General features: G+C 48.0%; 204 protein-coding genes (1 of these 204 cut by a window edge). 69 read left to right on the forward strand and 135 right to left on the reverse strand.

Annotation, left to right across the window (positions count from 1 at the left end; translation table 11 throughout):
* Positions 1 to 129 precede the first annotated feature (129 nt).
* Positions 130 to 1,008, reverse strand: a complete 879-nt coding sequence (locus AC4IE7_RS20310) for a LysR family transcriptional regulator (protein WP_490778701.1) — start codon at positions 1,006 to 1,008, stop codon at positions 130 to 132.
* Between the two features lie 97 nt (positions 1,009 to 1,105).
* On the opposite strand from AC4IE7_RS20310, the gene AC4IE7_RS20315 reads away from it, so the two are divergent.
* The 4 genes from AC4IE7_RS20315 (at position 1,106) to AC4IE7_RS20330 (ending at position 7,978) form a co-directional block, all read left to right on the forward strand.
* Positions 1,106 to 2,272 (forward strand): YbfB/YjiJ family MFS transporter, encoded by a 1,167-nt coding sequence (locus tag AC4IE7_RS20315; protein ID WP_490778702.1) that lies wholly within the window; start codon positions 1,106 to 1,108, stop codon positions 2,270 to 2,272.
* Positions 2,273 to 2,859: 587 nt separating this feature from the next.
* A complete protein-coding gene (locus AC4IE7_RS20320; RefSeq protein ID WP_490778703.1) occupies positions 2,860 to 4,821 on the forward strand; it encodes a TonB-dependent receptor plug domain-containing protein in 1,962 nt (653 codons plus the stop codon).
* A 287-nt stretch (positions 4,822 to 5,108) separates the two neighbouring features.
* Positions 5,109 to 5,663, forward strand: a complete 555-nt coding sequence (locus tag AC4IE7_RS20325; RefSeq protein WP_490778704.1) for a YfiR family protein — start codon at positions 5,109 to 5,111, stop codon at positions 5,661 to 5,663.
* A complete protein-coding gene (locus AC4IE7_RS20330; protein WP_490778705.1) occupies positions 5,663 to 7,978 on the forward strand; it encodes an ATP-binding protein in 2,316 nt (771 codons plus the stop codon). Before AC4IE7_RS20325 ends, AC4IE7_RS20330 begins: the two co-directional genes overlap by 1 nt.
* Before the next feature lie 765 nt (positions 7,979 to 8,743).
* On the opposite strand, the gene AC4IE7_RS20335 is transcribed toward AC4IE7_RS20330, so the two are convergent.
* From AC4IE7_RS20335 to AC4IE7_RS20345, 3 genes are all read right to left on the reverse strand, one after another.
* Positions 8,744 to 9,784, reverse strand: a complete 1,041-nt coding sequence (locus AC4IE7_RS20335; protein WP_490778706.1) for an AraC family transcriptional regulator — start codon at positions 9,782 to 9,784, stop codon at positions 8,744 to 8,746.
* Between the two features lie 4 nt (positions 9,785 to 9,788).
* On the reverse strand, positions 9,789 to 10,694 hold the full coding sequence (locus tag AC4IE7_RS20340) for a diguanylate cyclase domain-containing protein (protein WP_490778707.1): 906 nt from the start codon (positions 10,692 to 10,694) through the stop codon (positions 9,789 to 9,791).
* A gap of 135 nt (positions 10,695 to 10,829) precedes the next feature.
* The gene (locus AC4IE7_RS20345) at positions 10,830 to 10,982 is read right to left on the reverse strand and encodes a hypothetical protein (protein ID WP_490778708.1); all 153 of its coding nucleotides are present in this window, start codon (positions 10,980 to 10,982) and stop codon (positions 10,830 to 10,832) included.
* 469 nt (positions 10,983 to 11,451) lie between these two features.
* On the opposite strand from AC4IE7_RS20345, the gene AC4IE7_RS20350 reads away from it, so the two are divergent.
* The 5 genes from AC4IE7_RS20350 to AC4IE7_RS20370 are packed head-to-tail and all read left to right on the forward strand — an operon-like array spanning position 11,452 to position 17,684.
* Complete coding sequence (locus AC4IE7_RS20350) at positions 11,452 to 13,962, forward strand: TonB-dependent receptor (protein ID WP_490778709.1); 2,511 nt, start codon at positions 11,452 to 11,454, stop codon at positions 13,960 to 13,962.
* Positions 13,963 to 15,819 (forward strand): phytase, encoded by a 1,857-nt coding sequence (locus tag AC4IE7_RS20355; protein WP_490778710.1) that lies wholly within the window; start codon positions 13,963 to 13,965, stop codon positions 15,817 to 15,819.
* Positions 15,794 to 16,588 (forward strand): energy transducer TonB, encoded by a 795-nt coding sequence (locus tag AC4IE7_RS20360; protein ID WP_490778711.1) that lies wholly within the window; start codon positions 15,794 to 15,796, stop codon positions 16,586 to 16,588. Before AC4IE7_RS20355 ends, AC4IE7_RS20360 begins: the two co-directional genes overlap by 26 nt.
* 3 nt (positions 16,589 to 16,591) lie before the next feature.
* On the forward strand, positions 16,592 to 17,263 hold the full coding sequence (locus AC4IE7_RS20365; RefSeq protein ID WP_490778712.1) for a MotA/TolQ/ExbB proton channel family protein: 672 nt from the start codon (positions 16,592 to 16,594) through the stop codon (positions 17,261 to 17,263).
* A 1-nt stretch (position 17,264) separates the two neighbouring features.
* A complete protein-coding gene (locus AC4IE7_RS20370; RefSeq protein ID WP_490778713.1) occupies positions 17,265 to 17,684 on the forward strand; it encodes an ExbD/TolR family protein in 420 nt (139 codons plus the stop codon).
* Between the two features lie 336 nt (positions 17,685 to 18,020).
* Here AC4IE7_RS20370 and AC4IE7_RS20375 read toward each other — a convergent pair whose 3' ends face one another.
* The 3 genes from AC4IE7_RS20375 to AC4IE7_RS20385 form a co-directional block, all read right to left on the reverse strand.
* Positions 18,021 to 18,404, reverse strand: coding sequence for a CoA-binding protein (locus tag AC4IE7_RS20375; protein WP_490778714.1), 384 nt, complete (start codon positions 18,402 to 18,404; stop codon positions 18,021 to 18,023).
* A 178-nt stretch (positions 18,405 to 18,582) separates the two neighbouring features.
* Entirely contained in the window at positions 18,583 to 20,151 is a 1,569-nt protein-coding gene (locus AC4IE7_RS20380) for an alkaline phosphatase D family protein (protein WP_490778715.1), read from the reverse strand.
* A 304-nt stretch (positions 20,152 to 20,455) separates the two neighbouring features.
* Entirely contained in the window at positions 20,456 to 22,078 is a 1,623-nt protein-coding gene (locus tag AC4IE7_RS20385; RefSeq protein ID WP_490778716.1) for a choice-of-anchor I family protein, read from the reverse strand.
* Positions 22,079 to 22,498: 420 nt separating this feature from the next.
* Between AC4IE7_RS20385 and AC4IE7_RS20390 the strand changes: the two genes are divergently transcribed.
* The gene (locus tag AC4IE7_RS20390; RefSeq protein WP_490778717.1) at positions 22,499 to 23,947 is read left to right on the forward strand and encodes an endonuclease; all 1,449 of its coding nucleotides are present in this window, start codon (positions 22,499 to 22,501) and stop codon (positions 23,945 to 23,947) included.
* 385 nt (positions 23,948 to 24,332) lie between these two features.
* Here the strand turns inward: AC4IE7_RS20390 and AC4IE7_RS20395 are convergent, their stop codons facing one another.
* The 5 genes from AC4IE7_RS20395 to AC4IE7_RS20415 all read right to left on the reverse strand — a co-directional run bounded on the left by AC4IE7_RS20395 (position 24,333) and on the right by AC4IE7_RS20415 (position 28,816).
* On the reverse strand, positions 24,333 to 24,809 hold the full coding sequence (locus tag AC4IE7_RS20395; protein ID WP_490778718.1) for a hypothetical protein: 477 nt from the start codon (positions 24,807 to 24,809) through the stop codon (positions 24,333 to 24,335).
* Positions 24,810 to 24,821: 12 nt separating this feature from the next.
* A complete protein-coding gene (locus AC4IE7_RS20400; RefSeq protein ID WP_490778719.1) occupies positions 24,822 to 25,046 on the reverse strand; it encodes a hypothetical protein in 225 nt (74 codons plus the stop codon).
* Between the two features lie 18 nt (positions 25,047 to 25,064).
* Entirely contained in the window at positions 25,065 to 26,225 is a 1,161-nt protein-coding gene (locus AC4IE7_RS20405) for a Na/Pi symporter (RefSeq protein ID WP_490778720.1), read from the reverse strand.
* A gap of 344 nt (positions 26,226 to 26,569) precedes the next feature.
* Positions 26,570 to 28,402 carry a cyclic nucleotide-binding domain-containing protein gene (locus AC4IE7_RS20410; RefSeq protein ID WP_490778721.1) on the reverse strand — a complete coding sequence of 611 codons (1,833 nt, stop codon included), beginning with the start codon at positions 28,400 to 28,402 and terminating at the stop codon, positions 26,570 to 26,572.
* Positions 28,403 to 28,531: 129 nt separating this feature from the next.
* The gene (locus AC4IE7_RS20415; RefSeq protein ID WP_490778722.1) at positions 28,532 to 28,816 is read right to left on the reverse strand and encodes a hypothetical protein; all 285 of its coding nucleotides are present in this window, start codon (positions 28,814 to 28,816) and stop codon (positions 28,532 to 28,534) included.
* Between the two features lie 189 nt (positions 28,817 to 29,005).
* Between AC4IE7_RS20415 and AC4IE7_RS20420 the strand changes: the two genes are divergently transcribed.
* Positions 29,006 to 30,826: a GGDEF domain-containing protein gene (locus AC4IE7_RS20420; RefSeq protein ID WP_490778723.1), complete on the forward strand. Its 1,821-nt coding sequence runs from the start codon at positions 29,006 to 29,008 to the stop codon at positions 30,824 to 30,826.
* A gap of 273 nt (positions 30,827 to 31,099) precedes the next feature.
* On the opposite strand, the gene AC4IE7_RS20425 is transcribed toward AC4IE7_RS20420, so the two are convergent.
* Together AC4IE7_RS20425 and AC4IE7_RS20430 are read right to left on the reverse strand one after the other, a co-directional pair.
* Entirely contained in the window at positions 31,100 to 31,903 is an 804-nt protein-coding gene (locus AC4IE7_RS20425) for an FRG domain-containing protein (RefSeq protein ID WP_490778724.1), read from the reverse strand.
* Positions 31,904 to 32,356: 453 nt separating this feature from the next.
* On the reverse strand, positions 32,357 to 33,166 hold the full coding sequence (locus AC4IE7_RS20430; RefSeq protein WP_490778725.1) for an MBL fold metallo-hydrolase: 810 nt from the start codon (positions 33,164 to 33,166) through the stop codon (positions 32,357 to 32,359).
* A gap of 277 nt (positions 33,167 to 33,443) precedes the next feature.
* Between AC4IE7_RS20430 and AC4IE7_RS20435 the strand changes: the two genes are divergently transcribed.
* Positions 33,444 to 34,895, forward strand: a complete 1,452-nt coding sequence (locus AC4IE7_RS20435) for a GGDEF domain-containing protein (protein WP_490778726.1) — start codon at positions 33,444 to 33,446, stop codon at positions 34,893 to 34,895.
* 225 nt (positions 34,896 to 35,120) lie between these two features.
* Here the strand turns inward: AC4IE7_RS20435 and AC4IE7_RS20440 are convergent, their stop codons facing one another.
* The 5 genes from AC4IE7_RS20440 to AC4IE7_RS20460 form a co-directional block, all read right to left on the reverse strand.
* Complete coding sequence (locus AC4IE7_RS20440) at positions 35,121 to 35,804, reverse strand: helix-turn-helix transcriptional regulator (protein ID WP_490778727.1); 684 nt, start codon at positions 35,802 to 35,804, stop codon at positions 35,121 to 35,123.
* 200 nt (positions 35,805 to 36,004) lie between these two features.
* Positions 36,005 to 36,166 carry a VOC family protein gene (locus tag AC4IE7_RS20445; protein ID WP_490778728.1) on the reverse strand — a complete coding sequence of 54 codons (162 nt, stop codon included), beginning with the start codon at positions 36,164 to 36,166 and terminating at the stop codon, positions 36,005 to 36,007.
* A gap of 1 nt (position 36,167) precedes the next feature.
* On the reverse strand, positions 36,168 to 37,106 hold the full coding sequence (locus AC4IE7_RS20450) for a GGDEF domain-containing response regulator (protein ID WP_490778729.1): 939 nt from the start codon (positions 37,104 to 37,106) through the stop codon (positions 36,168 to 36,170).
* An 8-nt stretch (positions 37,107 to 37,114) separates the two neighbouring features.
* On the reverse strand, positions 37,115 to 42,013 hold the full coding sequence (locus AC4IE7_RS20455) for a transporter substrate-binding domain-containing protein (protein WP_490778730.1): 4,899 nt from the start codon (positions 42,011 to 42,013) through the stop codon (positions 37,115 to 37,117).
* A gap of 524 nt (positions 42,014 to 42,537) precedes the next feature.
* Positions 42,538 to 42,948 (reverse strand): hypothetical protein, encoded by a 411-nt coding sequence (locus tag AC4IE7_RS20460; protein ID WP_490778731.1) that lies wholly within the window; start codon positions 42,946 to 42,948, stop codon positions 42,538 to 42,540.
* Positions 42,949 to 43,232: 284 nt separating this feature from the next.
* Between AC4IE7_RS20460 and AC4IE7_RS20465 the strand changes: the two genes are divergently transcribed.
* Positions 43,233 to 43,859 carry a TIGR04211 family SH3 domain-containing protein gene (locus AC4IE7_RS20465; protein WP_490778732.1) on the forward strand — a complete coding sequence of 209 codons (627 nt, stop codon included), beginning with the start codon at positions 43,233 to 43,235 and terminating at the stop codon, positions 43,857 to 43,859.
* 36 nt (positions 43,860 to 43,895) lie between these two features.
* Here AC4IE7_RS20465 and AC4IE7_RS20470 read toward each other — a convergent pair whose 3' ends face one another.
* The gene (locus AC4IE7_RS20470; protein WP_490778733.1) at positions 43,896 to 44,837 is read right to left on the reverse strand and encodes a sigma-54 interaction domain-containing protein; all 942 of its coding nucleotides are present in this window, start codon (positions 44,835 to 44,837) and stop codon (positions 43,896 to 43,898) included.
* A gap of 197 nt (positions 44,838 to 45,034) precedes the next feature.
* The gene (locus AC4IE7_RS20475) at positions 45,035 to 45,946 is read right to left on the reverse strand and encodes a LysR family transcriptional regulator (protein ID WP_490778734.1); all 912 of its coding nucleotides are present in this window, start codon (positions 45,944 to 45,946) and stop codon (positions 45,035 to 45,037) included.
* A gap of 149 nt (positions 45,947 to 46,095) precedes the next feature.
* On the opposite strand from AC4IE7_RS20475, the gene AC4IE7_RS20480 reads away from it, so the two are divergent.
* Positions 46,096 to 46,434, forward strand: coding sequence for a pentapeptide repeat-containing protein (locus tag AC4IE7_RS20480; RefSeq protein WP_490778735.1), 339 nt, complete (start codon positions 46,096 to 46,098; stop codon positions 46,432 to 46,434).
* 4 nt (positions 46,435 to 46,438) lie between these two features.
* Here the strand turns inward: AC4IE7_RS20480 and tatC are convergent, their stop codons facing one another.
* The 13 genes from tatC to typA form a co-directional block, all read right to left on the reverse strand.
* Entirely contained in the window at positions 46,439 to 47,563 is a 1,125-nt protein-coding gene (tatC, locus tag AC4IE7_RS20485) for a twin-arginine translocase subunit TatC (RefSeq protein ID WP_490778736.1), read from the reverse strand.
* A complete protein-coding gene (tatB, locus tag AC4IE7_RS20490) occupies positions 47,564 to 47,917 on the reverse strand; it encodes a Sec-independent protein translocase protein TatB (protein WP_490778737.1) in 354 nt (117 codons plus the stop codon). It lies immediately after the preceding gene.
* 37 nt (positions 47,918 to 47,954) lie between these two features.
* On the reverse strand, positions 47,955 to 48,197 hold the full coding sequence (gene tatA, locus AC4IE7_RS20495; RefSeq protein ID WP_490778738.1) for a Sec-independent protein translocase subunit TatA: 243 nt from the start codon (positions 48,195 to 48,197) through the stop codon (positions 47,955 to 47,957).
* 131 nt (positions 48,198 to 48,328) lie between these two features.
* Positions 48,329 to 48,646, reverse strand: a complete 318-nt coding sequence (locus AC4IE7_RS20500) for a phosphoribosyl-ATP diphosphatase (RefSeq protein ID WP_490778739.1) — start codon at positions 48,644 to 48,646, stop codon at positions 48,329 to 48,331.
* Positions 48,647 to 48,654: 8 nt separating this feature from the next.
* A complete protein-coding gene (gene hisI / locus AC4IE7_RS20505; protein WP_490778740.1) occupies positions 48,655 to 49,035 on the reverse strand; it encodes a phosphoribosyl-AMP cyclohydrolase in 381 nt (126 codons plus the stop codon).
* Complete coding sequence (gene hisF / locus AC4IE7_RS20510; RefSeq protein ID WP_490778741.1) at positions 49,032 to 49,802, reverse strand: imidazole glycerol phosphate synthase subunit HisF; 771 nt, start codon at positions 49,800 to 49,802, stop codon at positions 49,032 to 49,034. The genes hisI and hisF overlap by 4 nt, the downstream gene beginning before the upstream one ends.
* Positions 49,803 to 49,826: 24 nt before the next feature.
* A complete protein-coding gene (gene hisA, locus AC4IE7_RS20515; protein WP_490778742.1) occupies positions 49,827 to 50,564 on the reverse strand; it encodes a 1-(5-phosphoribosyl)-5-[(5-phosphoribosylamino)methylideneamino]imidazole-4-carboxamide isomerase in 738 nt (245 codons plus the stop codon).
* A 30-nt stretch (positions 50,565 to 50,594) separates the two neighbouring features.
* Positions 50,595 to 51,236 (reverse strand): imidazole glycerol phosphate synthase subunit HisH, encoded by a 642-nt coding sequence (gene hisH, locus AC4IE7_RS20520; protein ID WP_490778743.1) that lies wholly within the window; start codon positions 51,234 to 51,236, stop codon positions 50,595 to 50,597.
* Positions 51,237 to 51,256: 20 nt separating this feature from the next.
* Positions 51,257 to 51,847 carry an imidazoleglycerol-phosphate dehydratase HisB gene (gene hisB / locus AC4IE7_RS20525; RefSeq protein WP_490778744.1) on the reverse strand — a complete coding sequence of 197 codons (591 nt, stop codon included), beginning with the start codon at positions 51,845 to 51,847 and terminating at the stop codon, positions 51,257 to 51,259.
* Between the two features lie 139 nt (positions 51,848 to 51,986).
* Positions 51,987 to 52,946, reverse strand: coding sequence for an MBL fold metallo-hydrolase (locus tag AC4IE7_RS20530; RefSeq protein ID WP_490778745.1), 960 nt, complete (start codon positions 52,944 to 52,946; stop codon positions 51,987 to 51,989).
* Positions 52,947 to 53,086: 140 nt separating this feature from the next.
* Positions 53,087 to 53,524 carry a D-aminoacyl-tRNA deacylase gene (dtd, locus tag AC4IE7_RS20535; RefSeq protein WP_490778746.1) on the reverse strand — a complete coding sequence of 146 codons (438 nt, stop codon included), beginning with the start codon at positions 53,522 to 53,524 and terminating at the stop codon, positions 53,087 to 53,089.
* Position 53,525: 1 nt separating this feature from the next.
* Positions 53,526 to 54,479 (reverse strand): prolyl aminopeptidase, encoded by a 954-nt coding sequence (gene pip, locus AC4IE7_RS20540; RefSeq protein ID WP_490778747.1) that lies wholly within the window; start codon positions 54,477 to 54,479, stop codon positions 53,526 to 53,528.
* A 1,138-nt stretch (positions 54,480 to 55,617) separates the two neighbouring features.
* A complete protein-coding gene (gene typA, locus AC4IE7_RS20545) occupies positions 55,618 to 57,429 on the reverse strand; it encodes a translational GTPase TypA (protein WP_490778748.1) in 1,812 nt (603 codons plus the stop codon).
* 706 nt (positions 57,430 to 58,135) lie between these two features.
* On the opposite strand from typA, the gene AC4IE7_RS20550 reads away from it, so the two are divergent.
* The 8 genes from AC4IE7_RS20550 (at position 58,136) to AC4IE7_RS20585 (ending at position 66,355) form a co-directional block, all read left to right on the forward strand.
* Positions 58,136 to 59,092, forward strand: a complete 957-nt coding sequence (locus AC4IE7_RS20550) for an AAA family ATPase (RefSeq protein ID WP_490778749.1) — start codon at positions 58,136 to 58,138, stop codon at positions 59,090 to 59,092.
* A 20-nt stretch (positions 59,093 to 59,112) separates the two neighbouring features.
* Positions 59,113 to 60,024 (forward strand): DUF58 domain-containing protein, encoded by a 912-nt coding sequence (locus AC4IE7_RS20555; RefSeq protein WP_490778750.1) that lies wholly within the window; start codon positions 59,113 to 59,115, stop codon positions 60,022 to 60,024.
* Positions 60,024 to 60,503, forward strand: coding sequence for a DUF4381 domain-containing protein (locus AC4IE7_RS20560; protein WP_490778751.1), 480 nt, complete (start codon positions 60,024 to 60,026; stop codon positions 60,501 to 60,503). The genes AC4IE7_RS20555 and AC4IE7_RS20560 overlap by 1 nt, the downstream gene beginning before the upstream one ends.
* Entirely contained in the window at positions 60,496 to 61,536 is a 1,041-nt protein-coding gene (locus AC4IE7_RS20565) for a vWA domain-containing protein (protein WP_490778752.1), read from the forward strand. The genes AC4IE7_RS20560 and AC4IE7_RS20565 overlap by 8 nt, the downstream gene beginning before the upstream one ends.
* Positions 61,529 to 62,557: a vWA domain-containing protein gene (locus AC4IE7_RS20570; protein ID WP_490778753.1), complete on the forward strand. Its 1,029-nt coding sequence runs from the start codon at positions 61,529 to 61,531 to the stop codon at positions 62,555 to 62,557. Before AC4IE7_RS20565 ends, AC4IE7_RS20570 begins: the two co-directional genes overlap by 8 nt.
* Entirely contained in the window at positions 62,554 to 63,945 is a 1,392-nt protein-coding gene (locus AC4IE7_RS20575) for a tetratricopeptide repeat protein (RefSeq protein ID WP_490778754.1), read from the forward strand. Before AC4IE7_RS20570 ends, AC4IE7_RS20575 begins: the two co-directional genes overlap by 4 nt.
* A 113-nt stretch (positions 63,946 to 64,058) precedes the next feature.
* Positions 64,059 to 65,819: a hypothetical protein gene (locus AC4IE7_RS20580; protein WP_490778755.1), complete on the forward strand. Its 1,761-nt coding sequence runs from the start codon at positions 64,059 to 64,061 to the stop codon at positions 65,817 to 65,819.
* Positions 65,820 to 65,851: 32 nt separating this feature from the next.
* Complete coding sequence (locus tag AC4IE7_RS20585; protein WP_490778756.1) at positions 65,852 to 66,355, forward strand: hypothetical protein; 504 nt, start codon at positions 65,852 to 65,854, stop codon at positions 66,353 to 66,355.
* A 77-nt stretch (positions 66,356 to 66,432) separates the two neighbouring features.
* Here AC4IE7_RS20585 and AC4IE7_RS20590 read toward each other — a convergent pair whose 3' ends face one another.
* From AC4IE7_RS20590 to AC4IE7_RS20615, 6 genes are read right to left on the reverse strand one after another with little or no spacing between them, the layout of a single operon-like run.
* Positions 66,433 to 66,672, reverse strand: coding sequence for a formate dehydrogenase subunit delta (locus AC4IE7_RS20590; RefSeq protein WP_490778757.1), 240 nt, complete (start codon positions 66,670 to 66,672; stop codon positions 66,433 to 66,435).
* Positions 66,669 to 67,505, reverse strand: a complete 837-nt coding sequence (gene fdhD / locus AC4IE7_RS20595; RefSeq protein WP_490778758.1) for a formate dehydrogenase accessory sulfurtransferase FdhD — start codon at positions 67,503 to 67,505, stop codon at positions 66,669 to 66,671. Before fdhD ends, AC4IE7_RS20590 begins: the two co-directional genes overlap by 4 nt.
* Positions 67,502 to 70,339, reverse strand: coding sequence for a formate dehydrogenase subunit alpha (gene fdhF / locus AC4IE7_RS20600; RefSeq protein ID WP_490778759.1), 2,838 nt, complete (start codon positions 70,337 to 70,339; stop codon positions 67,502 to 67,504). The genes fdhD and fdhF overlap by 4 nt, the downstream gene beginning before the upstream one ends.
* Positions 70,336 to 71,829 (reverse strand): formate dehydrogenase beta subunit, encoded by a 1,494-nt coding sequence (locus AC4IE7_RS20605; RefSeq protein ID WP_490778760.1) that lies wholly within the window; start codon positions 71,827 to 71,829, stop codon positions 70,336 to 70,338. The genes fdhF and AC4IE7_RS20605 overlap by 4 nt, the downstream gene beginning before the upstream one ends.
* Positions 71,826 to 72,275 (reverse strand): NAD(P)H-dependent oxidoreductase subunit E, encoded by a 450-nt coding sequence (locus AC4IE7_RS20610; protein WP_490778761.1) that lies wholly within the window; start codon positions 72,273 to 72,275, stop codon positions 71,826 to 71,828. Before AC4IE7_RS20610 ends, AC4IE7_RS20605 begins: the two co-directional genes overlap by 4 nt.
* A 55-nt stretch (positions 72,276 to 72,330) precedes the next feature.
* A complete protein-coding gene (locus AC4IE7_RS20615; RefSeq protein WP_490778762.1) occupies positions 72,331 to 73,233 on the reverse strand; it encodes a LysR family transcriptional regulator in 903 nt (300 codons plus the stop codon).
* A 146-nt stretch (positions 73,234 to 73,379) separates the two neighbouring features.
* Between AC4IE7_RS20615 and AC4IE7_RS20620 the strand changes: the two genes are divergently transcribed.
* Positions 73,380 to 75,506 (forward strand): YgiQ family radical SAM protein, encoded by a 2,127-nt coding sequence (locus AC4IE7_RS20620; RefSeq protein ID WP_490778911.1) that lies wholly within the window; start codon positions 73,380 to 73,382, stop codon positions 75,504 to 75,506.
* A 183-nt stretch (positions 75,507 to 75,689) separates the two neighbouring features.
* Entirely contained in the window at positions 75,690 to 76,133 is a 444-nt protein-coding gene (locus AC4IE7_RS20625) for an Hsp20/alpha crystallin family protein (RefSeq protein WP_490778763.1), read from the forward strand.
* A 58-nt stretch (positions 76,134 to 76,191) separates the two neighbouring features.
* Here the strand turns inward: AC4IE7_RS20625 and AC4IE7_RS20630 are convergent, their stop codons facing one another.
* Together AC4IE7_RS20630 and rsmI are read right to left on the reverse strand one after the other, a co-directional pair.
* Positions 76,192 to 76,761, reverse strand: a complete 570-nt coding sequence (locus AC4IE7_RS20630) for an outer membrane protein (RefSeq protein ID WP_490778764.1) — start codon at positions 76,759 to 76,761, stop codon at positions 76,192 to 76,194.
* 114 nt (positions 76,762 to 76,875) lie between these two features.
* Complete coding sequence (rsmI, locus tag AC4IE7_RS20635; RefSeq protein ID WP_490778765.1) at positions 76,876 to 77,718, reverse strand: 16S rRNA (cytidine(1402)-2'-O)-methyltransferase; 843 nt, start codon at positions 77,716 to 77,718, stop codon at positions 76,876 to 76,878.
* 200 nt (positions 77,719 to 77,918) lie between these two features.
* Between rsmI and AC4IE7_RS20640 the strand changes: the two genes are divergently transcribed.
* The 5 genes from AC4IE7_RS20640 (at position 77,919) to AC4IE7_RS20660 (ending at position 83,044) form a co-directional block, all read left to right on the forward strand.
* Positions 77,919 to 79,910, forward strand: a complete 1,992-nt coding sequence (locus AC4IE7_RS20640) for a penicillin-binding protein activator (protein WP_490778766.1) — start codon at positions 77,919 to 77,921, stop codon at positions 79,908 to 79,910.
* Complete coding sequence (locus AC4IE7_RS20645; RefSeq protein WP_490778767.1) at positions 79,907 to 80,269, forward strand: YraN family protein; 363 nt, start codon at positions 79,907 to 79,909, stop codon at positions 80,267 to 80,269. Before AC4IE7_RS20640 ends, AC4IE7_RS20645 begins: the two co-directional genes overlap by 4 nt.
* Positions 80,270 to 80,366: 97 nt before the next feature.
* A complete protein-coding gene (locus tag AC4IE7_RS20650; RefSeq protein WP_490778768.1) occupies positions 80,367 to 80,954 on the forward strand; it encodes a phosphoheptose isomerase in 588 nt (195 codons plus the stop codon).
* Positions 80,955 to 81,063: 109 nt separating this feature from the next.
* Positions 81,064 to 81,645: a BON domain-containing protein gene (locus AC4IE7_RS20655; RefSeq protein WP_490778769.1), complete on the forward strand. Its 582-nt coding sequence runs from the start codon at positions 81,064 to 81,066 to the stop codon at positions 81,643 to 81,645.
* The gene (locus tag AC4IE7_RS20660; protein ID WP_490778770.1) at positions 81,626 to 83,044 is read left to right on the forward strand and encodes an FAD-binding oxidoreductase; all 1,419 of its coding nucleotides are present in this window, start codon (positions 81,626 to 81,628) and stop codon (positions 83,042 to 83,044) included. Before AC4IE7_RS20655 ends, AC4IE7_RS20660 begins: the two co-directional genes overlap by 20 nt.
* Before the next feature lie 707 nt (positions 83,045 to 83,751).
* Here the strand turns inward: AC4IE7_RS20660 and AC4IE7_RS20665 are convergent.
* Positions 83,752 to 84,510, reverse strand: coding sequence for a Crp/Fnr family transcriptional regulator (locus AC4IE7_RS20665; RefSeq protein ID WP_490778771.1), 759 nt, complete (start codon positions 84,508 to 84,510; stop codon positions 83,752 to 83,754).
* Positions 84,511 to 84,818: 308 nt separating this feature from the next.
* Between AC4IE7_RS20665 and AC4IE7_RS20670 the strand changes: the two genes are divergently transcribed.
* From AC4IE7_RS20670 to AC4IE7_RS20680, 3 genes are all read left to right on the forward strand, one after another.
* Positions 84,819 to 86,909, forward strand: coding sequence for a CHASE2 domain-containing protein (locus tag AC4IE7_RS20670; RefSeq protein ID WP_490778772.1), 2,091 nt, complete (start codon positions 84,819 to 84,821; stop codon positions 86,907 to 86,909).
* 170 nt (positions 86,910 to 87,079) lie between these two features.
* Positions 87,080 to 90,424 carry a tetratricopeptide repeat protein gene (locus tag AC4IE7_RS20675; protein ID WP_490778773.1) on the forward strand — a complete coding sequence of 1,115 codons (3,345 nt, stop codon included), beginning with the start codon at positions 87,080 to 87,082 and terminating at the stop codon, positions 90,422 to 90,424.
* A 93-nt stretch (positions 90,425 to 90,517) separates the two neighbouring features.
* A complete protein-coding gene (locus AC4IE7_RS20680; RefSeq protein ID WP_490778774.1) occupies positions 90,518 to 90,901 on the forward strand; it encodes a hypothetical protein in 384 nt (127 codons plus the stop codon).
* Positions 90,902 to 91,129: 228 nt separating this feature from the next.
* Here AC4IE7_RS20680 and AC4IE7_RS20685 read toward each other — a convergent pair whose 3' ends face one another.
* From AC4IE7_RS20685 to AC4IE7_RS20700, 4 genes are all read right to left on the reverse strand, one after another.
* On the reverse strand, positions 91,130 to 91,570 hold the full coding sequence (locus AC4IE7_RS20685) for a rhodanese-like domain-containing protein (protein WP_490778775.1): 441 nt from the start codon (positions 91,568 to 91,570) through the stop codon (positions 91,130 to 91,132).
* A 225-nt stretch (positions 91,571 to 91,795) separates the two neighbouring features.
* Positions 91,796 to 92,380, reverse strand: a complete 585-nt coding sequence (locus AC4IE7_RS20690) for a hypothetical protein (RefSeq protein ID WP_490778776.1) — start codon at positions 92,378 to 92,380, stop codon at positions 91,796 to 91,798.
* A gap of 86 nt (positions 92,381 to 92,466) precedes the next feature.
* Positions 92,467 to 93,219, reverse strand: a complete 753-nt coding sequence (locus AC4IE7_RS20695) for an exopolysaccharide biosynthesis polyprenyl glycosylphosphotransferase (RefSeq protein ID WP_490778777.1) — start codon at positions 93,217 to 93,219, stop codon at positions 92,467 to 92,469.
* Positions 93,220 to 93,533: 314 nt separating this feature from the next.
* Positions 93,534 to 94,172: a hypothetical protein gene (locus AC4IE7_RS20700; protein WP_490778778.1), complete on the reverse strand. Its 639-nt coding sequence runs from the start codon at positions 94,170 to 94,172 to the stop codon at positions 93,534 to 93,536.
* Between the two features lie 359 nt (positions 94,173 to 94,531).
* Between AC4IE7_RS20700 and nhaD (AC4IE7_RS20705) the strand changes: the two genes are divergently transcribed.
* The 4 genes from nhaD (AC4IE7_RS20705) (at position 94,532) to AC4IE7_RS20720 (ending at position 99,976) form a co-directional block, all read left to right on the forward strand.
* Positions 94,532 to 96,013, forward strand: a complete 1,482-nt coding sequence (gene nhaD, locus AC4IE7_RS20705) for a sodium:proton antiporter NhaD (protein WP_490778779.1) — start codon at positions 94,532 to 94,534, stop codon at positions 96,011 to 96,013.
* Between the two features lie 148 nt (positions 96,014 to 96,161).
* Positions 96,162 to 97,607, forward strand: coding sequence for a sodium:proton antiporter NhaD (nhaD, locus tag AC4IE7_RS20710; RefSeq protein WP_490778780.1), 1,446 nt, complete (start codon positions 96,162 to 96,164; stop codon positions 97,605 to 97,607).
* Positions 97,608 to 97,863: 256 nt separating this feature from the next.
* On the forward strand, positions 97,864 to 98,736 hold the full coding sequence (locus AC4IE7_RS20715; protein ID WP_490778781.1) for a phosphoribulokinase: 873 nt from the start codon (positions 97,864 to 97,866) through the stop codon (positions 98,734 to 98,736).
* Positions 98,737 to 99,016: 280 nt separating this feature from the next.
* Positions 99,017 to 99,976 carry an SLAC1 anion channel family protein gene (locus tag AC4IE7_RS20720; protein WP_490778782.1) on the forward strand — a complete coding sequence of 320 codons (960 nt, stop codon included), beginning with the start codon at positions 99,017 to 99,019 and terminating at the stop codon, positions 99,974 to 99,976.
* Between the two features lie 379 nt (positions 99,977 to 100,355).
* Here the strand turns inward: AC4IE7_RS20720 and AC4IE7_RS20725 are convergent, their stop codons facing one another.
* From AC4IE7_RS20725 to AC4IE7_RS20740, 4 genes are all read right to left on the reverse strand, one after another.
* Positions 100,356 to 101,768 (reverse strand): rhomboid family intramembrane serine protease, encoded by a 1,413-nt coding sequence (locus AC4IE7_RS20725; protein WP_490778783.1) that lies wholly within the window; start codon positions 101,766 to 101,768, stop codon positions 100,356 to 100,358.
* Between the two features lie 145 nt (positions 101,769 to 101,913).
* Positions 101,914 to 102,693, reverse strand: a complete 780-nt coding sequence (gloB, locus tag AC4IE7_RS20730; RefSeq protein ID WP_490778784.1) for a hydroxyacylglutathione hydrolase — start codon at positions 102,691 to 102,693, stop codon at positions 101,914 to 101,916.
* A 6-nt stretch (positions 102,694 to 102,699) separates the two neighbouring features.
* Entirely contained in the window at positions 102,700 to 104,610 is a 1,911-nt protein-coding gene (gene dxs / locus AC4IE7_RS20735; protein WP_490778785.1) for a 1-deoxy-D-xylulose-5-phosphate synthase, read from the reverse strand.
* Between the two features lie 67 nt (positions 104,611 to 104,677).
* A complete protein-coding gene (locus tag AC4IE7_RS20740) occupies positions 104,678 to 105,586 on the reverse strand; it encodes a LysR family transcriptional regulator (protein WP_490778786.1) in 909 nt (302 codons plus the stop codon).
* 248 nt (positions 105,587 to 105,834) lie between these two features.
* Here AC4IE7_RS20740 and AC4IE7_RS20745 point away from each other — a divergent pair, with 248 nt between their 5' ends.
* The 4 genes from AC4IE7_RS20745 (at position 105,835) to AC4IE7_RS20760 (ending at position 111,323) form a co-directional block, all read left to right on the forward strand.
* Positions 105,835 to 107,253, forward strand: coding sequence for a form I ribulose bisphosphate carboxylase large subunit (locus AC4IE7_RS20745; RefSeq protein ID WP_490778787.1), 1,419 nt, complete (start codon positions 105,835 to 105,837; stop codon positions 107,251 to 107,253).
* Between the two features lie 124 nt (positions 107,254 to 107,377).
* Complete coding sequence (locus AC4IE7_RS20750) at positions 107,378 to 107,734, forward strand: ribulose bisphosphate carboxylase small subunit (protein ID WP_490778912.1); 357 nt, start codon at positions 107,378 to 107,380, stop codon at positions 107,732 to 107,734.
* 186 nt (positions 107,735 to 107,920) lie between these two features.
* A complete protein-coding gene (locus tag AC4IE7_RS20755) occupies positions 107,921 to 108,727 on the forward strand; it encodes a CbbQ/NirQ/NorQ/GpvN family protein (protein ID WP_490778788.1) in 807 nt (268 codons plus the stop codon).
* 214 nt (positions 108,728 to 108,941) lie between these two features.
* The gene (locus AC4IE7_RS20760) at positions 108,942 to 111,323 is read left to right on the forward strand and encodes a nitric oxide reductase activation protein NorD (RefSeq protein WP_490778789.1); all 2,382 of its coding nucleotides are present in this window, start codon (positions 108,942 to 108,944) and stop codon (positions 111,321 to 111,323) included.
* 78 nt (positions 111,324 to 111,401) lie between these two features.
* Here the strand turns inward: AC4IE7_RS20760 and AC4IE7_RS20765 are convergent, their stop codons facing one another.
* Positions 111,402 to 111,872 carry a hypothetical protein gene (locus AC4IE7_RS20765; RefSeq protein ID WP_490778790.1) on the reverse strand — a complete coding sequence of 157 codons (471 nt, stop codon included), beginning with the start codon at positions 111,870 to 111,872 and terminating at the stop codon, positions 111,402 to 111,404.
* Positions 111,865 to 112,167 carry a hypothetical protein gene (locus tag AC4IE7_RS20770; RefSeq protein WP_490778791.1) on the reverse strand — a complete coding sequence of 101 codons (303 nt, stop codon included), beginning with the start codon at positions 112,165 to 112,167 and terminating at the stop codon, positions 111,865 to 111,867. The genes AC4IE7_RS20765 and AC4IE7_RS20770 overlap by 8 nt, the downstream gene beginning before the upstream one ends.
* 420 nt (positions 112,168 to 112,587) lie before the next feature.
* Here AC4IE7_RS20770 and AC4IE7_RS20775 point away from each other — a divergent pair, with 420 nt between their 5' ends.
* A complete protein-coding gene (locus tag AC4IE7_RS20775) occupies positions 112,588 to 113,658 on the forward strand; it encodes a GGDEF domain-containing protein (RefSeq protein WP_490778792.1) in 1,071 nt (356 codons plus the stop codon).
* Positions 113,659 to 114,067: 409 nt separating this feature from the next.
* Here the strand turns inward: AC4IE7_RS20775 and AC4IE7_RS20780 are convergent, their stop codons facing one another.
* Both AC4IE7_RS20780 and phnD read right to left on the reverse strand, forming a co-directional pair.
* A complete protein-coding gene (locus AC4IE7_RS20780) occupies positions 114,068 to 116,557 on the reverse strand; it encodes an EAL domain-containing protein (RefSeq protein WP_490778793.1) in 2,490 nt (829 codons plus the stop codon).
* 89 nt (positions 116,558 to 116,646) lie between these two features.
* Complete coding sequence (phnD, locus tag AC4IE7_RS20785) at positions 116,647 to 117,549, reverse strand: phosphate/phosphite/phosphonate ABC transporter substrate-binding protein (RefSeq protein WP_490778794.1); 903 nt, start codon at positions 117,547 to 117,549, stop codon at positions 116,647 to 116,649.
* A 422-nt stretch (positions 117,550 to 117,971) separates the two neighbouring features.
* Here phnD and AC4IE7_RS20790 point away from each other — a divergent pair, with 422 nt between their 5' ends.
* Positions 117,972 to 119,357, forward strand: coding sequence for a ribulose-bisphosphate carboxylase (locus AC4IE7_RS20790; RefSeq protein ID WP_490778795.1), 1,386 nt, complete (start codon positions 117,972 to 117,974; stop codon positions 119,355 to 119,357).
* Between the two features lie 90 nt (positions 119,358 to 119,447).
* Here the strand turns inward: AC4IE7_RS20790 and AC4IE7_RS20795 are convergent, their stop codons facing one another.
* The 13 genes from AC4IE7_RS20795 to alaC all read right to left on the reverse strand — a co-directional run bounded on the left by AC4IE7_RS20795 (position 119,448) and on the right by alaC (position 134,462).
* On the reverse strand, positions 119,448 to 120,569 hold the full coding sequence (locus AC4IE7_RS20795; protein WP_490778796.1) for a glycosyltransferase family 4 protein: 1,122 nt from the start codon (positions 120,567 to 120,569) through the stop codon (positions 119,448 to 119,450).
* A 435-nt stretch (positions 120,570 to 121,004) separates the two neighbouring features.
* A complete protein-coding gene (locus AC4IE7_RS20800; protein ID WP_490778797.1) occupies positions 121,005 to 121,814 on the reverse strand; it encodes a hypothetical protein in 810 nt (269 codons plus the stop codon).
* Positions 121,815 to 122,248: 434 nt separating this feature from the next.
* Positions 122,249 to 123,214: an alpha/beta hydrolase family protein gene (locus AC4IE7_RS20805; protein ID WP_490778798.1), complete on the reverse strand. Its 966-nt coding sequence runs from the start codon at positions 123,212 to 123,214 to the stop codon at positions 122,249 to 122,251.
* 2 nt (positions 123,215 to 123,216) lie between these two features.
* Positions 123,217 to 124,032, reverse strand: coding sequence for a serine aminopeptidase domain-containing protein (locus AC4IE7_RS20810; protein WP_490778799.1), 816 nt, complete (start codon positions 124,030 to 124,032; stop codon positions 123,217 to 123,219).
* A 30-nt stretch (positions 124,033 to 124,062) separates the two neighbouring features.
* Positions 124,063 to 125,484 carry an MBOAT family O-acyltransferase gene (locus AC4IE7_RS20815; protein WP_490778800.1) on the reverse strand — a complete coding sequence of 474 codons (1,422 nt, stop codon included), beginning with the start codon at positions 125,482 to 125,484 and terminating at the stop codon, positions 124,063 to 124,065.
* Positions 125,485 to 125,498: 14 nt separating this feature from the next.
* Positions 125,499 to 126,407 carry a hypothetical protein gene (locus tag AC4IE7_RS20820; RefSeq protein ID WP_490778801.1) on the reverse strand — a complete coding sequence of 303 codons (909 nt, stop codon included), beginning with the start codon at positions 126,405 to 126,407 and terminating at the stop codon, positions 125,499 to 125,501.
* The gene (locus AC4IE7_RS20825) at positions 126,404 to 127,015 is read right to left on the reverse strand and encodes an arsenate reductase/protein-tyrosine-phosphatase family protein (protein ID WP_490778802.1); all 612 of its coding nucleotides are present in this window, start codon (positions 127,013 to 127,015) and stop codon (positions 126,404 to 126,406) included. Before AC4IE7_RS20825 ends, AC4IE7_RS20820 begins: the two co-directional genes overlap by 4 nt.
* A 16-nt stretch (positions 127,016 to 127,031) precedes the next feature.
* The gene (locus AC4IE7_RS20830; RefSeq protein WP_490778803.1) at positions 127,032 to 127,922 is read right to left on the reverse strand and encodes an XrtA system polysaccharide deacetylase; all 891 of its coding nucleotides are present in this window, start codon (positions 127,920 to 127,922) and stop codon (positions 127,032 to 127,034) included.
* A 53-nt stretch (positions 127,923 to 127,975) separates the two neighbouring features.
* Positions 127,976 to 129,511 carry an exosortase C-terminal domain/associated protein EpsI gene (locus AC4IE7_RS20835; protein ID WP_490778804.1) on the reverse strand — a complete coding sequence of 512 codons (1,536 nt, stop codon included), beginning with the start codon at positions 129,509 to 129,511 and terminating at the stop codon, positions 127,976 to 127,978.
* A gap of 62 nt (positions 129,512 to 129,573) precedes the next feature.
* Entirely contained in the window at positions 129,574 to 130,593 is a 1,020-nt protein-coding gene (locus AC4IE7_RS20840; protein ID WP_490778805.1) for a hypothetical protein, read from the reverse strand.
* A gap of 43 nt (positions 130,594 to 130,636) precedes the next feature.
* Entirely contained in the window at positions 130,637 to 131,779 is a 1,143-nt protein-coding gene (gene thrC, locus AC4IE7_RS20845; protein ID WP_490778806.1) for a threonine synthase, read from the reverse strand.
* Positions 131,780 to 131,925: 146 nt separating this feature from the next.
* Positions 131,926 to 133,239, reverse strand: coding sequence for a homoserine dehydrogenase (locus tag AC4IE7_RS20850; RefSeq protein WP_490778807.1), 1,314 nt, complete (start codon positions 133,237 to 133,239; stop codon positions 131,926 to 131,928).
* 32 nt (positions 133,240 to 133,271) lie between these two features.
* Positions 133,272 to 134,462 carry an alanine transaminase gene (alaC, locus tag AC4IE7_RS20855; RefSeq protein WP_490778913.1) on the reverse strand — a complete coding sequence of 397 codons (1,191 nt, stop codon included), beginning with the start codon at positions 134,460 to 134,462 and terminating at the stop codon, positions 133,272 to 133,274.
* A 351-nt stretch (positions 134,463 to 134,813) separates the two neighbouring features.
* Between alaC and AC4IE7_RS20860 the strand changes: the two genes are divergently transcribed.
* Entirely contained in the window at positions 134,814 to 135,191 is a 378-nt protein-coding gene (locus AC4IE7_RS20860) for an Mth938-like domain-containing protein (protein ID WP_490778808.1), read from the forward strand.
* 101 nt (positions 135,192 to 135,292) lie between these two features.
* On the opposite strand, the gene AC4IE7_RS20865 is transcribed toward AC4IE7_RS20860, so the two are convergent.
* Together AC4IE7_RS20865 and AC4IE7_RS20870 are read right to left on the reverse strand one after the other, a co-directional pair.
* Positions 135,293 to 135,847, reverse strand: a complete 555-nt coding sequence (locus AC4IE7_RS20865; RefSeq protein ID WP_490778809.1) for a hypothetical protein — start codon at positions 135,845 to 135,847, stop codon at positions 135,293 to 135,295.
* A gap of 128 nt (positions 135,848 to 135,975) precedes the next feature.
* Positions 135,976 to 136,119, reverse strand: coding sequence for a hypothetical protein (locus AC4IE7_RS20870; RefSeq protein WP_490778810.1), 144 nt, complete (start codon positions 136,117 to 136,119; stop codon positions 135,976 to 135,978).
* Between the two features lie 333 nt (positions 136,120 to 136,452).
* Here AC4IE7_RS20870 and AC4IE7_RS20875 point away from each other — a divergent pair, with 333 nt between their 5' ends.
* Positions 136,453 to 137,148 (forward strand): hypothetical protein, encoded by a 696-nt coding sequence (locus AC4IE7_RS20875; RefSeq protein ID WP_490778811.1) that lies wholly within the window; start codon positions 136,453 to 136,455, stop codon positions 137,146 to 137,148.
* 21 nt (positions 137,149 to 137,169) lie between these two features.
* Here the strand turns inward: AC4IE7_RS20875 and ccoS are convergent, their stop codons facing one another.
* From ccoS to surE, 14 genes are all read right to left on the reverse strand, one after another.
* On the reverse strand, positions 137,170 to 137,376 hold the full coding sequence (ccoS, locus tag AC4IE7_RS20880; RefSeq protein ID WP_490778812.1) for a cbb3-type cytochrome oxidase assembly protein CcoS: 207 nt from the start codon (positions 137,374 to 137,376) through the stop codon (positions 137,170 to 137,172).
* Positions 137,377 to 137,400: 24 nt separating this feature from the next.
* Positions 137,401 to 139,899 (reverse strand): heavy metal translocating P-type ATPase, encoded by a 2,499-nt coding sequence (locus AC4IE7_RS20885; protein WP_490778813.1) that lies wholly within the window; start codon positions 139,897 to 139,899, stop codon positions 137,401 to 137,403.
* A 127-nt stretch (positions 139,900 to 140,026) separates the two neighbouring features.
* Positions 140,027 to 140,530, reverse strand: a complete 504-nt coding sequence (locus tag AC4IE7_RS20890) for a FixH family protein (protein WP_490778814.1) — start codon at positions 140,528 to 140,530, stop codon at positions 140,027 to 140,029.
* An 85-nt stretch (positions 140,531 to 140,615) separates the two neighbouring features.
* Complete coding sequence (gene ccoG, locus AC4IE7_RS20895; RefSeq protein ID WP_490778815.1) at positions 140,616 to 142,052, reverse strand: cytochrome c oxidase accessory protein CcoG; 1,437 nt, start codon at positions 142,050 to 142,052, stop codon at positions 140,616 to 140,618.
* 591 nt (positions 142,053 to 142,643) lie between these two features.
* Positions 142,644 to 143,495, reverse strand: coding sequence for a cytochrome-c oxidase, cbb3-type subunit III (gene ccoP / locus AC4IE7_RS20900; RefSeq protein ID WP_490778816.1), 852 nt, complete (start codon positions 143,493 to 143,495; stop codon positions 142,644 to 142,646).
* Entirely contained in the window at positions 143,482 to 143,655 is a 174-nt protein-coding gene (locus AC4IE7_RS20905; RefSeq protein ID WP_490778817.1) for a cbb3-type cytochrome c oxidase subunit 3, read from the reverse strand. The genes ccoP and AC4IE7_RS20905 overlap by 14 nt, the downstream gene beginning before the upstream one ends.
* A 38-nt stretch (positions 143,656 to 143,693) precedes the next feature.
* A complete protein-coding gene (ccoO, locus tag AC4IE7_RS20910; RefSeq protein WP_490778818.1) occupies positions 143,694 to 144,407 on the reverse strand; it encodes a cytochrome-c oxidase, cbb3-type subunit II in 714 nt (237 codons plus the stop codon).
* A 19-nt stretch (positions 144,408 to 144,426) separates the two neighbouring features.
* Positions 144,427 to 145,860, reverse strand: coding sequence for a cytochrome-c oxidase, cbb3-type subunit I (gene ccoN / locus AC4IE7_RS20915; RefSeq protein WP_490778819.1), 1,434 nt, complete (start codon positions 145,858 to 145,860; stop codon positions 144,427 to 144,429).
* A gap of 457 nt (positions 145,861 to 146,317) precedes the next feature.
* Positions 146,318 to 147,061, reverse strand: a complete 744-nt coding sequence (locus AC4IE7_RS20920; protein ID WP_490778820.1) for a helix-turn-helix domain-containing protein — start codon at positions 147,059 to 147,061, stop codon at positions 146,318 to 146,320.
* Positions 147,062 to 147,066: 5 nt separating this feature from the next.
* Entirely contained in the window at positions 147,067 to 148,071 is a 1,005-nt protein-coding gene (gene rpoS / locus AC4IE7_RS20925; RefSeq protein ID WP_490778821.1) for an RNA polymerase sigma factor RpoS, read from the reverse strand.
* Between the two features lie 95 nt (positions 148,072 to 148,166).
* Positions 148,167 to 149,072 carry a peptidoglycan DD-metalloendopeptidase family protein gene (locus AC4IE7_RS20930; protein WP_490778822.1) on the reverse strand — a complete coding sequence of 302 codons (906 nt, stop codon included), beginning with the start codon at positions 149,070 to 149,072 and terminating at the stop codon, positions 148,167 to 148,169.
* Between the two features lie 69 nt (positions 149,073 to 149,141).
* Positions 149,142 to 149,717 carry a YqaA family protein gene (locus AC4IE7_RS20935; protein WP_490778823.1) on the reverse strand — a complete coding sequence of 192 codons (576 nt, stop codon included), beginning with the start codon at positions 149,715 to 149,717 and terminating at the stop codon, positions 149,142 to 149,144.
* Positions 149,717 to 150,355, reverse strand: a complete 639-nt coding sequence (locus AC4IE7_RS20940) for a protein-L-isoaspartate(D-aspartate) O-methyltransferase (protein WP_490778914.1) — start codon at positions 150,353 to 150,355, stop codon at positions 149,717 to 149,719. Before AC4IE7_RS20940 ends, AC4IE7_RS20935 begins: the two co-directional genes overlap by 1 nt.
* 23 nt (positions 150,356 to 150,378) lie before the next feature.
* Complete coding sequence (gene surE, locus AC4IE7_RS20945) at positions 150,379 to 151,122, reverse strand: 5'/3'-nucleotidase SurE (protein ID WP_490778824.1); 744 nt, start codon at positions 151,120 to 151,122, stop codon at positions 150,379 to 150,381.
* 184 nt (positions 151,123 to 151,306) lie between these two features.
* Here surE and AC4IE7_RS20950 point away from each other — a divergent pair, with 184 nt between their 5' ends.
* From AC4IE7_RS20950 to AC4IE7_RS20965, 4 genes are all read left to right on the forward strand, one after another.
* A complete protein-coding gene (locus AC4IE7_RS20950) occupies positions 151,307 to 151,858 on the forward strand; it encodes a Smr/MutS family protein (RefSeq protein WP_490778825.1) in 552 nt (183 codons plus the stop codon).
* Between the two features lie 331 nt (positions 151,859 to 152,189).
* Complete coding sequence (locus AC4IE7_RS20955) at positions 152,190 to 152,744, forward strand: hypothetical protein (RefSeq protein WP_490778826.1); 555 nt, start codon at positions 152,190 to 152,192, stop codon at positions 152,742 to 152,744.
* Positions 152,745 to 152,753: 9 nt separating this feature from the next.
* Positions 152,754 to 153,797, forward strand: coding sequence for an AAA family ATPase (locus AC4IE7_RS20960; protein WP_490778827.1), 1,044 nt, complete (start codon positions 152,754 to 152,756; stop codon positions 153,795 to 153,797).
* Between the two features lie 62 nt (positions 153,798 to 153,859).
* On the forward strand, positions 153,860 to 155,092 hold the full coding sequence (locus tag AC4IE7_RS20965; RefSeq protein WP_490778828.1) for a vWA domain-containing protein: 1,233 nt from the start codon (positions 153,860 to 153,862) through the stop codon (positions 155,090 to 155,092).
* 245 nt (positions 155,093 to 155,337) lie between these two features.
* Here the strand turns inward: AC4IE7_RS20965 and AC4IE7_RS20970 are convergent, their stop codons facing one another.
* Positions 155,338 to 155,907 (reverse strand): Tll0287-like domain-containing protein, encoded by a 570-nt coding sequence (locus tag AC4IE7_RS20970; RefSeq protein ID WP_490778829.1) that lies wholly within the window; start codon positions 155,905 to 155,907, stop codon positions 155,338 to 155,340.
* 458 nt (positions 155,908 to 156,365) lie between these two features.
* Here AC4IE7_RS20970 and AC4IE7_RS20975 point away from each other — a divergent pair, with 458 nt between their 5' ends.
* The 3 genes from AC4IE7_RS20975 (at position 156,366) to soxZ (ending at position 159,447) form a co-directional block, all read left to right on the forward strand.
* Positions 156,366 to 157,793, forward strand: a complete 1,428-nt coding sequence (locus AC4IE7_RS20975) for a M48 family metalloprotease (RefSeq protein ID WP_490778830.1) — start codon at positions 156,366 to 156,368, stop codon at positions 157,791 to 157,793.
* An 816-nt stretch (positions 157,794 to 158,609) separates the two neighbouring features.
* Positions 158,610 to 159,086, forward strand: coding sequence for a thiosulfate oxidation carrier protein SoxY (soxY, locus tag AC4IE7_RS20980; protein ID WP_490778831.1), 477 nt, complete (start codon positions 158,610 to 158,612; stop codon positions 159,084 to 159,086).
* Positions 159,087 to 159,132: 46 nt separating this feature from the next.
* Positions 159,133 to 159,447: a thiosulfate oxidation carrier complex protein SoxZ gene (soxZ, locus tag AC4IE7_RS20985; protein WP_490778832.1), complete on the forward strand. Its 315-nt coding sequence runs from the start codon at positions 159,133 to 159,135 to the stop codon at positions 159,445 to 159,447.
* Between the two features lie 475 nt (positions 159,448 to 159,922).
* Here the strand turns inward: soxZ and AC4IE7_RS20990 are convergent, their stop codons facing one another.
* The 3 genes from AC4IE7_RS20990 to AC4IE7_RS21000 form a co-directional block, all read right to left on the reverse strand.
* Positions 159,923 to 161,029, reverse strand: a complete 1,107-nt coding sequence (locus tag AC4IE7_RS20990; protein WP_490778833.1) for a hypothetical protein — start codon at positions 161,027 to 161,029, stop codon at positions 159,923 to 159,925.
* Entirely contained in the window at positions 161,026 to 162,897 is a 1,872-nt protein-coding gene (locus tag AC4IE7_RS20995) for a vWA domain-containing protein (RefSeq protein ID WP_490778834.1), read from the reverse strand. The genes AC4IE7_RS20990 and AC4IE7_RS20995 overlap by 4 nt, the downstream gene beginning before the upstream one ends.
* Before the next feature lie 203 nt (positions 162,898 to 163,100).
* Positions 163,101 to 163,985: a lysophospholipid acyltransferase family protein gene (locus AC4IE7_RS21000; protein ID WP_490778835.1), complete on the reverse strand. Its 885-nt coding sequence runs from the start codon at positions 163,983 to 163,985 to the stop codon at positions 163,101 to 163,103.
* A gap of 160 nt (positions 163,986 to 164,145) precedes the next feature.
* Here AC4IE7_RS21000 and AC4IE7_RS21005 point away from each other — a divergent pair, with 160 nt between their 5' ends.
* From AC4IE7_RS21005 to AC4IE7_RS21015, 3 genes are all read left to right on the forward strand, one after another.
* Positions 164,146 to 164,574 (forward strand): rhodanese-like domain-containing protein, encoded by a 429-nt coding sequence (locus AC4IE7_RS21005; RefSeq protein WP_490778836.1) that lies wholly within the window; start codon positions 164,146 to 164,148, stop codon positions 164,572 to 164,574.
* Between the two features lie 424 nt (positions 164,575 to 164,998).
* Entirely contained in the window at positions 164,999 to 165,403 is a 405-nt protein-coding gene (locus tag AC4IE7_RS21010) for a hypothetical protein (RefSeq protein ID WP_490778837.1), read from the forward strand.
* Between the two features lie 35 nt (positions 165,404 to 165,438).
* Positions 165,439 to 166,425 carry an outer membrane lipoprotein-sorting protein gene (locus AC4IE7_RS21015; RefSeq protein ID WP_490778838.1) on the forward strand — a complete coding sequence of 329 codons (987 nt, stop codon included), beginning with the start codon at positions 165,439 to 165,441 and terminating at the stop codon, positions 166,423 to 166,425.
* A gap of 342 nt (positions 166,426 to 166,767) precedes the next feature.
* On the opposite strand, the gene AC4IE7_RS21020 is transcribed toward AC4IE7_RS21015, so the two are convergent.
* The 5 genes from AC4IE7_RS21020 to pepN all read right to left on the reverse strand — a co-directional run bounded on the left by AC4IE7_RS21020 (position 166,768) and on the right by pepN (position 173,989).
* Positions 166,768 to 167,544 carry an ABC transporter permease gene (locus tag AC4IE7_RS21020; protein ID WP_490778839.1) on the reverse strand — a complete coding sequence of 259 codons (777 nt, stop codon included), beginning with the start codon at positions 167,542 to 167,544 and terminating at the stop codon, positions 166,768 to 166,770.
* Entirely contained in the window at positions 167,541 to 168,473 is a 933-nt protein-coding gene (locus tag AC4IE7_RS21025) for an ABC transporter ATP-binding protein (protein ID WP_490778840.1), read from the reverse strand. The genes AC4IE7_RS21020 and AC4IE7_RS21025 overlap by 4 nt, the downstream gene beginning before the upstream one ends.
* Positions 168,474 to 168,760: 287 nt before the next feature.
* Entirely contained in the window at positions 168,761 to 169,504 is a 744-nt protein-coding gene (locus AC4IE7_RS21030) for a ParA family protein (protein WP_490778841.1), read from the reverse strand.
* Positions 169,504 to 171,057 carry a CHAD domain-containing protein gene (locus AC4IE7_RS21035; RefSeq protein ID WP_490778842.1) on the reverse strand — a complete coding sequence of 518 codons (1,554 nt, stop codon included), beginning with the start codon at positions 171,055 to 171,057 and terminating at the stop codon, positions 169,504 to 169,506. Before AC4IE7_RS21035 ends, AC4IE7_RS21030 begins: the two co-directional genes overlap by 1 nt.
* 283 nt (positions 171,058 to 171,340) lie before the next feature.
* Positions 171,341 to 173,989 carry an aminopeptidase N gene (gene pepN / locus AC4IE7_RS21040; RefSeq protein WP_490778843.1) on the reverse strand — a complete coding sequence of 883 codons (2,649 nt, stop codon included), beginning with the start codon at positions 173,987 to 173,989 and terminating at the stop codon, positions 171,341 to 171,343.
* Between the two features lie 404 nt (positions 173,990 to 174,393).
* Between pepN and grxC the strand changes: the two genes are divergently transcribed.
* From grxC to AC4IE7_RS21055, 3 genes are read left to right on the forward strand one after another with little or no spacing between them, the layout of a single operon-like run.
* On the forward strand, positions 174,394 to 174,657 hold the full coding sequence (gene grxC / locus AC4IE7_RS21045; protein WP_490778844.1) for a glutaredoxin 3: 264 nt from the start codon (positions 174,394 to 174,396) through the stop codon (positions 174,655 to 174,657).
* Entirely contained in the window at positions 174,654 to 175,055 is a 402-nt protein-coding gene (locus tag AC4IE7_RS21050; protein ID WP_490778845.1) for an RNA-binding S4 domain-containing protein, read from the forward strand. The genes grxC and AC4IE7_RS21050 overlap by 4 nt, the downstream gene beginning before the upstream one ends.
* Before the next feature lie 2 nt (positions 175,056 to 175,057).
* Positions 175,058 to 175,507: a hypothetical protein gene (locus AC4IE7_RS21055; RefSeq protein WP_490778846.1), complete on the forward strand. Its 450-nt coding sequence runs from the start codon at positions 175,058 to 175,060 to the stop codon at positions 175,505 to 175,507.
* A 41-nt stretch (positions 175,508 to 175,548) separates the two neighbouring features.
* Here the strand turns inward: AC4IE7_RS21055 and AC4IE7_RS21060 are convergent, their stop codons facing one another.
* The 16 genes from AC4IE7_RS21060 to dsrA all read right to left on the reverse strand — a co-directional run bounded on the left by AC4IE7_RS21060 (position 175,549) and on the right by dsrA (position 190,745).
* A complete protein-coding gene (locus tag AC4IE7_RS21060) occupies positions 175,549 to 176,496 on the reverse strand; it encodes a calcium-binding protein (RefSeq protein ID WP_490778847.1) in 948 nt (315 codons plus the stop codon).
* 382 nt (positions 176,497 to 176,878) lie between these two features.
* Entirely contained in the window at positions 176,879 to 177,982 is a 1,104-nt protein-coding gene (locus AC4IE7_RS21065) for a sulfur reduction protein DsrS (RefSeq protein ID WP_490778848.1), read from the reverse strand.
* Between the two features lie 43 nt (positions 177,983 to 178,025).
* A complete protein-coding gene (locus AC4IE7_RS21070) occupies positions 178,026 to 178,346 on the reverse strand; it encodes a HesB/IscA family protein (RefSeq protein ID WP_490778849.1) in 321 nt (106 codons plus the stop codon).
* Positions 178,339 to 179,754, reverse strand: coding sequence for a cobyrinic acid a,c-diamide synthase CobB (locus tag AC4IE7_RS21075; protein WP_490778850.1), 1,416 nt, complete (start codon positions 179,752 to 179,754; stop codon positions 178,339 to 178,341). Before AC4IE7_RS21075 ends, AC4IE7_RS21070 begins: the two co-directional genes overlap by 8 nt.
* Before the next feature lie 166 nt (positions 179,755 to 179,920).
* On the reverse strand, positions 179,921 to 181,108 hold the full coding sequence (gene nrfD / locus AC4IE7_RS21080) for an NrfD/PsrC family molybdoenzyme membrane anchor subunit (protein WP_490778851.1): 1,188 nt from the start codon (positions 181,106 to 181,108) through the stop codon (positions 179,921 to 179,923).
* Between the two features lie 22 nt (positions 181,109 to 181,130).
* Positions 181,131 to 181,883 carry a sulfate reduction electron transfer complex DsrMKJOP subunit DsrO gene (gene dsrO / locus AC4IE7_RS21085; RefSeq protein WP_490778852.1) on the reverse strand — a complete coding sequence of 251 codons (753 nt, stop codon included), beginning with the start codon at positions 181,881 to 181,883 and terminating at the stop codon, positions 181,131 to 181,133.
* Between the two features lie 2 nt (positions 181,884 to 181,885).
* A complete protein-coding gene (locus AC4IE7_RS21090; protein WP_490778853.1) occupies positions 181,886 to 182,362 on the reverse strand; it encodes a sulfur reduction protein DsrJ in 477 nt (158 codons plus the stop codon).
* Positions 182,363 to 182,370: 8 nt separating this feature from the next.
* A complete protein-coding gene (locus AC4IE7_RS21095; protein WP_490778854.1) occupies positions 182,371 to 184,317 on the reverse strand; it encodes an NAD(P)-binding protein in 1,947 nt (648 codons plus the stop codon).
* A gap of 85 nt (positions 184,318 to 184,402) precedes the next feature.
* Positions 184,403 to 185,944, reverse strand: coding sequence for a sulfate reduction electron transfer complex DsrMKJOP subunit DsrK (gene dsrK / locus AC4IE7_RS21100; RefSeq protein WP_490778855.1), 1,542 nt, complete (start codon positions 185,942 to 185,944; stop codon positions 184,403 to 184,405).
* A 28-nt stretch (positions 185,945 to 185,972) separates the two neighbouring features.
* Positions 185,973 to 186,695 (reverse strand): respiratory nitrate reductase subunit gamma, encoded by a 723-nt coding sequence (locus AC4IE7_RS21105; protein ID WP_490778856.1) that lies wholly within the window; start codon positions 186,693 to 186,695, stop codon positions 185,973 to 185,975.
* 77 nt (positions 186,696 to 186,772) lie between these two features.
* A complete protein-coding gene (locus AC4IE7_RS21110; RefSeq protein WP_490778857.1) occupies positions 186,773 to 187,105 on the reverse strand; it encodes a TusE/DsrC/DsvC family sulfur relay protein in 333 nt (110 codons plus the stop codon).
* 43 nt (positions 187,106 to 187,148) lie between these two features.
* Entirely contained in the window at positions 187,149 to 187,454 is a 306-nt protein-coding gene (tusB, locus tag AC4IE7_RS21115) for a sulfurtransferase complex subunit TusB (protein WP_490778858.1), read from the reverse strand.
* A gap of 15 nt (positions 187,455 to 187,469) precedes the next feature.
* Positions 187,470 to 187,880 (reverse strand): sulfurtransferase complex subunit TusC, encoded by a 411-nt coding sequence (tusC, locus tag AC4IE7_RS21120; protein ID WP_490778859.1) that lies wholly within the window; start codon positions 187,878 to 187,880, stop codon positions 187,470 to 187,472.
* 15 nt (positions 187,881 to 187,895) lie between these two features.
* Positions 187,896 to 188,288, reverse strand: a complete 393-nt coding sequence (gene tusD / locus AC4IE7_RS21125; protein WP_490778860.1) for a sulfurtransferase complex subunit TusD — start codon at positions 188,286 to 188,288, stop codon at positions 187,896 to 187,898.
* 40 nt (positions 188,289 to 188,328) lie between these two features.
* Entirely contained in the window at positions 188,329 to 189,399 is a 1,071-nt protein-coding gene (dsrB, locus tag AC4IE7_RS21130; protein ID WP_490778861.1) for a dissimilatory-type sulfite reductase subunit beta, read from the reverse strand.
* Between the two features lie 101 nt (positions 189,400 to 189,500).
* Positions 189,501 to 190,745, reverse strand: coding sequence for a dissimilatory-type sulfite reductase subunit alpha (gene dsrA / locus AC4IE7_RS21135; RefSeq protein WP_490778862.1), 1,245 nt, complete (start codon positions 190,743 to 190,745; stop codon positions 189,501 to 189,503).
* 455 nt (positions 190,746 to 191,200) lie between these two features.
* On the opposite strand from dsrA, the gene AC4IE7_RS21140 reads away from it, so the two are divergent.
* The 4 genes from AC4IE7_RS21140 (at position 191,201) to AC4IE7_RS21155 (ending at position 193,284) form a co-directional block, all read left to right on the forward strand.
* Positions 191,201 to 191,377: a sulfur relay protein DsrC gene (locus AC4IE7_RS21140; RefSeq protein WP_490778863.1), complete on the forward strand. Its 177-nt coding sequence runs from the start codon at positions 191,201 to 191,203 to the stop codon at positions 191,375 to 191,377.
* A gap of 31 nt (positions 191,378 to 191,408) precedes the next feature.
* A complete protein-coding gene (locus AC4IE7_RS21145; RefSeq protein WP_490778864.1) occupies positions 191,409 to 192,119 on the forward strand; it encodes a hypothetical protein in 711 nt (236 codons plus the stop codon).
* Positions 192,120 to 192,132: 13 nt separating this feature from the next.
* Complete coding sequence (cas6, locus tag AC4IE7_RS21150; RefSeq protein ID WP_490778865.1) at positions 192,133 to 192,792, forward strand: type I-MYXAN CRISPR-associated protein Cas6/Cmx6; 660 nt, start codon at positions 192,133 to 192,135, stop codon at positions 192,790 to 192,792.
* Between the two features lie 147 nt (positions 192,793 to 192,939).
* Positions 192,940 to 193,284 carry a TusE/DsrC/DsvC family sulfur relay protein gene (locus AC4IE7_RS21155; protein WP_490778866.1) on the forward strand — a complete coding sequence of 115 codons (345 nt, stop codon included), beginning with the start codon at positions 192,940 to 192,942 and terminating at the stop codon, positions 193,282 to 193,284.
* 70 nt (positions 193,285 to 193,354) lie between these two features.
* On the opposite strand, the gene AC4IE7_RS21160 is transcribed toward AC4IE7_RS21155, so the two are convergent.
* Both AC4IE7_RS21160 and AC4IE7_RS21165 read right to left on the reverse strand, forming a co-directional pair.
* Complete coding sequence (locus AC4IE7_RS21160; protein WP_490778867.1) at positions 193,355 to 194,029, reverse strand: Fe2+-dependent dioxygenase; 675 nt, start codon at positions 194,027 to 194,029, stop codon at positions 193,355 to 193,357.
* Between the two features lie 9 nt (positions 194,030 to 194,038).
* Entirely contained in the window at positions 194,039 to 194,440 is a 402-nt protein-coding gene (locus AC4IE7_RS21165; RefSeq protein WP_490778868.1) for a hypothetical protein, read from the reverse strand.
* Positions 194,441 to 194,515: 75 nt separating this feature from the next.
* Between AC4IE7_RS21165 and AC4IE7_RS21170 the strand changes: the two genes are divergently transcribed.
* Positions 194,516 to 194,833: a hypothetical protein gene (locus tag AC4IE7_RS21170; RefSeq protein WP_490778869.1), complete on the forward strand. Its 318-nt coding sequence runs from the start codon at positions 194,516 to 194,518 to the stop codon at positions 194,831 to 194,833.
* A gap of 61 nt (positions 194,834 to 194,894) precedes the next feature.
* On the opposite strand, the gene AC4IE7_RS21175 is transcribed toward AC4IE7_RS21170, so the two are convergent.
* The 6 genes from AC4IE7_RS21175 to ispF form a co-directional block, all read right to left on the reverse strand.
* Positions 194,895 to 195,284, reverse strand: coding sequence for a hypothetical protein (locus AC4IE7_RS21175; RefSeq protein ID WP_490778870.1), 390 nt, complete (start codon positions 195,282 to 195,284; stop codon positions 194,895 to 194,897).
* An 80-nt stretch (positions 195,285 to 195,364) separates the two neighbouring features.
* Complete coding sequence (locus tag AC4IE7_RS21180; protein ID WP_490778871.1) at positions 195,365 to 198,265, reverse strand: LysM peptidoglycan-binding domain-containing protein; 2,901 nt, start codon at positions 198,263 to 198,265, stop codon at positions 195,365 to 195,367.
* A gap of 1,030 nt (positions 198,266 to 199,295) precedes the next feature.
* On the reverse strand, positions 199,296 to 199,859 hold the full coding sequence (locus AC4IE7_RS21185) for an ankyrin repeat domain-containing protein (protein ID WP_490778872.1): 564 nt from the start codon (positions 199,857 to 199,859) through the stop codon (positions 199,296 to 199,298).
* A gap of 151 nt (positions 199,860 to 200,010) precedes the next feature.
* Positions 200,011 to 201,054 carry an Sfum_1244 family protein gene (locus AC4IE7_RS21190; RefSeq protein WP_490778873.1) on the reverse strand — a complete coding sequence of 348 codons (1,044 nt, stop codon included), beginning with the start codon at positions 201,052 to 201,054 and terminating at the stop codon, positions 200,011 to 200,013.
* 105 nt (positions 201,055 to 201,159) lie between these two features.
* Complete coding sequence (gene truD / locus AC4IE7_RS21195; protein WP_490778874.1) at positions 201,160 to 202,218, reverse strand: tRNA pseudouridine(13) synthase TruD; 1,059 nt, start codon at positions 202,216 to 202,218, stop codon at positions 201,160 to 201,162.
* Entirely contained in the window at positions 202,211 to 202,693 is a 483-nt protein-coding gene (ispF, locus tag AC4IE7_RS21200; RefSeq protein ID WP_490778875.1) for a 2-C-methyl-D-erythritol 2,4-cyclodiphosphate synthase, read from the reverse strand. Before ispF ends, truD begins: the two co-directional genes overlap by 8 nt.
* Positions 202,694 to 202,984: 291 nt before the next feature.
* On the opposite strand from ispF, the gene AC4IE7_RS21205 reads away from it, so the two are divergent.
* Positions 202,985 to 204,238 (forward strand): HDOD domain-containing protein, encoded by a 1,254-nt coding sequence (locus tag AC4IE7_RS21205; protein WP_490778876.1) that lies wholly within the window; start codon positions 202,985 to 202,987, stop codon positions 204,236 to 204,238.
* Positions 204,239 to 204,296: 58 nt separating this feature from the next.
* Here AC4IE7_RS21205 and ispD read toward each other — a convergent pair whose 3' ends face one another.
* From ispD to pyrG, 5 genes are all read right to left on the reverse strand, one after another.
* Entirely contained in the window at positions 204,297 to 205,001 is a 705-nt protein-coding gene (gene ispD / locus AC4IE7_RS21210) for a 2-C-methyl-D-erythritol 4-phosphate cytidylyltransferase (protein ID WP_490778877.1), read from the reverse strand.
* Positions 204,991 to 205,287: a cell division protein FtsB gene (gene ftsB / locus AC4IE7_RS21215; protein ID WP_490778878.1), complete on the reverse strand. Its 297-nt coding sequence runs from the start codon at positions 205,285 to 205,287 to the stop codon at positions 204,991 to 204,993. The genes ispD and ftsB overlap by 11 nt, the downstream gene beginning before the upstream one ends.
* A gap of 214 nt (positions 205,288 to 205,501) precedes the next feature.
* Entirely contained in the window at positions 205,502 to 206,785 is a 1,284-nt protein-coding gene (eno, locus tag AC4IE7_RS21220; RefSeq protein ID WP_490778879.1) for a phosphopyruvate hydratase, read from the reverse strand.
* Between the two features lie 82 nt (positions 206,786 to 206,867).
* Positions 206,868 to 207,701 (reverse strand): 3-deoxy-8-phosphooctulonate synthase, encoded by an 834-nt coding sequence (kdsA, locus tag AC4IE7_RS21225; RefSeq protein ID WP_490778880.1) that lies wholly within the window; start codon positions 207,699 to 207,701, stop codon positions 206,868 to 206,870.
* Positions 207,698 to 209,329 (reverse strand): CTP synthase, encoded by a 1,632-nt coding sequence (gene pyrG, locus AC4IE7_RS21230; RefSeq protein WP_490778881.1) that lies wholly within the window; start codon positions 209,327 to 209,329, stop codon positions 207,698 to 207,700. Before pyrG ends, kdsA begins: the two co-directional genes overlap by 4 nt.
* 529 nt (positions 209,330 to 209,858) lie before the next feature.
* Between pyrG and AC4IE7_RS21235 the strand changes: the two genes are divergently transcribed.
* Both AC4IE7_RS21235 and fnr read left to right on the forward strand, forming a co-directional pair.
* A complete protein-coding gene (locus tag AC4IE7_RS21235) occupies positions 209,859 to 210,218 on the forward strand; it encodes a sulfur globule family protein (RefSeq protein ID WP_490778882.1) in 360 nt (119 codons plus the stop codon).
* A 381-nt stretch (positions 210,219 to 210,599) separates the two neighbouring features.
* Entirely contained in the window at positions 210,600 to 211,358 is a 759-nt protein-coding gene (fnr, locus tag AC4IE7_RS21240) for a fumarate/nitrate reduction transcriptional regulator Fnr (RefSeq protein ID WP_490778883.1), read from the forward strand.
* A gap of 39 nt (positions 211,359 to 211,397) precedes the next feature.
* On the opposite strand, the gene dnaQ is transcribed toward fnr, so the two are convergent.
* The 3 genes from dnaQ to AC4IE7_RS21255 are packed head-to-tail and all read right to left on the reverse strand — an operon-like array spanning position 211,398 to position 213,360.
* Positions 211,398 to 212,099 (reverse strand): DNA polymerase III subunit epsilon, encoded by a 702-nt coding sequence (gene dnaQ, locus AC4IE7_RS21245; RefSeq protein ID WP_490778915.1) that lies wholly within the window; start codon positions 212,097 to 212,099, stop codon positions 211,398 to 211,400.
* Entirely contained in the window at positions 212,099 to 212,539 is a 441-nt protein-coding gene (rnhA, locus tag AC4IE7_RS21250; RefSeq protein ID WP_490778884.1) for a ribonuclease HI, read from the reverse strand. The genes dnaQ and rnhA overlap by 1 nt, the downstream gene beginning before the upstream one ends.
* A 59-nt stretch (positions 212,540 to 212,598) precedes the next feature.
* Complete coding sequence (locus tag AC4IE7_RS21255; RefSeq protein ID WP_490778885.1) at positions 212,599 to 213,360, reverse strand: class I SAM-dependent methyltransferase; 762 nt, start codon at positions 213,358 to 213,360, stop codon at positions 212,599 to 212,601.
* Between the two features lie 425 nt (positions 213,361 to 213,785).
* On the opposite strand from AC4IE7_RS21255, the gene AC4IE7_RS21260 reads away from it, so the two are divergent.
* Both AC4IE7_RS21260 and AC4IE7_RS21265 read left to right on the forward strand, forming a co-directional pair.
* The gene (locus AC4IE7_RS21260; RefSeq protein ID WP_490778886.1) at positions 213,786 to 215,465 is read left to right on the forward strand and encodes a lytic transglycosylase; all 1,680 of its coding nucleotides are present in this window, start codon (positions 213,786 to 213,788) and stop codon (positions 215,463 to 215,465) included.
* Positions 215,466 to 215,577: 112 nt separating this feature from the next.
* Positions 215,578 to 215,766 (forward strand): ribonuclease H, encoded by a 189-nt coding sequence (locus AC4IE7_RS21265; protein WP_490778887.1) that lies wholly within the window; start codon positions 215,578 to 215,580, stop codon positions 215,764 to 215,766.
* 56 nt (positions 215,767 to 215,822) lie between these two features.
* On the opposite strand, the gene katG is transcribed toward AC4IE7_RS21265, so the two are convergent.
* The 4 genes from katG to AC4IE7_RS21285 form a co-directional block, all read right to left on the reverse strand.
* On the reverse strand, positions 215,823 to 217,988 hold the full coding sequence (katG, locus tag AC4IE7_RS21270) for a catalase/peroxidase HPI (protein WP_490778888.1): 2,166 nt from the start codon (positions 217,986 to 217,988) through the stop codon (positions 215,823 to 215,825).
* Between the two features lie 224 nt (positions 217,989 to 218,212).
* Positions 218,213 to 219,259 (reverse strand): ABC transporter ATP-binding protein, encoded by a 1,047-nt coding sequence (locus AC4IE7_RS21275; RefSeq protein WP_490778889.1) that lies wholly within the window; start codon positions 219,257 to 219,259, stop codon positions 218,213 to 218,215.
* Positions 219,243 to 220,919 carry an ABC transporter permease gene (locus AC4IE7_RS21280; protein WP_490778890.1) on the reverse strand — a complete coding sequence of 559 codons (1,677 nt, stop codon included), beginning with the start codon at positions 220,917 to 220,919 and terminating at the stop codon, positions 219,243 to 219,245. The genes AC4IE7_RS21275 and AC4IE7_RS21280 overlap by 17 nt, the downstream gene beginning before the upstream one ends.
* A 138-nt stretch (positions 220,920 to 221,057) precedes the next feature.
* A complete protein-coding gene (locus AC4IE7_RS21285) occupies positions 221,058 to 222,035 on the reverse strand; it encodes a Fe(3+) ABC transporter substrate-binding protein (protein ID WP_490778916.1) in 978 nt (325 codons plus the stop codon).
* Between the two features lie 516 nt (positions 222,036 to 222,551).
* On the opposite strand from AC4IE7_RS21285, the gene cobO reads away from it, so the two are divergent.
* Positions 222,552 to 223,088, forward strand: coding sequence for a cob(I)yrinic acid a,c-diamide adenosyltransferase (gene cobO / locus AC4IE7_RS21290; protein WP_490778891.1), 537 nt, complete (start codon positions 222,552 to 222,554; stop codon positions 223,086 to 223,088).
* Between the two features lie 351 nt (positions 223,089 to 223,439).
* Here the strand turns inward: cobO and AC4IE7_RS21295 are convergent, their stop codons facing one another.
* Positions 223,440 to 224,228: a TIGR00266 family protein gene (locus tag AC4IE7_RS21295; RefSeq protein WP_490778892.1), complete on the reverse strand. Its 789-nt coding sequence runs from the start codon at positions 224,226 to 224,228 to the stop codon at positions 223,440 to 223,442.
* A gap of 321 nt (positions 224,229 to 224,549) precedes the next feature.
* Here AC4IE7_RS21295 and dsbB point away from each other — a divergent pair, with 321 nt between their 5' ends.
* Positions 224,550 to 225,074, forward strand: coding sequence for a disulfide bond formation protein DsbB (gene dsbB / locus AC4IE7_RS21300; RefSeq protein WP_490778893.1), 525 nt, complete (start codon positions 224,550 to 224,552; stop codon positions 225,072 to 225,074).
* A gap of 165 nt (positions 225,075 to 225,239) precedes the next feature.
* Here dsbB and AC4IE7_RS21305 read toward each other — a convergent pair whose 3' ends face one another.
* The 5 genes in view from AC4IE7_RS21305 to AC4IE7_RS21325 are tightly spaced (at most 34 nt apart) and all read right to left on the reverse strand, a layout consistent with a single transcriptional unit that may run on beyond the window.
* Positions 225,240 to 226,004, reverse strand: a complete 765-nt coding sequence (locus AC4IE7_RS21305; protein ID WP_490778894.1) for an ATP-binding protein — start codon at positions 226,002 to 226,004, stop codon at positions 225,240 to 225,242.
* Positions 226,005 to 226,038: 34 nt separating this feature from the next.
* Positions 226,039 to 227,454, reverse strand: a complete 1,416-nt coding sequence (locus AC4IE7_RS21310; protein ID WP_490778895.1) for a GGDEF domain-containing protein — start codon at positions 227,452 to 227,454, stop codon at positions 226,039 to 226,041.
* Between the two features lie 34 nt (positions 227,455 to 227,488).
* Positions 227,489 to 229,117 carry an ABC transporter ATP-binding protein gene (locus AC4IE7_RS21315; RefSeq protein ID WP_490778896.1) on the reverse strand — a complete coding sequence of 543 codons (1,629 nt, stop codon included), beginning with the start codon at positions 229,115 to 229,117 and terminating at the stop codon, positions 227,489 to 227,491.
* Positions 229,117 to 230,283, reverse strand: a complete 1,167-nt coding sequence (locus tag AC4IE7_RS21320; RefSeq protein WP_490778897.1) for an ABC transporter permease — start codon at positions 230,281 to 230,283, stop codon at positions 229,117 to 229,119. The genes AC4IE7_RS21315 and AC4IE7_RS21320 overlap by 1 nt, the downstream gene beginning before the upstream one ends.
* Positions 230,276 to 230,686, reverse strand: partial view of an ABC transporter permease gene (locus AC4IE7_RS21325; protein ID WP_490778898.1) — the 3' portion only. Its footprint extends 975 nt past the window's final position; the window shows 411 of its 1,386 coding nt (coding positions 976-1,386); the start codon falls outside the window, past its right edge; it ends in the stop codon at positions 230,276 to 230,278. Before AC4IE7_RS21325 ends, AC4IE7_RS21320 begins: the two co-directional genes overlap by 8 nt.

Raw genomic sequence — 230,686 nt, forward strand, 5'->3', positions numbered from 1 at the left:
TGGGGCAGGGCCCCACCCTACCGTTCAATTCAGGGCGTAGGGTGGGGCCCTGCCCCACCAAAATAGCTTGGTTACCTCAGAAAATTCTCGTTCTACGTAACAAATCCCCTTAAGTAAGTGCCATTCGCCCTAGGCCCCTTTCAACCTTGTTACAGCATCTATTTTTTCTGTTGACTCAATCACCGCCTGGGCCAGAGTTTCAAGTGCCTTCAACGGCACTCCCTGCTTATGTCTAACCATAACCGTTGCAACCATAGCCAGATGCGGAGGTATGCGTTCAACTACAAGATCTTCAACATATCGACTTTGAGAAACCACCCAGGCCGGCATCAGCGTATACCCCAGCCCTACAGCGACACAACCCAGTATCCCATCGAGCGTCCCGAGCTCCATGATTTCACTGACTTGCTGACCATTCTCCCGCCTCCAGGACAAGGCGCGCTCACGATAGGCGCAGCCTTCACGAAACAGTATCAGTTGTGATTGAGAATGGCCATGTTTTGCACGCACCAAAACCAGCTCTTCTCTGCCGATATCACACACAAGTAGATCACTGTGATTCACTATACCGGCAACAAATGCACAATCCAGTTTATGGTTGAGTACCTGCTCAACTAATGCTGATGAGGTATTTGTCTCGACACGTAACTCAACGCCTTTGTGATCCTGTTGCAGCCGCATTAATGCCGGGGCCAGACGTAACGAGGCAAAAGTCTCCATTGCGCCAATACGTAATTCGCCAGATTGCTCGCCAACTTGCCTCACTGCGGCAGAGGCCTGATTTTCCATTTGTAAAATCTGCAGTGCGTAGTCATACAGCACGCGACCGGCTGGTGCCAATGTCAAACCTCGCCCTTTACGATAAAAAAGCTCCGAATCCAACTCTTCTTCCAATCTCTTGATCCGGGTAGTGACATTGGATTGGACTGTATTCAACTTACGGGAAGCCGATAAAATCCCACCCTCCTCGACAACCGCTCTGAATGTATGCAGTGATATCAACTCCACACCCTTCTCCATTACCGAACGTTTTCTTCTATAATATTCGCTTTATTTGATACCAGGAAGTATGTAAGTTCTCTTGTATAAATTCAAGAGAGAGTTAATGAACGAACAATCTGAACGCTTAAAAGTTCTTGGAGCAGGCATTCTCAGCCTGATATTGACCTTGGGTATTGCGCGGTTCTCCTACACCCCTCTACTGCCGATCATGCAACAACAAGCTGCCCTTGGTGTATCAGAAGCCGGGTGGCTGGCCTCTATTAACTATATTGGCTACCTTTGCGGTGCAATTATCGCATCACTGACCAGTGATCTGATTCTCAAAGATCGTCTATATCGCCTGGGACTGGTTGTTGCGCTTGTCACCACTTTTGGCATGGGCTTAACGGAAAATTTCTGGATCTGGTCCCTGCTGCGTTTTTTTGCCGGACTGAGTAGCGCCGCAGGCCTTCTATTGGGTTCAGGATTGATCCTCAATTGGTTGATTCGGCATGACCACCGCAGTGAATTGGGTATTCACTTCACCGGTATCGGCGCAGGGATCGCTCTATGTGCTGCAGTAGTTGAATTGATGAGATCCCACCTGGATTGGAGTCAGCAGTGGATGCTACTCACCCTATTGGGGCTGTTTTTACTCGTTCCTGCATGGCGCTGGTTACCTCCCCCAGAAACAGCAACGTTGACTAGAAGTGGGCAAGTAATGAGTGACAACCCACCGAGTAGACTATTTCTGCATCTGTTTATGGCAGCCTATTTTTGTGCCGGTGTGGGTTATGTTGTAAGCGCCACTTTTATCGTTGCTATCGTGGATCAAATACCTGGTCTTGAGGGAAACGGCGCCTGGACCTTTTTACTTCTTGGTTTGGCCGCCACCCCTGCCTGTGTTGTCTGGGATCTTATAGCGCGCAAAACCGGCTATCTGAATGCGTTAATTATCGCATTTGTAATTCAGATTGTCGGGATTCTACTGCCAGTAGTAGAAGCAGAGCTTACATATGCCCTAGTTGGGGCGCTATTGTTTGGCGGCACTTTTATTGGAATTGTCAGTCTTGTTCTGACTATGGCAGGGCGATATTACCCTACCCGTCCTGCAAAAATGATGGGCAAGATGACTGTCTCCTATGGTATTGCCCAGATTATTGCACCTGCTATCACTGGAGCAATAGCAGCCTATAGTGGTGACTATCAAAGCGGGCTCTATTTTGCGGCAATAATGATGGTGATAGGCGCAATCATTCTATGGCGGCTGAAAGGAGTGGAATTCTCCTGATACGCTGCAATTGACTCGCCTGATCTACTTAAGGGCATAAGCAGTTAATAGTGGCGCCCTTAATACACAGTATTGAAAAAACCACCCACCAGTAGTTCAGGATATTATTTCCTACCCCCATCACTACACCCAGATGCCCCTTAGAAGCGTATGAGGGATAAAATATCTATGCCTGTATCAAATAATCTATCAATCCCTGATAACTTTCTGCTACTTTTAAATTACAATAGCAATTGTGTACGATAGATTTATCGTGGACGCTTACGATCCAAGGGATCAGAAACCCATGACCAGCTATGGCGTAAAGGACTATGAATCATAAAGACAATACCTCTTCAGATAACGATATTCGACTGGCACGCACTTCCCGCTCAGCCCTTGTCTTAATCCCAAATACTTGATCGTCACGATCACTTAACCCAGTTTGTCTCACAGACTTGATCTCACCAGGTTTTATTGAGCACTAAGCTAATATGCCAAGCAGATACTATATTATTTTTACGGTGTTACCTCTTCTCAGTTTCGACACATATGCTGAGAATGAGGGAAAACTCGATCATTTCCTATCACTCAGCCTAGAAGAGTTGATGGATCTGGAAATCACCATTTCCACCGATACTAAACAGACCGTAGCCAAAGCACCCGCAGCTGTAACAGTTATCACTGAAGAAGATATTAGAGCTACAGGGTCAACCAATCTCTCTGAAATCCTTGAGAGTGTTCCAGGAATTCACGTCAGAGCCAGCCACTTTGGTTTTCGTCCATTGATTCAGTTTAGAGGCGCAACTGCTAATCAAACACTGTTAATGATTAATGGTGTTTCGATGCGCGATCTGATGTGGGGATTTGGATTCTTTTGGAAAGGCGTACCTACCAGTAGCATTAAACGTATTGAGATCATCCGTGGTCCAGGATCTGCACTTTTTGGCGCGGATGCCTCAGCAGGCGTTGTCAACGTTATCACCAAAACAGCTGGAAAGATCAATGAGACCAAGGTAGGTATCCGCAGTGGTAGTTTTGACACCAATACTGGCTGGATGCAATACGGCAGTAACTGGGATGGTTTTGATATTGGTTTGAGTATGGATTTCCACAAAACTGATGGACATGGGCCTAAAATCGAGACTGATGCTCAAACAATAGCTGACAGTAGAGATGGGACAGACGCCTCACTTGCTCCGGGCAGGGCACAATATGGGTGGCGGAGTGAAGAGATACGACTATATGCAGTCAACTCTGAATGGCGCTTGAATTTGGACTACGCCCATCATAGTGACATAGAGACAGGATTGACTGGACGTGGAGTTCTTGACCCTGTGACAGAAGCAAATGATAAACGGTTAAATGCCGACCTATTCTATAATAATGACCACTTTTTACCGAACTGGAATATTGAAGCAGAGTTACGATACCAAGATTACAAATACTCTTCAGGTGATGGCTTTCAAGAGCTCCCCCCTGGTGCTCAATCTAATGCAAATACCACCGGCATTCTTAACCAAATGCGTTCAGCAGAACGACGAATATCATTTGAGACAAGCGGTCTATACAATGGCTTGAAAGAGCATTCGATTCGTATAGGAACTGGATACATTTGGCAGGACTTATACGATGTTGAGCAGAGTATAAATAGTGGCATAGGAGCTGATGGCAATCCAATTCCGGTTGGGAGTGGGCTGGTTGAAGTGAGCAATACGCGATATGCGTTTGCTCCAGAGAAAAAGAGAAAAATCCAATATCTGTTTTTACAGGATATCTGGCAACTAGCCAATGATTGGGAACTGACCACAGGAGCCCGATACGATTACTATTCTGACTTTGGTGGAACATTTAATCCACGCTTGGCACTGGTTTGGGAGACCACATCCAATCTGACTTCCAAGCTATTTTATGGTCGTGGATTTCGACCGCCATCGTACCAGGAATTATACACAATAACTTCCAATGCCCTCCCTAATTCCGAGCTCAAGCCAGAGCGTTCAGAAACAATAGAGTTAGCCTTTTCATATATATTTAGTCCCGATGCAAATATTGGCGTTAATTTCTTCCAATATCAGCAATCTGATTTCATCGATGATGTAACCGCTCCAGGTGAAACAACAGGCCGATTCACCAACATTGGTAAACACACAATACATGGCATTGAGCTTGAGATGAAATGGCAAATGGCTGATAACTTGAGAGTATCCGGCAATTACACCATTCGAGATGAAGATGAAAGTAAGTTTCGCGCAGTTGATGAACCAAAACAGGATGCCTACATCCGTGCTGACTGGAGCTTTATTAACAGCTGGAATTGGAATATTCAGTTGAACTGGATTGGTGAAAGAACAAGAAAAGATTATGACACAAGATCTACACTAGATGACTATCTTATCACCGACACAACACTCAGATTTTCAGCCAATGAAAACTGGGAGATTGCCGCGTCGATCCGCAATTTATTTGATACCGATGCTTATGAATACACACGAAGCAGTATACCTGGCGATCTACTACTACCTGAGCGCAATTTCTACGCTGAAATAAACTACAACCTTGGTCAATAGATAATCTGGAGAGTTTTATATATGCCTAACAGAAAAATAATAATGAGACACTTGAAACTGATCGCAGGACATTAACCCATAACTTTAGTCAAAAGCATTTTTTTACTCTCTAAATTACTTTAAATATACAGATATTATCTTCGCTAATGATATTTACGATAGACAAAACGTATTTTTTGATTCACCTCTTTTTAGACAGTTATTCGTTTTGGCACTCGCTGAATATTATATTTTACATTGGCATTGAACACATACAATTAACATAGTTATGACTTGGATTGATTAACGTGACAACAAGGCTGTTTGTCTACATTTTATTCTTAACATTTGCTGCCGTAACAGTTTGTACAGCTGAAGCGCAGGACGATGCACAGAATATCAGCCTGTTAAAAGCAGTGTTTATTTATAATTTTGCAAAGTTTACACGCTGGCCTGAAGGTCAACCAGGTGGGTCACAGAATCAAATTATTTTGTGTGCGATCGGCAGAGATAACCTTTCTGATAACCTTAATGCTCTGGATGGAAAAGCATTACGTGGTCGCACAATAAAGATAGAATATTTTAGCGAAAAACGAAACAGTCTGAAAAGTTGCAATGTACTCTATCTCGCTCACTCAACACCACAAGAGACTCAACACATATTAGAATTAATTAGATTAAATTCAATTCTAACTATCAGTGAGATGCCTAACTTCATAAACCATGGTGGTATGATTAAACTACAAACCCAAAATGACAAAATCAGGTTCACCATTAATCTCATGGCAACTCGCACAGCTGGCTTAGAGATAAGTGCTCGCCTTCTTAACCTGGCGACAGTTATCAATGAGGAAGCTCCATAATGAATATTTTGCTCAATGCTTCTATAAAGCAGAAGATTGAAGCCATTATCCTGACTACAGCAGCCTCTGTACTCCTGCTCAGTCTTTTTCTATTCATGGCCTTTGAATTCAATTCAGCTCAGGGAGAGGCCATTACAAAACTACAGACTCTAGCCAAGTTATTAGGCGCTAACAGTAGCGCTGCGATTGCATTTCGTGATCAAGAAACGGCTGAAGATATTCTTTCAACACTTGCCACCCAACACAGTGTAGTAAATGCAAAAATACTCAACCTTAATCGTAAAGTTTTCGCTGAGTATCATAGCTCTCAATCTGAGACTGAAACTGATATCAGCGACAATCAATCTCTGTTTGGGTGGGTTGCGGTCGAAGAGCCTATCATCCTAGATGAAGAGTTAATTGGCTACTTTGTAATCGTTGGTGACATGAGCAATGTACGTTCCACCTTAGTTCAACAATCGCTTTTAATTCTGGGAGTATTCATACTCTCGATGTTATTCGCACTACTGCTATCCAACTATTTTCAAAAATTTGTTTCTGTTCCTGTTAGACAGCTACTTACAACAATGGGTGCCGTCACCTCTGAACGTGACTTCAGCAAACGTGCTAAAAGAATCAGTAATGATGAACTTGGCACTTTGGTAGATGAATTTAATGTAATGCTTGATAAAATCGAGTCATATGATCATGAATTGACTACCTATCAACAAGACTTGGAGCATCTGGTAGCAGAACGCACCCAGGAACTGGAGTGGGCGAAAGAGGGTGCTGAAGCAGCCAGTCAGGCTAAGAGTGACTTCCTGGCCACCATGAGCCATGAGATTCGCACACCTATGAGTGGTGTTATCGGATTCGCACATCTTCTCGAAAAAACGGAGCTGAATGAAAGACAGCTAGAGTATCTTCGAATCATTACCAGTTCAGCAAATAGCTTGCTCGATATTATTGACGATATTCTAGACTTCTCAAAAATGGAAGCTGGAAAAGTCAAGCTGGAAAACAGTAACTTTTCATTGGCGTCAATGCTTAACAGTGTACATGTTCTGTTTACACCTAAGGCCGCGGAAAAGGGTCTTAATCTTTCCACAAATATTGCAGATGATATCCCACATGTTTTATATGGTGACCCATCCCGTTTAAGACAGATTCTGATAAATCTTGTTGGTAATGCAATCAAGTTTACGGACCATGGCCAGGTTTCAGTAAACATCCAAAAACAGACACAAAAAAATGATAGAGTCGGGTTACAGATCACCATTCAAGACAGTGGTATAGGAATTTCCCAACAACAACAGGATCAACTTTTTCAACCATTTCAACAATGCGATGGTTCAATCACCCGCCACTACGGCGGCACAGGTTTAGGCCTGGTTATCGCTAAACGACTGGTCAATCTTATGGGTGGCAGCATCTCGCTGGAGAGTACATTAGGTGAAGGGTCAACCTTTACCATATCAATCTATCTAACAAAACCCCAAAAAGAAAAAAAGCATAGTTTATCCCTCGTACCCTCCGTCTCAAATGACCAGCCAACACCAGCGCTATCCCATGGTGCTCTTTTGCAGGATATGAATATCCTGGTAGTCGATGACAGTAACGTTAATCTAATGTTAGCTAAGACCCTACTCATCAACGAAGGCGCTAATGTAGTTGCCGAAAAGAGTGCAGTTGATGCGATGAAAACGATTGCTGATAAACGTTTTGATCTGATTTTACTAGACCTGGAAATGCCGGTCATGAGTGGAATCGAGGCAGCAAAAGAGCTGCGTAAAGAAAATTCAGCCACTGAGAAGACACCAATTATTGCTGTAACAGCGCATGTATTACCTGAGAAACGCCTGGAAGTTGCTGACGCTGGTATGAATGACATGCTTGCTAAACCCTATCTACCAGAACAACTCTACGCAATTATTGCCAAATGGTGCGATAACGTTAATTACCAGACTAAGCCAGCCCCCTCTCAACCAAGAATCTCTGCCGAAACCCCTGTCTATGACCGGGATGTCGCGCTTGCAAGTGTAGCAGGCAATCAGAAGGCGGCTCGTTTGATACTGAAAGAGTTCCTCGCTATGCTGCCTGTTATTGAAACTTCAATTCGCAAAGCATCCGCAGAAAATGACACCACAACACTATATCAAGCTATTCATAAACTCGCGGGATCTGCAAGCAGTAGCGGCGCGACCTCCATTCACAGTAAAGCGATGTATCTTAAATCGATCATGAAGCGTCAACACCAACCAGAAGATCTAATTGATAACGGCGTTTCTGCACTTCTTTCTCAAATTAAGAGATTCAATACACACTTCAGGGCTTAATATACCCGGCGACCAGATTGTTCACTTTCAGAGTTTCAAGCATATTCTTGATCAAAAGGTGACATGCATCGATTGGCTATTCCCACATTGAGAACTGGATAGCAGTGCTCTAGTGTGGTGCGTCATACTAGGGCCTGCTAGCATTAAACGATTCGTTCCTGCTGAAACTATTTTATGCCAACCATTCTTTAAAATGATATTTCCAAATTAATATTTCATCTAATTTTCTTTCTATATTCTGAACCTCATCAGTGTTGTTTTATATCACTGCTAATGTCCCATTAACTTTCAATCTTCTCAGAACAACTAAAAAGCCCCTCTCCCTTTACGGGAGAGGGGTTGGGGAGAGGGTGTACGCGAAGCGTTTCATATGATTGAAAGATAAAACCGCATTGATCGTTCATATTTATCTTGCTGATTGTTGAAGAAAAATAGGGTGTTCATTCTCCCCCTCTCCCCCGGCCCCTCTCCCGCAAGGGGTGAGGGGAGTTTCTCTCCCCACCTATTTATAATACTGATGATTTGTAAGTTTTTTCTAGCTGTGATCCTCTGCTACTGATGCTTTTTCATATCCCAATTCTCAATCACCAATAGAAACCAATATCAATTAATCAGATACAACCAAGATGGTTAAAGTAAGCTGGACAACAGTGGTTTTATATATATTTTAAACAACACAAGATCATTATTATTGACAATAGCCAAAAACTTGAGAATAGAGATGCGGAGTCCACATATTGGTCGGAAATTAACTATGACACTTCTTTATTTGATGATACTGGGTTGAAGCAGATGGATCCGAAGCACTGAGGGTGTGAGTCCGGTCCAGCGTTTGAAGGAACGTCGAAAATTGTTGGCATCGTGAAAACCCAGGTATGCTGCAATTTGTTCGTTGTTGTAGCCCTGCGTAGACATCATCTGTAGGGTGATGTGGGTACGCACCTGATCCAACTCTGCCTGAAAATGGCTACCATGTTGGGCCAGATGTCGTTTGAATGTCGCTGGACTGATGCCGAAGTCGGCTGCGCTCTTTTCCAGGGTGGGAGCCAGACGAACGCGCTCATGCAGATAGTCATACAAGGCCGAGAGCAGGCTTTGACGACTGAAGGATGGCGAGCTCTCTTTTTCGACTTCACTCAGGGCAACCTTGATGGCCATGTCACTACCGCGTGGCCAGGGAGAGTCCAGCCAGTCGTTGTCGATAAGCATGGCATCGAAATAGTCGTTGAATTTGGTTTCCGTCCCCAGGTGTACCGCATATTGCTCGATATAGGCCGGACGGGTGCGGTTGAAATGGTATCGCCAAGGCAGGCGTACTCCGCTAAGCCAGCGGCTCATGCCGGTGACCGCGGTCATCATCATTTCGACGACAAAGCCACGCAGTTTGTGGTTGATGCAGCTGTCGGTCCAATAGAGCGAGGTCTGCTCACCCAGGGTCATCAAATGGGGGGCCAACAACGGGCTTAACCAGGCCTGGTAACGGATCAGGATATCGAGTGCTTGGCGCAGGTTGCGAGCATGCAGCATAGCATGACTGATGTTTCCCATATGGCCTGGCAGGAGCTGCTGGCCGAGCATAAAGCTGGTGGCACGATCCGGCAGGATTTCACTGAGATTCTGCAACATCTGTAGGTAGTCGCCTGGCGTTAGCAGACTATTCTCGGTGACCAGCTCTTGTGGACGTAAGCCTGTACCACGCAATAGTGCTATGCAGTCTATCTCTTGGTCCCGAGCATATTCGAGCAGCAGCGCCGCCTGGTAATTCGCAGGAATGAAGCGGGTATTGGTTTGGTAGTAGTCAGTCACGCCACTAGGTGCTCACTGCTGCGTTAAGAACAGTGGGAGGTGTTGGCTCCAGCGCGGTATTTAACTCATGCAGCAATTTGTCAGGCTCTGAGTCGGCCACGGCACAAGCAATGCGGACCGAGACCAGGATGCGCTCACTCTGATCTCGCGTATGGTGCGCCAACAGGTTGACCACACGCTCCAGATGCTGAGCCACCTGGCTGACAGCTTGTTGGTTGGTAGCTGGCATGAGGATGGCGAATCGGTCGCCGGCGTAGCGGCACAGCAGATCGTCCGGGCGCATGTTAAGCAGAAGCAGATGGCTGATCGCCTGTAAAAGTCGATCGCCTTCGGGTTGACCATATTGGCGGTTGATCCGATGAAACTGATTGACGTCGAGTAGGATCAGGGCACAGAGTTGCTGGGGATTCTGTTCCTGCTCCAAGCGAATCTGGCGGCGCAGATAGTCGGCATTGGCCAGTTGGGTGATGCGATCGAATGAGCGGTGATCTCGAAACAGGCGCTCTCGCTTTTGCATGTGTTCGTTGAGGGAGAACTGCTCCTGACGCCAAAGATAGAGACCAGCGGTCAACGCCAGAACACCGCACAGAGTCGGCAACGATTCCAACCAGTTGTCCCAGTAGACTTCATGGGGGATGGCGAAGAATTCATCCAGACAATCCACCCAGGAACCGAACGCAATCGCAATCAAGCCCCCTGCCAGCATAGTGGTCACCCTTCCACTCGGCCGGCTTGTGAGTATGATCAGGGACCATACCGCTGACATCAACGCGATACCGCCTTCACTGGCGATGTCCACCCATTTCCAAACCGCAAAAGGCTTGCCTGTACCAAGGCTGGCATAGAGCCAGATACAAAGACCGGCGACCAGCATCATGGTCAACAGAGCGAAGCGGTAGTTAGATGACATGTAGATTCCATATCAGAGTCGGTGATCTGGCATGTTAGATCCTGTTTATGACAAATCCGCGACATTTGGAGCCCTTTTCCGTTAGGGGGGTTCGATCAGCTCACTGTTTAGTTGTCGGATATCGCTGCTGCCCCATTAACTTTCAATCTCCTCTAAAAGCCCCTCTCCCTTTACGGGAGAGGGGTTGGGGAGAGGGTGTACGCAAAGCGCTTCACTTGGTTGAAAGATAAAACCGCATTGATCCTTTATCTTTATTGTGCTGATTTTTGTTGAAAACAGGGTGTTCATTCTCCCCCTCTCCCCCGGCCCCTCTCCCGCAAGGGGAGAGGGGAGTTTCTCTCCCCATCTAGTTAAGATACTGATGACTTGTAAGTTTTTTCTAGCCGTGATCCTCTGCTTTACGATGCTTTTTCATGTCTCAATCATCAATAGAAATCAACAGCAATGAATCAGTTACAACCGTAATGGTTAAAGTTAGTGGGGCAGCAGTGGTCGGATATCTCAAATTTTATCCTGCTGCCAGCTGCACTTATCTCGCTACGGTTTCGGGTTGTTTATAAATCGATGCGAGGTAAGGCATATAGGCTCACATTCATGTCCGCGCAACGCTAAGTCACTGATTTTTAGTGTTCGATGAGTTTGGTATGTCAAAAAATTGAAATTATTGATGCGTATCCTGCGCTCCGTAGTCAACCAGACGGCAAGGCGTAGCCATTCGAGATGGTGAGCCGATCCGGCGTCAAATCGGAGAAGTAGGATGCACGCAAATATAGTGACAAACTCGCAGCGAACAGCTGTTTTCTGCCGTAAGGCTCTTGCCATTGCCGTGGCCACCGCAGTTAGCGGGCAGCTCTGGGCAGATGAAGATACCCAGGTACTCGAGACAATACAGGTTACCGGCCAGGCCGCCAGCATGGATAGCGCACTCGATGTACAGCAAATGGCCGACAATATTGTCAGCGCTGTGCATGCCGACGACATCGGACAGTTGCCGGATACTAATGCTGCCGAGGCGTTGCAGCGTCTTCCCGGCGTCTCCATTGAACGTGATCAGGGAGAAGGTCGCTATGTGCGGATTCGTGGTATGGCGCCGGATATGAATTCGGTCACTATCAATGGCAGTCTGGTGCCGTCACCGGAGAGCGACTCACGTGCTGTTGCCCTCGATGTATTGCCATCGGGCTTGATCAGCTCGCTGGAGATATCCAAAACTTTGACTCCGGATCAGGATGCCAACTCAATCGGTGGCACCATCGATGTGAAGACCATATCTGCCTTCGACCACAAAGGCCTGTTCTATTCACTAGAGGGTGGTGGGAGTAACAATACCAACATTGATAAGACCAGTCCCTATGGTTCTGCTGCCTGGAGTGATCTGTTTGCTGACGACAAACTCGGCATCGCTGCAGGCATCAGCTCTGATACCCGGGAGTTCGGGTCAGACAATACCGAGACCGGTGGTGCCTGGGATCAGTCCGGTGCTACACCTGCCCTGGAGGAGTTCGAGCGACGCGACTACCAGATTACCCGCGAACGCCTGGGGGGAGTGTTCAATATTGAATATCGTCCTCAGGCCGGTGCTTCCTACTATCTGAATTCGATGTTCAGTAGCTATTCAGACGAAGAGACACGGCAGCGCCACAACATAGAATTCGACGATCCGCAGACTGAGGGAAGCTTGGGTGACACCGAGTCGTCGCGCGAACTCAAATCCCGCAAGGAGACCCACGACATCCACTCCTTCCAGTTGGGTATGGATCGCACTATCGGCGAGTGGGACCTGGGCCTGGGGGTTGGCATCAGTAAAGCGGACCAGGACACGCCGAACTACATCTCTTCCGCCAAGTTCAAGTCCAGCGAGACCTATCAGGCCGGGTTCACCGATACCAGAAAGCCGGAGCTGATCGGTGATGCTGCCATCAATTCCGCTGCCGACTATGAGTTGGACTCTATCAAGATGGCGGATCAATACACTGAGGACTCCGAACACAATCTGCATTTCGATCTGGAGCGCTATTTTGTACTCGGCGGACTGGATAACGAACTCAAGTTTGGCGCCAAAATCAGCCGACGTGAGAAGAGCAACGAATACACCGCTTGGAAGATCGATGGCGATGATTTCGGTAACCCGTCGCTGACCAACTACACCTCTGACAGCGTTGACTATCCGCATGGTGATTTCGGCCCAGGCATCAGCGCTGGAGCGATAGATGATTTTATTGACACTATCGACCGCTCGGCCTACCTGGATGAAGAGGACTCGCGCATCGATGACTTCACCATGAACGAAGATATCGATGCCGCCTACGTGCAGAACACCTTCAGTCAGGGGATGTGGCGACTGCTCGCCGGTGTCCGTTACGAAGGCACGGACTTCAACGCCAAAGGTACCGGCGTGAATGACGGTGCTCTGGTTGACGTTGAGGCGGATCATCGCTATCACAACTGGTTGCCGGATCTTCAGCTACGCGTCGATCTCGACAACGACACCACAGTGCGCACGGCTTGGACTCACTCTGTGGTTCGCCCGACTTTCAAGCAGCTGGCACCCGGCTATGTCCTTGATGATGACGAGGCGGAATTTGGTAACCCGGATTTGGAACCTATGACGTCCACTAACCTGGACCTGGGCCTCGAGCGTCGTATGGGTTACGCAGGAGTGATGTCGGCCTATCTGTTCTATAAAGAGATTGATGACTTTATCTACAACACCGACCTCGCCGGTAGCGGCATCTGGAGCGACTTCAGTGAAGCCAAAACCTACACCAATGGCAATAACGCAAAAGTGCGCGGTCTGGAGCTGGCCTATGCCCAGACCTTCCGGCAGCTGCCCTCGCCTTGGGATGGTCTGCTGTTTTCCGCAAACGCCACCTTCACCGATTCGAAGGCTCGCATCAAAGGTTACAGTGATGGGGAGCAGGTCTCCCGGGAGATCGACTTACCCAGCCAGTCCGATCTCACCCTGAACACTACCTTGGGCTACGAAAAAGGTCCGTTCAGCCTCCGTCTGGCGATCAACCACAAGTCCGAGTATCTGCTTGAGGTCGGCGATATCAGCAACAGTGATGGCGATCTATATGTGGACGATCAGACCCAATACGATCTCTCGGCAAACTATAGGATTGGCCGTCATGTACAGCTAGTGTTTGAGGCGCTCAACCTGAGTGACGAGGCATACTACGTCTACACCAACGATGAGGATCTGAACGCCCAATACGAAAGCTATGGTCGAACCTATCGGTTGGGCATCAAAGTGGCGTCTTTCTAAATGTTCTACTTATTCGAGATGGTCTACCAGATGTTACGTTACCGACTTTTAGTGTTAGGAATGACACTGTTTGCCTTGATCTCCCCCCCAGTTGCAGCAGGGCTTCCCACAAGTGTGGAAGATGCACGGGAACTGGCTGCGCTATCAGGTGGATACTGGATGGCGCTCAACAAGCAGCGTCTGAATCTGGTAGATGGCAGAGGAGATGAGACCGCCAGTCTCAAGTTGCGCGGCGCCCATCTGGATAGCCGACCTACGGAACAGGGTGCCTTGGTGGTGGTGTTCGACGAAAATACACAGCAGGCGGTATTGCTTGATGTGGATCTATCAAAGGGCATCATTACCAACAGCAGCCATTTGCCCGGCCAGCCCTTTTCAGTAAAAAGCCAGTGTCTCTATAGGGACAACCAGCAACTTATCCAGCTGTTTCTGATCGGCCGAGATGGCTTGGCCGAACAGTGGTTGTTAAGCGGTCCCGAGCCGCGTCTGTTGCGACACCTGGCGTTACCGCCAGGGAGCGAACATTGTCGTGTGGATGACATCACGCATACCTTATATGTCAGTGAAGAAACATTCGGCGTCTGGGCCTACCCGGCGGATGCTGAAGGGGTGCCAGAACGCCACTTGGTTGTTGCGCGTTGGCCTTACGGTCTATTGGCGGGTGGTGCTGGAGCCTTGGCCGTAGTACCAAGTGGCCTCGCAATACTCGATGCCAAGGGAGAAAACCTGAGTTTGATGTTGCGCCAGCAGGGTCACTGGAGCCTGGCCCGTTCCCTGCGGATAAAGGATGCGGATGGCGTGCTGGCAACCAGCGGGCGGTTGTCAGTACGTACCCAGGGTCGTTGGCGGACAGAGCCATTGCAATGGCCTGTCAAAGATCACCCAACAGCAACCCTACCTATCATAGAGGCCCAGGGGCAGACAGTGTCGATGGCGCAGCGAGGTGATTCTGCTGACGATCCCGCTTTGTGGGTCAACCCGATTGATCCCACTCTCTCCCGGGTGTTTGGCACAGACAAGAAACAGGGATTGCTGAGTTACGATTTGCAGGGTAATCAACTGCAATTTCTCGATGTAGGACGGATCAACAATGTTGACCTACGCCAACAGGTTCATCTGGACGGGCGTAGTGTTGACCTGGCACTGGCGACCCAACGGGATGAAAACACCCTGGTGGTCTTCGAAATAGATGCAGAAGGCAATCTACGCGATGCGGGGCACATTCCGACTACCCAGAAGGAGCTCTACGGCATCTGTCTCTACCAACCGCCTCAAGGTGGGTTGGAGGCATTCGTTAACGATAAAAGCGGCATCTATGTGCAATATGCGATAGCGGCAAATGGTGAAGGATATAGCGGCACTGAGCTACGTAGGTTCAACATGAATGGCCTTGCTGAAGGCTGTGTGGTCGACGATCTTCGGCAACGCCTGTTTATCGCGGAAGAGGATCACGGTATTTGGACACTGGGGGCGGAAGCTTCTCTCAACGATCAGCCTCATCCTGTGCTGCCGGTGGGTCAGCACCTGACCGCCGATGTCGAGGGGTTGGCTATCTATCGTGGGCAGCAGGCAAGTTATCTGATTGCATCGAGCCAGGGAGACAGCAGTTTCGCAGTGCTGGATCTTGAGCCGCCGTTTGCCTATCGCGGCTCATTTCGTATCGGTATCAACGCTGATTTGGGTATCGATGGGGTTTCGGACACCGATGGTTTGGAAGCCGCAGCACTCAATTTTGGCCGGACTTACAGTGATGGCATGCTGATCGTGCAGGATGGCTACAAGCGATTACCTGATGCAGCGCAAAACTTCAAATATGTCTCATGGCAGGAGATTGCCGAGGCACTCCATCTACCCTGATGGTGATGATAAGGGTCAGGTAGGCTTTGTCATGCAACAGCTTCAGGATTATGAGCTGGCCACATGGGTCCGGTATGCGATAGCGTTGGCCTTCGTAATCGCGCTGCATGGGGCGGCACTGATGTTTCTGGCCGGTATGCGACATTCAGAGCCACAGAAGCCCCGTATTATGGTCGGCATGTTGCTTAAGGCCCCTGAGCAGAAGCGGACCCCAGCACCTCAGCCAGCACCGGAAACGCCCGTACCTGAGTCACCAAAACCACAGCCACCGGAACCAGCGCCACAAATACAGGAACTATCAGCCCCACCAGCCAGAACCAAGGCTGAAGCGACAAAGAAGCCGGCTCCCAAGGTGAAGCCAACTAGAAAGCCACACCCAAAGCCAGTGGAAAAACAGGAAGTTCCCAGGACACCTGTTGCCGAGCCTGTATCGCACACCCCCACGGTATTGCAAACGGCGGCTGTCACCGCTAGCGAGAGTAGACTCTCCGCGCCGCAGTTTTATGCAGACTATCTGCACAACCCAGATCCTAAATATCCACTGATGTCCCGCAAGCGGCGTGAAGAGGGTGAGGTGCAACTGCGGGTCAGGGTTGATGCCCAAGGCCACCCCGAGACTGTGCAGATTCAGGTAAGTAGCGGTCACCCACGACTCGATCAGGCAGCCAGCAGTGCAGTTAAACAATGGCGATTCGTGCCGGCCCGGCAAGGCGGCCTGAACGTAGCGGCCTGGGTAGTGGTGCCGATCCAATTTAATCTGGAGAAATAGATAATGAGTGACCTTAATCCCATCGAGTATTTTTTTGCCCATACCGATAGTGTGGGGGCAACCCTTTTTTGCATACTGCTGCTGATGTCACTGGTGTCATGGTTCTGGATCGTCGGTAAGTCGCTGTTGCTATGGCAACTGAAACACCGCAGTAACCGCTATCGCCTCAATATGTGGAAGAGTGATCCTACCGGCTCAGGACCAGCGGAAGAGTCAAACAACCCCTTTTCACGTCTTGCACAGGCTTCGTTTTCGGTCCATGCCGATGTGCGTGAGATACAGGCCACAGACCGCGAGGAGTTGCTGCTACGCTGCATGAACCGGGTGGTTGGCGAGGAAGGCACACGACTTGAAAATGGCCAGACCCTGCTGGCGTCAATCGCAGCCGTCTCCCCTTTCGTTGGTCTGTTCGGTACGGTCTGGGGTGTACACCATGCGCTATCCGCCATCAGTATCGAAGGGGCGGCCTCCCTTGCACAGATAGCCGGCCCGGTTGGCGAGGCCCTGATCATGACGGCGCTGGGATTGGCAGTAGCCATTCCTGCTGTACTTGCTTTTAATGTTTTCTCCCGCAGCAATCAGATGTTGATGGCGCAACTGGATGGTTTCGCCCATGAGTTGCATCACTACCTGGTCACCGGGCAGACCCTGCCAAACAGCGTGCGGGGGATTTGAGATGGCTTTTCTAAACCAGGGGAGTTCAGGGTGCAGTGGACCGCGAGCCGAAATCAACATGATTCCGTTGATCGACGTCATGCTGGTTCTTCTGGTGATCTTCATGGTCACCGCCCCCTTGCTCACCCATGCAGTCAAACTGGATCTTCCGAAGGCCAGTTCTCAGCCTCGAGAGAAAGCCAGCAAGGTGGAAATCGCCATTGACGCAGCAGGTGGACTCTATTGGGATGGCGATATCCTTGTCACTGACGATCTCGAAAACCGCTTTGCCGCACTTGCAAACCACAGCCCGGAGACGGAAATTCATCTCTACGCTGACAAGTCATCACGCTATGAAGTAATCGCTGATGTCATGACAACAGCCTCTCGCGCAGGTTTGAGTCATATCGGTTTCATAACCGAGCCAGAGGTGACGCATTGAGACCAAATGTTTGCACGCACCGAACCAGGAAGAGGATGACCGTTTTGCCCAAGTAGCGAAAGTGTCTGGGTTTAGCCTCTATGCCGGTGTTGCGGCTCTTGACAAGGGAACAACCATTGCCTGCGAGCCGCGCGCCGAAGGAAGTGCCCTTGGGGTGCGCCTTGATCAAGGGCAGGCTTGAAACCCTGAAGACAATATACTTAGTCGCCGGGTTAATAAGACTGGCGGTCTCCGGGAAACACCTGTCAACGACGCCCTCAGCAAATATCCGAAACAACGTGAAAGGAAACACAAGTGCCGCGGACGCACTGGGACGGAGACAGTTCCAGTTAACCCTTAGAAGGTACCAATTCGCAACATCACCAGGGTACAGGCCTCCAGCCAGTGGATGCCGGCCTGCTCCAGTCGGTGTCTTAGTTCCGCTGATTCGCTCCCCGGGTTGAAGATCACTCGATCCGGTTTCAGGTATATCAGGTCATCGATCATGGGCCGCATGCGTTCCGGGCCCACATAGAGAGTCAGGGTGTCCACCGGTTGTGGAACCTGACTCAGATCTTTGGCAACCTTGAGTCCTTCGATCTCTTCGAAACGGGGATGTACTGGAGTGACCCGATAGCCCTGCTCCAGCAGTCGGCGCACCGCCTGGTTCGAGTAGCGCATGGGCTTAGTGCTAGCGCCAAGAACCACTACATGGCGGTCTGCGTGATTGGTTGGTTTCATGATGGGGTTTGTGTGGCTTACTCTGGTTACTACTCTATCACTTTTACTCACTTACGTTCTGGTTAGTAAACTTAAATAGATCAGTTGACCGTTCCAAACTCATATTGATTTCACTCAACAAAAAACCCGATGGCGTCTACCACCGGGCTTTGTGAAACCGCAGCTATCGATCGGTCAATTAATCATCATCTTTCTCATGATGTTCCAGCTTCCCGGCTCTGAGCTCCTGCTTGAAGAGGGTGTCGCCATAGATGTCTTTCAGTCGTACAGTCATTGCCCTGGTCTTGCGGTTGATGTCGACCTGTCCAAAGAACTGTAGCCCTGCGTAGGGTGACAGATTGGCCTGACCCTCGGGCGGGGCCTTGGTGAAGACCACTTCAGGACCGAAGGTGCCGTCGGTGGAGTTGGGGCCGAAGGTACCCGCGTTGAGCGGTCCTGCAACGAACTCCCAGAAGGGGGTAAAGTCATCGGTGGCCGCTTTTCTCGGATTGTAGTAGTGGGCCGCAGCATAGTGCACATCAGCGGTCAGCCAGACGGTGTTGCGGATCTTCTCCTCTTTGATAAAGTGCAGCAGTCGGGCGATCTCCAGCTCGCGACCCAGGGCGGGGCCGTCGTTACCGTTGGCTACCGCTTCCCAGCGCTGTGGCGGGTTGTTGACATAGTCGTCGCTCACGTTGAGGCCGATGGGCATGTCGGAGGAGATGACCTTCCACACCGCCTTCGACTCTTCCAGGGCGTCCATCAACCAGTTCAGCTGATCCTCGCCGAGGATAGCGGTCTCTTCACTCTCTTCCAGCTGCAGGTTGTCGGTGTTGGGACCGCGATAGCTGCGCATGTCGATAACGAAGACGTCCAGCAGCTTGCCGTAGGAGATCTTGCGGTAGATGCGATCTGACTCTTCTGCGCAGTGGGGGCGTAGGGGCGCGTACTCGTGAAAGGCACGGGTGGCGTGGGCCACCAGCTGAGGCACCTCTTTGACCGTGTACCGATCGTCACTTTCCAGGTCTTTAGCATCGGACCAGTTGTTGACCACTTCGTGATCGTCCCACTGCCAGATCTGGGGTACTTCAGCGTTGAAGCGACGCAGGTTCTCATCCAGCAGGTTGTATTTGTAGCGGCCGCGGAACTCCTCCAGGGTCTCTGCCACTTTGCTCACCTCGGGGGTGACCAGGTTGGTCCAGATCTCACCGTTCTCGGCTACCACGATATCTTTGATGGGGCCGTCGGAGTAGACACTGTCGCCATTGTGGATGAAAAAGTCAGGCTCAACCTTGCGCATCTGCTCATAGATCTTCATGCCGCCGAAATCTTCGTTGATACCCCAACCCTGACCGGCGGTGTCACCGCCCCAGACGAAGCGCACGCTGTCCTTTTTGTCTGGGATTCTGAACTGGCCGTAGACCGGCTCACTCGGGTCGCGTTCGTTACTCAAATCCTCGAACCAGACCTTGACGTAGACCTCTTCGCCGGCCGCCAGCTCAGTCAGATCCTGGCGGGCGGTGTAGTCGCTTTCGGGGGTGGCGTAGGGACCACGCACCAACACGGAATCGGCAAAGCTCTCGTTATAGGCGAACTCCACCATCATGCGCGACGGACGATCGGCGCGGCTCCAGATGATAGCGCTGCCGTCAGCGGTCACATCACCGATCTGAATCCCCTGCTCGATAACTGGTGCGGCCATCAGATTCAATGCGGCGCTCAGTGCTGTCAATGCCACCACGCCTGTCAACTTTGTTCTTAAGGACATGCTTAACTCCTCCAAAAAGATTGGTCGTTCAAAAGAAGAGTTGAAGATTAGAAAGGGACTCTGTGACTTGGGAATGAAGACCCAAAGAACTTTTTGTGTTGGTTATAAGTAGTGAGTATGTCGTTCTGAAGAAACAACGATTAATCAGTCCGCCCCCTTCGGGGTTCAGCTGGAAGAGGAGTGCTGTTAAGGCAAACTGGATTAGTATGACGCACCACACTAAAAAAAAGGGGCTGCAAGCAGCCCCTTCGAATGAAGTGTAGTTCCTTTATCCCTGACCCATTTTTTATTCTCTTAACGCCAGTTAATCATCTTCTTCCAGATCTTTGTCCTCTTCCTCATTTACCTCGATGGCGTAGAGGGTAGTGGTACCACTTACTTCGTTACCGACTACGAGAAGTGGCTTTTCGATGGGGCTGTCATCCTCGTCGATGAAGGTGATTCCCTCAGGGCCTAGGTCGCCAGCGAGTGGGTTGCTGACACCACTCTCCAGCTCTGCATCGACACTGAAGTCACGGTTGTTCAGATAGTCGACGAATGTCACCTGATGGGGATTGGTGATGTCGTAGACCATAATCCCACCGAGACGCTCCAGACCGATAAATGCGAACTGGTGATCCTCGACTTTGCCGATAGCGACACCCTCAGGTTCGGGGCCTTTATCATCGGAACGACTGTCAAAAGAGTCGTTGTCGTCGTTGTTGCTATTGAAATTGTCGGGCAGCAACTCTGCTGTAATGCGCTCGAAGTCATCAGCAGAGTCATAGATCAGTTTGCCGTTGGCGTTGCGGATCGAAAAGGAGCGAGCGCCGTAGCTGTAGATCTCGTCGAAATCCCCATCACCATCAATGTCGCCGTTGACTGTGGTTGTTTTGAGGCGGCCGAGTGCAGCGCTATCCTGCAGTGCATCGGCATTTGGGAAAACAATTGGGTCAAGATCAAGATCCTTGACCCGCGCCTCTTCGCTAAAGCCATCATAGTCACGACTGTCACCCTCATTGGCAGTCACGATATAGGTCCGACCATGGAATCTGTAGCTGGCGATTGCATCGGGTTGGTACATACCTTTGATTGGCCAGTTGGCGATGTTGATTACGTCATCCTTGTTGCTGACATCCAGTGCATTCGCCGGCAGACTGTGGTCTTTGGTACCCAATGGTTGCAGTGCTACCACTTTGGCTTGGGGGATATTGATCACGGCCAGGGCATTAGCCTCCTGCAGGCTGACCCAGGCTTTGCGGGAATTTTTTGAAACCGCGATGTATTCCGGCTCCAGATCCTGTGCCACCGTGGCGCCGGGCCCGAAAATTCGTATACCGCGTTTCTTGAGTTTTTCTGCTCTCTTATTGAATCGCTTAAAGTCAGCGGTTCTGACCTTGGCATGAGCGATGCCGTGTCTCAGGTCGATGATACTGACGGAACCCTCGGGGTCGACACTATAGTCATCATTAGGCTCTCCTTCGTTGGCCACCAGGAGATATTTACCATTCGGAGTAAAGGTTAACATGTCGGGGAGCGCGCCCACCTGGATAGTGCCGATCAGTCCTAGATCAATGGTGTTATAAAATGCCACAAGACCGGGTGACTGCTTGTCTTCAGCCTCGATGGCAACAGCGACGACTCCCTTGTGTACCGCGACACTGTTAGCGCTTGCGCCGAGTTCGGTCGCATCAATCATGCCTATCTGCAAGGGATTGGTTGGGTCGTTGATATCCAACACGTCGACACTGGCTGCGCTCGCATTGACGGCAAATAGACGCTGACTGCCCGGATCATGCGCGACTATCTCGGAGGCGCTATCGTCAAACACACCAGTTTGGTGCTGACCGATGACGTTTAAGCTGAGATCGAGTTTATGCACATCTTCTGCGATTGCCATGCCCGAAAGCGAGAAGCTGAGGGCGGCGGCTAAGACAGATATCTTCATGGAATTCTCCTGAGATGTTGTTATTGTTAAAACGCATCGAGGATATCTTGTGAATGTGACAATAATATTTAGTTTTTATGCAAATGACCTAATCAATAGCTGGGAAAGATAGGGGTTTTCTGGTGAACAATCGTGTTGTAGTACATGTAGATAGTGAAAAGGCCAAACCCTGCTCAGAGCGAATGGAGAAGATAAGTGTAAGGACAGGTTTTTTCATGACTCCGGGCTCGGAGTCGAATCGAGAACGGATTGAACTGTTAGCGAAATCCGTTACTGTTTTTTCGAGGTGATACACACTATGGGAGCTCTCGACTCCGCCCCCTGATGTTGCATTGTCTTGTCATCGTTATAACATTTTATATTCATTCTCCGATAACCTTCATCGCTCATGCTTTTACTTCCTAACATCGGAAGTAAATCATGAACAACAGGATCGCTCTCTTTTTTCTGGCAATCGTATTGACTCAAGACGTATTCTCTGTGGAATTACAGAATGGTGTTCCGCAACATAATCTAAGCGCAACAACTGGCGATAGTTTAGATTTCGAGATCACGATTCCCTCAAACAGTAGCAATCTGAACATCGAGATAGCCGATGGCTATGGCGATGCCGACCTTTATGTAAAAGCCGGAAGTGTGCCAACCGAGTCTGATAATGATTGCGGCCCCTATCTGTATGGTAATAGTGAGCAATGCCTCTTTGCTTCTCCACAGGCAAGCACCTATTTCGTAAAGCTACAAGCCTATCAGGCATTTTCCGGTTTAACGCTAAGTGCCGCCTATGAGACCGATGACGGCTCCACCTCAAACCTGCTTCAAAATAACGTACCTATCGACAGTTTATCCGCCTCCACTGGCAGTGAAACCCTCTATCAAATTGATATACCTGCGGATGCAATCGAGTTAAGCATCAACATCAGTGGCGGTAGTGGAGATGTGGATCTGTATGTTTCATCTCTACAGCCACCGACGACTTCAATCTATGAATGCCGCCCCTACCTGTCCGGTAACAGTGAGTCCTGTACATTCACTGCACCAACAACCGGCAGCTATTACATCATGTTACGGGCCTACTCCAGTTACAGCGATGTGCGTTTGTCCGCCACATACTCGCTGAGCGGTAACAATGGTAATACTGACTATCTCTGGAGTGGCCTTAATACCTACTATGCCGATGCCATTGGCCAAACCGGCACTATACTCTTCAATGCGCTTGCAGAAGCGGCAGCTCGTAACCACAACCCCATGACCTACTCCCAGGCCTGGGAAGCGCTCAAATATAGTGATGAGGATCCAGCAAACACCAATAACGTCATTCTGATCTACACTGGCCGCTCCCAAGCAAAATCTTTTAACGCATCTGGCAATAATGATCCAGATGCCTGGAACCGTGAACATACCTGGCCAAAGAGTCATGGTTTCCCCAGCTCAAGCCACTGGGCCTATACAGACATTCACCAATTGCGTCCTGCTGATGCATCGGTTAACTCCACACGCGGCAATAAAGACTATGACAACGGCGGCAATATGATCAGCGAAGCACCAGGTAACTATACCGACAGTGACAGCTTCGAACCCCGCGATGAAATCAAAGGCGATATTGCACGTATGATGTTCTATATGGATATTCGCTACAACGGTAATGACTCTACGGGTACGGGTGATTTAACCCTGGTTGACTACAGCGGAACCAGTGGCGCTGCTCTTGGCGACCTATGTACTCTTTATCAATGGCATAGCCAAGACCCAGTCAGCAGTGAAGAGATCACACGCCACCAAAGGATTGTTGAGCGACAGGGTAATCGTAACCCTTTTGTCGATAATGCTGCCTGGGTGGATAGTTTATGGGGATCCCAATGTGGTTTTTAAACCAAAACAGGTTGCTTCATCTACAACCAGAACGATAAAGATGGAGGATCAAAGCGGTCTTAATCCTGACATTCGATTTCTATACCATTATCTGCCGTGCTCTTCTTCCCTAAAACAAAATGAAGTTGAAAGCCTGATGATGGCAGGATCCGATACACCGAAAGAATTTTGTGATAACCCCGATAGTTCGGAGAATGAGCGATCAAGGTATCTGTCACCACCCATGACTCCGGGGTCGGAGTCGAATCGAGAGCGGATTGAACTGTTAGAGAAATGCGCTAGTGCTATTTCGGGGTGACACACACTATGAGAGCTCTCGACTCCGACCCCTGATGTTACGGAGCGAGGGGAGTTACTCTCCCCTCTTCTCGTACAACCCAATTATTTACTGATCTGCAACCGTAATGGTGCGGCCATCCGCTGAGACTTCCAGATCGATTTTCTGGCCGTTCAGCATCCCTTCAAACTCATAACCAACTACTTTCATGCTGGCTGAATGAGTGGCTTCAATTTTAGTGGGTTTGAATCCTGCCATTTTTTGATCGATCGATTTCAAAATAGCTCCAGGCACCATCTCAATCGGGAATATCACTTCAACTTCTTCGATTTTTCCATCAGGAAAAACATCGAACTCCGCCAGATGTCCATCGGACAATTTCCCCTGGACCTCATAAACCACAGAACCATCGATTTCAGTTTCCGTGTTGGCAGTCAATAAAGTGGCTTGACTAAAACGCGCCTTAATCACTTTTATCACCGTTTCTGGAACTTCAGAGAGCTCTATTTTCTTCTCTGTGCCAGCAACGACAGACTGGCTTCCGATAAGAAGAATAAGGCAACCAGCAAATATAGATAGTTTCACTATGAATTCTCCTTAACTGAAGGTTTTTCTGAAGTCTTCGCGAAGCACATCAAGAAACTCCTTAAGTGAACTGAAAGTCGAATCAAGATCAGAGTAGTGAAAATCCAACTGATCTATCGCATCATGCTGCTCTGTTTCGACCTCTTTCTGCAGTTCAGCCTTCAACCCGGCAAGCTTGGTTTCCAGCTCACCGATTTTAGCCTCTAAGGCCTGCTTGTGTGTTTGTATATCAGACATCTTTAACTCCTATGAGACTTAAAATAAAAGTTCACTGGTACCGATCAGAATCAACGGAATTATGACAAATACGAGTAGCATGTAGCCGGCCACGTAGAGTTTGTTTCTCTGTGCTAACGTTGAAAGTATCTCTGCGGCTCTGATTGGGATATCGCGTAACGGCGGAATAGTGTAAATCACCAGCACACCAATCAGATTATAGAGAAAGTGAATCAAAGCAATCTGTAAAGCAAAGATTGCATTGACACCGGTTATCGCTGTAGCGGCCAACAGGGCTGTAATAGTTGTCCCTATATTGGCCCCTAAGGTGAATGGATAGACCTGACGCAAATTAAAGACGCCACTGCCTGCCAGCGGCACAATTAAACTTGTCGTAGTGGATGAGGACTGGACCAATACTGTGATCAGCGTACCCGAAGTAATTCCAGAGATTGGTCCACGACCTACAGCGTTGTGTAGAATGTCTTTCGCTTTACCGACCATGATCACTTTCAGTATCTTGCCAATGGCAGTAATCACAAAGAATATGAAGGTGATACCCAAAACAATCAGCGCAACACCAACAATCAAATCAGATAAGCCGATTCCGTGGAAGGTCTCCTTGAGCAGGTTCAGCGGTGGTTTAACCAAAGGTTTTATAAAGTTAAAGCCTTTAACTGACATCGACTCACCGCCCACCAATAGAGTTGCCAGATAAGCGCCCATCTTTTCCAACACTCCGAACATCACTTCTAGTGGTAGGAATATGATGACACTCAACACATTGAAGAAGTCATGAATGGTCGCCGCTGCGAATGCGCGTTTAAAATCATCGCCCTGCCTCACCATACCTAATGAGACAATGGTATTGGTTACCGTTGTGCCGATATTTGCACCCATCACCATGGGGATAGCGATCTCTACCGGCATGCCACCTGCAACCAATCCGACTATAATCGATGTGACTGTACTTGACGATTGGATCAAGGCGGTTGCCAATACACCAATAACCAATGCAGTTATCGGGTTACTGGCAAATTCAAACAGCTCTTTAGCCTGGGGACCGGCGGCCAGTTTAAAGCCGCTTCCAATCATCCCAACCGCAACTAAAAGTAGATAAACAAGAAAAGCAATACCTAACCATTGCTTCCAATTTGATGAACCTGCCGCAGCAGGGTTTTGTACAACAGCTTCATTCACTGCGCTCTCCTTATTCTATTCTTGATAAATCATGGAAAAAGCAGACAGAATGGTACTTTTTTAAAGTGACAAAGCTGTTACGCTGATACTTTATTATTGTTTTCTGGTGATCATTACAATCCCTACGAGTAGGCTATCGATTCCCTCATGCGCCTACTAATGTAGTGTCCTATTTAGGACACTACATTAGTAGGCGCATGCCGAGACAATGAATAAAAGTAAGTTACTGAATTATTCGTTTCACTCGCACTTTCGTCCGGTATTCAACGGAATGACAAGTAGGACGCAGTGCCGTAAGCCCCAGCAGGGCGCATTGCATTAGTGTTAACAGGCCCTAGCACAATTTACACCGTCTCCAGGGTCTTGAAAAAGATCGCCACCAGAAAACCAGCCAAGGTCGACATGCCGACGACTGAGCCCCCTTTGAAGTAGGCTTCAGGCATCATGGTCTCAGCGATCATGGTCAGCATGGCGCCGGCAGCGACCCCTTCCACCAAGGCAAAGATGGCGGGTGTGGCATTGACAAAAAAGATGTTGCCCAGGGCTGCACCGATACCGGTGAAAAGCATCAGTGAGGTCCACATAACCAGGATACGGCGAAAGCCGAACCCTTGTTCTCGCATACCGCTGGAGCTGGAGAGCGCCTCTGGATAGTTGGAGAGAAACAGACCTGCGATCAATGACAGACTGATGTTTGAATTGATCAGACTGGCACCGATCACCAGCGACTCGGGAATGCCGTCCAGAGTAATGCCCAGCCAGATGGCCAGGGGCGCTGCGTGGTTGCTACGCATCTCCAGCGCCACATCGGCGGCCAACGGTAACGCCGCACCGCTGTCCAGGCTGCGCAGGGCGCTACGTGACCAGCGTGCTGCCTGTTCGCTGTTCAGGTGACGACTCTCCAGGTAGCGTACCGCCTCCCCCTGTTGCAGAAAGGCCCGGTAGCGCTGTGCAAAAACCGGTTCCGACTTCAATAAATCCAGGAAATCGCTACGTCGCAGCTCCCAGACCCAGGTCTCACGGGTCGCCATCGCTGTTGCCGAATGCCCCCCACCGGTGAGCATGGAATAGAAGCCGAAGGTATCGTTCTCACTCAGAGAAACCGTCTTGCGCAGTGTCGTGATGGGATCGATCAGGTTCACCGCCCCCGAGGCGATGATAAAGGCCCGATCCGACCGCGTGTTCTGATGAAAGAAGGTCTCACCCTGATCGTAGCGCTTGTGGATTAGTGAGTGAGCCAGCATCTGCAGCTCCTCGAAAGGGAGATCCCTGAACAGGGGTGGCAGTCGTTTGAGTTGAGGAAAACGCTCCATCACCTGCTGACTCATTCGCTCCACCTCGACCGCCGCTGGCAGCACACCACGCTGAATCAGCTCATGGGCCGCCTGGTCACTCCAGTCCTCAGCTGCCTGCCCGCTGAGCCCATGATGCTTTTGCAGGTATCCAGTCAGCTCCCCACTGCGTAACAACAGATGCACCTCCTGCTGAAACTGGGGTGAATTGAGCAGCAGGGTATCGATGGCGTGTTTGGGGATAGCCCAGACCGTGGCATCGGCAGCCGCAATAGCATTAAAGGCATTGGGTGCCGAGGTGAGACAGGCGTGCCAGCCGAAAACGCTGTAGCGATCCAGGGTCTCCACCCGCTCCTCAGCGGCAGGATCGAACAGCTCCACCCGTCCCTGATCAATAATGTAGAAGGTGTCCGGCGGATCACCCTTGCGGTAGATGGCCTCCCTCTGGCGATAGTGGATGATACGCACCGAGGGGGCGATGGCCTTGAAATCGGCGGTTGGCAGGTTGTGAAACAGCCGCACCTGATGGATGCGGGAGATGATCTGGCGGATCTGCTGATGCTGCTTGCGCCGCAGATGATAGATGGTCGTCGAGGCCTTGCGCAGAAAACCACCATAGTCGTTGACCAGCTGATTCAGGGAGGTGAAGAGCAGTCCCCCGACCACGGCACCGAAGGCCAGGGCGTAAAAGTGCCCCTCTTCCACTGAGGCGGCCACCAGGTCGATGGTCAGGGCCGCCAGCAGGGCTCCGCCGCCAAAGGCCATGAGCATGGCAGTGACCCGGTCGCTGGGCCGCCAGAAGGCAGCTGTAATCGCGCCCATAGGCAGAGAGGAAGCACTTATCAGCCCCATGACGAAAGCTGTCAGCAGAATTGACTCGAACAAATGCCCCCCTTTTCCAGATCTGCTCTCAAGAACCCCGAGAGTAACAACGACTCTGTTGCCAGCGTGGCAGAGCCGAGTCTGAAACTAGCAGACAAATATGTAAGATTTATGACTGCCGCTAGTATTCCATCAGGAGGGAGTCCGCTCAACCGGGTCAGGCTGGTTGGCACCCAGGGTTGCAGCATCCGGCAGATGCACCGTGCTGGAGGGAAAGGCCATCTCTGCTCCTTGTGCGGTAATGATATCCAATATCTTCAAAGACACATTGTGCTTGATTTCATGGTAGCGCACACATTGGTTAACCTTTTGCGCCCTTCTATCCTGCAGCTGGGTAGTCAGAAAATACCAACCGAGCCCCATTAAGGTTTGCGCTAGACACCAGGTCCAGTCCAGAAGAATTAATCGATCATTCATGGAATACAGGAGAACCTGTTTGAACTATCAATAATTATAGACATAAACACAACCGCACATTTTTATCGGTTTAGTGCAGATTGTTAAGCCTCCAGTAATTCGATTCCCACAACTAAATGTTTTCACACAAGCGTCATACTCTTTCTTTATATTTGAGATGATAAATTTTGCCCAGCACCTCGAGCGACAATGACAGTCAACTCTGAAAAAGCCATTCTCAAGGCGATCAAAGACAATAAACTCATCAGTTTATTCCAGCCTATCGTTGCAGCCAACACGCTTGAGATTATCGGTTACGAAGCACTCATCAGAGGACCATCTGATAAAGCATGGCACTCCCCACAGATGCTTTTTTCCCTGGCTGAGCAATACGGTATCGGCAACAGGATAGAAATTCACTGCATCAATACACACCTCAAGCGGCGTAAGAAACTTGGCTTGCAGGGCATGCTGTTTTTGAACCTCTCCTCTTTCTGTATATCGAGTGGTGAGTTCATCATTACAGAATTCGCCAACCGCTTGAAGAAAGCAGGAATAGGCCCCGATCAAGTGGTCATTGAGATCACAGAAAGGCACCCCGTTGAGGACTTCATCCCAATGATCTCAATCCTGGAAGAGATGCGGGCACACGGCCTGAGAATTGCCATTGATGATCTCGGCGCGGGTTATTCGAGTCTTCGCCAATGGTCAGAAATACGGCCGGATTATGTGAAAATTGATGGTCACTTCATTCAGAACATCCATGAAGACTCTGTAAAACGTCAGTTTGTTCGCTCGTTCTGTGAAATCGCCAATGATATCGGCTGCTCCATTATAGCCGAAGGTATAGAAACTGAAGAGGAACTGGAGACCATTCAATCTCTGCAGGTTGACTATCTACAAGGTTACCTGATAGCCAGACCTCAACGCACACCGATCAAACATACTCCAGCCCGTCTCAGGCAGTTGAATGATGGCACAACGTTTCTGAGCAATGACCTTCAGGTTCGCGCACTATGCAAACCCACATTGACAATTTCACCACGACTCTCCGTTAGATCGCTGGCTGATAAATTTCATCAGGATAAATCTCTCCATGTTGCAGTCGTTATTGAGAAAAGCGAGCCTCTTGGCATCATTACCAGAAACAGCCTGCAACAACTCTTTTCCAGCCATTATGGACGTGATCTGTATGGGCGAAAGCCAGTCGTACTGATCATGAATGATGAGGCTATAACAGTTACCGAAGAGACTGAAATTGAACGCCTTAGCAATCAGATCACAGACAACAACGAAACCCTGCCTGACGAATATTTTGTGATTGTCGATAAAAACAAAAAATATGCAGGTGTAGGCTCACTTCTTGATCTTTTACGAGCTGTTACAGACTACAGGATAACGGCTGCAAGACATGCCAATCCACTCACCATGTTGCCTGGTAACCTCCGAATAAACCAACATATAGATACACTACTTTCAGCAAATAGCTCGTTCATATTAGCCTATTGTGATGTAGATAACTTCAAGCCATTCAATGATACTTATGGCTACGCCCGTGGTGATGACGTGATCCGCGAGATCGGCCAGCTACTGTCCAAGAACTCACAATTGGAGCAGGATTTTGTTGGTCATATTGGGGGAGACGATTTCATTGTGATTTTTCGCAGTATCGATTGGGAAGCGCGATGCCATAAAATTCTTGATCATTTTCAAAACCACGCACTACGATTCTATGACGAAAAGCACAGAGAGTGCGGTGGCATTCCAGCCATCGACAGAGCAGGTAATCAACAATTTTACGATATCATCTCCATCTCGATAGGAGTCATCCAAGTCAATTACAATTATTTTACTTCACATAAAGAAGTAGCCTCGATCTCCAGTGAAGCCAAAAAGCAAGCAAAAAAAATAAAAGGCAATTCACTGTTTATTGACAGAAGATCCTATCAGGACGCATTTACCACCAGCAGATATGATTCCGACGTTCCCAACAATGTAGTTTCAATCACCCCCCCGAACAGCCGACAATAAGCGACTTGCATACGACAAAACCGGATACAGTCAAAACTTTTTGAGATTCGCGGTTGTAGATAACAGCAATATTCATGCGACTTTCCTGCACATAAAAGGAACAGTTGGAAAGTCTATACAGACGCTGGAAGCGCCATTTGGAGTAGTTAAATTATTATCTGATGAATGGTGACAATTCATCTACAAAAACATGAATTATACCGCATGAAGTTGGAGACAAGAATGCCTGCTTGTGGCTGATAGCGGCTCAAACACCTTCAGAGCACCATCGACTCAAGCAGGTTTTTGCTTTGGGCTGTAGTGCCGATAGAGCCATCGTGTCAAGCCGTCGAGACCGGGAAAGAGCACCCGCTCAGTGATATTGCTCTGATCCAGTTTGTCTCTGATCTCCCACTTGATGTGGGCCGGAATGATGATCTTGCGGCATAGTTCTGGATGTCGGGTGATCCAGCTGTCGAGTCCGAGGGAGGGGTTAGACATGACTGAGAATAGGGCGAACTGATTGACGATGCGGTCGTCCATAGAGGGCGGCTCGAAGAAGAGCAGGAAAGGATCTTCCCTCATGCGGTCAAACTTTTTCAGAGAGGGAACAGACTCGGCGAGTAGCTCGGTGGTGAAGGTGTTGGCGCCTTCGCTCTCGAGGCTCTCCCGAATCTTGGTGGGCAACAGAGTGTGGCAGCGTTCGTAGTTGATACACCAGATGACCCCGTCAAGATCAATTTTTTCTGTGTTCGCAGTGGCAAAGTGCATGGCAACAAAAGGGGAGTGGGTCCAGTCGAGCAATCGGGTGGGCAGACCGTGATGCTGCGCCATGGAGAGCCAGTGCCAAAAGGAGTCCTTTTCGACCACGTCCCGATGGGCGTACTTGACAAAGTTGCGCAGCAGGTGGTGCTCCAATTGCGCGAAAGGTCCCCCTAGCCGTATCAGGGTGGTGTCGAGGGCATAGCTTGCATCCGAGAGGCCGCGAAAAGCGCCGGGAGAGCGGAAGCGTCCGAGCTGTTCGTTCCAAGAAGCACAGAAAAGGATCTCCTGCAGGTCGCCCCAATTCTTCGCTGTCTCTATCTTTATTCCCGTCATGGTGGCACGCTCCGCGCTGCATAAAAGTGGGTACGCTTCGTATCTAGCCAATCTGTTTTCCGACCTGACTCAGGTAGATCAGCAGTGCGGATACTACCACTCTGTGGTGGTCATCCGCATGACGAGGTCGACTATCTCTCATCACTGTTTAAGGCTGTGTGTCGTCTGTTGAGAAAGGCTGGCTGAAAATGGTGGCAGAGCGAGATGAGACGATCTGCCTTTCCTAACCGCTATCGCGGGCTACTGTGAACGACACTTTTTAGGCTCTGCCCTTCAATTCGATGACCTATCATGGGTTTCTCCTGGTGGCCGTCAGAGAGCTTGAGACTATGCTGTTGTGGGTTCATGGGGGGGAGGTTGTCGTTCGATCTGCAGCCAGGACCTAAGGGGGTATCCCTAGTGTGGTGCGTCATACTAGCTTTATACAGCCAAGTGTCTGTTTCAGGATAACACTCAATTCACATCTAATCGCTGAGGGTTGTCGAAGGTGGGGAGGGAGGCATTGCCCGAAGACGGGTGATCAGCCTCAGCCGCCAGTGAGTAAATTGCTCCGTAGCGGGCCGCCTGAAAGCCTTCGTCCTCGATCATACGGCGATCCTCCACTGAACCGTAATGGTAAAAGACCATGCGCCGCCACTGTTCCGGCCGATACTCACGCCGGATGTCGCTGAGGGCTGTGTGTGAGGGATTGGTATCGGTGGCGCAGTCGTGAAAGATCGTCTCACCCCGGCTGGCGTATCGGATCAACACTTCCGGAATGGGGCGAGTGTCGCCGGTGTAGAGAAAGCGCCCTTTGAGTGCGAGGCCAAAAGCAGTGTCGTGCTCGTGGTGGCGCACCGGAAAGACATCGAACAGCATATTACCGTGCCAGAAGCGCTCGGAAACCGGAATCAGCTGAAAGGCATCCCAGAAGTTACTGCCACCCTCCGCCAACATGTTGGGATAGTCGGCGATCCGGCTCTGGATCACCGGCAGCAGTTTGACCGGTACAAAGAGTTTAGGCGGCAGCACCAGGGGCAGTGTCATCAAGCGGTAGAACCAGCCCTCCAGCCCGCCGATATGATCGAAATGGGGATGTGTTATGAACAGGGCTGGAGGCTCCAGGCCCGCGTAGCTTTCCCGGAAGCGGCTCAGGGTGTCCGGTCCGCAATCGATCAATAAAAGGGGAGTGCCCTGCTGCTCCAGCACGGCGGCCGAGGCCCCAAGCTCAATTGCCTGGGCATTGCCGACACCCAGAAAGCGCAGTGACAGGGAGGTAGACATAGTTGCCAGAGGCTGGTTGTCGAGTGGGCACATATCGAACCTGACTATACGCCCCAATTCTTACCGTGCCTTTACAGACCCAGGAAGTGCTGTTCCCCTACCGGCAACACCTGGTTAGGGTCGACAAAAAATGGGGCGGCGATAAAGCGTAACGCGTATTCGTTTGTCTCCTGCCATTCACCACAGACTATAGGAAACTAGTAATTTGTGGCGTTTTGGGCATTAATGGTATGGTGAATCTTCCTCAAAAAAAGTCTCAAAGCAAAGACTTATTATTTTGAAAACTCATCTGAGATCAATTCGGAATATCTATATTGTTGCTGGTACAAGTTTATTCTTACTGGTTGGGAGCTTCTATTTTTTCGGATTTCAGCCACTATCTGATCGCCTGCGTAGTGAACACACATTCGAAATCGAACATTTTCTCGATTCAAGCCTATGGATTATCCAGGGGGTAATCAACAAGCATTTTGATCTGTCGCGGCAGAGTGCAAGCCGCACAGCGATACGGAAGAAACAGATCAGTTTCCTGAATGGCGAAACAACCCTTGATCAACTGGTTGCCTTTAGTGCTCCCAAGCTGGACGATGCCTTATTTGCAAATGAAGATATTATTGGCATATCCCGATTCGATTCGTCCGGTAAACTCCTATTTCATGTTGGCCGAAAATTGCCCAATGAGCTCATCGAAAAATGCAACCTGGAGAGTCTCGAATCTGTAAATATTTTAAATCCTATTGTGATCGATGGAGTGCAGCGATTGATCTACTGTTCACCCATAGTGGATAGTGATTATGGGCGTGTTGGCTCGGATATCCTTATTATGAGCGATCAATCCATTCAGAATATTATCCAGTTTGCATCTCCCTATAAAAGTGCTTTGATGATTCTCGGCATGACAAGTGGAGGAAAAATCATCTACTGGCCAAGCATAAACGCTGATTCTCGAGCTCATGAGGTATTTAATAATTTCATAAAAAATGGTGAAGTAGAAAAAGGCTACATCATTCGCACTAAGAAGGTTAGTAATAGTGGATGGTATCTCTATGCAGTAATCAATGAAGAAGGTTTCTTTGCGGATATAAACCGACAGTTGTTATTATTGATTAGTGTTATTATAGGCATTGCAATACTATTGCTCGCCTTGACCGTACTCGCCCTCAGACCCATAATCCGCACCCTGTTGAAAGAACAAAAACTGTTAGAACAGTCCCATCGCGATGGTCTCACAAATTTATATAATCATGTTTACATGGAAGAACTTTTGGATCACGAACTATCTCGTGCCCTACGCTATAAGCGCCCACTGAGTATTCTCATGTTTGATGTCGATCACTTTAAACTGGTCAATGATACAAACGGTCATCTAGCCGGCGATGACGTACTACGCGAAATTGCCAATCTGTCACTAAATATTTCACGTAAAGAAGATATCTGCGCACGCTACGGTGGTGAAGAATTTCTGATAATACTGCCGGAAATCGGGAAGGATGCTGCGCTTATCTTCGCAGAGCGTTTACGTACAAAAATTGCTGTTATGCAGGTTGGGGCAAAGGCTGGGAATATCAGTGTCACTATTAGTATCGGTCTCCTCAGTTATAACACAGAAGCAGATGACTCCAGTATGCAAGACATTAGTGTACGTGACATTATACAGTTAGTAGACAAGGCACTTTATACCAGCAAGTCCGAGGGTAGAAACAAGGTAACTGCTGTTACACTTCCCTGAGAATACCTGGGAGAAAAAGGCGGTACTACTTAGTCAAGTATAGGTTGTCGTTGAGTACGAGCTGAATCAGCTCAGTGTCCGCTAGCCTTAGCCTGCCAAGCGCCTAACCGGACACTCATACACAATTTGCCAAAATTAATCGATCGATGGCAATTCAGGAATGGATATCTAGTTTATTTAGTTGGCGGTTTATTATTTTTCTGAAATTTACATTATCGACAAACCCTAGTCTCTCTCGCATCTATTTAGCAGATAATATTCCAGTGTCTGTTGTTCATCTGGTGTAAACGACCTATCCAGTGGCCGATATAGTTGGATACGGTCGATGCGAAATTGTCGGTAATCTTCTCGAAGCTCACACCAGCTAACCAGAGTCCAGACATTTCCCCAGAAAAACAGCCCAAGCGGCCAGACGGTTCGGTTTGAAAATTGCCCATCTGCACGTTTGTAGTTCAGTTCGATTTTCTTCTGTTGTTTGATCGCCTTGCGGATACCCGGCAGGATCTCCGCGACCTCGGAAAAGATATGAAAAGCCGGCACGAGAAGTTCTGTTGACTCGAAAGCCTTTTTCAAAGACTCAGGCAGGATTGCTTCAATGCGCTGCAAGGCCAGTGTGGCCTCCTTTGCCAATTGTCGGTCTGACCAGGCTTGTACCATGCGCGCCCCCAAAACCATCGCCTCAAGCTCGCTCTCAGTAAAGGTGACCGGTGGGAGATCATAATGAGGGTCGATACGATAGCCGACGCCTGATTCTGCATATATCGGAGTACCGGATGCAGAGAGGTCATCGATGTCCCGATAAATCGTCCTCACTGATACCTCAAGCCTCTCTGCAATTTTGGCAGCGGTTAGGCATCGGTGGGTACGTAGCAATTGAACGATTTGAAACAGGCGATCGGCACGGCGCATATTATTAACCTGGCGACGAAGTATGTCGAGTTCAGCCGTGGCCTACAGCAAGGCATCAAAACGCCACTGTAGCACGCCTACAGCAAGCTTTGATAACCCAGTCTGTAGGCCATTACACGCCAGCTTCTCTCTAAAAATCATAATGGTAGCGGCTTTAAACCGGTCTTTGCTCGGTATTGTGACTCTTACCAATGAAACTACTATTGCCTGCGAGCCATGCCTTGATCTAAGACAGGCTTGACCAGACAGCCTGAGACATTCTTGTCATCATAGGGGAAAACCGCCATTTCTATGCCATCCATCATTTCCTGTTTAAGTTCCACTCCCAGCATGTTCTGGTAAAAATCGATAGCGCGGGGCATGTCAGCGGCGCTTCGAATCGTCTGTGTCGGGTAGATGACCACCTGCCACGCAATTACGCCCCCTGCCCTTGGCCTCGTATAGCATCCTATCTGAGGCCTGCAAAAGATTGTGCGGTTCCTCATGCAGCTGTGGTACACAGGTTGCCACACCTACGCTGATGGTAATGAACTCATTGGTAGAGGAGTATCCATGCTCCAGACCCAATGCGTTCACCGCTTGACGAAAACGCTCTGCGATTTGCATACCATGCGCCTCATCAGTAGCTGGGAGTATGGCTGCGAACTCTTCACCGCCATAACGCGCCACCATATCCGCTGTGCGATGAATTACAGTGCCCAACGCTTGGGCCACACGACGCAGGCACTCATCACCAGCCCCATGACCATAATTGTCGTTGTATTGCTTAAAGTGGTCTACATCCATCATTACAAGTGTCACCGGACTACTTGTACGGGTGGCGCGTCGCCACTCCTCCTCCAGGCACCGATTGAAATGGCGCCGATTCGGCATACCTGTCAAATCATCGATATTAGACAAACTGGCCAACGTATCGGCTTGGGATTTCAATGTCAGGTGAGTACGAACACGGGCGCGAACAATTTCAGGTGAAAATGGCTTGGTAATATAGTCGACAGCACCAGCCGCCAATCCTTTTGCCTCATCCACCACTTCGTCACGCGAGGTGACAAAAATAATAGGAATACCTTCCGTCATCGGATTGGCTTTGAGCTTTCGACAGACATCCCAACCATCCATCTCCGGCATCACCACATCGAGCAGTATAAGATCTGGAGGATTGTGTAAATCTACCCGTTCTATCGCTTCCCGACCGCTTGTAGCGACAATCAGCTCATGTTCCATACGCAGTGCATCGACCAGCAAGTGAAGATTCTGAGGTTCATCATCCACAATCAGCACAGTGGCGCGTTTGTCAGTCATGGATCGGCTCATGACCCTTCACTACCAAAGGCTTCATCAATCTGCCCCAATAGCTGTAACCCCTCATCGAAACGGTAGCGGTCGAGCATCTCTTCAAGTCTGGCAACCCGTTCCGGTTGTTGATCGCTCGTATAGAGCCGAACTGAGGGCAACAGATCCATGGCTCGCACATTGCCTTGTTTTAGCAATCCAGCCATTTCCGCCACCAATTCGTTCCATGGTATTGGGTTTTCAATCAGTTGACTGTTACCGTGTTCCTGGTTTTGCGGCAGCTTACCGATGCCTTTCGTTACTTCATCAAGGCAGTGTTGGAGCTCGGTCAGATCATTTTCGCTTATGCCATCCAGCATATGCTTTTCCACTTTCTGACAACTAAGATAGAGCTGATTAGCACCAATATTTCCCGCCGCACCCTTGAGTGAATGCAGCAACCGCTGAGCCTCGCTTTCGTCACCCTGATTTAGCAGACGCTTCAGCATCTTTACATCGTCCGCGTGGTAACTGTTGAAATCACGCAGTAGCTTGATATAAAGGGAAACATTCCAACCTGATCGAGGTAGGCCGTCGAGCACTTCAACTCCGCTAATAGGTTGAAGCATGGCTTGCGTGGGATCATCGATCTTGCCACCTTTTTCCTCAGGTGTGGATAGTGCCAGGTATTTACTCACCACTGTATAAAAGCGTTCAGGATCGATCGGTTTAGCGATAAAGTCGTTCATACCTGACGCCAAAGCGCTCGCACGGGCATCCTCCAACACATCAGCGGTCAGAGCGATCACAGGCATATCGATCAGTCGCGGGTCACGGCGCACGATCTCTGTTACCTCATAGCCATTCATGTCAGGCATCTGGATATCCATCAACACCAAATCGAATCTTGTTTTTGCCAGGATTTCCAACGCCGCCTTGCCGCTATCGGCAACCATGACCTCCACACCTCGAGAGGTCAACAGCTCCTCACCCACTTGCTGATTGATGGGATTGTCTTCCACCAACAACACCCTGCGGCCTTGCAGTCCGGGATGCGTCGTCTCGATCAATTCATCACCGCCACAGGAGGTAACAATACCTAACACCCGTGCAGCCGCTCTGCTCAGAAGTAAGGGCGTTACCGGCTCCCAGTAGCAGCTTACACGTTGATCCTGACATCCAGCAGAATTCCGCTCAGCCAACAGCAACACTTTGGCCTGCAAGGGCAGTTTTTCCTTTAACTGCTGCCAATGCTTCTCGCCCATCCCACGGGGGTCATACACAATAAGATCGTAGGGCTGAATGGCGTCGGTTGAATCCGATAACGCCCTGCAGGCATCATCAACAGCAACCACACTGCCGCCAGCCCGCTCCAACAACTCACTCAATGCACGAAGGGAGTCAGGTTCTTTACTGGAGACAAGCACCCTGCTTCCATTAAGAACACACTTTTCCTCCACTGGCTTGAAGCCATCATCGGGTTGATCCAGCCAGGCATTAAACATAAAGGTGCTACCCTGCCCGATGGCACTGCGAACCGTTAGTTCTCCCTCCATCATATCCACCAACTGACTGGCGATATTGAGACCAAGTCCCGTGCCACCGTAACGGCGGGTTGTCGAACTGTCACCTTGGGTAAAGGCATCAAAGATAGTCCGTGTCTGCTCCTCGCTCATACCCATGCCCGTGTCGCGCACCTCAAAACCGAGACAGATTCTGCTCGTGCGCCGATCTTGCACCGAAACATCAATCTCCACACTGCCGGTTTCGGTAAACTTCGCAGCGTTTGCCGCGAGATTGAGCAAAACCTGGCCAAGGCGTTGCGGATCACCGATGAAGAAGTGCGGTACTTCCCGGCGGACATGTATAGCAAAATCGAGACCCTTGCTAATCGCCTGATGTCCAGCGACAACGGACGTACTCTCCAACACCTGGTCCAGGTCGAACTCGACCCGTTCCAGTTCAAGTCGTCCAGCCTCCACCTTGGATAGGTCAAGCACATCATTGATGACACCCAACAGGGAACGTGCGGCCATCTGTATGGAGTTGAGGTAGTTGCGCTGTTGCAGTGATACCTCTTGCTGTAGCGCCAAGTGTGATAGCCCCAAAACCGCATTCATGGGTGTCCGCATCTCATGACTCATCGTGGCGAGGAAATCACTCTTGGCGCGACTGGCTTGTTCAGCCGCTTCTCGTGCTGTTTTGGCATCCACCTCGGCCTTTTTTCGGTCGGTGATATCGAGAATGGCGCCCTCAAGATAGCCTTGTTCCTCGTAGAGTGTTCCGCTCAATAAGAAACTTCTTACCGTTCCGTCACGGCAACGACCGAGAAACTCGAAGTTATCGACACTACCATGCTCATGCAGCATCTGTAACAAAGTCTCGCGTTTACCAGGCTCTACATAGACATCCCACACAGAGAACCGATCCATGAACTCTTCCAGCGAGTCATAGCCAAACTGTTCATACAAAGTCGGGTTGGCAGCCAGTACTTTGCTTCCGTCAATGGTGGTTCGATAGAGCCCGACCAGTGCCGTGGCGTAGAGATTCTTGAACTTCTGTTCGCTTGCCCGGAGTTCACCTGTCCTCGACTCGACCATTCTTCGCAGCTGACGGTTCCAGAACAGTGTCACCCCAAGCCCCAATAGAATTAAAACAACAGCAACAGTGATGAGCTGTTCTCTGCTCGGTCTCCAGATTTCGGGTTTGAGACCTATCCATTTGCGATAGATATTATGCCGTTCATCGTCATTGATCGAAGCGATACCTTTCTGTAAAAGTTGATTGAGTATCGGCCAGTCTCTCCTTGAGGCGATGCCAAGTTCATAACGAAACCCGGACTCACCCGCAACCTTGAGATTCTGAATGGCATACTTTTCAATAAAGTACGAGGCCGAAGCTATGTTGGCGATAAAGGCGTCCACCTTGCCATAGGAAACAGCGTAGAGTCCGTTACGGATATCCGCAACTGGCACCAATTCCAGGTTGGCAAACCCTCTCTCAAGGTAATCATGGGTCGCGTAATCCTTAACCACTGCGACACGTTTACCAACAAGATCCTCTACACTGTCTATGCTAGCGGTTTTGTCATTGACGATAATCACAGCCGGCAATTCCAGATAAGGTTCGGTAAAGAGAAGATATTTGTCTCTATCCGGGGTGCTTGCAACCGCCGGCAAAAGGGAGATATCCCTTTCACGAATGCTCTCCAATGCTTGGCTCCAGCTCTCCTGTCGAACTATCTCGATATGGATACCTAGTCGCTGTTCAACCAAGGCGATGTAATCGGCCACCATTCCGGTAAACTCACCATCATTGTCCAGATACTCCATCGGGGGCCAGGCTGGGTCTGCGCCCGCCAGGATAACCGGATGTTCTGCCAGCCATTGCCGCTCCTCATCCGTCAAATGATCAATATCAGTGGTTCCTTTCTTTGGCAGGTTAACGGTAATCCACTTGCGCAATACCCGCGCTCTCTCTTCCTCTGTGATTGAGTCAAGGGCCTTGTCGAGCAGACGCGCCAACATTGGCCAATCCTTGCGTGCCGCAAAAGCGAGTTTATAGGTAAAGCCCGTCAGGTTGTTGATGTGTAGATTAGTAATTTTCCACTTTTCTATCGCATAAGTCGTAGTGGCCAGATTCATTACTGCCGCATCAGCCTCACCCGTGGAGACCATTTGCATTTGGCTCTGTACATCGGGCGCCATCAGTAGTTTTACCTGCGGATATTTCTCACGTAAAAATCCGTTAATCGCAAAGCCTTCAATCGTGACGAGGCGTTTTCCGTTCAGCTCCTCTAGTGAAGAAAAGGTCTGCTCCGAACGACTGATAACCACATCAGGAAACTCCAGATATGGCGCGGTAAAGTGCATATACTGCAACCGCTCCGGAGTCTCTGCCGCCACTGCTGTCATATCGGCTTTGTGTTGTTTGACCAGTCGCAAAGACTCTACCCTGGTTTCTGGCTTCATGTACTCAAAATGAACACCCAGTTTCTGGGCAATCAGTCCAAGCATATCGTTCGCTAAACCTGTGGAATCACCTGCGGTGTTTCTGAACTGAAAAGGTGCATAGTCCGGGTCGGAGGCTATGCGAATCAGCGGATGCGCATCGACCCACTGTTGCTCCTTATCCGACAGCGTAAGCTTAGGGGTCGATTTTGGTTTCAGGTCATTCGTGTATGAGAACATAATCCACTGGCTGAAAATCTGTGCATAAGTACCATCGGACTTGATCTCATCGAGAATCTGTTGCCACCGCTCGATCACACTGTCTGGTGTGTTGCGACTGAAGGCAAGCGACATGTAATCTTTCTGCAGCTCGAAGACCTTCTCAATTCTGCTACCGACTCTGGCATGCGCGATCATGTGTTGGGCAGTCAATTCATTGGCGATCCATAAATCAATTTCGCCATTTAGAAGCCTCGGGATATTGAGACTGTTTTCGATAACAGCATCAAGGTTATCAAAACCATTCTCCTTCAATATCAACTCACCGAAATCATCCTTGTAGACACCGATGCTCTTCACCTTTTTTGCATCTTCAAGGCGAGCGATGGAGATCGCTTGGTCCTTACGGGCAAAAAAGGCCAGATTGTTAGGCACGAGGGGACCAACCCATTTGAAGAGATTCTCTCGGAGAGGAGAGCGTGTGGTGGAGTAGAGGATGATGTTATCTTCTGTCTGGGCGAGTCGGTAACCATCTACCCAGGGCATAATTTCAATATTATCAGGATGATCTAAGCGCTTGAGAATTTCACGAACAATTTCTGTGGAAATTCCTATAATTCCACCGTTTTCATCTTTATGGTTGTAGGGTGGAAATTCCTCGGTAACGATCCGAAAGGTGTGCACCGGCTGTTTGCCAAAGCAGACGGAAGCAGAAAACAGAAGCAGCAGAACGGCAAGAACAGAGTAGTAAAAGCTAAGTCTCGTCATCAAGGGTTTGGCTCTGTGCACGCTGTATCTGCTGTAGTTGAGCCAGAATCCCATTGGGTTACAGCTGACTGGCTAGTGTAGAAATATCGCTTACCTATATTGCGGCAGCTCCTGCCCCCTATCCAGTTTCACCAGCTGTTCCAGTAATGAGGTTCCTATCAAACAAAGAGTAAGCATAAGTAAAATAACCGCATCACCCTTGTATATCAAGGCTGTAATTGGAACTTGGGTCTGCCTGAAATATCCGTCTACCTGGCCTCAATCGATTCAATCCCCCTGGATTTCCTGCTGACAAAATCGTCAGGAACGATTTTGAACAGCTTTAGCTGCCCCCGAAGGGGTGGAGGAGAGGAAGTCCGTAATAATCCGCCCTCCTCCACGGCCTTTCCGGCCTTCCGGTATAGTTCAGGCAACAGGCTGCCAGACAATTCAATCGGCCACTAACAAAAATGAGCAAAGTGGAGTCACTCTACATGCGCGAGTGACAACAACGCTGAGCGGAAAAACAGCCTCACCCCTTCAGGTTATCTCCAATCTGAGCCATGGTTGATTTTATGCGAATAGTTATCATGGTATTTAACATAGCGAACCAAATCGTTATGCTTAAATTCCCTTATTAAATTACTGAGTCTATCCAACTTTCGATTCAGTCGTTTAAACTCTTTACGAGACAGCAATCCATCCTCTTTGAATTCACGGGATAATCTTCTAATATTACGATGTTTTCTCTTAAGTTTTTTCGTCTCTTTATAAGTTAAACTCTCTCGATCTATACCCTGCTCGATACGATAGTACTGCCGCTCCAGCCGTCGCTCTATTGATGCTTCCCGGTCTTGATCACAATAGCGATGCTTGGCTGAATTCCCGGCAAAAGCCGGTACTGCAATCATCAATAAAAGCGATGTGGCAACCAGGTTTTTATAGATTGAATTCATCAGGCTACTCCTTTGAGGTTCTTTTTGCTTATCACACTCTCAGAGTAAGCCCCGAATACTGAACAGAGACTGAACAGCAAGTAAGCAGAAATAATTCGCGAAATAGATCTCACCAGTGAAAATGAGGCTAGTATGCTAAGCACCTATTAGTTATCCTCATCAGGTAAGCTCATGATCTTAAAAAAATCAGTTGAGCGTGTGATAAATTCGGTAACACTAAGCCGGATCACTGGCTTACTGAATTCTAAATTATTTGAGGCGGATCTTCCGCGAGATAGAGTTGAATGAAGTACTATACTGCTTGGCTTTTGGCTACATGCTTGAGCTGTACCAGCTTTTTTGCCTATTCTGAAACACGCTATGTAACGGATGAGCTGCATCTCTCTCTATATGAGCTGATTAACTCCAAAGGCAAGCTGTTACAACGCCTAAAAAGCGGAACAGAGTTGGAGCTATTGAGTGAAGAGGGGCTTTTTGCAAAGGTTCGAACATTAGATGGCAAGGTAGGTTGGACAAAAGCAGGTTTTTTAATCCAAACCAAGCCAGCTCGGGCTCTGCTCGAAGAACTAAGTATTGAAAACAGCCAACTTAAAGCGAATCTTAAAACACAGAAAGTTCAGCTGACAGAAACTGAGCAGGCCCTCAATAAACTGAGAGACCAAGAGCAGCAAGCTAATGCAGAACTACAGGGGCAATTGGAAAATACTGAAGGTATCGTCTCTGCTTTGGATCGAATTCAGCAAGAAAACGAGAGTCTCAAAGCAGCTCAACAAGGCCATTTCAGCAAGGCAATTCCCATAAAGCTTGGATTAATTGCAGCTGGCGTCACCTTCATCTTAGGTATAGTGAGTGGAATAGCCTTGTTCGACTATCGTAGTCGCAGACGCCACGGCGGTATTCGAATTTACTGATCAGTAAAACCTGACCTCAATGCCAGTCACTATTTATTAAAACTCAATAGCGTATTTTTTCATTCTGTAGAGGAGCGTATCTCTAGTAAGTCCTAGCAGCCGAGCCGCTTTGCTTCGATTACCGAGGGTCTTGGAGAGGGCTTGTTCAATCAAATCAGCTTCCAGCTGATCCATGCTGAGTCCCTGATCCGGCAAGACAAACAATCCATCTTGAGAATTTTTTTGTTTTGGTGCTGTACGAAACTCATTAGGAAGATTCTCTATCTCAACCTGTCTGCCTGAAAACAGAATCAGCATTCGTTCAGCAAAATTTTTCAATTCCCGGACATTTCCCGGCCAAGGGTAGCTGTTGAGTAACTTCAAGACCTGTTTGCTATAGATCGGTGCACGTAGATTGTAGCTCTTTGAGAGTTCAACTGTGAGCCCGTTGAGTAAGAGATCGACATCTCCCGCACGTTCACGCAGAGGAGGAAGCTCCAGAGGAACCACATTGAGTCTGTAGTAGAGGTCGCTACGAAATGTCTCTTCGTTCAATGATTTGGATAGATCACGATTGGTCGCTGCGATAACTCGAACATTGACCCGCTGGTTTGTTGCCCGCCCCACCATCTGACATTCACCAGTTTCGAGGAAACGTAACAGCTTTGCCTGTACTGCCAGGGGCAATTCGCCAATCTCATCGAGGAACAGAGTTCCGCCATGAGCCGCTTGTACTTTACCGATACTGTCAGAGGTTGCTCCGGTGTAAGCGCCTTTGCGATGACCAAACAGTTCACTTTCTGCAAGCTGTGTGGGCAATGCCGCACAATTCACGGTAATAAAAGGCTTGTCGTATCGGCGACTGTTTTCATGTAGCGCCTGAGCAAGTAACTCCTTACCTGTTCCACTCTCTCCTGTCACAAGAACAGTCGCATCCGTAGCGGACACAATGCGCATCGCACGAAGCAATGTTTGAAATTCCGGGGCCTTTCCTAACATTTCCATCTCCTCAACAAAACAGCCACATTGTAAAACACTTTGGAGTATGAGGAAAATAACCTTGATCATTAGATTGCTGACCAATAAAAGCTCCCATCATCCCGAAAAGTACCTCGATTTGACCCTAAATTCTTATAAACCGCAGAAATGAATTCTACAATCTGTTGATCTTATTAAAAAAGCACTGATCTCAGATTTCAGTTATAGAGCTCTTTGACAATTTCCAGGAACCGCTTCGCCTGGGGGGAGAGGAATTTACCCCGTCGTAATACGATGCCATAACTCCTATCCGGGAAATATTCACCCAGTGGAATAGTCGCCACCTGCTCCTCTCCGGTCAGGCAGACGTCAGTCACTATGGATATCCCCAGACCAATCTCAACGTATTTCTTGATCACTTCCCAGCCGCCGGCCTCAAGGGTCACGTTATAGTTGGCATTGTGTTGCTTGAACACAAGATCCACCATTCGCCATGTACTGAGATGGTGAGGCGGCAAGATCAAACCATAGGGGCTGATATCGTGCAGTCTAATGCTCTCCTTCTTTGCCAAAGGATGATCATTGGGGGTGATTAACACGGGGGCATAGTTAACGACAGGCTGATAGGTCACATCATCAGGAATCTCCATCAGAGAACCGATAGCCAGATCAGTCTCATCTGCACGGAGCATTGCCATGCCATCCCTGCCAGTAACATTATGCAGCTTCACCCGAATACCTGGATAGCGCTCCGCAAAGCGTCTAATCGGCTCAGGAAGAATGTAGAGGATCGTAGACTCGCCAGCAGCGATATTGAGCTCACCACTCTCCAGTTTTCCGCAGGAGGCTAAAAAGGTCTCCTGAAGTTTATCCATCCCTTCAACAAGTGGTTGTGAAAGCTTGTAGAGGGTCTCCCCTTCAGGGGTAAGTTTGATTTTTGGCCCCCGACGTTCAAATAGTACAGTTTCCAGCTCCCGTTCAAGTGCTTGAATCTGCAATGAGACAGTCGGTTGGCTCAAATAGAGCCGCTCAGCAGCTTCACTGATTGAACCTGTCTGTGAAGCATGGCAAAAGGCCCTCAGTTGCTTGAGACGATTTTGCTTATAATGAATCTGTGGGGTACCGGCCATATGAGTTGCTCTCAAGTATTAATATTATCAATACTAGATGGAGAATACTTCAATAGCAACAATAAATACATAAATTGTTATGGCTGCTCTCCCCACTTATAAACTACTGTTACGCCTTAAATAGATATCTACTATCGAGCGAGGTCACAATGTCACAGCCCGTGAATAAACAGGATCCCATGTATCAACTGTTGAAACATGGACAGGTGAATGAATTCAATCAGCGTCGGTCTGCTGGAGAGGCCTGCAATCTTGAGAATGCCGATTTAAGAAGTGTGGATTTAAGAGAACTGGATGCAAAAGACCTTAGCCTGGCAGGTGCCTATCTACGACATGCAGACCTTCGTGGGCTTGACCTGAGGCTTACCAATCTAGAAGGGGCCAGCATCAGCGGTGCAAAAATATCAGGTACCTATTTTCCTTCATCGCTATCTGCTGAAGAGATCACGCTCTCCCTGGTTCATGGCACCCGGCTACGGACAAGTTGAACGATCAGCTCTCGGAATCGAGCTGGGCCAGAATATTTCGCGCCACCATGCGCTGATCCGAATTCCCATCCTGGAGGATCTCATATAGCAGATCTCTGGCTTGATCCACTTTGCCAGATGCCCGGAAGACCTGAACCTGATGCAGTTTTTGCTCCAGGGGGTCGTCTGCCGGTGTATCGAGCAGTTCAGAATCATCTTCATCCTCAGCTTCAATCGCATCCAACTCCGCTTCCATCTCATCATCAGACATCGGCACAAAACGGTCGGGATCCAGATAGTCATGGGCAGGATCGATATCACTACCTACAGGTGACTCTGTTGTTTGAAGGGGGCCTTCTTGGTTTAAATCACCTTCACTCTCCTCGGCAAGCGGTTCGGCATCCTCCTCCTTTTGCCGTACAAAGCCCTTCGAAAAGATTACGCCAAACTCAAATAATACCCACATCGGTAGCGCTAACAGGGTTTGTGATATCACATCTGGCGGTGTTAGAAACATACCTGCAATGAAGGCCCCAACAATCACATAGGGACGTTTCTGGCGAAGCTTTTCTGGGGTGGTAATCCCGAGCCATACCAAAATTATGGTGGCGATGGGCACCTCAAAAGCGACGCCAAAGGCAAAGAACAGGGTCATTACAAAATCGAGGTAGCTGCCCATATCGGTTGCAACCTCGACACCCTCTGGAGCCGTTCCCGCAAGAAATGTAAACACCAGGGGAAAGACCACAAAATAGGCGAAAGCCATGCCGCAATAAAACAGCAGGGTGCTGGAAACCAGCAGGGGCACCACCATGCGTTTTTCATGGCGGTAGAGGCCAGGTGCAACAAATGCCCAAAACTGAGAAAGAATGAATGGGATCGCAATGAAAATAGCGAGCTGCAAACTCAGCTTAAAGGGTATTAGGAATGGATCGATGGGCTTGGTTGAGATCATCGTACTGCCTTCAGGCAGCGCGGCTCGCATTGGCCCGGCAATGGCGCTGTAGAGATCATTGGCAAACGGAAACAAGACAGCAAACACCACTAAAACCGCTAGCACCATACGCAATACACGGTCACGCAGTTCAATCAGGTGTGCGACCAGGGGTTGCTCTTGGCTCTTGGTATCTGGTGAGTTTACGGCCGACATCTATTCTGTTTGATTCGGTTTCTTATTATCGGAGGGTTGATCGGAATCTACAGCACTCTTTACCTCTTGCATCTGGCTTGCTGTTTCCTGTTTGATCTGGTTTAGATCATCCTTTGTCTCTTCCAGGATCTCATGCACCGGATTGGCCATTTGCGCCTGTTTCTGCAGAATATCCTTAAGCTCTTCCGCCTTGATCTCTTGATCGATGTCGGCCTTTACAGTCGAGATGAATCGCCGTCCACGCCCCAGCCAGAGGCCCGCAGTTCTGGCCACTTTTGGTAGACGTTCAGGACCGATAACGACCAGCGCAACCAGTGCGATAATCGTCAGTTCCCAGAAACCGACATCAAACATGCTGTTCTCTAATCAATCTGATGGATGTTACCAGGATTCAGCTCTTTTCCTTCTCTTTCGAGGTGACCTCGCCATCCACAACAGTACCGCTTTCAGACTGTTCGATCTGCTCTTTTGCTTTAGAGGCCTGTTTCTCGCCATCTTTCATTGCACCTTTGAATCCTTTGATGGCGCCACCCAGGTCAGAGCCGATGTTTTTCAGTCGTTTGGTTCCGAACAATAACAATACAATTGCCAGGATAATCAACAACTGCCAAATACTGATACCACCAAAACCCATAATAATCTCCACCTCCGGACTCGCCGGTTTAATTTGTAAACTGCGCGACCATTAAACCCGATCAGGCAGTGTGCGCATAGCATTCTTTACTGGGACAACCCGGGGATGATACCTGGGTTCTATCCCCAGCACTACTTGTCTCGTTGCGCCTTCTCTTCAAGACCAGAGAGGCCAAAACGCCGTTGTAACTCTTTCAGTACCAGATCAGGCCCCAAACCCTGGTGCGCCAGCATTACCATGCTATGGAACCATAAATCTGCAGTCTCATAGACAATCTTCTCGGGAATGCCGTCTTTTGCCGCCATCACCGTCTCAGTTGCCTCTTCTCCTATCTTTTTCAGGATCGCATCAAGCCCTTTGTCATAGAGCTTGGCTACATAGGAGCTGTCAGGCTCAGCCTGTTTACGCTCTTCAAGTACTTGAGCCAGTTGCTGCAGTATCTCACTCATATCCTGGCTCACTTGTATATCTGTTTGGGATCTTTAAGTACTGGCAGTGTCTCCTCCCAGCGCTCACCCTGTAGTTTTCGAAAAAAACAGTTGTGCCTTCCAGTATGACATGCAATACCACCCTTTTGCTCAACCTCGAGTAGAACCACGTCGCCGTCACAATCGAGTCGAATGGCGGAAATGACCTGTTGATGTCCCGACTCTTCACCTTTGTGCCAAAGTTTTTTTCTCGATCTGGACCAGTAGACCGCATGCCCGGTTTCGTGACTCAGTCTGAGTGCCTCTCTGTTCATCCAGGCCATCATCAGCAACTTGCCGGTGTCACGCTCTTGGGCGATTGCCGGCACCAGACCATCACTATCCCACTTAACTGCGTCGAGCCAACTCACAGACGAACCTCGACACCCTGCTGCTGCATAAACTGCTTGGCTTCACCGATAGAGTACTCAGCAAAGTGAAAAATACTTGCTGCCAATACGGCATCAGCGCCACCACGCTTGACCCCATCGACCAGGTGCTGCAGTTCACCGACACCACCGGATGCGATCACTGGAACAGGTACCGCCGTAACAATCGCCCGGGTCAGTTCATTGTCAAAGCCAATTTTGGTGCCGTCCCGGTCCATACTGGTAAGCAGGATCTCACCTGCGCCATAGTCACACATCCGTTTGGCCCACTCTATGGCATCCAATCCTGTGGGTTTGCGTCCCCCATGGGTAAAGATCTCCCACTTCAATGGCTCACCTTCACCACTGACCTTTTTTGCATCTATCGCCACCACGATACATTGTGAACCAAAACGTTCTGTCGCCTGTTTGACAAACTCAGGATTGAAAACCGCTGCAGTGTTGATGGCAACTTTGTCAGCACCGGCATTGAGCATACGACGTATATCCTCTGCGGTACGAATACCCCCACCGACTGTCAAAGGTATGAAAACTTCACTGGCCACCTGCTCAACCACATGCACGATGGTTTCACGGTTATCTGAACTGGCGGTGATATCGAGAAAGGTGATTTCGTCAGCACCCTCCTCGTTATAGCGCCTTGCCACCTCTACCGGATCCCCAGCATCGCGAATATCGACAAACTTAACCCCTTTAACCACACGACCTGCGTCGACATCGAGGCAAGGAATGATGCGTTTTGCAAGCATACCCAATAATCCTATCTACTTTGATTAACCTGACAACTGGTCAGCAAGACGTTGTCCCTCAGCCAGATCCAAGGTTCCTTCGTAAATCGCTCTTCCGGTGATGGCCCCCATAATGTTACTGGTATCAGCCTGACAGAGGGCCTCAATATCATTGATATTGGTAATACCTCCCGAAGCGATCACTGGAATAGAGACTGCATTGGCCAGATCCCGCGTTGCTTCAACATTTGGACCGCTGAGCATGCCATCACGTCCAATGTCTGTATAGACAATCGCTGAAACACCATCGTCCTGGAAACGCCGAGAGAGTTCAGTGACCTCCTGGTCAGTCACCTCAGCCCAACCATTGATCGCAACCATACCCTCTTTGGCATCCAGACCAACGATCACATGACCTGGGAACGCCTTACAGGCCCGAGCGACAAATTCCGGCTCTTTTACCGCCTGAGTACCGATGATGCAGTAGTCCACACCCGCCTGAAGATAGGCCTCGATGGTTGCCTCATCACGAATACCGCCACCAACCTGAATCGGCAGGTCAGGGTAGGCTGAGGCGATGGCACGAATGGCATCCCCATTGACCGGCTCTCCAGCAAAGGCACCATTCAGGTCGACCAGATGAAGTCTGCGCCCCCCAGCTTCAACCCACTGGGTGGCCATCTGCAAGGGATTATCAGAAAAAACCGTATCATCTTCCATCCGACCCTGGCGCAATCGCACACACTGGCCATCCTTGAGATCTATTGCAGGTATTAACAACACAAGCGATTCCTAACTCAATATGATAGGGATTCAAGATTCCCAATTTACAAAATTTTTCAGAAGTTGCAGCCCCGCATCAGCACTCTTCTCGGGATGAAATTGAACCGCGAAAAGATTGTTCTGGGCTATGGCGCTTGCAAAACTGACCCCAAAATCTGTCGTTGCAGCCACCAGTCCCTTATCCTCCGGGTCAACATAGTAGCTGTGCACGAAATAGAATCGGCTACTCTCTGGTATTCCGCTCCACAGAGGGTGATCATCGCGTCGGTTTACCTCATTCCAACCCATATGGGGGATTTTCAAGGCTTCGCCATCCGCTGCGACCCCACCGGGAAAACGTTTGACCCGCCCCGTAAAAAGGCCCAGCAATGATGTGCCACCGTTCTCTTCACTCTCTTCCAGCAACACCTGCTGCCCCATACAAATCCCAAGAAAGGGTTTGCTCTGGGCTGCATCCAGAATTGCACGGTTGAGATGATGATCTGAGATTGCAGCCATGCAGTCTCGAGCCGCTCCCTGTCCAGGAAACACGACTCTGTCTGAACCAAGAATCAGATCCGGATCATCAGTGACCAGGACCTCATCATGCTCCGCTGCAACATGCTCGACCGCCTTGGCGACAGAGCGAAGATTTCCCATACCGTAGTCGATCACGGTGATACGCTGTGACATCTTAATACCTGCGAATCTTTTTACAGAGTGCCCTTGGTGGAGGGGATTTTCTCTGCCATGCGTGGATCCATCTCTAGAGCAACACGAAAAGCCCGTCCCAGTGCTTTGAAGATAGTCTCCGCCTGGTGGTGAGCATTTGTGCCTCTCAGATTATCAATATGCAGAGTTATGCCGGCATGATTGACCAGTCCCTGAAAAAACTCCTGCAACAGATCAACGTCGAAATCCCCGATACGTGCCCGGGAGAAATCAACCTCATAGGTCAGTCCAGGACGCCCTGAGAAATCGACCACGACGCGTGACAAAGCTTCATCCAGTGGAACATAGGCGTGTCCATATCGACGAATACCTTTTTTATCGCCCACAGCTTTAGATAAAGCCTGACCTAAGGTGATGCCGATATCCTCCACAGTGTGGTGGGCATCGATGTGCAGATCACCCTTGGCGGACACCTGCATATCGACCAAGCCGTGGCGCGCAATCTGATCCAGCATGTGATCGAGAAAAGGCACCCCAGTGGCAAAACTGGATTCACCAGTGCCATCCAGATCGATCGAAACGCTGATCTGCGTCTCCAGGGTATTGCGCTCAACCTGCGCGGTACGCTGCATAACAAAGACTCCGGTCATGATTGCGATGTGCAATGGAGTGATGGTTATCCATTCACCCCAATCAAACCGCCTATTCTAGAGAAAAACGGAGAAAATGACAGCGCCTACCGACAGACTGGATTAATTCTGCAGCTCAGGATTAGAAAAGCTCGGCTTCGACCTCTAGATAGGCAAGACTGATATGGCGTCCGACATTGCGCTCAAAATCGATCCAGGTATGGAATTGATCCAGGTTTTTGGTCACAAGTGAGCTCATCTCAAAGTCACTCATTCCCTCTTCATAGTATTTCGCCACTTCCGATTTGAGTGTCGACAGGTATCTGCGATAGGTCTCAGGAACCTCTCTGCCACCGGTCACTCCATGTCCCGGAACAAAAATCTCTGCAGAGGTTGCCAGTGCCATATCAATGGCTTTGATATTCCCCTTGAAAGTTGCGCTGTCCATTTGACCAAGACGATTGCTCATCACATTATCACCCAGAAAGATCACTTTCTGCTTTGGCAGTTCCAACATAATGTCTGAGTGGCTATGGGCCTCGGCCTGATAGTGCACCCGAATGGTTATACCTGCCCGGGTTATCTCCTCTCCATGAGCTGTAGATCGATTCGGCGGCACCTCGACCGTGCCACTGACAGCTCCCCCGGTCATTCTCATCAGTGTTTCCAGAAAAGTTTTACCCTCTCCTTTCAGCACCAGCTGTCGCATGGTCTCATGACCAAAGATCTCTACATTCGGGTAGGCATTTTTAAATGCCTGATTGGCGAGCCAGTGATCCCCGTGAATATGGGTGTTGAATAGAGCAACAACCGGCAGATCAGTCACTTTAACGATCTGACGCAGTAACATCTCCCCTACCTGTACGCTCGAACCTGGATCGATAACCACAACACCTTGATCTCCAACGACAAAGGCCGGGTTATTCATAAATCCCAGGTTTTCGACTGATGGCACACCAAGGGGGCCATGAATAACATAGACCCCCTTAGCTATCTCCTCTGCTGTATAGTCTGGTACCGCAGGCCCGCGCTCGGCAACAGCCAAAATAGAGTGCGACAATATGATAATAGTAAGTAGGATTTTTGTGATGGAATGGCTCATATTTCTTAATGATTGAGTTGACTCTCTATCTGCTGATTGTTGCCTAGCGCTAAGACGATTAAAACAATCAGAGTTTAAGGTATTATTAACCCGGCGACTAAGTATGTTGTCTTCAGGGTTAATAGGGCCTGTTAACAGACCTAACACTCCAGCCAGAAAGTCACCGGACCATCATTCGTCAGTTCAACCTGCATATCAGCACCGAACACACCACAGGCGACCCGACTGCAACGTTCAGTTGCACGTTCAGACAAATAGTGGAAAAGATCCCTTCCCAGTTCGGGATCCGCAGCACTGGAAAAACCTGGGCGCATCCCTTTGCGGGTATCTGCAGCCAAGGTAAATTGGGGAACCAGTAACAATCCGCCATCAACATCCAGCAGGCTCAGGTTCATACGACCCTGTTCATCAGGAAAAACCCGATAGCCCAGCAGTCGCTCTAACAATCTGTCAGCCTTACTCTGATCATCGCCTCTCTGTACACCAACCAGCACCACCAGGCCATATCCGATTTTGGCTACTGACTGCCCGTCGATTGACACCTCTCCCTTCCGCGCCCTTTGCAATAAACCTATCACTCTATAATCCCAGCAGAGTCCCAAAACGGTCTGTCGCCTGAACAAGTGCGCTACTGGTACCTGGCTCAGAGGCAGAATGACCCGCGTCAGGAACAATAACCAATTCGCCTCCCGGCCAGGCCTGGCTTAACTCCCAGGCAGATTGCATGGGACAGATCAGGTCATATCGACCCTGCACAATCGTCCCCGGTATCCCTTCCAGCTTTGGTGTCTCAATCAATAGTTGATTAGGCCGAAGAAAGGCGTGATTTACAAAATAGTGCGCTTCTATTCTGGCTAGACTCAGTGCAGTATGGGGGTTGGAAAAAAAACCAACCACGGATTGGTTAAGGCGTAAACTGGCTGTCTTGCCCTCCCAGACAGACCAGGACTTAGCCACAGACATGCGTGTGATTTCATCTTCACCGATCAAGCGACGATAGTAGGCATGGAGAAGATTCTCCCGCTCGTGCTCAGGAATCGGCGCAATAAAATCCTCCCAATAGTCGGGAAAAACCCAACTCGCCCCATTTTGATAAAACCACTCGATTTCTCTATCGCGACAAAGAAAAACACCTCTTAGTACTATCCCGGAGACGCGTTCAGGATGGGCCTGGGCGTAGGCCAATGCAAGGGTTGAACCCCAGGAGCCACCAAACAGCAACCAACGATCAATGCCGAGTTCTTCTCGGATCTTCTCTATATCTGCCACCAAATCCCAGGTTGTGTTGTTTTCCAGAGATGCATGGGGTGTTGAGCGGCCACACCCTCTTTGATCGAACAGCACGACACGAAACAGATCGGGATTAAAAAAACGCCGATGATAAGGCTCGCAACCTGCCCCGGGGCCTCCATGTAGAAAAAGTGCTGGTATACCTGCGGGATTACCCACTTGTTCGATATAGAGTTGGTGTTGATTATCAACTGAGAGCCGCTGGGTTTTATAGGGCTCAATCGCAGGATAGAGGTCAATCATTGTGGATCCATTATCTCTGTAAGAATATTCCTACATTTCCAAGAGATTATTCCTACGTACATGTGGTAATTAGTCCCATTATCTAAGACTATTTTTGTGCCATTATTAAGTTGTCATCTTTAGGGATAAATCTCAAGGATCAGCCGCTAGGGAAAGAGCATGGATGAGGAGCTTAGCCAACCAAGCCGATGACAGTAAGCCCAACCGCAAGGAGTGCAGTTGGGCTTTTTCATTTTCTGAGACCCTCGCAACCATTTTTCCGGCTTACCACTAGCCTATCACCCTTTGCAAGCTCTGTTTTATCTCTACAAAAATCAACTCATTGAGAATAACACTCGATAACCAAATTATTTACTGTTATTTTTCAATAACTTAGTAGCGTAAGAATTTTCTTACACTTAAAAGAGACAAATCTCACACTCTTAGTGTGAATATTCCCACTCTAATTGTAAAAAACTGTGTCACTATTTAATTGTCGTCAACAAGGACACTTGAATACAGGGATAAATCGTTACGGATAGAACATGGATGGGAAGCTTAGCCAACCAAGCCGACGACTATAAGCCCAATCGCAAGGAGTGCGATTGGGCTTTTCTCTTTCTGATGATCAAACCAACTCAAATTGATTCCACTATTAGACCTCTGCCGAAAATATTCTGATCAGTGGAGAGCTATCGTTATATATCAAGATCAATAGTGGGTAATCGTTGGCAATAACTACTGTTCATTTGCCAATTAATTTCACTCTTGTGAAATAGCATCCTAAATTGGCTGAGATTCTGGGGACTGTTAGTTGGCCACAAGTAAATAACCCACATTTTTATTTAATATTCAACAACTTAAAACGTAGGAAAATTCTTACATCCAATCAAGAATTATCCCACAGCATCAGTGGCGGAATTCCCACGATAAACGTGAATTTTTGTGTCATTATTTAATCGTCGTCTTCAAGGAAGTTTCTTTAAAGGACAATTTGCTAGGGATAGCTCAAGGACGAAACGCTTAGCCAACCAAGCCGACGACTATAAGCCCAACCGCAAGGATCGCAGTTGGGCTTTTCTTTTTTTGAGCCCGCAATATTTTTCACCCCGCCAGGCTGGCGATTTAAAAAAATACTTCGGGTTTTGCCTGAGTTCCCCTATTCCCGAGAGGCGCGTTTACGTTCGTGCTCTTTCAGATATTTCTTGCGAATACGAATATCCTGCGGGGTAACTTCTACCAGTTCATCGTCTTCAATAAATTCCAGGGCCTGTTCAAGGCTATAACGTAATTGTGGTGTCAACAGGATTGCATCATCCTTTCCTGAGGCACGGACATTGGTTAATTGCTTGCCTTTTAAGGGATTTACAACCAGGTCGTTGTCTCTGGCATGAATCCCTACAATCTGCCCCTCATAGACCTCATCACCCGGTGAGGTAAATAGTCTGCCACGCTCCTGCAGATTATAGAGCGCGAATCCCAAGGCTTTACCCTGGCCGTTTGCAATCAGTACTCCGTTTTTACGAGGAGCAATCCCCCCTTGCTGAGCCTTACCATAGTGATCGAAAACGTGATAGATGAGTCCGGTACCTGAAGTACTGGTCATAAATTCTGTCTGAAATCCGATCAAGCCACGTGAGGGTATGATGTAGTCGAGCCGAACCCGTCCCTTACCATCTGGAACCATATCCTTGAGATCCCCCTTACGAGCACCCAAGGCCTCCATGATCGTGCCCTGATCCTTCTCCTCAACATCCACAGTCAGCTGTTCGTAAGGTTCACAAATCTCCCCATCGACTTCACGAAAGATTACCTCAGGACGTGAGACTGCCAATTCAAATCCTTCTCGTCGCATACTCTCAATCAATACAGACAGATGGAGTTCACCACGACCGGAAACTTTAAACTTTTCAGGATCCGTCCCCTCTTCTACTCTGAGGGCAACATTATGAATCAACTCCCGTTCAAGACGCTCTTTGAGTTGTCTTGAAGTCAGATATTTACCCTCTTTGCCCGCAAACGGTGAGGTATTAACCTGGAAGGTCATGGATACCGTTGGCTCATCCACAGTCAATGGTGGCATGCGCTCAATATTTTCAGGATCACACAAAGTATCAGAGACATTTGGAGCCTCCATACCGCTGATTGCGATGATATCCCCTGCGCTCGCCTCTTTCACTTCGAACCGTTCGAGACCAAGGTAGCCATAGACCACACCGATCTTGGCCCGATGCTGCTCACCATCATACTTCGCAACAACCACCTGCTGATTGGGTTTGACGCTACCCCGAGTTACCCGGCCTACAGCTATCGCACCAACGTAGCTGTTGTAGTCCAGATTGGATATCTGCATCTGAAACGGCGCCTCTGGGTCGACGTCCGGCGCAGGACAGTGACTGACAATAGCTTCGAAGAGCGGTGTCATTTCACCTTCTGTTATATCGTTTTCAAGCCCAGCGTAACCACCCACCGCCGATGTGTAGACAATCGGAAAATCCAACTGATGGTCACTGGCCCCCAAACGATCAAATAGTTCGAATACCTGGTCGATTACCCAATCAGGACGAGAGCCTGGTTTATCAATCTTGTTGACCACAACTATAGGGCGTAGACCATGCTGGAAAGCCTTCTCGGTGACAAATCGCGTTTGCGGCATAGGACCCTCTTGGGCATCGACCAGCAAAAGCACAGAATCCACCATCGAGAGAACCCGCTCTACTTCTCCACCAAAATCGGCATGCCCGGGGGTATCGACAATATTGATGCGGTAGTCATTCCAGCGAATAGCGGTGTTTTTTGAGAGTATAGTAATACCCCGCTCCCGCTCCTGATCATTGGAGTCCATCACTCGCTCAACCTTGCCAAAACGATCACCCAGCGTACCCGACTGTTTCAGCAGTTCATCTACAAGGGTGGTCTTGCCATGGTCGACGTGCGCGATAATGGCGATATTTCTAAGATTCTCAATCATCAGGGTGGTCCACATACAAAATGAGGGCGGATTATACCCATGAATGAGGAAATGATTTTGAATATTTATATATTCCTTTTATTACAGTGAGTTACAGAGCTTATTGAAAACAATAGACAGAAACTATCGTCAACCCCCTTTGAATACGAAACTTTCAGTTTTACCCACAGCTCCTGTGGATAACATTGTTGATAACCGCTGGAAATTGCCTCTGATGCCAGCAAATTCGGGATCAGACATTAGATCGTAAAAAAAATGAACAGTTTATAATATTTCTTTTAATTCAAGGCATTAAGTAAGGCTCAAAGCCTCTACACGGAGAGATGCATGGGTAAAAATAGACTTGACGCAATGGATACAACCTGCTGTGAACAGATTATATAAGGTAGCTCGAGAGCAATCTCTGAACACAAAAGATCTGAATAGTCCCAGTGAAGTTGTTTTTTTGCGGTCATGAAACCAAATTAGAAAATAATGCTCTAAGCTAGGATAACTATCGAACAATCTTAGTAAATCAGAATTGTGAATTAAGAGTTACTAATAATCGAATAATTAGGAGTGCTTCTAGAGCTTGCACTCTGTTGAAATAATAGCCAGGATAGTCTGATACACAGCACAGGCAAAAATAAAGCCGGGATAGATGGCAACGCCGTCTGATACCTAAGTGCTTAACAATAATCAACGCAGCCTAAAGTAGTAGAAGTTAATGAACTCATCCGTCCTTGCCCCGTTACGCGAGCACTTGGCTTCGCGAGTAATCGGACAAACCAGCTTTATCGACAGTATGCTGATTTGTCTTATAAGTGATGGTCATCTCCTTATCGAAGGTCTTCCAGGGCTTGCCAAGACCACAGCAGTGAAAGCACTGGCTGAAGGTATAGAGGGAGATTTTCACCGCATACAATTCACCCCTGATCTACTTCCGTCAGACCTTATCGGCACTGACATTTACCGACATGAGAAAGGGGAGTTTGAGTTTCGACAGGGCCCCCTGTTCCACAATATCCTGTTGGCGGATGAGGTGAATAGAGCCCCTGCAAAGGTACAGTCCGCACTTCTGGAGGCAATGGGCGAACATCAGATAACGGTTGGCCAAACGACTTATCAACTTCCCAGTCTGTTCATGGTGCTGGCAACACAAAATCCTGTTGAACAGGAGGGCACCTACCACCTGCCAGAAGCACAACTTGACCGTTTTCTGATGCAGGCCAATGTAGAGTACCCAAATCGAAATGAAGAGTTGCAGATCCTCGAACTCGATAATGCTCAGCAACAACACAAGCCTGAGCCGCCCAGTAATCCTCTCAGTCAAGAAGAGCTTTTTGCAATCCGGCAGGAGGTAAACAAACTCTATCTGGATCCAAAACTCAACAGCTACATCGTTGATCTGGTGCAAGCCAGCCGTAACCCCAAGGCCTATGACAATGATCTGACACGCTGGTGCCGATTCGGTGCTTCACCCCGAGCCAGTATCGCTTTGGCCCGCTGTGCACGAGCCCGAGCCTGGCTGGATGACGAAGAATTTGTAGCACCACACCATATTCAGGCAGTCGCTCCAGCGATCCTGCGCCATCGCATACTGCTGACCTTTGAAGCAGAGGCGGAAGGTATTACCACAGACGATTTTCTCTCCCGTCTGTTGGATATGGTCGCAATCCCTTAGCGTAAACACTCGCTGTAACTATGAGTCTCCATCCACACATTGACGACTTACTCGAGCTGCGCCATCAGGCGCATACCCTCGGACTTGCATCGCACCATTTGGTCGGCACCAGCTTTAGCGGACTCTATGCCTCGGTATTTCGCGGTACTGGACTCGATTTCGAGGAGGTACGTGAGTATCGCGAGGGTGACGATATTCGCAACATGGAGTGGAATGTCACAGCCCGCACCAACGTACCCCACATGAAGATCTTCCGAGAGGAGCGGGAGCGGAGTGTTGTGTTGTGCGTCGACTGCGGACCTCACATGAGTTTTGGTACACGCGGTACCTTTAAATCGATCCAGGGCGCCAAAGCTGCGGCCTTGTTGGGATGGGCCGCCTCACGTCTTCATGACCGTGTTGGGGGGATGTTGTTCGGTGATTCCAAACAAGGCATGCAATACTTTCCACCGACCAAAGACCGTCGCGCCTTATGGCGTCTGTTACATGCCCTGACCCATGAAGGGCTTCCCAACCAGCCCAATCAGGACTGTCTATCTGAAGCGTTACAGAGAGTTGATAGAGGATCAACCATAGGCTCTCTTATCTTTGTCATTGCCGATCTGAACCGTGAAATATCGGGTCTGCGCCAAACCCTGGGTAGACTCTGTCAACGCCACACAGTGGTACTCCTACCGGTAGACGACCCCGCTGACCATGATCTTCCGCAAATGGGTAAGGTCACCTTTGTTGGACCTGATGGCAATGCTATTGAGATAGACACCAATGACCGTGAAGCCAGAGCACGCTATTCTGAAACCTGGAACAAGCATCGCGAAGAGCTAACAACACTATCCAACAGCCTGGGTATTACCCTGCTACCCATCGCCACCAATGAAGAGATTCATCTGACACTAACTCGTGGCCTGGCAAAGCATTTCGGCCGACATTAATGGATCCACTACGCGACATTCGAGGCATAGACTCAGTCTCCTGGTGGCCACTCGCCCCTGGATGGTGGTTGGTGCTAGCTGTTGTATTGCTGTTGCTTCTCGTTATTGGATGGCTGATAAATAGGCGTCGTCTCTATCCCCTGGGACGGTGGCAACAGGATGCACGACGTCGCCTGATCTCACTCAAAAAACGCATCAAGCGGGAACCGGTCAAACCGATTGCGAGTGATCTTTCTGAATTATTAAGACGCATAGCCATTGCACGCTGCGGGAGGGAAATGACCGCATCTTTGACTGACGAAGCATGGCTCGACTGGCTACAGAGTAACGACTCCACAGGCTTTCCCTGGCGGGAAAAGGGTCGTCTGCTGCTGGAAATTCCCTATGCACCACCGGATTACAGTACAGATAAAGCTGCCCTGGGGCAGTTGATCGATGCAGCTATCCATTGGGTCAGTGAGGAAGCGTGCCATGTTTGAATTTCACTGGCCCTGGATGGCTCTGTTACTGGCTTTGCCTTTTCTCGTCAGATATTTGTGGCTTCGCCCTGCCACTGACAAGAAGGAATCTGTAGAAGGCCTTCAAGCCACCCTGCTACATCCCAGTCTGTCTCATTTGGAAGCTGCCTTTAAAACCAAGCGTCCAAAAGTTCCTTTAAGTAAGCGCCTCTATGTCGGTCTGCTCTCTCTGATCTGGTTATTTCTGGTATTAGCCCTGATGCGTCCTCAGTGGCTGGAACCTTACACAGAGAACCGCACAGAAGGCTATGACCTGATGCTGCTGGTTGACGCCTCTCATTCGATGAACGCCCTGGACTTCACCCTGGATGGTAAGCAAGTAAGTCGGATGCAGGTAATCAAAGGTGTGGTCTCCAAGTTTATTGATGGCCGACAGGGCGACCGTATCGGTCTGGTTATCTTTGGTAGCCGCGCTTATGTCCTCTCCCCACTAACCTATGATCGCAAAGCGGTAAATAGTCTGCTAAAGGATGTCATACCACGTATTGCCGGTGATGGTACTGCCATAGGCGATGCCTTGGGCTTAGGTGTAAAGAAACTAAGAGAACGTCCCGAGGGCTCCAGGGTGCTTCTATTGATCGCCGATGGAGAAAACACAGCCGGTACAATCCCACCCTTGAAAGCAGCAGAGCTGGCTGGAGAGGAGAATATCCGTATCTACAGCATCGGTGTTGGCAGTGATAAGAAGAGTGTTCCGATTCTGGAAAACGGTCGTGTCGTGACTCGCAGCGATCTCAATTTCAACGAGCAAGCGATGCAGGAGATTGCGGAAGCTGGCGGTGGCGCCTACTTCAGAGCGACAGATACTGCAGCATTGGAAAAGATCTACCAAAAAATCGACGAACTGGAAAAGACTGAGGCAGAATCACGCACTGTCTATGTTCCACAACCTCTCTACTATTGGCCCCTTACTGCGGCGCTAGTACTGATGTTGATCCTTGGTGTCTATCCCGAAGGGAGACAGCGCCAGTTGAAAGGTGGTGGCTATGCCTGAAACCGGCTTCCACTTTGCCAGAGCGGAATGGTTGTTTGCCCTGCTTGGCTTGATACCGGTGTTCGCCTGGTTGATCCTTAGCGTGGTACGTCCTCGACAGGGACTCTTCCATCGCTACGCCGACGAGCATCTTCTGCCTCACCTGGCGGGCATAAGAGAGCTGAGTGTCAATGAACGCTGGAGCCGTTTTACCCGCTGGGCGTTGCTTTGGATTCTGCTGGTTATCGCTCTGGCTGGACCACGTTGGGATTTCACAGATATAGAGGCATTTTCACCCACCAGTGATCTGGTTGTGTTGATGGATATCTCACGCTCCATGAATGTGGCTGATACCCCGCCATCCCGTCTGTCACGAGCACGGCAGGAAGTTCAGGATCTGGTGATGTTGAATGATGAGATACGTATCGGCATGATCGCCTTTGCAACAGTCCCTCATGTGGTGTCACCGATTACCGAAGACAGCCAAAGTATACTCGCTGCACTGCCAGCGGTGACATCAGAACTGGCTAACCTCCAGGGCAGCAGACTGGTCGCCGCGTTAGAGCGTGCCGAGCAACTGTTTGGCAGTGATACCTCACACAACAGCCGCACTATACTTTTAATCAGTGATGGAGATTTCGATGAACCTGGATTCATCGAAAAAGTAGAGAAGCTCAATAATCAGGGCATAGCACTACACACGCTTGGCGTTGGCACGCCCGGGGGCGGCCCTATACCTGCACGGGTCGGTCAAAGCGATTTACTGAGAGACCAAAAAGGGAGTGTCATCGAATCCAAGCTTAACCAATCACTCTTGCAACACATTGCACAAGCTGGCGGTGGTCAATACATAGAGGCCGATTTTCGCGACCTGGATAGTCGACGCATCCTTGACCTGGCCAGTGAAGAGTTAGGAACCCCCACCCGCAGTCAGGAAAAGACACGTGTCTGGAACGAACAGTTCTACTGGTTGCTGATTCCTCTGTTGTTATTTTTACTGCCCTACTTTCGAGTAGTTGCTCCAGGGAGGTCTCCGTCATGAAAAGACTCTGCCTGTTGACTATTTTACTGCTCCAAATATCCATCTCCCAAGCCGATTGGTTTCTAAACCATGAGCAACAGGCCGCCGAAAACTATAAGCAGGGACACTATGATGAGGCAGCAGAGGGCTTTGAGGATGCTTATCGCCGTGGAGTAGCTCACTATCGTACTGGTGACTATGAAAGTGCCATCAAAGATTTCAAACTGGCAGAACGGGATGAAGTAAAACTTGATGCACGTTATAACCAGGGCAATAGCCACTATCGTCTGGAAGAGTATGAACAGGCAGTAGATGCCTACGAGTCAGTCCTGGAGCTCGATCCGGAACACGAAGATGCACGACATAATTTAGCGCTGGCAAAAGATAAGTTGGCCGAGCAGCAAGAGGAAGAAGAGCAGGAGCAGGAGCAGGAAGAAGAGCAGGAGCAGGAGCAGGATCAAGAGCAAGAGCAGGAGCAGGATCAAGAGCAGGATCAAGAGCAGGATCAAGAGCAGGATCAAGAGCAGGAGCAGGAGCAGGAGCAAGAGCAGGAGCAGGAGCAGGAGCAGGAGAAAGAGCAAGAGCAGGAGCAAGAGCAGGAGCAGGAGCAGGAGCAGGAGCAAGAGCAGGAGCAGGAGAAAGAGCAAGAGCAGGAGCAAGAGCAGGAGCAGGAGCAGGAGCAGGAGCAGAAGGAGTCTGGAGACTCAGAATCGGAAGAGCAGGAAGAGTCATCTGAAACAGGCGAACAGCAGGAGCAAGAGTCGAGCGGCAGCGAGGGCGAATCAGAAGACGCTGAGCAGGGAGAGCAGGAGAAAGAGCAAGAGCAGAAAAGCGATAGCGGCTCTACTGATGAACAGGATCAATCTTCTGAGAGTAACCAAACCCAGGAACAAGAGTCCGAACAGGGTACTACTGAAGAAAAAGAAGAATCCTCTGAAAGTGATGAGAACCAGGATCAACAGTCCGAACAAGGCACTGATGAAGAGCAGCAGAGAGAAGAGGGCAAGGAGCAGGAAGAAAACTCTAAATCGGATGATCCACAACAGAGTGATGAAATGTCTGCTAATCTCAAATCTCAGGATCAGGAAGAGCAGCAGACTGAATCATCACCCAGCAGGCTGGATCAAGATTCAGGAGAACGAAATATAGATCCAGATGATCAACTACGCTCAGATGCCGTGGATCAGGTGGACCAAAGCAATCTGCCCCAATCTGAGGAGGGGCAGTCTGAAACAGATGGTGGTAAAGATGAAGGTGGACGCTTAACTGGAAAAAACCCATTGATGGAGCAGTGGTTAGACCAGGTTGAAGGCGACCCAACACAATTGATGCAGCAGCAGTTCAAACTAGAAGAATATAAGTACCTACGCAGTCGTGGTGGACGAGACAGAGAAACCAGGCCCTGGTAGGACTATCGGGAGGCATTATTGATATCAAATTCAACTGGCAATTCAATAACATGAGTGCTGCCAAGAAAAATTCAACTGCTCGACATTATGGATCTTACCAAGTAAATAAGCCTTTGGCTGTGACCCTAACCTCGATCAAGCTCATTATTGGGCGCTTCAAATCGATCGACCTCGCTAACAGGTCACTAAAATCCATCACCCTTGCCTCTCTTGCACTGATGACCCTGTCGAGTCACCTGCACGCCAATCAGTACCCAGGTCAACCCTATTGGCAGAGCCCGGCTCCCGGCCAGTGGAACTACCCGCAGCCAGGCAAACAACAAGCAGGCGCGCCCAGCACAGGGCAGCGGCCAAATACCCCCTATGGCACTAACTGGCCTGCTCAGCGGAGACAAACCTACTCCCCCCCCGGTTACTACAATACCCAGGTAACAAAACCCTTTATTGAAACCAAGATTTCTACAGACGCTCCCTATACTCAACAGAGTGTGATGTTCAAGCTGAGCGTCATCAGCCAAAACAATTTGCGCACAACCACGCCACATATTCCTCAAATCAGCAATTTCGTTCTCAACCTGAAAGAGGGACCTGTAACCTACTCACGCACAATCAAAGGGAAGCGGCAGATAGTCAACGACTTCTACTATGAAATCACTCCGCTCAAACCTGGAAAATTTCTAATCCCCGCAATCCGAGTCACAGGTGAGGAGCAGATTGTCGGCTACCAACGCAGTAACAGAGCGTTTGAAGCTAAAATGTCTGACCCAATTGATTTCACTGTGCGCGAAGCTGACCCGACAAGTACTCCCTGGCTGCCACTGGAACAACTGACACTGAAGGTCAAGTTTCCTGAGAATATTAAAGCTGCTGCAGGCAAACCCCTACCGATCACAACTGAGTTAACTGCCATTGGGCTGTCCGGAAACAAACTCCCTAGCCTTGAACAACAGCTGAATAGTGATGCATTTCGTGTCTATCGGGACAGCAACCAAACAGACACCTATCTGGAAAAAAAATCCAATAGGATCATTGGTCGTCGAATTGAAAGCTTCACTTTGGTGCCTCAATTTGGTGGAGATCTGAAATTACCTCAAATGAGTATCAACTGGTGGAATACCAGAACAGAGATGCCACAACGCGCCTCGGTGCCACTGCATCCGATTGCTGTCAGCGGTACGCGGAAGGATAACGGCCTGTTTTCATCTGAAGCTTCATTGTTTCCCTCTGGAACCTCAGCGGCTTTCTGGATTCCTCTGGCTGTGGTGTTCGGAATTATTTTTGGATATTGGATGGCGCTATGGTTCACCCATCGTAATAAGAGTGATGACCAATCTTCTCCATTGGAGCCTCTGGTAGTTTTTCTAAAAGATCCAATGCGCCGTATGGCCCCGGCATTTTCACCTTTAAAGGATAAACTACGGGCTACTACTGCTGTTCTTAACCCTGTTGCAAGGTGGCATCGCTGGCGTCGTAAACTTGTCGGAGCACTCCCCCTGTCCGTTCGATTCTTTTTCTGTGTTAGGTTTGTCGACGAAGAGAGCGACCCGGAGGTATGGGGCTATACCCTGCGCTTTCTGGCCAACAAACATCTTGGGTTACCAACTAATGCACCCTACAGTATCATTGCTGAACATATCCTCGACTTTCATCCTAAAGCAGATCCAGGCAAGATCAAGTATCTTATCCATGAACTTGAACAGGCCATCTACGGACACAATGATCTGGACTTTAATCAATGGAAGGAGGCCTTCAAACATGAGATACGTCCAACTCTGATAGTGTGGAAACGACAAAAATCGAGTGGTAGTGAAGAAGCCAGAAACAATCTGCCAAACCTTAATCCAGACCATTCAATCCAGCAATCACTAAGCTGAAGAGTTTATGGCCAATTATCTATGAATAACTTATGAGCGATTTTGAACAACCTGATGCAGAAGAGAATAGCGGTCAAGATAGTGGTTATAAGGCTCTATTCTCAGATGATGAGTGGAACTATATCCTATATTCACCAATCGTCGTCTTCGCCCTGGTTGCTGGTGCCGATGGAACGATAGATAGAAAAGAAGTTGTCAGTTTTCACAAGGAGTTGTTAAAGGGTATAGCCGGAGATAGTGTGATGATGCAACATGTGATGATTGAGGTTATCCCAAATATGGAGTCTCTGACGAAGGATGTACTGTATGGCGAAGTAGACCCTAAGTCTGTGATCGAGAATATTGCAAAGGCTGTTGATTTAAAATTAAGTGATGATGAGGCTATGCAATTCAAATTGTCTCTGTTGCAGATCGGTAAGGCTGTTGCCGAGTCATCCGGCGGTTTCCTGGGTATCTTCGGAAACAAGATCAGCAAGGGAGAAAAGACAGCACTTGCAGCGCTCGCAGTGCTTTTGAAAGTAAACAAGTTGCAATAGTGATTTCGGAATCTGGCCTGAATATTTTTCTGCTAAACACTCACTTATCAATCACATCTCTTTGATGATGGGTGAGTTCAGGAATCTCCAGCAGCAACATTCTCATCTTTTATCATTGGCAAGGCTTCGCGTACTATAGGTTTCAATACTTCATCCCCTGAAGTATCGATATAGTCGAGCAAACCAGATCTCATTCGCGGTTCCCAGAATCGCAGTATGTGCAGTGCCACATCTTTCGCGGCCTGTTCCGGATCAGGCATTGCTTCAAAAAAGTCACCAATCTGGTTGGCCATTTTAATCAGGTTGTTTGTATTCATGCGATTTTTTCCATCAACGAATAACCCCGATCAGCAATAGTGTGAGGGCGATCAAGAATGAGGTTTGAACCATGGGTATAGAGCACACAATCATCTCCACGCAGAAAACCAATCAGTGTCAGATTTAGAGACTCTGCCAAACGAACTGCTGCCGCAGTTGGGGCTGACACTGCGGCCAACAGGCTATAACCAAGCGCTGCCGTCTTTTGCACCATTTCGAAACTGGCGCGACTGGTCACCAACAAACCGCCATCCTTAAACTGCTGCTGACGCGCGAGACTACCCAGGGTTTTATCCAGGGCATTGTGGCGCCCAACATCTTCCCTGACATGATTGATGGCGCCATCTGCGGAGATATGGCAAGCCGCATGAACTGCACCAGTTGCCTGCTGCAACCACTGCTCTGCCGGTAAGCGGGTTACAGCTTCAAGTAGTGCATTAAAGCTGAGTGAAGCACTGCTATTGACTGCTGGCAGGTCACGCGTCACTTGAGAAAGACTCTCTGTACCACACAAACCACACCCCGTGCGGCCCGCCAGAGTGCGGCGGCGTTGCTTCAGCTGAAAGAATGCAGCAGCTGCAACTTCCAATCGCATCACTATGCCTTCACGGGTCTCCTCAACTTCGATGTCGTAGAGCTCTCCGGGACGATTCACAATACCCTCACTGAGACTGAACCCCAGTGCAAAATCCTCCAGATCAACAGGTGTTGCCAGCATCACGGCGTGTGAGATGCCGTTATACTCCAAGGCTACAGGTACCTCTTCGGCGATATTATCGGTAACCATTGGCCTACCCGGTCGCATTACTTTGAATTCGGACTGCTGCTTCATCTCGTTTCAGCTCCCGATAGTAGTCGACGCTGTTCTCTATCGTGATCGGTATTTCTCTGCTGCCATACCGATGGTTGATCAACCCTGACCAGTTGTACTGCTGTTACCTTGTACTCAGGACAGTTGGTGGCCCAATCTGAATTGTCAGTGGTAATTACATTTGCACCACTCTCCGGGAAGTGGAAAGTGGTATAGCAGATACCCGGTTGCACCCGCTCAGTCAGAGCGGCCCGAAGGACTGTGTCACCACTACGGGATTGAATACCAACCCAGTCACCCTCCCGAATACCACGATCCTCTGCATCTTGTGGGTGAATCTCCAAAAGATCTTCAGGGAAGAAGCGGTTGTTCTCGGTACGCCTTGTCTGTGCACCCACATTGTATTGGGAGAGTACCCGGCCTGTGGTTAGTAAGAGTGGAAATCGCGGTGTGATCTTCTCATCTGTGGGTATGTACTGGGTTATCATGAAACGTCCCTTGCCCCGAACAAAACCCTCTGTGTGCATGGTTGCTGTCCCCTCTGGGGCCAGCTCATTACAGGGCCATTGAATACTGCCGATTCTATCCAGCTTTTCATAACTCACTCTGGAAAAGGTCGGGGTTAAAGAGGCTATCTCATCCATGATCTCTGTTGGATGGTTGTAGTGCATTTTATAACCCAGAGCATTGGCCAGGCCCATAGTCACTTCCCAATCGGCCTTACCAGAGAGTGGTGGCATTACTTGTCGTACACGAGAAATGCGCCGCTCAGCATTGGTGAAAGTACCCTCTTTTTCCAGGAAAGAGGCGCCGGGCAGGAAGATATGTGCATACTTCGCAGTCTCGTTGAGGAACAGATCCTGCACCACGACACACTCCATCGATTTCAATGCCGCCTGGACATGCTGGGTGTTTGGATCTGATTGAACCGGATCCTCTCCCTGACAATAGAGACCAAGAAAAGAACCATCGAGAGCTGCTTCCAACATGTTGGGAATACGCAGACCAGGCTCGGACTGCAGATTGACACCCCAAGCTCGTTCAAAGAGGGTACGGGTCGCTTTATCAGATACATGGCGATAACCAGGCAGCTCATGGGGAAAGCTGCCCATGTCACAGGAGCCCTGTACATTATTCTGACCCCGCAGGGGATTCACCCCCACCCCTTCACGACCTACATTACCGGTAGCCATGGCCAGGTTGGCAATGGCAATCACCGCAGTGGAACCCTGAGCATGTTCAGTGACGCCAAGACCATAGTAGATGGCTGCATTGCCAGCCTTGGCATAAGCCCTTGCGGCTTCACGAAGCTCTATCGCTGATACCCCTATCTCATTGGACAATGCTTCTGGAGAGTTCTCTTGACGAGAGACGAAGGCTTGCCAGTAAGCGAAGGTTTCAGACTCGCAGCGGGACTCAATAAAGGCTTCATCCAGCAACGCCTCAACAACAACCACATGGGCAAGGGCGGTAAGCAACGCCACATTGGTGCCAGGCCGGAGTTTTAGATGGTGATGTGCGCCTGCATGAGGCGCATCCACCATCTCAGTCTCTCGGGGATCGATAACAATCAGTTTTGCGCCCTGTCGTACCCGCTGACGAATTCGTGAACCAAACACCGGATGAGCAGCAGCAGGATTAGCACCGATGACCATAATCACATCGGCCTGCTCCACAGACTTAAAGGTTTGGGTGCCTGCAGAGGTACCAAAGGTTTGGCCTAGACCATAACCTGTTGGAGAGTGGCAGACCCGCGCACAGGTATCCACATTATTGTTACCAAAAGCTGTACGTACCAACTTCTGCACCAAGTAATCCTCTTCATTGGTACAGCGACTCGAGACCAATGCCCCAATCGCATTCTGACCATGTTCCATTTGAATGCGACGAAACTCAGAGGCGGCATAGTCTAATGCTTCTTCCCATGAAACCTGCCGCCAGGGATCTGATATATCGGCACGTATCATTGGTTGGGTGATGCGGTCAGGATGGGTTGCATAGCCCCAGGCAAAGCGCCCTTTGACACAGGCATGGCCTTCATTGGCTTGTGTCGATTTTGAGGGGGTCATTCGGACGACTTGATCCCCCTGCATCTCTGCTTCTAAACCACAGCCAACGCCACAGTAAGCGCAGGTGGTGGAGATACTATGCTCAGCCAGCCCGTGCTCAACCACACGCTTGTCGATCAGAGTAGCCGTTGGACAGGCATTGACACAGGCACCACAGGAGACACATTCAGATGCCATGAATGATTCACCCTGACCTGCTGTTACCCGGGAGTCGAAACCACGCCCTGAAATGGTCAGAGCAAAGCTTCCCTGCAACTCCTCACAGGCCCGCACACAGCGGTTACACACGATGCACTTAGCCGGGTCAAAACTAAAGTAGGGATTGGAGTCATCTTTCACCGTTTCAGTGAAATGGTTGGCACCACTAAAGCCGTATCGCACCTCACGTAAACCAACGACACCTGCTGTGGTTTGAAGTTCACAGTCACCGTTGGCCGCACAAGTGAGGCAGTCGAGAGGATGATCGGAGATATACAACTCCATAATATTTCGCCGCAACTCTGCCAAACGTGGCGTCTGAGTAGTCACCTGCATGCCCTCTTCTGCAGGGGTGGTGCAGGATGCAGGATGGCCACGTCGCCCTTCGATCTCAACCAGGCAGAGCCGACAGGATCCAAATGGTTTCAGAGTGTCAGTTGCGCACAACTTGGGAATCATCACACCCGCTGAGACAGCTGCGCGCATCACAGTTGTACCTTCGGGTACAGTGACAGATACGCCATCGATCTCCAGGGTTACTTCTGCTTCGACGTTTACCGCCGGTGTGCCGTAATCGATCGGTTTCACTGAAAATCCTCCGCAAAATGGTTTAGTGCAGAGAGCACTGGATAGGGGGTCATGCCGCCCATGGCACACATCGAGCCATCAAGCATGGTGTCACACAGGCTGCGCAACAACTCAATCTGAGTGACATCACCATCGCGGATCTGCTCAATCACCTCCATGCCACGGGTTGAGCCGATTCTGCATGGCGTACACTTTCCACAAGACTCTTCAGCGCAGAATTTCATCGCATAGTGGGCCTGACCAACCATATCCACTGTGTCGTCAAAAGCCACGATCCCGCCATGACCAAGCACCGCACCAACGTCTGTAAAAGCCTCGTAACATAGGGGGGTATCAAACTGGGATTCAGGCATGTAGGCGCCAAGCGGGCCACCCACCTGAACAGCACGTAAGGGTCTTCCTGAATCAGAACCTCCGCCAAACTCGTAGAGCAGTTCGCGTAACGTCAGGCCAAAGGGAACTTCCACCAGCCCACCATATTTAAGGTTGCCCGCAAGCTGGAACGGCAGCGTACCTCGAGAACGACCCACACCATAGGCATGGTAGAAGGCGGCACCCTTGGCAAGAATATCCGGCACACTGATTAGACTGATGACGTTGTTGATCACCGTTGGTTTGCCGAACAAGCCATCGATAGCCGGTAGCGGCGGCTTATTACGCACAATGCCACGGCGACCCTCGATGCTCTCAAGCAAAGCTGTCTCTTCTCCGCAGACATAGGAGCCAGCCGCCTTACGCAATTCGATGTGGAACCCATCGAGCCAATCACTGGCCCTCGATAGTGCATGTTCCAATATGGCTGCAGCATGGGGATACTCAGAGCGTACATAGATGTAGCCTTGTGAAGCACCCACGGCAAGACCAGCAATGGCCATGCCTTCAAAAAGCGCAAACGGATCACCCTCCATCAGCAGCCGATCGGCAAAAGTGCCGGAGTCACCTTCATCCGCATTACAGACAATGTACTTCTGATCCGCTGCGGTATTGAGTACGGTGTTCCACTTGATACCAGTGGGAAAAGCGGCACCACCTCGCCCTCGCAAACCGGAATCGGTCACCTCCTTAACGATCTCATCAGCAGCCATCGAGCGAGCACGCATCAAACCTTCGCCACCGCCATGAGCCAGATACTCTTCCAAAGAGCGAGGATCCACTACACCGACGCGACTCATACTGACCCGTTTCTGGCGAGCCAGGTAGGGAATTGCCTCTGTTGGACCAAGACAGCACGGATGATCCCCACCCTCTGCCAAACCGGCTTTAAACAATCCCGGAACATCGGCAACTTCCACCGGACCATAGGCAATCCGGCCTTTTGGGGTTTCCACTTCCAGCAGGGGTTCCAACCAGAAGAGACCACGAGAGCCGTTACGCACCAAGCGGATCTCGATACCAAGTTGTCTGGCTTGATTAACAATGGCTTCGGCTACCTGATCGGCACCCAGAGCCAGGGCATTTGCATCACCTGGCAGATAGAGAGTCGTGCTCATACCTCACCCTCCAGCCCAGCGATCAGGGCATCGAATTTTTCCACTGAGAGACGGGCATGCAGATCAGTCTCATCGATCTGCATCGCCGGTCCACTGGCACAAAGACCCAGACAGTAAACCGGCTCCAATGTCAGATCCCGGCCCTCTATCGCAACTTCTGCATGGGCAGCCAATGCCTCCCCACCACGGGCCTGGCATGCCTCGGCCCGGCATAATCGAATCACATTTCGGGCAGGCTGAGTGGTACGGAAGTGGTGGTAGTAGCTGATCACGCCATGGACTTCTGCCCGGGAGAGATTAAGCCCCTTGGCAATGGTAGCTACTGCCTCAGTTGGTATATAGCCCTCCAGCACCTGGATTTCATGCAGCAACGGCAACAGGGCGCCAGATTTGTGGCGGAAGGTTTTGATCAGTTCATCGAGATGAGGTTTGTTTTCATATTTCATAACCCCACTTTCTAGACCTGAAAACCCATAAAGCAAAGAGAGATTTTTCGAACACCTATTCGACTGGAGCGAACGACTCAACCAATCTTTCTGCCTGACGCAGAATTTCCCGCACCATTGGTGGAGATGGATCACGGGCGAGCGTCACCACTCCTGTTGCCCAGTCAACCTGTGGTTCTACTAACTCTACCGCCACCACTCCATCAGGTGTTCCAACCTGCTCCAATACACTGCGGGGAATAATTGAAGACCACTGTCCAGTGCCCACATGGGCCAATATGGTAAGAATTGAATTGGTCTCCAGGGTGGGTGATGCCACCGCACCCACTTGCTTGAAAACAGCATCAATGGTCTGTCGGTTCATCATGTCCGGGGTCAACAGACAGAGCGGTGTTGTTGCGGCATCCCGCCAGGTTACAGTGGCATAATCTGCAAAGGGTCCCTCCTCTGCGGTCAACAGAACATGATGTTCACACCACAAGGGGACGGTCACCAGTGAATTGTCGTTGAATGAGCTCAGATAACCTACTCCGGCATCGAGTTCAAAATGGTGCAAACGCTCCAGAATCTCATCATTGGTCAGCGAAAGCACTTCAACAGTTACACCACTGTGTCGACGACAGAAAGCTGAAGTCAAACCGGCAACAGCGGTCATTGCGGTTGGAATGACACCCAACCTGAGACGCCCGCTTAAATCATCTCGCAAACTGGCCAACTCCTGTCTCAGATCGTCGACCTGTGCAGCAACACGCTGGGCATACTCCACTACGATCTCACCCTCAGGGGTTAGACCGGTATATTGCTTGCCCCGTTCGACAACGCTGACACCCAGAGTCTCTTCAATATCCCGGATAGCTGCGGAGAGCGTCGAAGGCGAGACATGACAGGCAGCTGCAGCTCTACCAAAGTGTCTCTCCCGGGCAAGTGCGATCAGATAGCGATATTTTCGTGTAATCATGATAACTAACTATAACCTGATTTCGATATGCAATAGATCGCTTCAGACAATTACTCATAAATCACTACTTGCCTGCCATTACAAAACCACCCAGAGGTTGAGGGAGTTAGCGGCTCAGTAGTGAAGCAATGTATAATCAAAGATCAATGACACAGCCTGCCAACATCTTCTCCCACCGTCCATATTGGGCCGCCCGTTTTGGCGTTGCTCCGGTATTGCCTATGAGCCGAGAGGAGATGGATGATCTGGGCTGGGACAGTTGTGACGTCATTCTGGTCACTGGTGACGCCTATGTTGACCATCCAAGCTTTGGCATGGCCCTGATCGGTCGACTACTGGAAGCTCAGGGGTTTCGGGTCGGTATCATCGCCCAACCGAACTGGAGTAGTGCGGATGCCTTCAGAAGCCTGGGGCGGCCAAACCTGTTTTTCGGTATCACTGCCGGAAACATGGACTCGATGGTCAATCGCTATACTGCCGATCGTCGCATCCGCAGTGATGACGCCTATACACCAAACGGCGAAGCCGGCAAACGCCCAGACCGCTCAGTCATCGTCTATGCCCAGAGAGCCAGGGAAGCCTTTAAGGGGGTACCGGTAATCATCGGCGGCATTGAAGCCAGCTTACGTCGCATCGCCCACTACGACTACTGGTCAGACAAGGTACGACGTTCGGTACTGCCCGACTCAAAGGCCGACATGTTGATCTACGGCAATGCGGAAAGAGCCATAGTCGATGTAGCACACCGATTGGCAAAAGGAGAAAAAATCGATCAGATAACCGATCTCAGGGGTACCGGTTTTATGTGCCAGAGCATACCGCAAGACTGGTATCAGATCGACTCTTCTGAATTGGACGCTCCAGGCCCGAAGCCCATGCATCCCGACCCCTATCAGCACACTCCGAAGTGCGACCAGAAGATAACTTTCACGCCACATACAAGGCCGCGTCATCTGGATCGTCGACGAACCGTAGTGCGCCTGCCCTCCTACGATCAGGTGGTCAAAGACGAAATCATCTACGCACACGCATCCAGAGTGTTTCACCTTGAAACCAATCCGGGTAACGCCCGGGCTCTGGTACAGCAACATGGCAAAAGAGATGTCTGGCTCAACCCACCACCTATTCCTCTGACCACAGAGGAGTTGGACAGAGTCTATGAACTGCCCTATACCAGAACACCACATCCAGCCTATGAGGATGCCAAAAATCCTGCCTGGGAGATGATCCGCCACTCGGTGAACATTATGCGGGGCTGCTTTGGCGGGTGTACCTTCTGCTCCATCACCGAACATGAAGGCAGAATCATTCAGAGCCGTTCTGAAGACTCTATTATTCGTGAGGTGGAGACAATCCGGGACCAGGTACCTGGCTTCACCGGTCATATCTCAGACCTGGGCGGCCCCACTGCGAATATGTATCGACTGGCCTGTAAAGATAAGAAGATTGAAGCTGCCTGCCGACGTCTATCCTGTGTATTTCCGGGTATCTGTCCTAACCTCAATACCGATCATAAACCACTGATCAATCTCTATCGTCGCTCACGCAAACTACCAGGGATCAAACGTATATTCATCGCCTCAGGATTGCGCTATGACCTTGCAGTGCGCTCACCTGACTATATCCGGGAGCTGGTCACACACCACGTTGGCGGATACCTGAAAATTGCACCGGAACACACCGAATCATCACCTCTGAGCAAGATGATGAAGCCGGGCATAGAGAGCTATGAGAAGTTTAAAAAGCTGTTTGATAAATATTCTGCCGAGGCGGGTAAAGAGCAATATCTGATCCCCTATTTCATTGCAGCTCATCCAGGAACCAGTGATCAGGATATGCTTAACCTGGCCCTGTGGCTGAAACAAAATAATTTTCGTCCAGATCAGGTTCAGGCCTTCTTACCTACACCGCTGGCAATCGCGTCTGCGATGTACCATACCGGCAGAAACCCGTTACAGAAGATTGCACCCAACAAGGGCAAAGTGAGTGTTGTCAAAGGCTTGAAGCAACGACGCTTGCATAAAGCCTTTTTGCGTTACCACGACCCTAAAAACTGGCCACTGCTGCGTGATGCTCTGGCCAGCATGGGGCGTAGTGACCTGATCGGAAATGGCAAAAAACATCTGGTTCCCAGCTGGCAACCCTCCCCTGAAGGAAGGGGTGGGAAACAGGCAAAACCGAGTCGTAACCGCGCTGCTGACAGACCATCCAGGCCGATCCAAAAAAAGCGCAAATCAGCACATGGAAGAGGCCGTAAAAGCCCCCTGAAATAGCTCATTTTTTTACATACAATACAGATAGTTACAAAACACCTAAACCGATCGAAAATAAGCCTCTTCCAGGCTTGAAAATCCCCCTCAAAAGAACCATATTCAAATTAGGAGATGGCTAAAATTCTCATCATATTTATGAGATGCCAGCTCCTATGTGAAGCGCGTTTGGAAAGGAGGTAAATCATGAATATCACACGATATGACCCCTGGCGTTCACTTGATGATTGGCGTCAGGATATGGACCGGATGTTCCATCCACTGCATCAACGAGATGAAGAGACCTCCCATGTGGTAGGTGGCGATTGGGCGCCTGCTGTCGATATCAAAGAAGAGACGGATCGCTATCTCATCCGCGCAGATATTCCTGGTGTAAAACCGGAAGATATCGAAATTACCATGGACAATGGTGTGCTGAGCATTCGTGGAGAACGTAAGTTCGAAGAGACTGAAGAGAGGGATGATTTCAGGCGTGTAGAACGTTCACACGGTATCTTCTATCGGCGGTTTTCACTTCCGGAAAATACCGATGCAGAAGCCATTGAGGCAAGCGGGAATGACGGCGTGATCGAGATAACCATTCCGAAGACAGAGGACAAACATCCTAAACGGATCGAAGTCAGGCATTAAACCTCTCTACCGGGGCCTTTCGGCCCCGGTTATTTACGCTGCTGGGTAAACGAGAGGTTCAGAAACGAAAGATCAGACCCAGATTGGTTTCAAACTGAGGAAAGGCATCACCACTGATCTGTAGCTCACACCCCCCGTCACAGAATAGGCTGCTATTGGAATTAACCAGGGTGCTGTAACCACGCAGTTCAAAACGAATACCCAGACGCTCTGTGGGATACCACTTCAAACCACCGCCGACACTCAGGGAAAAGCGGGTCTTGTTCTCGAATCCTGCCTGGTCCGGTTGCATATAGGTCATACCAAGACCTCCGGAGAAATAGGGGGTAAAGCGATTCTGGTAGACATCCACAGTACCCCCCATGTGGAGGTAGTGTACGTCCAGATCGAAGGCGTTGTCCGGATCGGTGCTGTCGGCCAGCGAAGTTCCCTGATGACTGTAGAGAAATTCGTAGCGGGTTGTTTTTGAGGCCGGCTGGCTCAGAGTAAAGCCCCAATCTGACGACTCATCAAAATCCCATGCACGACCTGTTTGGTTATCATCCAAAGTGCCGCCGAAGCGATATCCGACAAATGGCGTGAACTCAACCTCACTCTCTGCTGCCAGGCAGTAAGGACTCAGAACCAAGAGGAGCAAGATTGTGAAATAGTGTGGTGAGCGCATCATGTCAGATAAAAGTAACAGTTATTTAGTCCAATTATCGTCCAAAATCTCACTTTTGACCTGGTAACATTTCACATCTTAGGCATGAGACAACTTAAGCGCTTGATTATATAGTTTATTTTTTTTCTCGCCGGTAATTGCCACTGCCAAGGAAACGGCTTGTTTGAGCGGTAGTTCCGCTAATAATGTGATCAGCATTTGTTCTACATCCACTTCGACCCGTGTCTGGGATGCAACACTCTCTCCAGCAATCAGAATGACAAACTCACCCTTTCTTTGATCCTCATCCTGTTGCAAAGTCTGTAAAATTGAATTCAGACTCCCCCTGATAAAAGTCTCATAAGTCTTCGTCAATTCCCGAGCAATCACAGCTTCCCTCTCTGAACCAAAAACAGACACCATGTCCGCCAGAGAATCAACCACTCGATGACTCGATTCATAAAACACCAGGGTCGATCTTTCACGAACCAGATCCTGAAACCAGTTTTTTCGATGCGACTGGGTTCTAGGGGGAAAACCGGCGAATAGAAAACGATCTGTTGGCAGACCGGCTGCGGAGAGGGCCGATATCATGGCGCTCGCACCCGGTATCGGTACAATAGTGCCCCCTTCAGCAGCATAGGCCCTGACCAGAGGAAAGCCAGGATCACTGATCAACGGCGTACCCGCATCAGAGACCAGAGCAATTGACTCTCCCTCGGACAGTGCATCCAGCAGCGAGGTCAATTTTGCCTGTTCATTGAACTGGTGCAAGGACCGCATCGGGGTATCGATGGCATAGTGACGTAACAGGGGACGAGTATGTCTGGTATCCTCTGCAGCAATGAAATCAACCTGCTTGAGGGTTTCGACCGCCCTTGGGGTCAGGTCATCAAGATTGCCGATTGGTGTTGCGACAACGTAAAGTACGCCCTTTGACACAGATCTTCCCGAGTGTGAGAAACTAGAATATAACCCAGCGAACCATATAGATTAGATTCAAAGGTAACAAGGCAGATGAGCAGGGGGTTACCCTTGCCAATTAGCCAGGTCTTTAGATTTGAGACCGTTCTTGAAGCCCTGAAAGCAATCTATTATGTTGCCGGGTTGATTATACCGAATCCTGCCACAGATACTGAGCTATGCATATCATCCGTCACATTGCCCTTTTACTGATCTTAACCCTACTGTTTCAGATGGGCTGTACCACGGTCACAAAACAGACGATACCTGAATCCCAGCAACTATCTTCTGAGCTGAGGCTGCAAATTGACTCATTTGTAGAATTTGGGGACTACACTGCTGCTGCAATGGCTTTGGAGGCTTATGCTGTTGAAAGTGACTCCCCACTGCGTGAACAGCTGATGCTGGAGGCTGCAGAGTATTGGTTGAGGGCTGGCGAGCAGGAGCGCAGTCTACTGCTTGTAAAGCAGCTTCTCCCATCTGACAGTGATCCGGATTTCAACTTAAAACTGAGAATGGTTCGTACTGAACTGGCGGTTTTACAGGGTGACATCGAACAAGCGCTGGATCTGATGCAACCAGAACCCAGCCCCGATGCACCACTTGCATTACGGCAACACTACCATCGCAATATGGCCGAGATCTTTCGTCTATCCGGTAATCTGCTGGAGAGTGCCCGTGAGCTTGATGTGCTCGATAAACTCTTCGAAGATGACCTGGAGCAGCGTCAGGCAGTACAGGAGTTACTGGTTCAGACCCTGTCTACCATGACCGATACCGCACTGACCCTGCTGCAACCTCAACCACCAGCCACCCTGATAGGCTGGATGGAACTGGCAAAAGTCATCAAAGAGCAGACGCCAGATCCGGAAGTACTGAGCAATAGTCTGGCCGGTTGGCGTGAGCGCTTTCCCGAACATCCGGCTCTGCAGACCCTGCTTGCAGGTTACCTGGAGCTACAGGGACTCAGCCCAGACGACCATATCGCCATCATACTGCCGCACAGTGGCCCCTACGCCAAAGTCGCTGCTGCTGTACGGGATGGCTTAATGGCGGCTTGGTATCAGCAGCCATCGGAATATCGCCCGAAGCTGCAATTCTATGACAGCAGTGAACTGCAAAGCACACTCAATATCTATCAACAAGTCATCCTGGGTGGTGCTCAGATGATTGTCGGCCCGCTGAATAAAGATGCGGTGAAGATGCTCTCCAATCTCGAGTTACTGGACATCCCCATACTGGCCCTCAATCAGATTGAGGAGAGCAGCTACGAGATCAACCCCAATCTATTTCAATTCGGCCTCGCACCAGAGGATGAAGCCGATCAGATTGCTGAGAGGGCCTGGCTCGAAGGACATAGGACAGCGCTCATTCTGACCCCGTCAAACAATTGGGGCAGCCGCCTCGAGAACAGCTTCCGTCTGCGCTGGGAAACCCTGGGGGGAGAGATAGTCGAAAGCCAGAGATACGACCCACAGGAAAACGATTTCTCTATACCGATTCGTATGCTGCTCAACATCAATGAAAGCCAAGCCCGTATACGTGCTGTGTCCAATATGCTTGCCAGAAAACTGGAGACAGAACCCCGTACTCGAGAGGATGCAGACTTTATCTTTTTAGCCGCTCGTCCGCAGAAAGCCAGACAGATAAGACCACAGCTTAAGTTTTTTCGCGCCGGTAACCTGCCCATTATGGCCACCTCTCATATCTACACCGGCGTTGAACAGCCCGATCTCGATCGCGACCTGGGCAAGATCAGTTTTGTCGATACCCCCTGGCTGCTCGAAGAGAGTCATGGAGGCGCCCTCTCCCGCAAACGTCTTGAACAGTTGATTCCCGGTGTCAGAGGTCGCTATGCCAGACTCTATGCGATGGGTATCGACAGTTACAATCTGCTTTCACAGCTGCAATCCATGCAGCAGCAACCCGGCAAGTTGTTCAATGGTCAAAGCGGCACAATCTATCTGGATAAGAATAACCGTCTTCACCGGCTCTTGGCATGGGCCGATATGGAACAGGGAAAAGCTCGCATCAGTGGCTATGCACCCCGTATTCAGATGCCGATGAATACCATATCATTGGATGATGATATGGACGACCCTGAGCCGATCAACCCTGAACTGCCACCAGTATCAGATCATGATCTGTCTCAACCAGCCCAGGTCAGATGAAAGCTGATCATCTCCAGCAAGGTGACAGGGCTGAACAGCAAGCACTTGACTACTTGAGCCGTCATGGACTCAAGCTGGTAACGCGCAACTTTCGCTGTAAGTCAGGAGAGATTGACCTCATCATGCAGGAACGGGAGACGCTGGTATTTGTAGAAGTACGTTATCGCCAATCGAAAGATTTTGGTTCAGCTTTGGAAAGTGTTACCACAAGCAAGCAACGCAAACTTCTGGCTGCAGCCAACCTCTATTTACAAAAGATGCAAAACGATCAACCCTGCCGATTTGATGTGGTCGCCCTGCACGGTTCCGGCAAACCCCGTTTGACCTGGATTAAAGATGCCATCCAAAGTAGTTGGTGATCTACATTAAAGTTATTCTATATTAGGGCCTGTTAACACTAAATGAAACACGATCAAATCAACTCTTACCAGAACCATCACAAGGCGATGTAATACGATGCAAGACCAAGAACGCATCCAGACCCTTTTTAATCAGAGCATTCAGACTAAGATCGAGGCACTGCCTCTTTTGACTCAACCTATCTCAGATGGAGCAAGGCTGATATTCGACCGACTGCTTGAAGGCAATAAGGTCTTGAGTTGTGGTAATGGCGGCTCAGCCGGAGACGCCCAACACTTCTCATCGGAAATGCTCAACCGCTATGAACGCGAAAGACCTGGATTGCCAGCCATCGCCTTGACCACCGATAGCTCAACTGTGACCTCAATCAGTAATGACTACGATTTTTCTTTGATCTTTTCCCGACAGATCGAAGCGCTGGGACAACCCAATGACCTGCTATTGGCGATCTCTACCAGTGGCAATTCGAGTAATGTCAATCATGCTGTACAATCAGCACACGAACGCGAAATGGCGGTAGTGGCCCTGACCGGTAAAGATGGCGGCGAACTGGCGAAACTCCTGGCACCCGGGGATGTCGAAATTCGGGTTCCAGCGAATGTTACGGCTCGTATTCAGGAGACACACCTGTTGATTATTCACTGTTTGTGCGACCTGGTAGACCAACAACTGCTGGGTAGTTAAACCTAAAAAAATCAGTTGCACACAACTGTCTCGACATTTGATTTAAAAAAAACAGTAATCTTTGGACATATGCCTCACCACACGATCTCGATAACCATCAGAGGAAGCTATGCAGATTAAAATTTCCACCGTTTTCTATCTTTTACTCACCGCAATAACCCTGCAAGGTTGCGCTGCTGTCATTGTTGGAGGCGCTGCGGCCACCGCATCTATCGTGCACGACAGACGCACCACTGGGGCCATTGTTGAAGATCAGAGCATTGAGCTGAAAACCTATGATCTGCTGAAGAAAGACCCTCAGTTCGAAAAGCAGAGCAATATCTCAGTCACCAGCTACAACATGGTAGTGCTACTGACCGGACAGGCAGCAAATGACAACTTGCGCCGCAAGGCCGAACAGATGGCAATGGGTGTGGAAAAAGTGCGCCGAGTGGTCAATGAAATAGAGATTGGCAGTACTTCATCCATTGGCGAAGACAGTCGTGATGTTGCCATTACCTCTGAGGTCAAATTAAAGCTGACTGGCATCGACATTCCGGACTTTGACCCACTCAGAGTCAAGGTGGTGACTGAACGGGGCACAGTATTTTTGCTTGGATTAATCACTAAAAAAGAGGGTGATGCGGTTACCAATGTAGTACGTCATATCAGTGGTGTACGTCGCGTAGTACGTGTCTTCGAGTACATCTGAATTGGCAGGCCATCTTAATCAGGATCTGATCCGCCAGTTCAGGAAGATTGCCGGCAACGAAGGTGTCTTTACCGATCCTGCGGATTGTCTGCCTTATGGTTATGACAACAGCAGACTCCAGGCGACACCTGCTGGTGTGGTGTTTGCGGAACGACATGACCAGGTAGAGGCTGTGGTGCGGCTCTGCTATGAACATAACATCCCGCTGATCAGTCGAGGCAAAGGCACAGGCACAACCGGGGCCACTGTCCCTCAACAGGGAGGCGTGGTGCTCTCCTTGGAGCGTATGAACAAGATCCTCGAGATCGACACAGACAACCGCTTAGTCAGAGTTGAGCCTGGGGTAACAAACAAAGCACTGCAAACAGCAATTAAAGATAAGGGTTTTTTCTGGCCGCCTGACCCTACCAGTGCCGCAGTCTGTACCATTGGTGGAAATCTTGCCTACAACTCTGCTGGCCCCCGCGCCGTCAAATATGGCACTCCCAGAGACAGCACTTTGGGGCTGAAGGCAGTTACCGGTAGTGGTGAGACAATCTATACCGGGGTTAATACAACCAAGGGAGTCGTCGGTTACGACCTCACAAGGTTGCTGATTGGATCAGAAGGCACCCTGGCCGTCATAACCGAAGCTCGACTAAAACTAACGCCACTGGCAGAGACAAAACGTACCCTGCAGGCCAGCTATCGTGACATCCATGCCGCAGCAAGAGCAGTTTCGGCCATCATGGGACAATCGGTGACCCCTTGCGCCCTGGAATTTATGGACAAAGCTGCCTTGGAGATGGTTAGAGAGTTCTCTGATCTGCAACTCGACCCCTCGGTTGGGGCACTGTTGATGATTGAAGTGGATGGTGCAGAACACTGTATTGGTGAAGAGACTGCAGTGGTGGCCAAGGCTGCAAATGTCCCGGGACTGCTCGATATACATACTGCAGAGACCCAGGAGGAGGTCACCCGTCTGTGGAAAACCCGTAAGGCGCTCTCTCCTGCACTACGCAACATTGCCCCTAAAAAGATAAACGAAGATGTCGTGGTGCCTGTCTCCCGCATGCCAGAGTTAATCGAATCCCTGGAAAAGCTATCTCAGGAGACAGGGATTACGATCGTCAATTTCGGCCACGCCGGAAATGGCAACATCCATGTCAACCTGTTACTCGACCCGGATGATCCACAACAGCTGGCAGCTGGTGAGCGCTGTCTGGCAGCACTATTTGAGCTGGTATTGAAACTCGGCGGAACACTATCGGGTGAACATGGTATCGGTGTCGTGAAGCGGCAATTCGTGGATCAAGAGATCAATCCAGTCGAACTCAATCTGATGAGAGCAATCAAGCGTCAGTTTGATCCCCATCAAATCCTCAATCCAGGCATTCTCTTTCCAGACGAATCGAACTGACAGGCCTTCTATTCAACTTCAAGAATCAGCAAAAGCCTGACCTCTCTGTCAAAAAAAAACACCCTCCATCATGGATGGAGAGTGCTACCCAAATGAGAGGTTGAGCAGTAGAAGAAACTGATCGCCTCACAATCTTTTAACTGAAAACAGTGTGGTCTATTGATCACCTAACCAATGATTTCCAACACCACACTAGCCACGCTCGAACCTTATACTTTGATCGACTTGCACCCATGATAGGACCGTCTTAGCCCCTGGCCCATGTGAGAACCGAGTGGTATCCAGGCATAGAGGGGCTGAAAAGATACCGATTAATAAGCCGATTGTGATGACGAAACCTTTTTGCCACATCCTCTGCTCTCCCTTACTGGTATAAGAGGCCGTAAGTTGATGGTTATTAGAATAAGGATTACCGGCTGGCAGCGCAGTGAAATATTCACTATTCAGATATGACTTTTTTCCAAATCCTTTCAAAGCTGGACATGGATTGGAGGGAAATCCCGGTGTGCCGGGCAAGGCATTGTTCGCAGTGAATGGCTATTGCCTGAACAAGAACGACAACGCAGTATGATATGACGAGAACTCGCCTTACTAATAATCGGCAAATGCGGATCTAACGCTTATATGCCCCATTCCCCTATTGCTCATTCGAAGCACAAGTAACGCTCAATAGGCAGGATTGAAAAGAGCATGGTTATAGCAACTATTCAATAACGGGCAGGTAGCTGCTTATTTATCACATATTGATTGTGGCTGGAGCTGATATAGCCGCCTTTGACCAGGTCTTTAAAAATACGACAAACCATTTCTCGAGAAGCACCAATTCGATTCGCCAACTCCTGCTGAGTGACATGCCCTTCTATCACCAACTGGCCATCCCGCTCCTCAGCAAGACTCAACAAGGTTTTACTGAGTCGCCCATATACATCAGAGAGAGCAAGGCTCTTCACCTCATCGGTCAGTGCCCTCACCCTGCCCACCATATCCTTCAGCAGGTGGATACAGATATTGGGATTGCTCTGCAATACCTGGTGAAAGGCCTGTTTAGACATAATGGCCATGGTTGATTTGACGGTTGTCATGATTGATGCAGATCTCTTATAGTCATCAATCAGCGATAATTCGCCGAAATATTCACCCTCATCCTGATAATTGATGATGGCCTCTTTGCCGTTTTCATCGTTGAGATAGACTTTGACCTTGCCACTCAGAATTACATACAAGGAATCGCTGTTATCACCTTCGGAGAGAATAATTGTATTTCGGGGATAGGTTCTTCGGACCATGCGCTGCTCAATTAGCGCAAGATCACTGGGATTCATGCCGGCGAATATGGAGACGTTTTCAATCATGGTGTTAATTACCCTATAAGCGTTAGCCTGTTGCAGAGGATTAATCTCCATAAACCCTCGCCATAAAATCACACAACCTGAATAGGCGGTATCATTCTCCCTTCCCGCCTTCATGTTGTACACTGTGAACAATCAAATTGAAGGAGCGCTAACAACCCGGCACCTTAATAGACCAAGTTCAGGCACTCAAGCCTGTCCTTGATCAACCACTTACCTAAAAACCACCATGTTCATAAACTATATGAGTCTGGTCTTATTTTCAGGCACTTGTTTTAAAACTGTAACAGAAAAATTCACATTCTACAGTGGTGATATTTAACTGTTATGAACAGTAGTGATCCTTTTCTCACTTATCTCGCACGGTCATTGTGGAAAAATATCAGTTCAGATCAGCGCTAATACTGGGATTATCGATTGGAATTTTGGGTGCACTAATCAGTTTGCTACCGATTGGCGCCACTTGGGAGGAAGATTTCGGTCTGGGCTTGCTTTTCAAGTTACGCGGCCAGCGTCCAGCCCCCCAGAATACTGAAATCATCTCCATCAACGGCGAGACAGCCGCACAACTTGGTCTGGGTGAAGAGATACCGGAGTGGCCCCGCACTCTGCATGCAGAGCTGATTAACAAGCTTAATCAGGCAGGGGTAAATCTCATCGTATATGACATCTTCTTCAAGAGACCCAGAGACGCCAAAGCTGATAATCTGCTGGCACGCACGATTCGAGAGAGTGGCAATGTGATGCTCGTCTCCTATATGCAGCAGGAGCAGTTGAAAACCGGTGATGATATTCTCTATGTTGAACGGCTGATTCCCCCGGTAGGGATACTGGCAGATGCAGCCCTCGATCTCGCCCCATTCGTACTCCCCAAGGTACCAGTCAAAGTCAGTCGCTTCTGGATCTTCAGCGGCGAACAGCAATATTTCTCACTGCCAACTGCAGCACTCCTGCATTTAGCTGATCCAGATGGCAGAAGAGTGCAACAGTTGATCACGAACTCTGGTGCTGAATTCCCACCTGGATTGGATAGAGAGGGGATCTCTCAGCTCTTGCGTAATAACCAGGAACTGCTCGATTCAATGCTGGATACATTACAAAATCATTCCAAACAGCGGATGCAAGAAGATCAGTTCCAATACCTGGAGGCTGCCCTCGACTTACACCATGGCTCAATCTATCCCTATCTCAATTTTTATGGGCCTCCCGGTACTATCAAGACCCATCCAATCCAGGAGGTTCTCGCTGCATCTCTTGAATCATTATCCCAGTTTCAAGGTAAGACAATTTTCATCGGTTATGCCGGCGCCTACCAACCAAAACAGAAAGATGGATTCTATACCGTCTTTTCACAGCCCAACGGATTGGACATCAGTGGTGTTGAAATCGCAGCTACCGCTTTTTCCAACCTACTTTATCGGGAAACCCTCTCACCGCTTGCCTATGGATGGGTGATTGTTCTATTGACCGGTTTCGGCATCGCTATCACCCTGCTGTTTCGTCTGCTGCCTGGTCTCGCGGGCATTGTCAGCGGCTTGGTGATAGGTGCGGTTTATTTCACTTCCGTCTATCTGCTATTCAAACAGTTCAACCTGTGGTTACCCTGGTTTATACCTCTGCTACTGCAAATTCCATTTGCTTTGATTATCAGTTTGATTCTGCACTATCAACAGATGCGAACCAGCAGAGAACAGCTTCGCCATCTGTTCGGTTACTACCTGCCAGGAGACGTCATAGATCGCCTGGCTCGTGACAACAGACAACCGGCAGGCCAGATTGAATCAGCCTATGGCGTCTGCCTTGCCTCTGATGCGCAAAACTACACAGCGATGGCAGAAAAGATGGAGCCGGAGGCGTTGCAAACGTATTTGAATCACTACTTCAAGATCCTCTTCTCGCCAGTCAGATCCCATAATGGAATCGTATCGGATGTGGTCGGTGATGCAATGTTGGCGATCTGGCCGTCAACCCAGGCAAAGCACAACATGCAGCAGATGGCCTGCGAAGCCGCACTTGAGATCGGCGAAGGCATTAAAAATTCCGATCTTGAACCGAAGCTTATTACACGTATCGGATTGCACTCTGGTGAACTTGTAATGAGCCATGTCGGCGCTATCGACCACTTCGAATACAGGGCTGTGGGGGATATGGTCAACACCACTTCACGCATCGAAAACCTCAACAAATTACTCGGTACCCAAGTCGCGGCATCAGAAGACTTTGTAAAAGAGTTACAGGGTATAGAGACCCGGGAGTTAGGCAAATTCACTGTTTCCGGCAAACAGCATCCAATCACACTCTACGAAATTGCAGCCAGATCAGAGCAAGCGAGTGATGAACTGCTCAGACTCCATGAAGAATTCACAGAAGCCCTGGTAGAGTGGCAAGATGGCAGCAGAACCATTGCCTATGAGAAATTTCAACAGCTCGCGAAAGAGTACCCCGATGATGGCCCAACGCACTACTACATAAAGCAGTTTCATGAGCGTCGGAGCACCCACAGGAGCTCACTCTAGACAAAAACAGCAGACAAGTTCAGCCCTCCTTATAAGCAATAACTACTTGTCGATAAAGGATAATTATGCTACTTAGGTGTAATCGAGTGAATAAAAAGCCTAAAATATAAATCACTGTATAAATTAAGGACAAATCATGGATGTTGTCACCACTACCAGGACTAAGGATCATGGTTACCAGATCTAAAATAAAAATCGAACTTGCACCACTTTTCTACATACTGCTTTTGGGATTGGGCTTTAGCAGCGCACTGATGGCCGATGAGTGCCAACCGGTTGTCGCTCGAATGGTTTCAACTCAAGGTCAGGTAGAAGTTCTTCGAACAGAGAGCAAGGAGTGGCAGCAGGTAGAACGTGACAGCAAGTTTTGTCCCGGTGATCAACTGCGCGTCAATGCCAGCAGCCGAGTGGGATTACACCTCAATAATGATACCTTTCTTCGACTTAGCGAAAACAGCAGCATCCGATTTTCTCCTCCCGCCGATCAGCAATCGAGCTGGCTTGATCTCATTCAAGGCATCGCCCATTTTATCAGCCGTATCACCCGCCCCGCACAGGTTGTAACCCCCTATGTCAACGCCTCCATTGAAGGTACGGAGTTTACTGTAGAGGTTAGTGACGAACTGAGCCTCATTTCAGTCTCTGAAGGTAAGGTTCGGGCTCACAATCAGCAAGGGGAATCCTTAATCAGCAGCGGCCAAATGGCTAAAGTTGTCAAAGGAGAAGCCCCAGTCGTCAGTCAAATAGTCAATCCATTGGATGCGGTTCAATGGACACTCTATTACCCACCGATTATCGACTTCAGTGATCAGGATACCTCATCCAATCAAGCACTCCTCCGCTCTTATGCAGCCTACCGTAGTGGCGATATTACTGAGGCCTTTAAAATATTGGATGAGGTACCAGTCACTGATAATGCCTCTACCCTGGGTTATCGAGCATCACTCAACCTAGCAGTTGGCGATATCAAAACAGCAGAGAGGGAAATCAAGCATCTCATAGCAGTTGACCCTGAAAATGCTGATGCTCTGGCCCTAAGCTCAATCATTGCGACGATTCAGAATCGATCCGATGAGGCCATGAGCTCTGCAAATCAGGCGATAGAGAGCAATCCCGGGTCTGTATCGGCTCACCTGGCACTCTCCTATGCCAAACAGAGTCAATTCGAATTGATAGAAGCACTTGAAGCAGCAAAAGAGGCAACCCGCCTTGATCCTGAGAGTGCGATTGCCATGGCCAGGTTGTCACAACTCCATCTGATGTTCCGTCAGATGAGTGAAGCAACAGAAGCAGCAGAAAAGGCAGTTGCTATCGATCCACAGATCGCCCTAAGTCAAACAACTCTGGGATTTGCACACCTGATACAACTTAACCTGAAGAGTGCCAAACTCGCTTTTGAACAGGCGATAAAACTCGATCAGGCAGACCCAATGCCAAGGCTGGGCCTTGGTCTGGTAACCATTCGCGGAGGCGATCTCAGCCAGGGCCGGGAGCTGTTGGAAACTGCAGTTCACCTTGATCCCGGAAGCGCACTCCTGCGCAGCTACCTGGGCAAGGCATATTATGAAGAGAAACGCAGCGAAGAAGCTGCCACACAGTTTCAATTGGCCAAGCTGAGAGATCCACTAGATCCAACTGCCTGGTTCTATGATGCGATACTCAAGCAGAGTGAGAACAGTCCAGTTGATGCCTTGAATAACATACAACAGGCTAATCAGCTGAATAAGAACAGGGCGATTTACCGTTCACGACTTCTACTTGACGATGACCAAGCCTCAAGAAATATCAGCCAGGCAGAGATCTACACCGATTTGGGCTTCCAGCGACTGGCCCTTAAAGAGAGCTGGAAATCGATCAATTTAGATCCAGGAAATTCATCGGCACATCAGTTCCTATCTGATGCCTACGCTGGGGTTATTCGACACGAAATTGCACAAGTCAGCGAGTTGCTACAAGCACAACTACTACAACCCGAAATTACAACTCCCATCAGCCCAAGTGCTGGCGAAACAAACTTGTTAGCCTTTAATGACAACGGCCCTTCGTTAGCCGGCCTGAATGAGTACAACCCGCTATTCAACCGTCAACGCCTCTCTTTTCAAGCAAGTGGTGTGACAGGCAGTAATAATACCCGTGGCAGTGAAATCATAGCTGGAGCATTTGCAAATCGAGGCATGATCAGCGCAGGTCACTTCCGCGAGAGCAGTGATGGATTTCGTGAAAACAACGATAGCGATCAGACCATTACTAATTTATTCGGACAGTTTCGGATAACATCTGACTTGAGTATTCAGGGTGAAATAAAGCAAAAAGAAGGTGATTTTGGTGACCTGACACTCCGATTTGACCCGGAAAACTTTGATCAGTCATTGCAGAGAAGCATAGACTCCGATAGTTACAGAATTGGATTAAACTACTCTCCAGATATTAAACAGAACTTCATTTTTTCTGCCTCATCACAAAAACTGGAAGACTCCGACTCCCGCACTGGCAGCCTGGTCTCACTGGACAGTGATGGTCAGCAATACGAGGCAAAATATATATACTCTGGTGAACAGTTTGATATAGATGGAGGATTTGGCTTCTTATCTTCCGACAAAACGACCACACTTAATTTTGAGTTTTTCGGATTTATAACTACAGAGCAAGAGAGAGCCAAAGTAAATCAAAAATCGGCTTACCTTTATTTAAACTATCCTTTTACAGCAGGGAATCTTTTAGTTGGCTTTGACTATCTAGATATCGATGACGATCTCAACCTTGATAAACGCAAAATCAATCCTAAAATTGGGGCCCGCATTGATATCTCGAACGACACCAGTTTCAGGGTTGCAGCATTCAAGATAGTTAGCCCTGAAATTATTAATCTCCAAACATCAGCACCCACCTCAGTGATAGGATTTAATCAGTATTTTGATGATTATCTTGGTGCAGAATCCATACGATATGCACTAGCACTTGATCATAGTTTCACTGAGAATCTGCATAGTGGTTTCGAAATCACTCAGCGGGAGATCGAAAACGAGTTTGATGACACATTCCTGAATGATGAGACACATAAAGAGCAAGACCATCGACTCTATGCCTATTACTCGTTAAATCCAAACATTGGCATAACAGGTGAATACTCCTATGAGAAATTTGAGCGTGATTTTGTTGAAGGCATCATTGAAGCTGACAGACCCGCCTCCCTGCTCACCCAAACCACCGCCCTTGGTTTAACCTATGCTCATGCCTCTGGTTTATATTCAAAAATCACAGGTAACTACGTCGATCAGGAGATCGAAAACATACTCCCCATTGACACTAGTACGGATAGCGATCAGTTTTGGGTTGCAGATCTCACAATTGGATTCCGGCTACCCAAAAGAATGGGGAAAATTGAAATATTGACAAAAAATTTATTCGATAAGGAATTCAATTATCAAAGCACTAATCCTGGCACTGGCACACCTCAATCATCAGCATACTATCCTGAGCGGTCTTTTTTGATAAATGCCCAACTGTGGCTTTGATTACAGATAATCCACCCTATTCCATTTATCACAGGAATACCTTATGACCCTGAAAACAACTTACCTTTTCTAGTATATAAAAGGAGCACAAAGATGAATAAAATCATAACCACACTACTAATCCTTGTTCTAGTCTCACTACTAACCTCAGGATGTAATCGCACAAAATACAGTAATGCAAAAGTTCTTACACAAGATGAATCAAAAATTGTTCTGACTGTTAATAAAGACTTCTCTTCCACGATTTTGAATGCCAACACAGGTGAAAGAGTGGAACCCTGCATAGAAGATACATCCAAAGAAGATATGAGCAAAAAGGAAATCATCAAAAAATGCTACCCGGACGGTCATGGCATGAACGGCAAGATTCTCTCAGAATCGCACATGGTGGTAAGAGAAGGTTCAATCTGTGCGACGATAACAGTGGGCAGAAAACTATATGTAATTTGCCAACCACCTCATAACCTCGGTTTCTGATGTCCAATATGGACATCTAGAACCCTTTGGATCATTCTTGAGAAACGAAATGGTTTTCAAGTGTTTAGTCGAGCCTCTCAGGACATAACCTAACACTTCATAACGGTATTGAAAATCAAGCTTATCCAGAGGGTTCTATCAACCAAACGCTTTGAAGGCCTCTTAGGTATAGGTGCCTTGACAGATTAGATATTCTATTATATTCACGCCAGCTCATTTCATTTAGCGTCAATGCACTAAGCTTTTAAACTCACTGACATCTGATACCACACCTGCCACCTCCCCTGCAGGGGATGCTTCTCCTTTTTCACCATCTTGGCCAACAGTCTCCTTACTATCCTCATAGCCACTAAATTCCTTTACGATCACTTTGCTATACCCCGCCACATTGAGAATACTTGAGGCTAATAACCCTTTACGTTTTGATCTGGCTACCAAAACAATTGCACTGTCCCGATAAAGATCAAATTCACAGAGCAGGTCAAAAATATCATTAATAAAGCTGTTATTGGCATAGGAACGGTAGCTTTGCAGAAAGACATTCCACTCATCTACCGGGCCACCCAAATAAGGAATGTGAGCATCAACTCCCTTTTTCGAACCATATAGCATCACCTCTGCACTACTGCGAATATCAATATATAGCGCTTTATCATTTGCAATAAACATAAGGGTAACTCCTTCCGGGTCGTTGATTGTTAATTAATGTATTAACTGCAGCATCCTTAACTTTAAGCTTTTTCCATCTAAAAAAGTTATGGTGTGTACTTCTGCCAAGTTCGGTGTGAAAAAGATTCGGTTTTTCCACACTGCCGAGCGAATTGAAACAAATTATTCGTAACTGCCACGATTAGACACTCCTGGCGCCTCAGGTCAGATTGCTAACAGCAAACATCAACAAGAAGCGGCTGCATCTCCGAGGGCAACAAGGATCTTCTCTGGCAACCCATAGCGCCTGGATAAATATAGAGTTACGTCCTTGAGTTCAAGGATGAAATGATGATCCTCTCGAATCGCCGAGTGCATATCCCTGAATTCTGTAAGCAAGCTCAGTTCTGTTGTGGTGTACACAATGAGTGCAGCATGATGCAGACCTTCACTTTCTTTAGGGTCAACTGCCGACTCTGAGCGATTTAGCAAGGAGAGTATGGTGAAAATGTTTTGCCGCAATTCAGTGACTGCCGCACGAAGCTGCCTTACGACAGTTGAATCATATTCACCGACCGAAAGCACAACCAGATTGTCAAAGCGGTGTATCAGAGCTGCTAACGAGATAAGTGAGTCTCCGGATGTCTGATGATATTCACCTGCATCAACATCTCTGAACCAGCCATCCCAACAAGCGCCACCTGGATAATTTTCAGTACAAGGATGCTCATGACAAGTCAATCCATCATCATGTGCATAGAGATTTGCAGTGAGCACTGTATTGAGTAGAATCGAAATAACCAGCGCGCGAAGAGAGATAGTATGGGTCATTTCAGATCCTCAAGTTATTTAAATATTTATTCGCTATAAATAGTCCAGCATCTACTAATAAACTGTCATCTCATGTCAGATACAAACTATCTGGCCCCATGTCCGGTCAATACCACCGGTATCGTACGAAGCAGTATCATCAGATCAAACACCACACTGTTTTTACGCACATAGGTCAGATCGTAATAGAGTTTGTGTGCTGCATCTTCTACTGATTCACCATAAGGATATTTGACTTGTGCCCATCCGGTGATTCCTGGCTTTACCTGATGTCTGAGAGCATATCCACGAATCTGGCGCTGAAATTTTGAGACGAATTCTGGTCTCTCTGGGCGGGGACCGACCAGACTCATCTCTCCTCTCAAAACATTTAAAATCTGCGGCAGCTCATCGATTCGTGTCTTACGAATGAAACGTCCGATTCGGGTAACTCTGGCATCGTTTTTAGCTGCCATCTGAGCGCCATTCTTTTCAGCATCTGTTCGCATGCTACGGAATTTCCAGACGTAAAACTCACGCCCTTTCCATCCAACTCTCAGCTGACGATATAAGACTGGATCCTTACCCATGGTACTGAGCCAGATCAAAGATGCAGTCAATACAATAATCGGACTGGCCAAAACCAGTATCAGCAGGCCAAAAACAACATCCAGCTGACGCTTACCCAACCCTTCAACACGCTCTTTCCTCGATAAGAGAAGCTGATTGAAGGCAAACGCCCCTGTTAGGGTGCCTGTTGGATTGATTACACCCATTGAATCGGTGGTATCGATTTGATCAAATCCATAAGCTGATTCATTTTGATTGATGAACATCTCGTGATCAGTGTGAACAGTCATCTTCCTATCTCCGGTCTGTTATTTGGTTTGGGCTTCCTTTGCCCGAGTCCGCTATCTTTGTCGGCTTCACCAGACTTGATCTCCCTGGGAAACGTTTTGCTTGCTGCCGTTTCCATCTGGTATGGCTATATGATTTCAAATCTCAGGCCTTGAGGCGTATCGAATGGAACACAGATGAGTTGTGACATATTCACTTGCCAATGAAGATTGACTTGTTACTGCCGATAGAAGGGAGGGAGGTTTTTTACTGCATGAACAGCTTCTGCTACTTCACCCACTGTTCAGTCCTTCATCCAGATTAATGAGTTACCGGATTAGCAACCGTTGGACAGCTCAGTCGATGAATCAAACAGATCACTTCCATCCGGTATATTGAAATTCAGCATTAACTCTTTTTCTGAATCGACTCGTATCTGGGAATCGATTCGGTTGCCAAACACCGGTATAAACTCTGTATCCAGTTCTGGCACCTGATTCCAAGAGAGAACTGCTCGCACTTTAGGAAGGAATCCCTGTATCAATGCGTCCCAATACCGCTCAGCATCAAAGCCAAGTGAGACCAGGTGAAAAATTGGATAACCATCCTTCTCCTTGTCCCGCCCGACATCACAGACTTTAAAATGGCTCAAACCCAGCGGGTGGTAGCCTTTCTGATCTCCCCAGTCGACGAAAAACCGTACATACTGAACCGATCCGTGGCGACGAAGTATGCCGCTATAGCCCTCAGCCTGATGCCTGCCGACAATAGCAATCAACTTGCCAGCCTTGGGATTTATGGCAACACACATCAGCTCTTCCCAGAAAGTCACCTCAGAATATCTGCGTACGCAACGTAAAATATCCCCAGGGGGGACCTTACTCGCATACATATGCGCCAAGAGCACACTCCTTGCCAGGATTAGCTCGTGATGCCTCCCCTCCCCTTTTTCTGGAATAATCCTATTATTTTTCATTAGCTTATCCACAAGCCACAAATCTTTACGATCTGCAGCCAGCTTGCATTAAGAAGCCTGTTCCCACCAATGACATGACTCATAACTGATGTGTGACTTATTCACTTGACCCAACCATTTATTTGCAAAACATCTCAACCATCAGACTTTTTCATAGCCAGAAAATGATTCGAACACAGCTACCCTCAAGGGGATCAATGACCGCTGCATCCTATTGCCGCCCATCGCTTCGGATTTTAATAGTGAGTATTGAATACGAGACCCGTCACAAGGGTTCAGTTAAAAAAGTTGACCCGCTTGCTGCCTTCATTGAGAATTGTGCGTTTAAGTGCCGAAGATCTATAAAAAATTGAATTGGGGTGACCTTAGTGAAACATATCGCAAGTCTGCTTTTATTGTTATTTGTGCCTGCAATTGCCTTAGCAAGCAGCGGCAATGGTGATCATCTTGATTTAACGGGGCATTGGGTTGGATTTACCGCCATCGCTATCTTTGCAGTGGCTTATTTGCTGGTGATGGCTGAGGAGTTCACTCATCTGAGAAAATCTAAGCCAGTAATCCTCGCCGCTGGCCTGATATGGGGTCTGATCGCCTGGTATTATCAGACCCACGATATGCCCCATGCAGCGGAAGAGATGGTGCGCCATAATCTGCTCGAATATGCCGAACTGATGCTGTTCCTGCTGGTGGCGATGACCTATATCAACGCCATGGATGAGCGTAACGTATTCGAAAAACTTCGCTCATGGTTAGTCAGTAAGGGTTTTAGCTTCCGTCAACTCTTCTGGATCACCGGCGTACTCGCCTTCTTTATCTCTCCCGTAGCCGACAACCTCACCACTGCCCTGCTGATGTGTGCAGTGGTGCTCGCTGTAGGGGGCACTAACACCAAATTCATTCTACTTGCCTGTATCAATATAGTGGTGGCCGCCAATGCGGGAGGCGCCTTCAGCCCATTTGGTGATATCACCACACTCATGGTCTGGCAGAAAAACATCTCAACCGTTCAGGGTCCTGTTGATTTCTGGGCCTTTTTTGCACTATTTGTCCCCTCACTTGTCAACTGGCTGGTGCCTGCAGCAATCATGATGTTTGCTGTACCCAATGAGAATCCTGATGCTGGGGGTGAAAGTGTTGAGATGAAGCGTGGTGCCAAGCGTATCATTGTCTTCTTTCTTGCCACCATTGTAACTGCAGTGAGTTTCCACAACTTCCTGGGTATGCCTCCAGTTATTGGCATGTTAACCGGCTTGGCTTATCTGCAATTTTTCGGTTTTTACCTCAAGAAGACCTACCATCGTGACCACCCTCAATTGACCAATGGTGACGTTACCGAAATTGAACATGACGGTCAGATGGGCGACATTGTCTCCTTCGACGTGTTCAACAAGGTGGCCCGAGCCGAGTGGGATACCCTACTCTTCTTCTACGGTGTCGTGCTATGTGTCGGAGGCCTGGGTTTTATCGGCTATCTGGCAATGGCCTCTGAAGTGATGTACAACCAGTGGGGTAGCGCCTTAGAGCTAACAGCGGCAATGAATGCAACCCCGGCAAATGTCATGGTTGGGGTTCTTTCCGCGATCGTCGATAACATTCCGGTAATGTTCGCGGTTCTGACTATGATGCCCGACATGTCCATGGGGCAGTGGCTGCTGGTTACCCTGACCGCCGGTGTCGGTGGCTCCATGCTCTCAATCGGTTCCGCTGCTGGTGTAGCATTAATGGGGCAGGCACGAGGTAAATATACCTTTTTCGGCCACCTTAAGTGGGCACCAGTAATTGCACTGGGATATCTCGCCAGTATTGCAACCCATATCTGGATCAATGCAGGTGCATTCTAGAACTCGGGCAGTAGCTGCGTCGTGCTTTAACGGCGCAGCTGTTAACCTACCAAAACCTCATCGCCACAACTGTTCAGAAATTCATCAAACAGGCCATGTAGAATGATATGCTTGGAGAACTGACACAACACCGAAGTACGATGTAATCATGAACCTCACTAAACGTCTGGCACTCCTCATTTTACTCTGCTTCGCTCCGGATATTCTGCTGGCTGAACACATGTCGGCCGGCGGTTACAGTATGAGTAATCATTGGGTTGGCCTGGTCAGCCTGTCAGTGTTTATTCTTGCCCTGGTGGCGGTGAGTGTGGAAGAGTTCATAGAACTCAGAAAATCCAAGCCAATGCTGCTTGCCGCCGGTATCATCTGGGGACTTATAGGCTGGTATTCCCACCAAATCGTGGGGGGACACCACGCTGAGCAGGCATTAAGACACAGCCTCTTGCAATATGCAGAACTGATGCTCTTTATCCTGGTGGTGATGACCTATATCAACGCCCTGACTGAACGTCAGGTATTCCTCTCTCTGCGCACCTGGGTGGCTCACCAGCGCTACAGTTACCGTCGTATGTTCTGGATTACAGGTTTAGCGGCCTTCTTTCTTTCACCATTTCTGGATAATCTCTCAACAGCCCTGCTAATGGGGGCAGTTGTGCTGAATCTGGAACGGGATAACCACCGCTTCGTTGCTTTAGCCTGTGTTAATGTCGTATTAGCCTGCAACGCTGGCGGCGCCTATAGCCCCTTCGGTGACATCACCACTCTGATGGTGTGGCAACAGAACATAGTCAGTACTACCGGTCGTGTTGATTTTTTCTCCTTTTTCAACCTGTTCCTGCCGGCATTGATCAGCTACCTGATACCGGCAGTGATGATGCATTTTGCACTACCCTCGGGCAAACTCAGCCTCCCCCAGGAGCAGGTCAGAATGAGTCGGGGTGCAAAACGAATCATGGGGCTGTTTCTGCTCACCATAGCCACCGCAGTGGTTTTCCAGGGCCAGCTGGGGCTGCCAGCAACAATTGGCATGATGACCGGACTATCCTATCTGCAATTCTTCGGTTACTACCTGAAAAAAACCCATGAACCCAGTAACGAAAGGGTCATCACATCTGAAACAGCCGATTTTTCAGTGGTGGTTGAGAGCCGCCAGCCCTTCGACGTCTTTCTGAGAGTGGCCCGCTCCGAGTGGGATACCTTGCTGTTTCTTGGTGGTGTCATCCTTTGTGTCAGTGGTCTGGGTTATTTGGGTTATCTGACAATAGCTTCCGAGATCCTCTATATTCAGCTTGGCGCGACTGCCGCCAATGTTACTATCGGCATGGCCTCTGCAGTGCTGGAGAACATACCCACCATGTCGGTGGTATTGAATATGGCCCCGCAGATGTCCCTCGGCCAATGGCTGCTGATCACCCTCACCGCTGGAATTGGTGGTAGCCTGCTCTCTATCGGGTCCGCAGCGGGTGTAGCCCTGATGGGACAGTCCAATGGTAAATACACCTTCTTCTCTCACCTGCGCTGGACACCTGCGATCATGTTGGGCTTTTTCATCGGCATACAGACCCATCTGTGGCTCAACAACACACTTTTTTAACGTTTTTATACCTATCAGAGGGCGTCTGATATTGCATCGCAACATCAACGCTATCCATATTGAAATACCTGATTAATTTCTGAAAAGGGTCAATCGTATAAGCTGCCCCTATACCCTAATACGCTGGAAATGGAGAAATGCCGTGTTATAGTTGGCAACCATTTTTTTTCTCAAAACCTGGTCCGGAGATAAAAAAACAGCTCCCATCGAGGGCGCCGGACATAACCATTACAATGATTAAATTAGGGAGAAGCACATGTCAAAAAAGCATCCAGTGGTGGCCGTAACTGGCTCATCAGGCGCCGGCACTACTACTGTCAAGCGAGCTTTCGAACACATTTTCTATCGTGATGGCATTAAACCCGCAGTTGTCGAAGGCGACAGTTTCCATCGCTTCACCCGGGTTGAAATGCGCGAAAAAATGTCTGAAGGACTCAGCCATTTCGGCCCCGATGCCAACCATTTCGATAAGATAGCGAGCCTCTTCAAGAACTATGGCGAGACAGGCAGTGGTGACAAGCGCTACTACCTGCACAGCCCTGAAGAAGCTGCTGAACACAACAGTCGCCTGGGCTGTGACCAGAAGCCAGGGGAATTCACCCCTTGGGAGAAGATTGAGGAAGGTACAGACCTGCTGTTCTATGAGGGTCTGCACGGCATGGTGGTCGATGGTGATGTTGACGTCGCCAAAAATGTAGATCTGGGTGTTGGCGTAGTGCCAATTGTCAATCTGGAGTGGATCCAGAAAATTTTCCGCGACAATGCAGAGCGGGGCTACAGTGAAGAAGCGATCGTCGACACCATCATGCGACGTATGCCCGACTACATCAACCATGTCACACCTCAGTTTTCACGGACTGACATTAACTTCCAGCGGGTACCAACAGTGGATACCTCAAACCCTTTCATAGCGCGTGACATTCCTACGCCCGATGAGAGCTTTGTGGTAATTCGTTTCAGCGACCCTAAGAAATTTGATATGGACTTCCCCTATCTGTTGTCGATGATCGATGGCTCATTCATGTCTCGACGTAACTCGATCGTCGTACCTGGCGGCAAGATGGGCTTCTCAATGGAGATCATTCTGCAACCCATCATCGAACGTATGATGGACGCACGCAACGTCTGATTCCTTCCTACGGTAAGGAATATGAAGCCGCCGCGCCTTCAGCGCGGCGGCTTTTTTATACCCGTGGAAACCATCAAGATAAATTTCAGACGGAATAGCGTGCTCACTCCTTTCCCACACACTTCATGAGGCATTTGATATTTTTCAATGTCCACCCAGGCACTTTAACATACTCTTTTAGTCAACATTGAAGGAACCTCTGATTAATTCAGGACGAAGATGCGAGTTCACGAATTGATCAGAGGTTCCTTAAACTGGCAATTGCGCGGATAATTTCAATATGAAAGAAGACTCTCGTCTGGCTTATTTCCCAATCTCATTTTTCGCTATGGTTATGGGATTGGCTGGCCTATGCATTGCCTGGGAAAAGGCCCAAGTAGGCTTTCAACTTCCATTCAGGATTGAAATGGCACTGATTCCATTCACAGTGGTTGTTTTTATAATTCTACTTGTGATTTACAGCATGAAATTAATGCGCCATCCCGAGCAAGTGGTTAAAGAGTTGAACCATCCAGTCAAACTCAATTTTTTTCCAGCTGTCTCTATCAGCCTTATTCTTCTCTCGATTACACTACTGCAGACACAGCCGGCCATCTCCTATCTGCTTTGGTCAATCGGTAGCGCACTTCATCTTGGCTTTACCTTGTATGTCATGAATATCTGGATTCATCATGACAAGTTTGAAATCCACCACATCAATCCTGCCTGGTTCATTCCAGTGGTTGGAAATGTGCTGGTACCCGTCGCAGGAACAACTCATGGACACTATGAAATTTCCTGGTTCTTTTTCAGTATAGGTATCGTTTTTTGGATGGTGCTTTTCACTATCATCATTTATCGCGTGCTATTCCATAATCCACTACCAGATAAGTTGATGCCCACCTTCTTCATACTTATCGCGCCACCAGCAGTTGGCTTTATCTCTTATGTAAAATTGAATGGCGGTGTGGACAACTTTGCCCACGTCTTATACTACAGCGGTCTCTTTCTGACACTGCTATTGGCAAGTATGGCAATTCGTTTTAGCCGATTGCAATTTTTCCTCTCCTGGTGGGCCTACTCTTTTCCATTGGCTGCGATCACCATCGCATCTCTGCTGATGTATGAGACAACCAATGAGAGAGGCTTTGCAATCATTGGGTGGCTGTTGCTTTCAGTACTTACCCTGGTGGTTACTTTTCTCTTCTATCGAACACTTAAGGCGGTTGGTGAGAACAAAATCTGTATACCTGAAGATTAACTGGAAAGCACATTAACTCACTTCTATTTTGTAGGGTGGGGCCATGCCCTACCAGAGAAGCTGAAAATCAAATGAAGTTGTCGCTGTATTTGTAAATAAAGATCTATGCTGATCACGCATAAACAGTGGACACCTGACACCTTTTGGTGGGGCATAGCCCCACCCTACCGTGGATACTCATGACCTCTGCTAGTTTTGTAGGGTGGGGCCATGCCCCACCAGAGAAGCTGGAATTCGAAATGAAATTGTCGCTGTATTTTTAAATAAAGATCTATGCTGATCATTTATACATAGTGGACGTCTGACGGCTTTTGGTGGGGCATGGCCCCACCCTACCTTGATACTCATGATCTATGCTGATCAACCACACCTGTAGCAGTTAAACAATACTTTTAAGATACTCAGTACCGTCAACAGTCCGCCCCTGCTCATCAAGTAATTTCGCATATCTATAGGGTAGATTACTCGCAAAGAGACATGCAGCCCTTTTCTTATGCATCAGTGACATGATCCCATCGACTTCATCACACCATTTCCGATCGACAAACAGCTCTGCCAATCTATAGAGTATATTTTCAGTAAATCTCGGTCCAGGCTGGGCAAGCCTGACATAATCGATGTAGGTCGCTCGAATCAAATCAACTGATTTGCTGTCTCTGTCATCCAGACTAAAAATGGCACGGGCAGCCCGATGGAAGTCTTCGCTTTCAGGCAAGGCTCGACTGCACTGATAGTAGAGTGACAAAAATTCGCTGTTGCTAGTCGCTTCCCGATAGAGTCGACGAAGTAGACGTAACGCCTCTTTGTGATTTTCAGACTGGCAAAGATCCTTGGCAGATGCCAATCTGGGTGTTACATCAGATGCCCCCTCAGCCTCATCAGATAACTCAATACCGAAAACCCATTTAGTATGTTTTAACAGTAGTGTTACTGTTGCTGTAATAAGAAAGCAACCAATATGAGTCAAATATTGGATTTGACTCTCGGAATATAGGGCAAGCTGTATTAATTCAATGGCTAACCAGAACGGCAGTATCACAAATAGAGGCAGAGCCAACTGATTGGCATTAATACCGAAAAGTTCGAAGAGTGCTATTTTTCTGCGTCCCAAAATAACAGTCGCCATACCCAAGACTCCGGAAATAGCACCGCCAGCGCCCACCATATGAAGCAAGCCGGCTGGATTGATAGACAATGCGAGAATAGCCGCAACCAATCCCGAAGTAAGATAAATCCCGAGAAATAGAACCCTACCCAGCAGTCTCTCAACCATCAGACCCAATAAACCCAAGACAATAAGATTGCTTAACAGATGTATTACGCCTGCGTGCAGAAACATATGACCGAAGAGTGACAGCCCATTCATCTTTCCAGCAACCAGACCATACTCAATATAAGTAACGTCACTAAAGCGTTTGATCAGCTGTGAATGCTTCTCTTTCCATTGCAAATGGTCTTGATTCTGAGCGCCATCAAAGTTGCCATTCCACAACCAGAATTGAAATGTTGTATCTGACTGAATTCTTACAAACTGTTCCCATTGTGTTGTGTCGTCCAGCTTCGACAGTGCCGCACTTGGAACTGTCATGTACTTTTCCAGGTAGGCCTCATACTGTCTCTTTTCATATTCGTGAAGTCCGGAACTCTGATAGTCGGACAATATCTCAGACAAAGCTGAGTTATCATCCAACTGCCAGATGATGAAAATAGAAAGCGTAGTCAGAATAAGCAGGATGGTTGCAAGAGGTAGATCCTTGCGACCAGATATTTTGGTTATCGTTGTAAAGGACATCTCATCATCCCTGTGTTCACGGTTTGTTGATCCTTAATAAACCAATCGGCAAATTTCCCATCTTGGGCGACCTCTGAAAAAATCCAGGAAGGGTAGATTTTGGCGGTAAAAGCCTCTCCACAACCTGTTCAGAGATTCCTTAATTCTAATCGTATTTACTATCCTTCCATTGGCGTATCACTTTAAAAACCTCAGCTTGGGAGGTTAGTGATTTACCCGATATCTTTTCCGCAGTGGCTATCACACTCTTTATTGTTGTGCGCAAAAATGGATTTGTCTCCAACTCCACTTCCAGACTGGAAGGCAGGGTTGGCTCTCCGTCTTGGCGTTTTCGCTGCTCAGACTCAATACGTTCTATAATGGCCTGACGCTCAGGTTCCACCCAACGGGCGAAGCCTAAATTATCCATAGTATATTCATGGGCACAATATATTTTTGTTTGCTCGGGCAGTTGTGCAATCCGTTGCAGAGAGCCCGCCAGTTGCTCCGCAGTACCATCGAAAACGCGGCCACAACCTGCAGCAAACAGTGTATCACCACAAAACAGCCCACCTTCTCCGAAATAGGCAATATGTCCAGCTGTGTGGCCAGGCACTTCAAGCACCTGAAAATCAGCCTCTAGACCGGGAATTACTGGCCGGTCACCCTCTCTCAAGGTTTCAGTAACCCCCTTGATCGATTCCCCAGCTGGCCCAAATACTTTCAGCTCGGGAAAGGCCTGTTTGAGTTCTGGCACGCCACCAACATGATCATAGTGGTGGTGTGTAATCAAAACAGCACTAAGCGTCATGCCATTCTCATGTAACCAGTTCAATACTGGCGTCTCATCACCGGGATCTACTGCCACAGCCTGTGAGGCCCCTGGATTTCTGAGCATCCAGATATAGTTGTCATCAAAAGCAGAGAGTGGTGTGATCTGTAACATTACGCATCAAGCCAGACGTAATTTACTCTCACGACTGGCACGCTCAATCGCTGCAAGAATTCCGGCATAATCCAAACCAGCTTCTGCAAGCTGTTGCTGATGGCTGGCGTGATCCAGATAGCGATCCGGCAATCCGAGATTAACCATTTTGGTCTGTATACCCTCTGAGACCAGAAACTCATTGACTGCAGAACCGGCACCACCCTGAATAACATTCTCTTCGATTGTCACTAGAATCTCATGCGTTTTGGCAAGATCCCGAACCATGTTCTCATCCAGAGGTTTGATGAATCGCATATTGACCAAAGTCGCGTCGACATGATCTGCCACCTGATGCGCCACTGAAAGCGGACTTCCAAATACCAACAGTGCGGTATGCTTACCACGCCTTCTGACCTCACTCTCCCCAATGGGTATAGGGATGGACTCTGATTCAACATCCACACCTGGTCCTGCACCGCGAGGGTATCTGACTAAAGCTGGACCAGTGTAGTTAAAGCCTGTTTGCAGTAATCGAGCACACTCATTTTCATCCCCAGGCGCCATAATCACCATGTTGGGAATAGCCCGGGCATAACTGAGATCAAAAGAACCGGCGTGAGTGGCCCCATCCGCACCCACCTGCCCTGCCCGATCCACTGCCAGGGTGACATCCAGGTTTTGCAGAGCAACATCATGGATTAATTGATCATAAGCCCGCTGCAGAAAAGTTGAATAGATGGCAACCACCGGCTTCAGACCTTCACAGGCCAGACCTGCAGCGAAGGTCAGAGCATGTTGCTCCGCAATTCCTACATCGAAGTAACGTTGGGAAAAACGCTTTGCATATTCGACCATGCCAGAGCCTTCGCTCATTGCCGGAGTAATCGCAACCAATCTTTCGTCCTGCTCAGCTGCCTGACATAACCAGTCACCAAAGACTTGTGTGTAGCTCTTCTGCCCAGCTCCTTTTTCCATTTTTCCTGTCGCTGGATCAAAGGGGGTAACACCATGATAGACACAGGGGTCCTGCTCAGCAGGCACATAACCTCTGCCCTTCTGGGTCACAACATGCAGCAGGCGTGGGCCCCGCATATGTCGCATGTTGTGCAGTGTGGCGACCAAGGTGTCAAAGTCGTGTCCCTCAATTGGACCGATATAGTTGAATCCCATCTCTTCGAAGAGGGTACCGGGCATCACCATACCCTTCATATGCTCTTCCCATTTACCGACTATGTCGCTGAACTGGTGAGGCAGATGGCTCAAGGCCGATTTTCCACCTTCACGCATACTGGTGTAGACCTTGCCGGAAAGGAGCCTCGCCAAATGGTTGCTAAAGCCACCCACAGGTTTGGAGATCGACATATCATTGTCGTTGAGGATCACCAACAGATCCTGATCCAGTGCGCCGGCCTGATTCAGGGCCTCGAAGGCCATTCCGGCTCCCATTGCCCCATCACCTATGACAGCAACGACTTTTCGGTTTTCCCCCTTCTGCTTTGAGGCAACAGCCATACCCAAAGCTGCACCTATCGAGGTACTGGAGTGTCCTGTACCGAAGGTGTCATATTCACTTTCACTGCGTTTGGGAAAGCCCGAAAGCCCCCCTTTCTTACGTAGTGTCCCCATACGTTCACGCCGTTCGGTGAGAATCTTATGCGGATAGGCCTGATGCCCCACATCCCAGACCAGGCGATCATAGGGGGTATTGAAAACATAGTGCAGGGCAATAGTCAGCTCCACCACGCCCAATCCTGCCGCCAAATGGCCACCTGTCTGGGAGACGCTGTCGATCAGAAATCTACGCATTTCTGCAGCCAGAGGTCGGAGTTTGATTGGATCGAGTTGACGTAACTCACCCGGAGAATTGATTTGATTCAGGATTGGATAGTCACCCCTGTTGTGAGAGATGTTATCCGTTGTGCCCTGATCTGACATGATTTGGACGACTCCATGGTGATGCTGGCTGAAAAAGGATTATAACCCCTCAGCCGGTTTACTGCATTCAAACTGGCTCATCTTTGATGTGCTGTGCCTCAGACATCACGAAATCGTGAAAGGCCCTAGCGGCAGGTGCCAGACGCTTATTTCTGCGGTAAACAAGATACCAGTGCCTTTTTAGAGGGAAACCTTCAATATCAAGCACCACCAAACGCCCGGTCTCAAGCTCCAGTTCAATGGTGTGGGTCGAGACGACGCCTAACCCCATGCCCGCACGCACCGCCTGCTTTATCGCTTCATTACGTGTCATCCGCATACCGGTTCTGATCTCAATCTGCTGCTCAGCAAAATAGCGCTCCATTGCGAGTCGGGTTCCAGAACCCGCCTCGCGCATGATAAAAACCTCTTCACTCAAACGGCTGGCAGGAACACGCTGCTCACTCTCCAGTGGATGGCCAGGTGGTGCGATTACCACCAGAGGATTATCCATAAATGGTTCAAACTCCAGATCGCTATCTTCTGGGGGGCGGCCCATTAATACCAAATCTGTCTCATTGCTCTGTAATTGAGCCATCAGACGCTGACGATTGGTCACATCCAAGCGTAGATCGATACCAGGAAACTGGCGACTGAACGCAGCCAGAAGACGAGGTGCGAAATAGTTAACTGTACTTGCAACTGAGATATCCAGGTGTCCAGTGTCCAGTCCCTTAAGCGAGGCAATCACCTCCTCCATCTCTTCGATGGTCTGAAATATAGTGCGGCAATACTGAAAGACCTCCCGACCAGCCTCAGTCAATTGAATTTTTTTCCCCGTCTGCTCAAACAGGGGTAACTCGACTGACTCTTCCAACTGCTTGACCTGCATAGAGACGGCAGGCTGACTAAGATGCAACGTCCGCGCTGCTTGCGTGTAGTTGAGGTGCTCTGCGACGGTCTTGAAAACACTCAGCTGACGTAGTGTGAAATGCATGATTAATCCCTCTTTCCCCATTTGAACAGCTATCAGCTAATCTACCACAAATCGAAAGTGGTATAAGTATTTATTTATACACTCAATCAAAAGAACTGACTTCCCTTAATCGGCTTCTGCCCTAATAATTCATCCACCTTGAGTAGTGTTATGCACAAAGAGACTGATTATTAGCAACCGCGTGGAATAGAACCTTCCATCGCTGATTTTCAAGGCAACGCAATCCTAAATCTGGAGGAATCGCAAAAATGGCCAAGAAATATGATGCGGGCGTAAAAGAGTACCGCGAAACATACTGGATGCCCGATTACACACCTAAGGACACTGACATACTGGCGTGTTTTAAAGTTACCCCTCAGCCTGGTGTACCACGTGAAGAGGTTGCAGCTGCTGTTGCCGCTGAATCCTCCACCGGTACCTGGACAACTGTTTGGACCGATCTGCTGACCGACCTGGACTACTACAAAGGACGCGCCTACGCCATCGAAGACGTGCCAGGCGACGATACCTGTTTCTACGCTTTCGTTGCCTACCCGATCGATCTGTTCGAAGAGGGCTCAGTAGTTAACGTTATGACTTCACTGGTTGGTAACGTATTTGGCTTCAAAGCCCTGCGTGCTCTGCGTCTGGAAGACATTCGCTTCCCGATCGCTTACGTAATGACCTGTAATGGTCCTCCTCAGGGCATTCAGGTAGAGCGTGACCTGCTGAACAAGTATGGTCGTCCACTGCTGGGCTGTACCATCAAACCGAAACTGGGTCTGTCTGCCAAGAACTACGGCCGTGCCTGCTATGAAGGTCTGCGTGGTGGTCTCGACTTCACCAAGGACGATGAGAACGTCAACTCTCAGCCATTCATGCGCTGGAGACATCGTTTTGACTTCGTTATGGAAGCGATCCACAAAGCTGAAGCTGAGACCGGCGAGCGTAAAGGTCACTACCTGAACGTTACCGCACCAACTTCTGACGAAATGATGAAGCGTGCCGAGTATGCGAAAGAGATCGGCGCGCCGATCATCATGCACGACTACATCACCGGTGGCTGGTCTGCGAACACCCAGCTGGCACAGTGGTGTCAGGACAACGGCATGCTGCTGCACATTCACCGCGCCATGCACGCTGTACTCGACCGTAACCCACACCACGGTATCCACTTCCGCGTACTGACCAAGATCCTGCGTCTCTCCGGTGGTGATCATCTGCATTCAGGTACCGTTGTCGGCAAGCTGGAAGGCGACCGTGACGCGACTCTGGGCTGGATCGACATCATGCGCGACTCCTACGTTAAGGAAGACCGTTCACGAGGTATCTTCTTCGATCAGGACTGGGGCGCAATGCCTGGCGTTCTACCGGTTGCTTCCGGTGGTATCCACGTATGGCACATGCCTGCACTGGTCAGCATCTTTGGTGACGACTCTGTACTGCAGTTCGGTGGCGGCACTCTGGGTCATCCCTGGGGCAATGCTGCTGGCGCAGCCGCGAACCGTGTTGCGGTTGAGGCTTGTGTTGAAGCGCGTAACCAGGGCCGTGAGCTGGAGAAGGAAGGTAAGGAGATTCTCACTGCTGCTGCCGGCCACAGCCCTGAGCTGAAAGCCGCTATGGAAACCTGGAAAGAGATCAAGTTCGAATTCGACACTGTCGACAAGTTGGACGTTTCTCACAAATAGTGGATCGAGTGGAGCTGCAGGAGTCCGCCAATATAGTGGCGTGGAGAAGAGAGCCGGCGCTCTGCCGGCCCCACTCCTGAGCAAGCCAAAGCGAGTCCGAAACTAATTTTTGAGGTATATACAAATGAGTGAAATGCAGGATTATGCTTCCAGTCTGGAAGATACCGACAGCCGCAAGTTCGAGACTTTCTCCTACCTGCCGGCCATGAGCCCTGAACAGATCCGTACCCAGATCGACTTCATCGTTTCCAAGGGTTGGAATCCATCCATCGAGCACACCGAGCCGCAGAACGCGTCCGGCAGCTACTGGTACATGTGGAAACTACCCATGTTCGGTGAGACCGATGTCGACGCCATCCTGGCCGAGTGTGAGGCCTGCCACCAGGCTCACCCGGACAACCATGTGCGTCTGCTGGGCCTGGACAACTACGCCCAGTGTGCCGGTGCTTCGATGGTTATCTACCGTGGTACACCTACTTAAGTTCTGATTCACTTCAGACTTAAGCGCTCGTTCCCCGCCCAATCTACAGGGCGGGGAACGACTACCACTGGCCAATGATGCTTGGCTATGTACACCAGGAATACTGTCCATAGCCAAGCACCATTTTCAATCTATTTCTGAACCTGCAGAGCGGGCCTATGCAGATGCCCGACAAGGAATAAGACAATGAGTGATATCAACCGCGACCAGTACCTGATTAGTAATGAGCCCTACTACCGCCCGGTGAAGAACGAGGTGGAGATGTACCAGGCAGCTTACGACGCCCGCATGCCGGTTATGCTGAAGGGCCCCACCGGTTGCGGTAAGTCCCGCTTCGTCGAATATATGGCGTGGAAGCTGCAAAAGCCACTGATTACAGTAGCCTGTAACGAAGACATGACCGCCTCCGACCTGGTTGGGCGCTTCCTGCTCGATATCAACGGCACCAAGTGGCAGGACGGCCCTTTGACCGTCGCCGCCCGTATAGGCGCCATCTGCTATCTCGACGAGGTGGTCGAAGCCCGTCAGGATACCACTGTAGTGATCCACCCATTGACCGACCATCGTCGCGAACTGCCATTGGAGAAGAAGGGTGAACTGGTCAAGGCCCACGAGGACTTCCAGATCGTCATCTCCTACAACCCGGGTTATCAATCCCTGATGAAGGACCTCAAGCAGTCGACCAAACAGCGTTTTGGCGGTATGGACTTCGATTATCCGGATACCGAAGTCGAGACTGAAATTGTCATTCACGAGGGCAACGTTGACAGTGCAACCGCCGAGAAACTGGTGCAGATTGCACAACGTTCACGCAACCTGAAGGGGCATGGTCTGGACGAAGGTATGTCCACCCGCCTGCTGGTCTATGCGGCACAACTGGTCGGCAAGGGCATTAGCCCCATGGATGCCTGTCAAATGGCACTGGTCACTCCGTTGACCGACGATCCGGATATGCGCGATACCCTTAGTGCCGCGGTAAACACCTATTTTTAGGATTTTGTCCGCTAATGCATGCGAATAAACGCAAATGTGGTTTTTCGCATAGTTAACCGCTCTGCATCAATTGCTTATGCATTTCTGAGTGGTTAATCGACAGCCCTGCCTCTTGATGTAGAGGGATCAGTAGGGTGCGGCCCTGCCGCACCAACCCCGGCAGTCGACTTGCAACACTACGGACGGTTATTAAGTAGCCAGCGAGTAATATGTTATGAGTGTCGATTTCACCGAATACGTCACCTGCCTCGATCAAGGTGATCATGAACATGCGGAAGCACTCGAATCTTCGTATCACGAAGCCCAGCGTGTGATGTCCCCGCGAGGCCTGCAAAACTATCTCGAAGGCATGCGCGCCTTCTGTACACTCGGTCGCGGCCAGGATCTGGTACTGACTTACGTGCAGGAGATGCCCGGCGTTGCCAAAGAGGTTGGTGAAGACATCATTCCTGACATCGTTGAAGCGATGATGAAACTGGCCTCCCACACTTCTGGCAGCGTCATTACCCTGATCGTCGCCAATCTGCCTTTGGCCGCAGCCAGGCTGGGTGATGCGGAAGTAATGCGTGGCTTCCTCAAGCTGCTGCACCAGATGACCGGCAAGGCACCACGCGGTTTGCGTCCGATGATGGAAAACCTGGACGAACTGCTCTCCAAACTGACCTTAGGTGGTCTACGTCGCTGGGTAATGTGGGGGGCACAGGCCCACCAACGTGATCTCGACGGTCAATTGGCCTACTTCGGCCTTCAGACCGAATCGTCCCGATCCATTCTGCAGTCCGAACGTCGTGGAACCCTGTTCATCGACAATCAGAGAAAACTTAACTTCTATCTACGTGCATTGTGGGCACGTGCCTTCTTCATGCGACCAACCGCTGGTGATTTCGAATCACGTCAGGGTATTCGTCCTTATATCGAAGATTTTCAGATTCACGTCCCCGATGCCTTCGACCCTTTCCGTGGTATCGATGGCATGGAAGTCTACCGGGCAACCACAGCCCACGCTGCAGCTCATATGGTCTACACCAGACAACCGATCTCAGCAGAGCAATTATCTCAAGCTCAGATGCGTATGATCGAACTCTTTGAGGATGCACGGGTTGAATATCTTGCTTACAACGAATTTCCAGGCCTGCGCAAATTATGGCTGAAATTCTTCACCGCTGAGCCGGGTGAGAACGACGACCAGAGTAAACCACATGAGACCATGGATCTGATGATGCGTACCACCCGCGCCATCATGGACCCAGATTACCGCGACGAGATGGAAACGATAAACCAGATTGCCGATGAGTTCGTTGTCAAACTGAAGCAAGACCCCTATGAGCCTCGTTTAGCCTGGATGGCAGGTATCGATTTCTACAACAAAATGGTTAATATCGCCAAGATCCCCAGTGTGCGTATTCTTTCCGAATGGCCGATACCCTACCGTGATGACAACCGCTATTTCTGGGACTTCTCTGAGAACATGTTCGAATCCAAGGGGATCGACTATCTGCCAACTTCACAAAAGACGGTGCGTCGGTACGTCAGTCTGATGGAGTTCGTCAATGACCTAGACTCTGAGATGACCCACGACAACCCGGATGAGATACTGGTACTCTCCTCGGAGCTGTTCCCCTACGAAGACATGGGGATCAGTTACAACCAGATGGAAGGCGTAGAGCCAGTCTCCGACCCCTACCACTACAACGAGTGGGACTACCATGTACAACTCGCACGCCCCGACTGGGCGACCGTGATCGAACGCAAGCAGGGCTCTGGCGATCCCGAGATCATGGACGAGATCCTGACCAAACATAAACCGATCGCCTCGCGTATCCGCCATCTGATCGATGCGCTGCAACCGCAAGGAATTGTACGTCGTCGTGGTTATGAAGAGGGCGAGGAGCTGGACCTGAACGCGGCTGTAAGGGCGATGATCGACATCCGCCGCGGCGTTATGCCGGATCCAAGAATCAACATCCGTATAACCCGCCATATTCGTGACCTGTCGATTGTTCTGCTGCTCGACCTTTCAGAGTCTACCAACGAAAAGATTGGTGATATAGCTGAAGGTGAAGAGGGTTACGAGAAGCAGGATAGCATTCTCGATCTGACCCGCGAATCAGCTGGCCTGCTCTCCTGGGCCATTGACTCCATAGGTGACAACTTTGCTGTACACGGCTTCGCATCAGACGGTCGGCACGATGTTCAATACTACCGCTTTAAAGATTTCGAACAATCTTATGACGATGTAGCCAAGGCACGGATGGCAGGCATGAAGGGAGGCCTCTCCACCCGTATGGGTGCAGCACTACGCCACGCAGGTTGGCACTTGAGCCAACAAAATGCACAAAAACGTCTTGTCATACTGGTCACTGATGGTGAACCTGCAGATATTGATGAGCGTGATCCACAATATCTTCGACACGATGCGAAGAAAGCAGTTGAGGATCTCGCCATGCAAGGTGTCTACACCTACTGCCTGACACTAGATCCTGATGCAGACCGTTATGTATCAAGAATATTTGGTGAAAATGGTTACTCCATCGTTGACGACGTAGCTCGTCTACCGGAAAGATTGCCCAGCGTATTCGCTGCTCTAACCGGGTAGATCATCACCGATCTCCTAGTGTGGTGCGTCATACTAGTGTGCTATCGAGCATCGAGAGTTACTCTCGATTAGCAGAACTTAGTTTTTTTGTCTGTCAAACGGCAAAACCCTTTTTTCTCTAGGTTGGCACCCATCCTCTTTAGCGCGTTGCAACATTAGGTCGAGTGCCTTTTTGAATTCACCTATCAATCTGACATGCAGCTCCCGAGCCGTCTCATCGTAGTAGATCAGGTCTATTTGCGCAGGTTCCGTTAAACTCTCTCTCTCCTTATCTCTGCGAAACTTCCAAGCCAAACGAATCAGCTTGCCACCCTCTCCGTCCCTGACTGCATAGGCAAGGTTGTCGACAAATATAACCTCCTCCATATCAATCACAGCTTGAATTTGCATTGATCGAATTGGTACAAAAATGTGCTCGTTCTGACAACGAGTCAGCATCAGCCTGCATTGGTTATAGAGTGGCGCAGGTATGGTGAGGCGCTCACAAGCCAACTCATCAGGACGAAAAAATATTTCACTAATACCTTCAGCCACAAGGACCTCAATCATCCTCACCCAATTCCGGGTCCCACCCCTTTTCCTTGGCATTTGAAATTGCCTGCTGATAGATACGGCCGTGCCGTTCTGCCAGATCAGGGGGCAGATTTGATACTAAGTGGCCATATTTTTCCCACTCAGTTGTGACCTTATCGTAGAGTGCTTCAATACCCTGCACCGTCCATCCTTCACAGGTCTCAGTTTCCGGGATCAGACCGAATACCCAGGCATCACGAATAATATTACCGGTAGGATTCATCGCTCCTTTTGGATCATTATGTATGCCTTCATATTTTCTAACTGCCATATCGTGTTATCCGCACATATTTGTTGAGACTCACTACATTATTAACCCGGCGACTAAGTATGTTGTCTTCAGCCGAAGTGTGTCTGCCTTTTTAAAAATCATATTGTTAGGGATTTCAAGCCTGAAGACCACATACTTAGTCGCCGGGTTAATAGTTACCAAACTCAAAAATGATTCAGTAAACACCTAATAATAAAAGGGTAGCTTTTACAGTGTTAAAGTGTGATCTATTTGATCTATATTGGCAAGTTATTAACCCGGAACCTCAATAGCCATCTTCAGTCGGGTTAATAATACAATTAACCTGGCTAGTATTATATATCCATGATAGCTATATGTATGAATGGAAGGGAATGAAAGAGTGATTAATTTATCGAATATTCTATATCTTCTAATACTTAAGATAGCAGCGTGACAAACATGCGACGTACCGATACAACCTTGCTGGAACAAATGCATATTACAGATAGTGAAATTAACCAGCGTATGGGGCTATTGAATCTAAGCCCTGAAGCATTGAAACTTCTATCTGGTTATAGATATCTGATAGAAGAGAATATAGATGAAATAGTCAACGAATTTTACGAAAAACAGACAGAAATTGATGAAATTTCTCTTCTGATCGGAGACGCCGATACATTGATACGTCTGCGGAATGCCCAGCGTAAATATGTGATTGACATGTTCTCTGGCGAATATGGCGCCGAATATGTCAATAATAGATTGAGAATCGGCCTGGTTCACAAACACATAGGCGTAGAACCCAAACTCTATCTCTCTGCAGTAAAAAGTTTAAAAGAGTTAATAGAAAGGACTCTACAAAACAATATAGATAATAGTGAGACATTGAAGTCTACTTTAAATATTTTAGAGAGCCTGTTCTATTTTGATACAACACTGGTGTTTGATACTTATATTGCCAGCCTGGTAGAAGAGATTGAAATAGAAAAAAGAAAGACCGAACTATATGCAGAAAGCCTTGAAGGTAAAGTTGCAGAGAGAACAAAACAACTCGAAGAACTGGCAAAACTTGATGCCCTTACAGGCATACACAATCGCAGGGCAATGCAGGACATACTCAATAGAGAGCTATCCGTATCAAGAAGACGGGAATCAAAACTCTCTTTAGTCTATCTTGATATCGACGATTTTAAACAGATCAATGATAAGCAAGGGCATGTAAAAGGCGATGAAATTCTGAAATATACAAGCAAGGTACTCAAATGCTGCGTAAGAGATATTGATGTTGCATGTCGATACGGTGGTGACGAATTTTGTCTGGTTCTGCCAGATTGCAATATTGGTAATGCAAATAATATTTGCAAAAGGATAATCGAAAAGTTTTCCAGCAAATACCCAGAGCACTCATTAAGTATAGGAATAACTGAAATAGTGCCTGGTGAAACCATCGAAATCGACGAATTGATCAGAAGAGCAGACAGGAAGATGTATTTGGCTAAAAAACAGAAAGGTTCAATTATCTGCCTATAGGGCTTTATATTTTAAGAACCACCATATTAATCAATGTCTAATTGACATATATCAAAATAACTGACGACCATGTCAAATAATAACAACTTACTCTATTCATCTATGCAAATATAATGATAAGCTTCTGCACTCTACCTGTCAGCAGTAACTCAGGATCATTAAAATGGATACTTTAACTTGGCTAGGCATTGGTCTGGCAAGCATCGCAGCAATCCTTTCAGCTCTTAGCATCTCCTTCATCCTCTTTCTTGTGATTGGTCAAGCTAGTCGCCAGATGTACCATAAGCTGGTTAACTAAGATTTATTATGCAGTAGCCTGACAATCACAATGAATTTCATCGTGATTGTCTTCTACTTTCGTGGGAATTATTTCCCTTTGCCAGGGTTGGCCTAATATGTAGCCATATAGCTAAAGCCAGATAATATTGTTTTGGTCATGTAACTCTGCAAGATACTCTTCGATTGGTCTGGGCTTTGCGATACTGAATCCCTGACCTAAATCGATACCTATGCGCTGCAGCTCGACCAGAATTGCACTATCTTCAACAAATTCTGCGATTGTTGTCAGTTTCATAGTGTCAGCAACAGTCTTAATCGCTTCCACCATACCCCTGTCTACAGGGTTTGTATGCATATCCTTAACAAACATACCGTCAATTTTTAGATAATCTACCGGTAGGCTCTTAAGGTATGCAAACGATGAGAGGCCCGAGCCAAAGTCATCCAGCGCAAAACGACAACCGATCTCCCGCAAATCATGAATCATTGTCAAAGCACTCGATAAATTCTGAATTGCAGCTGTTTCTGTTACTTCAAAAATCAGTTTTCGTGGATTAATTTCATATTTTTTGAATAGACCCTTAAGAATAAAAGAGAGTTTTTTACGACTTAATGTCGCGCCAGATATATTTATAAAACAATCAGGATACTCTGCTTTTGATTTCATCAAGAGACGCATAACTTGTTCGATAACCCAATAGTCAATACGATCTATCAAGTCGTAACGCTCAGCTGAAGGAAGGAATGCGCCAGGTGGTATCAATTCACCATCTTGCGATCTCATTCTGACCAGTATCTCTACAGCTTTTGTCTCTAAACCAACACTATGCAGGTCAACTATAGGTTGTACATAAAGCAACAACCTCTCCTCTTCCAATGCACTATTTATCTGCGAAACCCATTGCATTTGCCCTAATAACCGCTTCGAGGAGTCCCTATCTTGCTCATAAACATGGACGCAATTTCTGCCTTCATCTTTAGCGGAATAGCAAGCTGAATCAACTGAACTCATCAATATTGAGGCGCTCTCACTGTATTGATCTATCTGAACTACACCTATACTTATGCTAACTCTGAAACTGTGGCCTTCCCAGGTAAATGTATGCTCATGTACTTCATTACGAAGCCGATCTACACGTTCCAGCGCCATCGCAAGCGGACAATCACTCAGTATAGAACCAAACTCATCTCCACCAATCCTCGCCAACACATCACTTCCACGAAAATGTTTTCGCATAATTGTTGCAATCTGGCGCAATAACTCATCACCCGCCACATGCCCACAGGTATCATTCACAACCTTGAATTGGTCCAAATCCATGAAGCAAAGGATATGTTCATGCCCCCTGCCATGTGCTGACTCAAGCGCCAATTCGAGGTGTGTCTCAAATGCATTTCGATTCATCAGGGCTGTAAGGTTGTCGTGACTGGCTTGGCGATACAACTCCTCTTGTAGACGTTTTTCTCGAGTAACATCCCGTATGACGACCACTACACCTGAGCTTTGACTCTCCCGACTGATAATAGAGGTCGCAGTAACACTTACATTCAGCGTATCCCCATCTGTGAGCGCTAAAATAGCCTGTGTACTGAATACAGTATCTGACTTATTGAGTTGAGCCTGAAGAAGTGAATTAACTATTGGTGTTTTATTATCTTCATCCATTAATATAAATATATTCTCAAATCGCTTACCGATAATTTTATCTGAATCCTGCTTGATAATATTTTCTGCTGACTCATTGAGGTAAACTATTCGACCGCTGGTATCAGTCGTCACAACCGCATCAGCAATGGATGAGAGTGTAGTACGCGCCTGATTTCGCTCATCTATCAATGCCTGCTCTGCCAGTCTCAGGGCCGTAATATCCTGTATATAGACGTAGACCTCTTTCACCAGGTCTATCCATTGATAGTGGAGAAGTAGATGCTTATAGCCTGCATCTACTTCCGCATAGAGTTGATGCTCACCCTGCCCCATTCTTGCAAGTATCTCTCGATGATTCTCAGGTAAAACAACTCCACTGTCATCTGCGTGTAAAAGACCTATTAATCTGGTGAATGCAGGATTACAAAAGATCTCATTTCCATTTAGATCATAAGCAGCAATGGGGTTCGGGTTAGCTCGAGGATAGGCAGCCAAGCGTTTATTTCTGGACTCAGCATCCTGTAACTCATCCACCATATTGCTAAGCAGATCAGCTTCCTGCCTTCGAGAAGCGAATTGAAAAATAAGCAAACCAAAAACAGACGAGATGCTTAACCCTGCAATGACCATCTGAAATATCAAATCATTGGTCATTTTGTATGCGCCTTCAAGGCTGTAGGCCAGCAGCAGGTTTGCTCTTCCTCGATATGAATATGTGATTTCTCTATTCAGAATATAGCGTCGAACAGATGGCTTCAGTGGACCATAGCCCGCTATCATAAAACCGTTTTTCGATACCAGCTCAACTTCATCAATCTCTATATATTGAACAGCCCACTGTTTAAAAAGTAGCGCTAAAGAGTCGTAGTTACCTTTTTGTAACTCCTCTTTTGTGATAAAGGAGATAACTTCCATTTGCCCTTCAGCCAAAGCTTTTGTGATGCCAATATGATGATCATGTTGGTGGCTCACAAAAACACCAATCGCACCAATCAGTAAACACATAAATATTATTGTGGAAATAGTGACAGTGAAAAATGATGATCTACGTCTGGATTCATTTACCATTTAACACCTCGACTCCGAAGTGCATTCAAAATATCCCGTAATCCTTGATAATCTTTCGAGCTAGCATCAACCAGAGCAGTAGCCGTCTGTTTTATCGGTTTCAACACTGAAGATGTAGATGGATTATCTTGATTCAGGCTAAGCATTGCATACTTCAATTTCCTGAGAATCTGGGGATCCAATTTCGTAGATGCGATAAATAAGTGTTCAGATACTTCCGCGGTGTCTCCTATAGCAACAATTCCACGCTCTCTATACTTTTCATAGATAGCCTCTTTTACAGCCCCTGCATCAGCATCACCTGCCAATACAGCCAACGCAACATTGTTGTGGTTGTTGTAAAAATGGTGTCCGGAAAAATCATCAATATCGATGCCTTCATCATGTAACATTTGTCTTGGCACCAAATGACTCATAGTTGACGAAGGGCTGCCAAAAGCGAAACGGTGCTTTTTTAGATCCTCGAGCTTATGAAATCCACTACTCTCCCTAACAATGATCTTTCCTATAAACGTTGGCTTGCCATTAACCTCTAATCTGGCCAACACCGGAATATCTACATGTTCATCGAACACACTAACAAACAGAGAGGGACCAATATAAGCAATATCAACGTCACCATTAATGATGGCATCGTGATGGGATTGATATGAATCGCCAATACGGACTTCAATCTTCCGCTCGATCTGCTGACTCAGGAAATCAGCCATCGGCTGGAACATCAGTTCAAGTTCACTATGCGGGCGATATGGGTGTACGCCGAGCACCAATACTTCGGAAGTAACTGCAAACGCTGGAGCCAAGGCCGAGATGAGAAGACCCACTCTGGCAAAGCAAAAAAACAACGACACAAACTTATTGGTCTTACTCATGGCACAAACGCCTGCGATTTGCATTGAACCACTATGAAAGAATCAATATCCACCTGTAATATCTGATTCCCTGGAATATATCCGCCTTGAGATGAGATTTTTAATCGTGACAAGCTGAAGACAGTAGTTATTCTATTTATTTCTGCTTCAGGATAGAAACAGGTAACTTGCTTCACTCCTCCCACACATCTTCATCCTTACATAATGAAGACTAGGTTAATCCTGGCTGAAAACAAGCACTCTACCCGCATATCTTTCTTCGGATCTGATATTCAGATAAAAAAGAGATAACCATAAGTATTTACTTATGGTTTCAATCAGCTTATTTTTGTTTACTTATATACCTACAGACTGTAAGGTTTGCAGCCAATTCCCTATATTTAACTGGGATATAGAGTTTAAATCGGAAATATTTCGTTAATAATTCAATTATTTGGAGCAGATTAATGGCATTAGACCAATCATCGCGTTACTCAGACCTGAGTTTGAAGGAAGAGGATTTAATTGCAGGCGGTCAGCACATCCTTTGTGCTTATAAAATGAAGCCTAAAAGCGGCTACGGCTTTTTAGAAGTTGCAGCTCACTTCGCAGCAGAATCTTCTACTGGTACTAATGTTGAAGTCTCCACCACTGATGACTTCACCAAAGGCGTCGATGCATTAGTCTATCTAATTGACGAAGCTTCCGAAGAGATGCGTATTGCATACCCCATTGATCTGTTCGATCGCAATATCACAGATGGACGCATGATGCTGGTCTCTTTCCTGACCCTGACCATTGGTAACAACCAAGGCATGGGTGATGTTGAACATGCAAAAATGTATGACTTCTTCATGCCACCTCGTGCCATTCAGCTGTTTGATGGTCCTGCAAAAGACATCTCAGACCTGTGGCGCATCCTGGGTCGCCCTGTTGTTGATGGCGGCTATATTTCCGGAACCATCATCAAACCAAAACTTGGCCTGCGTCCTGAACCATTTGCATCAGCAGCTTACCAGTTCTGGCTGGGTGGCGACTTTATTAAAAATGATGAGCCTCAGGGTAACCAGGTTTTCTGCCCAGCTCGCAAAGTCTACCCATTAGTCTATGACGCAATGAAACGCGCCATGGATGAAACTGGCGAAGCTAAGCTCTTCTCTGCCAACATTACTGCTGATGATCACGCCGAAATGATAGCTCGTGGTGAATTCATCCTCGAAGCATTCGGTGCTGATGCCGACAAAGTTGCCTTCCTCGTTGACGGTTATGTAGGCGGCCCAGGAATGGTTACCACTGCACGTCGTTATTTCCCCAACCAGTATCTCCACTATCATCGTGCTGGCCATGGTGCGGTTACCTCCCCTAGTGCCAAGCGTGGTTACACTGCTTATGTACTGGCTAAAATGTCAAGATTGCAGGGTGCGTCCGGTATCCATGTTGGAACCATGGGCTACGGAAAAATGGAAGGCGATAAGGATGACCGTGCAATTGCTTACATCATTGAGCGTGATGAGTATCAAGGTCCAGCTTATAACCAGAAATGGTATGGCATGAAACCTACCACTCCAATCATCTCCGGTGGCATGAATGCCCTTCGCCTTCCAGGTTTCTTTGAAAACCTCGGACATGGCAATGTAATCAACACTGCTGGCGGCGGCTCTTACGGTCACATTGATAGCCCTGCAGCTGGCGCCACTTCATTGCGTCAGGCGTATGAGTGCTGGAAGGCTGGTGCTGACCCAATCGAATGGGCGAAAGAGCACAAAGAATTTGCTCGTGCTTTCGAGTCCTTCCCTCTTGATGCAGATGCGATTTTCCCAGGCTGGCGCGAAAAGCTGGGCGTGCACAAATAAGCACACCCTAGTGAGTCAACTGGCATTTTCAAGCCCCCGCAAGGGGGCTTTTTTCTTTCTGCATGAATAGAGCAGATTCCTTAATAGATATCACACAAGCATGTCAGAGAACAGACGATCGTAATTCTCTGCCATTTTTTCAACGGTATAATTATCCCCAAACCGCTGCCTGGCGTTCGCACCCAATCTATCCCTTAGCGCCTTATCTTCAAGCACTCGCTCCATAGCATCAGCAAGCTGCCTGGGGTCATTGGGTGGGACAATTAAGGCTGACTTCTCATTTTCCAATACCACATGATTTTCACCCACGTTTGTTGCCACAATTGGTTTACTGGCAGACATCGCCTCTAGAATAACGACTGACATCGCTTCCCACTTTGAACTCTGTACGAATACATCAAAATCTGGAAGCATATTGATGTTTGCATCGCGCACCCAACCTGCGAAAGTGATTACATTATCAAGATTCTTTTCCTTAGAGAGCGCTTTTAATTTATCTTTCAGTTCACCATCTCCCACAATTACCATGGAAAACTTCTCAGGGTGCTTCTCATTAAGCATCTCAACAGCATCGATCAATATCTCTATGCCCTTTTGGGTGGTAAGTGTACTTAGTGAGCCAAATGTAATCTTGTCACCGCTTTCAACACCCTCTGTAGGCTGTTTCGTCTCCGAATAGTCGTGTACACCATTGTAAATAGTCTTGATTCTTTTCTCAGGAATGTTGTAAGTGCGTGATATTTGACTCGCTTGCCGGGTACCCACGGCAATGAGTTGGTCTGGAATTTTGGTGAAAACCTTCTCGAAATAGTACTTATTCTTATCGATATTTGGATAATTTCCAAAGTGAAAAGTGTAGAGCAGCTTAATACTGGGCATGGTCAACTTCATTAATGCGCCATTAACCATAGCATGTATATCGTGAGCATGAACTAGTTGTATATCATGCTCTTTACAATACTTTCTCATCTTGAGAAAACTGAAATAGTCTGTTTTTGACTCGTCACTATCAGTCAAGCGAACAACGTTTACGCCATTTGCTGCCAAGGCATCACCACGCTCTCCTCTCTCCTTAAAGTAGCCGCAGTGGATATCATATTTACTACTATCCAATGTATTGCATAGATGCTCTACGACGTGCTCAGCCCCACCTCCCGTAATTGCTGAAATGGTAATCAGTATGCTTTTTTTTCGGTTTTCTGCACTACACATATCTTCTACACGCTCCACAGACTCAATGAAGCTAAAACCCCGATAAAAATAATATCGACATACTATTAACCCGCTGATGAAACAGTTCGCTTTCAGCCGGGTTAATAAATTATGTTTATAGAGGCTGTAGCCACGACACTATATAACACTCCATTATTACCCCATTCTGGCGAATAGCCAAGAAGCTCCTCTCGAATAGTGATTTGGAGCCTATGCAGAATGGTGTAAAAAACGCTGTGGTGGTTGTATCTAACGACCAAAGATGGGCCTAAAAATTGCGCAAAAGTCTTAAGTTGCGGTTTGTCGTTTAGTTTTGATGAATAGGTTGATATGAGTCGAAGGGTGCTACAGCTGACCCATAATAGAAACAGGTATTTGAAGTGAACTCATGACCGCCAAGCTTAGCCTGGCGATCATGAGAAAGATAAGAAGCAGTTACTGATTGAGAAGCACAGGAGGGGACGGTGGTGCATTTACCGGAGTACCGGCATCAGGGTCTACCTCACCAAGATAGTAGTCATCCTGATAAAGCGTGCCATTTTCACTCGTCATATCCACATTATTCCAGCTGGACATTATCAGCTTGTTGGGATTGAAATTGGTAGACTCTCTGAGATTTACATTGGTATGCTCTAGCTTAAGTTCACCATTGATCCACATTCTGACGATGCCATCTGAGGCGCCTGGCGTATTGTTCCTGAAATAGACTTTGAGGGTATCCCATTGGCCAGGCCTGACAGGGCTCGCAGCGCCACCAACGTTCTGCGGAAGCAAGAAAAAACGCCAACTGTCAATATAGCTATGCTCAATACCGTACTCACCGAGATAACTGTAGATAATAACCTGATAGCGTCGTTGGTTATCCTGGCCGTTGGTAAAGTTTACCAGTGCTAATTTCTGCTTATTGCTGGGCGTTCCCTGAGCCGCGTATTTAACGCTGAATTTCAACCACAGTTCATTTGCCGCCTCACCCTGAGTATGTGATGAAATGGTTACATGGTCACCAAAATAGTAGTCCATGTAATTATCCCAATTCTCAGTCGCACTATAGTCCATCTGTGCACAGTAGTTTCCATCAAATGCATCGGGGGTATTGATTACAGTGGTGTTCGAGTGATTTCCCCAAAACCAATCACTTAGATCACCACTCTCAAATGAGGTAGTAAAAGGAAGTCCTTGTGCGGAATAGACCGAACTGGAAAGGAGTAGTAACAGAGAAGTTAATATAATGTTTGAGGTTTTCATCTTACGATCTCAATAATCCAATTGTATCGATTAACAGAATCTAAGATTACATAGTCCAGCAGAATTATTATGAGAATTGATCGTCAATTAATAATTGCCGGCGGATATTATAGGAATATTATTCCTACACCGATTCACTCACCCTAAAAACCTACCTTTAAGGATAGGCCGAAAAAACACCCTGAATCCTAAATATACTTAGACCTAATTCAAACATAATTTTAGTTGATTTGGTGAGTATTGTGTGTGAACCAAGTCAGATATCCCGGGGGCAAAACGGACAATAACCCCTATCCCTTTGTTTTATATGATTATTTCAAAGTATAGCGAGAAAATGAAACTGCGACTAAAGAGACACTTTTCGTGGTAAGACCACCTTCATCTGCCACTCACCACTTTAAAGTTACAGTAGTGTTGAAATACCATTTCACAGTTTACGATTTGAGCGGATAGTATTGTTTCATCCAGATCTCGACATGAGCATGCATCTCGTCTTCCCACTCCTTGAGGCCCAGAATATGGTTAGCCTGAGGAATGGTTATGACTTCATATTGCGATGTGTAGGGTTTTAGCTTTTTTGTATAGTGGGATTCGAACTTTTCCTCAAACTCCCACAGTAATCTGTCAGCACCACTGAAAATCAGCAACATTTTTTTTGAAGTTGTCAGCATCTTAAAAAATGCAGGTGCAAACTTTGGATTAACATTACTACCTTCCAGCTCTTTTGGTATTGTCAGCACGGAAGTATCGTCTTTTTCTACACTTTTTTTGATGCTATTGACTATTTTTCTAAAAGGCTTAACTAGTATTTTCAGGATTAACCGGTAATCACTTTTAAAGGAGAGTAATCTCTTCCAAGAATCAAAATCTGTCAGTTTTTTGATATACCCCTCTTTTAATGATGAAAGATGACCTTCTGTAACGAATTTACTGAAATTATCTTCACCACCTTCAAATACATTGATCAGGCCAAGTGCAAGCAGTCCTGTGACTCTATCATCGTCGCAGCCAGTAAGAAGCCCTGTTATAGCACCACCGCAGAGGCCGCCGAGTATGAACTGAGACTGGGCTTGCTCTTTTTCCAACCAGTCAATTGCATCGACAGTATCGTTTACAAATCTTCCATCCTGGATACTATTGTAAACATTGACCAAAACAGACTCATCTATATCACCTTCAGAGTCACCCAGACCGTAAAAATCAAACCTGAATACATTAACACCAAGATCAACAAGTTTTTTGGAAAGTTTATTATATAGACGGTGCGGCCCGACACGCATCTTTATACCTGGTGACAATAGAAGGACTGTTACGCTGCTTTCTACCGTATCAGGCTTCTCCAGCACTCCAAATAATTTATAACCATCTCGATTTTCAAATATAACTGGCGTCGTTTGCATCTTTATTCTAACCATTCTAATGATCGATTTACGAGATTATCAGCCTTGTTATAAAAGGTTTTGATCTCTTTCCAGAACTGCTCTTCATGTGCTTTATCGATGATTGAATTACCGGAAAATTTCTCAATATAGGCTTGATACTGTTTATTAAATGGCTGCTTTGGGTTTCTAACAATTTGAAGCAAACAACAGCGCATACGATCAGGATAGTCCAGTTTTACAAGATCAATTGATGAGAGTTCTTCAAAATAGGGGTATCTAAGATAGTAGCCTTCAATGTTAATTGGCTGACCTGACTTCATCTGCTCAATCAGGTCGTCGCGAGTTATCTCGACTTTACCTTTCACTGCCATTTGAGCAGCAAGATTACTTCTTAATATTTCTTGCATATACCTATCGCCACTAAGGACTGGATCCCAAAGGATCAACTCATCAATATCATCTCTTGATTCTGCAGTAATGACAGCGATTGTTCCGCCTAGCCTTAAACCGAGTAAACCGATAGTAGTGGCGGATGGACATATTGATTTAACATGATCTATGACACTATTGAGATCTGAGATATGCCCCTCTAATGATGAGTCAAGAAATTCGCCATCACTATCTCCATGTCCCCTAAAATCGAAACGCGCTACAAACACCCCCTTATCACAGAAGGCTCTTGCAGTTGAGACATAAACTCTGTGGCTCCAAAGCTTCTCTTCAGCAAATGGGTGTACAAAAATATATGCTCTCTCAGGTTTACTCTCTTGCGGATGGTGTTCTACGGTAAAAATACGTTCTCCATCCTTTTCAAGTAGTGTTAGTTTTTCATTCATAAGGTTGTTCTGGAATCCAGGATAAAGAGATCAAAATTGGAAGTATATGAATACCTGTTTTTGAAGTGGTACAAAAAACAGCAACATAATAGCCATATAGAGATAAGAGATATATTTTATAGCAGGACGTGCTGACACCAGGTAAAGAAGGTCATTTTTTCGTTCTGTTATATATTCAAAGAGCATCAGGGGTGTAGCGAAAAAGATGATATTGACCAATGCATAAATTGAAAAATCAGTGATGCGATAGTCAGATACCATAAGGTATAGCATATCAGTAACCTGTTGCATTGACTCCGCTCTGAACAGCAGCCAACTGATACAGGTTAAATGGAACATCACAACCACAAAAAATATGTGCTTTGCAAGGCTAGTCTGCTCTGTAAAGTAGCCTTTACCTTTACTTGCCTCAATTGCATGGTAAGCGACTAGAATCGCACCATGAAACAGTCCCCAGAATACAAAAGTCCAACCTGCACCATGCCAAAGACCACCTAAAAACATGGTCAATACCAGATTTCGAAAAGTCAGAAAATTTCCCAGTCTGCCACCACCTAATGGAATATAGATATAGTCTCTTATCCATGTAGAGAGGCTAATATGCCAGCGTGACCAGAAATCACTTGGTGAAGTTGAAAAATAGGGATTTCTAAAATTCCACATCAACTCGAAACCCATCCACCTGGCGATACCTTTAGCAATTGATGAATATCCGGAAAAATCCCCATATATCTGAAATGCAAAGGCATAGAGTCCGATCAAGACTTCAAATCCAGTCAATTCCGAGGTTGGCTTAGAGAAGATTGAGTTGACGATTGGCGCCATGTTGTCAGCGATAATAATCTTCTTAAACATACCAGAAGCAACAAGAAACAATCCCTCTGAAAAGGCATTACCCTGAACTTTTCGAACATTGATTACTTGCGGTAAAAGATGACTTGCTCTCTCAATGGGGCCAGCTACCAGTTGAGGAAAGAAAGAGACGTAGAGGGCAAAATCAAGAAATTTATCTGTCGGTTCTACTTTCTTTCTATAGGTATCTATGGTGTAACTAAGTGTCTGAAATGTATAAAAAGAGATACCAACAGGCAATATGATATTAAGGACAGGCAGACTTACATCCATTCCAAACGAGGACAACATGGTTGCGAACTCATTTGAAAAGAAATTGTAATATTTGAAGAAACCTAGAAATCCTAAATTAGTACAAATCGAAAGTAGTAAAAAATGTTTTCGATACTTCGCATCATTGCTACCCGCTATTTTTAAAGCAACAAAATAATCAACGACAGTAGAAATAAATATCAGTGACAAAAACCTGTAGTCCCAATAGCCGTAGAAAATATAACTAGCGACTAATAGCATACGGTTTTGATATTTATGGGGCAGACGAAAATATAGTGTAATAACTACTGCAAAAAATGCCCAGAATATATAGCTGTTAAATAACATTCTCTATAATCCGCTCATATATCCTGACTGAAGTATTGCTTAAGTTCAGCGGTAAACAACGTCCTACCCTTATCATTCAGATGCACTCCATCCTTATAGACCCCATCTGTACCCCTAAAATATTTTCGATAGTCTATATATTTATATGCACGAGAGTTCAACAGATCTGTTAATTCCGGTGGCACAGAATAGTCATCTTCAATAGGCATGGATAGTATGATCAGCTTCACACCATCTTCATCAAGGCGATCGAGAAGGCTATTAATAATCTTGTATTGAGCGGAATTGTACTGCTCTTGTTCTGCGACATTCACATCATCCGGTCTACCTGCCTGATTTTGTGCTCTGACAAATTGTTCGTAGTGGGGAACAAGATTGACAAGTACTTTATTTCTTACAGCTTCTCTATTTACAAAAAGTTTTGATAGTGAACCTAATAGAAATTCAGAAAATTGCGCAAAAGTATCCATACCGTACTTTTTAAGCAATATCCCATCACTCAACTCAGAAAAATAGCCACCCAAGCGACTCGGGTTTGGTTGGTATTGATCCGATAACAGTCCCCATGCAAAGCCGATAACCAGATAGTCCAGCTTGACCTCTGAGGCGAAAACTTGATTCTTCATAATCATGTTCCAATCCCATAATGAGGTTGCGTCAGGTGTTATCTTATCCACCATATATTGATCAGATAAGCTTTTGCTGAGTTGATTCACGTCCACAGACTCATTTATCAGCGAGTTACCGAGAAAGAGAATTTTCGGTCGTTGATCTTCTTTGTACTGCCCAACTATGTCTGGAATTTCGTTTATATGGTTCAGATTGCCTGATAAATTGTTCTCAAAGATTCGAATGCCAACTTCCAGCAATAGCACGCTTGCAATTATTGCAATAAAGACAACGTGATTACTGTTAATCTTCATGCACTACCACCTACCCTGATGTGACTACTTAAGGATGAGCGCTTTTCAACAATCTTATTGGCTATGTCACCTGCACCTATTTCCAACTGTGAAATGACTTTTTCAGTTGCCTCCACCCCTAAGCCATACGGGTCTACGACCTCTACAGACATATTGTTGGTAAAACCACCCACCCAAATGATTTTTTGTATTGCTGATTGATCCATCTGTTTCATCAAATCCCAGTTTTTGCGGTCCATGATGACGATCACATCAGCCCATTCTATATCATCATGGGTTACTCTAGATGACCGGTGGGCAGTCAAGTCGTAACCTCGTTTAGAGAGCAAACCCAGATACTCTTCTACACAGCTCCTACCATCTTTTTCATGAAAACCGGCAGATTTTAACTCAACTTTTTCACCGGCTAACTGTCGTCTCAACAGGTATTCAACCAATGGACTTCTATAGATATTCCCGTAACAAAGCACAAGCACCCTATCCAGCTGCTTAACAGACGATATTGCGGCACTGCTGCTACGTCTTGCAAAAAACAGGATTCGCTGATGACGAATCCTTCTCTGAATAGCTTGCCATATCCGAATTATGATTGGCTTTGTTTCGCTCATATCAGCCAAATCTCATCTAGACAATAAAATCGAGACGTTGCAGAACATCTGAGACGGTTGAAAATTCAAAGTCATCAATTAATTTAAGCAGCCTCGTTTCAAACTTATCAATATTGTTATAGTGCCTGAACTCAGAAAGCATGCTGGATTTAATTTTTGGCTGCCCCTCATCTATCTCCCACGGATGCATATAGAAAATAAAGGGTACATTGTCATGTTTGTTGACCCGCCGCAGACCAGCCTTAGAGAGCCAATAGGGAAATAATCTGAAGTACCCCCCTCCGCTGACAGGAAACCTGCGATTGAGAACACCTACGGTTGACAATGGAAATTCTACAATTTTATTCCCTTTATCGGTTTGGCTGATGTGTGGCTTGGTATCAGCCCCTGGTATCCCATAACGGTCGTGCATGATCGGGAAAATACTCGAATCGTAGGTAAACCCACATTCAGCCAGTATATCCAAGGCCCATAGGGATTTTGATGTTATCGAGTAGCTCGCTGCTCGATAGCCATTTACGCTTGTACCAATAATATCTTCAAGAATCTTTTTTGATTTGCTGGTCTCTTCTAAAAACTGTTCCGGTGTTTGCTTGTAAACCAGATCGTGGCTGTATCCGTGACATGCAACTTCATGACCAAGATCATGAATCTCTCTAATCAGTTTCTGATTTCGCTCAGCAACCCAGCCAAGCACAAAAAAAGTCCCTTTGATTTTCTTATCATCAAAAATTTTCAGTATTCGGTGAGTATTGTTAAAAACGCGCGACTCAAAACTCTCCCACTGCTCTTTTTGAACTTGCTTATTAAATGCGGATACCTGGTAGTAGTCCTCTACATCCACGGTGATCGCATTAATCAATTTATCTCCTATAGCCATACTATTTTCTATAGCTTTTCGCGTCATTGTTTTTCATAATTCCCAACCGATGCTCTTATGTAAGAAAACCATCTTTACTTTCACTGCTCAGAATAGTGATTTTCTATCTCGTTAATAGTTTGATTGATAAATTCCTGCATAGCAGCCCGTTCTGCAACACCATCCCCTTCTCTCTTCGTCGACAGGACAATCACTGCGGCATTACTTTTACCTTTCAATCCTGCGAGAATACCATGCCACTTACTTTGCAGCTTACTTGAAGAGACATAGCCACCAATGTAATACCAGCTCCAGACTATCCTTTCATTACCTTTTATGTCGGTAATCACCTCTTCCAAGACTATCAGTTTGCGGTGATTATCAAAATTTATCTCTCTATCCAAGCGATGTTTCGCTTGCCATATCTCACTATTATAGGCCCGATTGAGATCATTAACCGCCTCTTTCCCTTGCTCTTGATAGGCGTAGTAGGCAGAGTAAAAATCGATACCTTTTCCCTGAATACTATAACTGGCGCGGGTTTCAGAATCGGCATTTACCCATGCTGGACTCCATTTACCAGTCTCATCAATCGGATTATGCGTCAATCCTTTGAAATTCAATATTACCTTATTCGTGAGCTGTGGCTGTAGGCTCTTTTCTGTAATAGCACTATATAGCGGACCGATACTCGCACATAGTAGCAATGCACTTGAAATCACTAAAATTTTACTGTAGGAAGCTGAGCCCGCTCGAACCCCCACGTCAGTCTGCTTGCCAGGCTCATCTTCAGTCTCAGGCAACACCCTTTTTTCAACTAAAACTGTGGCGTACATAAAACTGGCGTAGCAGATTACAAATACAACCCAACCCAGCCAAATATGGTCTTCCAGTAAACTGTGCGTCATATTGGTGTAGTGACCAGAGAGAACGACAATAAAAATTCTAATGCTATTCGATATAAAAGCAATCAGCGATGCCATCAAGACATACAGTAGACTGATAGCTAATGAATATTGGGAAAAGAATGCATATATAAGAGCCAGGGTTATTGCTGCAATCTGGTAACGCAATCCACTGCAGGTATCCCCTACTTCAAATATCCCCTCCGGGATAGTAATGAAGTACGATTCCTGAAATGAGGTATATCCCGTCAAATGTAGTAACTGATTGACCAATATGGCAGTGGGTTGTTGAAGCGGCTGCGAGAGAACCGACCACACCGATGTTGCACTTAGTAGTATGAGAATGGGAAATGCCAGTGTTTTCGATTCACGAATACCGAACAGGGCAAAAACAGTGATGCACAATACCAATATCAGTAGAATTTGAGATGCCACTTGTACCTGAGCAATCTCAGACATCAACCAAATCACAGAGAGAATCAGCAGCGCAATAAGAAAAAGGGGTCTGAAGCGAATTTCCAGAGTTTGACGTCGCGAATACCACTCACGAAACAGCAGGTAGGATGATAGTGGTAATAACAAAAGACCATGGGACTGCAGACTGTTTTCAGCTGTCCAGGTCAGGTAAAGACTGACTGCAGTCTGATGGTAAACCAGTGTCAATATAACCAGACAGGAAAACAGAACTATTCCTGTTAGAATATGATCACCGGCCATCTCTCGTGTCGTCATATTTTTTGACATCTCTAGTTAATACTTCAACATCCACTGTGAAGCTTGCAATTCATCGATGACTATTCATTCACTAACTGAAATAGACTCTTGTCCCTTTTAAACAGATCCATGAGTGGATATCTCTTCCGAACAGAATAGCTCTGCCCCTGACAACTGAATATCGTGACTCGATCTTTACCGATATCAACCATTTCAAAAAGCCTGGAAAGACGCGTATCAATTGTAGTCAATGCCTCTTCCCAGCCAAGTAAATCAGCATCAAGCTCCGCCTCAAGTAATTCTGATATCAAAATGGCGGTAGGCCCATCCTGACGCAGGATTTCTGAAAGATCCCCTGGTAAACCGTAGTTTGGTATCTGACCCAGCTTTGCAAAACCGGCTAGTAGTGAGTGTGAACCATACAAAGCTGCGTAGTCAGATACCACTGTTGGGCAACTTCCAATGCCAGAGACCCAGACTGCATTAACATAAGGTTCACCGGAGAGCATTTTTTGCTGGCTCATTTCATCTTGAAAAAAGAGCATCTGTGTCTCATTTAGAAACTTCCGCCAAACTGCAGCATCTCCACCGGCTGGCAGGTAAGATTCGATATGGCGACCTGCCACTGATTCCATACTTGATGTCGATATATCCGGCGTTCTGGATAGTTTCATACACCACTGACTTGGTGTGACCTGGCTCAAGAGCATGCCATCACCCTTGAAATGGGCATTAAATTGGGCGATCAAATGCTCTGCATAATCATCTTGAATGGATTGCGAAGCCAGTCGAATCAATATCAACCTGTCTCTATCCGCCAGCAGATGAACAGGGGTTGCCAGTGCCCAGCAACCATCATCAGACGCCGCCTGCCCTCCATGGAGGGTCACTGCTCCTGCCGGTAAATCATGGCCCTCTTCAGCTGTTATGCCAAACAGCTGAAAAAGGGTATCAGTCAGATCCAGGCCAGGAAAAGGTGATAACCCTGCCTTACTAAGTGCACGCTCAATATTTTTCGGCCGATAGTCCCGATCTTTGAGTTGCCTGATCGCTGTATCCCAGAACAAACCTGGTATCAACAGGTCTATTTGTCTGCCCATTTTATGGCATTCGCCCGGAGCTGGCACCTCGTTCTAACTAAGCTCAGACCATGTTATCAAATATCGAATGCTTGACTGCATCAAGATCAGCATCAATGGTTATGACAGGAGAGGTTGACTGCTCAATCGCAGTATCAGGATCCTTCAGACCATTGCCGGTAAGGGTACAGACAATACTGGAGCCTTCGGGTATCTTGCCCGATTTTACATCACGCATAGCACCTGCCAGGGATGTCGCAGACGCAGGTTCGCAAAAAACCCCTTCATTCTCTGCCAGCAGTTTTTGAGCTGCGAGTATCTCTTCATCAGAGCACTCATCAAACCATCCACCTGACTCATCCTGTACCTTCCAGGCCTGTTCCCACGACTGAGGATTACCGATACGAATTGCAGTGGCTACAGTCTCCGGATCCTTCACCGGCCCACCCCGCATAAATGGTGCAGAACCTGCTGCCTGATAGCCAACCATTTTAGGTCGCTTCCCGGTAATGGCACCGCCTGCAAATTTACATTGACCGCCACAATATGCACAGGCATCCGTGACCTTTTCCCCGCTGGTACAGCTATATTCGCAATAACCGATCCAGTGCGCTGTTATATTGCCGGCATTACCGACTGGAAGACAATGAAAGTCAGGCGCATGACCCAGCTCTTCAACAATTTCGAAAGCTGCTGTTTTCTGACCCTGCAGCCGGTAGGGATTGATCGAGTTGACGATAGTAACCGGCGCATGTTCTGCAACATCTTTAACAAGCTGCATTCCATCGTCGAAGTTACCCCTGATCTGAATTGTAATGGCGCCATACATCATAGCCTGGGCCATTTTACCCATGGCAATTTTGCCGTCGGGGATCAACACAAAGGCTGTGATGCCTGCCCTGGCGGCGTAAGCAGCTGCAGCTGCAGAGGTGTTTCCTGTTGAGGCACAGATAATCGCCTTACTGCCCTCTTCCACCGCTTTGGTGACCGCCATGGTCATCCCTCTATCCTTGAAGGAACCCGTTGGATTCAGTCCTTCATACTTAACATAGATCTCCACATCCTTACCCAACTGATCAGGAATATTATGCAGGCGTATGAGTGGTGTGTTGCCCTCACCCAGACTGATGATCCGAGTGTCATCATGCACAGGCAGTCGGTCACGGTAGCGGTCGATCAATCCAGTGTATCTGGGACGGAATGGCATGATATTTAACCTCAAAAATCTTTTTTCTAAATGTCACGGAGCCAGAATCTTTGAAATCCTGCTCCCCTGCTGGTCAGAAACTATAATTCTATGCTACGCCTGATTCTCAGAGCTCAGATTCGAGCATCCAATATCAGACAGGCTACTTAGCCATCAAGACGTTCGATCCTGATCCGCATGATCTGTCCCGATACGCTACCCAATTGCTCGATAGCCGCCAACGCTTCATTCAGTCGCTTTTCGACGACTCGCTGGGTCATCATCACCAAAGGCACAGTACTGTCACCTTCAGCAGGTTCTTTCTGATGAATCGCCTCGATGCTGATCTGGGAATCAGCCAGGATAGTTGCAATTCTGGCAACCACACCCGGTTTATCCTCTACCTGCATTCTCAGGTAGTAGGCCGACACAACCTCTTCTATGGGTAGGATTGGCAGATCAACAAGCTCACCCGGCTGGAATGCCAAGTGTGGCACTCTGTTTTCAGAATCTGTGGTCAAGGCTCGCACCACATCCACCACATCGGCAAGCACTGCAGAAGCAGTCGGCTCAGAACCTGCACCCGCACCATAATAGAGGGTCGGACCTACTGCATCGCCATTGACTAAGACCGCATTCATTACACCATCCACATTGGCAATCAGGCGGCGATGCGGAATCATGGTGGGATGGACGCGCATCTCTATACCACTCTCGGTCTTGCGGGTGATCCCAAGATGTTTGATGCGATAACCAAAATCATTAGCATATTCAACATCCTGGGGTTCAATCTTAGTAATACCTTCGGTGTAAGTCTTTTCGAACTGCAATGGAATACCGAAAGCGATTGAGCCCAGAATAGTCAATTTATGAGCCGCGTCGATACCCTCCACATCAAAAGTGGGATCGGCCTCAGCATAGCCCAGTGCCTGCGCTTCTTTGAGCACATCGGAAAACTCTCTGCCTTTATCCCGCATCTCAGTAAGAATAAAGTTGCCTGTGCCATTGATGATTCCGGCAATCCACTCTATGCGATTGGCTGCCAGACCTTCGCGAACCGCTTTGATAATCGGGATTCCACCAGCTACAGCAGCTTCAAACGCAACCATAACGCCATGCTTTTGGGCAGCTTCAAATATCTCATTACCATGCATGGCAATCAGAGCTTTATTGGCTGTGACAACATGCTTTCCGTTTTCTATTGCTTTCAATACCAGCTCACGTGCTGGTGAATAGCCACCGATCAACTCAATGATGATCTCCACCTCGGGGTTATCCACCACGGCGAAAGCATCATCACTGATTTCAACCTGCTCAAGGCCAATCAATTGGGAGGGGTCATAGGCCTTTGCGGCTGCATGGGTAATCTGAATACCTCGTCCAGCACGACGGGCGATCTCATCTGCGTTGCGAGTCAGGACATTGAGCGTACCGCCTCCTACAGTGCCAAGCCCCAACAGACCAACTTTAACTGGATTCACGTGATTACTCCTACAGTAGAATTCTTATTGTCTCAAGATTCGATCAGTCCGTCTTTACGGAACATGTCACGAATACCTCGTACCGCTTGACGTGTACGATGCTCATTTTCAATCAGGCCAAATCGAACATGATCATCACCATGTTCACCAAAACCAACACCAGGTGATACGGCAACCTTGGCCTCGCTTAAAAGTTTCTTGGAAAACTCAAGTGAACCCATGGAACGGTAGGCCTCTGGAATTGGCGCCCAGACAAACATCGTCGCCTTTGGCTTCTCGACATACCAGCCAATGTTATTGAGTCCGTCGCAAAGTACATCCCTTCGGCTTTGATACATGCCACAGATATCCCGAACCACATCCTGCGGGCCTTCCAGGGCCGCAATAGCCGCAACCTGAATCGGCGTAAAGGTACCATAATCAAGATAGGATTTTATCCGCGCAAGGGCTGCAACCAAGGTCTTATTGCCAGACATGAAACCGACACGCCAACCGGGCATATTGTAGCTTTTCGAGAGGGAAAAGAACTCCACCGCAATCTCATCAGCACCAGGAACCTGGAGAATCGATGGGGCAACATAACCATCGAAGACGATATCGGCATAAGCAAGATCATGTACCACCCAAATATTATATTCCTTGGCGATTTCGACGATCTTTTCAAAAAACTCCAGCTCAACACACTGGGTTGTCGGGTTTCCAGGGAAGTTGAGCACCAACATTTTAGGACGAGGCCAGGAGTCTTTAATCGACTTGACCAACTCATCGAAAAAGTTGCCCCCCGCAACCATCGGCACATGACGCACATCTGCGCCAGAGATGATGAAGCCGTAGGGGTGTATTGGATAGGCCGGGTTAGGTACAAGTACCGAATCCCCAGGCCCCATACAGGCCAAAGCCAAATGAGCCAAACCCTCTTTTGAGCCTATGGTTGCAATAACCTGGGTCTCTGGATCCAGATCGACCTGATAGCGGTTCTTATACCAGTTACTCATCGCCCGTCTTAATCTGGGAATGCCTTTTGACATGGAATAACGGTGCGTATCCTTGCGATTCGCCACCTCGCATAACTTATCTACGATATGTTGTGGCGTCGGTTGATCAGGGTTACCCATGCCAAAATCGATGATATCCTCGCCCCGCGCTCGCGCTGCCGCCTTGAGTTCATTAACAATAGCGAACACATAGGGTGGCAACCGCTTGATTCTGCGGAACTCTTCCATCTCTTGCGTGGACACGGATACCTCGTCTTTTCAATTAGGCCAAAGGGTACAAAGTTAACTGACCCACTATAAAAGATCAATTCAGGAAACCAGTACAAATGCAGGTAAGGCGGATTGTAAGCGAAAAACAATCATCTATTCAGGCCAATCTGAGTAAATAGCCAGATTATTATCAGCAACGACAACTTTCAGGGCGGAAATTATCGCCCGATTTCATATTATGATAAGGAACCTTTGAGTAAGCCTGAGCCGAACAGGATCTCTATAGACGACTTGTTCAGAGGTTCCTTTAGTCGTTTCCACTCAATTTCGTCACTTTTTTGTAGTGCCCGATTAAGGTAAGGTCGGGTTATGAAATTCATACTTGATGATGCCAATAGTGGCTACGCCATTCAACACTACACGGTCAATGAGATCACAATCAATGGGAATGTATATCGCGAAAGTCTGGTACTCATGCCCGATCGAATCATCCCCCAATGGCGCCCGACCAGTTTCGATGAGTTGAAGGTGGAAGATTTCATACACATTGCAGCATTTTCACCAGAGATTATTGTCCTTGGTACTGGTTCAAAGCAGCATTTCCCATCGCAAGAGCTGCTTCTGCCGCTGATCGAAAAGCAAGTGGGTCTAGAGGTTATGGCCACAGACGCTGCTTGTCGTACCTACAATATTCTGATGTCTGAAGGCCGGCAGGTGGCTGCGGCTTTACTGATGATCAGGGATTAAGCGGGATATTTCAGCTTGCCAGTTGCGATTTAAAGAAGTGCCAGGGGTACCAGCGACCAGGGAAGCGCAATCAAGAAGCCCTGCTGCCAAAATGTACCTGATCAAGCAGAAGGAGCATCTGCCTCATCGGTTTGCTCCATTTCATCTTCCAACACCACGATATTCTCTGGATAGGGGTATTTTTCAGCCATTCGTTTGCTCAATTTCCCCTGGGCGGCCTGATGCAGGGCATCAGATTCCATCAGAATAAGTATCAACACTGTCACCATGATTGGCAGCAGTCCAATACCACCAATCAGTGCCATAACCGCCACTTTCTGCATACCCATGTAGGCGTATCCCAACCAGCCCAGAAAAAACACCGTTAACACAGCCAACAACATATAGATAAACAACCGGCTACGCTCAGCGGCAATCTGCCAATGTGCATAGACATACCATTCATCCCGTGATTTCGACTGCTTTGCTCTCCATAGCGTATAGACAAGCATCACTAAGGAGACAACAGGCACAAGGGCCATAGGCTGCCAAAAGGAACGCACGAGTCCCAGTGCAGCCACGAACCATAAAATATGGTTACCAATCAAATTTGTCAGAAATATATCGTGAGGGAATTTGGCCTTTTGGACCAACTCATCGGAGATTTCGAATTTCATCGATAGTCAATACCCAATCTGTTACCAATAGCAGGCATCTTCCCATGATGGTTTAGATACCACAACAACGGCCTTCAACAATAAGTTCAAATACTTAAGCCCAAATACTGAAGAAAATAATTAGCTAATCAACTCTCCTCTTCACTACCCATCATCTTTTTAACCAACCATTTCTTCATCATAAACATCATTAAAAACAATAAGATACCCACTACAATCCCGATCCATGGGTTCTCTTTGAGAATTGTTATAAACCAAAGTCCACTTCCCATTGTAGAATCCTCACTTTATGAATATGGTGCCAAGAGAGTTTTAGCAAAAACCTCAGCTTGTACCCATAAACTACCTGACCTGAGAGAAGTAATCCATATGCATAAGATTCCACTATATGGAACAGGCTCAAAGCAGGTAAGATGGGCCGCAGCAATCATCCCCACAACTGATCACAATCTAAAAGCAGTCTCTACAAGGCTATCTCTTGTTAGATTGGAAATGTCAGAATGGCGTCTGGGTGATCAGGCATGGTTGTCGACCAGATCTATAAACAGGCTGGTCGACCCAATAAGCAACCAGTGCAAGAAGTAACCAAGCAGGACTGACTCTAAATGGAAAAAAAGATTATCTTTTGGGTTGTATCACTATCTGTGGTCGCAGTGGCCCTGGCTATACTATTGCCCGGTGGCCGACAGGTGGACACCAACCCAAGGCTCCCCTGGGATATTCATATATCACCACAGAATGAGATTCAGGTATTTGATTTAACGCTCAACAGAAGCTTACTACCCGAAGCGAGGGATATATTCCGGAATCAGGGAAAGTTGAATCTATTCATTGATGAGAGTGGAGAACCAGCCCTGGAGGCCTACTTTGAACGGGTCTTTTTAAGTGGTCTTAGAGCCGACTTCATTCTCGGCCTAAAAGCTGATGAGGCTCTGCTGGACAAATTGGTAGACAGGGGTTCCCGTATCAGTCGTACCTCAGACTCCACCCATAAAATAGTTTTGGACAGCGACGATATGATCCTGGCAGAAAATTTGCCAATTGAGATGATCAACTATATACCCGCCGCCAATCTGGACGAATCATTGATCAGCAGTCGTTTCGGTGAACCTGCTGATAAGATCACTGAAACTGAAACCGGGGTAACCCACTGGATTTATCCTGAACGAGGAATAACTATCGGCGTCAATCCTGAGGGTAAAGAACTCATCCAATATATGCCGCTGGATCGCATCGACAACTTAGTGGAGCAGATCAAGAACAGTAATATCGAATATGAAGCAAAGATGAATAATGGTTAGCTGAAAAAGAGGGGATCAGAGTTACTCCTGGTCTTCTGCATCCGGCATCATCTGCTTCGGCAAACCCTTTTTTTTCTGCTTCGGGGCGATATCATCATCCATCAGGATTCGATGGGCCTCCCCTTCCAGGTCATCAAACTGGCCACTGCGGGCAGCCCAAAAGAGCACGGCCACTGCAGCAAGCCCTAATATGATCATCCCTGGAATCAAGCCATAAATTACATCCATCCGTTTACTCCATCAGAGATAGTTTCAACTAATCTTAACACCTTTAAACAAGGTACGGATACGTGCGGAATTGCCGATAACAGCTAAAGAACTCAAAGGCATCGAGATCGCCGCTACCAAGGGTGTAACTACTGCAGCCATCGCCAATGGCACCATGACAATATTATAACTGATTGAGATACCTATATTTTGTCGAATCGTCAGCAGTGCCCTCCTTGAGAGTCCTATTGCTAGACGAACCCGCTCCAGCTCACTGCTCATGAGCACGATATCTGCACTCGCAATCGACACATCGGTACCAGAACCCATGGCGATGCCAACATCGGCCCGAACCAGAGCTGGTGCATCATTCACACCATCACCGACCATGGCGACACGCTGCCCTTCTGATTGCAACTGTTTGATAACCTGGTCTTTCTCTTCCGGCAACACCTCAGCGATAACATCCATACCACCAAGTCGCTCAGCAATGGCTTCAGCTGACTGACGCCGGTCACCACTAAGCAGGGTCAACTGCATCCCTTCAGCTTTTAGAGAAGCGATCAAATCTTTAGCATCGGGCCTGATCCTATCCTCTACAGCGACCAACCCAACCTCGTTGCCATTCACTGCTACACGAAACCAGCCGATACCCCGCTCATCCAGCTGATGTTCAAACATATTCAGGCGTTCAGATGATCGATAACCTTCTCTCTCCATCAATGCCGCACTGCCAATCGTAAAGTGATCTTCACCCACCCGCGCAGTCACACCAAGCCCAGGAATCGACCTGAAATCACGACAAGCATATCCAGCTTGATCTTTGGCAAACATCTCAACCCAGTTCACCACTGAATCAGCTGTAGGGTGTTCTGATTGCCGCTCTACCAGAGCCAGTTTCGCCATCAGGTCACGAACCGAGTCTGGGGGCTGTTCATCGCCTTCGTTCCACTGCTCATCATCGGTAAATACTGCAACCACTGAAAGGCCACCCTCTGTCAGGGTTCCTGTCTTATCGAAAATCACATGATTGATAGTTGAGAGTGTCTCCAATACCTCGCCATTCTTAACAAGAATGCCATATTTGGCACCTAGACCAGAGGCCACAGCAATCGACATAGGGGTTGCTAAACCAAATGCACAGGGACAGGTGATAATTAATACCGACGTCGCAGCCAATAGCGCTACTTCAAAATCACTATTGAACCAATATAGAAAGGTTAATGTCGCCAAGGCTAATGTTACAGCAACAAACCAGGGAACAATCTGATCAGCGAGACACTGGATGGGTGCTTTCGAGCTCTGAGCCTCTTCAACCAGACTGATAATCCGGCCAAGGGCCGTATTTTTCAATAATCCGGTCACTTCCACCTGTAATGCACCATGTCCATTAATCGTGCCGGCAGATACATGATCCCCAACTGTTTTATTGATCGCCAGTGACTCTCCAGTAAGCATCGCCTCATCGATAGTCGTCAGACCCTCTACGACAACCCCATCTACAGGCACACGCTCACCAGGCTTAATCAATACCCGCTCGCCGAGGGTAATGGCTCGAATGGGTACCACCTCTTCAGCACCGCCTGGTTCCAGACGTGTCGCGACTCGGGGTTGAAGATCGAGCAGACGCTGGGTGGCCGCCACAGCTTGCCGTTTCGACATTGCCTCAAGATAGCGACCAACAAGAATGACAAAAAGGAAATTGACCACTGTATCGTAGTAAACCTCACCCACTGTAGTGCCACTGAGGGTGATATAGAGCGAGTAGAGATAGGTGATTGAAGCACCGATAGCGATCGGCAGATCCATACCAAGATGTAAATTGCGCAACCCAGACCAGGCACCTCTGAAAAAGGGATACCCTGAATAGAGGAGTACTGGTGTAGCCAGGGCAAAACCAATCCAGTGGAACAGACTTCGAAACTCTCCTTGATTTGCACCGGCATAAAGCGCAATCGAGATCCACATCAGATTCATCATGCCAAATGCGGCGAAAGCCATTCTATAGAGAAGATGGCGATTCTGTTTCTTCAGGGTTCCCTCTGCAGCTTCAGGATCGTATGGCACTGCTGCATATCCAATCTGTCCCAAACGTTGAATAATTTGCGATAAGCTGATTGCGCTGTTGTGCCACTTAACATGCAGACGCTTTCCAGATAGATTGACCTGGGCGGAGACGATACCTGGTACAGGGTTCAAGGTGTGCTCGATCAACCAGACGCAAGCCGCGCAATGTATCCCTTCAATCAGGAGATGAATATCCCTCTCCTCCGCCAGTTCACCTACAAACTCGGCCTGCACATCATCCAGGTCATAGAGTGCCAACTCTGTGGGAATATCGGGTGGTGGAGCGAGATTAGCGCCTTCAGGTGTACGCTGGTAGAAACCTTCCAATCCAGCATCATAGATCGCTTCGCATACGGCTTTACAACCAAGACAACAGAAATGTTGGGTTTCACCCTCGATTTCACCGGTAACATCATCTTCCGGGGGAATGGGAAGCTGGCAATGGAAACAGCCTTCAGAGGCGTCTACGTGTGACACGGATTCTCCTGTAAAGAGGTGAAAATCGCTTTCCGGTTTAGCTGAAAACCATCAACCTCATCAGAATGACAGGTATCCTTGGCACAATCTCGAACATGGGTCTGACCTGCATCTCAAGCGTCCCAGACTAAGGCACCCAATCGATGCCTACACCGATCCTTTTAGGCACCTGGTATTCGTCCTCTCCATTGCGAATACTGACCAGCGTATCCCAAGCGCCTTTGAGGGGGAAACTGACCGTTGCCTCATACATTCCAGGGCCAACACGCTGCATGGGTACGGAGAAATCCTGGTCGGCATCAGAAGGGCGATACGCGTGGAAGGTAACTTCATCGCGGTCAATTGGCTCACCCTCTTTATCAGTCACACTATATTGGCAGAGCACAGGTTCGCCTATCCCAATCTTCGAGGGCAGCTTAACCTTCATTTTCCACTGGGGATCCCTTGCCTTACGCTTGAGCATGTTCTTCTCATAATCCTGCCCACGCTCATAGAAGTCATCCACAACCAGACCAGGATTGTTATCGATTGCCAGGTAAATCATGATCATATTCATGGTAAAGAAGATGACCACCATTGCCACCCAGGCAATGACCCAGGGACTTCTCCAAGCTGATTTTTTGTCTGTCATGGCGATAACTTATTTCGACTTCATTAAAAATGAAAAGGGCGGACATCTCTGTCCGCCCTAAGAATAGACCTTATTTTATCAATCTCTAACGCCGGGGGCCAATAAAAACACTCACACGTTTGTTTTCAAGCACCTCACCATCATACTCGCCCTGAACTTTGAAGGTAATTGGTAAGGTCTCCTTGGTTAGCAAGGTTTGAGGAACCCGCACAAAGACCGTGCGTGCAGTGACTTTACCGTGACGCGCATTGGTCACAACATCCTCATCCACAAATACCAACCCTTCTGGCCCCTCAGCGCTGAGGGTAACCGGGATATCCTGGGTCATTTTATTGAGAATTTTTACAGTATATTTATTCTGAATACTGCCATCACTCTGCAATACAAACAGGGGTTGCCGATCATGTATTACCTTGATCTCCAGTGGCGCCAGAGAGGTTAATCCATACGCAATACCTGCGAGTGCCAGACTCATTATTGCAGTGTAGACCCAGACACGAGGCCTTTTGTACAAGGGTACCGGTTTTTGCTGTGCCTCCAGTGATTCATAGGACTCATAACGAATTAAGCCCTTTGGCCGCCCGATCTTCTCCATGACCTCATCACAGGCATCGATACAGAGGGAGCACATGATACAGCCCTCCTGCTGCCCATGACGGATGTCCACGCCAGTCGGGCAGACCGCAATACACTGCTTGCAATCGACGCAATCACCTGTGGTTCTATCCTCTTCAGCCTCTCCTTTTTTGATGCGACCTCTTGGCTCACCCCTATGAAAATCATAAGAGGGCACCATGGTGGTCTTATCGATCATTACCCCTTGAATTCGAGCATAGGGGCAGAGCCAGAAGCAGGCCTGCTCGCGCATATATCCTGCCAGGACATAGGTCCCTGCTGTGAACAGTGCAATGGTGCCATAGGCAACTGAACTAGCCTGCAGAGTAAAAATATCACGCCACAGGTCAAAAACATCATAAAACCAGGCAACGAAGCTTACGCCGGTTAGTGCGGAAATCAGTAGCCAGACCAAGTGCTTAGTTACTTTGATTCTGACTTTGGTGGCACTCATTGGCGCTTTTTCAAGCTTGCGACGTTTTATTGGCGAGCCTTCCAGCTTCTCCTCCAGCCAGGTAAAAACATCTGTCCAGACAGTTTGAAAGCAGAAGAAGCCACAATAGACACGCCCGGCAAGTGCGGTGGCCACAGCCAATAGCAAGGCGAAAAAAAGCAGTGTCAGCGACAGCATCCAGAAATCCTGAGGAAGAATAGTTACACCCAGGATATGGAACTGACGGTTCGGAATATCAAAAAGGATAGCTTGACGATCTCCCCATTGAGCATAAGGACCGACAAAAAAGATAATCCAGAAAGAGGCGGCTAACCATTTAATATTGCGCCAATAACCACCCATGCGCTTGGCATGTATAGTCTCTTCACCAGTATTCAGATTCCAATGTGCCGATTCAGCGTATAGATCATCCACAACATTTTGCTTGGATGCGGTCGTCTCACTTGCGCTCAATTGCTCAACTCCTCTGAATCAGTGGGGGTAATTTAGAAAACTATGATATAGGTCACGTTGCTTACTAGCCAATGCGATTTATCAATACATTAAGGCCAATTAAACGACAGAAAGTTGCCATTTTACAGGCTTAACCGAGTTCTAAAAACAGATAAACAGACGCAGAATAGTACACTGATTTTCTGGAAGATGTTTAAGAATAGCCCAATCGAAGCAGGATAAGCAGTTTTTCAATGCTTATGAAGAAGCAGCATGAAAGCAGTGCTGAATCCCCCATAATTCATAGAGTTAAATAGAATATATCAGCACAAAAATCACAATTTGTTTCAGAAATAGAAAAGGGGGAGTATTAACCCCCCCTTCTCTAATAATCGCTTGTCAGCTTAGCTGTTGTGTTTTTCAGCATCACTTTTAATCAGCTTATTAACCTTAAAGCCCAAGTAGACAATGATTACAACGCAAATCACCACGCTAATAATGGAACCCCAAAATACTGCGTCTCCGTTCATAGCAATCCCCTTATTTTATAACCGTGCAAGAGCTCCCTTCTCACACGGCAATGATGAAAAAATGCTTCTACCAGAAGGCTGTTTATTGACCACCACCGAAACGGTGAACATATACAGCAATCTTTTTGATGTCATCTTCAGATAAGCGACCACCAAAAGCCGGCATCTCAGCATTACGAGTTTTTGGCTCAGTGGCATCATTCACGCCATATGCAATGGTGTATTTGATGCTATCTTTCAAGGTCTCACCTTCAGCTGGCATAAAACGATAGATACCATCAGTCAGGTTTGCTGAACCGAGTACAGCCATACCCTTACCGTCCATGCCGTGACAAGCGATACAACCTTTCTGAGTGAAATTTGCATCAGAGGTTGGATTACCTGCCATGATGGCTTCAGCCAAACTATCAACTTCAGCATCGGAGAGGATCTTGCCGTGAGCGGTCATGATCCCCTTGCGACCCATAGTGATGGTCTGTTGAATAGTCTCGATGGCACCGCCGTAAAGCCAATCATCGTCAGCCAACACTGGGTAGCCTGGGCCACCTTGTCCACCACCGCCATGACATGCCGCACAGTTGTCACCAAACAGCACCTTCGCAGAAGCTATGGTGTATTGAGTCAGAGCAGGTGTCGCCAGAATCTCTTTTGCCGACATGCCCTTGATCTGGGTTTCGAACTCGGCTCGAACTGCTTCGACCTCGTCTACACCAGCCTTATACTCATCCATCTGACTCCAACCCATGACACCCTGTGTAGGCTCTTGACCTACAGGCCACATTGGATAGAGCACACCGTAGGCTATCCACCAGATCACAGAAGCCCAGAAGGCAATCATCCACCACCGTGGTGGCGGGTTACTAAGCTCCCGGAGGTTATCGTCCCATATATGTCCGGTATTGTTCTCACCCGGAAAAGGATTATTGTCCGCCATTTTTGTCTCCGCTATCAATTGCATCATCGTCCATTGGAATAAAGCGGTTCTTCTCCAGCTTTTCCCGATTTTTTGGACGTAGCGCGTAGAAATATACGACTACCATTAGTAAGAAGGTGACCACCGTCATGATCATTCCGATCCAGTCGTTGGTGGTCATAGCCTCCCAATTAGTTTGAAAGTACTCTTTCATAACTATTACTGACGGTAGACCTTGTTCTCGTCTAGAGCCGCCATGGTGCCTAAAACCTGTAAATAGGCGACCATTGCATCTTCCTCAGTCTTGCCTGCCAACTCAGCATTAGCGCTGGCAATATCCTCTTCGGTGTAAGGAACACCAATGAGTTGCATGACTTGAAAGCGTCTTGCCATATCCTTGCCTTCAACTGTATTTTCAGCCAGCCAAGGGTAGTTAGGCATAACGGACTCAGGAACAACCGAACGCGGTGCACGTAGATGCTTGCGGTGCCAGTCGTCAGAGTACTTACCGCCGAGACGAGCAAAGTCAGGACCGGTACGTTTGGAACCCCACTGGAAAGGATGATCGTACATAGACTCCGAAGCCAGAGAGTAGTGACCATAACGTTCCTTCTCATCACGGAAAGGACGTACCATCTGAGAGTGGCAGGTGTAGCAGCCTTCCCTTTGGTAGATGTCACGACCAGCCAGTTCCAAAGCAGTATATGGACGCATGCCATCACCTGGTTTATGGTCCTGCAGGGTCTGTCCTGCTTGACGTTGCCAGATCAGCTCAGGAGCAGTGTTATGCTCGAACGTGTTCTTCATAGTGAAGAGTGGGACGATTTCCACCAAGCCACCTACAGAGAGGGCCAAGGCCAGAATAATCAGGAGAAGCCAGATGTTTTTCTCCATCTTCTCCTGAAAGCTTACAGATTGGTTATCATTCGCCATTTTGCGAAACCCCCTTAGATTAAGCTGTAGCCGCAGCGGTGCGGGCTTGTTGCAGACTACCTTCGCTGGACGCTTTCACGACTGTCATGATGACATTGATCAGCATCAGCACGGCACCGAGCAAGAAGATCATGCCGCCTACTGCACGCATTGCGTAGTAGGGATGCATCGCTTCAACAGATTCCGCGAAAGTGTAGGCCAGAGTTCCGTACTCATCGTAAGCACGCCACATCAGACCTTGCATGATGCCGGATACCCACATGGCTACGACGTAGACAACCGCACCGATGGTTGCTGTCCAGAAGTGAGCATTGATCAGCTTCATGGACCACATTTCGGTATGGAAGGTACGCATCATCATATGGTAGATAGCACCGATAGCAACCATGGCAACCCAACCCAGCGCACCAGAGTGCACATGACCAACTGTCCAGTCAGTGTAGTGAGAGAGGGCGTTAACAGTCTTCAGTGACATGACCGGACCTTCAAAGGTGGACATGGCGTAGAAGGCCAGAGACATGATCATGAAACGCAGGATGTAGTCGGTACGTAGTTTGTCCCAAGCACCAGAGAGGGTCATCATACCGTTAACCGCGCCACCCCAGGATGGGATAATCATCGCCAGAGATACAGCAGCACCCAGTGAACCAGTCCAATCTGGCAGTGCGGTGTATTGCAGATGATGAGCACCAAGCCATACATAACCGAACATCAGAGCCCAGAAGTGGATAACTGATAGACGATAGGAGTAGACGGGACGTCCAGCCTGCTTAGGTACGAAGTAGTACATGATACCCAGGAAGCCAGCTGTCAGGTAGAAACCTACAGCATTGTGGCCCCACCACCATTGAACCATCGCGTCTTGGACACCTGCGAAGACTGAGTATGATTTAAACAGATCAACAGGAACAGCCAAACTATTGACAACGTGCAAGTAGGTGATCATCACCATCATACCCAGGAAGAACCAGTTGGATACATAGATGTGGGATGACTTTCTGGTAGCGAGCGTCATGATGAAGTTGAAAGAGTAAGCCAGCCAGACGACAGCAATCGCCAGATCTATTGGCCACTCCAGTTCAGCATATTCTTTACCAGAAGTAAGACCAAGAGGAAGTGTAACCACCGCAGAAACGATAATCAGATTCCAACCAAAGAAGACAAACCAAGCAAGCTTGTCACTCCAGAGTCTCACGCCGCAGGTTCGCTGGACACTATAGTACGATGTCGCCATCAACGCACATCCACCAAATGCAAAAATTACAGCATTGGTATGAAGCGGACGAAGACGACCAAAAGTTATGTATGGAATATCAAAATTCAAAATCGGCCATGCCAATTGGGATGCGATTATCACACCCACTAATGCGCCTACTACAAGGTAGACAACGGCCATGACGGTAAACCAGCGCACAACATCAAAGTTGTATTTTTGCTCGGCTGCGGCGTCCATGTACCCCCCTTAAACAAATAATTGAACGAAACTTAAAAGACAACATTTTTGGGAATGTCCCAAAAATACAACTGTGTGAAATGACACAATTGCAGCGTGACATATATCACTCTTAATTGGATCAGATGTCAATACGAAAAAGCCTATAAGTCGTCAAGACGCATCTCACGTAACCTATTGTTTAATTAAAATAATATGGGCATATCCTAGAAATTGACTCAGATCAAAGAAAACGGAATTAAACAAATTTACCTAGACTGAGCTGAAACCTGCAACAACAGTTGCTGACAAAGAAGTTTAAAAAGTAATTGGAATAAAAAAGACAGAGCAAAACAGTCGGATTTATTTATTGATAATCACTCTCAATAAAACATTTTATTGATGGGCGCATTCAATCTGCTTCTAATAATTTAAACGGAGGAAGAGTGTCGTCAAAAATATATAGAGTTGGGTATTTTCAACGTAAGGTTGTGACCTTCTCCAACTCCTCTGGATTGAGAACCCTTAGCATATGTTTTCTCAAGCCTATCAATCCGAAATTCTGAAACTTGGTCAATACACGACTCACAGTTTCTCTCGCTAATCCAAGATAACTGGCAATATCACTTCGCGACATGCTCAATGGAAGCTGATATTGAGGCATACCCCGTAGCCCGGAGCGCTTAGACAGGCTCAGTATAAAAGCAGCTATGCGTTGCTCTGCATTCTGTTGAATCAATGAGGTTGTCACCAGATGATTCACAACAACCTCCTGACCCAGCATGCGAATCAGTGCAGCTTGAAGCTTTTCCGTATCTTGACCGAAATGGAGTAGACGATTCACCTCTAATTTACAGACGCTACTCTCTTCCAATGCCCTCACAGCATATGAGTAGGCGTGATTGGCAATCCCTTCCGTACCAATCAAGTCCCCAGGCAGGAAAAAGCCAACCACTCTCTCCCTGCCTGAGAGATCCACACTTACCGCTTTGAATGCTCCGGATTTGATTGCAAATAGTGCGAAAAAGGGTTGGCCAGGTCGAAACAGTAGTGCACCGCGCTGAATCGGCTGGCGGCGCATGAGGATTGCTTCGGTTTGACAAAGCTCGTGCTTGCCGTAACCAAGCACTTCACAGAGTGGATCGAGGCCACAATCACGACAGGCAACCTCCAGGGCAGTTTTGTCATCCGCTCCAGCAGGTTCGCAGCATGACTGAACCATTGCTTCTACTTGAATATAGACTCAACGGAAAAACCATCCCGCTCGAGAATATCCCTTAAGCGGCGCAAAGCATCCATCTGTATCTGCCTGACCCGCTCCCGAGTAACTCCCAACTCGTTGGCAACCTGTTCCAGGGTGGAATTCTCATAGCCATGAAGACCGAATCGGCGCTCTACCACCTCTCTCTGCTTGTCATTCAATTTGCTCAACCAACGGTCTAAATTGGCATTCAGACCATCATTCTGGATATCCACTGTGGGATCCAGATTCTTTTCATCTGCAATGGTGTCGAGTAAGGGCTTGTCGGCATCCTTACCGAACGGTGTATCAACTGAAGTGACACGCTCATTCAACCCAAGCATACGTTTTACTTCGTCAATTGGACGATCCAGCAGATCAGCTATCTCTTCTGAACTCGGTTCGTGATCGAGGGTTTGGGCAAGTTTGCGGGCAGCCCTGAGATAGACGTTGATCTCCTTAACCACATGAATCGGCAGTCGAATGGTTCTGGTCTGATTCATTATGGCTCTTTCGATCGTCTGGCGAATCCACCATGTTGCATAGGTGGAGAAACGAAAGCCACGTTCCGGATCGAACTTCTCTACCGCTCTGATCAGGCCTAGATTTCCCTCTTCAATAAGATCCAGGAGTGCCAGACCACGGTTCATGTAACGTCTGGCAATCTTAACCACCAGGCGTAAATTACTCTCGATCATTCGTTGCCTGGCAGCTTGATCCCCTTTTTGAGCCAGTCTGGCGAAATAGACCTCCTCCTCAGCTGTTAGCAGCTTGGAGATACCGATCTCATTGAGATAGAGCCGGGTTGCATCCATCTGAGCATCACTGGCTTCAGCGCTCTTGGCTTTAATAGGTGCAGGGACATCAGGTTTCTCAACAACAGCCTCGGTCTCATCCTCCTCTTCAGGTAGGACGATATCAGTATCAACATCTTCCAGAACAGTATCGCTACCGCTCTCAGGTTCGTCCGATTCTTCAGGACTATTGCTCATCTCTCATCTCCATCGGTCAAATCATGCCTTCTGCGCTATTAACTTGCACCGTCGTACCCAGTTCAAACGCTAAGCAAGTCCACCTGTATAGTTATCTATTTTCTTGGTAACAGCGGCAGAGGATTTATCGGCTTCCCCTGTTTTCGAATCTCGAAGTGCAACACGGGTTGTCCTCCGCTGTTTGGTGAACCCATGTGTGCCACTATATCGCCTTTGGCGATTTTATCACCCTCTTTTACCAGCAGTTTTCGATTGTACCCATAGGCACTGAGGTAGTTCTGGTCATGTTTGACGATTACAAGGTTCCCATAACCCACCAAGCCACCACCTGCATAGACTACTCTTCCTGACTCAGCCGCTTTAATCGGCTGACCCAGTCGCCCGCTGATCCAGACTCCTTTTCTATTCTGATCTGAATTTGAAAAAGTTTGTGTCACTCTCCCCATGGTCGGCCAGGACCAGTCTAACTTGACCCTATTTTTCCGATGTGTGACTACAGTTTTCCTGGCAGGCGCCGGTTTGCTCTTAGTTTCTGTTTTTTGCGGCCGCTTTGGCGGTGTTTTTTTACCAGGGAGTGCGGGCTTCTTGCTTTTAGTAACTTTTACCACCGGTTTGGTAGCTGGTTGTTTTGGTCTCTTTGCAGATCGTGTTTCCGGCGGCTTTAAACGCAAGCGCTGTCCAGGATAGATTGCATACTTAGGGGCTCTAATCCCATTCCATGCCGCCAGCTGCTCATGCTCCAGATAGTAGCGCCAGGAGATGGAGTAAAGTGTATCCCCAGGCTGCACCAGATAGTAAGTCCGGGAAGACCTATGCCGCTGAGGCATTGATTGTTTTTTAGTGCTTAAGGCTGCTGACCGGTCTTGCGGATGGGTATTGATGCCCCGACTGTAAACTGGCGCGCTACCACTGGAAGAGCAGCCAATAAGAAGCATCAGCAAACTGAAGATCAGCGCGTGGAATGGAAAGATCAGATCAATCAATCCGAATCTGCTTTGCATAAGCAACCTAAAAGTTTGTCGCAAGACAGACTATCAGCCTCAATACCCTACCCATTCAGGATGACTCTGTCATTTCAAAAAAATGAACAATAAAACAAACGCCACTACCATAATCCAGCCCAGTCGATCTACATAGCGATGCAGCGCCCTCTCCATCCGCGCACCTCCCCAGGCCATCAGTGCAGCTACCAGGAAAAAGCGCGTGCCTCTACCGATACTGGATGCGATGAGAAAGGGCACCAGCGCCATAGCAACAACCCCGGCTGTAATGGTAAATATCTTGTAGGGGATAGGTGAAAACCCAGCGAGTAAAACTGCCCAGATCCCCCAACGCCCAAACCAATCCTTTGCGGCGAGATAGCCCTCCCAATAACCCCAATCCTGGAGTAGTGGTTCAACGAAATCGAAAGCAAAAACGCCGATAAAGTAACCAAACACACCGCCAATGACAGATGCCAGGGTAGTCAACCCTGCAAAAAACCAGGCTCTGGATGGCTCAGCCATACTCATTGGCGCCAGCATCACATCCGGTGGTATCGGAAAAAAAGAGGATTCGGCAAAGCTTAATCCAGCAAGATAGCGAGGTGCATTGGGATGCCTGGACCACACCATGGCCCGGGCATAGAGCGCTGAGAAGAGACGCACTAGATCATTCCTCCGACCAGAGGTACAAAATTTGCTGATTCCAACTCTTGCTTCTGAAAACCATCCTTTGTACGGATTATCCGAATCATTACTTGTCCCTGGTTGCTTTTAACTGGAATGATCAAACGCCCCCCAACAGCCAGCTGTTCAAGCAGACTCTGAGGCAATACTTCAGCTGCGGCCGTTACGATTATTCCATCATATGGAGAGTATTCCGGAAGACCAATCCCGCCATCGCTGTGTTTGAGACGGATATTTCTTATACCAAGTTCCCGAAATCTGATGCGGGCCTGCTCAAGTAAGGCTGATATTCTCTCAACACTATGAACACGCCGAACCAGTTGTGCCAGGATTGCACATTGATAACCGGACCCTGTACCAACTTCCAGCACCGTTTCGAGTGGCCCACCCTGTAATAAGGCTTCTGTCATCCGGGCAACGGTATAGGGTTGCGAAATAGTCTGACCATGGCCGATGGGGAGCGCCGTCTCTTCATATGCCCGACTGGCCAGCGCTTCATCCACGAAAAGATGTCGCGGCATATTGCGCACTGCCTCCAATACAGCCGTATTACGAATCCCCTTACTGCGCAATCTTTGCACAAGGCGCTCCCGAGTCCGTTGGGAAGTCATGCCGATTCCCTGGTGCTCTCGACGAATATTCATTGATTGAGCCACTCATCAACCTTTTCCAGCACACTATGCCGGGTGAGATCCACCTGTAATGGTGTCACTGAAACATAATCCTGACGCACTGCATGAAAGTCGGTTCCAGGCCCTGCATCCTGCTCTGCACCTGCTGGCCCGACCCAATAGATTGTTCGACCCCTGGGATCCTGACTCTTTATCACCGGCTCTGCTTTGTGCCGATGTCCAAGCCTGGTAGAGACGATACCCCGAATCTCTGAGTGGGGAATATCGGGTACATTCACATTCAAAATCACATTCTCATTCAGTGGCTCACTAAGCAGTTTTCTGACCAGGGTTTCAGCTACCCGTGCGCCGGTTTCAAAATAGCTGGGATTGTGTGAATTCATTGAAATGGCTATCGCCGGCAATCCCAGGAATCGTCCTTCAGTCGCCGCAGCAACAGTACCTGAGTAGAGCACATCATCCCCCATGTTGGGCCCTGCATTTATGCCCGATACAACCAGATCCGGCTCCTGCTCAAGCAAGCCGGTAATGGCCAAATGGACGCAATCGGTAGGTGTCCCGTCGACACGGATAAAACCATTCTCCATGGTCTGTACACGAAGCGGATTGACCAAGGTCAGAGAGTTACTTGCGCCGCTGCGGTCCTGATCAGGCGCAACCACCACAATCTCCCCAACTGTGGATAGCTGTTTGGCCAGCATCACCAACCCAGGTGCCTGGTAGCCATCGTCGTTACTCAGAAGGATATTCATAGGGGGCACAATATACTGGAAATAGCCGTCAGGCTCACCCTCCAAATCGACCTCTCTCAAACACGAGGATTGAGATTCCTCTCAACTGCTCCTAACATGCTCCTGTGTTGTGTCGTATCCAGATCAGTGAGACAAGCAATCACTATGCGAGACTACACTTGAGGAAAAATTGAGCAACGGCAAAATGAGCAAGCAGAGTGACAAACCGGATGACAAAGCCCTCTTTGTTGAAGAGTTAGGTGATGCCACACCACTGAAAGAATCCCGTATAGCCCCCTATCGGCGTCGATTGCCACCCAGGCCGTTGAATCTGCCAGTGGGTGATGAGGACGAATTACTCCAGGATCAATACTCAGACCAGGAGATTGAGACTGGCGATGAACTCTATTTCTCCAGACCAGGGGTACAAAACCGTCTCATGCATGATCTGCGTAGGGGCTATCTGGAGATTGGTGCCGAACTGGATCTGCATGGTCTGACCGTGCGCTATGCCAGAGCCGATCTGAACGATTTCCTGAAAAAATGTCAGCAGATGCGTATCCGCTGTGTGAGAATCATTCATGGAAAGGGTTATGGATCGGAAGGACGTCAGCCTGTACTTAAGCACAAACTCAATGTCTGGCTGCGCCAAAGAGAAGATGTGCTCGCATTCACCTCAGCCACACGACGGGATGGCGGGACAGGTGCAGCCTATGTTCTACTTCGAAATCCGGATAAAAGTTCACATAATTACTAGTGTGGTGTAACGTACAACTGTACCAATCAGCGAGATGCTAAGCCGTTAGCTGCTAGGCGCGGGGTGCCGGGAATGGCGCGCCCTTTCCAAGCCAGGCCACGATCTCATGATGCAAAAAAGTTGCCTGTCAGCATGGCTGATTATGATCCGGGCATTGAAATTCCACTTAACCTGAGTAAAATACTTGGTTATTACTCCCTGAATCCTGGGATTCAGCTAATTAAGCAGTACAAGTTTCATCAACACCAGATAGCGCCTCCCTAAGACTCGCAACTTGACTGCCCCCAACCTGAAAAGGCTGGGTACTATAGATATATAGGAGAAACTGACATTGGCAATAAGAATCAAGAGTCAGTGGCACGACGAGGATAGCGTTCGTTCCCCCGACGAAATTGGTGGTGCCATCGCATTTATTGCATGGCGTATCGCATTAGATAAAGCGATAACACTTCATGGCAAAAACTTTGTATATCACAATGATCAAGAACGGATTGCTGTGATTGCTGAATATCTGACTTATGAAGTCCAGATTGCTGATCGATTGATACACCGAATGGATGATGATAACCGGGTCGCCATAATTACCGCACTGGTAATGAAACTGGCCGATCACTATCGTGATAATGCAGCAGACCTGCTTGGCAACGATGACCACGCCAACCATTTTATCTCCCTGTTCAACGAACGCTCTACAGAATATGCAGAGTTCAACTTCAGCGAGGAGGGGCCCAGTTATCCATTTTTTCGCCATCTTGGTTTCCAGATCCAACAAGTAATGGGAGACGACGAACATGACAATCGCTGGGTGATCGATCAGGTGATGGATGTGGATGGGCCCGAAGTCTACAAACAGCTCTCCCGTGCGATCAGAAATCTCTTTGATTAGGAATACATCATGCGCCCAGCCCAACTGCTTACCATTCTTGAGCAAGAGTTCATCAGTACCCGCGCAGGTCACCATACCCCGGTAATGCTCTGGGGCCCCCCTGGAGTCGGCAAGTCCGACATGGTACGTGAAGTAGCCGAGAGCCATCAGGCACCGGTAATCGACATCCGCTTATCACAAATGGAGCCAAGTGACTTAAGAGGCATCCCTTTTCGTAGTAATGACAGGGTTGAATGGGCGATCCCCTCGATATTGCCTGCCGAAACTCGTCATGGGACCCAAGGTATCCTCTTCCTGGACGAAATCACATCTGCCCCCCCAACCGTCTCTGCTGCGGCTTATCAGCTGATTCTCGACCGTCGATTGGGTGAATATCAGGTACCTGACGGCTGGGCTATATTCGCAGCCGGCAATCGGCAAGGTGACCGGGGTGTCACCTACAGCATGCCGGCGCCACTGGCCAACCGATTTTCCCATTTTGAGGTAGAGACAAATCTAGATGACTGGGTTGCCTGGGCCTATCGCAACCATATTGATGAACGGATTATTGCGTTTCTCCGCTTTCGGCCAGAACTGCTATTCGACTTCGACCCTGCTCACAATCCGGTCGCATTCCCTTCACCCCGATCCTGGGAGTTTGCCCACCGGGCACTGCAGAAGTTCACCACTCACCCGCAACTGCTCCAAGGGGCGCTGCAAGCCTGTGTTGGACCAGCAGCGGGTATCGAACTGCATGCGTTCGTCAACAGCCTGGATAAGATGCCTGATCTGGATGCAATACTGCGTGGCGAGGAGGTGCCGACACCCGCTGAAATCGATTTGCAATATGCAGTCGCTTCCGCACTGGTTGGACGAGCTATCCGAGCCCATGAAGCAGGCAATGGCCAAGAGGTACATGGACGGATTCTTGAGTATGCCGGTCGTTTTCCTCAACGTGAGATGGGGGTGATGTTGGTATCTGACATGCACCGGGCTGTCGGTGAGGCACTCTTTAATGTTCCCCAGTTTAATGATTGGGCCCAGGCAGTCTCAGATGTCATGCTGTATGAATAAGATTTAAACACAAAGATGAACAGCTTCCTCAGAACTCCCCAGCTTCAGGGATCGCTAAACTGATGGATCAAGAAGAGATAGAGACCAAACTGGCTGCAGCTCGCACCAAACTGATTCTCGACAAGCCCTTTCTGGGAGCATTGGTGATGCGACTGCCGATGCAGGAGGCCAATCCTGACTGGTGTCCAACTACTGCTACTGATGCAAAGACCTTCTACTACAATCCACACTACATCGACCAATTGAGTCTGGACGAAACCCAATTCATGCTTGCTCACGAGGCGCTTCACTGTGCCCTCTCCCACTTCGCCAGACGTCAGCATCGCACCAAACTACACTGGGATATGGCCTGCGACTACGCAATCAACCCGCTACTAACTGGTGATGGCCTGAAACCCCCGCCTGGCTCATTGATGATGCCTCAATTCACTGGCATGACTGCTGAGGAGATATATCCCTGCCTGGATGAAAAGAACGATGATGAACCCCTGGACAATCATATCTACGATCAGGACAACACCAAGGGATCTGGCAGTGGCACCACAGAAAAGGATATGGCCAAAAACAACCAGCAGAGTGATACAGACCAGGAGGGAGACGAGCACAACAATCCGGAAAGCGGATCAGGCAATAGCTCTTCACAGCCACCACCACTGACACCGGATGAAGCAGAAACCCTGAGTATCCAGTGGCAGCAACGTATGGCAGGTGCAGCCCAGCAGGCGATGCAAGTCGGCAAGCTGGATGGCGCCATGGCCCGAATGGTAGACCACCTGCTGCAACCCCAACTGCCCTGGAGATTACTACTGGCCCGCTATATGACCGCATTGGCCAGGGATGACTTCAGCTATATGAGACCTTCACGCCGGGAGGGTGAGTTTATCCTGCCGAGTCTGCGCAGTAATCAGCTTGAACTGGTGGTCGCTCTTGATACCAGTGGATCGATAGATGACGAAGAGATGGGAGAGTTTCTTGCTGAGATCAACGCCTTGAAAGGACAGATGCGCGCCAGAGTTACATTGCTCGCATGCGATTCGACGATTGCAGAGGAAGCCCCATGGATCTATGAATCCTGGGATGAATTCCAACTTCCAGAGAAGATAACAGGTGGTGGCGGAACCAGTTTCAAGCCCGTATTCGAGTGGGTGGAAAAGCAGACATTGAGCCCAGATCTACTGGTCTACTTCACCGATGCAGAGGGCGCCTTTCCGGCACTTGAACCAAACTATCCGGTAATCTGGCTGGTAAAAGGTAAAGAGAAGACACCTTGGGGACAGCGAATCCAGCTGAACTAAAGATGTGGGTAGTGCAGTTGGTGGGGCTTCGCCCCACCCTTTATATCGACAGGTAGGGTGGGGCCATGCCCCACCAAATCGCGCTGGAAATTCATAAAAACCACCTGCAACCTTCCGCAGATCCTTAACTATCACCGTAGCTGACTTTGCAGGGCAATCAGGTAGGTTTAAAAATTGTCAGCCACAAATAGCTGGTAAAAAAACCTGTAGTCAGGGCGCAGATAGTGTGCGCCCTGAAAGTCTGATTAGAGTGACTTCTTCAAGGTGAAAGCACCACGAAGGTCACCGGGCTTGTAACCAACAGCTTCATCAGCTGGATAGAGTTCCTTCAGTTTTGCACTGACTGGCTCTGCAAGTTCAGCACCATGACATTTAGTACAAACCTCAGCAGTGGGAATGGCTTTCATCATACGAAATACCTTACGACCCTGCTCCTCAACCACTTCAGCTTTAAGTAGTTTCATGGGGTCCTCCCCAGCAGCTTTACGCGCTTCAAATTCTTTCAGTACAGCAGTTTCCCATGCATCTGCGCGATTGTCGGGATTACGTGTTTTAAGACTGGTTCGACCCACACGCCAACCACTCATTTGAGAATGTGCCTCAGATAATTGCGGAGCAACAGTATTACAGGTTGAGATCGTAGGCACAGGCCCCTTCTCTTTCATACCCTTTACCAGCTCTCCTTTGAGGTCACCAAAATAGGCCTTTATCACACCTTTGCCTTCATTGATGTTGGCCTTCATGGCCTCATCAGCCTGCAATCCCCCACTCATCACTACGGAAGTCAGAAACAAAACTACGCTCTTCTTCATCATGGAACTCCATTAAATAGCATCCAGTTTATTAACCGGACAAGAGAGTGAATCTACACCTCCCCCACCCGGCCGGTTGGTCGTGAGGCGGTAGATTAAAGCAAATAGCAGGAAAGGCCAACCTCCTAATTATCAACCAATTATTGAGTTTTCGGTAAAACCTAACAATTCATCTTGGAGATACTGATTAACCAATTAATCGGAGGAAATGTTTGTTTAAACTTTTGCTTACTATCGCCGGATCTGATTAAGCGCTAGTATGGATGGCACACAACATCTGCAGCCTTAATTGAGACTGCATGACTTAAGGATGTAAGTATCATGATACTTATCTCCAGGTTACTATTAACCCGGCGACTAAGTCATGGGCCGGAACTATTCTTCACTCTTTGGGATCTGTTAAAGGCATGATCAATACACGGACAAATATCCCAATAGTCATTCTCTTGCTGGTTATAGGTATGCTTATGCCTACAGCCAACGCCTTCAGCGATGAAGAAGCAATAAAATTGCCCGAACTGGGTTCTCCATCAGATCAATACCTGACCCCGGCAGATGAGATAAGACTCGGCAGAGAGTTCATGTTGAGTGTGAGAAAGTCGACTCCGGTTATGGATGACCCGCTGGTATCTGAATATATCCAGTCACTGGGACAAAAGCTGCTCAAAGAGAGCGAAGCTATTGGTCAGGATTTCGACTTTTTTGTCATTGAACAGCCAGAAATCAACGCATTTGCTGGACCTGGTGGCCATATAGGTGTCTATAGCGGCCTTATTCTAGCCACACAGAGTGAAAGCGAACTGGCATCTGTCATTGCCCATGAAATTGCCCATGTCACTCAAAAGCACCTGCTACGGGCATTTGATGCAGCGAATCAAATGAGCGGAAAAACCGCTGCTCTGCTGCTGGCTGCCATACTGGTTGGCGCTGCCGGCTCTCCAGATGCTGGTATTGCCATGGCGACTGGCGTTCAGGCTAGCGCCATACAGGAGCAGATAAACTTCACCAGAAGCAACGAAGAAGAGGCCGACACAGTAGGCATCAAGATTCTCGCCAAATCAAACTATGACCCCAGAGCAATGCCGGTGTTTTTTGAACGACTGACCCATGCCAGTCGACTCTATGAATCGGGAATACCTGAAATCCTCCGCACCCATCCGGTCACCACCAATCGTATCGCTGATGCCCTGGGACGAGCAGAAACCTATCCTTACAAACAGTACCCTGGTGAACTGAGTTACTTCTTGACCAGAGAGACTCTGCGAGTCAGATCTTTCAAAGAGCCTGCTGAGGCAGTAAAACACTTTGCCACCGGCTTGCACGAAGGACGACACTTGAACCAGGAGGCTCATCAATATGGTTACGCACTGGCCCTATCGGCCAACCATAAGCACGAAAAAGCTGAGCAGATAATCGAAAAAATGCTACAGAAAAGGCCTGAGCAAGCTGAATATGTATTAGCTTCAGCCAAATTTGCAAAGGAGCTGAAAAAGCCCAAGAAGGCCTTGAAGATTCTAGATACTTATTACAGTCTGATGCCAGAAAACTATCCTATTTCAATTACCTACATTGAAGCGCTGACTGAAAATGGTGATCTTGCCAAGGCACGACAGGTGACTCAGCAAATACTATCAATGCGTGAGTCTGATCCCAGACTCTATCGCTTACTGAGTAAAATTGAACAGTTGGATGGGCGCAAGGCCGAGTCTCATCGTATGCTGGCTGAGGCCTATGTGGCCTCAGGTGAGTTCCAGCCAGCAATCCAGCAGCTGGAAATAGCCTTAAAAGAGGTGGATCCACCGGATTTCTATGAGACATCCAAGATTGAATCCCGTATGAAGAGACTACGTAACCTGGTAAAAGAGCAACAGAAAAAAGATCACCGTTGATCTGAGGATAGCGCTGGCGTCACTGATCAACCTCTTGCCACCAAAGCCCACCGATTCAGGCTTGCATACCAGCCAGACTGTTGCTGTTCCCCTCAAGGCGGATAAAGCATCCCTGAGGTGAGCTCTACTCATCTACAATCCACCAGCCCCAGATCACTTAAGAAGCTGCTTAAATACTGCTCACTGTTTGATTTTTTACACAGCCACCCCACGCTGCAGGTGATCTAAGGAGTAGAGCCCGGTCCCTTACCTAGTACACCAAGCAACCTGAATTCAGGTAAACCCCAACCCAGCACGGAGCAAACCCAACTTCGCCATACTCCTAACATCACAAAGCACTAATATTTCAAATTTTTTTACTTGATATCGCCCACTGTTTCGGTATTCTTACGATCTACCTGTAAAGGTATTGTGTGTCGGCAAAAATGTTTAAATAATAAAAAGCCGGCATAAATCATCCTCAGTATCTAATTTACAATGGAGGATTTGGTGCATAGCTATCGCAACTTTTTATGATAAAAGTTGTTCTAATGCCACTGACAAGCATTAATGATCGGCAGGAATCCCATGCCAAATGGTATGGCCCAAGCGACAAACCGACTCTAATTTCTGCAATGACAATAAAACCTTTGGTGGAAAAAATTAAATACATCGGCTTTTATGCACATAACTCTGGGATTTGTGATTAAACATGGTCGGGGAGCTACCCAGACCCAAATTTGTCACAAAAGACCAAAACCATGAAATTGACCAACCACTTCAGTTTCATAAAAACAAACATCAATCACTAACCTTTCTCAGTCTTGGAGAGAATGAATGAGCAATGAAATGAAACGCAGGATCTTCCTTAAAAGATCACTCGCAGCAGGTACGGTAGGCGTTGCTGCCGCTACCGGCCTTTTGGCTCCTCAGCAGGTGCTTGCAGCTTGGAACAAGGCCGCTTTCGAATCAAAGGAGCTACCAGCCGCTTTGGATGCACTGCTGGGCAGTTCCGAGATGTCTGAGTCTGCTGACATCAAGGTAAAGGCACCGGATATCGCAGAGAACGGTGCTGTAGTACCGATCACTGTAGATGCAAGCATTGAAGGTGTCGAGTCTATCGCGATCATTGCTTCCAACAACCCAGTACCTCTGGTCGCTAATTTCGTGATGGGCACAGGAGCATCAGGTTTCGTCTCTACCCGTATCAAGATGGGTAAAACCGGTGATGTTATTGGTGTTGTCAAAGCGGGCGGTAAGCTCCACAGCGCCAAGAAAGAAGTCAAAGTCACCATCGGTGGTTGCGGCGGATAAGCGCAACAAATCCCGTCAAGCATATAACGAACACGAGGAATAGAGCATGGCTAAATCGATAAAGATCCGCGCCAAAGAGAAAGGTGGTGTAACCACCGTCAAGGCCCTGATGACCCATCCAATGGAGACTGGTGGCCGTAAAGATAAAAAGACCGGAAAAGCAATCCCCGCTCACTTCATTGAAGCAGTAGTGTGCAAGCACAAAGGCAATACCGTCATGACAGCTGAATGGAGTGGCGGCATCTCTAAGAACCCCTACATCTCCTTTAAATTCAGCGGCGCCGCTAAAGGTGATGAAATCGAACTATCCTGGACTGACAACACTGGTAAGAGTGACAGCATGTCAAGCAAGATCAAATAATGATCAACTGCAGTCAGGCTTAATGCTGACACTGATCCAGTAAGAGTAAAAAAGGGCGCACATGCGCCCTTTTTTTATAACGAGGTTAAAACGCTTATCCCAATACCGACCATCAACAAAGGCGCGATCAACTATATGAATCGCATGCTTAACACGAAGCCAAACATTGGCAGCTAGTGTACCTCCTTTCTGGTTATCCTCAGCACCCTCACTGTTTTTCACCCCATACTCGCTATAGCTAATTGCCTTTACAACACATCGTATCGCTGGTTTATATAGCGTTAATATTCTTTTAGGGTCCACTTGGTGGGGCATGGCCCCACCCTACATCTTACCCGGACAGGTAGGGTGGGGCCCTGCCCCACCAAAGCGTGCTGAAATGGCATAAAAAACCACTTCGTTTGATTTTTAGATGTGGCTAATCAAGCGCCGCAGTGATTCCGGAAGGACTCGACCTGAGGCTCCTGTATAACGATCAAGCGTCCTTCTTCTCCTCATCAGGAGATGACTCTTCCTCCAAAAGCTTTGCCCACTCCTCTTCCAACGAGCCAGGCTCAAAGTCTGATGATTGTTCAACATCAACATCGGCCACATCAGGAATATCGATATCAATGTTGCTCAGGTCATCCATCATCGATTCACCAACTTGCTCTGACTCCGCAGCTGATTCAGCAGAAGGTGCCGATTCAGATTCAGGTTCCTTTGCTTCTTCTGCTAATTCACTTTCATGAATCATGTCATCAGCAATTTCCATCACTTCATCGATAATCTCTGATACCTCTTCATCAACAGCAGCTGAAGTATCTCCGACTGATGCAATGAGTTCATCCACTTCATCCGCAGATGAATCTTCCTCGTCTGATAGAGATGACTCAGTTAATTCCTGATCTGTCATATCAGGGATGAACATATCATCATCGACACTATCATCTTCTATGGGTGGTGGTATCTCTGGCTCAACCTCTGCTGTTGCCTCTACTTCTGCATCTGCTTCTATTTCTATCGACTCAGGAACCTGATCTTCCTGTGTCTGACTTGCCACATTCTTAAACTCTTCTGCGCCATCGGAAAACATGGTGGAATACTCATTCAGCATCCTACCCATAGTATCCATGGTGACTTTTAATTCTTCAGAAAGTCGTTCATTTTCAGCCTTCAGATGATCAAGTTCGTCACCACCCCCCTCCACGGGGCTTCCACTTTCGCTTACAAGCCCTCCGAGAGACTGATAGCCCAGCACCAGATTTTCCACATCCACATCTATCTGCTGTAGTGAGACTTGATCATCTTTCAGAAAACCATTCAGCATATTCTGATATAGGATCATTTCAGTCTGCACAATGCCATGCAGAGTTTGATCCAGTTGGGGACTTTGCAAATGATAGCCATCAGCCAACAGAGTTTTTAGGCGCTCAGTTCGCTTAGACTTATCTGCCTGTACTCTCTCTGCCAAGTGGTTCGCAGCCTTGCGTATGCGTCCTTTACGTAACAGTGTAAATAGCACTAACAATCCACTGAGGATAACTAGCCCAACCAGGATCTCTGCAATAATCAGCGCTGTTAAAGAACTGATTTCGATCATGACTCTTTCTCCGGCTCAGCATCAGTGGCATCTGTACCTGACGGCTCATCGACAAGACTGATTTTATTACCTTGATTCGATCGACGCATCCACCAAAAAATTCCACCTGCCAAAGCAATCAACACCAGATTTATTACCCCGAACCATATTGCTGCACCTACCCAATCCACGCCCTCATCCTCTTCCTCAGTCTGAGTCTCTTCTGGTTCAGCTTCCACTGCGGGTTCCGCTTCAGCTGCGGGCTGAGGTTCCGGTTCTGGAGGAGGTATCGGTGCTGGTGCCGGTTCTGGTTCCGCTACAAAAGGTTTAACCCCTTCGACCTCAACTGGACTGTCAATATAATCAACGATCGCACCCTCAACACTTCTGGCTGCTGCTTTCAGAGTGACCTTTCGTGGCCCTGAAAAACTCATTAGATCTATCACCCCTGTGAAGGATGCACCCGATCCAGACCGTTGCAGGTTCAAGGGAGTCTCAGTTCCAGTTTCATCCTCCAGCCAGGCTTCAAGCTTTAGAGTACCGGGATCAATCAATTTATCGTCAGGGATCAACTGCAGATCCAGCAGTTGTCCATTGTCTCGAGGTTTCAGGTTCAATTCGACTGGCGGTACGACTTGGTAGGTTATTCGCCTTTCGCGTATAAATGTCGCTCCTCTGGCATTAATGATCAGCTCACCCATTCCACTCTGCAGCGCTTCGCCACCAAAGGTCATAGTGAAAATACCATCGTCCGCTTTTTCATCCGAGTCACGCCCATCATCTGTGAAAGGCCTTGCTTCAGATCTACCCATGATATCTTTTTTGCTCGAAGAAACATTCACCATATGCAGGAATTCCTGCTTTGTTATCTTTTTACCATGATCGGTAAAGCTCACCTGATAGGGGAGAGAAACACCATGAATCAAACGGTTGGGTAGTTCAGTGGAAAGCATCTTGAGGTCAGTGACAACCATTACTCTGTTATCCGGATCCACTTCTGCCCGAATACGCCACTCACCCGCTTTTGGATCAGCGATAGTCAGCATGTCGTAACCCTCATCACGATGCCAACTGACGTTTTTCGGGGCACTGTCAGCTTTAAATGGCTGACCTTCAGGGGGTATGACTTCTGTCGGTTGAGCTCCGGGTTTATGGAAAACCAGTAGTGTGGCCTCCGTGATACTGGGATCTATAGTGAACTTGTTGTCTTTCAAAGGTACTGAATCGGGCTTACCCACCTTCTCGAATATTCTTAGGAATACCTTCTGTAACTCATCTGCTGTTTCTGTCTGCTCATACCATCCTCCGGTTTGATCAGCCAGTTCTCTCATCAATTCGTGATCAGCGTTTTTAGACAGCGCGATAGTATGTACTGTGACCTGATGCTGTTTCAGTCGGGGCAGGATCTTTTTAAGAATACGTTGCTTTGAAGCGCTATTTTTCGTCTTATCCCTGGAAATATCCACCATGCCGTCAGTCAGCAGGATCACACTACGCCGATAGGGCCCAGGGGGGCCACTCCAGTCCTCTGTCGACCTTTTCAATGCATCTTCAATATTGGTGCGCTGACCGGGAGATCCGATCGATTTCGAGCTTTTCCTGGCCTTACTCTTCCATGCCTTATCTACCTGACCCAGAGGAATCTGCATGTTGACATATTGACCAAAGGTCCAAACCCCGGCACGGGTTTCAGATGACAGCAGACCCACCAGCAGCCGTAGTGCAGGACGCCGTAGATTTTTTGGGTCATTTTTCTTCATGCTGCCCGAAACATCAATCAGAATACGCACATCAGCTTTTTCTGCAGATGTTGCTGCCACTGCCGGCCCGATAGAGACTAAAACAGCTACTACAGCAATAAGAACAATATTGGCAATTCCTTTCATCATTCTGAAGCAACCCCGTTAAATAACCTGTCGAGATGGGATGAAAATGCTATAGAAGTAGATAGAAACTATCACTTCCAGTGCAACACCCCACCGTCAGGCTAATCATATGATCCCGACACTACAGGCAATTAAGCACAACGCCTTACCAGTTTAACGGCTAACCAGGATAGCTCTTTAATTCCTATCAATGGAGAAGATCTAAGTTACTTTTTCTTATAGGGAGAGGATTTGCCTTCAGGCTGCTTTGAAAATCGCTTGTAGGACCACTGATATTGACTCGGAAACATCCTAATCAGCATTTCAACACCCTGATTCATAGCCACGGCAGCACGATAGGTATCTTCATCAGCAATCCCTTCTGGAGCAGGTAGATAATGAATTTTGTACCCCCCCCCTTTTTCAAGACGCTCAGCGCAGGCCAAAACCACTTTCGCCCCAGTTTTTCTTGCCAATCTGTTTGCCAGCAGCATAGTCAGTGCAGGATTATCGAAGAAAGGTGCAAATAGAGCGCCCTTATCAGATTTTGGTTGCTGATCAGGGAGAATACCGGTGATCCCTCCAGCCTTTAAGGTCTGCAGAATACGTTTTACCCCGCTATTGTCCGTTGGCACAAGCTCCGCCCCACTCCGCTCTCTGGCCTGTTTCACCACATTGTCAAAAGCTGTCTTTCTAGGCGGTCGATAGAGGTTGGTCACCCTTCCCCGGCGCTGCAGCTCCAATCCTACAATCTCCCAGCAGCCAATATGTGGTGAGAGTACAATCAAGCCCTGCCCTTCCTGCCTCTCAAAATTTGACGCTCCATTGACCTCACGAATTAATCCTATCACCTCATCTGCAGGTCTGAACCAGATTGCACTCATCTCCAAAAGAGTGCAGCCCAGTTGTTGCATTGCCTGACCAAGTAGTGAGCGTATCTGTTCATCTCCCATAGTCGGAAAACAGAGACGCAGATTAATCTCAGTTACCTCCCTCTCCCGGTTGGGAACCAGCGTATACAATTTTCCAAGTAGACGTCCAAGACTGTGCAGCCAGGATAGTGGCAGGTGATGCAGGGAATACCAGAGTTTGAACAGTAACCGCTCTTTCATGAATGTGAATTGTACACAAAAACAGAGTGCCCTCTCAGAAAACTGGCGACAGCAGCGCCAATGATGCAGTCCATCTTGGCATGAAGAGTGCAAAAGATTGTGTTCATTGATAAAACATCTAACATGTGAATAGTAACCGTGATCCCTATAGGAGGAGAGAATGAGCGACTCAAAATTACATAACCTGTCACCTCAGCAGGCCTGGCAAATGATACATGACGACCCGCGATCAGTGCTGGTGGACATACGTTCCACGATGGAATTCCTGTTTGTTGGCCACCCTACAGGCGCAGTTCATGTACCTTGGATTGATGAGCCGGACTGGACGGTCAATCCACACTTCGTTACTGAGATCCGAAAGCTCCTGCTTGGTGGCAGCATTTGCACGATAGACGAAGGCTGCGCCCCGGTAATTCTAATCTGTCGCAGTGGTAAACGCTCACTGGAGGCAGGCAAAGCATTGCTGGATGCAGAATTTATCCGTGTCTTTCATGTTGATGAAGGCTTCGAGGGTGATTTGGATGAAGATCACCGCCGTAGTAGTTTGGGCGGATGGCGCTTCCACGGACTTCCGTGGGAACAATGCTGAATTGAGAAGCCTGGTGTTTATAAACCCAAGGCCCATAAAAACCCTAAAATATCGACCTGTTCACCTATTCGTTCTATTCCGTATGGAAAAATAGTGAGTTAGACTATCCTTTGTTGTTGTACTGTATATAAATAATTCAAGCTGTTCAGTATATTTCGATTAGATAAGTGGTCAATCCTGATGACCTTTTTATAATGGATTGCACATAGTTCGTCTATGCTATGCAGATAAACTATGGATCGTACAATGAAGCTGGTGATTGACTGCCTGGTGGCAGCAACCTGTTACAGGGATTAGTAACGCAGATCACCAGCACTACTGATTATGCCAGCGACGATCAGTCTTTTTGGTGGAATGAAATAAAATGAGTATGGTAATCACAGGCCTAAGCGGTCCGGCACATAGGAACACAAGGAGGTATCCAGTGCGGCAGACAACAAAGTGTCACTATTTTTTTCAATCTCTAGCGCTATTGCTCTGTTTGAGTTTTTTCGATCAGCTCAATGCCAGCGAGCATGATTATCTGCAAGCAATCAAAGCGGACTATGAAGAGTTCTCCAGCGGAGTCTTCGACCCGCCCTCCGACTCCCCCTGGATCAGCGTTCAAGGCAACAGCACCGATAACAACATCCCCTCATATGAAAATCTTGAGGATTTTTCTGCCTTTTTGAAAAAAGAGTCTCCAGGTAGTTTCATCTTCTACAACAAACTACCAGAGAGTTACAAAAGCCGACTACATCAGGAATACTTGAAAACAGGGAATCTGGAAGAGATTAAAAAGAACATCTTTAAATATTCCAGTGAAGTAAAAAAACAGAACCAGAAATAGATGGCTGACCACCTATGTACCTGCATCGAGTTCATATGAGAAGACTAAATAAAAATGTCATGCAATTGGGCTACTTTCTAGCACTGATCATCTGTTTTCAATCAACAGCTATCTTTGCTGCGGTAGACACAACCCTCCCACTTCCCCCTATCGGTGAAACCCCTAGCGCAGACGAGATCGCAAAACAGGTCTATTTCGCTAACCATTTCTTTACTTTCAGAAACTTTTCCATCGAACGCAGAGGTCGCACCATGACCGTTTTAATCAATCGTTCATCAAATGGAAAGGTACATGCGACTGCATTGGAGCGCCATCTTAATAACAACTATGAAATCTCTCCAGATCAGGCGATTCGATCAAGGGATTTGGCAATTTTTCATTCTGGAAAATTAAGAGGAACCGGCATGCTCATTACTGAGTATACCGATGAGAAAAAAAACAAAGATTATATGGTCTGGCTTCCTGCTTTGAGAAAGATCAGACGTTTTTCGCAACCCCAACATGATGATGCCTGGGGAGGTAGTGCCTTTACCTTCGGTGATGTTACATTGAGAAAACCTGAAGATGAAACTCACGAACTGATCGGTAAGAAAAAGCTGCAAACCTGTCTAGGCACCATTGAAGAGCTTGAAGGTAAGCATTATCGATACGTGGGTGAATTACCAACCCGTAGTTGCCGTCATATTGATAAGGAAGTCTATGGACTCAAAAGCACTACAAAATTCAAATCCTGGTGGTATGACTACCGAATCAGCTATGTAGACACCAGCAGCTTTGCTGACTACCGAACCTTATACTTCAAGAATGGCGAATTGATAAAGGTTATCGATCGGGATTGGGGGCTAGTCAATAAGGAGGATGGTGGTGATCCCAGAGCTCTGTTTTGGAAATACTGGTATGGACTCGATCTAAGAACAGGACAGGAGAGCTGGGCGGTCATCCCTCAGAAAGTGGTTGAGTATAATAAAATTCGCCGAAACTCCTTTTGGACCGAGAAAACATTACGTAAGATCAAGCGTTGATAAACCATCGATTGAATCTGTGAGGAGTATGTTTAAGGGCATCTCTATTAATCTGGCAACTATTGTGAATTTCCAGCGTGATTTGGTGGGGCAAGGCCCCACCCTACCTGTCGATTTAAGGTGTTGTGAATTTCCAGCGTGATTTGGTGGGGCAAGGCCCCACCCTACCTGTCGATTAAGGTGTAGGGTGGGGCCCTGCCCCACCAACTGCACTCGAAAAGAAAAGTGACACTTAGAAGAGTTTAAGTGGATATCTACCAGGCACTACCCGCATATTACTAATCAGGAAATATTGTGTCGTTTATGGATCATAGAGTGGAAAGATTGTTCCCTTACTGTAAATCACTCCTTGATCCCCACACCTCTGGCTAATAGCCTTAAACTAAACCAGGTCAACAGCATAATAAACAAAATAATGATTCCAAGTGCCAGGCGTACATCGATGTCAGAAACGCCAAGAATCCCATAGCGAAAAGTATTGATCATATACAATACCGGATTCAACAAAGAGGCATGTTGCCAAAACTCTGGCAACAACTCTATCGAATAGAATACCCCTCCGAGATAAGTCAGAGGAATCAAAACAAAAGTTGGCACAATCGAGATATCATCAAAACTCTTTGCATAGACTGCATTGATAAAGCCGGCAAGTGAGAAAAGCACTGAAGTCAGAACAAAAACCAGAAAGGTCAAACCGTAACTGTTAATACGAAGATCAGTAAATAGCAGGGAGACCGCTGTAACAACTATACCCACAAGCAATCCTCTGGCCATCCCCCCGGTTACATATCCTGCCAACACAATCCAGCTTGGCACTGGCGCGATCAACAACTCCTCAATATAGTGCTGCAATTTAGTGCTGAAGAATGAAGATACTACATTTGCATAAGAGTTCTGGATCACTGACATCAATATCAAACCTGGAACAATGAATTCGATATAGCTGTACCCCTCCATCATTCCAATACGTTCACCAATAAGTTTTCCAAAGATGATGAAATAGAGTGTTGTAGTTATCGCAGGAGGAAGAATGGTCTGAACCCATATACGGCTAAACCTGAGAATCTCTTTGGTGACGATGGTCTGATATGCGATACGCTTGATATGGCTGGAGGTCATACGTTCTGTTCCGGCTTTTTAGACTGATTAACAAGATCGACAAAAAGTTGTTCGAGTCGATTCTGTTTATTCCGCATACTGATGACATCAATGCCTTGCTGAGTAAGAAGCTCAAACAAGCCATTCATGCTCTGTTCCCGCTGAACGGCAACCTCTAGTGTTTTTTCATCGATCAGTTGCAGTTCATAGCCAGGCAGATCTGGCGCATCATCGAGTGCTCTACTCATATCCAGCAGGAATTGCTCTGTATTCAGCTGACTGAGCAGACTCGACATACTGGTCTGTTCAACAATCTTACCATGATCAATTATTGCTATATTGCGACATAAGCTTTCAGCCTCTTCAAGATAGTGGGTGGTTAAGATTATTGTCGTTCCCTGGCGATTGATTTCACGCATGAACTGCCACATGGAACGACGTATTTCAATATCGACACCCGCAGTCGGTTCATCCAGTATCAGAAGTCTTGGCTGGTGCACTAATGCTCTGGCAATCATCAGGCGACGCTTCATACCCCCCGACAACCAGCGTGCCTGTGTATCTCGCTTCTCCCACAGGTCGAGTTGTCTCAGCTTCTCTTCAGCGCGATCGAATGCCTCTTTTCGTGGTATGCCATAGTAGCCAGCCTGATTCACAAGAATCTCGATCACCGGTTCCCACATATTAAAATTAAACTCTTGTGGTACGAGTCCTATCAAGGATTTGGCTTGCTCTTTGTTCTTATCCAGATCATTGCCGTATACCGCCACTCGACCTTCAGTTTTATTGGTCAATGAGGCGATGATACTGATCGCAGTGGATTTACCGGCACCGTTTGGCCCCAGCAGGGCAAAAAAGTCCCCCTCCTCGACATTGAGATTAATACCACTCAATGCTTCGAAACCACTGCGATAAGTTTTATATAGCTTTTCGATTATGAGTGCAGACACAACATTTCAAATATGGTTGGTGATATAGAAGCGTATGGCTATCATACCCCTATTCTACGGGCACTTCCCAAGGAACCCCTGATTAATTCAGGGAGGTTTGCATAGTGAGATCAAAGGCAGTGGATCGAAAGCCAAAAGGGCAAAGATTACCCACTACACATGAAAGACTTAAATTGAGGTCAATATGGGTGAAGTAAAAATATTTCACTACTTTAAACAGGTGATTGAAGCAACCAGCTTATAGAGCCAGTTAACACTAATCGAATAGGCCCTAGAACAGCAGCAATTTAACCCAGCCGTCGCTGTACTTCCATCCATAATGCCTGATAGGAACTGGCTGCCATGCACTTTGGAGCGAAGGCCTGTACCGGCATACGGTGCAAGCCCATCTTTTCAACATCACTGGCATAGGGAATCTGAGCCTTCAGCAACTCACCATGTGTATCAGGCAGATTCTTCATTACATCCAGGTGCATGCGTTTGCGACGATCCACCATGGAGAAGAAAGGCATTAACTCCAAACCCGTAATACGATGACCTTCAAGGAAATCCAATAGCTGTTGATAGGTACGCAGAGAGAGCGTGGTAGGAATCAGTGGAAGCAGCAGTCCCTCCGCAGCCCGAAAGATATTTTCTGACACCAGGGAGATACTGGGTGGACAATCCAAAAACACATAATCGTAAGCTTGAGAGAGAGGTCGCAGTAACTTCAACAGCTGTTTGGTTGGATTTTTGGCCTCTTCCAAGCGTAGATCCATATTACGATATGAGAAGTCTGCAGGCAGCATATCCAGATTTTCAAAATCTGTCGCCTTCACCACTTCATCGAGATCCAGCTTACCTTTTATCAGACGCTTATTGCTCCCTTTTACTTTTGGTTTTATACGAAAATAGTAGGTCGCTGCTGCCTGAGGATCGAGATCCCAGATCAGGGTACGGTATCCCTGCATTGCCGCCAAATAGGCTAAATTGACAGCTGTGGCAGTCTTTCCAACCCCACCTTTAATATTGTAAACGCCAAGAATGTGCATCAAGCCCCTCCGAACAACTGACGAAAGGCCTTTTGATTATCCTGGCTGCTAAAAGCAGAGAATAGGTTAGTAAACTCCTCTCTTGCCCTGGCCTGCCTTTCAAATAATCTACCGACCAGAACACCCATCGCCATCAATGCGCTGGCAGGTGCACCCTCTTTGAGCATCTCACTGCCAAGTACCTCCAGGGATTGAGCCTGAACCTCCAAATCCTGAAACTCTCCTAAATTATCAAGAATCACCTTAAGTGACCTGATCAACTCCCTTATAGCAGGCTTCGGATAGAGACTCTGAAAAAACTCCATCAGATAGCGCAGTTTCTTACAATCCTTTCGCAATTCGTGTAGATACTCGGCTGGGCTATCTGGATCGATGGCAAGACCATCCTTCAGCACCCGAGCATATAGCTTACTGATTCTTTTATCTGCAAGCTTAGCCGTGGGCTTTTCTGCATGAGGAGCGCTTTGAGTGTTATTCGATGGTGTTGTCAACCACTCACGCCAAGACTTGATCAACTTACGAAAATGGGGTGAGTTGAGCTTCTTCACCAACTTTGCCTGCTCCACTTTATGATGCGCCACTAAATAGGTGTAGAAGGGATCAAGGTCTGCCTGGAGTGGTTGTGGAAGACTGGCTCGATATTGGTCATATTTTAGTAGGTAGACATCCAGGTCTCTCGTTGGGCCTGTAATTTGACCGACCCAACCAAACCCCTTTTTGAAGGGCTCTAACTCTTGAGGATCAAATACCCCTTTGATCTGGCTCATTGCTGAACGTGTGCGGCGTGTTGCCACACGTAAATCATGTAGAAACTCACTGTCGAGATCAGCTTTTGTGCCTGCAATGTTGGCTTCCAGTGTATCGAGGAGGTCCAGCATGATCTGTCTGGCAGCAACATCCGAACGTGCATCCTGATCCAGCCGGTAGTTCAATTTGGAGCTATAGTCACCAGGCTTGATAGCAACCTCCGACAGTGCATCCTGATAGAGGCTATGATTACAGTTTTGCAGCTTCATTGATTGAAGGCGTTGCCGCAGATCCTCAAAATAGGACTCATAGCCTTTGAGAGGCTTCAAAACCAGGCGCCCTTCCAACGGGCCGGTCTGCTTGCGGTTTATGGATCTGAAACTATTTTGTTCCAATACTACCCTGACGACAGTCTTCTCCTCACTATCGAGAAGTGCAAGGGTCTGCTGCTGCTGTATCACATGGACTTTAGGTTGAACCACCCGCATTTCAAGCACATCAGCAACCTGATCAGCCAACCCCCCGGGAGGAAGCTGTTTGGCGAAGCCCGGTGTCTGTTCGATAATCTGACAGAGTGGCGCCCTATTTCCTTTCAGATAATGCCAGCAAAGACGACGTAGAGAGCCATGCTCCTCTACCAACTCCGCCCCTGCCTGCCAGACTCTCCAATCGAAACTGTCGTAGTAGGTCAATTTAAGTTTCGTGGGCGCCTCTTCCCGCAATCCATTCGATTCGGTGAAGATACGCTTCAACTTCTCCAGATCGAGGTCATCAGGAAGTAAATAAGATACCGATTGCAGCGCCATATTGTCTTCTCTAAAACAAAACCATAAAGATTACCCGACCCACCACAGAGAAACAATTGCCAAATCAGGTATCAGTTTGATCATAGACGAAAAAACATCTTTCGTATTGATCATGCTCAATCGAGATATGCCGATAAAAACAGCTATTTCCAGAAAGCTGTTTGGTGAATCCGCTATCCCGCTGCCATGCCAAGGTAAAGGTGCTTCGCCTGGAATGGTGTGCCCTTTTCAATAGGGGCTGACACATTAGCGGGGCTCCCTTTAGACGGGTCAGGAATATTGATTACTCATCAGCAACACTCTTGCTGGCAATCTCAAATACATCACGAGAGATATCAGACTGTGCCAGCACCCGTTCAAATGCCTGGCGCATGAGTATCTGTCGTGATTCGTCATAGCGGCGCCAACGGCTCATTATGCGTAGAAGACGTGCTGCTATTTGGGGATTCAAGCTATCCAGCGCAATCACCTGATCAGCCAAAAAGTCATAACCGGATCCATCAGCAGCATGAAATGCAGAGAGGTTTATACTACAAAAAGCACCGATCAGGCTACGCACCTTGTTCGGATTACGAATCGAGAAGGCAGGATGATCCATTAGACGTTTTACATGGGATAGGGTTCCTGGCAGAGAGGATCCCGCCTGCACAGTGAACCATTTATCCATAACCAACGGGTCTTCCCGCCACTTCGCTTCAAAAAGAGAGAGCGCTTTCTCCCGATCGGGTATATCGCGATCAACCAAACAATTCAATGCTGCCATCACATCAGTCATGTTATCTGCAGATTCAAATTGATCCATGCAAATGGCATCAATTTCCGGATCATCAAGACACATCAGGTAGTTTAGCGCAAGATTTTTCAGCCTCCTGCGTCCCATTGAGCTGGATCTGATATCGTAAAGATCGGTTTGATCGCGCTTGTAGACGAGTAACAGCTCATCCCCCAGTTGTTGCGCCAAAGTACGCTTCAGCCACTCTCTAGCCTGGTGAATCGCCTCCACATCGACCAGATCCATATGATCTCCGATAGTCGACTCCGACGGCAGGCTGAGCAATTCACTCAGCAATGCCTTGTCTGCATGCTCATCAATCAATGCCAGACGGTAAGCTTCAGCAAATCCATCATCGAGACTAAAAGTATCACCTTGCTGAGCTGCCGATACCAGCTTCAGCAGGGTACGCTTGGCAAGGGTTTGAGCTGCATCCCAGCGATTGAAATCATCTGACTCCTTGGCCATCAGGAACATCAACTCCTTATCGCTGTAGTCATACTCAAGTTTTACTGGTGCAGAAAAGCCGCGCAGCAACGAGGGTACTGGCTGTTCAGGTAGATCGTAAAAGCTGAAAGTCTGAGATGTTTGGGAGAGCTCTACAACCAACTGTTTATGTAGCGCCGGCTTATCAACACTCTGTTTTAGTTGAAGAGTCTGACCTTCACTATCCAATAGCGCCAGGGCAATCGGAATATGGAAGGGCTGTTTACTCTTCTGTCCAGGGGTCTCAGGTGTCTGTTGGGTAAATGTCAGCTGATAGAGACGCTTGGCTTTATCGTAATCGGCCGCGACACGTACCACAGGAGTGCCTGACTGACTGTACCAAAGGCGAAACTGATCAAGCTGACGACCACTCGCCTCCTCCATACATTTTACAAAATCATCTGTAGTTACCGCTTCGCCATCATGTCTTGCAAAATAGAGATCTGTTGCCCTTCGATAAGTTTCAGCGCCGAGCAGGTTCGCCTGCATACGTACCACTTCCGCCCCTTTTTCATATACAGTAACTGTGTAGAAATTATTAATTTCTATATAGCTCTCAGGACGAACCGGATGCGCCATCGGCCCCGCATCCTCGGCAAACTGATGGCTGCGCAATAAGCGTACATCATCAATGCGTTTCACCCCGCGGGATCCCATATCGGCTGAAAACTCCTGATCCCGATAGACAGTAAGTCCCTCTTTCAGACTGAGTTGAAACCAATCCCGACAGGTGATGCGATTACCTGTCCAGTTGTGAAAATATTCATGGGCGATAACGCCTTCGATATTCTGGAAGTCGCTATCGGTTGCTGTATCGGGGCGGGCAAGAACGAATTTTGAATTAAAGATATTAAGTCCTTTATTCTCCATTGCTCCCATATTGAAATCATTCACCGCTACAATCATGAAGATATCCAGATCGTATTCTCTGCCATAGTTCGCCTCATCCCAGGCCATGGCATGTTTTAGTGAAGTCATTGCATGATCGCATTTGTCGATGTTTTCCGGTTCGACATAGATACGCAGATCAACTGAACGTCCAGAACTTGTTGTATAGCTATCTTGTTGAAACTTAAGATCACCGGCAACCAAAGCAAACAGATAACAAGGTTTAGGAAAAGGGTCTTGCCAACGAACCATGTGGCGTCCATCAGCCAGATCCTGTTGCTCTACACAGTTCCCATTGGAGAGCAGTACAGGATAAGCCGCTTTGTCAGCGACTATAGTGGTGACAAATCCTGCCATGACATCAGGTCGGTCAGGAAAATAGGTTATACGTCTGAAACCTTCCGCCTCGCACTGTGTACAATACATCTTCCCAGATTGATAGAGACCTTCCAACGCGGTATTTTCTCGAGGCTTGATTTCAACCTGTGTTGAAAGTGTAAAACGTTGCCCCACACCTGCAATGGTAAGTGTATGATCATCAACTTCATACTCATCACCACTCAACTCCCGGTTATCGATAGTGAGCTTTAACAGCTTCAACTGTTCACCATCGAGCACCAAATCAGGATTCTGATCAACACAAGCAGGATTCCTGCGCATTTGCAGATGACTTGATACCAGGGTCTTATCCTCCTGAAGATCAAACTCGAGTGCCACCTGATCAACCAGGTATTCCGGCGGGTGATAGTCTTTTAGATAGATGGTCTTGGCGTTATCTGTTCGCATCGAGGTTCCTTATACTCAGCCAGGAGTCGCTGGCGACTCCAGGGATATGTTTTGATCGCTTTTTGACAGTCTAAATGTGACCTGCGATGAGATGCAATGATCACTCAGGGAAACCAACCGTATTGTTCCAATACTGGAGAGCATAGGGTATCACCACAAATAGATCGCACATCCAAAGCCAAACAGTCATAGGCCTGTCAGATAGAGATGAGATAGCGGGTTGCGAACGCCATGACAACCCGATAGATTTCATGGCATATATCTATCTTGACCATCCAGGCAAATCGACTATCCACAGGTAGAAGTATCAGGTTCCTGCTGTTAGGATATAAATCCACTATAAAATTATATTTTTTATCGCCATTACAATCAGTTAGCATTACAGAGTATTAAGGAGCCCATTAATGCCACAAGTCGTCATGTACTCTACCGCTATCTGTCCCTACTGCGTTCGCGCCAAACACCTGTTGGAAAACAAAGGTGTGGTTTATGAAGAGATTCGCATCGATCACAATCAAGAGATCATGCAGGAGATGATGCGTCGCAGCAATCGACATACGGTGCCACAAATCTTCATCGATGATTTCCATGTCGGTGGCTATGATGACCTGGCCTCAATGGAGATTTCCGGCCGCCTCAACCAGCTGCTTGGCATAGAGGACGAATGACCCAGGAACAGATAGAAAAGGTGCGGTTGGATAAATGGCTCTGGGCCGCTCGTTTTTTCAAAACCCGCCAGATTGCAGCAGAGGCAATCAATGGAGGAAAAGTCCATCTCAATGGCCAGAGAACCAAGCCGGGTAAAGAGGTAACGATTGGTAGCCACTTGAGAATCCACAAGGGTTCTCTGGAGTGGGATATTAAGGTCAGTGTACCGGCCAATCGCAGAAGACCAGCCTCCGAAGCCTGTCATTTCTATGAAGAGACAACGGAAAGTATAACCAAGCGGGAAAAAACTATCGAAGCACAGCGATTGGAACGCAGCTGTGCGCCTCAGCCAGCCCAGGGAAAGCCCACAAAGCGGAATAGGCGTATGATTCACAGATTCATCAATAAATCAGGTTAACAATGGATCAGGATGCTTTCCGTCGCACCTACCGGGAGATGAATGAGCGCCTCTGTGCTTTTGAAAAGAGTTTGCTCTCCCGCAAGTGCGATTGCAGCCAGTCAAAAAAGATCTGCATTGCAGAACGGGAGGGGGTTCACTGCTGTTCAGATGACGCCAATTCCCAATGTATTGAACTACTGGAAAAACTGCGCCATCAGGCACGCTTTGCCTTGAAATCAAATAACGATAATGAGGTCTTGCCGCATGGCAAGGCGATGCGCCTGCAGGTTGGCGGATTACGCGGACTCTACTCAGCACTCTTTCCTGATGAATCAATACCTGAATGTATTGAAGATGTCTTTGGCCTCATCAATCAGGCTAAAATAGAGTTTCGAGGTTTGGATGCTCTGCCCTTTCAAACCCTGATACAGCATGTTTCAGCTTATAAGGGTAGACGCCGGATCAGGTAGTGATAAGGACTGGAACCACAAGGCGCCAGTCCATGAAAAAATTACTTGGGTGAAATCATATTTAGCGGAAAACTATTAGCTCCGAGAGAGGGTCCTCCACCACTAAACAATCCCAATGGATCGAACGGGTTAAAGCCGCTACCTGAGCTGTCATTACTGCCTTTTAAAACCTGGTCTGCATCAGGATTCTCAATGATGGTAGTGTTGTCTCCATCGCTGACACAATATGTACGATCACCAGCTTGACCACCGGCATCCACGTAACCATCATCAGGATTTCGAGTTAGGAGATCGTTACCAAATCCACCCCACATATTGTCCCGGCCCGCATTACCTGTGATGTAGTCATCTCCACAACCACCAACAAGACTATCGTTACCGGCGCCACCATTGAGATTATCGTTTCCAGCACTACCCCAGATATTATCGTCGCCACGTCCACCAAAGACCAGATCATCGCCTTCGTTACCTACCAGGGTATCATTGCCATCTTGTCCATAGATCCTGTCATTACCCGATCCACCCCAGATACTATCATCTCCCTTACCACCTGCAAGGCAATCATCCCCACCACCACCAATCAGGGTGTCATTGCCATCTCCGCCGCGAATGGCTTCATCGCCAGAACCACCACGTATTACATCATCACCACAACCACCATTCAGGGTGATGTTTTTCTCCGGACCACATAACTGTTGACCTGTTACGCTGATATTGTCGTTGCCATCCCCTCCGTTGATAACCAGGTTTTGTGCCTCTTCAGCAGTAAAATGAAAAGATTTACCGTTGATATCGACGTCGACAGAACCATCGGGGTTGATGTGTGCATTAATATTATCGTCTTTACCACTGCCAGTGATTTCGGTTCTGCCGTTTTTACTTGAGATATGTGCGCCATCGCATGTAAAAAAATCCCTTCCGGAATCAGGCAATATACAACCGCCACGATGACAGGCTAAACCTTCCGGACTTCCTTGTACGCCATTCATAAAATCTACTCCTTTAAATTATTCCGCTAGTCACTTAGTGGACTAGCAAATACTAGTGAAAAACAGTACCCGTCTGGGTAAATAATATAGATCTGAAAACTAGTTTGAGTGTTGGAGATCAATTGAAATTAAAACAGATTAATGTCAGCAAATCAGTAGGTGATTACCCTAGGCCTGTTAACACTAATCGAATAGGCCTTATTAACCCGGCGACTAAGTATGTCGTCTTCAGGGTTAATAGCTTGTGGGTCGAGCGAGAAATCAGACAAAGATCAAGCGGATCACCAGGCCCCATAACTACATGATTGCCAGATAAGGGATATACTGAAAAATTGTTTTGGGGAGTTACCAGACAATTCTACGAAGATAGAGAAACAGTTGTTTAATCCATCAACTGCAATAATTGCTCTTTGAGGGGATCGAAAACTGGCGCCAGCTTTTTTCGCATCAGACTTCCGATTGAATCTGTTTTTGAGAATACCGGACGTACAGCACCATATCCCAAGCCGGATAGCAGAAAGAAGGTGCGAAACTCCGCTTCTCTTTTGTCGTTTACAGCACAGCAGGCGGTTAAATGTTCATCTTGCAGGGAGTGCGCCTCAAGCTGTAACTCTTCCAGTGTTAGATCCGGATCCCCTTGCGGGCGTAACGAGGAGAAGTAGTCTTGCAATACATCCAACAACATTGTGACTACATCCTGGTTCGCAGGCTTTTCCATTACCTTTAGCGCTGTAGCGATAAATCCCTGCCCTTGTGAAGCGCTGACTCGCTGCATCATCAACGCATAAGGATTGCCTGATTCGGCCAGAGATCGCCATGAGAGAGACTCTTCATCACTTATTACTCTCGCGACTGGTGGTTGCGGGAGCTGATCCGGAATAGTAGCGAGAAATCCAAGGTAGTATGTCGGTTTTCTAGCGCAGCGCTTCCACAATTCATGACACTCCTTTTCGCTGATAAGCCCAGGTTGAAGCACCAATCTAAGGCTCTCTACGATAGTCAGAGGTTCGGTCTCAAACGGTAGATATTCAATCAAAAATCTGGCCAGTTCAGGCCCGATATCACCCTCTATTACATGCTGATTCTGAAGCATACGTCTGGCATTATCTGGCTCCTGAGAGGTCCACCAGGCTCTTCTTGCCACCTCATTGGTCAATCCTTTGGCAGAGGTGACAGCGACCACAGCTTCCGGTTCGCCAAGCAGCAGTAACTGTTCCAGGTTGTCATCCCGGGTCTGTCCCATACGACTCCAGCGTTTGAGATAGACCGGATACCCTCCTGGCGAGCCTAAAGCATGCCCGGAGAGGGTCTCTCTTACCTTTCGAAGATAGAGATCTTCCCTGCAATTTGGATTGAGTGTGAGGGTAGTCTCACCCTTTTCAGTGAGCGCATGGAGGGTAAATGCGGATTCATCAATGCGTATGGCCTGCGGCTTGTTGGCAAGCAATACGTTCAGACGTAAGGCATCTTCACTAGAAAGATCCATAGATTATGGCAGCTTCGAACTGCGGCACAGAAGGCCGCTAGTTCTATTGCACAGGCTCTGTTGGCGGAGAGTAATTGCTATCCTTGGGGTTCATAAATATAAACTGACTCTCACCATCATTCAGTTCGGCAAAGTCCATGATTGTTTCATCTAACAGTGGAAAGTATTCAGGAGACATAATGATATTGATGCCTTCAGAATCAAACTGAATATCCTCTTCATTTGCGTCATCGAAGCCCATCAGGTAGTCGAAACTGCCATCGTCTTTCTTCTGTGCCGCAAAACGAAGTGCCATACCTTCAGTACCGCCCATTTTTGCCGCCTGTAATATCTGTTCCGCTGCTCGAGGTGTAATTTTAAACATCGGTCACCTTTAATTTGCTGCTTGCGTTTTTTCTGCTCGCGACCAGCGCCACAAAACGCGCCACCCAGTCGTTGCCGCCTACACTACGTCTATGGGTATAGCTTGCCAGTAGATTCTTGTAGACGTAACCATCATTATTGCCATTAATACCGTAGCCCCGTTCCACTTTATAGGCGAAATCTTCCTTGTTCGCTTCCAACCCAACTAACGATGAGTAGTGAAATTCATGGGCATATATTGTCTCTTGTTGGTGATCCCCCAGTTTAGGCCAAGGGGTTCTTCCTGTCTCACTCAAACGCACATAGCCTCTCCCTTGGGGCTTTTCATGCATCACCGTATCAGCCGGTATCACACCTGCCATTCTACATTTTTTCCCCTGCCAGGTAAGACTTCTGGTCAAATATATCAATCCACCACATTCCGCATAGACTGGACCTTCATTCTCAATGAATTTGGCAATCGCCTGTTGCATGCAGGTATTGTTTTGGATTGCATCCATGGTAGTTTCCGGAAAGCCACCACCTAGAAATATTCCATCAACATCAGGTAGTTCCGAACCTTTCAAGGTATTAAATTCTATCAATTCGACACCCAATGCCCTGAATCTGTCGAGGTCATCGGGATAGTAGAATCCAAATGCTTCATCCCTTGCAAGACCGATTTTCAAACCACTATATCTGCGACCAGAATTCAATGGAGATTGTGTGGGAGGGGACTCTGCTTGTTCTGAGAGATCTGCAATATCAATAAAGCGGTCTAGATCCACCTGATCGTTTACTGCTTTTGCCAACCTGTTGATCAGTTTTTCAGAACTCTGCTGCTCATTACTGGGAATCAGCCCCAAATGGCGCTCAACAATCTGCAAACCGCTATCTGCCTGAACAGATCCCAGCACTGGAATATCCGTATAGTGCTCTACCACCTGTATTAGTTTTGACTGATGCCGACTGCCGCCTACCTGGTTTAATATCACGCCCGCAATCCGGGTTTCTGAATCAAATGCCTGATACCCCAACAAGAGTGGCGCTATACCACGGGTCATACCCTTACAGTTGATCACCAACACCACGGGTGTCCCCAGGTAAACCGCCATAGCTGCGTTACTATTTGAACCCTCTAAATCCACACCATCAAATAGACCTTTATTACCTTCAATCAGCGCCAGGTCACTACCCTGAAGTTGTTGCGCATAACTGCTGAGGATTTCATCTCTGCTCTGAGTGTAGAAATCGAGGTTATAGCACGCCTTCCCTGCAGCAGCTGATAACCAAAGAGGATCAATATAATCTGGTCCTTTCTTGAAAGGCTGGACTCTCATTCCGCGATCAACCAAGGCGCGAACAAGCCCTATCGAGAGCGTTGTCTTACCCGATGATTTATGTGCGGCAGAGATATATATTGCAGGCACTGTTGATCTACATCTTATTGAAAGCTGGGAATATCCTACCCTGTAACGAAAAAATCCACCACCGAAGCACTCGATGATGGATTTTTTGTTGGCCTCTTATGATGATTGCAACAGGCCATGAATAGGATGTGAAATTAGGCCTACATCCATGAATTTTCAGAATGACTTAATCTTCCAGGGTCTCTGGAAAGACCTTGAATACCCGCGCGCCCACTGCAACCATTGCCAGGGCAACCGCGATTCCGGCAACGCCCAAGGCCGCCTCAGGTAGAGTAGGCACATAGCTCATTACCTGACCATCGAAGAAACCACTCTCCACAACTTCTTTGCCAGGAAAGAGATTCATAGGATAGGCCTGTCCACCGATCACAATGACATAGATCTGAAAAAATCCACCAATCAGTACAGCAATCGACGCTGCAGCAATCGCCCAGCGAGATTTTTCAAATGCAGGAGAGTAGATCAGGAAAAGCGGTATGATACTGCCAATAAAGATCTGTCCAATCCAAAACATCTGGGTATAAACACCGCCATCCAGAAGGATGAAGCGTTCAATACCATGATGCTGAGTAATATAGAGATTGGTCAGGTTATAGGCCAGTGTGAAGTAGAGTACCGCACCTACAAATACACCCAACAGGTTTTTCAGTTTAGCGAGACGAAAATCGCCAAGCTCACGATCACCCCAGACATATGCGGCGATCAAAGTGATGATAAAGAATGCCAAACCATAACTGAACGACATGATGACGAACATTGGCGCCATAATCGCAGCATCGTAGGCCTCGCGAGCAACCAGAAAACCGAAAATCGATCCGGTACCAGTAGTCAGTGCGATACGCCAGAAGAAAGCTGCGAAACCAACAGTTCGTTTATATTTACTTACTGTGCGATCCATCATGGTCCACAAATAGACACCAACAATCGCAAAAAATCCGGAGTATAGAATTACGTTCCAGGCGAAAATCGATTTAAAGTTGTACTCAGTCATCGCCACAATCAGACGATCGGGACGACCCAGATCAAGTACCAAAACCATTAAACCGCCAGCCAGTAATCCGATTGCCAGCAGAGCAGAGTAGCGGCCCAGCGGCTTATACAGCGGCCCACCAAATACAGATCCTATCGAAGCTACATTAAGTGCACCGGAAGCGGCTACTATCAGGAAGATAGCGAACACATGAGGCAGTCCCCAAACTATTTGGTTGGACATGCCGGTCACCCAGTGGCCGTTATGCTCCATGTAGAAGGCAGCGCCAAGGCCAATGGCGATTATAGTGCCCAACAAAGCCAGGCCCGACCAGAAACGCACTGGTGTGCCGCAGTAGAGTTCGCGGTAATACATCTTACTCATTTGAATCCTAGCTCCCCTCAGATCACAGGTTGAGATAGCGCACGCCGGTATTCAACTCGAGGTCGGCCCGGATCTGTACTGAGTTAGTGGATTTGAGCTTCTTACTGATCTCACTGTCCGGATCTTTTAAATCACCGAAAATGATGGCAGCGTGGCCCTCTTTATCACAAGCTTCCTGACAGGCTGTCTGCATCACACCACTATCGACGCGATGAACACAGAGTGTGCAGGATTCAACACATCCTTTGCCTCGAGGTGCATTGACTGATTGGTCAGACAGAGCCTCATGAACGAAGGATCGTGCTTTGTAAGGACAGGCCATCATGCAGTAACGACAACCAATACAACGATGGCGATCTACCAGAACGATACCATCCACGCGCTTGAATGAAGCATTGGTCGGACAGACATCGACACAGGGTGGATGTTCGCAGTGCTGGCACATCATGACCATACGGCTTTCATTACCGGTCAGCTTGTCTTTCAATTTTACCGGACGAATCCAGACAGCGTCTGTATCAGGTCGGTCATGCCCTTCCAGGCCATGCTCATCGTTACAGGCATCGACACAGGCAGAGCAACCGTCAGCACACTTGTTGCTGTCGATCAGCATTCCCCAACGGTGTTCTGCTTTGGCCCCAGCAGATCTCTCATCACTGACGGATGCTGCATGAAGAATCACACCAGGCGCGATTGTCATCGCACCAGTTGCTGCTATGGCACCACCGATCATTTTACGGCGATCCAAATTCGGCTGGTCACACTTATTACTCATAATCAGTCTCTCTGAGTCCCAGCTGGCAGTTTAATATCAAGACCAGCATGCGGATCTGATTCACCTGTGTGATGTCCTAGTTTTGCACCCTTGGCTTTATCATCAGGGGTAGTTCTATGGCACTGAAAACAGGCTGGGGACACCGCAACATAACCATGACACACTTGACAGAATTCACCCTCATCGGTAACAGGAACTGATTCTCCCTGTGCATTCTTTGAAGCATGACAATCTATACATTCGGATAGACTGTATTCGAGACCCCGTACACCATCTCTAACGGTATCGTCTCTGCCATGCTTGAGGAAATCCATGTGATTTCTGCGTATCAAATCCGTTGGCGCCACACAGCTTTTAAGTGAAGCAGCTTTCGAATTTTCGGCTATTAACCCACTCTCTGCAAAGGCATGCATGGCAGGTGCAAAAAGCACCGCCAGCAAAACCAAGAGAGCGCTGTTGCTGATGAGAGAACTACGCATCTCAGCTCCTATTCACCTAGCCCCATTTGGATATAACCAGTTGGGCAGACATCAGTACATACATGACAGCCGATACATTTATTGTAATCAGTATCGACATAGCGGCCAGTTGTAGTTTCGTTACGCTTGACGCGGAATACAGCATCCTGCGGGCAGAAGACAACACAGTTGTCACACTCGAAGCACATACCACAACTCATGCATCGTTTTGCCTCATCCTGAGCCTGTTCCTGATTCAGGCCACTCATACGCTCCTTGAAGTGATGCAAAACTTCCTCAGAGGAAGGAACATCTTCAGAACGCAACAGTCTAGGCGTAAAAGCGAAGTGCCCAAGGAAAAGATCATTCGCAGGTACAACTTCCTGACGTGAACGATCCTCGTAGTTGTGCACTGCAAATTTTGCAGAATTGGTGCCACGCATATCGTCTTCTTTCTTGTCAAAAGACTCTGGCGACATATTGGCTTCTTTCAGCTTATCCAACAGGTCGAAGTGGTGTACATCGACTTTCGGACGTTTTGCCATAGTCTTCTTGGTCAGATAGGCATCGATGCTTTCACAAGCGATTGAAGCCTGACCGATAGCGGTGGTCAGCAGATGAGGACGAATAATATCGCCCGCTACAAAGTGACCCTCTTTACCTGGAACCTGGTAGAACTTGTCCGCATCGATCAGGTTACGGTCATTGGCCAAATCTTCCAGCCCATCCATATCTGCACTCTGGCCGATAGCGGAGACGATCAGGTCGGCTTCCAGCACACGCTCGGTTCCCTCGGTGGGGATTGGAGTCATGCCGTCCATGGTGCAGTCACATACTTTAAGTCCAGTGGCGCGACCATCATCACCAAGAATCACTTCCAGAGGCATTACACCATCCAGAATCTCGCAGCCTTCGTGCAGCGCGTCATGAATCTCATGTTGAGCCGCAAACATCTTGTCTTTGGTAAACAGTGAGGTCAGGGTCGCAGCTGCGGGCTCAGCACCTTCAGCAAGCGCATCATCCTGACTCATGGTGACATCCAGAACGATATCTTCAGGATTGCCTGCCGCAGTGTTGGTACCGAGACGACGGGCGACTGAGATGACATCGATAGAGGTATCACCACCACCGATACAGACCACACTCTTGGCAGTAACTTTCATACGGCCTTCATTGAAAGCCTTCAGGAAAGCAACACCGGAAACGCAGTTTGCTGTACCTGCCCAACCATCTATTGGCAGATCACGGCCATTCTGACATCCAAGTGCCCAGAGAATCGCATCATGCTCTTTCTCAATCTCAGCAACAGGCACGTCAGAACCAATTTTTACGCCGGTTCTGGCTTCAACACCCATATCGAGAATTCGTTGAATCTCAGCCTGCAGCTTATCGCGAGGTATACGATAGTTGGGGATACCATAACGCATCATGCCGCCAAGTTCGGGATCCTTTTCGAATACCGTAACAGCGTGACCCAATTTGCGAAGCTGGAAGGCTGCCGCCATACCTGCAGGACCACCACCGATTACTGCAACCTTCTTACCGGTATCAGCACCAGGGGTGAATTTGAAGCCTTTCTCAATTGCAGTGTCACCGATGTACTGCTCAACCGAGTTGATGCCGACAAAATCTTCAACCTCATTTCGGTTACAGCCATCCTGACATGGCGCCGGGCATACCCGACCCATCATTGATGGGAATGGGTTGGCCTCTGCAGCACGTTCGAAAGCGTACTGCTCCCAATCCATACCTTCAGAAGGCTTCTCCTGCTCACGCACAATAGCCAGCCAGCCACGGATATCATGACCGGAGGGACAACCTCCCTGACAGGGTGGTGTGCGATTGATATAGGTAGGGCACTTATAGGAGGTATCTTCACGGAAGATCTTCTCACCCCAATCATCCCACTCGTTTTCGCCATCTTCATAACGGCGCCAAGTAATCTGGTTTTTCATCTCTTCACTAGGAGTTGACATATTCAGTCTCCTTATAGAACTTATCTTGGTCGTGCCCTACACAATGCAGGGATCTATGTTGCGCTAGTATTTGTATATTTGTGGTCTATTCGTCATCATCATCTTCGCCATAGCCTGGGGCTTCCTCAGGTGGCGTTTTTCTGTTCATAACAATGGCATTACTTACCAATTGGTGAACACTGACGATCTGAAACATGTCCATCCCGTAATAAGGAAACACCTTGGTGAACTGGCTTTTACAGATTGCACAGATTGCAGCCAAGTGAGTTACCCCCTTCTCTTCCATGATATTCTTGAAGGCTGTCATACGAGGTTTGGCCCCTTTGACTCGCACTTCCATCAGATCATCGGTCAACAGGCCACCACCACCACCGCAGCAGAAAGTGCGTTCATGGATGGTATCCCACTCCATGTCGTGATAGTTGTTTACCACTGCCTTGATAACCTTACGGGGAATCTCGAACTGTCCACCAGGCTTGTCGCCCATACGTGAAGCTCGAGCCACGTTGCATGAATCATGAAAGGTAATCGACATTTCGTCATTTTCAGACTTGTCGAATTCCAAAGTACCCTGTTCTATCTCGTTAAGAGTAAACTCACAGATGTGCTGTGGTACTGGATAGTCAGGATCAAGAAAATCGAATGGTCCAGCCAGTGTATTCAGAAAACTGTATGCAATGCGCCAAGCATGGCCACACTCTCCGAATACAATGCGTTTGACACCTAATTCCAGCGCTGCCTCGCGTATTCTCAGGGATACCCGACGCATATTCTCGTAGCTGCCGATGAACATCCCGAAGTTACCAGCCTCCGAGGCTTTGGTACTCAGAGTCCAGCTTACGCCAGCTTCATGGAAGACTTTGCCGTAGCCAATAAGGCCATCCACGTGAGGTTCAGCAAAAAAGTCTGCTGATGGTGTAACCAGCAGGATATCAGCGCCTTTAACATCAAGTGGGTACTTAACCGCCACATCCGTCTCTTCCCAGACATCTTCCTCAAGACCTTCGAGGGTGTCTTCGATGGCGGGTCCTGGCAAGCCAAGGTTATTACCGATCTTATGTACTTTAGCAATAATTTCGTTACAGTATTTCTGACCCACACCAATGGAATCGAGTATCTCTCGAGCCGCCATGGATATCTCTGCGGTATCTATGCCGTAGGGACAGAAAACAGAACAGCGTCGACATTGCGAACACTGGTGAAAGTAGCTGTACCAGTCATCAATAACTTCATCAGTTAAATCTGCTGCGCCAACTAATTTCGGAAAATACTTTCCAGCAAAGGTGAAGTAGCGACGATAGACTTTACGCAGCAGATCCTGACGACCTACTGGCATATTCTTCGGATCCTGGGTACCAATAAAATAGTGGCACTTGTCGGTACAAGAACCACACTTCACACAGGCATCCATGAATACCTGGAATGAGCGATAGCGACTCAGCAGGTCACCCATCTTATCGATGGCGACCTCTTTCCAGTTCTCTAGCTTTTCACCAGGAAATCCCAAGGGTTCCTGATGGTCAGGCTTGGCCACAAAGCATGTTATATGCTTCATGGTATCCTCTACCAGCTCAGGAACCTCGATAAATTCACTCAGTTCCGGTGTTTCAAACTTAGCACCAGCCATTTGTAACCCTCATCGGCCAAGCGACAACTTAAGACTCTTCAAACTTTTTCGCCCATTCAACCAGGTGACGTCGCTCGCGCGGATTATCAACTTGATTTCGTGTTGGGCTGAAAAAGATACCAGGGATGTGTAACAACTTGCTGAACGGCAGCAAAATCATCAACACAGCAACCAGTGAGAGATGTATCAATAGGATAGGATCCATCGGGAGGTCGCCCCCACTCAAGGTCCAGAAGCCTGTAAAAAACTGTTTAACCGCGACCACATCTGTGTGCACTACAAATGTCATCGTAGCACCACTCATACCAATAACAATCAGTATTAGCAGCCAGAGATAATCAGAAGGTGATGAAATGTAGCGAACACGATCCACAAAAATTCTACGAATCAAGAGTCCAGCCAATCCAGCAACCATCGCAAATGCAGCATACTTCCCAAACGGCTGTATCAGCTCTATAGGAAGCCATACCGGTTCAATAAAGTAGCGCAGATGCCTGAGTAAAACGAGGAACAATCCGAAGTGGAACAACCAGGAAAAAACCCAGGTCCACTTTGTGCTCTTGAACAGACTCTCAAAGAGTACAACTTCACGAAACAGTCGAAAAACAACTCCGGTCTGGGTCACAGGTGCCGGCGTTGTAGGAATCTTTAATGGTGCAGGTGTCTTGGCATACTGGACGATTTTTCTCGCCAGACCAATTACCAGAACGATGGTCGCTACGATAAACAGCAACGCGTAGACAGATGACATGTTCCTGCGTTCCTCAAAAGTTGATCAGATCACTGGTGGGTGGATAAAATATCCACCCACCACGTGCACTTGGTTTCTTAGATACAGCCAGTCGGTTTAGGCAGACCAGCGAAACGGCAAGCCTGCTTACCAGGACCATAAGGAAACAGAGAGTAGAGGTACTTGGAGTTACCCTTTTCCTTACCCAGTTTTTTACCTACAGCTTTGGTCAGAACGCGAACGGCCGGAGCAATCTGATACTCTTCATAGTACTCACGCAGGAAGTTGATGATTTCCCAGTGTTCACTAGTCAGTTCGAGGTCATCTTCTTTTGCCATAACTTCGGCAACAGCAGGCTCCCACTCACCTAAGTTGGTCAGGTAACCTTCTTCATCAGTCTCGAAGGACTTACCATTTGCTTCGATAGCCATATTTTCTCTCCAAATAACGTTACAGAGTTGTTCAGTAAACTAATCAGACCCAAGCTTGCACTTTGTCGTTCTCTGCAGCCAGAGCAACAAACTTGGGATAGTCCACGATTTCGATACCATCAATGACCTTATCTTCTGAGACGCCGCGCGCCTTAAGGTCTGGGCCAAGCACATAAAAACTGACACCGCTTTTAGCAGAAACTTTGTCAGCTATAGATGAACCCTTGATAGCACCATAGATAGCGTCTTCATACAGCAGGACGGAACTGCCATCTTTGGCATACGTCAAACAACTGTCCATGGAAGACTTCTCAAAAGGTGATTTATTGACTGTGTGTAGTGTGCTCATACTCTTTACTCCTACTTAGAAGCTGAACAAGATATCTTGTTCATCCATGATGTCCGCAAGTTCAGCACGGCTCACCACTTTGATTGAGTCCTTTTCAGCCCAATCATCGTCTTCATCTTCATAGGTGAGAGGCATCAAATCATCCAGAGTCAAACCACGCTCCTCCAGTGACTCTTTCTCAACGTAAAGTTTAGTTACGTCGTAGTCACCCAGAGCCTGATAGGTTGGGGAGAAATTCTTCATCTCAACATCAGAAGTATCCTGCCCTTTTACCAGTTGAAACACACCGTCATCGAGGAAGGCCAAATGGACATCCTGATCAAATGCAGCCCCAATCAACACAACTTCCAGTGACTCCCAGGCATAGATAGTGCCATAGGGTGCACGGCGGTTGATGTACATGAATTTTTTTATCTGTTCAGACATCTTCAACCTCTACAGTTAGTCACCGAAAACTACCAGTCGATCTGACTGGACGCCCGCTTCGATCAATTGACCGAGACCGGAAATACGAAAGTTGTCAGCAATATTCTGCGCATCTTTTCCATTGCGCTGCATTTCGCCTTCATCAACGATCCCACGACGTTGGGCTGCTGCAACACAGACCACCATGTCGAGATCGTATTTTTTCGCTAACTCGCTCCAGCGGTTGACGATGTTACGATCGTCCTGGGGCGGAGTAGTGAGATTTGTACCGTTGTTCACGCCATCGTGATAGAAGAAGACACGCATTATTTCGTGCCCTGATTCCAACACTGCCTTTGTAAACTGGTACGCAGAGTCCGTTGCTTGATGCTGGTACGGACCTTCATTTACCTGAATCGCAAATTTCATCAGAATGACCTTCCTGTTACTTATTCAATGCCAACCGTTATTAGAAACGGATATGTGCAGAAGCATTGAGGTTTTCACGACCACCACGCCAGTTATCAATGTGATACTTGGTGAATGGAAGACCAGTCTTTTCGAAGAACTTAGGCCAGCCAATGCGATCAGCCCACTCTCCAATACGCTCCCAATCTTTGGCGTCTGCCTTATAAGCACTAAGGATCTGTTTAACGACCTCAGAAACTTCAGGCCAGCGAGGAGGATTATTAGGTACACCTGCAGCAACCAGCTTATGGAAAGTTGGTTTGGAACGCGCGTTGGAGTTCTTACCACCTACCCAGATTGCAAACTTGGAGTGCTCAGGATCGTTGATCTGCATTGGAGGACAAGGCGGAAAGCAAGCACCGCAACAGATACACTTCTTCTCGTCCACTTCAAGTGAAGGCTTACCATTTACCATGGCAGGACGGATAGCAGCTACCGGGCATCGCGCTACAACTGAAGGACGCTCACAGACGTTTGCAACCTGAGTGTGATCGATCTTAGGTGGCTTGGTATGCTGTATATTGATCGCGATATCACCCTGGCCACCGCAGTTGATCTGGCAGCAGGAGGTGGTGATACGTACACGGTTAGGCATCTCTTCTTTAGTGAACTCATCATAGAGATCATCCATCAGCGCCTTTACAGCACCAGATGCATCAGTACCTGGGATATCGCAGTGCAACCAACCCTGGGTATGAGAGATCATGGAGACAGAGGGTCCAGTACCACCGATAGGAAAGCCTTCAGCATTCAGCTTTTCGATCAAAGGCTCTACTTTAGCGGCATCACTGACCATAAATTCGATGTTGGAACGAATAGTGAAGCGAACATATCCTTCAGCAAATTCGTCAGCAATATCCATCAGCTTGCGGATCGTGTAGAGATCCATCTGACGCTGAGTACCGGCACGCACTGTCCAGATGCCATCGCCACTCTTGGCAACGTGATGAAGAACACCAGGACGCAGGCGTTCATGCCAAGCCCACTGGCCATAGTTCTTCTTCAGGACGGGGTGCAAGTAGGGCTCCATCTCTGGAACACCACTCTCGATCGGCATACGAGGTTCCGACATACCTACCTCCAAAAAAATAGGGTAATTGATTCGTTTTTAGGGGCATCCGGGCGAACCCGGTGCCCCCCATGCAACCTGCTGTCAGTCAGCAGTAAACAGAATTATTGCGCAGCTTTACGCTCAGCCCATTTGGCCGCTTCTTCATCCCAAGCGTCCATACGGACATAAGGATTCATACGCGGACGCTCGATCATATTAGGATCGATCTCCAGGCCTACGCCTTCAAGGAAGTTGACCAGACCGATACGTTCGATCATCTCACCTGTACGCTCATGTTCGAGTGCGTTTTCAGCAAAGAAATCGAGAATCTCAGTGGCCAGCTCGCCCAGTTCTTCGAAGTCATCATCAGACTCAAGCTTCATGAAAGGTACGATTACGGTGCCCATCAGATCGCCGATCTTCAGAGTACGCTTACCACCGCACAGCAGGGATACGCCTTTATCGTCACCAGGAGAGAGCGCTTTGGTCATTACATTAATACAGTGCATGCAACGTACGCAGGAAGGGTTGTCCACACCCAGGGTATCATCATCATTCAAAGACAATGCCTGAGTTGGGCAACGGGTGATAACGTTATCGATGACGTACTTGCGGCCTTTTTCGCCAACGAATTTCTTAACTTCGTCCTGATCGACTTTCATATCGTCGCGCCAGGTACCAATGGTAGCCAGGTCAGCGCGCTGAACAGAGTTCATGCAGTCGTTCGGACATCCGGAGACCTTATATTTAAACTTATAAGGCAGTGCAGGACGGTGCATATCGTCAAGGGCGTTGTTGACCAGCATGCGCATGGTACGGCCCTCATCGAAGCAGGAGTTTTCACAGCGTGCAGCGCCCACACAGGACATACCTGTACGTACAGCAGGACCAGCACCACCAAGATCAAAACCCATCTCGTTGATCTCGTCAAACGCAGGTTGTACGTTGTCGGTAGAGCAACCCTGGAACATGATATCGCCTGACTGACCATGGAACGCAATCAGACCAGAGCCATACTTTTCCCAGATATCACAGAATTTGCGAATGGTATTAGTATCGTAATGCATGCCTGGAGGAGGCATAACACGAAGGGTGTGGAACTCTGCACAAGCAGGAAACACAGCTTCGCCATCATCATTTTTCAGCTCGGTAAAACGGGGAATGATACCACCGCCGTAGCCGATAACGCCCACGGTGCCACCTTTCCAGTAGCCTTTGCGGGTTTCGTAGGAAGTCTCTAGCTGACCCATCAGGTCAACCATCATGTCATTCTCTTTGGCGAGGCGCTTGAGGCCGGTGACAAATGAGGGCCAAGGGCCGCTCTCCAGCTGATCAAGCATGGGGGTATCATGCATCTGTTTTGCCATCAATGTTTCTCCCAATGGTCGTTTGTCCAGGTCGTCAGCATTTAGCTCATCCTAATTATTCTTGGCTGATAACCAAGCAGTAGAGTTTTGCCAACTGACCTGCAATCTTAACCTCACAGGCAGGGCCTGCTACTACTGGGACGCAATTTTAGGGATTCCTAATGCAGACCTATATCCTTCCAATGGGGGGTAAAGGGATAGAATCGACTATCCCAAAAGGGATAGATAAAACCAGATCTGTTTAGGTCATATATATGCAATCTATCTATATTTATTGTAAACACAGCAAGTTATAAACTATTACCAATATAAGATCGTGATTTTATATCCCCCTTTTTCTACAGGGATAGCTTTATCCCTGGTTATTGCAAAAAGGGACTTGAACCCACATCTAGCTTAATGTTCAATAGTAATAACTGACCATTTTACTAAGTAATTAAACGGACACAAAATAGATGCTGTACCTGAGCGAATTGATGATGCAACATCCAGAAGTCGATAGTTTCGAGCAACTTCTGGATACCGTGAAAGCGCGTTCAAAGTCGGAAGTATTTTTTCGAATCGATGTAAAGCCGCCCTTCGCAGATACGCCCGAGAATTGGGAGGATCGCCTTGAAGCGGCCTTCACTTGACCACACCAAAACCTTAACTGAGTATTGATCTGTGAAGTATTTAGAATCAGAAACTTTTGTCGGTGATAACGACAGTGCCGAGGATGCAGTCAAATCGAGTCAATTGCTTGAACTACGCCTGGCTGAAAAACGTGATGAACTCGCAGCACTCGATGCTGACGCGTCATTGAAAAAACGCCTGACGCTAGAAATTGAGAGCTGCTATATCCTGCTCGACCTGGACCGTAGTGACGAAGCCTGGCAGATTGCCAAAAAGGTTTTCGACGAAGCGCTAGCGGATGAACTCTGGCTTACAGCGGTTGAGTCCTGCGACATTATTTACCAGGCCGAGAAGGATGACGCAATAAAAGCGCTTGCCCATGGCATCTGGTTGGGAGTTACATTTCCAGTCGACCCAGAGCTGAGTGTCGCCATGCTGCAGCATCTTATAGATGAGACACCTGATAAATCAGACGGAGGGGCCGTGGCTGCTGCCACGGCCTGTTATTTGATCGATTTACGTGCCGAAGGCCAGCAGCAGGAAGATCTGAGGTTTTTCACCAATCAGCTTATGGGCCAGGTAGCCAGGCGCCACAGTCAGGTGGAAGAGCAGGAGATATTCGATTTCTGGGTTGAACGCATGGAGCTTGATGATCCCGCTAAATTCCTGCCTCGCCTGGCAACGGTGCTGGATGTGATTGTCGATAATGACTGGTGGTACGACAGGGATGAGTTACGCGCTAAAATCCCCGCAGATGATTAAATTGGAGCTGTAGATGTTCTGGCAGGAAGAGGTAGATGAAGATCGTTTCGTTGTCCCTGACAATGTCTTGGATCTGATCTTTAAAATTAAGTGCCCCACACTTCCAATAGATCATGCATGGGCGCTTTCCCAGGCGATTCATCAAGCCCTCCCCTGGTTTGCTGATGAATCCAATGCAGGTCTGCATCTGATCTATGGTGCAGATTCAGGTAATGGCTGGGAGCGTCCCTCTGGCAGTGGTGACCTGCTCTACCTCTCCCGACGCACCCCCCTTATCCTGCGCCTGCCTAAAGCGCGTATTGGTGATGCTGAGAAGCTTTCGGATCAAATTCTGGATATCGATGGCTCTAAACTGGAAATCAGCGGAAGCCATACCCGGTTGCTCAGCATAACAACCACACTCTATTGCCGCCATCTGGTCGTCGAAGAGGATCAGTCTGAGGACGATTTCATGGAACAGTCTGTCAGCCAGCTGAAAGCACTCAATCTCAGATTCAAAAAGGTACTCTGTGGTAAAGGGGATGCCTTTCAGACCCCTGAAGGAGCAATACTCACGAAGAGCCTGATGGTCGCCGGACTCCCCCTGGATGATGCGATTACTCTACAGGAAGAGGGTATGGGTTCATTACGCAATCGAGGCTTTGGCTTGTTTATTCCACACAAGACTGTTTAAGATTACAGGATGCGCACTCACTGTTTCTCAGTGATCTTTTGCCGGACTCAATGTCGAAGCACGCGCCCTGACCATTAGGCCAGAACCGATAAACACTGAATAATAGTTATAGAGGCCGAGTGCCTCGTGTTTTAGTAGGAGAGATCAATGTCATATGAAGTAAATGGTAATACAGTTGAAGCCGATGCGAACGGTTATCTGGTCAACCAGACTGACTGGAGTGAGGACGTCGCCAAGGTCATCGCGGAATCGGAAGGTGTCACCCTTTCAGAAAAAGCATGGGAAATCATCAATTTTCTGCGTGATGAGTATTTGAATAACGGCGGCAATCAGCCCAACGAACGTAACATGGTCAAGCACTTTAAAGGTGTCTGGACAGACGAAGGCAAGGTTGATGCAAAAGCGCTCTACATCCATTTCCCCATGGGCCCGGCCAAACAGGCCAGTAAAATTGCCGGCCTGCCAGAAACCAAGCGTAAAGGCGGTTACTAAGCCAAGTTGCACTTTGTACTGAATTTACACAAGGGTGCGGTTTCGCCGCACCCTGTTTCTGGAAATATTTCTACACATCACTCCACATGCGCAGTAAATTTGCGTAGGACTTATCGACCAGCCCTGTGGTAGCTTCCTGAGACCTGTTTAGCAGCAGATCCTCTCTTGCCTGGTCAAGCTCATAGAGCAGTTCTCTCCTGGCCGGATCCCGTACATAACTTTGTATCCAAGCCAAGGCGACCAACCGCTCCCCCTGAGTAACCTCAGCAACATGATGAAGACTGGAAGAGGGATAAATTACAGCGCTGCCCGCAGCTAATTTCACCCGTTTCTCACCAAAAGTGGTACGAATAACCAACTCACCACCTTCATAACTATCTGGCTCGCGTAAAAAAACAGTCATTGAGATATCACTGCGAAAGCGTTGACCACTGATCCCCATTAACGGGTCATCAACGTGATCACCATAGGTCATTCCCGACTGGTATCGAGCAAAAATCGGGTCGGCCATGCGATAAGGTAATACTGCCGAACGAAAACTTTGATTTTGCCCCATTGCGCTGGTGAGGATCCTTATCAACAGCTCCATCTGCTTTTGGGTGCCCTTCAACTCCTGATTGTTTTTTACTCTCTTTGCCGCCATTCCGGCGGTGAGCCTACCGTCGACAAATTCAGCCTCTGATAGAATTTGATCGATCTTTTGCAGTTGAGCCGACTCAAGCAATCTGTCGATTTCCAATAACATCTAAACCTCCTATATTAACTCTATAGCGGCTTGCATAGCGCTTTCATCCACAGGAAAGGTAAGCACACTATGTATTGCGTAGCGTGCCTGTACTTTTTCCAGACGCTGCAGATACTCTGTATCAATGAGTACAATAATCTTTGCTTCAATATCATAACGCTGCAAGGTCGCCAGCAGTGATTCAAGATTACTCACTCGATCCCTGAATTGAGGATCAGAATAGAACTCCGCAACCACCACCTTGGGGCGATGTCTCTTCAGCCATGCCTGAGCTTTTCGAACAGAGTTGACCATCTCTACACTATATTTCAAGCGTTGGTAAAGCGGGACGAAATTGGGATAGCCACCCAATTCAACAATAGCGAGTAATTCCTGATCTTCCATACGCTTGATTTTACCTTCGTGAGACACGATGATTAGCAAATGCCCTTAGACCTAAAAATCTGCAAGCAAATAGCTTTTTTTACTGACTTATAAGTTTACATCATGCAACTAAATCTTATTATCGATGAATGGTCAATGGACCTGGATATTCCCGATGGCTATATTGAAACCATGGGTGACTCATTTGAAAAAATGGACAGGGACATGGACAAAGGATGGCAAATCGGCCAGAAATGGACCAGAAATCCTAACGCAACCCAGCGCTGCCAACTGGTAGCCGGCAAGCTATTGACTGCACTCGAAACGAACAATGAGCAGCTGGCTATAATGATGGGAGGCTACATTATATCCCGCATGAACGGGGTTAAACGGATTATTATCGATAATACCGGCGAACCCGAAGAGACAACTTTTGATTAACTGGTAAAGTCTCCGGTCAACTCGAAACTTATACACCTAAATACTTTAGGTTCAGACGACATTACTCCTTAAACATGAGCGAATAGGGGCCAGGGTTCTTGCTATGAGCTAAGACGATTGCTTCATTTCGTTGAAATGTTACTTTCTTATGAATATTGAAAAACAAAGGAGGCACAAAAGAGACTGCATGAACAACTTTATCGTGATCTGTAAACACCATTAATGTCCAGCGTTCACCGTAATAGTCATCATCATCAAACATTTTTTGGCCAATATGCTGATTAATGAATCTACCCGATTCACCACCGTGAAAAACATGCACTTCATCCCAGTTAAAAGTTGTTACGTCTTCAAGCCGATAGGTCGCACCTTGAGGCCCTTTTTGGGAAAACAATGATAATTTGTCAAGAACTTCTGATGAAAATATATATGGTAATTCTTTTGATGTCATACTGTTGTCACATCCCGCTATCAGACCTACTGTCAGACCAAATATCAATATTCTGATTACTTTTGCTACTCTATGCATATTCAATTAGATCCTGTATCCACCCATTCCGGCGGTGTTAGAGTACCATTTGCCGGCCCATCATCTGCCTCTCCTGTTTGACCTACTGCGACTTGATCACTGTAAACAAGCTCACCATTACTATCAATCACCACAGCCTCCCCGTTGATAATCGCATTGTGGATCAACCCCGCTAATTCTTGTGGGGAGGCTTCTGGGTTCTCCACAGCAATGCGACGACCGAGTTCATTATTGAAGAGATCCATAGCCTCCCTATCTGCTTGATTTCCTGGCACCCCTTCATGGGCGGTTGCAAAAGACTCCGCAAACTCAACACCAAATTCTTTTGTCAGCATAGCACTATAGAATGAATGCCTCATGGCATCATTGTGGCCATCCTCGCGCCCAGGAACATAATTACCTTTTTCATCATGAGGAGGAAATTTCTGATCGGCGATCCGGTAAGCATTGAGTTCCTGGTCAGTACCTTGTGGGTTAACGATATCGTTGAATGTCTTTACTGCAAAAAAACCATCACGATTATACAGCTCCTGAATTAAACCTGTCTCTGTTCTAGTCCTATTTCGCAAGGTCGGAACTTCGATATTGGTAAACGGCACTCTCTCGACAGTAAATGGCCCGACTTTTACCTCTAGCTGCCATTCAGGCAACACCTCATCATCAGCAACTTGATACTGTTCGATAATATCACTCGTTGGCTTACGGCCATCTATCTGATCTGTAGCAGCAGGCACGTTTCCTTCTTCAACCTCAGTGCCAGGTACTGAGGTATCGGTTACTGAACCGGTAGAACTTGATGAGCTGTCACTGTTTGTTGGCGTTGAAGTTGAATCGGTTATCGATGTTGAACCCGATCCCGATAAACTGCCCGAACCGGCTGGAGGTGATGTAGAGCCACTTTCCGTTGAAGAACCTGATCCTGGTGTCGATGTTGAAGTGTTGGCTGGTAACTCCTGTGTTTCCACCTCGGCAACCTTAATCGGCCCTTTTTCAGTTCCTGGCAGGTAAACAGTGTCACCGGCAAAGATTAAATCGGGTGCTATCAGATGCTCGTTATTAAGTTCAACCATCTCTTCAAAGGAGACATTGTGCTGCTGGGCTAAATCCCAGAGGTTATCCCCATCTTTGACTGTCAGCTGATCATATCGTTGATATTCCAGGGTTGGATTGGTTCGGCCCGTCTCGTCCATCGCGCCACTACCGCTGTCGTGTGATCTTATATAACCGGCGTATACATAGCCTGAAACAGGTTGGTCGTTTACGTCGGTTCCCGCCACAGGTACCCATTGATTACCATCAAAAGCAGTTACGGCTTCCCCTGTCTGCCTGAGGAAAGTGCCATGCTGAAAAACGGATGTTCTTTTACCCATCGGTTCATTCCTCAGGGTAAGGCCAGCTTCAGGTTCGACTACCAGGGTTTTGCCATCGTCGACAGGTTGCTTCACTGGCGCAATCTGTTGAGGTGCAATTGTGTTGTGTTGAATAGTAGTGACGTCGTCAACACCTGCCTCTACGATAACGGTTGCTTCCAGTTCATTCCCTTCACCAAACTTGAACTTAAAGCCACCCTGAGTTGCAAACCCACTGCGCTCAATTTGCTGAAAGGTAGTTTTCAGTTCCACTCCTGCAGCGCTTGCGGCAGCAGTGACATCACCATTTGCCAGCATGCTCAAAGCTGGACCAGCCTGCTCCGGGTTATTGATTTCAAAATTGGCTACCGTTTTGTTGCTATCACCACGGGAAGCATCCAACACACCTTGAGTGCGCCATTCAGCAGAGGTTTCAACACTAATTCGATCAGGTGCACCAAAGCCATCGCCTGTCACAAGGTCATACTCTGGTACTACTCGACCACCAACCGGGCTTGTGGTGATATCTCCAGCGGGTAGATCGTAATGGGCACTCACCTCGATACGAGCAGAACCGATTTCCAATCGATTCTGAAGCATCACACCTGCGTCAAATTGGTTTGTTGGTATCGGATCAAAGGCAAGCTTTTCTTTTGCAGAGGCACGAACATCACCCGACACGTTATAGGTTAATTCTCCCGGTTTTCCATCCTCAGGTAACTCAACCCTTCGCGTGACTTCTATTCGTGGATCCAGACGCCCTTCACCTTGAACCTGAAAAGGCAGAAACAGCTGTGGCGCCTGTAACTCCAACGCTGCGCGTCCCCTGACACCCAGTGTAGTTTCATAAGCCGATATGTGGCCCTGTAAAAAAGCCATATCCTCTCCTGACAGACCCACGGCAGCAGTTGTAACCACACCGGGAGAACCGCTCTCCGTAAGCGGATTTGCAACAGGATTTGCACCAGCGCCGGAGAGTACACCTGCGGCGCCGGAAAGATCAGATGCAACGTCGGCAACTGCCAGGCGTTGCAGCAGCTTTGTGGCTTGAATAGCTTCATCACGATTAGCAAAGGTCATTTCCACCCTATCAGCAGTTTGCAGACCCTCCTCAAACTTTAATGGTACATAAGGTATAGATACTTTTTGGGTAAAAGCTGCAAGAGACTCTTTATCCAGACTCACTCTGTATTCAGCATCAGCCCCTTCACCCAACTGGGTTACTTCAATATCACCACCCAGCTGACCTTTTAAACCAATTTGTATGTTTCCTTTGACTTCAGCGGTCACCCGCATATAGAGCTTGTCGCCATCGCTGTTTAGCTTATCGAAAGCTTCGTCGACCTGAACTGTTTTGACACCATCAGTTGCGGCCGCCAAAGTATCATCAACAATCTTATCCGCTTTGTCTGTAACTGAAGATGAAACCCCTTCAAGACGCTGAGTGCCGTAACCTGTACCCTGACGTGTAGCATCACCACCATGCCTGCTGTTATCTCCGAGTGCGTGATCCAGCGCGGAAGGCAAAGATTTCAACCGTTCTTCAGTTGTCATCTCATCTGATTTTGAACTGTGAGATTCTGCAGCAGGTGAATTATCACTATTTGACTTATTACTACTTGTGCTTGAACTATTTTTGGAATTGGAAACACTATCGACCATGACAATACCACTCCAGAAAGAGATAGGTGATTTGATATGGTTGAAGGGTACAAGTGGTTACCTATTGCTGTAATACGAAATAACCCTAGCTTGCAGAATATTTCATCTAAGCTGAACAGCAATGACATTAATCTGTAATATTATTGTCATAATACCAGCGAACCGGAAGAGACAATTTTGATTCAGAGGTGTAGTTACAGATCTGAATATTGCTGATATCCAACAAGGTAACATTCAAATCTATCAGTACAGACGACACGGCACCGTAATATTTTTACCATATTAAAGTGCCGTTTTATGATGAGAATACGCTGATCAATATTGTGATAATCGATGAGTCACAAAATTTATATCGACTGACGAGTTCTGATTAAAAATATTTTCCAAACTTTTTAAATCTGGAACATTCACCATGCTTGCGATTGAAAGATTCAAGCTCTTGTTTGGTGTGAGTACGAAACTTATGTTTTTTATGACTCGTACAGATCGCTTCTTCCCAATTTTGAACAAATAACATAGCTTTAGCGTCCATAAAATGCAACATAGTCACTCCCTGAGATAGATTTTAAGTTATAACCTTAATCAACATCTGAATTTTTTAGGGACGACATTTCGCAGCAAAAACAGATCAAATCATGGCACAGATAAGTGATGATATGAAACGCAATTGTGAAGTGCAGAATAGCGTTAATTCTACAACAAGATGTCAATCCATGACTTGTTCAGAGGTTTCTTAATCAAATGAAACAGATAGGCAACTTCGATAAGTGACTGGTAAACTTTTCTCAAAAAATTCAGATCGCATTTATCAAAGAGATGACTACCGATTGTACAAGGAAGAGTATAGACCCTGATGACACTTAACTATTGATTTTATGTATTTTTTTAATAGCCACTGTTTATTAAAATAGTCAATAGTTTCCTATAATTTCTGGGAATGTTCGAAAACAGTTAGCGCTGCTTTATTACCACTTTCCCTTGCGATATCAATGGCAGTCAAATCCTGAGAGTTCTTTCTGCTTATATCTGCACCATGTTCTAACAGCTTTTCGATAATCACAGAATTATGGTTATATCGCGCGGCTATCATTAGTGCGTCTTCGTTATTATTAACCAACTGGCTGATATCTGCACCCAGTTCAATAAGCTTATCGATTACCTCTGGGGTTGAACTATACCCCGCCGCCCCGGTTAAAGGCGTACCCATAAAAATTCCGTCAGCTTCATTGATCTCAGCACCACGGGAAACAAGTGCCTCGATTATCTCTGGATCCCTTACGACCATAGCCGCCCACATCAACACACCGCCATTTCTATTACCTGGCTCTAACGCCTCATCAGGAACTTCATCAATAGACGCAATGGTCGCAGTCTCCCAGAAGCCTTGTGTGCTGTATTTTCTATGTGGATTTGAAACTTTGAGAAAGACCACAAAAAGTATAACGACAACTAAAGCGATCAATAATTTTGGATTTACAGAACTCAAACTACTTCCCTATATTCTACTTCAGACTTAAGTCACATCAGGAAAAACACTCATCCAAGCAGATTATCTTACAAAATGAGTCGATTCAAGGCGAGGATCGCACGTAAATGCCCAGCTATTGCGAAGATCCGCAACGCAGAAACAGCACATTCTATAAAGTATTTGCTTCAACCATTGACTTGATCGCTGCAGGAGCCTCCCAGGGTTGATTCTGATAACAATCCAACAGCCTGACTGCCAACTCAGGCCAGTGTTTCTTGCCGTCTTCCACAACCTGGCACAAAGGTTTCCAGTCATCATGAAGATGCCAGGCTTCATAGGCAGCAATCAGTTGAGGAAATATTGATTTCCGCATTCCAGTCAAACCACCCATATAGAAGTGTAGAGATGCTTCATCTTGTTGTGCTATTAGGTGGGGTAGAGTCACCTCACAATCCGCCCAATGATCTCTTACTGCTCTGGCCATGAGTTCAGCCGGTGAATGCCCTAGGTCGATAACCATCTCATTCCATTTTTCACCAAGTGCTTTACCGGCAAGATATTCACCCTGCTCATGCAGCAGAACAGCATCCAATTCTTTTTCAACCATATGATCCAGAGAGGTCTCCAGTTGCTGATCAAAGTCATAGTGGGAGAATGCGCGGCCCATTGCATTATCAGCTCGCTGCCAACGCCAATTTTCAAATTTTTCCCAAAGCAAGCGTCGAAAAGATTCCCGCCTGATATAGATCCGCCCGCCCTGATTCATTGCAGCGGGGGCGGTAAGATCTCTGGCCAGTTCACGTCCCGACACCCACACTGAAATCCCCTCTGGCTGTTCCAGCCGTTCAAGGTGCCCGAGAAAGAAAAGGGGTTTGTTTTTTGCACCATAGCCTGCGCTGTAGACCAGCCCCAATGGCTCAAGAGCATGGTTAATCGTCTCCACATCGAATGGATCGTAGTCCTCGCCATCAAGGGGCAGCGTTGCAAACTCGTCGTCAACCAGGGATTCCCAAAGTGCCTCACGAGCTGTCAGCCAATCACCAACGGATTCATTGGTCAATGATGCCTGGTAGTCGAGACCGTTTTCCCAACGGTAGTATTCACGCATCTTCAACAGATAGGTACAGAGTCCATAATCAGCCCCGTGACGGGCGTCTGAGATATGGCAATTCCGTTGAACCGCACAGCAGAGTTGTCTAAGCGTACCTTTCATTATTGGGTCTATTTTTTCGCCAGGTGAGCGTTGATCACTTATTCAGAGCCTGCTTTTAATCCTATCCTGAAGAATCTCTTTTACCACCCCTATTCTTCAGGGTAATCAAATATCAGAATCAGCCGTATAGTCAATCAATTCACGCAGTAACGCAGTTGCAAAGCAGCCGGCAGGCAGGAAAAATTCCAGCGCCAGGCTCCCATCCTGTAGAAATTGCCAAGTCAGGTCTTTCAAGCTGATTCGCAATGACCTGCGCTCTTGCTCCAGCCCGACATGCTCCAGGCCATTTCGCCATAGCTCGAATGGCTCTAATACCCTCGCCTCCAAATCACCGGCATCCTCATTGACTAGATTCAGCCCCCTTCCCCATAGAGGCCCAGTAGGATGGATGTCCAACTCTCGACAGCGCTGGGCCAGGATCTCATCCTCCTCTTCGTGGCAGGAAAACCCTCCTCGACTGCCATCGAGTTTGAAATAGTCTCCAGGCAAGGGGATATTCCAGATATCCTGCTCGATCCGCTCTGCAAGAACCTGATTGAAAAGCTGTGAACGTGCTGCCGATATCACCAGGCCGCGCAATGATCGGCTCATTCGAGGTCTAGCGGGTGAAAACAGGAGGTCAGCCTGGCCTAGGTTGTTGTAACCATGACCAAAGCGCTGTTCACCAAAATAGTTTGGCATCCCCGATGTTTTGAGTTGTGTCAGACGCTTTTCCAGTAGCGTCTGATCTGCACTTAACTCTCTAATACGCAGTGTGAAACGGTTACCTCGCAGGCTTCCTCTACGTAATTTTCGTCTGTGTTTATGTACTGCCAATACCTGAATCAGTTCATCTTCCAGCTTGCTCCATTCAGGTTCAGGGCGTCCTGCCATACCAAGAGAGAACCATTGGGTGGTAACAGCATGTCGATCTTTCAACCCCGCGAAACCGACATCCTTTACCGGGATACCCGCCAGTTTTGCCAGCTGCCCGGCAAGCCATTGGGTATTGGTCTTGCGTTTCCTGATCTGCACCAGCAGGTGCTCACCCTCATCATCCGGCGAGAAGCCAACTATTTCGTCGACTTGAAAATCTTCTGGAGTGGAACGAATCACCCCGGTTCCAGCCACGCCACCATGGGCATGAGGCATCTGCTCAATAGGCTGCCAGGGTTTGTCAGTCAATTTCCGACTCCTTCAACAGCACTGTAGCTAAAGCGGCAATCCCTTCACCTCGACCGGTAAATCCCATACCTTCAGTTGTCGTCGCTTTGACATTCACCCGATTCAGCTTAATTTGCAGATCGGAAGCAAGAATTTCACGCATATCGTCGATATAAGTGGCTAACTTCGGTTTCTGCGCTACGATCGTCATATCCGCATTTGCAACCATCAGACCCATGCTGTGAAGCTGCTCTATCACCTGGCGAAGCAATTTACGACTCTCTATGCCGGCGTAAGCAGGGTCATTGTCAGGAAAATGTCGGCCAATATCACCAAGGGCAGCAGCACCTAGCAAGGCGTCGCATAAGGCGTGTATGAGCACATCCCCATCCGAATGGGCCAGCAAACCCTGATCATGGGGCACTTCGACTCCGCCGAGAATCAGACGGGATCCGGATTCGAATCGATGGGCATCATAGCCCTGGCCAATACGCATACCAATTCACCATTCAACTTAAAGTGTTACCCATTCGGGTCGCTATAATAAGGGTACTTTGAACAGATATTGAATGGTGATCCAGGATCAACAAATCCCGCATCTGCGCATCCAATATTGGTTGTAGACAGGCTACTACCCGGGATCAAGAGAGGGCGGTAGAGGGTTAATCACCCGTAATATCACCAACCAGATTCGTTCATAGTTTCTTATAATTGACATTGTACGCAATGAACCAACTAAAAGCCGCCAATATTCCATACGAAACAGACCACACCGAGCACGCTTAAGATGATTCAACGAGTAACCGCTGTCACTAATGACAGGGTCAAAAAAATTGAGGCCCTGAGAAACTTACCAAAGCGGGTTTTGAAATATGTTCTATCCGAAACCCATGTTGAACATCGAAATGCCAATACCACTATTGCAGTTGAAGGTGAACCCATAGACCAGGTCTACTATCTGCTGGCGGGTGAAGTCAAAATCAACTCAAATGATAGAAAACAGGTAATCTGTCGAGCTGAGCAACCCTGTAGCTCGCTTCCTTTGGTTGAGAGGAATCCCTGTGAGGTATCTGTTGACAGCATTACAGCTGTAGATCTTCTTAGCATTCCCCAAGAGCTATATGATTCAATAAAACGCCTTCCTCCCATCGTCAACAAGCGATCAAACAACACCATCGAACTTAGTGATACCAATGGCCCTGAAGCTGAGCTCTACTGGGAGTTTCATGAATCGGTGCAAAACAACACGTTGGAACTGCCCAGCATGCCGGATATCACCATGCGCATCGCAAAGGTGATTAATGATGGTAATTCCAATAGTGAGGATATTGCCCATGTTGTGCAGGCCGACCCCACCGTCGCAGCTCGTGTTATCAGTGTCGTCAACAGCGCAGCCTATCGGGGGAAACAGCCAATCGATAATCTGCCTGACGCAGTGACCCGTTTGGGTCGTTCGGTCACACACAATCTGGTCATCAGCTTCGCACTGGGAAAGTTGTTTCAAAGTCGTTCGAAAACTCTACAACAACGTATGGTCAAACTTTGGAAACATCTCAGCTATGTTGCTCCAATATGTCATGAGCTGGCGAACGTCACTCCAGGTCTTGCATCTGATCAGGCTCTACTATGTGGTCTGCTACATGACATTGGAGCGCTGGCCATTATCGGCGCGGCACGCAATAAGCCCGCTCTGATAGAGAATACTGAATTACTTGACCGTGTGCTTGAAAACCTCAAAGCAGAAGTTGGTGCTATGGTTCTGCGACAATGGGAATTTCCTGACTATTTTGTTCAATCCGCTCTGCATGCAGATGATTGGATGGAAGATATAAGTCATGAACCAGATTATGTTGATCTGGTGGTTATTGCTCAGCTTCATGCCTATATCGGAACACCAATGATGGTGAAGCTGCCGCGACTGGATCTGGTGCCTGCCTTCCATAAATTGGCGCTCGGCAAACTTACCCCACGACATTCAATCGGTATCCTGGAAAATGCGAGGGAACAGATTCGGGAATTGAGGAATCTGCTGGCGATCTAGTGTAGTTTGGTCCGAACGCGAAAAAGATTATTAACCCGGCACCTTAAGGGCACCTCTATTAACTATTCGAGATACCCTTTTGCAGATAGAGTCTGGCCAATTGCATATCACCAGGCCGGGTTATCTTGATATTCGTGCTCTCTCCCTCAACTATTTTAGGCGTGTAGCCTGAGAGCTCCATCGCCCCCGCTTCATCTGTAATCGTTGCATCACTCAGGATCGCCGCCTGAATAGAAGAGATCAGAAGTCCCAGACGGAACATTTGTGGTGTAAAAGCGCGCCATAGCCCCTCACGGGAGACTGTTGCATCGACACCATTAGCACTGTCCACCCACTTCAATGTATCGCTGACCGGCACCCCTAGCAGTCCACCAACCGGATGCTCATGCAGGGTCTCTATGAGACGACTTAGATCAGCGTCAGACAGGCAGGGTCTTGCGGCATCATGGACTAATACCCAGTCATCATCACTGGCTTGCTCTAAAAGACTATTCAGTGCATTCAGCACTGATTGATAGCGAGCTTCACCACCGGCGACCCTGATCACTCTGGGATCACTGGCATAGTCGCAAAGCTCCCAGTAGGCATCCTCTTCGGAAAGCGCCACATAGACGGCCGTAATACGTGGATGGCTGAGTAGTCTCGACAGTGTGTGGTCGATGATCCTGCGACCGGAGAGATCAAGATACTGCTTCGGTATATCTCCACCCATGCGTCGACCAACACCTGCAGCAGGTACCACTGCCCAGCATCTAACGCTCATTCGTTTCATCCTCAGAGGGGGTAACAACCTGGTAGAATATCTCTCCCTCTTTGATCATGCCCAGCTCGCTACGCGCCCGTTCCTCGATGGCATCTTGTCCACTGCGCAAGTCCTCAACCTCTGCTTGCAACGCATCGTTTCGCTTACGTAAACCCACCATCTCCTGCTGTAAGGTTTGAATCTCATCCTTTAGATTATTTACCTCAGCCAGGCTCCCCTCTCCTACCCAGAGTCGGTATTGCAGAAAAGCCAGCAGAATAACCAAAATGAAAATAGTGGTGCGCATGGTTCAAATCAAGGAACTCTAATATCAGTGGGCCGACCGATGGTGCTTATCCCTGGTAATAGCCCGCTATTGCGAAGATAGGCAACACAATAGCGGTGCATTTTGACGGCAAGCTATCGAATCATGAGTTGATCAGATAGCCCTGAAAGAGCGAATAATTCACGAGCAGGCCAGGATCTCAAAAAGCATACTGCGCTCGGTCGTACCATCCGGATCAAGGGATCGCTACTGGAAAGGCATCTTTACCAGCATAGATTGCATCTTCACCCAATTGATCCTCAATGCGCATTAACTGATTGTATTTTGCGACTCGGTCTGAACGGGATAAGGAGCCGGTTTTGATCTGTCCAGTACCTGTCGCCACAACCAGATCCGCAATAGTGGTATCTTCTGTTTCACCAGAGCGGTGGGAAATCACTGCACTGTAACCAGCAGCCTTAGCCATATCTATAGCGGCCATAGTCTCACTTAAGGTGCCTATCTGATTGACTTTGATTAGAATCGAGTTGGCGATCTTCTCATCAATCCCGCGCTGCAGGATTTTAGTATTGGTTACAAACAGATCATCACCAACCAGCTGTACCTTTTCACCCAGTTTATCAGTCAGCAGCTTCCAGCCTTCCCAATCCCCCTCATCCATACCATCCTCGATGGTGATGATAGGATACTGATCCACCCAGGCAGCAAGATAATCGGTGAACTCTTCAGCACTGAATTTGCGCCCTTCCGATGCCAGGTCGTAGACCCCATCCTGATAAAATTCCGAGCTCGCGACATCCAGACCCAGATAGATATCGCGTCCAGAAGAGAATCCTGCCTTTTCTATAGCTTCCAGGATCACTTCGATCGCTGACTCATTGGAGGGAAGATTGGGGGCAAAACCACCTTCATCGCCCACCGCCGTTGCCATGCCCCTGCCCTTTAGCACACTCTGCAGAGCATGAAAGACCTCGGCGCCGTAGCGCACCGCTTCACGAATCGAACCGGCACCCACAGGCAGAATCATGAACTCCTGCAGATCGACACTATTATCGGCATGTGCACCACCATTGATGATATTCATCATTGGTACTGGCAAGCGGTAGGGACCAGATGAGAGGGAACGATAGAGTGGCAGCGCCCTCTCCTGGGCTGCGCCGTGAGCTGCTGCCAGAGAGACACCTAAAAGCGCATTGGCACCCAACTTTGATTTATTTTCTGTTCCGTCCAGATCGAGCATGCACTGATCTACACCAGACTGATCTGTAACATCCATGCCCATCAATGCCTCTTTGATGGGGCCATTGATATGTGCAACCGCCTGCAGAACACCCTTGCCCAGATAGCGACTCTTATCACCATCCCTCAACTCCAGGGCTTCACGTGATCCGGTAGAGGCACCGGAAGGCACCATTGCCCTGCCTATGGCGCCATCTGCTGTGAATACATCGGCTTCAATGGTCGGGTTTCCTCGTGAATCGAGAATTTCTCGTCCACGTACATCAACAATTTCAGACATTTCGTCTCCGTCTTGTTCTGTCGTTTGTTTCTATTAGCACTATTGTCATCAAGCAATGTTACAGGCAGATGACTCGCCAGATTTATAATTCCAATTCAATCAGGCCACTTTGTTTAACCTGTCTATCCAATGCCACCAGCGTTTCAAGAAGTGCCTTCATCTTCGCTAGTGGCCAGGCGTTTGGTCCATCACTCAACGCTTTATCCGGCTCGGGATGGGTCTCCATGAACAGACCTGCCACACCGGCAGCCACTGCAGACCGGGCAAGTACTGGAACAAACTCCCTCTGCCCTCCGGAATGCTTACCCTGTCCCCCAGGTAACTGAACCGAATGTGTCGCATCAAAGACCACTGGACATCCTGTCTCTCGCATTGCAGCAAGTGAACGCATATCTGATACCAGATTGTTATAGCCAAATGAGACTCCACGCTCACAAACCATCAGCTGCTGATTCCCCACTGCCCTGGCCTTCTCAACCACATGGGTCATATCCCAGGGTGCAAGGAACTGCCCTTTCTTAATATTAACGGGTAAACCCTGACTGGCAACACGCTGGATAAAATTGGTTTGGCGGCAGAGAAAGGCCGGTGTCTGTAAAACGTCAACACATTCAGCCACCTCATCCAATGGGGTGTCTTCATGCACATCTGTAAGGATAGGCACACCCAATTCAGCTTTGACCTTCTCGAGTATCCGCAGACCCTGCTCCATACCGGGTCCACGATAACTCTCAGATGAGGAACGATTGGCTTTATCAAAAGATGATTTGTAGATAAAGGGTATTCCAAGATCGTTGCAAAGGCTTTTCAACGTCCCTGCTGTCTCCATCGCGAGTTGTTCACTCTCGATTACACAGGGGCCAGCAATCAGAAAAATGGGCCGATCCAGTCCAACTTCGAAATCACACAGCTTCACGCCTGGCTATCCCTATGTTTTCTGGCCGCTTCAATAAACCCAGAAAAGAGCGGGTGTCCATGACGAGGTGTGGAGGTAAATTCCGGATGAAATTGACAAGCCACAAACCATGGATGTTCAGGTATCTCAACGATTTCGACCAAACGGCCATCAACCGAACGGCCAGAGACCTTCATGCCGGCAGTGACAATATCATCAAGGTAGCTGTTATTGAATTCGTAGCGGTGGCGGTGGCGTTCGACAATGACCTCTTTGTCATAGAGTTGATGGGTGAGGCTACCAGGTTGCAGCCTGCACTCTTGTCCGCCGAGACGCATGGTGCCCCCCATATCGGAGTTTTCACTCCGGGTTTCAAGCTTACCATCCGCATTCAGCCACTCCACGATTAATCCGATTACAGGGTTAGGCGTAGAGCGATCAAATTCAGTGCTGTGAGCATCTGCCAAACCGGCCACATGGCGAGCAAACTCAATCACTGCCACCTGCATACCCAAACAGATACCCAGATAGGGGATCGAGTTCTCCCGCGCATAGCTTACTGCAGCAATTTTGCCCTCTACGCCGCGATTGCCAAATCCCCCCGGCACCAGGATAGCATCCATACCCTTCAAGCTATCGATGCCACTCTTCTCTATCTGCTCAGAATCGACATAGTGAATAACCACCCGATTCCCGGTATGCACGCCAGCATGAACCAGCGCCTCAGAGAGGGACTTATATGCTTCGGTGAGATGCACGTACTTACCCACCATCGCGACTTTCACTTCTCCTTCCAGATTGTCCAGCCCTTCAAGAAATGCTTCCCATTCAGAGAGATCCGCAGGTGGCAAATTCAGACCAAAGCGCTGATTCACCAACTCATCCATATTCTGAGCATGCAGCAGCACAGGAATCCGATAGATCGAATCAGCATCGACAGCTGAGATAACGGCAGGTTCAGGGACATTGGTAAAAAGTGCAATCTTTCTACGCTCTGCTTCCGGCAGAGGCTGCTCAGAGCGACATACCAGGATATCCGGTTGAATACCGATCGAGCGCAACTCCTTCACCGAATGTTGAGTCGGTTTGGTTTTGATCTCTCCAGATGCTTTGATATAGGGCACCAGGGTAAGATGCATGAACATCGCCCGTTGTGGCCCCATCTCCACGCCCATTTGCCGGATCGCCTCCAGAAATGGCAGGGATTCGATATCGCCTACGGTACCGCCTATCTCTACCAGACAGATATCCTTGTCAGCCGCACCAAGCTGGATACTGTCCTTGATTTGATTGGTGATATGGGGAATTACTTGAACCGTACCCCCCAGATACTCCCCTTTTCGCTCCTTGCGAATCACATTTTCGTAGATCTGACCTGTGGTGAAGTTGTTATTAAACCCCATGGTACTGTCGATAAATCGTTCGTAATGGCCGAGATCCAGATCTGTTTCAGATCCATCTTCGGTTACAAACACCTCGCCATGCTGAAAAGGACTCATGGTGCCGGGATCCACGTTAATATAGGGATCCAGCTTGATCATTGTGACATCCAGTCCGCGGGCCTCCAGCAGTGCAGCCAGAGAAGCTGAAGCGATACCTTTGCCAAGGGAGGAGACAACACCGCCCGTAATAAAAATAAAACTGGTCATGTAATTCTGCTTACCAGGTTAGAGTGCAGGAAAATGGGATATAGGACGGGTGTAAACAGTAACAGATTGCCCCTCTTCACTCAATCTCGAAGGGCTAACCAACCTGGTTTCAATTTAGGTATTATTCAGAACTGCAACAAACTACTGATTCAAGGCATGTCCTCGATAAAAATATCTGCACTCTATATAAGGAAGTAACTCGGAACTCCCCAGAGATTTCCATCAGATCGCCCCTGAGAGCTGCTTGCTCAGGATCCAAATAGATCGAATCAAATAGACAAGATTGCCATGAAATCGTCTCCATACGGGGCTCAATAATTCGATTGATTATAACTGACCAGGGTCTATAATCGATTGGCGTGTTACGCAAATAACAACTACTGAGGCAAGTAGAACTTTACCCTACAGTCTGCCCCGTAACATGACAGACTTGGCGTGAAGTCCTTAACCATTGCATGATGGAGGCTGTAAGGCCGCTTTTCTACATCACCGATGTAGTATGAAAACAATCATTTGAGAGGAAGAAAGCATGACTAAATTTGCTAAAGTTCTGAGCATCGCGGCACTCGTAGCTGTGTCTACCAGTGCATCTGCCTGGTGGGGCAACGGCCCATGGGGCGGCAACCGTGGTTATAACAACGACGGCTACGGTGACGGCTATGGTGATGGCTCTGGTGATTTCAGCTTTGGCATGAGCGGCAACGCCCGTGGTTCTGGCTATGGTCGTGGTAATAACTACTACCGTGGCTACAACAATGGCTATGGTCCTTATGGCTACGGCGCTCCTTATGGCTACGGCGGCGCTCCTTATGGCGCACCATATGGTGGTGCTCCTTATGGCTATCCAGCACCTCCTGCAGCTGCACCCGCTCCTGCTCCGGCTCAATAATCAGGCCGATCAATAGCAGAAAAGCCGGCCTTCAGGCCGGTTTTTTTATTCGGCGACAGACTAAAAATCAATGATCCAAAGTAATAAAAACAGTAAAACCACTTGATCCACATCAAGAATTTCTGGAAAAATAGCTCGAATTGCCAGCCCACCAACAATTAAACATGGACGAAATAGGGTAGATTGGGAGACATTAAGCTGTATCAGCCTGGCATATGCGCCTGGTAAAGCAGCTTTTAATGTTTTTATTTGGCAAAACCGCCTCTGAGCAAAGCTAAATTCAGGGTGAGAGAGGACAATTCAAGGGTAAGAAATGCCTTAAACACTAACTGGGTGCACAATACATTGCCTATATAGCACCTGCCATGCTGGAGCGATTACTTGACTAGTAGAAAAGTCGTATCATTTGAAAACATCAAGGTCGCCTGTAAAAACTGCAGCCTTGCCACCCTATGTCTCCCCATGGGGCTGACTCCGGACGATGTCGAACGCCTCGATGGCATCATCAAGCGAGGCCGCCCCTACCATCGAGGAGATCATCTCTACCGCGGGGCAGACAAGTTTCATAGCTTACGGGTTATAACAAGCGGTTCGGTCAAGACCTACAGCCCAAATGAGGATGGTGGAGAACAGGTATTGGGATTTCATCTTCCCGGCGAACTTATTGGCCTGGATGCAATCCAGGACGATAGCCACACCTGCTCAGCCATCGCCCTTGAGACTACAGCGGTATGTGAAATCCCATTCTCCCAGCTGGAATCTCTGAGCTGCATAATGCCCAGTCTGCAACACCAGATGTATCGCCTGCTCAGTCGGGAGATAGGTCAGGAGACGGAAATGTTGACGCTACTGGGTAAAAAGAGTGCCGAGGAGCGCTTAGCAACCTTCCTACTCAGCTTCTCAGAACGATTCAAACAACGGGGTTTTTCTGCCAGCGACTTCTTTCTCAGTATGTCACGCCATGAAATCGGTAACTACCTCGGTTTAGCAGTCGAGACCGTGAGTAGACTCTTTACCAGGTTTCAGGATGAAAACCTGCTTCGAGTAGAGCGGAAACATGTACAGTTACTCGACATACCGAGGTTGTATGACATCGTGCAAGGCTGCGATAGCGCCAAGTCCACACAATCCAGAGGTTAAATCCAGACTTAAGGGCACAAGCAATTATTAGAGACGCCCTTAACTGTTAAGCCAAACGCACCTTTCGCCCATCTCCTCAAGTTGACGCTCATGGGCTTCAATCTCTTCAGCGCCGGCAACAACCACTTTGAGAGGGGGACGGCCGGCTGACAGTCGGCGGATATTATCAACCGATTGCTCATCACCATCCTGCTGCCCAAGATCGTCATCCAAAACCAGCGCCGTCTGTCCACCGGTCATCATCAAATAGACATCGGCGAGTATTTCAGCATCCAGTAACGCCCCATGCAGCTCACGATGGGAGTTATCGATATCATAGCGTCTGCATAATGCATCAAGGCTGTTTCTCTGCCCTGGATGCATCTTCTTTGCCATGATCAGCGTATCGGTAACAGCACACAGTGCATCGATGCGCTGCGGGTTTTCCATCAACCTCAATTCATGATCAAGGAATCCGACATCGAATGGTGCATTGTGGATAATCAATTCAGCACCACGCACATATTCGATGAAGTCAGTCACCACATCACAGAATTTCGGCTTGTCGGCGAGAAACTCATTGGTGATACCATGCACCTCAATGGCCCCCGCATCGATCTCTCGATCTGGTTGCAGAAACTGATGGAAGTTATTACCTGTCAATCTTCGGTCAACCAGCTCAACACAGCCGATCTCTATAATTCTATGTCCCTGCTCTGGCTCCAGACCGGTGGTTTCTGTGTCGAGTACAATCTGGCGCATCATGACAACATCTCCTGAATACCCAGATTAGCCAGTTCATCTGCCAATTCATTCCCTGGATGACCAGCATGTCCTTTTACCCATTGCCAATCCACATCATGTTTACTTACTTCACTATCCAATTCCCGCCACAAATCAACATTTTTTACCGCCTTGCGTGCAGAGGTCTTCCAACCATTTCTCTTCCAGCCGTGGATCCACTGGGTAATGCCGTTTTTTACATATTGTGAATCGGTAGTCACTTGCACCTGACTGGGCCTTGTCAGCTCCTGTAACCCCCGAATTACCGCAAGCAGCTCCATCCGGTTATTGGTAGTGCCAGGCTCACCGCCATACAGTCTCTTTTCATGGCCTGCATAGCGCAGTACAACCCCCCAACCACCAGGTCCAGGATTCCCTTTACAGGCGCCATCACTAAAAAGTTCTACTATTTGAGTCATTTATACTTCTTAAAAATCCGTTAAGAGATAGGGTTTCTTATGCTTAACAGGCCTGATCACTAAGTCCCATTCCTGATTGTTGGTTCTGCTGCAGTGGGTAAAACACGTTTTTTTACCGACCATTTCGGGCGAATGTGTGTAAGAGTAACCACGCGCTTTACGGCCAATATGATATACACCCCACCAAAATTCGGATAGAGATTCTCCCCGAGCTGCTCCAGAAATTGGAGTCTCTGACTAATACCGGGTCTTTGGATCGGTGGCCTGTAATTAAGAAAGTGAATATCAAGTAGATCAAAGCCTAAAAGTGACAGCCAATCCAAAACCCTTCGACTGCTGAAAAAGTGACCACACCAAGGCGGTATCGATGACCTCAACCTAAGCAGTCTTACCCCTCCCCAGAGGCTCCAGGGGTTGAACCCAGTGATCAGCAGCTTCCCCTCGGGAATCAAAACCCGCTCCACTTCACGTAACACCTGGTGGGGATCAGAGGAAAAATCCAGGGTATGGGGTAGTAAAATACCATCCACACAGTCGCCAGCAAATGGCAGCCTATAAGGTTCAGCCTGCAGATCAACGTTTTTTCCACCTGGCGTAACCCCCATCACAATCCGGTTCCGCGCAGGACTCACCCGCAACAGGTCTTCATCCTGCTTCAAATGGCCGATCTGCACCACATGATAGCCAAACATTGCGGAGATGTGCTGCTGAAGATATTCAGACTCTTGAGCGGCCAAACTCTCTCCAAGCTGACTATTGAACCACTCCTGAATGTGACTCTGTTGGCAAGATCGAAGTTTTAACCGCCTGAATTCTCTCATCTATAAAGGTATCGACTTTGCTACCGACACTAGTGTCAGGTAATCTGTGTTTTTGAGCGCTGTCCTGGAAGCTGGTAGCAACGACTGGCGCTCAGCTATCGTCTGTCTGTTATTGTGACAACACAAATGTGGATTTGAGCGGCTCTGGTAGTGAGTGAATCTGGTTTGATGTCTCATTTTATCGATCGACGACCGCGTTGCGATTTGCCATTTCGGATCTAATGCTCCATATGGATGGTGATGTCTCTTCGACAATCATTGCATAAGCAATCCCTGGTATGCAGCCCTAAGAGATGCTCAGCAAGTTGAGGCACCACGAAACAGATCCTGATCTCTACACAGATTGCAACTGGTGGCCGCTTGTCAGGAGTTCATTACATGGAAATCATACACGGCTTTATTTTTATTTTCTTTCAGAATTCAGTATGCCTAAGTTACCAACCAATTCACCCGATTTTCTCTCAAATCCGCTTCTATTGTTCATGAACCTGATCTTCGCCTGCCTGTTGACAGCCTGTCAGTCACTGCCAAACCCCGGGCAGGAATCCGCACTGGTTGAGGTTCCCCTTGACACCATCTCAACCGAGGCCCTGCAAACTCAGCCGCTAACAGAGGAGAAGCAGGTAAGATCGGAGCAGATGCCTGAAGTTGCTGAACAATTGCAGGAGGTTATCGCTTCCCTACCTGACCCTGAGCCAGAACATATCTGGGATAGGATGCGTGACCAATATAAGCTTTCAATCCCAAGCAACCCCCGCCTCACCAGAGAGCTGAACTGGTATAAAAAACACCCTAAATATTTACAACGAATTCAGGAGAGAGCCGCACCTTTTCTCTATTTTATTCTGCAGGAGATCGAAAAGCGGGATATCCCGACTGAAATCGCCCTTCTGCCCGCAGTTGAGAGCGCATTTCAGCCTTTTGCCTACTCACCTGGCAGAGCAGCAGGCATCTGGCAATTCATACCGTCAACGGGACGACACTTCGGTCTCAAGCAAAACTGGTGGTATGACGGACGCAGGGATGTAGTCAGGTCAACCCGCGCAGCGCTTGATTACCTCACACGTCTGAACAAGCAGTTCGATGGAGACTGGGAACTGGCTCTGGCTTCATACAACTCTGGCGCTGGTACCGTAAGGAGCGCGATCAAACGCAATATCAAGAGAGGAAAGCCAACCGATTTCTGGTCTCTCAAACTGCCTGACGAGACCAGTGCCTATGTCCCCCGACTGCTTGCTTTAGCCCAGATTTTCAAGGATGCCGAGAGCTATGGATTTGACCTGTTAGCCGTCCCCAATGAGCCCTATTTCTCCACGGTTGACATTAAATCCCAACTCGACCTTGCCCTTGCAGCTGAAATGGCTGATATACCCATTCAGGAACTCTATCTGCTGAATGCTGGTTTCAATCGCTGGGCCACAGACCCTGATGGTCACCATCAGTTGACCCTACCACTGGATAAGATTGATCAGTTCAAACAGAAACTTGCAGCTTTGCCCGCTGAAAAACGCCTGACCTGGAAGCGGTATAAAATCAAGTCCGGTGATTCCCTCAGCGTAATTGCCCGTCGACACGGCACCTCAGCAAAACTGATTCGGCAAGTGAACAAAATTAGCGGCAATAGGATTCGGGCAGGCAAACATCTGCTGATCCCCGTATCCAGCAAGAACCTGGATCACTATGTATACACACAGGATCAACGTAAATCTGCGATACAAAACCGTTCAAGAAAAGGTGTAAAACAACACTATCGGGTAAAGTCTGGTGACACGCTTTGGGATATCGCCAAAGCACACCACGTCAGTTACAAAAAACTGGCCAGCTGGAATGGTATGGCACCAGGTGACCCTTTGAAAACAGGACAAAAACTGGTCATCTGGACGTCCAAATCAACTTCAAAAATTTCACTTCTTGATCTGCAACCTACAGGCACTCAAAGTCGGCTGCACTACAAAGTAAGACGGGGTGACTCCCTCTCTCGCATCGCACAACGCTTCAAAGTCTCAGTGGCAGACCTCAAACGCTGGAATACTATCAAGGGGAAATATCTGAAACCTGGTCAAAGTATCAAGCTGTATGTTGACGTCACTGAACAAACACTCTGACTTATGTTTCCTTTCTTTGATTCAAATCAACGGATGATCGGTATTTTTTGACTCCAAGACCGAGCTAACAGACTATCGGCAGACCACTATTCGTGTAAATGGGGTCACGACTATGAGTAATGAATGTCAGTTGAAAGAAGGGGCTGAACTCAACCTGCCTGACGTCGAAAAGATCGCTTTGGCGTTAAAATCTCTGTCGGTCTACTCAATGCTGGCCTATGAGCATGATGATGACCCTGAAGATTTGGATGACGTGGTTCAGGATGGTCTGGATGCGATTGATCGCCTCTTTAACTGCTGAGCCGACCCCCTGATATTTTATCAGGCCACATCCTGTGGCCTGTATACCAGGTTAAATCAAGCAAGATCGAATCTATCCAGATTCATCACCTTGTTCCAAACCTGGATGAAGTCATGCACGAACTTCTCTTCTGAGTCAGCAGCAGCATAGACTTCCGCCAACGCGCGCAATTCTGAATTTGAACCGAATACCAGATCGACACGCGTAGCGCTCCACTTGGATTCACCAGTTTTCCGGTCAACCCCTTCAAACAGATCCTCATCTGCAGAGAGCGCACGCCAAGCAGTCCCCATATCGAGCAGATTGACAAAGAAGTCATTGCTCAGCACCTCGGGGCGATCAGTGAAGAGACCGTGAACACTCCCTTCAAAGTTGGCCTTGAGAACACGCATACCACCAATTAGCACTGTCATTTCTGCAGGGGTCAAGGTCAGCAGCTGTGCCTTATCCACCAGCATCTCTTCTGCGGAAACGGTGTATCTCCTCTTCATGTAGTTGCGGAAACCATCAGCTTCCGGCTCCAATACAGCAAAAGATTGCTCATCTGTATCTGCTTGGGAGGCATCCATTCGACCAGGGCTGAAGGGAACCGTTACATTATGCCCTGCCTGCTTCGCTGCCTGCTCAACTGCGGCACAACCGGCCAATACAATCAGATCCGCCATTGAAAGCGGTTTTGTGAAATCACTCTGGATCTTCTTCAGGGCATTCAACACCTTCTGCAACTGATCCGGCTGGTTGACCTGCCAATCCTTCTGCGGTGCCAGGCGAATACGGGCACCATTGGCACCACCTCTCATGTCTGAGCCACGATAGGTTGATGCAGAGGCCCAGGCGGTTGAAACCAATTCGGCGACTGAGAGGCCAGAATCGAGGATCTCACTCTTAAGATCTGCAATATCCTGCTGATCAATCAGTTCATGATCTACAGCAGGAATCGGATCCTGCCAGAGAAACTCCTCTTGAGGAACTTCACAACCGAGATAGCGTGCACGAGGCCCCATATCTCGGTGAGTCAGTTTGAACCATGCCCGTGCAAATGCATCAGCAAACTGATCTGGATCCTCATAAAAGCGTCGTGCAATTTTTGTATATTCAGGATCAAATCGCAGCGCCAGATCAGTTGTCAGCATAGTCGGGGCATGCCGCTTTTCAGAGTCATGGGCATCAGGCACTGAATCGGCACCTGCACCGTTCTTTGGTATCCACTGATATGCACCAGCTGGACTTTTAGTCAATTCCCAATCGTATCCAAACAGGTTCCAGAAGAAGTTATTACTCCACTTGGTTGGTGTGGATGTCCAGGTAACTTCGAGGCCACTGGTGATCGTGTCGCCTGCTTGACCTGAACCATAACCACTCCTCCAACCCATACCCTGCTCCTGAATTGGAGCAGCTTCCGGCTCAGGTCCTACCAGTACAGCATCTCCTGCGCCATGGGTTTTGCCGAAGCTGTGGCCACCTGCTATCAGCGCTACAGTCTCTTCGTCATTCATGGCCATACGCGCAAAGGTCTCGCGAATGTCTTTAGCTGCTGCTAACGGGTCAGGATTACCATTCGGACCTTCGGGATTGACATAGATCAGCCCCATCTGGACTGCTGCGAGGGGTTTTTCAAGACCTTCATGCTCACCTGAAAAACGTTTATCTTCCAACCAGCTATCTTCAATACCCCAGTAGATATCCTTTTCCGGCTCCCAGATATCTTCACGTCCACCGGCAAAACCGATTGTCTTGAATCCCATCGACTCCAGAGCGACGTTGCCAGCGAGAATCATCAGGTCGGCCCAGGATATTTTTTGACCGTACTTCTGCTTGATTGGCCAGATCAGTCTGCGAGCCTTATCGAGGTTGACGTTATCCGGCCAACTGTTGACCGGTGCGAATCGCTGGTTACCAGTGCCACCACCTCCCCGACCATCGCTGGTGCGATAGGTACCAGCACTGTGCCACGCCATACGAATAAACAGTGGACCATAGTGACCGAAGTCCGCTGGCCACCAATCCTGCGAATCGGTCATTAACTCATGAAGCTCTCTCTTCACCGCATCAAGGTCAAGTTCTTTGAACGCTTCAGCATAGTTAAATCCCTCACCCATAGGCGTGGACTTTGATGAGTGTTGACGCAGAATATCCAGGCGTAACTGGTTCGGCCACCAGTCACGGTTCGACATGCCACCACCAGCAGCAGCATGATGAAAGGGGCATCTATTTTCAGACATTGTGTTATCTCCTTTTGATGGATGATCAGTTTTTTTCATCCGTTTAGGGATGACCTGATATAACTCTATGCCCGAATCTTTGATAATTGAAATCGTTTATTATTAATTAATCGATAGTTTTATACTATCAATCAAATAAACATAGCCACTACTGCTGATATTAACTGAGTGGCTAGACATGCAATGAAAAACAGAAGTGATATGGCGAAGCTGTTCAGAAGTGTTTAAACTGCAGGAAAAGCCACAACATGATCAACAAAGAGACGAATCCCGATCATCTCGCCTATCCCATGATCATGGTGACTTTGAACCAGACACAATATCTCAGTGCCATCTGAGAGTGCCAGGGTATAGAGATATTCTGCGCCCTGAAAAACCTTATCCACTATTTTAAGCTTGAAGTCACTCTGATCATCATGAATGACATCATCAGGACGTAGCAGCAACTCTACAGCCTCTCCTACTTTGGGTGACTCAACGAACTCTCCTCTTATCTTCCCCAAAGGAGATTGAATCTCACCATCCTCGGTGACATGGCCAGGCACCATCGCCCCCTGACCGATAAAATCGGCAACAAAACGATCCCTGGGTCGATGGTAAAGGGAATAACCACTATCCCATTGCCGCAATCGCCCCTCACCCATGACACCAATCGCATCGGCCAATGCGAAGGCTTCCAGTTGATCATGCGTCACCAGTATGGCGGTAACCTCTTCCCGCTTGAGGATATCCCGCACCTCACGGGCCAACTGTTCTCGTAGCTCTACATCAAGCCCTGAAAATGGCTCGTCCAGCAGCAGTATATCCGGTTGTGGCGCCATGGCCCGAATAAGGGCGACTCGCTGCTGCTGCCCACCGGACAATTGATGGGGATACCTCTTTTCTGAACCTGACAATCCAACCAGCTCTAGCAGGCTTCTCACCCTCTGCTTGCGTTGAGAGTTGCTCAACCCTCGTAGTCCGAAGGCAATATTCTCCTCAATATTGAGGTGGGGATAGAGGGCGAAATCCTGAAACACCATGCCCACACGTCGTTTTTCAGGGGCCAAAGTCTCACCAGGGCGAGATACACAGCGACCATCGAGCTGTATCTCTCCCTTTGTCAGGGGTTCGAATCCCGCTATGGCACGTAAAAGACTGGTCTTCCCACAGCCACTGGGACCTAACAGGCAACCTATCACACCCTTTTGCAAGGCAAAGCTGACATCGTCAACAACGGTTTGCCGACCATACTTGACACTGATATTTTCGACCTTAAGTTGATTCGGCATGACGCGACCGTGTAATGGAACGACTTAATAAAATAACCGGTAAAATACCAACAGCCACAATGGTCAACGAAGCGTATGAGGCATCAGCCAATCGTTCATCGGAGGCCAACTCATAAGCTCTTACCGCCAGCGTATTGTAGTTGAAGGGACGTAGTATCAGTGTTGCCGGCAACTCCTTTAACACATCAACAAATACCAACAGCAGAGCAGTCATCAGACTCCCTTTAAGCATTGGCATATGCACCCGGCGTATAATCTCTCCTGAACCGGCCCCCATCGACAGGGCAACTTCATCCATGGTCGGACGAATCTTCCCCAAACCTGCTTCAACTGTTTGCAGTGAAACTGCCAGAAAACGTACCAGATAGGCAAAGATAAGGGCAACCAGTGTGCCACTCAGTAAGAGACCTGTAGACCAACCGAACTCGCCACGCATCCACTCATCCAGACTATTGTCGAAGGCTGCAAAGGGAATCATGACGCCTATCGCAATCACTGTACCTGGAATGGCGTACCCCATGCCCGCAGTCCTCACTGCAAGTATAACCGGCCAGCTTCCATATTGGCGTTTGCCATAACTGAGAAAAAGCGCCAGTAATAGCGCCAACAGAGAGGCACTGCCCGCCAACAGCAGGCTATGGATTATTAAACTGAAAAAACGACTGTCCAGACTCTCTTCTGCTGTGGTCATGGCCCACCAAAGCAACTGACCAGCCGGTAAAATAAAGCCTAACAAGAGCGCCCCTGAACAGATAACAAAAGCCATCAAAGATTGCTTGCGGTTCAATTGAAAGCGGGTCAATGATTGATGCCGCTGAGTGGTGTGATGATATCGAGCCTGCCTGCGGGATCCCTTCTCAATCAGGATCAGAGTGAACACAACCAGTAATAACATGGCGGAGAGTTGAGCTGCCGCAGCGGCGTTATTCATACCATACCAGGTACGAAAGATACCTGTGGTGAAAGTGGAAACACCAAAATACTGCACTGTGCCGTAGTCAGCCAGGGTCTCCATCAATGCCAGAGACAATCCGGCAACAATCGCCGGTCTCGCCAGTGGTAAGGCTACCTTGAAAAAGGTTCTCCAAGGACCGTTACCCAGGGTTCGGCTGACATCCAAAACACAGATTGACTGCCCCATAAAAGCAGCTCTGGAGAGCAGATAGACATAGGGATAGAGCACCAGTGAAAGCATCAGTGCCGCACCTTCAATGGAGCGAATCTCAGGGAACCAGTAATCACCATACCCCCATCCAGTCAGCTCTCTCAGAAGCGTCTGTACAGGACCGGCAAAGTCGAAAAGCCCGGTATAGGTGTAGGCAATGATGTACGCTGGAATCGCCATCGGCAGTAGCAGCGCCCACTCAAACAGCCAGCGTCCCGGGAACTGACACATACTGGTCAGCCAGGCCGTACTTACCCCCAACAATAAAACCCCTATGGCCACACCAACCATCAGCAATAGTGAGTTGGTGATGTAGTCCTGCAACACCGTAGCAGCCAGGTGCTCCCAAACCTCACCGGCGGGTTCAAAGAGGTATCCGAGCACTACCAATACAGGGACCGAAAGCAACAGAGCGATGGCGAGTACACCAATACTCCAGCCATTCATCCTGAATGAGAGTCGAGAGAGTACTCTACTTCTATCTGCTGCCAGCATGACTTGTGGCTTCAGTTACCAACAGACAGGGTCTTACAGATCTCTGCTCAGCCACTCTTGTGTCAACTTTTTTCAAGTAAAAAGACTCCCAGTAAATTGTCCGGTTATAATCTCCATAGAACGACCACACTTATCTCTCTATTTCCACCCGGCACGATCCATCAATCTAAGCGCCTCTGGATTTAGCTCGCCTAGTCGACTGAGATTAATCCTATCCAATCTGAACTCACCCCATGCCTTTAAAGTATCACCTTCCTCGACATCATCTCTCACCGGATATTCACCATTCGTCTCTGCATACCACGCCTGGGATGATTTACTGACCAGAAACTCCAGCAGCCTGATAGCGGCCTGCTTGTGTTTTGCTGTCTTGATCACAGCTGCACCACTGACATTGACATGTGCCCCTCTGCCAGACTGATTGGGCCAGAAGACTCCCATCTTCTCAGCTGCTTTTCGCTGACTTGCCTCTTTCGAATTTAACATCCCTGCTAAATAGTAGGTGTTGGCAATAGCAATATCACAAACACCCGCTGCTGCTGCTTTGATCTGGTCCCGGTCCCCGCCTTTTGGCGGACGGGCGAACTGTTTCACAAAAGATTTCGCCCAGGCCTCAGTAACATCGATACCATTCGCTTCAATCATTGAGGCTACCATAGACTGGTTATAGATATTACCCGATGATCTAATACAGATCCGACCACGCCATTGGGGATCAGTTAAAGCCTCATAAGAAGAGAGTTTTGACGGATCCACCCGCTCTTTCACATAGAGAATAGGACGTGCTCTTAAGGTGAGACCAAACCAGTGACCATCAGGGTCACGGAAATTACCCGGTATAAATTCAGAGAGTGCCTCTGATTCCACAGACTGAGTAACCCCAGCTGCCTTTGCACGATGCAAACGACCTGCATCTGTGGTGATCAGCAAGTCAGCAGGTGTATTTCGACCCTCACTCTGCAAACGCTGTAGTAGCGCATCCGCTTTACCGGTTACCAGATTTACCTCTATTCCTGTTTCATCAGTAAACCTGTCTAACAGTGGTTTGATTAATTTCTCTTTACGTGCAGAGTAGAGGTTAACCTCTTCTGCATTGACCACCATGGGAATGAGCATGCTGAGTACGACAGGCAACACAACTGATTTGGCTAAAAGTGACACGGATAGTACCCCTTAACTAATAATTTAACATCAATATCTAAATGATAACGATTTTCATTATAATTCGCAACACCCCACCCAGTCAGCCACCACAATGTACAAAATTCCTAAACATTCAATCTCTATTAACCCGGCGACTAAGTATGTTGTCTTCAGGGTTTCAAGCCTGCCCTTGATCAAGGCGCGGCTCGCGCCCCGCAGGAAGTGCCCTTGGGGTGCAGGCAATGGTTGTTCCCTTGTCAAGAGCCGCAACACCGAGCAAGGGCAGGCTTGAAACCCCTAACAATATGATTTTTAAAAAGACAGGCCGAAGTGTGCCTGCCTGCAGACTGCGTTATCAAAACTTGCTGTAGGAGTGCTACAGCGGCGTTTTGATGCCTTGCCGCAGGCTGGCACACTTCGGCTGAAGACAACATACTTAGTCGCCGGGTTAATATAAACCCGGCATCTTAATTGATAGGTTTTAAGTTAATGAAACAGCGCAATAATCGACATGGCTTGACACTGGTTCTCACAGGTGAAGGTAAGGGTAAATCATCTAGCGCGTTCGGCATGGTGTTCCGCGCCGCCGGATGGGATATGAAGGTTTTAGTCATTCAGTTCATCAAGGGCAAATGGAAAACAGGTGAACAGAAAGCCGCATCGCGCTTCGAAAACATTGAATGGCATGCCCTGGGCGATGGCTTCACCTGGGATACAAAGAATCCGGATCAAGATCGCCAGACAAGCCGTGAAATATGGTCTTTTTGCCAGCAAAAGATCGTCTCAGAGAACTACGATCTGGTCGTCCTGGATGAGATTAACTATTGCTGTGGGTATGGCTGGATCAGTGGAGAGGAGATAGCAGATTTCATCCGAGACAATAAGCCCGCCTGGATGCATCTGGTTCTGACTGGCAGAGATGCACCAGCGGAACTCCAGGCTGTCGCAGACACAGTGACTGAAATGGGCAAGATCAAACACGCCTTTGAACAGGGTATCAAGGCTGAACAGGGGGTTGAATTCTGAAGCAGATGTATCCGAAACAGCAGCTATAAGCCTACCTGATTACCCTCCATACTCAGCAAAAGAGTATCAACCTGTATAACCGTAATATGCGCTAGTGCAGTTGCTGGGGCATGGCCCCACCCTACACTTTATATCGACAGGTAGGGTGGGGCCCTGCCCCACCAAATCGCGCTGGAAATTCACAAAAACCCCCCGCAACCTTCCGTAGATCCTTATCGACACCTCTCTTAACTATCACTGTAGCTGACGTTGGAGGGTAATCAGGTAAGCCTATGCCCTTGGCGTGAACCTGATGCTTATTTATCTACAGGTTATTTGCCAACCCTCCTCAACATGGGGCCCAAAGCCTGTTCAGTCGCCATCGAACACCCGCCCTATTCCTCCTAGAACTGAACCCTCACCCTTGTCACTGCCTCCGGCTGATGGTGCATTTGACAAGATTCTGTCTGCCATGCGCGAGAAGGGCAGACTCTGTAACCAGACCGTGCCATGACCTTTCAGAGTCGCAAGAAATAACCCCTCTCCCCCAAACACCATCGATTTCAGATTACCTGAGCGCTGTATGTCATACTCCACACCACTGGTAAAGCCAACTAAACAGCCTGTATCCACTCTTAGAGTCTCACCACTGAGTTTTTTCTCAACAATCGTACCGCCAGCCTGAATGAAGGCCATACCATCTCCCTCAAGGGCCTGGAGAATAAAGCCTTCCCCACCAAACAAACCGCTACCTATCTTCCGATTGAACGCAATATCGACTTTAGTGCCCAATGCAGCGCAGAGAAATGCATCCTTTTGACAGGTAACCTTCTCACCCAGCTGGGCCATGTTTAACGGCACAATATTCCCTGGATAGGGTGCTGAAAATGCCACACGTTGCTTAGTGGATCCCCGGTTTGTGAAATGGGTAGTGAATATCGACTCTCCGGTAAATACACGTTTGCCAGCAGAAAACAGCTTACCCATCAGCCCCTCATCAGGATTGGAGCCATCACCCATTTTGGTTTCGAAATCTATGCCCTCCTCCATGTAGGTCATTGCACCAGCTTCAGCAATAACCGTCTCTTGTGGATCAAGCTCCACTTCCACCAATTGCATCTCTGAACCGAGTATTTCGTAATCAACCTCATGGCAACGCATTTATTAAGACTCCTTTAGTGTTTATAACAATAGTAAAATTTTCTAAACTACTATGACAACTCATGCCATATAGTGATATGTTTTAAGAGATAATTTATCGATTTGATTAAAGAACCTCTGAATAATTCAACAGCAAACTTATCGTCGATCACAAATAGCTCGATCCAAGGCACGAATCTTGGGTAATAACCCAGCTATTGGGAAGATTCACAATGTAGAGTTGTTGCATCTTGAGGGCAAGATGTCGGTCGGCGATTTGTTCATAGGTTCCTCAAATATAGGATACACATAGATGCTGATTACTATCAGGCTTCAACTGCCATGATTCATCACCGCTCTACACCTTGGCTTATGCTTGCAGCCAGCGCGCTACTACTTGAATTGGCAGCCCTCTATTTTCAACACGGAATGTCATTGGACCCTTGTGTCTTGTGCATCTATCAACGTGTCGCTGTACTCTCTATTTTTATCGCGTCCATGATTGGCGCCAGCGCACCCCATCTACTCGTAATCCGATTAACAAGCTATCTGTTCTGGATAGCGGGTGGAGTATGGGGTCTCTATCTGGCACTCAAGCAATCAGGGCTACAGCTTGGCATCATTCCTCCCTCCATGAGTTGTGATGTAAATGCAAAATTCCCTTCCTGGTTAAAGCTGGATGAGTGGTTCCCTTCAATCTTTCAACCTTCAGGCTTCTGTGATGATATCCAGTGGGAATTCATTGGCCTGAGCATGCCTCAGTGGATGATCATTGTCATGGCCGGGTATTTACTGATCCTCCTCATCTTCATCACATTCGACGTACGTGCATTGATCAAGCGGCGGAACAATAGCGTCTTGACTTGATGAGAACAGAGACCGGTGACGCGTTTTAAATGCCATAACATCTGATGAGGAATCCAGAACTTTAGTCTACTAAAGCATCAGCAAAGATACCCCCCACGAGTGGCTAATCAGGAACTTGCCGAGGCATGTGAGAGATGGCCTCTACTCACAATAATAGAACCTCTCTTATGATCCAAAATAGGTTTTGTAAAACTGTAGTGCTGCACGACCACTTTTAGTCCCACCCCGTGCCATGGCGAACTGTTTGGCTGCCTCATGCAGTGTCTCGCGGCTCCCCTGATAATCTTTAAAGTAGTGGTCAACAATTTCTAAATAGCCCTGCCAATTCACAGGATAGAAAGAGAGCCAAAGACCAAATCGGTCTGAAAGGGCTAACTTCTCCTCTACGGTATCACCAAGATGGAGATCCCGCCCCACCAGGACTGCATCCTGATTATCATCCATCGACTCCGGCAGCAGGTGGCGTCGATTAGAGGTCGCATAGATCAGTATATTTTCAGGTGGCGCCTCTATAGAACCATCCAGAACACTCTTCAGCGCACGATAGGAGGCCTCCCCCTGTTCAAACGTCAAATCGTCACAAAAAACAATAAAGTACTGAGGCAGAGTTCTGATCTCGTCAACTATTTCCGGCAGCTCAACCAAATCATTTCTATCCACCTGAATCAATCGCAACCCCTGAATCTTGAACTCATTCAGAACCGCTTTGATCAGTGAGGATTTTCCGGTTCCACGAGCCCCCCAAAGTAGAGCATTGTTTGCCCCTGCACCCTTGATGAAGCGTTCAGTATTGTTTACCAACTGTTGCTTCTGTTGATCAATACCAACCAGGTGCGCCAGCTCAATCGGATCAGTGTTTTCGATCTCACGCAGGTAGGCCTTGCGGGGTCGCCAGATAGCTGCTGTACTGTTTTGCCAATCGATTGACATGATTTTTCCTCAGTAGCAGTTAATCTGTTGCCACTCAGCTATCTGCAACTACGACGCAGTTACGACCCTTTGCTTTAGCTGCATAGAGTGCATCGTCAGTACGCTTGAGACAGTTACTAAGCAACTCACCAGCTTGAAACAGAGAGACACCAAAACTGGCGGTAATGGAGAGCTGCTTGTCGATCAGTGTCATTGGATTGCTAGCCAGATCATCACATAGCCGTTGCGCAAGAGATAGCGCATCAGCAAGTTGGGTTTCAGGGCAGAGGATTATAAACTCCTCTCCCCCCCAACGTCCGAGTTCATCTGCATCCCTAATCTGGGCTTGCAACTGCTTTACGATATATTTCAATACCTGATCGCCAATATCGTGACCATAGGTGTCATTGATCTGCTTGAAGTAATCAATATCCAGCAGAATGAGGCAAAAACTACTGGAGCCACGCTCACTCTGGGAAACCACCTGCTCCAGTCTTCTGCTCATGGCACGCCGATTGAGGGAATTAGTGAGGTAGTCAATGCGTGACGTCTCTTCCAGCATACGCTCCACATTTTTTCTTTCAGCTATCTCTTTCAGCAATTTTTCATTGGTTTGCACCAATTCCATAGTTCTGGTCTCAACCCGCTCCTCCAGCTCTTCATGTGCACTATAAAGCTCAAGCTGATTGCTTTTGATCTGTTGCTGCTTGGCCTCAAGACGTTTCGACATCATGTCGAACGATTGTGCCAACTGATCCAGTTCGTCACCATTGGTATGCGTGTCACTCATCTGCTCTGCGGGTGCGATTTGGGCAAATCGAGTGGCCAGCGAGGTAATACGCTGGGTGAAGTTATGTGAGAGTAGTCGACTGAATATCATTGCCAGGGTAATTGAGAGGACCAATGATAAAAAACCAGCCAGCCGGATATGTTCGAACTTACTTTTCACCTCATCCGCACGCATATCGATGCCAACAAGATACTCATCTTCTCCTGTTTCTACTGGAGAGTAGCCGGAAAGAAAAAACCCCCAGCGATCCCCAGTAATCTCCTTATCAACTGAAGGGCGTAAAAACCCATCCATCATCGTAATCAGATCAGGCTCATACTCCTCTCCTGGTGATGCGGGCTCCTGCATATCGGAATCGAGTACAAAAACAGCTTTATCGCCAACTTTACGCATCACATAGATAAAAGCGATATCGGGATTTGTTTTCACATAGCCACGTAGCAGAGTTACATACTCTTTATAGCTGGCCAGAGACATATCCTGCTCATTACGAATCGTATCGAGTTCAGCATTTTCAAAACCATGACTGATCAGCGCAGCACTGTTCTTCAGCCGGGATTGCAGTGCGCTCATCAAATTTTCTATTGCACTCTGATAGAAGTAACTACCAACACTCCCGGAAACCAGGACGATTGCGGCAAAGTGGCTGAGAAACAGCTTGGTTTGGATTGTAAGTCTCATCGGCAGGATACAGTAACAATCTTTATTTATGGTTTTAGAGGGGTACTCTGGGCACAGCAGCAATGAGTTGCTGTGTATAGTCATTTTGCGGACGATTTACAATATCTTCCGTGAGTCCCTGCTCGACGATCCTACCCTGATACATCACTGCAGTACGGTCACTCACATACTCAACAACACCAATGTTGTGGGTAATAAAGAGTAAAGTCAAACTGTGCTGCCGCCGAAGCTCCAGTAGCATTTTGAGTATTTCAGCCTGAACAGAAACATCAAGCGCACTGGTGATTTCGTCACATACAATAAAAGAGGGATTGAGCGACAATGCCCGGGCAATCCCTATCCGCTGTCGCTGTCCACCTGAGAACTCATGGGGATAACGCCATAGGGCATCCTCCTCCATCTGAACCTGCCTTAACAAGTCCCGCGCAATTTCAATTCGCTCATCGCGACTCTCACCAATCCTATGAACTTTCATCGGTTCGGTGAGGATGGCAGCAATACTCAAGCGGGGATTCAGTGAGGAGATCGGATCCTGGAAAATGATCTGCATATTACGGCGAAAGCGACGTAACTGGCTTCGATTCATCTCTGTGATGTCTGTGTTATCAAAGGCTATCTGACCCGATGTTGGTTCGGTAAGTCTCAGAATTCCACGCCCCAATGTGGTCTTACCACTGCCCGACTCGCCCACCAGAGCGAGGATCTGTCCGCGGGGAATCTCCAGATCGACACCATCAACAGCCCGGACTTTATCCACTACCCGGCGTAACAATCCTTTACGCACAGGAAAGTGGATCTCCAGATTAGACAATCTGATCAGTGGCTGTTGATCCTCCAGCGGCTTGTGGGGCTGGCTCCGGGCAAGGTTTTCAGGCAGTGCAGCGATCAGTGACTGAGTATATCGATGTCCGGGAGAGTGGATGATCTGTTCTGTCTTGCCAGTCTCCACCAGTTTGCCATTCTGCATGACGCCAACCCGATCAGCGATTTCTGAAACCACCCCAAAGTCATGGGTAATAAAAAGTATCGCCATCCCAGTGCGCTCCTGCAGCGCTTTCATCAATCTCAGGATCTCTCGCTGTACCGTAACATCCAAAGCCGTTGTAGGTTCATCAGCAATCAAAAGGTCGGGCTCACAGGCCATCGCCATGGCTATCATCACACGTTGGCGCTGTCCACCAGAGAGTTGATGAGGGTAACTGTTGACCCGCGTCTCCGGGTCAGGCACCTGCACCTCTCGTAACGCATTCATTACACGTGCCCAGGCCTCTGCATTGGAGAGTTGAGGAAAATGGAGTCTTACAGCCTCCAGAATCTGTTCACCGATGGTAAAAACAGGATTCAGGGAGCTCATCGGCTCCTGAAATATCATGGCGATACGACCACCGCGCACCTGCCGCATATCCGCCTCACTGAGCAGTGTTAGATCGTCAGCCTCCCCATCACCCGTTGTAAATAGGATTTCGCCACTGTAGGTGCTCAGTGCCGTTTCAGGTAACAGGCGCATTATGGATAGTGCGGTAATCGATTTACCGCTACCGGACTCCCCTACCAAACAGAAAGTCTCTCCGCGGTCGATTTGGAAATCGATACTATCCACTGCCTTGATGGGTTCTGGCTGGTGCTTAAACCAGACTTTTAAATCTTTTACAGACAGCAGCATCAGTTTGACTTGCTCAAATAGGGATCGATGGCGTCTCTTAATGATTCACCGATCAGGTTATAGGCAAATACCGTAAAAAAGATTGCCCCACCGGGAAATGCCGCCATCCACCAATTGAACCGGGATGATTGCACCGCCTGGTTGAGCATCTCACCCCAGGATGGATCGTCCACTAAACCAAGCCCGAGAAAGCTCAAGGTTGCTTCAGCAAGAATTGCGGAGGCCACACCAAAACTCGCAGCCACCAAAACTGGCCCCATCCCATTCGGCAACATATGCCGAAACAGAATTGAGTGGAGTGGTAGCCCTGCCGCCTCAGCCGATTGAACAAAATCCTGCCGGCGCAGACGTAAAAACTCAGCACGAACATAGCGGGCAAAACCGGGCCAGCTGGTAATGCCTATGATGACCATCATGATATAGAGACTGCGTCCAAAAAAGGCAACAAATGTAAGTAATAGAAATAGAGTTGGGACAGCTTCAAATATCTCTACCAGGCGCATACCCAGCATATCGACAATGCCAGAGAAGTACCCCATCAAGCCACCGATAATCACCCCGAGTACCATTGCTATTCCGGTTGCAACGAAGCCTATACCCAAAGCGATTCTGGAGGCATGTATCATACGACTGAGGACGTCAGCGCCATTTTGTTCAGTACCAAACCAATGGCTGCGATGCTGTTGAGACAAAGGCGCTTCGAGACCCGTGTCACCGAGATCCCGCTGATAGTCCTTAGGTGAGTAAGGAACCGGCGCGTAGACAACCCAATCGTAATCGCCCTGTTGTTCAGCTACTCGATATTGCTCATAGATCACCAGCTTTGGCGGGGCAACAAAACTGTAGGCCAGTACGCCTCCTATACCCAGTAAACAGAAATAAACCACCATTTTTCGTGCTGTAGAGATTCGCCAGGGTAAGACAATGAGCAGACTGGCAAAGGCACTCAGAAAAAGCACATCTTCAGCTTCAAGGTAGGTTAATACCGGGCTCGATATGACACCTTGTTGACTGAGCAAGAGAGGGAAGCTGCTCGCCAGAAAGGGGGCGAATATTCCGACCAGCGCCAACAGAGCAACCCATGACAGTCCCAATCGGGCCCCCCAACGGATGAAGGTTTGCCCTAAAATCTTTCGCCAATAGCTCTGGCGTTGCCGATCAGTCATAACTCACCCTCGGATCGGCCAGTGCATAGAGGATATCGGCCATCAGATAGCCAAACAGAGTCAATAGACCACCGATCAGGGTAATCGACAATACCAGCTCTCTATCCCGGGTCTGCACAGCCTCCACCGCCAACTTACCCATTCCCTCAATACTGAAGATACTCTCCACAATGACAGAACCTGCCAATAGACTGGGTAAAAGACTCGCCGCAACGGTTATCAAAGGCAGCAGGCTGTTTCTAAAGACATGCCGCCACAGTACGACTGATTCAGACAAACCCTTTGCTCGAGCGGTGCGGGCGTAATCGGAGAGCAGATTCTCAAGCACTGAGGTTCGGGTTAATTTGGCAAGTCCGGCAAATCCCCCATAGGAGAGGCACAATACAGGCAGGGCCAAATGCCA

This window comes from Candidatus Thiodiazotropha sp. AKAK3, from assembly GCF_058244645.1.

Bases quoted from the DNA above. Each gene is read 5' to 3' on its own strand.
- nrfD (WP_490778851.1), bottom strand. From the start codon at position 181,108: ATGAGTAAGATGTATTACCGCGAACTCTACTGCGGCACACCAGTGCGT.
- AC4IE7_RS20575 (WP_490778754.1), top strand. From the start codon at position 62,554: ATGAAAAGACTCTGCCTGTTGACTATTTTACTGCTCCAAATATCCATC.
- ispF (WP_490778875.1), bottom strand. From the start codon at position 202,693: ATGCGTATTGGCCAGGGCTATGATGCCCATCGATTCGAATCCGGATCC.
- AC4IE7_RS20820 (WP_490778801.1), bottom strand. From the start codon at position 126,407: ATGAAGATTAACAGTAATCACGTTGTCTTTATTGCAATAATTGCAAGC.
- AC4IE7_RS20370 (WP_490778713.1), top strand. From the start codon at position 17,265: ATGGCTTTTCTAAACCAGGGGAGTTCAGGGTGCAGTGGACCGCGAGCC.
- AC4IE7_RS20385 (WP_490778716.1), bottom strand. From the start codon at position 22,078: ATGAAGATATCTGTCTTAGCCGCCGCCCTCAGCTTCTCGCTTTCGGGC.
- AC4IE7_RS20950 (WP_490778825.1), top strand. From the start codon at position 151,307: ATGAGCAAGCAGAGTGACAAACCGGATGACAAAGCCCTCTTTGTTGAA.
- AC4IE7_RS20655 (WP_490778769.1), top strand. From the start codon at position 81,064: ATGCAGATTAAAATTTCCACCGTTTTCTATCTTTTACTCACCGCAATA.
- AC4IE7_RS20615 (WP_490778762.1), bottom strand. From the start codon at position 73,233: ATGATTACACGAAAATATCGCTATCTGATCGCACTTGCCCGGGAGAGA.
- AC4IE7_RS20390 (WP_490778717.1), top strand. From the start codon at position 22,499: ATGAACAACAGGATCGCTCTCTTTTTTCTGGCAATCGTATTGACTCAA.
- eno (WP_490778879.1), bottom strand. From the start codon at position 206,785: ATGTCTGAAATTGTTGATGTACGTGGACGAGAAATTCTCGATTCACGA.
- AC4IE7_RS20990 (WP_490778833.1), bottom strand. From the start codon at position 161,029: ATGATCGAAATCAGTTCTTTAACAGCGCTGATTATTGCAGAGATCCTG.
- AC4IE7_RS20890 (WP_490778814.1), bottom strand. From the start codon at position 140,530: ATGACAGACAAAAAATCAGCTTGGAGAAGTCCCTGGGTCATTGCCTGG.
- AC4IE7_RS20455 (WP_490778730.1), bottom strand. From the start codon at position 42,013: ATGACGAGACTTAGCTTTTACTACTCTGTTCTTGCCGTTCTGCTGCTT.
- AC4IE7_RS20765 (WP_490778790.1), bottom strand. From the start codon at position 111,872: ATGATTGAGGTCCTTGTGGCTGAAGGTATTAGTGAAATATTTTTTCGT.
- AC4IE7_RS21005 (WP_490778836.1), top strand. From the start codon at position 164,146: ATGAGCGACTCAAAATTACATAACCTGTCACCTCAGCAGGCCTGGCAA.
- AC4IE7_RS20365 (WP_490778712.1), top strand. From the start codon at position 16,592: ATGAGTGACCTTAATCCCATCGAGTATTTTTTTGCCCATACCGATAGT.
- AC4IE7_RS21320 (WP_490778897.1), bottom strand. From the start codon at position 230,283: ATGACTGATCGGCAACGCCAGAGCTATTGGCGAAAGATTTTAGGGCAA.
- AC4IE7_RS20585 (WP_490778756.1), top strand. From the start codon at position 65,852: ATGAGCGATTTTGAACAACCTGATGCAGAAGAGAATAGCGGTCAAGAT.
- AC4IE7_RS20500 (WP_490778739.1), bottom strand. From the start codon at position 48,646: ATGAGTGAGATACTGCAGCAACTGGCTCAAGTACTTGAAGAGCGTAAA.
- dnaQ (WP_490778915.1), bottom strand. From the start codon at position 212,099: ATGCGCCAGATTGTACTCGACACAGAAACCACCGGTCTGGAGCCAGAG.
- dxs (WP_490778785.1), bottom strand. From the start codon at position 104,610: ATGTCAGATCAGGGCACAACGGATAACATCTCTCACAACAGGGGTGAC.
- rnhA (WP_490778884.1), bottom strand. From the start codon at position 212,539: ATGACTCAAATAGTAGAACTTTTTAGTGATGGCGCCTGTAAAGGGAAT.
- thrC (WP_490778806.1), bottom strand. From the start codon at position 131,779: ATGCCATTCCGTCCCAGATACACTGGATTGATCGACCGCTACCGTGAC.
- AC4IE7_RS20605 (WP_490778760.1), bottom strand. From the start codon at position 71,829: ATGAGCACGACTCTCTATCTGCCAGGTGATGCAAATGCCCTGGCTCTG.
- AC4IE7_RS20650 (WP_490778768.1), top strand. From the start codon at position 80,367: ATGCAAGACCAAGAACGCATCCAGACCCTTTTTAATCAGAGCATTCAG.
- AC4IE7_RS20960 (WP_490778827.1), top strand. From the start codon at position 152,754: ATGCGCCCAGCCCAACTGCTTACCATTCTTGAGCAAGAGTTCATCAGT.
- pyrG (WP_490778881.1), bottom strand. From the start codon at position 209,329: ATGACCAGTTTTATTTTTATTACGGGCGGTGTTGTCTCCTCCCTTGGC.
- AC4IE7_RS20330 (WP_490778705.1), top strand. From the start codon at position 5,663: ATGAATATTTTGCTCAATGCTTCTATAAAGCAGAAGATTGAAGCCATT.
- AC4IE7_RS21155 (WP_490778866.1), top strand. From the start codon at position 192,940: ATGTCATATGAAGTAAATGGTAATACAGTTGAAGCCGATGCGAACGGT.
- AC4IE7_RS21090 (WP_490778853.1), bottom strand. From the start codon at position 182,362: ATGCGTAGTTCTCTCATCAGCAACAGCGCTCTCTTGGTTTTGCTGGCG.
- AC4IE7_RS21110 (WP_490778857.1), bottom strand. From the start codon at position 187,105: ATGGCTATCGAAGCAAATGGTAAGTCCTTCGAGACTGATGAAGAAGGT.
- AC4IE7_RS20830 (WP_490778803.1), bottom strand. From the start codon at position 127,922: ATGACGCGAAAAGCTATAGAAAATAGTATGGCTATAGGAGATAAATTG.
- AC4IE7_RS21160 (WP_490778867.1), bottom strand. From the start codon at position 194,029: ATGTTATTGGAAATCGACAGATTGCTTGAGTCGGCTCAACTGCAAAAG.
- AC4IE7_RS20680 (WP_490778774.1), top strand. From the start codon at position 90,518: ATGAATAAAATCATAACCACACTACTAATCCTTGTTCTAGTCTCACTA.
- AC4IE7_RS20355 (WP_490778710.1), top strand. From the start codon at position 13,963: ATGTTCTACTTATTCGAGATGGTCTACCAGATGTTACGTTACCGACTT.
- AC4IE7_RS21055 (WP_490778846.1), top strand. From the start codon at position 175,058: ATGGATCAGGATGCTTTCCGTCGCACCTACCGGGAGATGAATGAGCGC.
- AC4IE7_RS21180 (WP_490778871.1), bottom strand. From the start codon at position 198,265: ATGACAACTGAAGAACGGTTGAAATCTTTGCCTTCCGCGCTGGATCAC.
- ccoO (WP_490778818.1), bottom strand. From the start codon at position 144,407: ATGGCGAATGATAACCAATCTGTAAGCTTTCAGGAGAAGATGGAGAAA.
- AC4IE7_RS21265 (WP_490778887.1), top strand. From the start codon at position 215,578: ATGAGTAATGAATGTCAGTTGAAAGAAGGGGCTGAACTCAACCTGCCT.
- tatA (WP_490778738.1), bottom strand. From the start codon at position 48,197: ATGGGTTTTGGTGGTATCAGTATTTGGCAGTTGTTGATTATCCTGGCA.
- AC4IE7_RS21235 (WP_490778882.1), top strand. From the start codon at position 209,859: ATGACTAAATTTGCTAAAGTTCTGAGCATCGCGGCACTCGTAGCTGTG.
- hisB (WP_490778744.1), bottom strand. From the start codon at position 51,847: ATGCAGCGTACCGCGCAGGTTGAGCGCAATACCCTGGAGACGCAGATC.
- AC4IE7_RS20795 (WP_490778796.1), bottom strand. From the start codon at position 120,569: ATGTGTAGTGCAGAAAACCGAAAAAAAAGCATACTGATTACCATTTCA.
- AC4IE7_RS20740 (WP_490778786.1), bottom strand. From the start codon at position 105,586: ATGCATTTCACACTACGTCAGCTGAGTGTTTTCAAGACCGTCGCAGAG.
- AC4IE7_RS20645 (WP_490778767.1), top strand. From the start codon at position 79,907: ATGAAAGCTGATCATCTCCAGCAAGGTGACAGGGCTGAACAGCAAGCA.
- AC4IE7_RS20690 (WP_490778776.1), bottom strand. From the start codon at position 92,380: ATGACCCATACTATCTCTCTTCGCGCGCTGGTTATTTCGATTCTACTC.
- AC4IE7_RS20610 (WP_490778761.1), bottom strand. From the start codon at position 72,275: ATGAAATATGAAAACAAACCTCATCTCGATGAACTGATCAAAACCTTC.
- hisF (WP_490778741.1), bottom strand. From the start codon at position 49,802: ATGCTTGCAAAACGCATCATTCCTTGCCTCGATGTCGACGCAGGTCGT.
- AC4IE7_RS21190 (WP_490778873.1), bottom strand. From the start codon at position 201,054: ATGAAAGGTACGCTTAGACAACTCTGCTGTGCGGTTCAACGGAATTGC.
- AC4IE7_RS21260 (WP_490778886.1), top strand. From the start codon at position 213,786: ATGCCTAAGTTACCAACCAATTCACCCGATTTTCTCTCAAATCCGCTT.
- AC4IE7_RS21095 (WP_490778854.1), bottom strand. From the start codon at position 184,317: ATGTCAACTCCTAGTGAAGAGATGAAAAACCAGATTACTTGGCGCCGT.
- AC4IE7_RS21285 (WP_490778916.1), bottom strand. From the start codon at position 222,035: ATGCTCATTCCCATGGTGGTCAATGCAGAAGAGGTTAACCTCTACTCT.
- AC4IE7_RS20375 (WP_490778714.1), bottom strand. From the start codon at position 18,404: ATGAAACCAACCAATCACGCAGACCGCCATGTAGTGGTTCTTGGCGCT.
- AC4IE7_RS21170 (WP_490778869.1), top strand. From the start codon at position 194,516: ATGCAACTAAATCTTATTATCGATGAATGGTCAATGGACCTGGATATT.
- AC4IE7_RS20480 (WP_490778735.1), top strand. From the start codon at position 46,096: ATGTCACAGCCCGTGAATAAACAGGATCCCATGTATCAACTGTTGAAA.
- pepN (WP_490778843.1), bottom strand. From the start codon at position 173,989: ATGCGAACAGATAACGCCAAGACCATCTATCTAAAAGACTATCACCCG.
- AC4IE7_RS21060 (WP_490778847.1), bottom strand. From the start codon at position 176,496: ATGAATGGCGTACAAGGAAGTCCGGAAGGTTTAGCCTGTCATCGTGGC.
- AC4IE7_RS20685 (WP_490778775.1), bottom strand. From the start codon at position 91,570: ATGTTTATTGCAAATGATAAAGCGCTATATATTGATATTCGCAGTAGT.
- AC4IE7_RS20825 (WP_490778802.1), bottom strand. From the start codon at position 127,015: ATGAGCGAAACAAAGCCAATCATAATTCGGATATGGCAAGCTATTCAG.
- AC4IE7_RS20475 (WP_490778734.1), bottom strand. From the start codon at position 45,946: ATGGCCGGTACCCCACAGATTCATTATAAGCAAAATCGTCTCAAGCAA.
- AC4IE7_RS21000 (WP_490778835.1), bottom strand. From the start codon at position 163,985: ATGAAAGAGCGGTTACTGTTCAAACTCTGGTATTCCCTGCATCACCTG.
- AC4IE7_RS20420 (WP_490778723.1), top strand. From the start codon at position 29,006: ATGACAGTCAACTCTGAAAAAGCCATTCTCAAGGCGATCAAAGACAAT.
- AC4IE7_RS20800 (WP_490778797.1), bottom strand. From the start codon at position 121,814: ATGAAAACCTCAAACATTATATTAACTTCTCTGTTACTACTCCTTTCC.
- AC4IE7_RS20790 (WP_490778795.1), top strand. From the start codon at position 117,972: ATGGCATTAGACCAATCATCGCGTTACTCAGACCTGAGTTTGAAGGAA.
- AC4IE7_RS21105 (WP_490778856.1), bottom strand. From the start codon at position 186,695: ATGTCATCTGTCTACGCGTTGCTGTTTATCGTAGCGACCATCGTTCTG.
- grxC (WP_490778844.1), top strand. From the start codon at position 174,394: ATGCCACAAGTCGTCATGTACTCTACCGCTATCTGTCCCTACTGCGTT.
- AC4IE7_RS20720 (WP_490778782.1), top strand. From the start codon at position 99,017: ATGAAAGAAGACTCTCGTCTGGCTTATTTCCCAATCTCATTTTTCGCT.
- AC4IE7_RS20570 (WP_490778753.1), top strand. From the start codon at position 61,529: ATGCCTGAAACCGGCTTCCACTTTGCCAGAGCGGAATGGTTGTTTGCC.
- AC4IE7_RS20860 (WP_490778808.1), top strand. From the start codon at position 134,814: ATGAAATTCATACTTGATGATGCCAATAGTGGCTACGCCATTCAACAC.
- alaC (WP_490778913.1), bottom strand. From the start codon at position 134,462: ATGGAAGAGTTCCGCAGAATCAAGCGGTTGCCACCCTATGTGTTCGCT.
- dsrO (WP_490778852.1), bottom strand. From the start codon at position 181,883: ATGAGTAATAAGTGTGACCAGCCGAATTTGGATCGCCGTAAAATGATC.
- AC4IE7_RS21140 (WP_490778863.1), top strand. From the start codon at position 191,201: ATGCTGTACCTGAGCGAATTGATGATGCAACATCCAGAAGTCGATAGT.
- ccoN (WP_490778819.1), bottom strand. From the start codon at position 145,860: ATGGACGCCGCAGCCGAGCAAAAATACAACTTTGATGTTGTGCGCTGG.
- AC4IE7_RS20745 (WP_490778787.1), top strand. From the start codon at position 105,835: ATGGCCAAGAAATATGATGCGGGCGTAAAAGAGTACCGCGAAACATAC.
- AC4IE7_RS20725 (WP_490778783.1), bottom strand. From the start codon at position 101,768: ATGTCCTTTACAACGATAACCAAAATATCTGGTCGCAAGGATCTACCT.
- AC4IE7_RS20930 (WP_490778822.1), bottom strand. From the start codon at position 149,072: ATGCAAAGCAGATTCGGATTGATTGATCTGATCTTTCCATTCCACGCG.
- AC4IE7_RS20565 (WP_490778752.1), top strand. From the start codon at position 60,496: ATGTTTGAATTTCACTGGCCCTGGATGGCTCTGTTACTGGCTTTGCCT.
- AC4IE7_RS20460 (WP_490778731.1), bottom strand. From the start codon at position 42,948: ATGAATTCAATCTATAAAAACCTGGTTGCCACATCGCTTTTATTGATG.
- AC4IE7_RS21035 (WP_490778842.1), bottom strand. From the start codon at position 171,057: ATGGCGCTGCAATCGGTATCTTATTTACTTCCTGATGACCTCGATCTG.
- AC4IE7_RS20695 (WP_490778777.1), bottom strand. From the start codon at position 93,219: ATGACTGTTCACACTGATCACGAGATGTTCATCAATCAAAATGAATCA.
- nhaD (WP_490778780.1), top strand. From the start codon at position 96,162: ATGAACCTCACTAAACGTCTGGCACTCCTCATTTTACTCTGCTTCGCT.
- AC4IE7_RS21205 (WP_490778876.1), top strand. From the start codon at position 202,985: ATGATTCAACGAGTAACCGCTGTCACTAATGACAGGGTCAAAAAAATT.
- hisH (WP_490778743.1), bottom strand. From the start codon at position 51,236: ATGTCACAGCGTATCACCGTGATCGACTACGGTATGGGAAATCTTCGC.
- cas6 (WP_490778865.1), top strand. From the start codon at position 192,133: ATGTTCTGGCAGGAAGAGGTAGATGAAGATCGTTTCGTTGTCCCTGAC.
- AC4IE7_RS20550 (WP_490778749.1), top strand. From the start codon at position 58,136: ATGAACTCATCCGTCCTTGCCCCGTTACGCGAGCACTTGGCTTCGCGA.
- gloB (WP_490778784.1), bottom strand. From the start codon at position 102,693: ATGTTACAGATCACACCACTCTCTGCTTTTGATGACAACTATATCTGG.
- dsbB (WP_490778893.1), top strand. From the start codon at position 224,550: ATGATTCATCACCGCTCTACACCTTGGCTTATGCTTGCAGCCAGCGCG.
- AC4IE7_RS20965 (WP_490778828.1), top strand. From the start codon at position 153,860: ATGGATCAAGAAGAGATAGAGACCAAACTGGCTGCAGCTCGCACCAAA.
- ispD (WP_490778877.1), bottom strand. From the start codon at position 205,001: ATGAGCGTTAGATGCTGGGCAGTGGTACCTGCTGCAGGTGTTGGTCGA.
- AC4IE7_RS20620 (WP_490778911.1), top strand. From the start codon at position 73,380: ATGACACAGCCTGCCAACATCTTCTCCCACCGTCCATATTGGGCCGCC.
- AC4IE7_RS20700 (WP_490778778.1), bottom strand. From the start codon at position 94,172: ATGAAAAATAATAGGATTATTCCAGAAAAAGGGGAGGGGAGGCATCAC.
- AC4IE7_RS21070 (WP_490778849.1), bottom strand. From the start codon at position 178,346: ATGTTTAAAATTACACCTCGAGCAGCGGAACAGATATTACAGGCGGCA.
- AC4IE7_RS20425 (WP_490778724.1), bottom strand. From the start codon at position 31,903: ATGACGGGAATAAAGATAGAGACAGCGAAGAATTGGGGCGACCTGCAG.
- AC4IE7_RS20315 (WP_490778702.1), top strand. From the start codon at position 1,106: ATGAACGAACAATCTGAACGCTTAAAAGTTCTTGGAGCAGGCATTCTC.
- AC4IE7_RS21065 (WP_490778848.1), bottom strand. From the start codon at position 177,982: ATGGATCTTTCTAGTGAAGATGCCTTACGTCTGAACGTATTGCTTGCC.
- AC4IE7_RS20760 (WP_490778789.1), top strand. From the start codon at position 108,942: ATGAGTGTCGATTTCACCGAATACGTCACCTGCCTCGATCAAGGTGAT.
- AC4IE7_RS20775 (WP_490778792.1), top strand. From the start codon at position 112,588: ATGCGACGTACCGATACAACCTTGCTGGAACAAATGCATATTACAGAT.
- AC4IE7_RS20675 (WP_490778773.1), top strand. From the start codon at position 87,080: ATGGTTACCAGATCTAAAATAAAAATCGAACTTGCACCACTTTTCTAC.
- AC4IE7_RS20665 (WP_490778771.1), bottom strand. From the start codon at position 84,510: ATGAAGGCGGGAAGGGAGAATGATACCGCCTATTCAGGTTGTGTGATT.
- AC4IE7_RS21020 (WP_490778839.1), bottom strand. From the start codon at position 167,544: ATGACCTCCAGCCATATCAAGCGTATCGCATATCAGACCATCGTCACC.
- rpoS (WP_490778821.1), bottom strand. From the start codon at position 148,071: ATGAGCAATAGTCCTGAAGAATCGGACGAACCTGAGAGCGGTAGCGAT.
- surE (WP_490778824.1), bottom strand. From the start codon at position 151,122: ATGAATATCCTTCTGAGTAACGACGATGGCTACCAGGCACCTGGGTTG.
- AC4IE7_RS20715 (WP_490778781.1), top strand. From the start codon at position 97,864: ATGTCAAAAAAGCATCCAGTGGTGGCCGTAACTGGCTCATCAGGCGCC.
- AC4IE7_RS20560 (WP_490778751.1), top strand. From the start codon at position 60,024: ATGGATCCACTACGCGACATTCGAGGCATAGACTCAGTCTCCTGGTGG.
- AC4IE7_RS21295 (WP_490778892.1), bottom strand. From the start codon at position 224,228: ATGCGTTGCCATGAGGTTGATTACGAAATACTCGGTTCAGAGATGCAA.
- dsrA (WP_490778862.1), bottom strand. From the start codon at position 190,745: ATGGCAAAACAGATGCATGATACCCCCATGCTTGATCAGCTGGAGAGC.
- phnD (WP_490778794.1), bottom strand. From the start codon at position 117,549: ATGCAAATCGCAGGCGTTTGTGCCATGAGTAAGACCAATAAGTTTGTG.
- AC4IE7_RS20530 (WP_490778745.1), bottom strand. From the start codon at position 52,946: ATGAGCCATTCCATCACAAAAATCCTACTTACTATTATCATATTGTCG.
- AC4IE7_RS20440 (WP_490778727.1), bottom strand. From the start codon at position 35,804: ATGCGCCGTGCCGATCGCCTGTTTCAAATCGTTCAATTGCTACGTACC.
- soxY (WP_490778831.1), top strand. From the start codon at position 158,610: ATGAGCAATGAAATGAAACGCAGGATCTTCCTTAAAAGATCACTCGCA.
- AC4IE7_RS20815 (WP_490778800.1), bottom strand. From the start codon at position 125,484: ATGTTATTTAACAGCTATATATTCTGGGCATTTTTTGCAGTAGTTATT.
- AC4IE7_RS20345 (WP_490778708.1), bottom strand. From the start codon at position 10,982: ATGAACACCCTGTTTTCAACAAAAATCAGCACAATAAAGATAAAGGAT.
- AC4IE7_RS21030 (WP_490778841.1), bottom strand. From the start codon at position 169,504: ATGCACATTCTTGGCGTTTACAATATTAAAGGTGGGGTTGGAAAGACT.
- AC4IE7_RS21280 (WP_490778890.1), bottom strand. From the start codon at position 220,919: ATGCTGGCAGCAGATAGAAGTAGAGTACTCTCTCGACTCTCATTCAGG.
- AC4IE7_RS20870 (WP_490778810.1), bottom strand. From the start codon at position 136,119: ATGGGAAGTGGACTTTGGTTTATAACAATTCTCAAAGAGAACCCATGG.
- AC4IE7_RS20995 (WP_490778834.1), bottom strand. From the start codon at position 162,897: ATGATGAAAGGAATTGCCAATATTGTTCTTATTGCTGTAGTAGCTGTT.
- ftsB (WP_490778878.1), bottom strand. From the start codon at position 205,287: ATGCGCACCACTATTTTCATTTTGGTTATTCTGCTGGCTTTTCTGCAA.
- AC4IE7_RS20970 (WP_490778829.1), bottom strand. From the start codon at position 155,907: ATGATGAAGAAGAGCGTAGTTTTGTTTCTGACTTCCGTAGTGATGAGT.
- tusC (WP_490778859.1), bottom strand. From the start codon at position 187,880: ATGTCTGAACAGATAAAAAAATTCATGTACATCAACCGCCGTGCACCC.
- AC4IE7_RS21050 (WP_490778845.1), top strand. From the start codon at position 174,654: ATGACCCAGGAACAGATAGAAAAGGTGCGGTTGGATAAATGGCTCTGG.
- AC4IE7_RS21315 (WP_490778896.1), bottom strand. From the start codon at position 229,117: ATGCTGCTGTCTGTAAAAGATTTAAAAGTCTGGTTTAAGCACCAGCCA.
- soxZ (WP_490778832.1), top strand. From the start codon at position 159,133: ATGGCTAAATCGATAAAGATCCGCGCCAAAGAGAAAGGTGGTGTAACC.
- AC4IE7_RS20810 (WP_490778799.1), bottom strand. From the start codon at position 124,032: ATGAATGAAAAACTAACACTACTTGAAAAGGATGGAGAACGTATTTTT.
- AC4IE7_RS20835 (WP_490778804.1), bottom strand. From the start codon at position 129,511: ATGACGACACGAGAGATGGCCGGTGATCATATTCTAACAGGAATAGTT.
- AC4IE7_RS20340 (WP_490778707.1), bottom strand. From the start codon at position 10,694: ATGTCATCTAACTACCGCTTCGCTCTGTTGACCATGATGCTGGTCGCC.
- ccoP (WP_490778816.1), bottom strand. From the start codon at position 143,495: ATGGCGGACAATAATCCTTTTCCGGGTGAGAACAATACCGGACATATA.
- AC4IE7_RS21305 (WP_490778894.1), bottom strand. From the start codon at position 226,004: ATGTCAATCGATTGGCAAAACAGTACAGCAGCTATCTGGCGACCCCGC.
- AC4IE7_RS20640 (WP_490778766.1), top strand. From the start codon at position 77,919: ATGCATATCATCCGTCACATTGCCCTTTTACTGATCTTAACCCTACTG.
- AC4IE7_RS20975 (WP_490778830.1), top strand. From the start codon at position 156,366: ATGCTTATGCCTACAGCCAACGCCTTCAGCGATGAAGAAGCAATAAAA.
- AC4IE7_RS20865 (WP_490778809.1), bottom strand. From the start codon at position 135,847: ATGAAATTCGAAATCTCCGATGAGTTGGTCCAAAAGGCCAAATTCCCT.
- katG (WP_490778888.1), bottom strand. From the start codon at position 217,988: ATGTCTGAAAATAGATGCCCCTTTCATCATGCTGCTGCTGGTGGTGGC.
- AC4IE7_RS20750 (WP_490778912.1), top strand. From the start codon at position 107,378: ATGAGTGAAATGCAGGATTATGCTTCCAGTCTGGAAGATACCGACAGC.
- tusD (WP_490778860.1), bottom strand. From the start codon at position 188,288: ATGAAATTTGCGATTCAGGTAAATGAAGGTCCGTACCAGCATCAAGCA.
- dsrB (WP_490778861.1), bottom strand. From the start codon at position 189,399: ATGTCGGAACCTCGTATGCCGATCGAGAGTGGTGTTCCAGAGATGGAG.
- AC4IE7_RS20400 (WP_490778719.1), bottom strand. From the start codon at position 25,046: ATGTCTGATATACAAACACACAAGCAGGCCTTAGAGGCTAAAATCGGT.
- AC4IE7_RS20920 (WP_490778820.1), bottom strand. From the start codon at position 147,061: ATGGTTCAGTCATGCTGCGAACCTGCTGGAGCGGATGACAAAACTGCC.
- AC4IE7_RS20470 (WP_490778733.1), bottom strand. From the start codon at position 44,837: ATGTTAGGAAAGGCCCCGGAATTTCAAACATTGCTTCGTGCGATGCGC.
- AC4IE7_RS20555 (WP_490778750.1), top strand. From the start codon at position 59,113: ATGAGTCTCCATCCACACATTGACGACTTACTCGAGCTGCGCCATCAG.
- AC4IE7_RS20415 (WP_490778722.1), bottom strand. From the start codon at position 28,816: ATGAATGATCGATTAATTCTTCTGGACTGGACCTGGTGTCTAGCGCAA.
- AC4IE7_RS20465 (WP_490778732.1), top strand. From the start codon at position 43,233: ATGAAGTACTATACTGCTTGGCTTTTGGCTACATGCTTGAGCTGTACC.
- typA (WP_490778748.1), bottom strand. From the start codon at position 57,429: ATGATTGAGAATCTTAGAAATATCGCCATTATCGCGCACGTCGACCAT.
- AC4IE7_RS21275 (WP_490778889.1), bottom strand. From the start codon at position 219,259: ATGCCGAATCAACTTAAGGTCGAAAATATCAGTGTCAAGTATGGTCGG.
- AC4IE7_RS21175 (WP_490778870.1), bottom strand. From the start codon at position 195,284: ATGACATCAAAAGAATTACCATATATATTTTCATCAGAAGTTCTTGAC.
- tatB (WP_490778737.1), bottom strand. From the start codon at position 47,917: ATGTTTGATGTCGGTTTCTGGGAACTGACGATTATCGCACTGGTTGCG.
- ccoS (WP_490778812.1), bottom strand. From the start codon at position 137,376: ATGGATGTAATTTATGGCTTGATTCCAGGGATGATCATATTAGGGCTT.
- fdhD (WP_490778758.1), bottom strand. From the start codon at position 67,505: ATGAAGCAGCAGTCCGAATTCAAAGTAATGCGACCGGGTAGGCCAATG.
- AC4IE7_RS20625 (WP_490778763.1), top strand. From the start codon at position 75,690: ATGAATATCACACGATATGACCCCTGGCGTTCACTTGATGATTGGCGT.
- dsrK (WP_490778855.1), bottom strand. From the start codon at position 185,944: ATGGCTGGTGCTAAGTTTGAAACACCGGAACTGAGTGAATTTATCGAG.
- AC4IE7_RS20450 (WP_490778729.1), bottom strand. From the start codon at position 37,106: ATGACTGACAAACGCGCCACTGTGCTGATTGTGGATGATGAACCTCAG.
- AC4IE7_RS20755 (WP_490778788.1), top strand. From the start codon at position 107,921: ATGAGTGATATCAACCGCGACCAGTACCTGATTAGTAATGAGCCCTAC.
- AC4IE7_RS20445 (WP_490778728.1), bottom strand. From the start codon at position 36,166: ATGCCCCGCGCTATCGATTTTTACCAGAACATGCTGGGAGTGGAACTT.
- AC4IE7_RS20905 (WP_490778817.1), bottom strand. From the start codon at position 143,655: ATGACCACCAACGACTGGATCGGAATGATCATGACGGTGGTCACCTTC.
- AC4IE7_RS20430 (WP_490778725.1), bottom strand. From the start codon at position 33,166: ATGTCTACCTCCCTGTCACTGCGCTTTCTGGGTGTCGGCAATGCCCAG.
- AC4IE7_RS20770 (WP_490778791.1), bottom strand. From the start codon at position 112,167: ATGGCAGTTAGAAAATATGAAGGCATACATAATGATCCAAAAGGAGCG.
- AC4IE7_RS20840 (WP_490778805.1), bottom strand. From the start codon at position 130,593: ATGGGCAGACAAATAGACCTGTTGATACCAGGTTTGTTCTGGGATACA.
- AC4IE7_RS21015 (WP_490778838.1), top strand. From the start codon at position 165,439: ATGAGAAGACTAAATAAAAATGTCATGCAATTGGGCTACTTTCTAGCA.
- tusB (WP_490778858.1), bottom strand. From the start codon at position 187,454: ATGAGCACACTACACACAGTCAATAAATCACCTTTTGAGAAGTCTTCC.
- AC4IE7_RS20380 (WP_490778715.1), bottom strand. From the start codon at position 20,151: ATGTCCTTAAGAACAAAGTTGACAGGCGTGGTGGCATTGACAGCACTG.
- AC4IE7_RS20350 (WP_490778709.1), top strand. From the start codon at position 11,452: ATGCACGCAAATATAGTGACAAACTCGCAGCGAACAGCTGTTTTCTGC.
- AC4IE7_RS20875 (WP_490778811.1), top strand. From the start codon at position 136,453: ATGGAAAAAAAGATTATCTTTTGGGTTGTATCACTATCTGTGGTCGCA.
- tatC (WP_490778736.1), bottom strand. From the start codon at position 47,563: ATGTCGGCCGTAAACTCACCAGATACCAAGAGCCAAGAGCAACCCCTG.
- cobO (WP_490778891.1), top strand. From the start codon at position 222,552: ATGAAACAGCGCAATAATCGACATGGCTTGACACTGGTTCTCACAGGT.
- AC4IE7_RS20320 (WP_490778703.1), top strand. From the start codon at position 2,860: ATGGATCTGGAAATCACCATTTCCACCGATACTAAACAGACCGTAGCC.
- AC4IE7_RS20805 (WP_490778798.1), bottom strand. From the start codon at position 123,214: ATGCAAACGACGCCAGTTATATTTGAAAATCGAGATGGTTATAAATTA.
- pip (WP_490778747.1), bottom strand. From the start codon at position 54,479: ATGATTGACCTCTATCCTGCGATTGAGCCCTATAAAACCCAGCGGCTC.
- AC4IE7_RS20590 (WP_490778757.1), bottom strand. From the start codon at position 66,672: ATGAATACAAACAACCTGATTAAAATGGCCAACCAGATTGGTGACTTT.
- AC4IE7_RS21255 (WP_490778885.1), bottom strand. From the start codon at position 213,360: ATGAGAGAATTCAGGCGGTTAAAACTTCGATCTTGCCAACAGAGTCAC.
- AC4IE7_RS21310 (WP_490778895.1), bottom strand. From the start codon at position 227,454: ATGAGACTTACAATCCAAACCAAGCTGTTTCTCAGCCACTTTGCCGCA.